This window comes from Mangrovibacterium lignilyticum (assembly GCF_010882175.1).
In the GTDB taxonomy this organism is placed as follows: Bacteria; Bacteroidota; Bacteroidia; order Bacteroidales; family Prolixibacteraceae; genus Mangrovibacterium; species Mangrovibacterium lignilyticum.
The window spans coordinates 633135-863820 of sequence record NZ_WKLH01000001.1; the positions used below are offsets into that span (position 1 = coordinate 633135).

The 230686-nt window shown below is 44.3% G+C and carries 209 protein-coding genes, 2 tRNA genes and 2 riboswitches (2 of these 213 only partly in view); of the genes, 98 read left to right on the forward strand and 113 right to left on the reverse strand.

The features are described from left to right. Nucleotides 1-2416, reverse strand: partial view of a S8 family serine peptidase gene (locus GJV22_RS02430; RefSeq protein ID WP_163708174.1) — the 5' portion only. 4316 nt of this gene lie to the left of the window's left edge; only the first 2416 of its 6732 coding nucleotides appear in the window; it begins with the start codon at nt 2414-2416; its stop codon lies off the left edge, out of view. Nucleotides 2417-2528: 112 nt separating this feature from the next. Further along, entirely contained in the window at nt 2529-3626 is a 1098-nt protein-coding gene (locus GJV22_RS02435) for a hypothetical protein (RefSeq protein WP_163708177.1), read from the reverse strand. A gap of 253 nt (nt 3627-3879) precedes the next feature. On the opposite strand from GJV22_RS02435, the gene GJV22_RS02440 reads away from it, so the two are divergent. Beyond that, entirely contained in the window at nt 3880-4572 is a 693-nt protein-coding gene (locus GJV22_RS02440) for a response regulator transcription factor (protein ID WP_163708180.1), read from the forward strand. A 69-nt stretch (nt 4573-4641) separates the two neighbouring features. Here GJV22_RS02440 and GJV22_RS02445 read toward each other — a convergent pair whose 3' ends face one another. Together GJV22_RS02445 and GJV22_RS02450 are read right to left on the reverse strand one after the other, a co-directional pair. Further along, on the reverse strand, nt 4642-5562 hold the full coding sequence (locus tag GJV22_RS02445) for a YihY/virulence factor BrkB family protein (protein ID WP_163708182.1): 921 nt from the start codon (nt 5560-5562) through the stop codon (nt 4642-4644). Further along, nucleotides 5555-6667 carry an AI-2E family transporter gene (locus tag GJV22_RS02450; protein WP_163708185.1) on the reverse strand — a complete coding sequence of 371 codons (1113 nt, stop codon included), beginning with the start codon at nt 6665-6667 and terminating at the stop codon, nt 5555-5557. Before GJV22_RS02450 ends, GJV22_RS02445 begins: the two co-directional genes overlap by 8 nt. A gap of 417 nt (nt 6668-7084) precedes the next feature. Between GJV22_RS02450 and GJV22_RS02455 the strand changes: the two genes are divergently transcribed. The 4 genes from GJV22_RS02455 to GJV22_RS02470 all read left to right on the forward strand — a co-directional run bounded on the left by GJV22_RS02455 (nt 7085) and on the right by GJV22_RS02470 (nt 9702). Next, nucleotides 7085-7774, forward strand: a complete 690-nt coding sequence (locus tag GJV22_RS02455; RefSeq protein WP_163708188.1) for an OmpA family protein — start codon at nt 7085-7087, stop codon at nt 7772-7774. Between the two features lie 311 nt (nt 7775-8085). After that, nucleotides 8086-8253 (forward strand): DUF1328 domain-containing protein, encoded by a 168-nt coding sequence (locus GJV22_RS02460; protein ID WP_163708191.1) that lies wholly within the window; start codon nt 8086-8088, stop codon nt 8251-8253. Nucleotides 8254-8301: 48 nt separating this feature from the next. Further along, nucleotides 8302-8601 carry a YtxH domain-containing protein gene (locus GJV22_RS02465; protein ID WP_163708194.1) on the forward strand — a complete coding sequence of 100 codons (300 nt, stop codon included), beginning with the start codon at nt 8302-8304 and terminating at the stop codon, nt 8599-8601. 261 nt (nt 8602-8862) lie between these two features. Next, nucleotides 8863-9702 (forward strand): universal stress protein, encoded by an 840-nt coding sequence (locus GJV22_RS02470; RefSeq protein ID WP_163708197.1) that lies wholly within the window; start codon nt 8863-8865, stop codon nt 9700-9702. 159 nt (nt 9703-9861) lie between these two features. Here the strand turns inward: GJV22_RS02470 and GJV22_RS02475 are convergent, their stop codons facing one another. The 8 genes from GJV22_RS02475 to surE all read right to left on the reverse strand — a co-directional run bounded on the left by GJV22_RS02475 (nt 9862) and on the right by surE (nt 18707). Next, nucleotides 9862-10749 (reverse strand): CPBP family intramembrane glutamic endopeptidase, encoded by an 888-nt coding sequence (locus tag GJV22_RS02475; RefSeq protein WP_163708200.1) that lies wholly within the window; start codon nt 10747-10749, stop codon nt 9862-9864. Nucleotides 10750-10982: 233 nt separating this feature from the next. Further along, entirely contained in the window at nt 10983-11597 is a 615-nt protein-coding gene (locus tag GJV22_RS02480; RefSeq protein ID WP_163708203.1) for a fumarylacetoacetate hydrolase family protein, read from the reverse strand. A gap of 66 nt (nt 11598-11663) precedes the next feature. Then, nucleotides 11664-12470, reverse strand: coding sequence for a 3'-5' exonuclease (locus GJV22_RS02485; protein ID WP_163708207.1), 807 nt, complete (start codon nt 12468-12470; stop codon nt 11664-11666). 96 nt (nt 12471-12566) lie between these two features. Further along, nucleotides 12567-13697 carry a DNA polymerase III subunit beta gene (gene dnaN / locus GJV22_RS02490; protein ID WP_163708210.1) on the reverse strand — a complete coding sequence of 377 codons (1131 nt, stop codon included), beginning with the start codon at nt 13695-13697 and terminating at the stop codon, nt 12567-12569. Between the two features lie 139 nt (nt 13698-13836). Next, nucleotides 13837-16248, reverse strand: coding sequence for a gliding motility-associated ABC transporter substrate-binding protein GldG (gldG, locus tag GJV22_RS02495; protein ID WP_163708213.1), 2412 nt, complete (start codon nt 16246-16248; stop codon nt 13837-13839). 46 nt (nt 16249-16294) lie between these two features. After that, on the reverse strand, nt 16295-17419 hold the full coding sequence (lpxB, locus tag GJV22_RS02500) for a lipid-A-disaccharide synthase (protein ID WP_163708216.1): 1125 nt from the start codon (nt 17417-17419) through the stop codon (nt 16295-16297). Nucleotides 17420-17646: 227 nt separating this feature from the next. Next, nucleotides 17647-17946, reverse strand: a complete 300-nt coding sequence (locus tag GJV22_RS02505) for a hypothetical protein (RefSeq protein ID WP_163708218.1) — start codon at nt 17944-17946, stop codon at nt 17647-17649. Continuing rightward, nucleotides 17946-18707, reverse strand: coding sequence for a 5'/3'-nucleotidase SurE (gene surE / locus GJV22_RS02510; RefSeq protein ID WP_163708221.1), 762 nt, complete (start codon nt 18705-18707; stop codon nt 17946-17948). Before surE ends, GJV22_RS02505 begins: the two co-directional genes overlap by 1 nt. A 773-nt stretch (nt 18708-19480) precedes the next feature. Here surE and GJV22_RS02515 point away from each other — a divergent pair. From GJV22_RS02515 to GJV22_RS02590, 16 genes are all read left to right on the forward strand, one after another. Continuing rightward, complete coding sequence (locus tag GJV22_RS02515; protein WP_163708226.1) at nt 19481-22837, forward strand: SusC/RagA family TonB-linked outer membrane protein; 3357 nt, start codon at nt 19481-19483, stop codon at nt 22835-22837. Nucleotides 22838-22854: 17 nt separating this feature from the next. Further along, complete coding sequence (locus GJV22_RS02520; protein WP_163708228.1) at nt 22855-24444, forward strand: SusD/RagB family nutrient-binding outer membrane lipoprotein; 1590 nt, start codon at nt 22855-22857, stop codon at nt 24442-24444. A gap of 331 nt (nt 24445-24775) precedes the next feature. Continuing rightward, the gene (locus GJV22_RS02525) at nt 24776-25885 is read left to right on the forward strand and encodes an ROK family protein (RefSeq protein ID WP_163708231.1); all 1110 of its coding nucleotides are present in this window, start codon (nt 24776-24778) and stop codon (nt 25883-25885) included. 97 nt (nt 25886-25982) lie between these two features. After that, complete coding sequence (locus GJV22_RS02530) at nt 25983-26489, forward strand: RNA polymerase sigma factor (protein WP_163708234.1); 507 nt, start codon at nt 25983-25985, stop codon at nt 26487-26489. Next, entirely contained in the window at nt 26479-27024 is a 546-nt protein-coding gene (locus GJV22_RS02535; protein ID WP_163708236.1) for a hypothetical protein, read from the forward strand. The genes GJV22_RS02530 and GJV22_RS02535 overlap by 11 nt, the downstream gene beginning before the upstream one ends. A gap of 2 nt (nt 27025-27026) precedes the next feature. Beyond that, on the forward strand, nt 27027-27539 hold the full coding sequence (locus GJV22_RS02540; protein WP_163708239.1) for a DUF4252 domain-containing protein: 513 nt from the start codon (nt 27027-27029) through the stop codon (nt 27537-27539). A 430-nt stretch (nt 27540-27969) separates the two neighbouring features. Further along, nucleotides 27970-28761 carry a DUF432 domain-containing protein gene (locus tag GJV22_RS02545; RefSeq protein ID WP_163708241.1) on the forward strand — a complete coding sequence of 264 codons (792 nt, stop codon included), beginning with the start codon at nt 27970-27972 and terminating at the stop codon, nt 28759-28761. A 21-nt stretch (nt 28762-28782) separates the two neighbouring features. Continuing rightward, nucleotides 28783-29640, forward strand: coding sequence for a mechanosensitive ion channel family protein (locus GJV22_RS02550; RefSeq protein WP_163708244.1), 858 nt, complete (start codon nt 28783-28785; stop codon nt 29638-29640). A gap of 174 nt (nt 29641-29814) precedes the next feature. Beyond that, nucleotides 29815-30420: a TetR/AcrR family transcriptional regulator gene (locus tag GJV22_RS02555; RefSeq protein ID WP_163708246.1), complete on the forward strand. Its 606-nt coding sequence runs from the start codon at nt 29815-29817 to the stop codon at nt 30418-30420. After that, the gene (locus tag GJV22_RS02560; protein ID WP_163708250.1) at nt 30417-31166 is read left to right on the forward strand and encodes an outer membrane lipoprotein-sorting protein; all 750 of its coding nucleotides are present in this window, start codon (nt 30417-30419) and stop codon (nt 31164-31166) included. The genes GJV22_RS02555 and GJV22_RS02560 overlap by 4 nt, the downstream gene beginning before the upstream one ends. A gap of 89 nt (nt 31167-31255) precedes the next feature. Then, on the forward strand, nt 31256-31621 hold the full coding sequence (locus tag GJV22_RS02565; protein WP_163708253.1) for a four helix bundle protein: 366 nt from the start codon (nt 31256-31258) through the stop codon (nt 31619-31621). Between the two features lie 65 nt (nt 31622-31686). Further along, the gene (locus GJV22_RS02570) at nt 31687-32907 is read left to right on the forward strand and encodes an ABC transporter permease (RefSeq protein ID WP_163708256.1); all 1221 of its coding nucleotides are present in this window, start codon (nt 31687-31689) and stop codon (nt 32905-32907) included. Nucleotides 32908-32925: 18 nt separating this feature from the next. Then, nucleotides 32926-34146 (forward strand): ABC transporter permease, encoded by a 1221-nt coding sequence (locus GJV22_RS02575; protein WP_163708259.1) that lies wholly within the window; start codon nt 32926-32928, stop codon nt 34144-34146. Between the two features lie 65 nt (nt 34147-34211). Then, a complete protein-coding gene (locus tag GJV22_RS02580) occupies nt 34212-34898 on the forward strand; it encodes an ABC transporter ATP-binding protein (protein ID WP_163708262.1) in 687 nt (228 codons plus the stop codon). Between the two features lie 24 nt (nt 34899-34922). Next, nucleotides 34923-36095: a hypothetical protein gene (locus GJV22_RS02585; protein ID WP_163708265.1), complete on the forward strand. Its 1173-nt coding sequence runs from the start codon at nt 34923-34925 to the stop codon at nt 36093-36095. Nucleotides 36096-36254: 159 nt separating this feature from the next. Further along, nucleotides 36255-40490, forward strand: a complete 4236-nt coding sequence (locus GJV22_RS02590) for a peptidase associated/transthyretin-like domain-containing protein (protein ID WP_163708268.1) — start codon at nt 36255-36257, stop codon at nt 40488-40490. A 588-nt stretch (nt 40491-41078) separates the two neighbouring features. Here GJV22_RS02590 and GJV22_RS02595 read toward each other — a convergent pair. From GJV22_RS02595 to GJV22_RS02635, 9 genes are all read right to left on the reverse strand, one after another. Continuing rightward, a complete protein-coding gene (locus tag GJV22_RS02595) occupies nt 41079-41630 on the reverse strand; it encodes a 2-oxoacid:acceptor oxidoreductase family protein (RefSeq protein ID WP_163708271.1) in 552 nt (183 codons plus the stop codon). Next, nucleotides 41627-42442 (reverse strand): thiamine pyrophosphate-dependent enzyme, encoded by an 816-nt coding sequence (locus GJV22_RS02600; protein ID WP_163708275.1) that lies wholly within the window; start codon nt 42440-42442, stop codon nt 41627-41629. The genes GJV22_RS02595 and GJV22_RS02600 overlap by 4 nt, the downstream gene beginning before the upstream one ends. A 3-nt stretch (nt 42443-42445) precedes the next feature. Continuing rightward, entirely contained in the window at nt 42446-43540 is a 1095-nt protein-coding gene (locus tag GJV22_RS02605; RefSeq protein WP_163708278.1) for a 3-methyl-2-oxobutanoate dehydrogenase subunit VorB, read from the reverse strand. After that, complete coding sequence (locus GJV22_RS02610) at nt 43528-43779, reverse strand: 4Fe-4S dicluster domain-containing protein (RefSeq protein WP_163708282.1); 252 nt, start codon at nt 43777-43779, stop codon at nt 43528-43530. The genes GJV22_RS02605 and GJV22_RS02610 overlap by 13 nt, the downstream gene beginning before the upstream one ends. A gap of 198 nt (nt 43780-43977) precedes the next feature. Then, a complete protein-coding gene (locus GJV22_RS02615; protein ID WP_163708285.1) occupies nt 43978-44538 on the reverse strand; it encodes a Crp/Fnr family transcriptional regulator in 561 nt (186 codons plus the stop codon). A gap of 11 nt (nt 44539-44549) precedes the next feature. Further along, nucleotides 44550-45866, reverse strand: coding sequence for an aminotransferase class I/II-fold pyridoxal phosphate-dependent enzyme (locus GJV22_RS02620; RefSeq protein WP_163708289.1), 1317 nt, complete (start codon nt 45864-45866; stop codon nt 44550-44552). Between the two features lie 120 nt (nt 45867-45986). After that, nucleotides 45987-46517 carry a flavodoxin domain-containing protein gene (locus GJV22_RS02625; protein WP_163708292.1) on the reverse strand — a complete coding sequence of 177 codons (531 nt, stop codon included), beginning with the start codon at nt 46515-46517 and terminating at the stop codon, nt 45987-45989. An 11-nt stretch (nt 46518-46528) separates the two neighbouring features. Then, the gene (locus tag GJV22_RS02630; RefSeq protein WP_205461724.1) at nt 46529-47368 is read right to left on the reverse strand and encodes a prephenate dehydratase; all 840 of its coding nucleotides are present in this window, start codon (nt 47366-47368) and stop codon (nt 46529-46531) included. A 182-nt stretch (nt 47369-47550) separates the two neighbouring features. Continuing rightward, complete coding sequence (locus GJV22_RS02635) at nt 47551-48819, reverse strand: hypothetical protein (protein ID WP_163708293.1); 1269 nt, start codon at nt 48817-48819, stop codon at nt 47551-47553. Between the two features lie 260 nt (nt 48820-49079). Between GJV22_RS02635 and GJV22_RS02640 the strand changes: the two genes are divergently transcribed. Continuing rightward, the gene (locus GJV22_RS02640; RefSeq protein ID WP_163708296.1) at nt 49080-50588 is read left to right on the forward strand and encodes a PepSY-associated TM helix domain-containing protein; all 1509 of its coding nucleotides are present in this window, start codon (nt 49080-49082) and stop codon (nt 50586-50588) included. 7 nt (nt 50589-50595) lie between these two features. Here the strand turns inward: GJV22_RS02640 and tamL are convergent, their stop codons facing one another. After that, the gene (tamL, locus tag GJV22_RS02645) at nt 50596-52965 is read right to left on the reverse strand and encodes a translocation and assembly module lipoprotein TamL (RefSeq protein ID WP_163708298.1); all 2370 of its coding nucleotides are present in this window, start codon (nt 52963-52965) and stop codon (nt 50596-50598) included. Nucleotides 52966-53359: 394 nt separating this feature from the next. On the opposite strand from tamL, the gene GJV22_RS02650 reads away from it, so the two are divergent. From GJV22_RS02650 to GJV22_RS02665, 4 genes are all read left to right on the forward strand, one after another. Continuing rightward, complete coding sequence (locus GJV22_RS02650) at nt 53360-53683, forward strand: hypothetical protein (RefSeq protein WP_163708301.1); 324 nt, start codon at nt 53360-53362, stop codon at nt 53681-53683. A gap of 293 nt (nt 53684-53976) precedes the next feature. Next, complete coding sequence (locus GJV22_RS02655) at nt 53977-54369, forward strand: hypothetical protein (protein ID WP_163708303.1); 393 nt, start codon at nt 53977-53979, stop codon at nt 54367-54369. Between the two features lie 94 nt (nt 54370-54463). Continuing rightward, nucleotides 54464-55147, forward strand: a complete 684-nt coding sequence (locus GJV22_RS02660; RefSeq protein WP_163708306.1) for a DUF2971 domain-containing protein — start codon at nt 54464-54466, stop codon at nt 55145-55147. 94 nt (nt 55148-55241) lie between these two features. Then, nucleotides 55242-56009, forward strand: coding sequence for a TrmH family RNA methyltransferase (locus tag GJV22_RS02665; RefSeq protein ID WP_205461725.1), 768 nt, complete (start codon nt 55242-55244; stop codon nt 56007-56009). An 85-nt stretch (nt 56010-56094) separates the two neighbouring features. Here GJV22_RS02665 and GJV22_RS02670 read toward each other — a convergent pair whose 3' ends face one another. From GJV22_RS02670 to GJV22_RS02685, 4 genes are all read right to left on the reverse strand, one after another. After that, on the reverse strand, nt 56095-57648 hold the full coding sequence (locus tag GJV22_RS02670) for an NAD(P)/FAD-dependent oxidoreductase (RefSeq protein WP_163708309.1): 1554 nt from the start codon (nt 57646-57648) through the stop codon (nt 56095-56097). Between the two features lie 60 nt (nt 57649-57708). Continuing rightward, nucleotides 57709-58491 (reverse strand): type IX secretion/gliding motility protein PorT/SprT, encoded by a 783-nt coding sequence (gene porT, locus GJV22_RS02675; protein ID WP_163708311.1) that lies wholly within the window; start codon nt 58489-58491, stop codon nt 57709-57711. Nucleotides 58492-58566: 75 nt separating this feature from the next. Beyond that, nucleotides 58567-59289, reverse strand: coding sequence for a bifunctional demethylmenaquinone methyltransferase/2-methoxy-6-polyprenyl-1,4-benzoquinol methylase UbiE (gene ubiE, locus GJV22_RS02680; RefSeq protein WP_163708315.1), 723 nt, complete (start codon nt 59287-59289; stop codon nt 58567-58569). Then, complete coding sequence (locus tag GJV22_RS02685) at nt 59289-60326, reverse strand: AIR synthase-related protein (RefSeq protein ID WP_163708320.1); 1038 nt, start codon at nt 60324-60326, stop codon at nt 59289-59291. The genes ubiE and GJV22_RS02685 overlap by 1 nt, the downstream gene beginning before the upstream one ends. Before the next feature lie 111 nt (nt 60327-60437). Between GJV22_RS02685 and GJV22_RS02690 the strand changes: the two genes are divergently transcribed. Together GJV22_RS02690 and GJV22_RS02695 are read left to right on the forward strand one after the other, a co-directional pair. Then, nucleotides 60438-61196 carry an SDR family NAD(P)-dependent oxidoreductase gene (locus GJV22_RS02690; RefSeq protein WP_163708322.1) on the forward strand — a complete coding sequence of 253 codons (759 nt, stop codon included), beginning with the start codon at nt 60438-60440 and terminating at the stop codon, nt 61194-61196. Between the two features lie 79 nt (nt 61197-61275). After that, nucleotides 61276-62355, forward strand: coding sequence for an Ldh family oxidoreductase (locus GJV22_RS02695; RefSeq protein WP_163708325.1), 1080 nt, complete (start codon nt 61276-61278; stop codon nt 62353-62355). A gap of 97 nt (nt 62356-62452) precedes the next feature. Here the strand turns inward: GJV22_RS02695 and GJV22_RS02700 are convergent, their stop codons facing one another. The 4 genes from GJV22_RS02700 to GJV22_RS02715 form a co-directional block, all read right to left on the reverse strand. Beyond that, nucleotides 62453-63412: a sugar kinase gene (locus GJV22_RS02700; protein ID WP_163708328.1), complete on the reverse strand. Its 960-nt coding sequence runs from the start codon at nt 63410-63412 to the stop codon at nt 62453-62455. Between the two features lie 513 nt (nt 63413-63925). Further along, nucleotides 63926-64975: a glycosyltransferase family 9 protein gene (locus tag GJV22_RS02705; RefSeq protein ID WP_163708330.1), complete on the reverse strand. Its 1050-nt coding sequence runs from the start codon at nt 64973-64975 to the stop codon at nt 63926-63928. Between the two features lies 1 nt (nt 64976). Then, nucleotides 64977-65351: a DUF6165 family protein gene (locus GJV22_RS02710; protein WP_163708333.1), complete on the reverse strand. Its 375-nt coding sequence runs from the start codon at nt 65349-65351 to the stop codon at nt 64977-64979. A 211-nt stretch (nt 65352-65562) separates the two neighbouring features. Then, on the reverse strand, nt 65563-66546 hold the full coding sequence (locus GJV22_RS02715; RefSeq protein WP_163708336.1) for a glycosyltransferase: 984 nt from the start codon (nt 66544-66546) through the stop codon (nt 65563-65565). Nucleotides 66547-66767: 221 nt separating this feature from the next. On the opposite strand from GJV22_RS02715, the gene GJV22_RS02720 reads away from it, so the two are divergent. Further along, entirely contained in the window at nt 66768-67805 is a 1038-nt protein-coding gene (locus GJV22_RS02720) for a sensor histidine kinase (RefSeq protein ID WP_163708340.1), read from the forward strand. A 14-nt stretch (nt 67806-67819) separates the two neighbouring features. Further along, nucleotides 67820-68539: a LytR/AlgR family response regulator transcription factor gene (locus GJV22_RS02725; RefSeq protein ID WP_163708343.1), complete on the forward strand. Its 720-nt coding sequence runs from the start codon at nt 67820-67822 to the stop codon at nt 68537-68539. A gap of 51 nt (nt 68540-68590) precedes the next feature. Here the strand turns inward: GJV22_RS02725 and rplQ are convergent, their stop codons facing one another. The 34 genes from rplQ to GJV22_RS02895 all read right to left on the reverse strand — a co-directional run bounded on the left by rplQ (nt 68591) and on the right by GJV22_RS02895 (nt 89369). After that, nucleotides 68591-69112, reverse strand: a complete 522-nt coding sequence (gene rplQ, locus GJV22_RS02730) for a 50S ribosomal protein L17 (RefSeq protein ID WP_163708346.1) — start codon at nt 69110-69112, stop codon at nt 68591-68593. A 6-nt stretch (nt 69113-69118) separates the two neighbouring features. After that, nucleotides 69119-70111 carry a DNA-directed RNA polymerase subunit alpha gene (locus GJV22_RS02735; RefSeq protein ID WP_163708348.1) on the reverse strand — a complete coding sequence of 331 codons (993 nt, stop codon included), beginning with the start codon at nt 70109-70111 and terminating at the stop codon, nt 69119-69121. A 20-nt stretch (nt 70112-70131) separates the two neighbouring features. After that, nucleotides 70132-70740 (reverse strand): 30S ribosomal protein S4, encoded by a 609-nt coding sequence (gene rpsD, locus GJV22_RS02740; protein ID WP_163708351.1) that lies wholly within the window; start codon nt 70738-70740, stop codon nt 70132-70134. Nucleotides 70741-70758: 18 nt separating this feature from the next. Continuing rightward, nucleotides 70759-71148, reverse strand: coding sequence for a 30S ribosomal protein S11 (rpsK, locus tag GJV22_RS02745; RefSeq protein WP_163708355.1), 390 nt, complete (start codon nt 71146-71148; stop codon nt 70759-70761). Nucleotides 71149-71162: 14 nt separating this feature from the next. Next, on the reverse strand, nt 71163-71540 hold the full coding sequence (rpsM, locus tag GJV22_RS02750) for a 30S ribosomal protein S13 (protein ID WP_163708359.1): 378 nt from the start codon (nt 71538-71540) through the stop codon (nt 71163-71165). A 27-nt stretch (nt 71541-71567) separates the two neighbouring features. Continuing rightward, nucleotides 71568-71684, reverse strand: a complete 117-nt coding sequence (ykgO, locus tag GJV22_RS02755; protein ID WP_081782363.1) for a type B 50S ribosomal protein L36 — start codon at nt 71682-71684, stop codon at nt 71568-71570. 10 nt (nt 71685-71694) lie between these two features. After that, nucleotides 71695-71916 (reverse strand): translation initiation factor IF-1, encoded by a 222-nt coding sequence (infA, locus tag GJV22_RS02760; RefSeq protein ID WP_107820959.1) that lies wholly within the window; start codon nt 71914-71916, stop codon nt 71695-71697. 83 nt (nt 71917-71999) lie between these two features. Next, nucleotides 72000-73343: a preprotein translocase subunit SecY gene (gene secY / locus GJV22_RS02765; RefSeq protein WP_163708362.1), complete on the reverse strand. Its 1344-nt coding sequence runs from the start codon at nt 73341-73343 to the stop codon at nt 72000-72002. Between the two features lie 5 nt (nt 73344-73348). After that, nucleotides 73349-73795, reverse strand: a complete 447-nt coding sequence (rplO, locus tag GJV22_RS02770; protein WP_163708365.1) for a 50S ribosomal protein L15 — start codon at nt 73793-73795, stop codon at nt 73349-73351. 20 nt (nt 73796-73815) lie between these two features. After that, nucleotides 73816-73995 carry a 50S ribosomal protein L30 gene (gene rpmD / locus GJV22_RS02775; protein WP_163708368.1) on the reverse strand — a complete coding sequence of 60 codons (180 nt, stop codon included), beginning with the start codon at nt 73993-73995 and terminating at the stop codon, nt 73816-73818. 5 nt (nt 73996-74000) lie between these two features. After that, on the reverse strand, nt 74001-74516 hold the full coding sequence (gene rpsE / locus GJV22_RS02780; RefSeq protein WP_163708371.1) for a 30S ribosomal protein S5: 516 nt from the start codon (nt 74514-74516) through the stop codon (nt 74001-74003). Nucleotides 74517-74521: 5 nt separating this feature from the next. Further along, nucleotides 74522-74878, reverse strand: coding sequence for a 50S ribosomal protein L18 (gene rplR / locus GJV22_RS02785; protein ID WP_163708374.1), 357 nt, complete (start codon nt 74876-74878; stop codon nt 74522-74524). A 14-nt stretch (nt 74879-74892) separates the two neighbouring features. Continuing rightward, nucleotides 74893-75450 carry a 50S ribosomal protein L6 gene (gene rplF / locus GJV22_RS02790; RefSeq protein WP_163708377.1) on the reverse strand — a complete coding sequence of 186 codons (558 nt, stop codon included), beginning with the start codon at nt 75448-75450 and terminating at the stop codon, nt 74893-74895. 15 nt (nt 75451-75465) lie between these two features. Continuing rightward, the gene (gene rpsH, locus GJV22_RS02795) at nt 75466-75864 is read right to left on the reverse strand and encodes a 30S ribosomal protein S8 (protein WP_317168670.1); all 399 of its coding nucleotides are present in this window, start codon (nt 75862-75864) and stop codon (nt 75466-75468) included. A 26-nt stretch (nt 75865-75890) separates the two neighbouring features. Further along, nucleotides 75891-76160: a 30S ribosomal protein S14 gene (gene rpsN / locus GJV22_RS02800; RefSeq protein WP_163708383.1), complete on the reverse strand. Its 270-nt coding sequence runs from the start codon at nt 76158-76160 to the stop codon at nt 75891-75893. 3 nt (nt 76161-76163) lie between these two features. Further along, the gene (gene rplE, locus GJV22_RS02805) at nt 76164-76721 is read right to left on the reverse strand and encodes a 50S ribosomal protein L5 (RefSeq protein WP_163708385.1); all 558 of its coding nucleotides are present in this window, start codon (nt 76719-76721) and stop codon (nt 76164-76166) included. Next, nucleotides 76721-77044, reverse strand: a complete 324-nt coding sequence (gene rplX / locus GJV22_RS02810) for a 50S ribosomal protein L24 (RefSeq protein ID WP_163708388.1) — start codon at nt 77042-77044, stop codon at nt 76721-76723. The genes rplE and rplX overlap by 1 nt, the downstream gene beginning before the upstream one ends. Before the next feature lie 17 nt (nt 77045-77061). Beyond that, complete coding sequence (gene rplN, locus GJV22_RS02815; protein ID WP_163708391.1) at nt 77062-77427, reverse strand: 50S ribosomal protein L14; 366 nt, start codon at nt 77425-77427, stop codon at nt 77062-77064. A gap of 2 nt (nt 77428-77429) precedes the next feature. Next, the gene (rpsQ, locus tag GJV22_RS02820) at nt 77430-77687 is read right to left on the reverse strand and encodes a 30S ribosomal protein S17 (protein WP_163708394.1); all 258 of its coding nucleotides are present in this window, start codon (nt 77685-77687) and stop codon (nt 77430-77432) included. A gap of 12 nt (nt 77688-77699) precedes the next feature. Next, nucleotides 77700-77897 (reverse strand): 50S ribosomal protein L29, encoded by a 198-nt coding sequence (gene rpmC, locus GJV22_RS02825; protein ID WP_163708397.1) that lies wholly within the window; start codon nt 77895-77897, stop codon nt 77700-77702. 3 nt (nt 77898-77900) lie between these two features. Beyond that, the gene (rplP, locus tag GJV22_RS02830; protein WP_163708400.1) at nt 77901-78335 is read right to left on the reverse strand and encodes a 50S ribosomal protein L16; all 435 of its coding nucleotides are present in this window, start codon (nt 78333-78335) and stop codon (nt 77901-77903) included. Nucleotides 78336-78361: 26 nt separating this feature from the next. Further along, nucleotides 78362-79084, reverse strand: a complete 723-nt coding sequence (rpsC, locus tag GJV22_RS02835; protein ID WP_163708403.1) for a 30S ribosomal protein S3 — start codon at nt 79082-79084, stop codon at nt 78362-78364. A 10-nt stretch (nt 79085-79094) separates the two neighbouring features. Continuing rightward, the gene (rplV, locus tag GJV22_RS02840; RefSeq protein ID WP_163708408.1) at nt 79095-79508 is read right to left on the reverse strand and encodes a 50S ribosomal protein L22; all 414 of its coding nucleotides are present in this window, start codon (nt 79506-79508) and stop codon (nt 79095-79097) included. Between the two features lie 37 nt (nt 79509-79545). Further along, on the reverse strand, nt 79546-79812 hold the full coding sequence (rpsS, locus tag GJV22_RS02845) for a 30S ribosomal protein S19 (protein ID WP_163708410.1): 267 nt from the start codon (nt 79810-79812) through the stop codon (nt 79546-79548). A 15-nt stretch (nt 79813-79827) separates the two neighbouring features. Continuing rightward, entirely contained in the window at nt 79828-80652 is an 825-nt protein-coding gene (gene rplB, locus GJV22_RS02850) for a 50S ribosomal protein L2 (RefSeq protein WP_163708414.1), read from the reverse strand. A 9-nt stretch (nt 80653-80661) separates the two neighbouring features. Beyond that, on the reverse strand, nt 80662-80952 hold the full coding sequence (rplW, locus tag GJV22_RS02855) for a 50S ribosomal protein L23 (protein ID WP_163708416.1): 291 nt from the start codon (nt 80950-80952) through the stop codon (nt 80662-80664). An 11-nt stretch (nt 80953-80963) separates the two neighbouring features. Continuing rightward, nucleotides 80964-81593 (reverse strand): 50S ribosomal protein L4, encoded by a 630-nt coding sequence (gene rplD / locus GJV22_RS02860; RefSeq protein WP_163708420.1) that lies wholly within the window; start codon nt 81591-81593, stop codon nt 80964-80966. Further along, nucleotides 81593-82210, reverse strand: coding sequence for a 50S ribosomal protein L3 (rplC, locus tag GJV22_RS02865; protein ID WP_163708422.1), 618 nt, complete (start codon nt 82208-82210; stop codon nt 81593-81595). The genes rplD and rplC overlap by 1 nt, the downstream gene beginning before the upstream one ends. A 21-nt stretch (nt 82211-82231) precedes the next feature. Then, the gene (gene rpsJ / locus GJV22_RS02870) at nt 82232-82537 is read right to left on the reverse strand and encodes a 30S ribosomal protein S10 (RefSeq protein WP_163708425.1); all 306 of its coding nucleotides are present in this window, start codon (nt 82535-82537) and stop codon (nt 82232-82234) included. A 23-nt stretch (nt 82538-82560) separates the two neighbouring features. Beyond that, complete coding sequence (gene fusA / locus GJV22_RS02875; protein ID WP_163708428.1) at nt 82561-84669, reverse strand: elongation factor G; 2109 nt, start codon at nt 84667-84669, stop codon at nt 82561-82563. 31 nt (nt 84670-84700) lie between these two features. Beyond that, a complete protein-coding gene (rpsG, locus tag GJV22_RS02880) occupies nt 84701-85177 on the reverse strand; it encodes a 30S ribosomal protein S7 (RefSeq protein WP_163708433.1) in 477 nt (158 codons plus the stop codon). Between the two features lie 109 nt (nt 85178-85286). Further along, nucleotides 85287-85667: a 30S ribosomal protein S12 gene (rpsL, locus tag GJV22_RS02885; protein WP_163708436.1), complete on the reverse strand. Its 381-nt coding sequence runs from the start codon at nt 85665-85667 to the stop codon at nt 85287-85289. 201 nt (nt 85668-85868) lie between these two features. Then, entirely contained in the window at nt 85869-87176 is a 1308-nt protein-coding gene (locus tag GJV22_RS02890) for an HlyD family secretion protein (protein ID WP_163708439.1), read from the reverse strand. Between the two features lie 3 nt (nt 87177-87179). After that, nucleotides 87180-89369, reverse strand: a complete 2190-nt coding sequence (locus GJV22_RS02895) for a peptidase domain-containing ABC transporter (RefSeq protein WP_163708442.1) — start codon at nt 89367-89369, stop codon at nt 87180-87182. Nucleotides 89370-89654: 285 nt separating this feature from the next. Here GJV22_RS02895 and GJV22_RS02900 point away from each other — a divergent pair, with 285 nt between their 5' ends. Then, the gene (locus GJV22_RS02900; protein WP_163708444.1) at nt 89655-89975 is read left to right on the forward strand and encodes a hypothetical protein; all 321 of its coding nucleotides are present in this window, start codon (nt 89655-89657) and stop codon (nt 89973-89975) included. 349 nt (nt 89976-90324) lie between these two features. Here the strand turns inward: GJV22_RS02900 and GJV22_RS02905 are convergent, their stop codons facing one another. Further along, nucleotides 90325-91344, reverse strand: a complete 1020-nt coding sequence (locus GJV22_RS02905; protein ID WP_163708447.1) for a 2-hydroxyacid dehydrogenase — start codon at nt 91342-91344, stop codon at nt 90325-90327. 353 nt (nt 91345-91697) lie between these two features. Here GJV22_RS02905 and GJV22_RS02910 point away from each other — a divergent pair, with 353 nt between their 5' ends. Further along, complete coding sequence (locus GJV22_RS02910) at nt 91698-93854, forward strand: elongation factor G (RefSeq protein WP_163708449.1); 2157 nt, start codon at nt 91698-91700, stop codon at nt 93852-93854. A gap of 126 nt (nt 93855-93980) precedes the next feature. Here the strand turns inward: GJV22_RS02910 and GJV22_RS02915 are convergent, their stop codons facing one another. Next, nucleotides 93981-95267: a T9SS type B sorting domain-containing protein gene (locus GJV22_RS02915; RefSeq protein ID WP_163708452.1), complete on the reverse strand. Its 1287-nt coding sequence runs from the start codon at nt 95265-95267 to the stop codon at nt 93981-93983. 303 nt (nt 95268-95570) lie between these two features. Here GJV22_RS02915 and GJV22_RS02920 point away from each other — a divergent pair, with 303 nt between their 5' ends. The 19 genes from GJV22_RS02920 (at nt 95571) to GJV22_RS03010 (ending at nt 114260) form a co-directional block, all read left to right on the forward strand. After that, nucleotides 95571-97892: an ATP-dependent helicase gene (locus tag GJV22_RS02920; protein WP_163708455.1), complete on the forward strand. Its 2322-nt coding sequence runs from the start codon at nt 95571-95573 to the stop codon at nt 97890-97892. 172 nt (nt 97893-98064) lie between these two features. Then, nucleotides 98065-98676 carry a DUF4290 domain-containing protein gene (locus tag GJV22_RS02925; protein ID WP_163708458.1) on the forward strand — a complete coding sequence of 204 codons (612 nt, stop codon included), beginning with the start codon at nt 98065-98067 and terminating at the stop codon, nt 98674-98676. A gap of 25 nt (nt 98677-98701) precedes the next feature. Continuing rightward, entirely contained in the window at nt 98702-100012 is a 1311-nt protein-coding gene (murA, locus tag GJV22_RS02930; RefSeq protein ID WP_163708461.1) for a UDP-N-acetylglucosamine 1-carboxyvinyltransferase, read from the forward strand. 117 nt (nt 100013-100129) lie between these two features. Then, on the forward strand, nt 100130-100654 hold the full coding sequence (locus tag GJV22_RS02935) for a TlpA family protein disulfide reductase (RefSeq protein WP_163708464.1): 525 nt from the start codon (nt 100130-100132) through the stop codon (nt 100652-100654). 188 nt (nt 100655-100842) lie between these two features. After that, nucleotides 100843-101370 carry a TlpA family protein disulfide reductase gene (locus GJV22_RS02940; RefSeq protein ID WP_163708467.1) on the forward strand — a complete coding sequence of 176 codons (528 nt, stop codon included), beginning with the start codon at nt 100843-100845 and terminating at the stop codon, nt 101368-101370. A gap of 160 nt (nt 101371-101530) precedes the next feature. Next, the gene (locus GJV22_RS02945) at nt 101531-102115 is read left to right on the forward strand and encodes a nucleotide exchange factor GrpE (protein ID WP_163708470.1); all 585 of its coding nucleotides are present in this window, start codon (nt 101531-101533) and stop codon (nt 102113-102115) included. A gap of 21 nt (nt 102116-102136) precedes the next feature. Further along, entirely contained in the window at nt 102137-103309 is a 1173-nt protein-coding gene (dnaJ, locus tag GJV22_RS02950) for a molecular chaperone DnaJ (protein WP_163708474.1), read from the forward strand. 360 nt (nt 103310-103669) lie between these two features. Further along, a complete protein-coding gene (hisG, locus tag GJV22_RS02955) occupies nt 103670-104530 on the forward strand; it encodes an ATP phosphoribosyltransferase (RefSeq protein WP_163708477.1) in 861 nt (286 codons plus the stop codon). 48 nt (nt 104531-104578) lie between these two features. Continuing rightward, entirely contained in the window at nt 104579-105868 is a 1290-nt protein-coding gene (gene hisD, locus GJV22_RS02960) for a histidinol dehydrogenase (protein WP_163708479.1), read from the forward strand. Nucleotides 105869-105922: 54 nt separating this feature from the next. Then, nucleotides 105923-106954, forward strand: coding sequence for a histidinol-phosphate transaminase (gene hisC / locus GJV22_RS02965; protein WP_163708482.1), 1032 nt, complete (start codon nt 105923-105925; stop codon nt 106952-106954). Between the two features lie 6 nt (nt 106955-106960). Then, the gene (gene hisB, locus GJV22_RS02970) at nt 106961-108082 is read left to right on the forward strand and encodes a bifunctional histidinol-phosphatase/imidazoleglycerol-phosphate dehydratase HisB (RefSeq protein ID WP_163708485.1); all 1122 of its coding nucleotides are present in this window, start codon (nt 106961-106963) and stop codon (nt 108080-108082) included. Between the two features lie 54 nt (nt 108083-108136). Further along, nucleotides 108137-109021, forward strand: a complete 885-nt coding sequence (gene purU, locus GJV22_RS02975; protein WP_163708488.1) for a formyltetrahydrofolate deformylase — start codon at nt 108137-108139, stop codon at nt 109019-109021. An 11-nt stretch (nt 109022-109032) separates the two neighbouring features. Further along, the gene (locus GJV22_RS02980) at nt 109033-109566 is read left to right on the forward strand and encodes a TlpA family protein disulfide reductase (RefSeq protein ID WP_163708491.1); all 534 of its coding nucleotides are present in this window, start codon (nt 109033-109035) and stop codon (nt 109564-109566) included. Nucleotides 109567-109571: 5 nt separating this feature from the next. Further along, on the forward strand, nt 109572-110171 hold the full coding sequence (hisH, locus tag GJV22_RS02985; protein ID WP_163708494.1) for an imidazole glycerol phosphate synthase subunit HisH: 600 nt from the start codon (nt 109572-109574) through the stop codon (nt 110169-110171). Nucleotides 110172-110179: 8 nt separating this feature from the next. Beyond that, nucleotides 110180-110905 (forward strand): 1-(5-phosphoribosyl)-5-[(5-phosphoribosylamino)methylideneamino]imidazole-4-carboxamide isomerase, encoded by a 726-nt coding sequence (gene hisA, locus GJV22_RS02990; RefSeq protein ID WP_163708497.1) that lies wholly within the window; start codon nt 110180-110182, stop codon nt 110903-110905. Between the two features lie 19 nt (nt 110906-110924). Beyond that, nucleotides 110925-111680, forward strand: coding sequence for an imidazole glycerol phosphate synthase subunit HisF (gene hisF / locus GJV22_RS02995; RefSeq protein WP_163708499.1), 756 nt, complete (start codon nt 110925-110927; stop codon nt 111678-111680). A 34-nt stretch (nt 111681-111714) separates the two neighbouring features. After that, nucleotides 111715-112317 carry a bifunctional phosphoribosyl-AMP cyclohydrolase/phosphoribosyl-ATP diphosphatase HisIE gene (hisIE, locus tag GJV22_RS03000; protein WP_163708502.1) on the forward strand — a complete coding sequence of 201 codons (603 nt, stop codon included), beginning with the start codon at nt 111715-111717 and terminating at the stop codon, nt 112315-112317. Nucleotides 112318-112414: 97 nt separating this feature from the next. Continuing rightward, nucleotides 112415-113233 (forward strand): carboxylesterase family protein, encoded by an 819-nt coding sequence (locus GJV22_RS03005; protein ID WP_163708504.1) that lies wholly within the window; start codon nt 112415-112417, stop codon nt 113231-113233. A gap of 457 nt (nt 113234-113690) precedes the next feature. Beyond that, nucleotides 113691-114260 (forward strand): diheme cytochrome c-553, encoded by a 570-nt coding sequence (locus tag GJV22_RS03010; RefSeq protein WP_163708506.1) that lies wholly within the window; start codon nt 113691-113693, stop codon nt 114258-114260. 84 nt (nt 114261-114344) lie between these two features. Here GJV22_RS03010 and GJV22_RS03015 read toward each other — a convergent pair whose 3' ends face one another. Next, nucleotides 114345-114758, reverse strand: coding sequence for a GNAT family N-acetyltransferase (locus GJV22_RS03015; RefSeq protein ID WP_205461727.1), 414 nt, complete (start codon nt 114756-114758; stop codon nt 114345-114347). 197 nt (nt 114759-114955) lie between these two features. Here GJV22_RS03015 and typA point away from each other — a divergent pair, with 197 nt between their 5' ends. After that, a complete protein-coding gene (typA, locus tag GJV22_RS03020; protein ID WP_163708510.1) occupies nt 114956-116761 on the forward strand; it encodes a translational GTPase TypA in 1806 nt (601 codons plus the stop codon). A gap of 241 nt (nt 116762-117002) precedes the next feature. Here typA and GJV22_RS03025 read toward each other — a convergent pair whose 3' ends face one another. Further along, nucleotides 117003-117620: a DUF4494 domain-containing protein gene (locus tag GJV22_RS03025; RefSeq protein ID WP_163708512.1), complete on the reverse strand. Its 618-nt coding sequence runs from the start codon at nt 117618-117620 to the stop codon at nt 117003-117005. Between the two features lie 241 nt (nt 117621-117861). Here GJV22_RS03025 and GJV22_RS03030 point away from each other — a divergent pair, with 241 nt between their 5' ends. The 4 genes from GJV22_RS03030 (at nt 117862) to GJV22_RS03045 (ending at nt 121527) form a co-directional block, all read left to right on the forward strand. After that, entirely contained in the window at nt 117862-118986 is a 1125-nt protein-coding gene (locus tag GJV22_RS03030) for a Re/Si-specific NAD(P)(+) transhydrogenase subunit alpha (RefSeq protein ID WP_163708515.1), read from the forward strand. A gap of 3 nt (nt 118987-118989) precedes the next feature. Then, nucleotides 118990-119304: an NAD(P) transhydrogenase subunit alpha gene (locus GJV22_RS03035; protein WP_163708517.1), complete on the forward strand. Its 315-nt coding sequence runs from the start codon at nt 118990-118992 to the stop codon at nt 119302-119304. A gap of 10 nt (nt 119305-119314) precedes the next feature. After that, complete coding sequence (locus GJV22_RS03040) at nt 119315-120754, forward strand: NAD(P)(+) transhydrogenase (Re/Si-specific) subunit beta (RefSeq protein WP_238480268.1); 1440 nt, start codon at nt 119315-119317, stop codon at nt 120752-120754. Between the two features lie 83 nt (nt 120755-120837). Continuing rightward, entirely contained in the window at nt 120838-121527 is a 690-nt protein-coding gene (locus GJV22_RS03045; RefSeq protein ID WP_163708520.1) for a hypothetical protein, read from the forward strand. Nucleotides 121528-121704: 177 nt separating this feature from the next. On the opposite strand, the gene GJV22_RS03050 is transcribed toward GJV22_RS03045, so the two are convergent. Then, nucleotides 121705-122676, reverse strand: a complete 972-nt coding sequence (locus GJV22_RS03050) for a hypothetical protein (RefSeq protein WP_163708523.1) — start codon at nt 122674-122676, stop codon at nt 121705-121707. A 28-nt stretch (nt 122677-122704) separates the two neighbouring features. Further along, nucleotides 122705-123487, reverse strand: coding sequence for a DUF6345 domain-containing protein (locus GJV22_RS03055; protein ID WP_163708526.1), 783 nt, complete (start codon nt 123485-123487; stop codon nt 122705-122707). 400 nt (nt 123488-123887) lie between these two features. On the opposite strand from GJV22_RS03055, the gene GJV22_RS03060 reads away from it, so the two are divergent. After that, a complete protein-coding gene (locus GJV22_RS03060) occupies nt 123888-127646 on the forward strand; it encodes a hydantoinase B/oxoprolinase family protein (protein ID WP_163708528.1) in 3759 nt (1252 codons plus the stop codon). Nucleotides 127647-127697: 51 nt separating this feature from the next. On the opposite strand, the gene GJV22_RS03065 is transcribed toward GJV22_RS03060, so the two are convergent. Beyond that, nucleotides 127698-128525, reverse strand: coding sequence for a hypothetical protein (locus tag GJV22_RS03065; protein WP_163708530.1), 828 nt, complete (start codon nt 128523-128525; stop codon nt 127698-127700). Nucleotides 128526-128702: 177 nt separating this feature from the next. Here GJV22_RS03065 and GJV22_RS03070 point away from each other — a divergent pair, with 177 nt between their 5' ends. Then, nucleotides 128703-128909 carry a YgaP family membrane protein gene (locus GJV22_RS03070; protein ID WP_163708532.1) on the forward strand — a complete coding sequence of 69 codons (207 nt, stop codon included), beginning with the start codon at nt 128703-128705 and terminating at the stop codon, nt 128907-128909. A 65-nt stretch (nt 128910-128974) separates the two neighbouring features. Here GJV22_RS03070 and GJV22_RS03075 read toward each other — a convergent pair whose 3' ends face one another. The 3 genes from GJV22_RS03075 to GJV22_RS03085 all read right to left on the reverse strand — a co-directional run bounded on the left by GJV22_RS03075 (nt 128975) and on the right by GJV22_RS03085 (nt 133516). Beyond that, nucleotides 128975-130492 carry an aminoacyl-histidine dipeptidase gene (locus GJV22_RS03075; protein WP_163708534.1) on the reverse strand — a complete coding sequence of 506 codons (1518 nt, stop codon included), beginning with the start codon at nt 130490-130492 and terminating at the stop codon, nt 128975-128977. A 149-nt stretch (nt 130493-130641) separates the two neighbouring features. Beyond that, complete coding sequence (locus tag GJV22_RS03080; RefSeq protein ID WP_163708536.1) at nt 130642-131739, reverse strand: DUF4831 family protein; 1098 nt, start codon at nt 131737-131739, stop codon at nt 130642-130644. Nucleotides 131740-132001: 262 nt separating this feature from the next. Then, complete coding sequence (locus GJV22_RS03085; protein WP_163708538.1) at nt 132002-133516, reverse strand: NAD(P)H-hydrate dehydratase; 1515 nt, start codon at nt 133514-133516, stop codon at nt 132002-132004. 229 nt (nt 133517-133745) lie between these two features. Here GJV22_RS03085 and GJV22_RS03090 point away from each other — a divergent pair, with 229 nt between their 5' ends. From GJV22_RS03090 to GJV22_RS22110, 3 genes are all read left to right on the forward strand, one after another. Continuing rightward, nucleotides 133746-135275 carry a peptide MFS transporter gene (locus GJV22_RS03090; protein ID WP_163708540.1) on the forward strand — a complete coding sequence of 510 codons (1530 nt, stop codon included), beginning with the start codon at nt 133746-133748 and terminating at the stop codon, nt 135273-135275. Between the two features lie 149 nt (nt 135276-135424). After that, nucleotides 135425-136882, forward strand: coding sequence for an NAD(P)/FAD-dependent oxidoreductase (locus GJV22_RS03095; protein ID WP_163708542.1), 1458 nt, complete (start codon nt 135425-135427; stop codon nt 136880-136882). 16 nt (nt 136883-136898) lie between these two features. Next, on the forward strand, nt 136899-137060 hold the full coding sequence (locus GJV22_RS22110) for a hypothetical protein (protein WP_205461728.1): 162 nt from the start codon (nt 136899-136901) through the stop codon (nt 137058-137060). Nucleotides 137061-137114: 54 nt separating this feature from the next. Here the strand turns inward: GJV22_RS22110 and GJV22_RS03100 are convergent, their stop codons facing one another. The 3 genes from GJV22_RS03100 to acs all read right to left on the reverse strand — a co-directional run bounded on the left by GJV22_RS03100 (nt 137115) and on the right by acs (nt 143845). Then, nucleotides 137115-138035 (reverse strand): putative 2-dehydropantoate 2-reductase, encoded by a 921-nt coding sequence (locus GJV22_RS03100; protein WP_163708545.1) that lies wholly within the window; start codon nt 138033-138035, stop codon nt 137115-137117. 143 nt (nt 138036-138178) lie between these two features. Next, a complete protein-coding gene (locus GJV22_RS03105; protein ID WP_163708548.1) occupies nt 138179-141646 on the reverse strand; it encodes a hypothetical protein in 3468 nt (1155 codons plus the stop codon). Nucleotides 141647-141931: 285 nt separating this feature from the next. After that, complete coding sequence (acs, locus tag GJV22_RS03110) at nt 141932-143845, reverse strand: acetate--CoA ligase (RefSeq protein ID WP_163708551.1); 1914 nt, start codon at nt 143843-143845, stop codon at nt 141932-141934. A gap of 385 nt (nt 143846-144230) precedes the next feature. Between acs and GJV22_RS03115 the strand changes: the two genes are divergently transcribed. The 4 genes from GJV22_RS03115 to GJV22_RS03130 all read left to right on the forward strand — a co-directional run bounded on the left by GJV22_RS03115 (nt 144231) and on the right by GJV22_RS03130 (nt 147043). After that, nucleotides 144231-145292, forward strand: coding sequence for an NAD-dependent epimerase/dehydratase family protein (locus GJV22_RS03115; protein WP_163708554.1), 1062 nt, complete (start codon nt 144231-144233; stop codon nt 145290-145292). Nucleotides 145293-145298: 6 nt separating this feature from the next. Next, complete coding sequence (locus GJV22_RS03120; protein WP_205461729.1) at nt 145299-145949, forward strand: NAD(P)H-binding protein; 651 nt, start codon at nt 145299-145301, stop codon at nt 145947-145949. Nucleotides 145950-146094: 145 nt separating this feature from the next. After that, nucleotides 146095-146535, forward strand: coding sequence for a hypothetical protein (locus tag GJV22_RS03125; protein ID WP_163708557.1), 441 nt, complete (start codon nt 146095-146097; stop codon nt 146533-146535). 232 nt (nt 146536-146767) lie between these two features. Next, on the forward strand, nt 146768-147043 hold the full coding sequence (locus tag GJV22_RS03130) for a hypothetical protein (protein WP_163708560.1): 276 nt from the start codon (nt 146768-146770) through the stop codon (nt 147041-147043). A 168-nt stretch (nt 147044-147211) separates the two neighbouring features. Here the strand turns inward: GJV22_RS03130 and GJV22_RS03135 are convergent. The 3 genes from GJV22_RS03135 to GJV22_RS03145 all read right to left on the reverse strand — a co-directional run bounded on the left by GJV22_RS03135 (nt 147212) and on the right by GJV22_RS03145 (nt 148858). Then, nucleotides 147212-147286: transfer RNA gene (locus GJV22_RS03135), tRNA-Val, on the reverse strand. Between the two features lie 105 nt (nt 147287-147391). Continuing rightward, nucleotides 147392-147469, reverse strand: a tRNA-Val gene (locus tag GJV22_RS03140). An 87-nt stretch (nt 147470-147556) separates the two neighbouring features. Continuing rightward, a complete protein-coding gene (locus GJV22_RS03145; RefSeq protein WP_163708563.1) occupies nt 147557-148858 on the reverse strand; it encodes a bifunctional folylpolyglutamate synthase/dihydrofolate synthase in 1302 nt (433 codons plus the stop codon). A 130-nt stretch (nt 148859-148988) separates the two neighbouring features. Between GJV22_RS03145 and GJV22_RS03150 the strand changes: the two genes are divergently transcribed. Continuing rightward, complete coding sequence (locus GJV22_RS03150; RefSeq protein ID WP_163708567.1) at nt 148989-150320, forward strand: PhoH family protein; 1332 nt, start codon at nt 148989-148991, stop codon at nt 150318-150320. Nucleotides 150321-150398: 78 nt separating this feature from the next. On the opposite strand, the gene GJV22_RS03155 is transcribed toward GJV22_RS03150, so the two are convergent. Continuing rightward, nucleotides 150399-151700, reverse strand: a complete 1302-nt coding sequence (locus GJV22_RS03155) for a hypothetical protein (protein ID WP_163708571.1) — start codon at nt 151698-151700, stop codon at nt 150399-150401. A 366-nt stretch (nt 151701-152066) separates the two neighbouring features. Between GJV22_RS03155 and GJV22_RS03160 the strand changes: the two genes are divergently transcribed. From GJV22_RS03160 to GJV22_RS03175, 4 genes are all read left to right on the forward strand, one after another. Further along, nucleotides 152067-152858 carry an inositol monophosphatase family protein gene (locus tag GJV22_RS03160; RefSeq protein ID WP_163708574.1) on the forward strand — a complete coding sequence of 264 codons (792 nt, stop codon included), beginning with the start codon at nt 152067-152069 and terminating at the stop codon, nt 152856-152858. 62 nt (nt 152859-152920) lie between these two features. Further along, entirely contained in the window at nt 152921-153391 is a 471-nt protein-coding gene (locus GJV22_RS03165) for a hypothetical protein (RefSeq protein WP_163708577.1), read from the forward strand. Nucleotides 153392-153405: 14 nt separating this feature from the next. Further along, nucleotides 153406-154437 carry a glycosyltransferase family 2 protein gene (locus GJV22_RS03170; RefSeq protein ID WP_163708580.1) on the forward strand — a complete coding sequence of 344 codons (1032 nt, stop codon included), beginning with the start codon at nt 153406-153408 and terminating at the stop codon, nt 154435-154437. 80 nt (nt 154438-154517) lie between these two features. After that, nucleotides 154518-155492 carry a zinc transporter ZntB gene (locus GJV22_RS03175; RefSeq protein WP_163708583.1) on the forward strand — a complete coding sequence of 325 codons (975 nt, stop codon included), beginning with the start codon at nt 154518-154520 and terminating at the stop codon, nt 155490-155492. Between the two features lie 449 nt (nt 155493-155941). Here GJV22_RS03175 and GJV22_RS03180 read toward each other — a convergent pair whose 3' ends face one another. Then, nucleotides 155942-156379 carry an Hsp20/alpha crystallin family protein gene (locus GJV22_RS03180; protein WP_163708585.1) on the reverse strand — a complete coding sequence of 146 codons (438 nt, stop codon included), beginning with the start codon at nt 156377-156379 and terminating at the stop codon, nt 155942-155944. Nucleotides 156380-156632: 253 nt separating this feature from the next. Next, nucleotides 156633-156731, forward strand: a riboswitch (TPP riboswitch). A gap of 47 nt (nt 156732-156778) precedes the next feature. Between GJV22_RS03180 and thiS the strand changes: the two genes are divergently transcribed. The 8 genes from thiS (at nt 156779) to GJV22_RS03220 (ending at nt 165422) form a co-directional block, all read left to right on the forward strand. Next, complete coding sequence (thiS, locus tag GJV22_RS03185) at nt 156779-156982, forward strand: sulfur carrier protein ThiS (protein ID WP_163708587.1); 204 nt, start codon at nt 156779-156781, stop codon at nt 156980-156982. 39 nt (nt 156983-157021) lie between these two features. Next, on the forward strand, nt 157022-158803 hold the full coding sequence (gene thiC / locus GJV22_RS03190) for a phosphomethylpyrimidine synthase ThiC (RefSeq protein ID WP_163708590.1): 1782 nt from the start codon (nt 157022-157024) through the stop codon (nt 158801-158803). Between the two features lie 4 nt (nt 158804-158807). Further along, nucleotides 158808-159434, forward strand: coding sequence for a thiamine phosphate synthase (locus GJV22_RS03195; protein ID WP_163708592.1), 627 nt, complete (start codon nt 158808-158810; stop codon nt 159432-159434). 2 nt (nt 159435-159436) lie between these two features. Continuing rightward, on the forward strand, nt 159437-160111 hold the full coding sequence (locus GJV22_RS03200; protein WP_205461730.1) for a thiamine phosphate synthase: 675 nt from the start codon (nt 159437-159439) through the stop codon (nt 160109-160111). Between the two features lie 10 nt (nt 160112-160121). Further along, nucleotides 160122-160889: a thiazole synthase gene (gene thiG, locus GJV22_RS03205; RefSeq protein ID WP_163708594.1), complete on the forward strand. Its 768-nt coding sequence runs from the start codon at nt 160122-160124 to the stop codon at nt 160887-160889. 5 nt (nt 160890-160894) lie between these two features. Beyond that, on the forward strand, nt 160895-162010 hold the full coding sequence (thiH, locus tag GJV22_RS03210) for a 2-iminoacetate synthase ThiH (protein ID WP_163708597.1): 1116 nt from the start codon (nt 160895-160897) through the stop codon (nt 162008-162010). Between the two features lie 3 nt (nt 162011-162013). Further along, complete coding sequence (locus tag GJV22_RS03215; protein WP_163708599.1) at nt 162014-162724, forward strand: HesA/MoeB/ThiF family protein; 711 nt, start codon at nt 162014-162016, stop codon at nt 162722-162724. A 45-nt stretch (nt 162725-162769) separates the two neighbouring features. Beyond that, nucleotides 162770-162866, forward strand: a riboswitch (TPP riboswitch). A gap of 48 nt (nt 162867-162914) precedes the next feature. After that, complete coding sequence (locus tag GJV22_RS03220; protein WP_163708602.1) at nt 162915-165422, forward strand: TonB-dependent receptor; 2508 nt, start codon at nt 162915-162917, stop codon at nt 165420-165422. 64 nt (nt 165423-165486) lie between these two features. Here the strand turns inward: GJV22_RS03220 and GJV22_RS03225 are convergent, their stop codons facing one another. Further along, complete coding sequence (locus tag GJV22_RS03225) at nt 165487-166029, reverse strand: carbonic anhydrase (protein WP_163708605.1); 543 nt, start codon at nt 166027-166029, stop codon at nt 165487-165489. Nucleotides 166030-166146: 117 nt separating this feature from the next. On the opposite strand from GJV22_RS03225, the gene GJV22_RS03230 reads away from it, so the two are divergent. Next, complete coding sequence (locus tag GJV22_RS03230) at nt 166147-166497, forward strand: translation initiation factor (protein ID WP_163708608.1); 351 nt, start codon at nt 166147-166149, stop codon at nt 166495-166497. Nucleotides 166498-166674: 177 nt separating this feature from the next. On the opposite strand, the gene GJV22_RS03235 is transcribed toward GJV22_RS03230, so the two are convergent. After that, nucleotides 166675-168552, reverse strand: a complete 1878-nt coding sequence (locus GJV22_RS03235) for an AMP-dependent synthetase/ligase (protein ID WP_163708610.1) — start codon at nt 168550-168552, stop codon at nt 166675-166677. Nucleotides 168553-168668: 116 nt separating this feature from the next. Further along, nucleotides 168669-171716 (reverse strand): c-type cytochrome biogenesis protein CcsB, encoded by a 3048-nt coding sequence (gene ccsB, locus GJV22_RS03240; protein WP_163708613.1) that lies wholly within the window; start codon nt 171714-171716, stop codon nt 168669-168671. Between the two features lie 324 nt (nt 171717-172040). Here ccsB and GJV22_RS03245 point away from each other — a divergent pair, with 324 nt between their 5' ends. Then, nucleotides 172041-174761: a 4-alpha-glucanotransferase gene (locus tag GJV22_RS03245; RefSeq protein WP_163708615.1), complete on the forward strand. Its 2721-nt coding sequence runs from the start codon at nt 172041-172043 to the stop codon at nt 174759-174761. A 69-nt stretch (nt 174762-174830) separates the two neighbouring features. On the opposite strand, the gene GJV22_RS03250 is transcribed toward GJV22_RS03245, so the two are convergent. The 6 genes from GJV22_RS03250 to GJV22_RS03275 form a co-directional block, all read right to left on the reverse strand. Further along, nucleotides 174831-176546 carry a PNGase F N-terminal domain-containing protein gene (locus tag GJV22_RS03250; RefSeq protein ID WP_163708617.1) on the reverse strand — a complete coding sequence of 572 codons (1716 nt, stop codon included), beginning with the start codon at nt 176544-176546 and terminating at the stop codon, nt 174831-174833. Nucleotides 176547-176652: 106 nt separating this feature from the next. Next, a complete protein-coding gene (locus GJV22_RS03255) occupies nt 176653-177549 on the reverse strand; it encodes a hypothetical protein (protein WP_163708620.1) in 897 nt (298 codons plus the stop codon). 196 nt (nt 177550-177745) lie between these two features. Further along, complete coding sequence (locus tag GJV22_RS03260; protein ID WP_163708624.1) at nt 177746-178393, reverse strand: hypothetical protein; 648 nt, start codon at nt 178391-178393, stop codon at nt 177746-177748. A gap of 230 nt (nt 178394-178623) precedes the next feature. Then, on the reverse strand, nt 178624-181170 hold the full coding sequence (locus GJV22_RS03265) for a TonB-dependent receptor (protein ID WP_163708627.1): 2547 nt from the start codon (nt 181168-181170) through the stop codon (nt 178624-178626). Nucleotides 181171-181176: 6 nt separating this feature from the next. Next, the gene (locus GJV22_RS03270; RefSeq protein WP_163708629.1) at nt 181177-182049 is read right to left on the reverse strand and encodes a FecR family protein; all 873 of its coding nucleotides are present in this window, start codon (nt 182047-182049) and stop codon (nt 181177-181179) included. A gap of 2 nt (nt 182050-182051) precedes the next feature. After that, nucleotides 182052-182534, reverse strand: coding sequence for an RNA polymerase sigma factor (locus tag GJV22_RS03275; protein WP_163708633.1), 483 nt, complete (start codon nt 182532-182534; stop codon nt 182052-182054). 180 nt (nt 182535-182714) lie between these two features. Between GJV22_RS03275 and GJV22_RS03280 the strand changes: the two genes are divergently transcribed. The 4 genes from GJV22_RS03280 (at nt 182715) to GJV22_RS03295 (ending at nt 185817) form a co-directional block, all read left to right on the forward strand. Then, the gene (locus GJV22_RS03280) at nt 182715-183581 is read left to right on the forward strand and encodes an N-acetylmuramoyl-L-alanine amidase-like domain-containing protein (RefSeq protein ID WP_163708636.1); all 867 of its coding nucleotides are present in this window, start codon (nt 182715-182717) and stop codon (nt 183579-183581) included. Between the two features lie 215 nt (nt 183582-183796). Beyond that, nucleotides 183797-184762 carry a lysophospholipid acyltransferase family protein gene (locus tag GJV22_RS03285; protein WP_163708639.1) on the forward strand — a complete coding sequence of 322 codons (966 nt, stop codon included), beginning with the start codon at nt 183797-183799 and terminating at the stop codon, nt 184760-184762. Nucleotides 184763-184785: 23 nt separating this feature from the next. Then, on the forward strand, nt 184786-185295 hold the full coding sequence (locus GJV22_RS03290; protein WP_205461731.1) for a hypothetical protein: 510 nt from the start codon (nt 184786-184788) through the stop codon (nt 185293-185295). Between the two features lie 69 nt (nt 185296-185364). After that, nucleotides 185365-185817 (forward strand): META domain-containing protein, encoded by a 453-nt coding sequence (locus GJV22_RS03295; RefSeq protein ID WP_163708645.1) that lies wholly within the window; start codon nt 185365-185367, stop codon nt 185815-185817. 85 nt (nt 185818-185902) lie between these two features. Here GJV22_RS03295 and GJV22_RS03300 read toward each other — a convergent pair whose 3' ends face one another. The 3 genes from GJV22_RS03300 to argH all read right to left on the reverse strand — a co-directional run bounded on the left by GJV22_RS03300 (nt 185903) and on the right by argH (nt 193651). Next, a complete protein-coding gene (locus GJV22_RS03300; RefSeq protein ID WP_163708648.1) occupies nt 185903-187390 on the reverse strand; it encodes a glutamate synthase subunit beta in 1488 nt (495 codons plus the stop codon). A 21-nt stretch (nt 187391-187411) separates the two neighbouring features. After that, nucleotides 187412-191998, reverse strand: coding sequence for a glutamate synthase large subunit (gene gltB, locus GJV22_RS03305; RefSeq protein ID WP_163708651.1), 4587 nt, complete (start codon nt 191996-191998; stop codon nt 187412-187414). A gap of 321 nt (nt 191999-192319) precedes the next feature. Then, a complete protein-coding gene (gene argH / locus GJV22_RS03310) occupies nt 192320-193651 on the reverse strand; it encodes an argininosuccinate lyase (protein WP_238480269.1) in 1332 nt (443 codons plus the stop codon). Nucleotides 193652-193789: 138 nt separating this feature from the next. On the opposite strand from argH, the gene GJV22_RS03315 reads away from it, so the two are divergent. The 4 genes from GJV22_RS03315 to GJV22_RS03330 all read left to right on the forward strand — a co-directional run bounded on the left by GJV22_RS03315 (nt 193790) and on the right by GJV22_RS03330 (nt 198420). Next, complete coding sequence (locus GJV22_RS03315) at nt 193790-195436, forward strand: ArnT family glycosyltransferase (RefSeq protein WP_163708656.1); 1647 nt, start codon at nt 193790-193792, stop codon at nt 195434-195436. A gap of 621 nt (nt 195437-196057) precedes the next feature. Then, a complete protein-coding gene (locus tag GJV22_RS03320; protein ID WP_163708660.1) occupies nt 196058-196705 on the forward strand; it encodes a TorF family putative porin in 648 nt (215 codons plus the stop codon). 113 nt (nt 196706-196818) lie between these two features. Beyond that, on the forward strand, nt 196819-197175 hold the full coding sequence (locus tag GJV22_RS03325) for a P-II family nitrogen regulator (protein WP_163708662.1): 357 nt from the start codon (nt 196819-196821) through the stop codon (nt 197173-197175). 12 nt (nt 197176-197187) lie between these two features. Beyond that, nucleotides 197188-198420 carry an ammonium transporter gene (locus tag GJV22_RS03330; RefSeq protein ID WP_163708666.1) on the forward strand — a complete coding sequence of 411 codons (1233 nt, stop codon included), beginning with the start codon at nt 197188-197190 and terminating at the stop codon, nt 198418-198420. Nucleotides 198421-198587: 167 nt separating this feature from the next. Here the strand turns inward: GJV22_RS03330 and GJV22_RS03335 are convergent, their stop codons facing one another. Beyond that, complete coding sequence (locus tag GJV22_RS03335) at nt 198588-199634, reverse strand: M20 family metallo-hydrolase (RefSeq protein ID WP_163708669.1); 1047 nt, start codon at nt 199632-199634, stop codon at nt 198588-198590. 204 nt (nt 199635-199838) lie between these two features. Here GJV22_RS03335 and GJV22_RS03340 point away from each other — a divergent pair, with 204 nt between their 5' ends. The 6 genes from GJV22_RS03340 to GJV22_RS03365 are packed head-to-tail and all read left to right on the forward strand — an operon-like array spanning nt 199839 to nt 203450. Continuing rightward, nucleotides 199839-200135, forward strand: a complete 297-nt coding sequence (locus GJV22_RS03340) for an ArsR/SmtB family transcription factor (RefSeq protein WP_163708672.1) — start codon at nt 199839-199841, stop codon at nt 200133-200135. Between the two features lie 57 nt (nt 200136-200192). Then, complete coding sequence (locus GJV22_RS03345) at nt 200193-200426, forward strand: thioredoxin family protein (RefSeq protein ID WP_163708676.1); 234 nt, start codon at nt 200193-200195, stop codon at nt 200424-200426. A gap of 18 nt (nt 200427-200444) precedes the next feature. Further along, on the forward strand, nt 200445-200879 hold the full coding sequence (locus tag GJV22_RS03350; RefSeq protein WP_163708678.1) for a nitrophenyl compound nitroreductase subunit ArsF family protein: 435 nt from the start codon (nt 200445-200447) through the stop codon (nt 200877-200879). Between the two features lies 1 nt (nt 200880). Next, nucleotides 200881-201579, forward strand: a complete 699-nt coding sequence (locus tag GJV22_RS03355; RefSeq protein ID WP_163708680.1) for an aromatic aminobenezylarsenical efflux permease ArsG family transporter — start codon at nt 200881-200883, stop codon at nt 201577-201579. A 7-nt stretch (nt 201580-201586) separates the two neighbouring features. Continuing rightward, a complete protein-coding gene (locus GJV22_RS03360) occupies nt 201587-202630 on the forward strand; it encodes a permease (protein WP_163708684.1) in 1044 nt (347 codons plus the stop codon). A gap of 46 nt (nt 202631-202676) precedes the next feature. Beyond that, on the forward strand, nt 202677-203450 hold the full coding sequence (locus tag GJV22_RS03365) for a pyrroline-5-carboxylate reductase family protein (RefSeq protein WP_163708688.1): 774 nt from the start codon (nt 202677-202679) through the stop codon (nt 203448-203450). Between the two features lie 74 nt (nt 203451-203524). On the opposite strand, the gene GJV22_RS03370 is transcribed toward GJV22_RS03365, so the two are convergent. Further along, nucleotides 203525-204094 (reverse strand): acetate uptake transporter, encoded by a 570-nt coding sequence (locus GJV22_RS03370; protein ID WP_163708690.1) that lies wholly within the window; start codon nt 204092-204094, stop codon nt 203525-203527. A 270-nt stretch (nt 204095-204364) separates the two neighbouring features. Between GJV22_RS03370 and GJV22_RS03375 the strand changes: the two genes are divergently transcribed. The 4 genes from GJV22_RS03375 (at nt 204365) to arsB (ending at nt 206735) form a co-directional block, all read left to right on the forward strand. Then, nucleotides 204365-204763, forward strand: coding sequence for a globin family protein (locus GJV22_RS03375; protein ID WP_163708693.1), 399 nt, complete (start codon nt 204365-204367; stop codon nt 204761-204763). A gap of 109 nt (nt 204764-204872) precedes the next feature. Continuing rightward, on the forward strand, nt 204873-205211 hold the full coding sequence (locus GJV22_RS03380; protein WP_163708696.1) for an ArsR/SmtB family transcription factor: 339 nt from the start codon (nt 204873-204875) through the stop codon (nt 205209-205211). A 65-nt stretch (nt 205212-205276) separates the two neighbouring features. Then, nucleotides 205277-205702, forward strand: coding sequence for an arsenate reductase ArsC (locus tag GJV22_RS03385; protein WP_163708700.1), 426 nt, complete (start codon nt 205277-205279; stop codon nt 205700-205702). Then, nucleotides 205692-206735: an ACR3 family arsenite efflux transporter gene (gene arsB, locus GJV22_RS03390; protein WP_163708703.1), complete on the forward strand. Its 1044-nt coding sequence runs from the start codon at nt 205692-205694 to the stop codon at nt 206733-206735. Before GJV22_RS03385 ends, arsB begins: the two co-directional genes overlap by 11 nt. A 78-nt stretch (nt 206736-206813) precedes the next feature. Here arsB and GJV22_RS03395 read toward each other — a convergent pair whose 3' ends face one another. The 17 genes from GJV22_RS03395 to GJV22_RS03475 form a co-directional block, all read right to left on the reverse strand. Beyond that, entirely contained in the window at nt 206814-207416 is a 603-nt protein-coding gene (locus GJV22_RS03395; RefSeq protein ID WP_163708706.1) for a tetratricopeptide repeat protein, read from the reverse strand. A 72-nt stretch (nt 207417-207488) separates the two neighbouring features. Further along, nucleotides 207489-208223, reverse strand: a complete 735-nt coding sequence (locus GJV22_RS03400) for a DUF6261 family protein (protein WP_163708710.1) — start codon at nt 208221-208223, stop codon at nt 207489-207491. A 206-nt stretch (nt 208224-208429) separates the two neighbouring features. Next, entirely contained in the window at nt 208430-208816 is a 387-nt protein-coding gene (locus tag GJV22_RS03405; protein WP_163708713.1) for a hypothetical protein, read from the reverse strand. A gap of 17 nt (nt 208817-208833) precedes the next feature. Further along, complete coding sequence (locus GJV22_RS03410) at nt 208834-209808, reverse strand: glycoside hydrolase family 43 protein (protein ID WP_163708716.1); 975 nt, start codon at nt 209806-209808, stop codon at nt 208834-208836. Continuing rightward, nucleotides 209808-212096 carry a GH92 family glycosyl hydrolase gene (locus GJV22_RS03415; protein WP_163708719.1) on the reverse strand — a complete coding sequence of 763 codons (2289 nt, stop codon included), beginning with the start codon at nt 212094-212096 and terminating at the stop codon, nt 209808-209810. The genes GJV22_RS03410 and GJV22_RS03415 overlap by 1 nt, the downstream gene beginning before the upstream one ends. A 136-nt stretch (nt 212097-212232) precedes the next feature. Then, nucleotides 212233-213852, reverse strand: coding sequence for an arylsulfatase (locus tag GJV22_RS03420; protein ID WP_163708722.1), 1620 nt, complete (start codon nt 213850-213852; stop codon nt 212233-212235). Between the two features lie 177 nt (nt 213853-214029). Beyond that, entirely contained in the window at nt 214030-215463 is a 1434-nt protein-coding gene (locus GJV22_RS03425; RefSeq protein WP_163708724.1) for a glycoside hydrolase family 125 protein, read from the reverse strand. Between the two features lie 21 nt (nt 215464-215484). Next, nucleotides 215485-217689, reverse strand: a complete 2205-nt coding sequence (locus tag GJV22_RS03430) for a GH92 family glycosyl hydrolase (RefSeq protein WP_238480270.1) — start codon at nt 217687-217689, stop codon at nt 215485-215487. A 97-nt stretch (nt 217690-217786) separates the two neighbouring features. Then, nucleotides 217787-218929, reverse strand: coding sequence for an aldose epimerase family protein (locus GJV22_RS03435; protein ID WP_163708728.1), 1143 nt, complete (start codon nt 218927-218929; stop codon nt 217787-217789). A 23-nt stretch (nt 218930-218952) separates the two neighbouring features. Beyond that, a complete protein-coding gene (locus GJV22_RS03440) occupies nt 218953-220029 on the reverse strand; it encodes a glycoside hydrolase 5 family protein (RefSeq protein WP_205461732.1) in 1077 nt (358 codons plus the stop codon). 84 nt (nt 220030-220113) lie between these two features. Continuing rightward, on the reverse strand, nt 220114-221196 hold the full coding sequence (locus GJV22_RS03445; protein WP_205461733.1) for a glycoside hydrolase family 43 protein: 1083 nt from the start codon (nt 221194-221196) through the stop codon (nt 220114-220116). 17 nt (nt 221197-221213) lie between these two features. Further along, the gene (locus GJV22_RS03450; RefSeq protein WP_163708730.1) at nt 221214-223268 is read right to left on the reverse strand and encodes a beta-L-arabinofuranosidase domain-containing protein; all 2055 of its coding nucleotides are present in this window, start codon (nt 223266-223268) and stop codon (nt 221214-221216) included. Between the two features lie 45 nt (nt 223269-223313). Further along, complete coding sequence (locus GJV22_RS03455) at nt 223314-223829, reverse strand: RICIN domain-containing protein (protein ID WP_205461734.1); 516 nt, start codon at nt 223827-223829, stop codon at nt 223314-223316. A gap of 191 nt (nt 223830-224020) precedes the next feature. Then, nucleotides 224021-226528, reverse strand: coding sequence for a glutaminase family protein (locus GJV22_RS03460; protein ID WP_163708732.1), 2508 nt, complete (start codon nt 226526-226528; stop codon nt 224021-224023). Between the two features lie 105 nt (nt 226529-226633). Then, entirely contained in the window at nt 226634-227338 is a 705-nt protein-coding gene (locus GJV22_RS03465) for a DUF3823 domain-containing protein (protein WP_163708734.1), read from the reverse strand. 18 nt (nt 227339-227356) lie between these two features. Beyond that, a complete protein-coding gene (locus tag GJV22_RS03470) occupies nt 227357-229231 on the reverse strand; it encodes a RagB/SusD family nutrient uptake outer membrane protein (RefSeq protein WP_163708738.1) in 1875 nt (624 codons plus the stop codon). A 21-nt stretch (nt 229232-229252) separates the two neighbouring features. Further along, a protein-coding gene (locus GJV22_RS03475) for a TonB-dependent receptor (RefSeq protein WP_163708742.1) crosses the window boundary here: on the reverse strand, nt 229253-230686 show its end. It continues 1926 nt past the right edge of the window; 1434 of the gene's 3360 nt are visible here — the last part of the coding sequence; the start codon falls outside the window, past its right edge; its stop codon occupies nt 229253-229255.

Here is a 230686-nt window from a genome sequence, read left to right on the forward strand (position 1 = left end):
CCGGTAGCTCCAGCGAATAATCAGTCCAGTTAAACGAACTTTCTAGATTAGCCAACTCATGCCAGTCCTGCTCTCCCTGCAATTTGTAAACAACATGCAATTCATCGATGGCTCCATATATTCCGGTCTTCAGCAAGTAGTCGAAACTGAGCGTGATATTGGTATAATCTGCCAGTCGCAAGGGTGGCGTAACTGCAATATCCGAAACATGTAAGTTCGATCCTGCCACATACGAATCCACTCCAATGAATTTGGTTTCATTGGCTGTAAAATTGAGATAGTAGGAATTTAGCGTCTCCCAATCTCCCCATTGCCAGCCGGAAGGATCATCCTTTATTGTGATCTCGTAGGGGTCATTCTCAAAATCAACACTAAACGGAAGCGTTCGCCAACGTTGATAGAAAACAGTAACCTGATTGGTTTTCAAACTTTCAAACGGCTCATCATCTCCGGGGTAAACAGCAGTAATGTAATAGGTATATTCCTGGTCGTAGGCCACCGTTTCATCGGTGAAGGTTATCCCGTCCGTTTGCCCCAAAAGGACTCCATTCCGGTAAATATCGTAGAAGTCGGGTGTTGCTGAATCCGGAGGTTCCCAGCTTAAAAGAACACTGGTTTCCCCGACCATATAACTTAAGTTTTGAGGCGGAAAGATCGTTGACTGCGTTTCTATTCCAGAAATAACCAGGCTAAACACTTGTGAGCTGCCCGTGAGCGATCCGGAGTGAGATACAATGATATTGAATTCACCTGCACCGGGATTGGCCAGACTCACCTGTTCCACATTATCAATTTGATTGACTCCCCGACTTGCGGGAGCAGCCGGATTTTCAACATCCAGCAACCAAGGGTAGAACGATTCTCCGGTATTCGTTTTTTCGATGACAATATTGAGGTCATTGACCAGCTTCCGGGTTCGGTCGTTCAATGCCGAAGCGGAAGGGGTTCCCGGCGGATCAGTCCAACAAAGCGTCGCTTTTAACTCCGGCGATGAATCCAGGGTCGTTACAGGGATGATCATTTCTTCACCATCCGCTAAAGTCTCTTCATAAATATGGTTGCCCTGGCTATGATAATTCGCATAAATCAAATCGGCTGCATCTTTCAGATTCAGCAGGCCCCAGCCATAACTGTAATCCGGACCGGTGTTCGGCCCTAAATCTTCGGCCGTATGAATTAAAAGGGCCTTCAGGGAAGAAGCACGCCAATTGACTCCGGGTTGAAGGTTCTGCTGCAGTTGTCCCAAAAGAGCAATGGACCCGGTCGCCGAAGCTGTGGCCATGGATGTTCCGCTGTAGCTGCCATAGCTGGTATCGGCAACAGCGATCGACGAAAAAACATTCATGCCATCGGCAACCACGTCGGGTTTTATGCGACCGTCGTCGGTAGGGCCGAAAGCACTAAAAACGGTCATGGACTTGTCATCGTCCACCGCACCGATAGTCAGGATATTCTTGGCAACAGCCATCGGTGTCAGGCAGTCGAAGCCATCAGTTCCGCCATCGGGTTCACGTTCAACATCGACAAGCACCCAGGTTCCATCCCACACATAATGGACGTAGGAAGAGGACGGGCCATCATTCCGGTCGTTCCCCGCTGATTTGACAATCAGGTATTCGGGCGCAAGCGCTGCAATTAAATCCAGGTCGGCACTAACCTGGCTATACAAGCCAAATTCGTAATCCTCATTCTCCGAAACATCAGGATCGCCGTACCAATACCAACTTTCGTTATTTCCATTGTAATACCAACCACAAAGTGGACCATAAGAGTGATTGGACAGCACAATACCATCGGCAGCAGCACTTGACATTTCAGCAATATCATCGTTTAAATCCCATCCCCTGACAGAAGCCGCTCCGGCCATTCCCTGTGCATCGGGATTAACACCTCTCCCGATCATTGTTCCGGCGACATGCGTTGAATGATTTTCCAATGACAAACCCGTTTCGCGCATGATTACCCGGGAGCCGGTTTCCCCTTGCAGTTCCTGGTGGGTTGATCGCACCGCACCGCCATCCCATAGGTTAATTTCAATCCCCTCTCCGGAAAGAGCGGAATACTCATTATCGTTCGACCAAAGCTCATCAACTGAAATAGTACTTGCGCAGCTGAAATTATCAGTTGCGTAATAGACTGGCTTGTTATTGCGGCTTAGGCGTTGCAACACAACCACCCTTCCACGTTCATCACGGTATGAGATTGGGATGTTAAGGGTTTTGGACAGGGAATCTGCGTTGCTTTTTTCAGCCTTCCACCGGGCCGATTTGATCTTGGAAAGTTGAATCAATTTACTTTGGCAAGAATCTTTTTCCTGCCGGGTTTGCCGGGCAGCCAGACTTCCGACACAAATGCAAAAAAGGATTCCTAAAAGAAAACCCTTTCCCAATACAATTGTCTGTCGGAAAGTATTCATGACTGCCATATTTTAAATACAACCAACTGTCTTGAGCCAGACAGTTGGTCTTATCTGAAAAAGGAAAAACTCAAATACGCTGAAAGAAAGAAAATCAAACGCTGGTCTTCACCTATTCAGGAACGTATTCAGGAAGAAACTCAATGTTGCTATCACCATGAATAAATTCAAGTACCTGAACCGCATCGTCAACAGCTGCGGCAAATCCATCCACCAGTGTCAACTGTTCACCTTCAATCCATCTGTAAGTAAACAACCCGCGATCTTCCATGGCTTGTCGCACTGTTGAAATCACATAGTTGTATGTGCCACCAGGGTCTAACATTAGAATTTTGATATACCGGCTTTCATAAATAGCTCTGTCGTATACAAAGGCATTATCCTCCACACAATTCAGATTTTCAAAATCGAAATAGTGCTTTAGATTGTTGTTGAAATCATATTCGTTTTCATTTTCGATTGGATCGCAGCCCTCGCAGCCCATAAAACCATTAATATAAACCACCTCATCGATGTTTACAGTACCGGTTTTGTCAGAGCCTGCAGCAAAACTGGAAGCGGCCAATAAGTATGGATCTAAGCCGGAATTCAGCAGTGCTGTAAGCTGGCCGTCAAATCCATGGTTCATAATTTCCTGATATATAGCCATGCTTTCCCGGGGAGAGTCGATTGTTTTAGTGATTACCAGGTTCCCATCCACATCAGTATTCCAGATCGTAATTCGTCCGCAGAAATCGACGGTAAATTTTTCACCGGCATTAATCACAAGTAAGGCTTCCCCCAAGGCTTGATCGAGCACTGATTGCGGCGAACGAACGATATTCAGACGTCCAAATTCAACCGGAATTGCAGCAAGAGGATCGACCAGCTCTCCCTCTGCATCAAGTTCCAGTGTTTCGCCGTTTACATCAACTGGTTGTACGTAGTATTCTTCACCAATTTGGACCATTTCAGGAACTCCGTTATCATCACGCAGCAGTTCGTATAAATCACCGTAGTCTCCTCCGCGTGTGGTTCCGGAGTCATCATTCCCTTTAATGTGATCATTTGTATCGGTATTGCCACCAGCCCAGCTTGGGCGATCAGAGTCTTCATCCGGAAGGCCGGGGCCCGCGTTCTCGGATTTTTGGCATTGTCCAAATATCAGAGCAATGCAAATCATCGATACCAGAAACAACAGTTTCTGAACGTAAAAAGCAGATTTTTTCATGACTGATAGTTTAAGTTAACAAAAAACAAAAATATTCTAACTAATTGATTTAACATGGTTTTAACTAAAATAAAAAGATAGTCAATAATCCAACATCACTCAATCCTCTTCTTGTGCATATTGAATACCTGCCAGTGTCAAGAAGGCCTCAACCAGACATCAACCGTATCAACATATTGATGATATTAAATTCGCATTTAGATTAGAACTGGTGGCCATTTTTTTCGTAACTTGTAGTATTGTCAGTTAACTTATGTTTGAAAAATCCGTTATAAATGTCCTAATTTTATACGACCAACAGCTACTTGCCGAAGGTCTTAGAGCTATATTGTCCAATCAGAAAGAGATCAACGTCCTCGGTACTTTAAAGAATAATTCATCCTGGAATGAAAGCATTTCTGAATACAATGCCGACATCCTGATTGTTGAATTGTGCCATTTACATCCCGTCCAGGTGAATCACATTAAACAAATTCATGAATCCTTCCCAAATCTGGGTCTATTAGTTCTTTCTGAAATCATTGCCCATAAGCAACTGGATGAGTTAATGCCTCACATCGGAGGATTTATGCTAAGAACATGTAGCGCTAAAAAGACTGTTTTTGCAATTCATGAAATCTTTGCGGGCGGAAAATATATTTGTGCGAAAGCCATTGATTTTATTTTTGGATGCAACAATGGCTGCTCCAAAAATGTCGAGTTTGACCTGACCCTTCGAGAGAAAGAAATTTTAGCGAATTGGCTAACATCAAAAGATAATAGTGAACTAGCCGAAACACTCAACATTAGTCACTCTACCGTCCGAACGCACCTGAAAAACATAAGACAAAAACTTGGTCCTGTAACGCACATCCAGTTGATGACCTACGCATGTCGCGAAAACGTCATTCAAGGTAATTTTAAACCTGTCTGCAAAAATTGCATGTTATTTTGCCACGAACAGTAACTCCTGTCCAAAGAAAGGATTCAACGTAGCAAGCGGTGTCTTTTCAAGCTATTAGGAAATTTGGATGGATTACTCATCATGATGAATCCGGAAAGGGATAGCGTAATTTTTGGGTTTGTTGTGGTGTTTGTAAAAGCGCGAAAATTCGCAGGTCAGCTGTACGCCAAAGTAAAAAATAAGTGCTGAATAGTAGATCCACATCAGCAATACCACAATTGAGCTGGCTGCTCCGTATACCGCCCCCAGGTTGCTGTTACCAATTAGCAGGCCGATAACTATTTTTCCCAGGGTAAACAAAATAGCGGTAAAAAAAGCACCGAACCAACTGGCATTCCATCGGACATAAACGTCGGGCAGGAAATGAAAAATCAATGCAAAAGTGGTCATGATAATGCCGAGAGTAAGCAGCAGATTCGCCCCCCAGACAAGCACTAAAAAGTCGGCCGGGAAATACCGCAGAAGAATATCGCGCATAAACGTGATCCCCGCATCAACCACCAGCGAAACCAACAAGATAAAACCAATACTGAAAATCACACCAAACGACAGTAACCGATCGACGGCCAATTTCATTAAATTCATTTTCAGGTTCGCCCTCACCTTTACCCGCCAGATAAAGTCGATCGAATCCTGCATCACGCTAAACAAGGTGGAGGCAAAAAACAGGAAAAAAGTAAGCCCTATGATGGTGCCGATCGTACTGTTTTCGACAATTCGGTAATTGTCGATCGCATCCTGAAGTAAGCTGGTACTATCAGCCCCAACCAGTACGGTTAGTTCCTCGAACAGCTTATCGCGAACCGTGCTTTGTCCGACCAGGTAACCAAAAACAGCGATCACAATGATCAGGATCGGGGCAACTGAGAAAATGGCAAAATAAGCTGTTGTACCAGCCAACTCAACCGGGCGGTTATCCATAAAATGGACGAAAGCCTTCCGGAAAATCCGCCCCAAGTTGAACATCTTATGTTGTATCCGGTATTTATTCATCGCTTTTCCCCTTTCGTTTAAATAACTGACGGAGCTTTTGAAAACGAATCTTGTGGTTCTCCACACCCCGGTCGCTGATTAAATAGGCAAAGGGTTTCAACTCGTCAACATTGCGCATAATCACTTTCATAATGGCCAGGAAAGGCACCACAATCAGCATTCCGGCAATTCCCCAAATCAGGTTTCCCAACAGTAAACTGAAAATAATGGCAAAGGGATTTATCTTGATATTACTCCCGACAATACCCGGGGTTAGCAGGTTATTTTCCAGGAACTGAACAAACCAAAACAGGATAAAAATTTGCAACATGGTTTGAAATGGATCTTGCTGGGTGAAAAACACATACAAGATTGGCAACAGTCCACCAATAAAAGTTCCGATGTATGGGATCAGATTCAGTAAAGCCGCTCCAATACCAAACAAAATGGCGTGTGGAATACCAATAATGACCAATCCAACGCTGTTTAAAATAGCCAGAATCAGCACAACAATCAACAAACCGCCCATGTAGCTGGTGGTAATTTTAGAAACCTCACGCATGATCCGGATGACCTTTTTACGATCTTTGCGTCCTACGAGCCTGATGATAAAGTGAGCCGTTTTAGTTCGGTAGAAAAGCATAAAGAATGTGTAAACCGGTAAGATGAAGAGCTGGAAGAGCGTCGTGGTCGTTGCTGAAAACACCGTCCCCAATTTGTTCTCCCAGGAAGTAAAGATATTCTCCGAAATTCGGTTGAAATACTCATCCAGGGTTTGAGAATTAATGCCCAACCGCCGTTCCAAAATCATAATCAACGAATCAACTTTCCCGTCAACTTGCGCTTTCGCCTGTACTAAATCGAGATTCAGGTTTGACACCCGAACCGAGACCAACAAAATAGCGCCTCCCAGAATCGCTAATGCCAGAATAATGACCAAAAAAATTGAAAGTCCACGATGAACGCCCCATTTTTCAACCCGAACCACTATGGGGTAAATCAGGTACGAGAAAAAGACGCTAATGGCTAGCGGAATAAAAATATTCTTGGCCACAACAAGTCCGGTTATAATAACTGAAATACAAAAAAGAATCAAGGCGAAACGGGTGAGGTTGGGATTTTTCATAGGCAACAGGATCTAATAATTTTTCTTTTAGCCAAGAAAGAATGATGCCAAGGTGGCTTAACTGCCTAAAACGGGTGCTTACACTCCTTCTCATAGGATTTAATACAGTTAAACCAACCACAAGGTTGTGGAAATTGTAGAAAGATTTTCACGATCATTTCCCACACAAATCAAAATATAACCGGAGAACCAACAGACCTGTTTATCGCACTACAGACACTCCTATTGTGTAGAAACGGCACCAACCTGTAGATGCTCTTATCCACCTGTGCCGGGCCTTCCCAACGTTTGGCACGTCAACTAAAATTCACTCAACCTACTGATTATCTAAAGACTTAACCGAACATCCGGACGGATGTTATTACTTCTTGGCACAGATATCGATTAAGTTAGTGCAGAAACAATAAATGATGAGTTATGAAAATAAAGACCTTCAATTATAACCGCTTCCTGTTAACCGGGCTGCTGTTGTCGGGAACAATGCTTTTAAGTTCCTGCAACAGCTCCCGAACCTTAAAAGGAGGCGCTATCGGAGTGGGAGCCGGTGGTGCAATTGGCGGTGTCATTGGTTCCGGATCGGATCACACAGCTGAAGGCGCCATTATTGGTGCTGCCATCGGCGGAACAGCCGGAGCACTCATCGGCCGCTACATGGATAAGCAAGCGGAAGAGCTGGAAGCTGATTTAGAAGGCGCCACCGTTGAGCGAGTCGGCGAAGGAATTAAAATCACCTTCGACTCCGGAATTTTATTCGCATTCGACGAAAGCAACCTGACGAATGACGCAGCGGGAAATATCGCAGAACTGGCTGAAACCCTCGCCAAATATGATGATACCGACATTTTGATTGAAGGGCACACCGATAACAAAGGATCGGAACTCTATAACCAGCAATTGTCGGAAGCCCGTGCCGAGTCGGTAGCCCTGCGATTGAGCAACCTGAATGTGGCAGCAGCACGAATGCAATTACAAGGCTACGGCGAAAGTGCACCCGTTGCTGATAATTCGACCGAAAGCGGTCGCCAGCAAAACCGACGGGTGGAAATAGCCATTATGGCCAACAAAAAATTACAGCGGGCAGCCGAACGCGACAAACTCGACATTTAAGCAGTCAAACAAACAACGACAAAAGATATGTCCCGTTAAGCGACTGGTTTGCGACTCAACTCATATAGAAAAGTTGAAGCAATCGGCGAATAAGGCTCGTAAATTTCATGACAATAGCTATTTCAGGCTCCATTCAATCGTTCGCCGGTTCAGCTGGCTTCGGTTTTAACAAAGAGTTCTCCGTTAAAAACGGCACGGTACCTGTTCTCCGGCCGATAACAATATGGTAACCGATGCAACTATTTTTCGATAAGTTCGGTATCTATAGATAACGGGGAGATTGATCGAATTAACATTAAAAATTGACAATTATGTTACGCCTAATTTTAGTCTTTCTCGTTGTCGCCATTGTTGCCGCGATCTTTGGATTTGGAGGGATTGCAATCGGCGCCACAGAAATAGCCAAAATAATCTTCTATATTTTCATCGTTCTGCTTTTGCTCTCGCTTATTGCAGGCGGCGTCAGAGGTTTCAGGTAGACAAGATGAAACCACACACTATTTATTAACAGTTTAAAATTCAAAGCTATGAACAAGACAACAAATTTATTAATCGGATTGGCAGCAGGCGCTGCAGCAGGTGTACTAACCGGAATCTTGGTTGCTCCGAACAAAGGAAGTAGAACCCGCCGGAAAATGATGCGGAAAACGAAAAAAATGACTGACAAGATTTCTAAATCGGTTCATGACAAGTTGGATGATATTGAAGAACAAATGAAAAATATCAAAGACAAAACAGAAGCCGACATCAAAACAACAGCTGAGAACCTGAAAAAGGTAGCTTCTGAAAAGATCGACAAAGCGACTCATAAAGTTTCGGCCAACTAAAAAGCTTAGTCACCGAACCCGTGAACAGATCGTTAGACAATTAAACTAAGATTTGAAAAGGACATTTAATATTATGAGTCTCATTCTCCAGTACAGGAGGAAAAAATTTATCGGTTGTACGAGCGGATTTTGGTCCGCTTATTCCGGACGAATGAAAAAGCATTCGTCACCGGATACAGAAGAAGAGCTCCGGATAACAGAGCTCTTTTCTTTTCACAACCACCCATACCAATAGATTATAACACCCAAAAAGATATTACCATGAAAAAGATATTAGTATTTGCCTACCCGTTCAATCAGATTGAGCGAATCGTAGATTATTCCGTCCGCTTTGCCCGCGATATGGGCTTACCCCTCGAATTCATTCATATGGTAGAAGGACCGACAATACCGGTTGATCCAGCCATCAGTAGTTTCAATCCCGGAGGTATTGCACCCGACACAGTTCCAAACGATTTCATCGAAAACCGTTCGCGCGTACTTCAAAAAGTGTTGAGCATTAAAAACGCCTCGATGGAATTTCCGGTTTCCTACAGCTATAAGGTTGTTCCCGGATCTATTCAACTCCTGATCAGCGAAATTGCTGAGCGTACCGATGTGGACATGGTGCTGGTTCCGAACCAAACAGAAAAAGAAGCCAACCTGCCGGCCATTGACCTGATTGATGGAATCGACCAGCCGGTATACACCTTCCCCATCGACGCCATTTATCATCCCATCCGGAAAATTGTTTATGCGTCAGATTACAATGAAAAAGATATGGCTATCCTACGACGTATCTCTACGATTGCCCGCAAAGTCCAGTCTTCCATCACTGTATTCCATGTCAATAAAGAAGACAACTACGAAAACGCCCTCAAGAACGATGGCTTCAAGGAAATGTTGGATGAAAGTCCCACCTTGAAAGGGATTGACGTTACGGAAACCAAATCGAAGAAAGTGGTTCGGGAAATCAAAGATTTCAGCAAACAAAATTATGCCGACCTGGTGGTTCTGCTAAAGGAGAATAAAAACTTTATTCGCGAATTTTTCGGCAAAAGAACCACTAAAGACCTGGTGAAAGACAGTCCGATACCTGTACTGATTTATCACGAAAATTAGTTTTGGGAGACTCAACCGATGAAGCTGGAGCAAATTTAAAGGTCTCCGGCTTTTGGGGTTCTAAAGTTACTCAGCCGAGAAAATAAAAGGCAATCAACAACAAAGGCTCAAATGATCAAGATTGCAGCCCTTGTTATTTTGATTGCTAACAAAGATTCGCTAATCGACAGGTTCAAGGTGATTCGAGGCAGGAGCCGGTGTGGAACCGGAGTCCGACAGATCAAGCTTTTCTTCATTCACAGGCAGCACAGTCACTCTTGCTTTTCCGAACGATCGGTTCAGGTAATAAAAGCAGATTGCCAGAACAACGAATCCACCGACAATCGATAAAATTAGATTGATCGTTCCGCCATAAGTCTCGACCAGGCTTTCGTCCCATGCTTGTTTGCTGCTTGTTGCACCTGCGATGAAACTCGCACAATTAGTTGTTGCGTGAATCAACATCGTTAAAAACACATTTCGGGTTTTCCAATAAACCCAGCCCATAAACATACCCCCTATAAAAGCACCGACAAACTGTACAGTATTCAGATGCGCCAAACCGAACAAAACACTGGATAACAAAATGGCTTTTAGCGGCTGATATTTTTTCAGAAGCCCATCCAGAATGATTCCGCGAAAGATTAATTCTTCGAAAACCGGAGCCGCAATTACCAGGGTGATAAACCAAATGACTCCTTTCATTTGTCCCATCTCCAATATAACTTTCCTCATAAATTCCGATATCGGAATAGTGGATACAATTGGTGCCGTTACACTGATAAGTAGCGCCAAGGTAGCAACAATCAAAAACGGCAGGTCAGTTTTCTTAGCGACCTTCATGTTGAAATCGCTGTTACCACTTTTTCGTTTGCGTTTGGAGTAGGCCCAGACGAATGTTAATCCGTTAATAACCAAGTAGACAATAAAAAAAGAAAGATCCTTGGGCAGTAAATTTCTGAAAGCTATACTTATGATCCCACCCAGAAGGGTAAAAACAAAGTACATCCCCAAAATACCAAAACTTTGCTTCATGTCGGGATAGACTTTTCCGTGGAATTTGTACATCGTTAAAGGTTTTGTTGATTTTTGATAAAAATGGAGTAATCGGTATTCAATGTTATTCGTGTTCGTTTTCGACCGAAAGATCTAAATTCGAAAGAACCAATAATCCGTTCCTCTTTTTGATTTCAATTTAACAAAACTATCAGCAACAAACAATAGGCAAGATACTTTTTATGAACAAAAAAAGACAGTTGTTATACAACTGCCTTCATATCTGTATAGAACGATTTTCTGTATTACCTCACCTCAAAGTCAAACATCTTGCGGCCTTCGATGAAACCTTCCAGACGATCGCCGATGGCTACCGGACCAACGCCTGAGGGAGTACCACTATAAATAAGGTCACCTATTTTCAGCGTGAAGTAGTTTGATACCTGGCTGATCAGTTCATCGATCGGAAACAGCATTTGGGAACTATCGCCGTTTTGCACCAACTCACCGTTTTTATTCAACTGAAATTTAATGGCATTCACATCTGCCAATTCACTTTTCGGAATAAAGTCGGTACTAATCACTGCAGATCGGTCGAAGGCTTTAGCCTTTTCCCAGGGCAAACCTTTTTCTTTGAGTTTGCCTTGCAGATCGCGCGCTGTGAAGTCGATTCCCAGACCAATCTCATCATAATAACGATTGGCAAAACGAGGTTCGATGTTTTTTCCCAAGCGGTTGATACGCACAATCAATTCACATTCGAAATGCACATCCTGGCTGAATGACGGAATGTAAAAGGGATCATTATTGCGCAACAAAGCCGAGTCGGGTTTCATAAACATCACGGGCTCCGACGGAATTTCATTATTCAGTTCCCGAGCATGTTCGCTGTAATTTCTTCCGATACAAATGATTTTCATAATGCTACCTTTTTTGAAAACCGTAGGGTCGTCACATTTTACGCCTCCACGGCGACGATATCTAAATCAATTATCTTTCATCCGCAGTTTAATCGCGGTCAAAACCTTTTTCGTGTACAAGGGGAATTCGCCGTTCATAATCCAACCGAAATAACCGGGTTGTTCACGCAATACCTTTTCAACCGGAACACCTTTATTTTTGCCAAAGTTGAACACCTCAACACCGTTTTCATCAAACACGATCCGACCGATGAAATCGGCATTCCGATCGTAAGATGAAAACTCACTCAGTGCATTAATCTCGTTTTGAATCGGTTTCGATATTTTACCTTTAGCATCTTCAAAATCAGTATCCTGGTACATATCAAGCTGCGCTTTCAACACTTCGTAAGTGGCTTTCGTATCCGCCAGCGCGCTATGAGCATCTATCAGGTTTTCCTGACAATAGAATTTATAGGCCGCAGCCAGGGTACGTTTCTCCATTTTGTGGAATATCGCTTGTACATCGACGAACTTGCGTTTCTTAAAATCCACATCAACACCAACACGCAAAAACTCTTCTGCTAACAACGGAATATCGAAACGATTAGAGTTGAACCCAGCTAAATCACATCCTTCCAAAAACTTGGCCAGTGACTTCGCAACTTCTTTAAACGTCGGCTCGTCCTTCACATCCTCGTCATAAATCCCGTGTACTTTACTCGCAAATTCGGGAATCGGCATTTCCGGATTAATTCGCATTTCCTTGGTTTCTTCCGTCCCGTCAACATGAACTTTGATCAGGGCAATTTCCACAATCCGATCGGTCGCGACATTAATCCCGGTGGTTTCAAGATCAAGAAAAACAAGTGGATTCTTTAAATTAAGTTTCATTTTATTGCTTTCAATTTACGGCTTACAGGCCGGTTTATGAATAAAAAGCCTAACAAGATTGCTCCTGTTAGGCTTCCGAAATATTTTTTTGAAAGATTAAGCATTAATCATCATTGGCATCAATAACATCAATACATCTTCTTCGTCAAAGTCTTTTTCAGCGGGCAATAACAAGCCGGCACGTGTCGGATCCGATAATTCAACGCGAACTTCAGCGGAACTGATGTTTGCCAGAATCTCCTGCAGGAAAGTTGATTTGAAACCGATTTCGATTTCTTCGCCTTCGTACTGACATTTCATGCGTTCAACAGCCGAAATTGAGAAATCGACATCCTGTGCCGAAACCACCAATTGGTTGTCGTCAATATGAAATTTAATAAGGTTGCTGGCTTGGTTCGCAAATACAGATACCCGTTTAATGATATTGTAGAATTCCAACCGGTCAACCACCAGCTTATTCGGGTTGTTTGTAGGAATAACAGAGTTGTAGCTTGGGTAGTTTCCTTCAACCAAACGACAAATCAATTTGAAGTTACTCAAGGTGAAAAAAGCGTTCTTTTCGTCGAACTGCAATTTCACATCGTAGTCTTCTTTTACCAATAAGTTTTTCAACAACGCAGCCGGCTTTTTAGGCAGAATAAACGATGATTCCACTTCAGCTTTAGCATCACTGCGTTTGTACCGAACCAATTTGTGGGCATCGGAAGCCACAAAAGTAAGGTCGTTGTTACCAAGTTCCATAAAGATCCCGTTCATCACCGGACGCAATTCATCGTCGGCAGTAGCAAACAACGTTTTGATAATACCAGTTTGCAACACATCGTGCGGCACCTGGATTGTTGATGCCGAAGCTTCGTTCAATTCAGGCAGTTGCGGAAACTCATCACCATCTTGTCCGACAATGCTGAACTTTCCGTTTTCAGAATAAATATCAATCCCAAAAGTGTCCATATCAAATTTGAAGGTCAGCGGTTGGTCCGGAAATTCTTTCAGGGTATCGTTCAGCAATTTGGCCGGAACAGCAATATCCCCGTTTCCTTCCGTGTTGTCCAGTTCAATACTGGTAATTAGTGTTGACTCCAAATCTGAAGCAGTAACCGTCAAACGGTTATCTTCCAGCTGAAATAAATAATTATCCAAAATGGGTAATGTATTCTTCGAACTAATCACTTTACTGATCGCATTCAAGTGACTAAGTAATTCGGTACTGGAAACAACAAATTTCATTGATATTCTCTTTTAGTTTGACTTATCGTATTTCTTATACTGAAGCGGAAATTCAAGCTTATCCGCGTCGTGAATACACGAATATACAAACTTTGCTTTGGTTTCACGATCTTTTATATTCACAATTTATACAAAGTAATTAACTACGATATTTCCGAATTCGGACGAGCTGAAAAATGAGTCCGAACAAGAGGATGAAAACCAGTGGCCCAGCGACATTTAACACCTGCCAAAAGAGCTTTTCCTCGCGCAGTCGAACCTTGTCGAGCAGCCTGATTTTGAAGACGCGTGAACGTAACTCCATAATCCCGGAATTGTCGCAAAGGTAATTCAACGCATTAACCAAAAAAGCCTTATTGCCGAAAGTCTGTTTCGAATAGTCATCATATCCAAGCGGCTGCGTGCGTACTTGTCCATCGCGATGCGAAACCTTATTGGCGATTAAACTTCCATCGGCTAACACCACTATTTTTGCCGGCCTTGAACTTGGCAAAACTGAAATTCCCAATGGATTGAACTCATCAATCATGCGATTGGTAAAGCCGGATGGGAAAGTACCTTCGAGCAGCACTCCAACCGGAATGTTTGGCACATGAAACAATTCCCGCGCAGGCGGGCTATTAATACTTTGTAAGCTTATTTCTTCCGGTGTTCCTACAATACGGCCGTAAGCTGAAGTTTGCAGGATAACCGATTTATGGATTTGCGCATTCTTGCCCACTGTATCAATCGAACTGACGAACTCTGATTTCAGCTGATTCAAATTGCGACTAATGACATGATCTTCGGATGGTGTCAACAAAGGCGAATAATACCAGGGTGCCGGTGTAAACTTGGGCTGCGAAGCGACCGGCGAAGTGTTCACCGGAATAAGAACGCACTTCACATCCTGCACTAAATCCGGATTCACGCGCACTCCATAGCGAAACAACTGGTCCATCAGGTTCAGATCGCGTGGAAAAGCAAGGGTTGTTTCACCACGCCTCAAACTATCGAGGCTCACCTGCACCGGATCAATTAACCACAGCAGGTTTCCACCACGCATCAAGTACTGATCGAGGTAAAATTTCTCTTGTTCACCAAAAGCTTGCGACGGATCTGCAATGACAACAGCCTTGGGCAAGGTGTCCTTGGCAAACAATTCTTCTGCCGAGCGGTCTGAAATTCGAAAGTTCTCCGACAATGTTTGCCGGATATCCCAGGTTTCGGCTTCACTCAGCTCTTGCTGTCCGCTCAAAAATGCAATCTCGTCTTTTTGACCTTGCCGTAATTGCTTAATTGCATTCATCAGTTCAAACTCCAGTGTTTCAATGGAATTATTCAGATTCTCTTCGGCTGGCAACGAAGGATTGTTCTTCAATAAATCCACTCCAATCAATTGGTCCCGGTAACGCAAAACGGCTCCCGGAAATATGAGTTTGGTTACAGTGCCCTCCTCTTTCTTTTGTCTCAAATCAGTGGGCTGTAAACCCAACGACACCAGCTGGTTGAAGAACTTATTCCGATCTTCGGCATTTGAAATATCATAAGGATCTTTGCGCTCCGACTGAATCCGAACATTTGCCCAGGCATCCATATCCTGAATCTTCTCTTCCGCAGCTTGTTGCAGCTGTCGAAATCCCGAAGGCAAATCACCTGCCAGATACAAATCAACTTTTATCGGCGCATCCAATTTCGACAGCAATTCTTTAGAAACCGGCGATAGACTATAGCGCTTTTCCGTAGTCAAATCGATCCGAAAAAACCAAGATGAACCCAGCATAAAAATGACAATAATCGCCGCAAACAATGCAACTGTTTTTTGCAATTGTCTTTTTAGTTTTTGCTGCTGACGGCGCAACAACAAGCTGGTCACCACCAACACAAACCCGGTAATCAAAACAAAGTACAAAACATCTCGAGAGTCAACGACTCCCCTGCTCACCGAATCGTAATGCTGACTGATTCCTAAATTCAGGAAAAAGGATTTCACCGGCAAAGACACATCCATGGCGGCTATAAAATCGAAACCTGAGTAAAAGAAAAAGCACAAAAACAGGGCGGTGATAAAAGCAAATACAGGGTTATCTGTCAATGAGGACGCCAATATGCCTAAAGCAACATACAAGGTGGCCAGCAAAAACAAGCCAATAAAAGAGCCCCAGGCAGCACCGCTGTCCCAGTTCCCCACCGGACTCCCTAAACTATAAATTGAATAGAAATAAATTAAAGTTGGCAACAGGCAAACCGCGACGAGAAAAAGCCCCGCCAGGTATTTGGCCCACACCAGTTGCAATAACGAATAAGGTCGCGTAATTAATATCTCGAGGGTTCCCAAACGCTTCTCTTCCGCAAACAGACGCATGGTCAACGCAGGCACAAGGAATAAAAAGATCCAGGGAGCCAGCGAAAAATACGGATTGAGCGAGGCATAACCATTTTCGAGCAAATTGTAGTTGCCCGGGAAAACCCATAAAAACAAACCGTTGGCAATGAGAAAAACAAAAGCGACCAAATAGCCGGTTATGGAACCGAAGAAGCTTGTAATTTCTTTCCTAAACAGACTAAACATATATCTGGGGTTGATTTGAAGATGAACGAAGATAGAAAAAGTCGGCTTACGACTGAAGCTTTTTCACAATCAATTGAGCCGCCCGGGCTGAAGCGCCTTCACCACCTAATTTCTTGTGCAACTCTTCGTAGCTGGCCGCAATTTGTTCGCGACATTCATTATTTTCTAAAACGCGCTTCAGCTCTTTGCGAATGTTAGCCACAGTACAGTTATGCTGCAGTAATTCAGGAACGGCCATCCGCTGCAAAATAATATTCACCAACGACACCCATTTAATCCCCAAAAAGAATTTGCCAATCGCAAAGAGCAATGCTCCTCCTCCCATGCGGTAACAAACCACTTGCGGACAACGCAAAATAGCGGTTTCCAATGTCACAGTTCCGGATGCTGAAAGTGCGGCATCAGCCATCTGTAAAACTTCGTAGGTTCTGTCTCGCAGTACATTAACCTGGTAACCATTGACTAACCCGATGTATACATGATCGGGAATATTGGGGGCAGCTGTAATAACAACCTGATGAGAACTGATTGAATTGACCGCCTTCAACATACGTGGCAACAGCGATTTAATCTCTTGCATGCGACTCCCCGGGACCAAGGCCAGCACGGGTTTCTCATTCAAATTATTTTCAGCACAAAACTCATCGAACGGCTTTTCAACCCGTTTTTCGAGAACGGCATCGAGAACCGGATTACCAACATAATTGACCTTGTAACCGAACTTGGCGTAGAATTCAGTCTCGAACGGGAAAATAGTGAACATTTCATCGACCAGCTCTTTAATTTGCTTCACTCTTTTCGACTTCCAAACCCACACTTTGGGTGATATATAATAATAGACCTTGATTCCCATCGCTCGGGCAAATTTGGCCATCCGAAGATTGAACCCGGGATAATCAACCAAAATCAATACATCGGGATGAAAATCGTTCAAATCTTGCTCGCACTGTTCAAAGTTCCGCTTTATTGCCCTCAGATTCAACAAAACAGGAATGAAGCCCATGAAGGACATTTCCCGATAATGTTTCATCAGCTGCATCCCTGACCGTTCCATCAGTTCACCACCAAACCCCCGAATCTCAGCCAGGGGATCGGCTTTCACCAATTCTTTAATCAGGTTTGACGCATGTAAATCACCCGACGCTTCGCCGGCAATAAAGAAGTATTTCATAAATTGAAAATCCGAGTAAGGCTCCAAATGTAACTTTTTAGCGTGAAAGAGCCATCAATGCAAAATGAATTCAAAAGACCGGATGAAACAACGCCACTCCCGAAAACACCTAATGCCGGGCGATCTGAAAAAAACACGCGTCCCTTCTGCCGTTTCCTTTTAACATTTTATAACGTTAGAAACAGCCTATTTTTTCGGCCAAATACCGACAACAAAACCGCGATTTGTTACAAAGCTTTGGAGAGTACAACAACAAAGGCATAGAAAAAAGTAGCCATCAGTACGCCGCGTGCAGCCAAATCGTATTTTATCCTGTAAAAATGGAGAAACAAGATCAGGTTTGGCAACACGCACAAACTCATGATTTTTAGAAATGCTCCCAGACGCCACAGGCTGACCAGATACTCGCCAAGTGTAATTTCCCGCTTGCTCAGAAAATACAACACAACAAAAACGACCATCGGCAAAAGCATCGCCAGTGTAAATCCGAAGCTCAATTTATTTCGATTCTTTCTGGAAGATACCATTAAAACCTCCAGCTTTTCATTTGTTCCAGGGTACTGCCACAAGTCATGTCAACATTGACCGGCACAACCGAAACATAGTGATTTTCGAGCGCATGCATATCCGTACCAGGTACGTCAGGCTCAAAATTTTTAAAAAATCCACTCAACCAGTAATAATCACGTTGATGGGGATCTTTACGTTTTTCCAATTCCTCAACCCACTTACCCGAAGTTTGACGACATACTTCGATTCCCTTTACCTCTCCTTGTGGAATATTCACATTCAGACAAGTAAAATGTGGCAGGCCATTTTCAGCAACCGACTGGAAGATCCGGGCAACCCACATTTTGGCTCGGGTAAAATCAGCATCCGGATCATAATCACAGAGTGAAAATCCGATTGAGGAAACGCCATGTAAACATCCCTCAATGGCCGCTCCCATGGTCCCGCTATAAATCACACTAATCGAAGAATTTGTGCCGTGATTGATCCCCGACACGACAAAATCAGGCTGTCGATCCAGCAATTGGTTGAAGCCCATTTTAACACAGTCGACAGGAGTACCGCTACATTTATACAGGGTGTAACCTTCTTCCTCTTCCATTTTGGAAGCCCGCAAAGGTTTTCCTGTTGTTATCGCATTCGACATGCCCGACATGGCTGCTTCGGGCGCAATAACAACCACATCGCCAAACAGACGCATAACTTCGGTTAGTTCTTTTAATCCTTTGGCGTATATGCCATCATCATTCGTTACCAATATGAGGGGACGATCATTCATTTTTTCAGCATTGTTGAAACGGAGACAAAGATAAATTAAAGCCTGTGAAATACCTTTTTTGTTCGGAATTAAAAAAGTGTAAGCGAAGAAAACAAGCCTACAGGTGAATTTCCACCTATCAAACACCCACACTTCAGCTTCACTTTTGTCAAGAATTCAATTGCAACAATTGCATTTTACTCCAAAATCTTCACCTAAACCGCCGTTGTGTTAAAATATCCTTAACGAGAATAGATTTTCCGCTATTGCTAAAAGCTGATTTTTGTGAACAAATTAACAAAACATAAAAATGCGATAAAATTTAAACCACAAAACCATCACTAACAAGCTATTACCACCCAGACATTCGATAAAGACCAAACAAAATCATTTACCGAAGCGATCGAAAAACACCTACACTTTTAATCTTTTTTATTATTTCTCAAAAATACTTTTGTAATTTTTTTCTAAAGAATTATCTATTAAGTGTATTTATTTTCTAATATTGCTCCCAATAAGTTAATAAAACTTAAATGAAAATTGATTTCAAGTCCATCAAAAAGGTACTTAAATGACAAAAATGCGCTGCCCTACATCTTGGAAAAATACAGGACTAGGGGTAATCTTCACAAAACATACCGGACCGAAATTGAAAAGAATGATTAAACGCATCAAACAATTATAAATGTCAGAAAGCAATTGAGGAAAACAAATAACAATTAAGGAAAACAACATTACTCTCTACTACCAGAATCAGAAGAACAAACGAACAACAAACATTAATTCAATTTTTTATGGAAAAACCCTTGTTACGATCCCCTCATTTAGGTCTGAAAAGATCTGTAAAACTAATGATGGTGATTTTGGGCCTGTGCGCTATGACAAATGCGCAAGCTGGCAGCCCGATTGGTGAACAAAACCTCACCGGACAACAGCAAAACCAAGGAAAAGTCGTTTCCGGCCAAGTATCCGATGCGAATGGTGAAGCACTTTTCGGAGTGGCTGTAGCCATTGAAGGTACTTCTAAAGGCTTAATAACCGACTTCGACGGTAAGTTCTCTATTGAAGTTCCTTCGGAAAACAGTGTTCTAATCTTCTCTTTTGTGGGTTATATGACCCAAAAAATTACCGTTGCCGATCAGACACAATTAACTGTTGTCATGCCGGAAAATGTACAACAAGTTGATGAAGTTGTTGTTACGGCAATGGGGGTTAAGCGCCAATCAAGAGAACTTGGTTACGCGATGAGTACCATTTCGGCAAAACAACTGTCTGAAGGTGGTTCAACCAGCTTTGCAACTGCGCTATATGGTAAAGCAGCTGGTGTAAAAATCACGACTGCACCCGGTGGTGCAACCAGTGCCAGCAACGTACAAATTCGTGGTATCAACTCACTGAATTACAACCAACAACCTTTATATGTTGTTGATGGTGTTGTAATCCGGAACGATGCTCAATACGGTGCTGCAGGAGCAAACAACAACAACTACTGGGATGACCAACGTATCCGTGGTAACGGTGCACTGGATATCAATCCAAATGATATCGAAAGTCTGAACATCCTAAAAGGTGCCTCAGCAACTGCACTTTACGGTTCTGATGCAGCGAGTGGCGTTATCGTTATCACAACAAAAAAAGGTACAAAGAAAAAAGGAATGGGCGTTGACTTAACCTACAATCTCTCGGTTGAAGAAGTTGCCTATCTTCCTAAATTCCAAAACACTTACGGACCTGGTTACGACCGCGCCAACAATATCGCATTGGGAGCGACTGCTGAAGGTTGGGTCGAAGACGCTGATTCTCCATCAGGAGTTCGTCCATACTTCCGTGCTTATGGCTCTTTTGGTCCTAAAATGGATGGCCGCCAAGTGACCTGGTGGGATGGTTCAACCCGTTCATACTCGGCACAGGAAGATAACTACAAAGATATCTACCGTACCGGTGTGACTTCAAACTTAAACCTTGCTTTATCTGACAACAGCGAACGTTTGAACTACCGTTTCACGGCTTCGCGCATGGACTACCAGGGAACTCAGGAAGGCAGTGAACAACAAAAGACCAATTTAGGGTTAACCAGTTCATTGAAACTGGCTGACAACTTAAGTGTTGACGTTTACGCCAACTATGTCAACACCATTACGACAAACCGTCCATATCAGTTAGGACAGGTTTTGGGCTCATTCAGCGGATTCTTCAGTAGAACGGAAGATATGTCGGTGATGAAACAACGTTTCCAAACTGAAGAAGGCTATAAATACGCAACATTTGGTAGCGAACGAACTGACGATGCCTTCAAATATTCAATTCGAGCGACCAACCTGCTTGATTTCTTTTGGAACCAAATGAAAAACAAGTATGTGGAAACTGAAAACCGTTTGATTAGCAGCGGTACATTGAACTGGGATATTGCAAAAGATCTTCATTTCCGTGGTCGTGTTGGTAGTGACTTTACCTCTATTGGAACAGATCAAAAAAGCTATACCGAATACCCGACTGCCTACAACTCATCTTCGAGCAGTAGCGGTGGTTACTCTGTAGCCAGTGGAAACTACTCTATTCTTTACACCGATGCTTTGTTGTCATATAATAAAAGCTTTGATGACAAATTCGCCTTTACTGTTAGCGGTGGTTTTCAGTCACGCGATGAGAGCTACAAAGACCAAAGCTCAGCAACAAAAAACGGGTTAGTTACTGAAAACTGGTTTAGTTTAAGTAACTCATACGGTGTAGCCACAACAAGCTACACACGTAAAGAAATGCTGAAATATGCTTACTTGGGAATGTTGAGCATGAGCTACAAAAACTTCTTATTCCTTGAGGGAACTGCCCGCCAGGAATATGCCTCAACATTGCCTTCTGCTAACAACTCATACTTCTATCCTTCTGTAAACGGTAGTGTTATTTTCAGTGATGTCTTGAATCTGCCGGAATTCTTCAACTACGGAAAATTCCGTGCTTCATACGGTATTGTTGGTAACGCACCTCCAATGTACGAATCAAACATCTCTTACACTCAAAGTTCGCTGCAAACCATTAACGGTTCTGTTCCTCAATTATCATTGAGCAGCAACTACGGTAATGCAAACCTAAAAGCTGAGAAGAAAAAGGAATATGAATTTGGATTGGAAACTCAGTTCTTAGAAAACCGCATTGGCTTAGATGTTAGCTACTATAACAACGTTATCGAAGACCAGATTCTTAACCTGTCAACAGCTGCATCTGTTGGTGCATCAAGCCAGTTGGTTAACGTAGGTGAAATTGGTAACAGCGGTTTCGAATTAGGCTTAAACACAACTCCAATTTTGAAGAATGGTTTCAGATGGGATGCCCGCTTCAATTTCTCGATCAACAAAAGTAAAGTGAACTCGTTGGCTAACGGAATTGATGAACTGGTATTTTATACAGCTGAACAATCAGCCATCAAATTGGTAGCCGGCGAAGGCGATCGTTTAGGTGACATTTACGTGTACGAACGAGCTCAAGATTCAGATGGCAACTACCTGATCAGCGACGATGGCTTGTACATCATCGATAAAACCAAATACGTTAAAGCTGGTAACATCATGCCTAAAGTTGTTGGTGGACTCTCAAACTCATTCTCATACAAAGGTTTCAATCTTGATTTAGCGATCGACTACCGCATTGGTGGTAAAATGATTTCACCGAGTATGAAATACATGCGTGGTGCCGGTTTATTGGAAAACTCAATGGACTATCGCGATGCAGAACACGGCGGTTTGAGCTATGTTGAAGACGGTGTTACATACAACGACGGTGTATTACTGGATGGTGTTTCTCAATCAACAGGAGAGAAAAACACGACTGTTGTTGAAGCAGCCTATTACTACATGAATACCTACGATTGGGGTTCAAGCGCATGGAACAGCGACGGTGCCATTTTCGATAACAGCTACATCAAAATGCGCGAAATCGTGTTGGGCTATAAAATCCCAACCAGTATCTCTGAAAAACTGCACCTAAACAACCTTCGCGTATCATTGGTTGGTAGAAACCTTTTCTACATCTGGCGTACATTGGAAAACCTCGACCCCGAAGCTCCGCTGGGAACCAAATGGTGGTCACAAGGTATCGACGTAGGTTCAACTGCAGCGTCCAGAAGCTACGGAATTACGTTGAATGCAAGTTTCTAATTTAAATTTTTACAGACATGAAAAATAGATTATTCATATACATGCTTTTTGCATCCTTGGTAATTCTGGCAAGCGGATGTTCCGATGAGTTGGACGACAGATACAACAACCCGGAAAAATCAACTGAAGCCAGCATCCCCGGATTCTTTACCACGATGCTGAACAACAACCGCGTACGCCCAAGTTATTGGAATGTACGTACCTTCTTACTTTTGCAACCGGCTATTTACACACAAACAGCTTTCTTTTCAAACTCGAGTGCAAAATACCAGGAATCAACCAGCTACACGCAACAGTACTGGAACAATTTCTACGTAAACAACAGCAATGGTAGCGGTGTATTAAGCACCTACACAGCCATGGAAGTTACTTACGATGCTTTGGGCGATGCTGATAAAACAAGCATGGACCTTTTCATGAATGCCGGAAAACTGGTATTGATTGATGAAGCGTCAAAAATGATTGACATGTGGGGCGATATCCCATTCAGCGAAGCAGGTAGCCTTGAAACCAGCAGCTTAATTGCCAACGCTGCGTTCGACGATCAACAAGCTCTTTATACTGAATTCATTGCCGATTTGAAAGAAATCGCGAGCTATTTCGGTACGGCATCAGAAAACGCAACGTTCTCAAAATATGATATTTTGCTGAGTGGAAGTGTTAGCAACTGGCAGCGTTATGCCAACTCACTGCGTTTACGTTTGTTGATGAGAATCTCAAATGTTGACGAATCGACTGCACAAACTGAAGTTACTGAAATGCTGAGCAACAGTTCAACATATCCGTTGGTAGACGGAGGTAACAATGGTGATTACAGCCCGGCTTCTGATGATATTTTGTTGCAACCGTTAACTGACTACACAGACAACTTAAATAGCGCATTGACTGAATTACCAAGTCACTACGCTCCGGACTACATGCTGAATACTGTGATGAAACCGACGGACGACCCTCGTATTCCGGTCATTTTCGACAAATACGGAAAAACATCAGGTAGCGACTTTACTCCTAATACAGACTATGCAGCAATGCCGATCACTTTTACTTCGGCCGAAATTGATGCAAATTACATGTATTACTCAATCGTTGACTCCACTACATTCCTGCAAAACCCACAATTACCGGGTATTGTAATCACAGCTTCAGAAGTGAATTTCTTGAAAGCTGAAGCTTTCGAAAGATGGGGTGGCGGCGATGCTCAGGAAGCATACGAAACCGCATTAAAGCAATCAGTAACATTTTATTACTACCTGAACAACCTGAATACAACAGGCTTGACTACTCTGTCAAAACCTGACGATTCAGTTGTTGATGACTTTGTTGCCAGTGCTGCATATACCGGAACATCAGCTGAGAAGCTCGGAAAAATCTGGACTCAGAAATGGGTGCATTTTGGATTCCTTCAGTCGGTTCAGGCTTGGTCTGAGTACCGTCGTACAGGATATCCGGAATTAACCTTCCCGACTGCAACCTTGGTTGGATATGAAAACCCACCGGTAAGATTACTGTATCCGGACGATGAAAAATCGTACAACAGTGCCAATTACGAAGCAGTTAAAGATCAGGACACCCGGGATACTAATATTTTTTGGGACGTTAACAACTAGTGATCATTTCCGAATGAGATCAAGTTGATCTTTCGAAACAATATAAGATGGTTCCGGTATTCCCCGGAACCATTTTTTATAAAAATACTTGCCCAAAAAATCACCAATTAGTACCAATAGTCTTTATTGTTCATGCAAATCGACGTATTCCGGAATGTCGTTTTCAAACAATAAATTGTTAACTTCGTGCACCTTGCTATTTTCTTATACTATGTCGGCAAATTCGAGTGAGAATCCCAAAAACCAAGCGTTAAGCGAGCTTAAAAGACACCATTTGCGCATGCAAACAATCCGTCTTTTATATAAAAAGAGCCCGCAATCGGCTGCTCATATGAGCAAAAAAATTCGTGTCAGTATTCCTACCGTACGGAGTATTTTAAACGAGCTTATCGAAGAAAAGCTCGTACTGATAACCGGCATTGGTGATTCCAGCGGAGGACGCAAACCAGTACTTTACAGCTTGTCCGGAGACGCTTTTTTTATTTTGGCGGTCGAAATGGACCAGTATAAAGCCAAGGCGGTGATTATCGACTCGCTCAATGAATTACGCAGTGAGGTCATCGAATTTGAAACCAACATTAATGATCCGGAGTTCATTCCCAAACTGGATCAGGCATTCCAAAACCTGCTGAAGGCATCCGGGATCGAACAGGCAAGCGTCGGCGCCATTGGAATCTGCATGCCCGGACTAATTGATCCGCAGAATGGCATTAACCAAACGATTAAAGATCAGGAAAGGCAACCTGTTGCCGAGCTGGTTTCGAAACACTTCAACGTAAAAACATACATTGAAAATGATGCCCGCATGCAAACGCAGGGTGAATTTGTGTTTGGCAAAGCGCGGAACACAAAAAACACCATGGTTGTGAATTGGAGCTGGGGACTTGGATTAGGTATGATTTTTAACGGCGACATTTACCAGGGCAGTAACGGCTGTTCGGGCGAGTTCAGTCACATTCGAATGGTTGAAAACGGTGAACTGTGCGAATGCGGCAAACGCGGTTGTTTGCAAACCATTGCCGGAGCCAAGCACCTGCTCGACATTGCCAAACAAGAAATCGGGAAAGGAACAATCTCTCAACTCACCAACGAATTTACCGAACAAACGGACAAACTTACAATTGCCGACATCATTAACTGTGCCCAAAAAGGCGATGAGCTGGCAATTAACCTCATCAACACCATCAGTAAAAATGTTGCCTGGGGACTCTCCATCCTCATTCAACTTTACAACCCCGAATTAATTTTACTCAACGGGCCGCTGACCATCCCCAAACAATACATCTTAATCACAATCCAACAAGCCCTTCAACAATATTGTCTGGAAAATATCCTGTCCAATGTTCGGATCGAAATTTCAGAATCCGCGGCCAACTCCGGCCTCAGGGGTACCGCTGTCATGGTATTCAACAAGCTTTTTAGTTCAGAAGTCAGCAACTAACCGATACCTCCACAAAAGAAAACTTCCCCATTTGATGTAATGAATGTCCGCGCGGCTCGTCTTACCTTTGAAACAAACAGAAAAAACTGACAAACGAATGCTAGCGAGCGAATTCAAGACAAAGGTGCTCCCTCTCAGCAATAAGTTGATGCGATTTGCCACCCAATTGTTGCACGACGACGACCAGGCGCGCGACATTATTCAGGATGTGTTCCTGAAGCTGTGGCAAAAGAAAGACAAGCTGGAGCAGGTAGACAACATGGAAGCCTTTGCCATGCGCATGACACGCAACCGCTGTCTGGATCTGTTTAAAGCGAAAAAGCCGGTGCTGGCCGAAGATGACTTTCTGAAGCGAAACGCTACTGAAAGCCGGGACCTGCAAACTGAAATTGAACTGTCGGAATCAGCCTTGCTCATCCGGAAATTGATCAGGCAGCTGCCCGACATTCAGCGAACCGTGATGCACCTGCGGGATATTGAGCAATACGAATACGAGGAGATCGCACAAATGACCGACCTCAACATCAATGCGATTCGGGTCAACCTGTCGCGGGCACGGAAGAAAGTGAGAGATGAACTATTAAAACAAAATGATGGAAACTAAACGCATCAGAGCATTACTGGAACGCTACTTCGACGGGGAAAGCAGCCTGGAAGAGGAAAAGCAAATTCAACGCTATTTCTCGTCCGGCGAGATCGATGCCGAATTGCGTCCCTACAAAGAACTGTTTGGCGGACTTGATGAACTGCAACAGGAACCGGACTCCATTGTGGAAGATGACCTGATGGATTTCATTCTGGAGAGCGAACACAAAGAGAAAAACAAGTTGCGTTACCTGTGGCAAGCAGTCAGTGCTGCTGCGGCAATTCTCATCATCGCGTTGTTGGTTTTCAATTATCAACAAGACGGCTCGAAGTGGAAAGACACGTACAGCGATCCGAATATTGCCTATGCCGAAGCAACTAAAACACTCCGGTTTGTAGGAACAAAATACCTGGCCGGCGTCGCTCAGCTCAAACCCATGGAAAAAGTTAGCCAAGCCGTTCAGCCACTCGATAAAGGTTTAAAAACCGTCAATAAAGGGTTTCAACAAGTTGAAGACCTGAAACAGATTAATGAAAAACTTAAACAACAATAGCCATGAAAACAAAAATGACACTCATTTACCGCTTACTGGTAGGCCTGGCGCTGCTGCTCCCGTTGAGTGGGATGGCGCAAAAAAGCCCGGTCGACAAGCTATTCGAGAAATATGCCAACCGCGACGGCATGACCACCGTGAATATTAGTGGTACCCTCCTGTCGTTTGCCGCACAGGCCGATGGGAAGTCGGACGAAGCAGACATGATTTCGAAACTAAAAGGCATCCGGATTCTGACCGTTGAAGATGAGGATCTCAATAAAGATCTTGACTTCTTTAAAGAAATGGAAGGCGACAGCTTCTTCAAAAAGAACAATTACGAGTCGTTGATGGAAATTACCGAAACGAATGAAGTGGTTCGGTTTTATGCCCGTAAAGGCGCTGATGGTCAATTCTCGGAGTTGCTGCTGGTGATTGGCGGCGACGACAACACGCTCATCAGCATCCAGGGAATGATCGATCCGGCCAACATCGGGAAAATTACCGGTGCCCTGGACATCGACATCAAACCCTGACAAATGAAACAAACAGCTTGGTGGCCTCAAGCTACAAATAATAATCCGGCCCGCTTGCCGGCGTTACCAGGAACGAAGCGTTAATTCCCGTTTTTCGGACAAGATTCCCTCTCACAGGACAAAGTTCCTTTGTGTGAGGGAATTTTCTAACCCCAGCAGGAAAAAGCCGGCACAAACAGGCAAACAGACACAACAACCAAATACTCCGGCAACCGCTGACCTGATGCAAACACCCACAGGAAATTCCGCCCCGAACACCCAATGAGCGGTTCTGAAGAGCAACCCGTGCTTGGGAGCGTGCAATTGTCAGGCGCGCAGTGAAACGCCGATTCCACGACTTCCACCCCGTCATTTTTTGCCCGCAACGATCAGTCTTATGTGTATTCATTCAAAATAAACTTATTTTTGTGTGAAGCATTCATTCAATCTTATGCAGAAACAGAAAACTATTTGGGGTAAATACGAAGGTAAAGCAGCACAAATTATCCGTTGCGAAGGTGGTTATTGTGCGCTGCAAATGGAACACCTGCCCGGAGGATGGCTTATCAGGCAAGAGAAGAAAGCTGAAATTGCCGCCCAACTGATCGTTGACCAATCAACAGCTGTCCAATCGCTCAGCGATGCCCAGATCTATCAAACCGGGCGGTCGGCGGTCTTACACATTTTGCCGGCCATGCCGCCGAAACCGGTTGTTCTCCGAAGCAATAAGAAAGTCAGCATTCGCCCGCATCAAACGCTGCGTATTTACCTTGCAGTGCCGCTATACATTCAGCTTTATTACAAACAGGTTGAAAATGACAATTTGCTGTGCGACTATGAAACCGAACGGCTGAGCGACACCTGGTTTGGCGAACCCGACAGTGGCACCCCTGCTTTTACAGTCGGATCGCGCTTTGGCTTGCAGCCCGAAGAACTGGCAGTTCAGCAGCACGAGATTATTGTTCCGGTCAACATCCATAACGCCAGTACGCAGTTACTGGACTTGCAACGTTTATTAATTCATGTTGAATTGATGAACCTGTACCAGCTTGGCGACAAACTGGTGGCTGATATGGGAACGATTGAATTCAAAGGGCAAGAACAAGTCGGTCATGTCAACTTTTCGACCGACAAAGCGCTTCACGGAACAAACCCAACGCTGATTGGGAAAGCCCGGCAAACTGCCAACCGCAATATTTTGGGACACAGTTTTCACTTCATCAAACAAATGACGCAGCTGTAGCCAGCTGCAAACAACAGAGCTATGGATTTCGATTTTTCAAAATACCTCAACTTCGCCAACTTCGATAAGATCGTTCGCATCGGGTTTCTGATTCTGATTTCAGTCATTTTGATCCAGGGAATCGCTTTCCTGGTGAAGCGAAGTATCACATACCGCTTATCGAAACAATCGCGGATGATCATCAACCGAATCATTGTTTACACCGGCTATACCTTGCTGAGTTTTATGGTGCTCAAAGAGCTCAACTTCGATATCACTGCGCTTTTCGGGGCAGCCGGAGTAGTCGGTCTCATCATCGGTGTAGCCTCGCAAACCAGCATCGGCAACATCATCAGCGGGTTCTTCCTGGTGTCGGAAAAGTCGTTCGAATTGGGTGATGTGGTTCGCATTGGCGACAAAGCCGGAACCGTATACTCCATCGACCTGCTAAGCATCAAAATTCGCACCTACGATAACCTCCTGCTGCGTATCCCAAACCAAACTGTCATCAGCACCGAGCTGATCAACGTAACCCGTTTTCCCATCCGCCGGATGGACATTACGGTGGGTGTGGCCTACAAGGAAGACCTGCGTAAAGTTTTTGACGTATTGAAAGAAGTGGCCCGTAAAAATCCGCTCTGCCTGGAGGAACCTGAGCCCCTGATTTTGTTGCAGGGATACGGCGCCAGCAGCATCGATATTTTGTTTGCGGTATGGTTTGAGAAGAATAATTTCCGGGATGTAAAAAACAGTGTCATCATTGAAATTAAAGAGGCCTTTGACCGCGAAGGTATCGAAATACCATTCCCGCATGTTAGCCTTTACGCCGGTGAAGCAACCAAAAATTTCCCGATGGAGATGATGCAACAGAAAGGCTGCGCCGACAAGCGAGAAGGATAAGAAATAATCGAAGGTTAGCCGCCATATACGGATAGAAAATAAACCCCATAATTGTAACACCACATTACCTTCTGCTTTTTAAATGACCGATCGGTCATTTTTTACGCAAAATATTTTGAATTGAATTTCGAACGCCTTAACTTTGACCAATCGTTCAGTCAAAATACTTAAAACATGCCTAGAACAGAAGAACAATTTGAACAGATCCGTAAAGAAAAGAAGCAAATCATTATGGATGTTGCCCTTGAACTTTTTGCAAAAAACGGGTTTCATGTTACCTCAATCAGCCAGATAGCAAAACAGGCTGGAATTTCGAAAGGATTGGCTTACAATTACTTTAAAAGTAAAAACGATATTCTTGAAGAAATCATCAAAAGCGGCTTTGGTGAAATATCCAACTTAATGATTCCTCCCTATGATGGTTCGATAACTGATGACGAATTTATCACTTTCCTGGAACACAGTTTCGACAAAGTGGGCAACGACATTCAACACTGGAAGCTCTTCTACTCATTGATGCTTCAACCCAATATTGTCGAAAATTTCACCGAACGATATGCTGCGGCAGCAGAACCTTTCTTCAGCATGATGCATCAATTTATCACGAGTAAAGGCAGTGCTGACCCCGAAGGAGATTTGATGATAATCAGTGCAATGATCGAAGGAGCCTTTCTTTATGCGGTCGTAGCATCTGGCATTTTCCCTCATCAGCAGATGAAACAAAAAGTTATTGACGGAGTCTTCCGGATTATTGAAACGGGCAAAAAACAGCAGTCATGAAAAATATCATCACACTTTTCGCACTTCTTGTCGCCAGCCTTTTCGCGCAGGCTCAGGACATCGACATCAAAGAGATTGTTAAACGAGCGGACGAGAAATTCAGAGGACAGTCCAGCCAGGGAACCATGACCATGACCATCCAACGGCCAAGCTGGTCGCGAACCGTTGAAATGAAAAGCTGGACTTTGGGAACCGAATATTCCTTAATCTACATTACCTCGCCTGCCAAAGAACGCGGACAAGTTTTTCTGAAACGCGAAAATGAAATGTGGAACTGGATGCCCAGCATCGAACGGACGATCAAGATTCCGCCATCAATGATGATGCAGTCGTGGATGGGCTCTGATTTTACGAACGACGACCTGGTCAAAGAATCCTCACTGGTCAACGATTACACGCACAAGCTGCTTGGTACCGAACAACTGGAAGCCTACCCCTGCTACAAAATTGAGCTCATCCCGACAGAAGAGGCCGCGGTCGTTTGGGGCAAAATTTTGATGTGGGTCACCAGGGATGATTTTTTATGGCTAAAGGCCGAGTATTACGATGAGGACGAAGAACTGATCAATACCGAGATTCTTTCGGACATTAAACAAATGGATGACCGAATGATGCCAACCCACCTGGAGATGATTCCTCAGGATAAGCCGGGACAAAAGACAGTCATGATATTCAAGGAAATCAAATTCAACGTAGACTTGAATGAATCCTTCTTCTCCATTCAGAATATGAAAAGACTAAAATAAGGATTGATGGATAGAAGGATGAAGAATCGAATTAGACGAAAAATGCAACATTCGCGATAAATCGGATCACCTTTTAAATCATAATTACCATGGCGACACCAGATCAAATTAATTTTCGGAATGAGCAGAAAACTCGCTTAAGAACCTTCTTCCTTAATCTACTGAAGATGACCCAACAAATTCCCTATTCTCAGGAATCGAAAACAATCAAAGGTCAACTAATTCGTTCCGGAAGTTCAGTTTACTCCAACTACCGAGCCGCATGCCGTGCCCGATCTAAAAATGAATTCTTCAGCAAATTGAGTATTGTTGTCGAAGAAGCAGATGAAACCGAGATGTGGCTCGATCTTTTAATCCTATCCTCGATCAGTACTAACGACCAGGCAAAAACGCTTCACAGCGAAAGCCTTGAAATCCTGAAGATCATGGCAACTGCCAGAAAAAACTCAAACTAATTGACTATGCCCAATCTTTGGTACACCCAGTCCTTCAGTTCTTCAAGCCTTCAATCCAAAAAATTATGAGGAAGAACCTGACATTAGCCTGGCGCAATATCTGGCGCAACCGCAAGCGGACAATTATCACCGCTGCATCTGTCTTCTTTGGTGTTTTGCTCAGCACCTTTATGACCTCGATGCAGGAAGGCACTTACTCGAAAATGATCGACAATGTGGTCAGTTTCTACTCCGGATATATTCAGATTCATCAAAACGACTATTGGGAGAATAAAACCATCGACTATTGCTTCACCCCCGGCAACAGTTTGTTGGAAACGTTGAAAAACACGCCCGATATTGTGTTTCATGTCCCGCGCCTGGAATCATTCACCCTGATGTCGCACGGCAATAACACCAAAGGCGCAGCACTGATCGGCATCGATCCGCCAAAAGAAAATCACTTGAGCAAACTTTCGCATTGGGTGGTCGAAGGAAACTATTTAAAACCCGGTGACGACGGGATATTACTGGCTGTTAACCTGGCTAAAAATCTCGGAGTCGAGGTGAACGACACCCTGGTTTTAATCAGTCAGGGTTATCATGGTGCCAGCGCGGCAGCTTTATTCCCAGTCCGTGGAATATTGAAATTCCCCTCGCCTGCAATGAACAACATGGGTGGATACATCGACCTCAAAACTGCACAGAATTTTTTCTCGGTCCCCAACCAATACAGCTCGTTGGTACTCATGGTGAGCGACTATTCGGAAGTGAACAGGGTAAAACACAGTTTGAAGAGGGATTTGGCAGACAGCTATGAAATTATGAGCTGGGATGAAATGGATCCACTGACCAAAAACATGATTGATGCCGACCGGTCGGGAGCCTATATTACGAAAGGAATTTTGTACACTTTGGTGGGTTTTGGAATCTTCGGAACGGTGATTATGATGATGGCTGAGCGTCGCAAGGAAATGGGTATCATGGTTGCCATTGGTATGCAAAGGAGCCAGCTCAGTGCCATCCTGTTTATTGAAACCGCACTCATTGGCCTGATTGGCGTTTTGGCGGGTTTTGCCATCAGCCTGCCACTCATATCCTACCTGGTTTTTCACCCCATCCCTTTAACCGGAGAGGCAGCTAAAGCTTATGAAGAGTTTGGATTTGAAGCGGCCATGTACTTTTCGGTCCAATGGTTCATCTTTGCCCGGCAGGTCCTCATCATCTTCATCCTTACGCTGGTCATTTACGTTTATCCGCTCGTCAAAACATACGGAATGAAATTAACAAGAGCACTTCATGCCTAAACTAAAAACACTAAAACCATGCTATTAGCCATTGCCTGGAGAAATATTTGGAGAAGCAGAACCAGAAGCCTGGTCATCCTCATAGCCATTACCCTGGGGCTGGCATCCGGAATCTTTTACATGGCTTTCTACAAGGGAATGCTGGACCAGCGAATCAATTCGGCGATCAAAACGGAAGCGTCGCACATCCAGATTCACCATGCCAAATACCTCACAAACCCGGACAAAAAGTTTGTCATCACTTCTACCGATTCAGTGGTTCAGGCTATCCGGGCCGAAGAAAACGTAAAGGCTGTTAGCAGCAGGCTTATTGTCAACACCATGATTCAGTCTCCGACAACTGGGTCGGGTGTCAAAGTCACCGGGATTGATCCGACAATGGAAGCTCAGGTAACCAACCTGCACAGCAAATTAATTGATGGGAGTTATTTCGAAGAGGACCGGCGCAACCCGATCATCATCGGGGAAAAACTAGCTGAAAAACTAAAAGTAAAACTCAAATCGAAACTGGTGATTACGGTGCAGGATATGGCCGGAAATATTACGGGAGCAGCTTTCAAAGTTGTTGGTATTTACGAAACCTCCAACACAAGCTTCGATGAGAAAAATGTCTTTGTTCGCCAGACAGACCTTAGCCGTTTGCTAGCGATCGGCGAAAATACCAGTCACGAAATTGCCGTTTTGCTTACGCAGAATGAACAGTTAAACCCGGTAGCCAGAAAACTCAGAAGCGAGCTTTCCAATCTGAGTGTAAAAACCTGGCGCGAAATCATGCCTGAAGTAAGTCTACTCGAAAGCAGTTTTGGCCTGACGATGTACATTTTTATTGGAATCATTTTGTTGGCTCTCCTTTTTGGCATCGTTAACACGATGCTCATGGCCGTACTGGAACGAACCAAAGAACTGGGCATGCTCATGGCTATTGGCATGAACCGGGTTCGGGTGTTTGCAATGATCATGCTGGAAACAGTCATGCTATCGTTGTTTGGTGGTCTTTGCGGAATCATTCTGGGATGGCTGCTCAACCTGTATTTCGGCGCAACAGGAATTGACTTGGGAGCCTGGTCCGCAGCCTACAAATCCATGGGATTTGATACCCTGGTATACACGCGGCTCTCCTGGTCTATTTCGCTGCAAGTGGCAATCATGGTCATGGTCACCGGCATCATCGCATCCATCTATCCGGCGTTAAAAGCGCTTCGTTTGAAACCCGGTGAAGCCATAAGGATTGATATGTAAAAAATTAGGAGACATTAGATACTAGACACTGAACATTAGACGCATAACCGATAACTCAAAACACGATGAACGTAATCGAAGTCAAACAGCTCAAAAAAATTTACAACACAACCGAAGTAAAAGTGAATGCTCTGAACGGCGTTGACCTGACTTTTGAACAGGGCGAATTTGCGGCCATTGTTGGTCCGTCGGGGTCAGGCAAAACAACCTTGCTGAACATGCTCGGCGGACTGGATGAACCAACCGAAGGTGAAATTCGCATCGGCGGAACCAACATCCTCGAACTGAGTTCATCGAAACTCATCGATTTCCGGCTAAGGAACATTGGCTTTGTTTTTCAGGCTTACAACCTGATCCCGGTATTGACGGCACTGGAAAATGTTGAATTTATCATGCAGCTGCAAGAAGTGCCTAAAAAAGAACGGCAACAACGGGCAATTGCGTTGCTGGAACAAGTCGGTCTGGGTGATCGCACCAACAGCCGTCCATCGAAATTATCAGGTGGACAACAACAGCGCGTTGCCGTTGCACGAGCACTGGCCTCAAAGCCCAAATTCGTTTTGGCAGACGAACCAACGGCCAATCTCGATTCTAAGTCGACTGCCAACCTGCTCGATATTATGGAAGAACTGAACCGCAAAGAAAACATCACCTTTGTATTCAGCACACACGATCAACGGGTGGTCAACAAAGCCCGCCGCGTAATCACCCTTGAGGATGGTCAAATTATCAGTGATTTGAAAAAAGAATAGTAGCCCGGAAAACCACATCAAGTCATGAATCGAAAGAAACTCTTCCTGTATCCGCTCTTTTTAGTTCTGGCGATGACCGTTCAGGCGCAGGAACCCAACTGGACATTGACCGGCTATGTGAAAGACCTTTTCATGTTCTATCATCCGGCACAACAGCTTCCCGAAATATCCCAGGACAACCTTTACACCAATACAATCCACAACCGACTTAATTTTGAATGGCTTGCCACTGATCAGCTGACGATTGTCATCGAAAACAGAAACCGCCTGATTTCAGGCAACCTGGTTAAAAACTTCCCGCTCTACCAAAGCTACATCGATACAGACAACGGGTTCTTCGATCTCTCTTTTGTCCCCTTCAATGGGGACACGTGGTTTATGCACATGATGATCGATCGGGCGTATATCGATTGGACCACTGGCAAATGGCAAATTCGGGCAGGCCGCCAACGCATCAACTGGGGCGTAAACCTGGTTTGGAATCCCAACGATATCTTCAACTCGTACTCCTATTTCGACTTCGACTATGAAGAACGCCCCGGCACCGATGCCGTTCGCATTCAGTACTACACCGGAACAACCTCATCGGCAGAACTGGTGTATAAAATGGGCGACAATGCTAACGAAATGGCGTTGGCTGGCCTTTACCGCTTTTCCCAATGGAATTACGATTTCCAATTTCTGGGCGGTTGGGTTGGAACAGATTGGGTTGCCGCGTTGGGCTGGGCCGGAGATATTCATGGTGCAGGATTTCGTGGTGAACTGAGTCAATTCGTTCCCCGAAAAGACCAGTCAGAATCGGAATCTGCAACTGTCGTTTCCATTTCAGCAGACTACTCTTTTCCCAATTCGCTTTATCTTCACACGGGTATTCTGTACAATAGTTCGGGCCAAAACGGCAAAGCCGGAGGTTTAAGCCCAATCTTAAATCAAAATCTTACTGCAAAATCATTGTCCCTCGGAAAATATGAACTGTTTGGACAATGCTCTTACCAGATCACGCCACTTTTTACCGGCGACTTTTCTACAATTATCAATCCGGGAGATGGATCATTTTACCTAGGACCGGCTATCAACTATTCCTTGCAAACAAATTTGGAGCTCATGCTTGCGGGTCAATTGTTTTTTGGCTCTAAAGGCAGTGAATACGGTGACGTTGGTCAACTTTTGTTTGCCCGACTCAAATGGAACTTTTAGCGTTTTCATTCCTAAAAGCGGTCAACCTTTCTATAAATACCACCACATCAGCGTACTGCCAAAAAACATATTTTAATCGTTACAAGTTAACAATACACTATTAAACATTTTGCAAATTTAGAAGTCAAAACCCACTAACGACTACTAACACTACTACTCATGCACCCAAAACTTAAACTCGCTTTGCTTTTCATCTTCATTACCGTATGTAAAGCATATCCCCAAAACAGTTTCCCTCAACAAGTTCATTACCAACTCAACCAGTATTTACTGGGTAATATTCAGGAGAAACTGTACGTACAAACCAACTCGAGCCAGTATTTGCCGGGCGACACCATCTGGGTTAAAGCCAGCTTGGTGAATGCGATTAACCACAAACCGATTGGAATCGAAAATCTAATTTATGTTGATTTAATCTCTCCGGAAAACAAATTAGTGGCGCATCAACTTTTCGCGTTGGAGAGCGGCTTCTCCGACGGTTTCCTTGCACTCGACCACAAACTGATGTCGGGCCAGTACAAGCTGCTTGCGTATACCAATTACATGCGCAACTTCGATTCTGATTTCCTGTTTCAGAAACTGCTCACAGTGGCGTCCGGCACTGCCGACCAGACCAAATGGGAGTTCAATTCCAAAATCATAACCTACGCTAAGGGCGACTCTGTTTCTGTAAAAATGTATGCCCACACCCGCAACGGACGGGAGCTGAATGAAGATATCAACGTTCATCTGCAATTGGCCAGGGGAACCATGCTGGGTGCCGTATGCCCCATAACAAACAACACGGGGAGCTTCAGCTTTTTTGTTCCCGATTCGCTAAAACCTCCGGTAGCTATTCTTTCGGTCAAACAAAACGGCGAGTCATCGATCGGTGAAAAGTACCGGATTAAATTGTCGCCACCGCAACCAGACCTCCGGTTTTTGCCTGAAGGTGGTGAACTGGTTGCCGGACAGGAAAACCAGTTGGCTTTTCGCTGCGTTGATGCTGATGGTAACCCGTTGAATGTTAGCGGGCAATTATTGGCGGCCAATGGAAAAGCAATCACCGGATTCTCCACCGAATATGACGGTATGGGAAGCCTGAAGATCACACCTCAGGCCAGACAAAAATATTCAGCAAAGATCTCCTATAGGGATTCGGTCTTCACGTACGATTTACCTGGAATAAACGATGAAGCCTACAGTATTCATCTCCTCACGCAGGATGCCGACAGCATTCATTTTGCGCTGCTGAAAAGCGGCAATACAACTCCCTATTTCCTATTACTGGGGCATTGCCGGGGTAATACCAAGTTCATGGTTACCGGCGTTCTGGAAAACCATCGTCTGGAATTAAGTGTGCCGACCGAAGATTTCCCCGAAGGTATCCTGAGTTTCACCTTGTTTATCAACCGGATTCCGCGAGCAGAGAGACTCGTCTATTTGGATAAGGAAGAAAACATCCGTTTCAAACTGGTGAAAGCATGGACCGATGACACCAACACGACAGCAGATTTTAGTCTGCAGGCCTTCCGCAAGGATGGCAGCCCGGTGAACTGTAACTTCTCGTTGACCGGTTGGAATAGCAAGCTCGAAAACTCACTGGACAGCCTGGAGAATATTCACAACTACCTGCAGTTCTCGTCCGACTTACAAGGCGAAGTTTTGGCCAATACGGCCGTTTTCAATCCGACTGACCCGACACAAAACGCCAGGCGCGACCTGTTGCTGATGACTTACGGGTGGCGGCGCTTTAACTGGGTTGATATCGCCAGTTTTGGCAGCGAACAACTCGCTTATAAACCCGAAAAGGGCCTTTACCTAAACGGCCGCATTTATCGTAAGCTCACCGGGAAGCCCGTTCCCAAAAACTTCGAGGTATCGATTATTCTGAAGCTGAAAAAATCAATTGATATCGATAAAACATACACCAAAGAAAACGGTCAGTTTAATTTCTCGTTGCCCGCGTTTACGGATTCGGCCAGCTTGACCATTCAAACCAAAAACCGGTCGGACCGGCAAAAAGACTACATCATCGACCTGAATACAAACCTGGAGCAGATGCACCTGAACGCGATGAGCTTCGATAAGATCGATAAAAGCGGTTCGTCGCCACTGGTGCTGAACTTTCCACCAACCCAACAAATATCCGGCGTCGAAACAAGCTCAACAACAACAGCCGAAGTACCCAAGCCGGCTGTCATCAAAAAACCGCGAATCGACAATTACTATTTCCCGGGCAAGGACACGTTTCTGATTGAAGAAGTGGAAGCCCGTTCCAACTTTCTGAACCGACGCGACTCGATGATCGCTCAAACCGGCCAACCCGATGTGGTGATCGAGTCGGCCCAACTCAAGCAATTGACCGAAGAAAAAGCCTGGTATGCGAATCTTTGGGACTTGCTGGCGGATCAGGTTCCCGGACTTCGCATCACCCAGGCGCCTTACCAAGCCCGGCTGGCAAAAAACTGCAACCTTGTCATTGCCAATCCCTCTGATGTGGCCAGTCTGAGCGGCGACACCTTTGAAATCGGCTCCCCTGCGGTGTACTTCAATGTCTCTGAAAACCCGGATGGTTACCTGTACATTTTTGTCGACCGCGATTTCCTTAACAGTGAAAGTGTCCCGTTGTATGACTTTCTGAGCTATATGGATCCCGGAGAAATTGAATCGCTCAACTTTATAGCCAGACCCAAAAACTACGACGTCAGCATGTCGTTCATGGACGTGTTTACCACACTTAGCCTTGAACTTGGCCGGCAGGATTTGGTTGAAGGGCTGGAAACAGGTGGCAATTTATTCCCCAACCAAATGGAATTTATGGAAACAACACAGCGAACCACCGCACCTCCGGCTTTCCTTTTCATTACAACCAAATCGAAAGGCGGTATCTTCTACCAGCGTTCCAAAGGTCTGCAATCGCTGTTCCTGACCGGGATCACAGCACCACGCGAATTCTACATTCCTAAATACAAAGCATCGGACGACGGGTTAGCAAGCCAGTTCCGCAAAACTGTTTTCTGGGAGCCGCAACTGGTTACCGACACCAACGGAGTTGCTCAAATAGCCATTCCTTCAGCGGTGGTTAATGCGAACACCATCTTCCAAATTCAGGGAATCTCGGCACAAGGCGAAAGCGGTTCGCAAACCTTCACCTTCAACCCAAACCAAAAGCAGGAAAACAGGATGACGGCAGCACCGGCAATTGCCGCTACAACGGCCACAAGCGCCAACCAAACGAATGACTACGCCAAGCTCCGGATGTACACGGGCGTGGTTACCGATGCTGAAACCGGCAACCCCATTTCGTTTGCCGACCTGAGTCAGTCGTCACTATATTACCACGAATGCACCAACAGCGCGGGCGGGTTTTTCCTGTCGGCCGACCGGCTGAAAGGCTACCAGGAAATCACGGTATCCAGTCCGGGCTACCAGCCGCAGAAGCTGCCGGTTCCCGCCAACATCAGTGCAGTCATTCAAATTAAACTGGTAAAAGCGCCGATCTCAAAACCCGACGAACCATCAAAAGCGCGGAGTGTTGTTCGCAATGCCATTCGCGAATCGCGTCAATTGTATGCCTCCGAAGAAAGCTTCCATGGGTACAACCGCGAAACCGTTGCGATTGACGGCAATGTTTACGGCATTTACGAGATGGCCTTCAACTACTCCAACGCAGGCTCTCCCGGCATTCCGTCAGCCATTCGTTTCGAAACAGCCAAGTTTAAAAACACCGAAGATAAAAACGGCCACAAACTGATGATGTTGAAGCCCAACCACCGCAGTTTGTTTTATCCGCTTATTGCCGATGTGCTGGCAACCGCTCCCGAGTTTTGGCGACTGGAAACAACCGACCGCTTCGATTACGACGAAGTTGGACAGGTTGAATACGACGGCGAGCTGTGTTACAAAATTCAATTTAAGCAGAACGACCAGTTGGTTTTGGCCCTGCAAAGCGGTATGCTTTACATTGGCAAACAAAGCGGCGCCTTACGCTACGCGACGTGGAATACAACGCCCGACAAACGCAAATATGTGAGCTATACCAGTTACCTGCAATCGAACCCGATGGAATACGACGTGCAGCTTACCGACGATTACAACGAGGCTAGCTATAGCTTGCAAAACGGCCAACTTCGGCTGCAGGGAACCAGCCGGCAACTAACCGTTTTGGTGAACGGGCAAGACTACCTGCAATTCAACAACCGGCTGTCAATCGTTGGGAAGAGCCCGCGGTCGTACAAAGATTTGACGAATAAAAACACCGACTTGCTGATTGAAGACCAGCAAAGCAAACACATGATGGTGAAGGACGCCAGCTACCAAATTGAGCCTTGGGTGAATTTAGGGATTGTGAAGCCCGAGCAAAAGTTGCTGAAAGACGCGGAGTATTTGCATGATATCAGTTTGTACCGATAGCCAAAACCATGCGGTAACGCTGCGAAAAGCTTGTCGAAATTTTCGAAACGGTGAAACCGCTTCATTTGGGGCTGTCGAAATTTTCGAAAACGCCAAAACAAGTGAAATGCACCTTTCGAAAATTTCGAAAGCATAAAAACACCCCAATTGATGCTGTCGAAATTTTCGACGGCATCAAATGAAGCCACGCGGGGCTTTCGAAAATTTCGACAGCATCAAACGGAGTGAGGCGGGGCTGTCGAAAATTTCGACGACCGCCTGTTGGTCGAAACAACGACGTTTCAGTTTTAACAGCCACCAAACAATGTTGCAGGACAGTTCTTAAAACTTAATAGCTGCCAAAAAATATTGCAGGGCACATCCTAAAATTTAACAGGGTCCCTGCAACGTTGCAGGGGGCCGGTTAAAATTTAACAGGCTCGGTGCAGCTTCGCCTGCCCGCTGTTAAAACCGAAACCGGTTCAGACCGACCGGCGCGACGCCGTTGAATATTGAAAAGCGAGCCGGCTGTTGCTCGTGCCGGTCTCAAAAAAAAACCTGCCTCGTTTCCAAGGCAGGCGCATCAATATAAGCGATCAAAATAAAACATCATACTTCCAGTACGGCTTCCAACTGTTGCTGCCCCGCTTCGATAGCTTGCAGGTTCATCGGAATTAATTTATGGTGACGTTCGGGCAGCGATTTCTCCAGGCCTTTGCGAATACTTTCCATCGCAACAACCGGCCGCACCTTCAGGTAAGCACCGAGCACCACCATATTAAACGTTTTTACATTACCCATTTCGGCGGCAATCTTGGTTCCGTCGATCTTGTAGATATTGATATCGGTCCGCGTTGGCGGGTGCACAATTCCATTGGGATCGTACAACAGCGTTCCGCCCGGCTTCACTTCGTTTTCAAACTTATCCAGCGACTGCTGGTTCAGAATGATGGCGGTGTCGAACTCATGCAGAATGGGCGAACTGATCCGATCGTCGCTAAGGATCACGGTTACGTTGGCCGTTCCACCGCGCATTTCGGGTCCGTACGACGGGAACCAGGTTACTTCCTTCCCTTGCATGACGCCCGAGTAGGCCAAAATTTTCCCCATTGAAAGCACTCCCTGGCCGCCAAATCCGGCGATGATAATTTCTTCTGTCATGCTAATTGAGTTTTAAGGTTTTGTTGAAAGTAGGCTTCCGGACCGGCTTTTTCGCCGTCTTTAATATCACCAATCGGGTAGAACGGAAACATGTTATCTTCCATCCACTTGTTGGCTTCAATGGGCGTTAGTCGCCAACCGGAACTACAGGTCGAAACCACCTCAACAAAGGACGTTCCTTTTTTAGCCATGGCATTTTCGAAGGCTTTTTTCAGTGCTTTGCGGCATCGGCGCGATGCAGCCGGCGTGTGTACCGACTGGCGGGAAACGTAGCTTGTTCCCGGCAGCTGGCCGATCAGCTCGGTAATTTTTAGGGGGTAACCGTTGCGATCCAGGTCGCGACCGCAAGGCGTAGTCGCCGTTACCTGCCCCAGCAGGGTGGTTGGTGCCATTTGTCCGCCGGTCATCCCGTAAATGGCATTATTAATAAAGATGACAACAATGTTTTCGCCCCGGTTGGCAGCATGCATAATTTCGGCAGTACCAATCGAAGCCAAATCGCCGTCGCCCTGGTAGGTGAACACCACTTTCTGAGGGTTCACACGCGAAATGCCGGTAGCAACAGCCGGTGCGCGGCCATGAGCCGCCTCGTGCCAGTCAATGTCGATGTAGTTGTAGGCAAACACACTGCACCCAACCGGTGAAACACCAATGGTTTTCTCCTGAATACCGAGTTCTTCAATCACCTCGGCCAGCAACTTGTGCACCACCCCATGGCTACAGCCCGGACAATAGTGCATGGTGTTGTCGTTAAGCAATTTTGGTTTCGAATAAACCAGGTTTTCTTCTTTGATGATATCTTTTAGTTCCATTGTTTATCCTCCGATTAGTTTTTGTTCCAATGCCTCAACAACTTCGCCGGGAGATGGAATGATCCCTCCCATCCGCCCAAAATAGATGACTGGCTTCGAATTACCAGAGCAACCAACGGCCAGACGAACATCTTCGATCATTTGGCCGGCATTCATCTCAACAGTCATGAAGCCTTTCACGCGCTCAGCCAGTTCAGCAATTGGTTTTGTTGGGAACGGGAAAAGCGTAATCGGACGGATTAAACCAACTTTCAATCCTTTTGCCCGGGCAATATCCACCGATTTTTGACAAATACGGGCTGAAGAACCGAAAGCGACCAGGATGTATTCGGCATCGTCGCACTGGATCATTTCGTAGCGAACTTCCTCTTCTTCCATCTGACGATATTTCGCCTGAAAACGAAGGTTGTTTTGTTCCATCAAAACGGAATCCAGCTCCAGCGAAGTAATCACATTTTTCGAGCGGTTGGCTTTCTTTCCGGTAGTCGCCCAGTTGCCGTATTCGGTTTCAATTTCAGTATCCGTTTTGCGGGGAACGAAATCGCTCAGCTCGACCTTTTCCATCATCTGGCCGATTGCGCCGTCGGCTAAAATCATCGCCGGATTGCGGTATTTAAAAGCCAGCTTGAAAGCCAGGTCCACAAAGTCGTTCATTTCCTGAACCGATGACGGTGCGAGTACGATGAGTCGGTAATCGCCGTGCCCCCCGCCTTTGGTCGACTGGAAGTAGTCGGCCTGCGAAGGTTGAATGGTTCCCAATCCCGGGCCGCCACGTTGAACATTTACAATGACACAGGGCAATTCAGCGCCTGCAATATACGAGATCCCTTCAGCCATCAGGCTAATGCCCGGACTCGAAGAGGAAGTCAACACTTTTTTACCGGTACCGGCGGCACCGTAAACCATATTGATGGAGGCCACTTCACTTTCGGCCTGTAAAACCACCATGCCGGTTTCGTCCCATGGTTCCCTGTTCATCAGCGTCTCCATGACTTCCGACTGGGGCGTAATCGGGTATCCAAAGTAAGCATCGCAACCACAGCGAATCGCTGCTTCAGCAATCACTTCGTTCCCTTTCATTAGTCTTAGTTCTCCCATTGTTCCTCTTTTTGAGATTTTTTCACTCGGTAAACCGTGATGCAGGTATCCGGACAAATAACCGCACAGTTTGAACATCCGATGCATGCCTCCGGCTTGTCCATAAATGAATAGTGATACCCCCGACTGTTTACCTGCTTGTTTTGCGCCAGAACTTGTTGCGGACAGGCAACGACACAAAGGCCACAACCTTTGCACGCTTCCGTATCAACCACAACTGCGCCAATTACTTTTGCCATAAGTTCGTTCTTTTAATGTCCCGGTCTTTTCATGCCGTCTCTAGCAATTTGGCCATACTTTTATTGAAAAAACATGATAAATTTTAGACTTGCCGCACAACATGAAAAGGCCGATCATGTGATCAACTTTTGTTCACTCTCAGACAAAGCTATCTTAAACAGACAGCTTAAACCGCAACAATTGTTGCATAATCAGCTCTATATTTTATTGAGTATACGAGTGAAGATGTTGCGATGGATACCTAAATAGGAAGCAACATGCTGGCGTTGTACGCGAGACACGATCTCGCTGTGTTCTTTAACAAACATTTTAACGCGTTGTGAAGCGGTAAGCGATTGTAATGAATGGACCCGGCGAAGCGCCTGCACGTAACTTTCTTCGGCCATAATACGCACCAAGCGGTGCAAGTCGGGGTTTTGTTCGAGCAGCTCTTCGTATTCGCCGCGGTCGATATAAATCAACTCGGAATCTTCGTAGGCACGAATGATTTCATTCGATTCTTTGCCGCTCATAAATGTTTCGTGACTGCTAACAATACCGTTATCGGGGATGTAGAAAAAGCGGGAAATCCATTCGTGTCCCGACTCTGAAGTATAGGAGGCATACAACAAGCCGCTGAGCAGAAGTCCAAGTTTCCGGTTCGGTTCTCCGTAATTCAGAAAGATCTCTCCTTTTTTTAAATGAATGGGTTGGCGCGTTGCGAAAAACGCTTTCAGTTGATCAAAAGTTTGCGTGTATCCCGAACCCATTTCAGTCATTTCCTTCGATTTTAGTTGAGTGGAAAATCCCGGTTAAATTGCATGAGTCTCTTTTCGAGCGCATCAAACTGACTTCGCCCGACATGAGACACACAAGCACGAAGGCCCTCCATATCGCTCCCTGTATTTTTCAGGGTAATGGCACTAATACCGTAGTACAATAAATTATGCAGTAACTCTCCGCCTGTCATTCCCGGGTAAGAAATGGTAAAGTAGAAGCCGTCGGCAATGGGCTCGTCTCCATCCTTCTCGTAGACGATCTCAAAGCCATTTTTCACGAAGAAATCTTTCATGATTTTGGCCTTCGCTCCGTATTCCTTTACTTCATCTACAAAGTTGAAACGCCCTTCATTGGCAGCTTTCAGCATAGCCGCCAAGGCAAATTGTGCTGAATGGCTTGTCCCCGATGAAATGGCATACAGCACCCGCTGAACGATCGTATTTCCGAAAGAGTTGCTGTGAAAACGGGTTTTCAGGTTTTCGTAATCGCGGTTGTACAAGGCATCCGAAATCACCATAATCCCGATGCGCTGACCGGCATACGAAAAGATCTTCGAGCTTGAAATAAACAGCACATAGTTATCGGTGTAACGTGCCACGGTTGGTTGATAGGGTGGCTCGCCCGGCGTATATAAATTCTGACGGAAGTCCATGGCAAAGTAGGCCAGGTCTTCCATGACAATAATATCGTATTTGGTGGCTAATTCGCCAATAATTTGCAGTTCCGCTTCGGTAAAGCAAATCCAGCTGGGGTTATTGGGATTGGAATAAACAATGGAATTGATGTTCCCTTTACTGAGGATACTTTCCAGTTTTTCCCGCAGTTTTGCGCCACGGTAATTGAATACATCGAAGTTTTCGTAGCGATAGCCCATCACCATCATCTGCTGCTTTTGCACGGGGAAACCCGGATCAATAAACAGCACCGTATCCTTTTTCGGATCAAGCTGACTGGCCACCATAAAAGCCGAATAGGTTCCCTGCATCGAACCAACAGAAGGAACACAGCCTTGTGGTTGTACATCAACATTCATAAACAACTTAACAAAGCGGGAAGCCTCCTCTTTAAGCGGCTTGATGCCATCAATCATCGGGTACTTCGAAGCGACTCCTGATTTGAGAGCTTCAATTTCGGCTTCAACACCGACCTTCGCCGGCGGAAGACCCGGAACCCCCATCTCCATGCGTATAAACTTTTCAGGACTTTCTTCTTCGATGGCGTTTACCAATCCTACGATTTCGCGAATGGTCGCATCTCCAACTTCATCAATTCGCAAACGGGATAAACATTGGTCAACCAGTTCGCGACTTATAGGTGTATTTTTCATGTTGATATTCCGAAAATTACCGGATCTGTTAATATCAATTAATGCTGGTGAGCAAGAAGGTCATTAGATCGTCACGTCTTTCAAAAACAGACAACGACCTCATCTTAAACGAGCCCGGAGCTATAAACCAAATGCGGCTTTCACGGCAACAGCCCAACTGGCAACCCGTTCGTCTGTTAATTCCGGTTCAAAATCTTCGTCAACCGGCAAACCAACAAATTTGCCATCAACCAAAGCTTCTGAATCATCAAACTCATAGTCTGAAGGGTCAACAGGAACAACGACTTCAGCGTCAGGAGTTGCTGATTTTATTTCACGATATAAGCGTCCCATGGCATTCACAAAATGTCCCGGGTAAGTGATGTGATCACCTAGACCGAAAATAGCCACTTTTTTGCCTGCATAATCTGCCTGGGCGATTTCCGGAAAGAACCTGGCCCAATCGGTATTTGAGTATTCAGAATCCCATGTTTCTTTACCAACAGTAGAAATTCCAAAAATTAGTTTATCGTATTTTTCCAGATCGGAAGCTCCAGCATCATTTACTGATACCAATTCAACCAAATCGTCACCAATAGCAGCTTGTACTTTTTCTGCTACCCGATGAACTGATCCTTTTTCTGGTCCGAAGAATAATCCTATTTTACTCATAGCTATATTTTTTACTGGTTAGTGATTTCCAATTCAGCACGAACATATTCCCCTAAAATAGACAAACTGGAAACATTTTTCAAGACTCGGTGGATTGCTTTTTCATAATTTTCCTCCGAATTATATTCCACATCGACATGGATGGTATATTCGTTTGGTTTCCCGACAATTGGAATCGACTGAATTTTATTCAGGTTAATCTGATTTTCAGCGAAAATATTTAACACACGGGCCAAAGCGCCGTAATAGTGCCCAACCTCGAAAGCCAGCGATGCTTTGTTGCTTCCGCCGTTTTGATTGGCGTGCTTGCTCAGCACCCAAAATCGGGTATAATTTTTCTTGTTCGATTCAATACCGCTATCCAACACATTCAAGCCATAAATTTCGGCTGTGCGCAAATTGCCAATAGCTGCTGCATCGGTTAATTTTTCGCTCACCAAAATCTTCCCTGACATGGCAGTATCCTGATTTTCGATGATCCGGGCTTTCGGGAAATATTTTTCAATATACTCCACACATTGGCGAATGGCCACCGGATGAGAATAAATCGTTTTGATATCTTCCGCCTTTGCGCCCGGCAACATCATCAGGTTCATCTGGATGTGGATATAGGTTTCGCCGGTTACATGCAAGTGATAATCGCGTATAAGCGAATAATTTTGCAGAATACTGCCGGCAATGGAATTCTCAATAGCCATCACCGCGATATCGACTTGATCAGTATCAACCAATTCGCATACGCTTTGAAAAGAACGACACTCTACGATTTCAACTTCTTCATCGCCGAAATACTTGCGTGCCGCATCTTCGTGGAAGGAACCCGCGATTCCTTGTATTGCAACTTTCTTCATAATAATGCACAGTAGATTTGAAAATCCTACCTGGATTTTGACCGGCACAATTTACACAAAAAAGCTGCGAAATCGGCATCGGCCCAAAGAAAGAAATGCGGAATTTAACAAAAAGGCTGTCCTTTTGTCAAATTCCGCATTTCGGGGCTTTCCCTGTATTGTTTTGTGAAATGAAGTACAGCCTAGAAAGCGTACACCATCGACAAGCTCACACGTTTGTTGGTAGCCCGGTGTGTTGTGGCATAAGTACCATCGCTGAAGTCAAATCCTTCGGTTCCGTAGTTGGCCGAAGTAACTTCGCATTCAGCAACAAAACGCAACTTCAATATATTGTACGCCAGGTGAACCGACCCTCTGGCCACGTCCTGAATATTCGGAAGCAAACCGGCTACCAAAGCAGATCCGCCATTATTATAAACAGCATCAGTTGTTCCTAAATTCTTACCGTAACCGGCGAAACATCCAACCTGCCATTTCATTCCGTAAATCAGGTTAAACAAACCAGTGCAATTGTTGTAGTTGGTGTAAGTCTCAGCTCCGGTTTGTTCATCTTTACTTGCCACAGCATAACCACCCAACAAGGTCAGGTGCGTCATATTTTGGCCGTAAAAGGACTTAACAGTTACCTTCAACTTTTCGTGTTGATACTTCACATAAGCCATACTTCCCTTGCTAATCAAATACTCGTCGGCTTTATATATTCCGGCTGTTCCGGTAGTACTCATTCGAGGCTTAATACGCTTCATTTCCACTCCTGCACCCAAAGTCCAGTCTGTCGATTTATATTCGGCAACCAATGTCAATTCGGGCATCACACCATTACGCTGTGCCTGGTTGGCAGTCGTGTAAACCCCGGTATCGAACGAACGGGAAGTAAACTGATTCTCGTAAACAGCAGCAGCACCGACGGTAACTTGTCCCAGTTTATAGTCGAACCGAACTTGTGGTGAACGGTTAAAAGCCTGAAACGGAGCACCTGTATTAAAAGCACCAACTTGTGGATATACGCCGCCACCCCAGAATGGATGCCAGGTTTGCCCAACAGTCAACTTCGATTTTTCCCAACTAAAAGCAACATAGGCATGGCGGATTCGAAACAAAGTAGGTTCAGACTTGCTGATGCCGCCATAATCGAATTCCAAATCAGCCACCGTTTTAGCTCCCAATAAATCAGGTCCACTAACTTTCACGCCCAGTCGCGAAGCTAAAGCTGTCAGGTTGGCGCTGGTTTGTTCATTCAAATCCTCACCATTGGCATCCACGCCGGTATACAGCGGAACCAGGTAAAAGTTTTCATGAGCTACATCGTTTCCTTTGTAAGTATCCAGGTAGAAATCGGTACGAACGAAGCCGTAAAAATTGAGTTTGAAGTCATTCAGACTAGCTTGTTGCGCTTGGGTAGTAATAGCAAGCAGGGACACAAGGAGTGCTCCCGTAATACGTTTTAACATGTTGTTATTCCGGTTAATTGATGGTTTTTCTTTTTTGCGACAACCGAACAGTATTTTTAACTCCAATACAAAAAAATACGATCCGGCTATTCATCCTCTCAAATCGGCGGCAAAAGTAGAGGCTTACTACTGATTGCAAAAATATTACCCATGCTTTCACTCAGATTTCACATTTTATTCAAACAAAGTCATTCGTTTGTAACATCGATTACAGCTTAGTACCTTCCGCGCTCCTATTTTTGCTGAGAGTGATCCGACAAATGAAAAATAAAGCGCTTAAACTATTTCGCAAACTCCATAAATGGCCGGGTATCATTATTGCCCTTTTGGCTATTCTTTTTGCGACCTCCGGAGTGGTCATGAACCACAGGGAGTTGTTCTCATCTGTCGACATTAACCGGCAGCTACTTCCGCCCGGCTATCAGTACGACAACTGGAATCTGGCAGCAGTTCGCGGTAACCTTATTACCAAGGACAGCACAGAGTATATCTTCGGGAACATCGGTATTTGGGAAAAGCGCTCCAATCAATTTGCGGATTTTAACCAAGGCTTCCCGAAAGGGATTGACCACCGGAAAATTTCGGGAATGGCTCAAACGGCAAGCGGTCAACTCTATGCAGCCACCCAATTCGGATTATATGGCCGCCAACGAAAGGATTCAGCCTGGCACAAAATAAAACTGCCAATTCGGGAAGAACGGCTGACTGACATTTTCCTGAAACAAGACAGCTTGCTTGTTTTAAGCCGGAGCTTTCTGTTAAAGTCGGCGAACGGGCTTGATTTCGAATGTATTCAACTGGTCGCTCCCCAAGGCTATATTCGCGAAACCGGGCTCTTTCAAACCTTGTGGCAACTCCACAGCGGCGAACTCTTCGGGCTTCCCGGAAAACTGTTTGTCGATCTTTTGGGCTTGGTTACCATTCTGCTTTCGCTGACCGGGCTCCTTCACTTCTTTTTACCCAAAATTGCCAAAAGACGAAAAACATTACAAAAAGACAACAAAAAGCTGACTGCCAACCGTCGTCTCAACTTGCGCTGGCACAATGTTGTCGGCTACTTGTTCATTGTCTTTCTGCTGATCAATACTTCAGCCGGGATTTTTCTGCGGCCTCCCCTGCTCATCCCCATTGCATACACCAAAGTCGGTCTCATTCCGGGAACCACGCTCGACAATCCAAATCCATGGTTCGATAAACTTCGTCGCGGGGTTTGGGATGAAACACTTGAGAAATATGTGCTGTCGACAGCTGACGGCTTCTACTTTTTCGATGAAAATCTGCAGCAAAAACCTCAACGGGCAAGAATTCAGCCACCTGTCAGCGTGATGGGCTGCAATGTACTTCAGGAAACAGGGCCGGCGCAATACCTGGTGGGATCGTTCAGCGGACTGTTTGTTTGGGATATCCGTCAACAACTGGTGATTGACGCGTTTACCGGGACCGCTCCTCATGCGGCCACAGGAAGACCGATATCAAATCATTTAATCACAGGATACACGGAATCGGCAGAGGGAGAGAACTATCTTTTTGATTACAGCAACGGATTGCAACATACAGGATCTCAAAAGCGATGGGACATGTCGAAAGAATTGTTGGATAAAACGCCAATTTCACTTTGGAGTACAGCGCTTGAAGTACACACCGGCCGCATCTTTGAGCACCTGGTTGGACCATTCTACATCCTGTATGTTCCTCTTTCGGGTTTGTGTCTGCTGATGGTGCTTATCAGCGGCTTCCTGATTTGGTGGAAAGCTTATCGTCGCAAATAGACGGTCATTAAAAAGGATAGCCGATCGCAAAGTTGAAATTATAATGCTCGCTCCTAAGCGGGTAGTTTCCGGGGATGAAACGCTTTCCTTCCGGCAGAGAAGGGTCACGTAGTTTGACTCCTAAATCGAACCGGAACACAAAGTAGTTAAAGTCAAAGCGTAAGCCGGTACCAGTACCAACGGCTATTTCTTTGTAAAACTGATTGAATTTAAAGGTTGCCCCTTCCCTGTTATCCTTGGAATTGATTGCCCAAATATTTCCGGCATCAAGGAAAAAAGCGCCTTCAATAAAACCAATCAAACGAAAACGATATTCAATATTTCCTTCCAGCTTAATATCTGCCGATTGGTTGGGATATTCGTCCGCCGAAGCCTTGTAAGTACCAGGCCCCAATGTACGCACCTGCCAGGCCCGAATACCATTGGCACCTCCACCAAAATATTTCTTCTCGAAAGGCATCACATCGAAGTTTCCGTAAGGCAGAGCTGCACCAAAGAAGGCACGGCTTACGATGGTGTTAAATTTATCCAGTTTGTAGCCTAAGCGAAATTCGACATCTGTTTTCAAATATTGAGCAAACCGGTTTCCCAATATCCGGTAATATTCGGATGTCTCGTTTGTTTCTGTATCAACCGATTGATACTTGGAACGACCGAGTAACTTGCAATAAGCTGATAAAATATTTCCGGCAGATTCTACGGTCCACTTGAAATAATGGTAGGTATTATCTTTCTCGGTACTTTGCGTATTATCAACCAAAGCATAGTTTATGGCCATAATTAAGTGGTCGGTGAAACTACTCTTGATATACAAGTCCTTAATGGAGTTGATAAAATCCTCATTGAGATTACTTAAATTCACAAAGTTCCAGTCAAACACATTCAGATAATTTGTTCGGTATGGTTTACTTTTCCATTTATACCCGATTCGTACGTTTGTAATTGTACGGGTATAGTCCGGTCGGCGCTGGTAATTATATCCGCCGGAGAAAACAGTCTGAGGCACCTGGTAGCTAAAAAACCGCTCAGCATTAAACGGAATTAAAAACTTAGGGATCGTCAGTGAAGTTTCCAGTCCGTGCTCCCGGGTATTGAAATTCAACTTATTGTCGGAGACTAAGGTTTGCTGACGTTCCCAGGCACTTTTCAGTGTCACATTTAAGATTTCAGCCCCGTGAAAAAGATTCAGGTGCTGGTAATTCAAGTTTCCGGCTACCCCAAAGTTACCCGACGAGTTGGTTCCTTCCAGTTCAACCGAAAACCCCTGACGCGGTAATGGCGACAGTTGCATATTACAGTCCAGAACCCCGATCGAATCATTCCCGAATTCGGGAACCGGTTCAAAGTTAAGATTCACCAGTTTGAACTGTTGCAATTGGTTTAACGAGCGGAAGGTTCTTTCCGAATTTACCAGGGAATAGTAGGTACTATCCTTCATGCGGTTCAAATTCTCGAGTAACTCCGGTTTGTACCTGAGCTTATCCTTGTAAATAAAGGAATAGGGCGGTTCATAAATTGTATCCCGCTCGGCACCACCGAAAGCCCGGCTAAATTGCAGCGGCGTGAAATCGGTGTTAAAGGTGTAATGACGGATCACAAATTTCCGGTGATGACGGATAGTATCTGCATTTTCCTGCAGGCTAGCATCGCTGATCTGAATCGTCAGGTTCACCTCTTTATTATTCAGTGCCGTATCCGCAACATATTGAATGTGGTCGGTTGAAAACGCGAAATAGCCGTTATTTTTCATTTGAGTGCTCAGTCGTGTCCGTTCGGCATTCAATTCATCAACATCAAAAATATCGCCCGGTTTAACAACCTGCTCTGTGGTATCTTTAAAAATTAACGGCAGTAAATTCGGGTCTTCTATCTCATAGTTATAATCCCGAATCCGATACGGTTCGCCGGTTTGGATGTCGTAAACCAGACTTACTTTTTTCCGTTTCGAATGATAGATGGTTGTGTCGCTGACGATCGCATCGTAATAACCTTTATTCTTCAAATAGACCTGCAAATGCTCCAGCGAACGTTGCGTTTGAAAATCCTGGTAAATAACCGGAGCTTCACCGATTCGCTTAAACCAGTCGTTATCCTTTTTCCTGGACGACATGTTGTACAAGCCCAGGTGGAACTTAAAAAAGCCCAGAATCTTCAGGTTCTCACTTTGCCGAACCTGTCTTTTCAGTTCGTCCTTATTGATCTGTTTATTGTCAACATTAACTTCCAGACTATTGAGCAGGTAACTTCCTTCGGGAACGAACTTCGTTGATGAACATGCAGAAAATACGATCAGAAATAGCACGATCAGAAGATTATTCAAATATTTCCGCTGTGTAAAGACCATATTCTCGTTATCTGTTTTCGTCTGTTTTAACATGGAAGAGGAGTGTCTCTGCAAAGATTGAAAGATTTTTGAATTCTGTGGTTAATTTGCTCCAATTCTATCTGGCCATTCTGAAAAAAAATGACCCGTTTTCCCCTGCCTACTAACAGGAAAGCTAAAATTAGGTTCAATCCCACCGGTTTGCCCCGGAAGTTAACTTAATTTAAATTGACTCTAAATACGCAAGACCGTAACTTGTATAACAAATTAGACTACAGGACTTATCCGTCGATATCAAACCAAGTTAAGCCGGTTTAATACAAAACGAACAGTCGGAGCATTGGAAATCGCACGAGCACGATTGAGCGGATCTGAATTAAAAACGAACCGGGAAGAAAATTTCGTCCAAACGGACAACGCTGTTTAATAATTAAAAATCGAACTTTCAATGGCACGTCTAACTGAAAAAGAAAAACGTGATTTCGTTGTTCACGTCATCACAACAATCAACAATGAAGCTGCTACCCTGACAGCAGCAGGTTTTGACCCCACCAACCGGGCAACCGGTTTAAAAACCAAGTCCGACACTGCTGCCTCAGCCGAGGTGGCCCAGCAAAAGGCGCAGGCCGAGGCCATGAAAGCCACCAAAGCATCGAACGCAGCGCTCGCCGAGGCTTACAACGACGCTTCGAACGTGGTGAGCCTACTGGAAGGTTTGTTGGGTAAGAATAACGAACTGGTTCACAAACTGCATCAATTCCGGAATATCTGACACCTGTTTGTCCCAAAAATCCAGGGGATCATCATCATCCCCGAGGGGATTGCCGCAAGTACACATGTACCGGCCTATTTCCCCTTGGGGAAAGGGATAAGTACACGAGGGCAAAGCATTTTCCCCTTGGGGAACATCATGATCCCCTATGTACCGAACATTATCCCCGGTGTACTTACGGCAAGTACATCGGGGATAATCGTTTTCCCCCATGTACCCAAGGCAAGTCCATCGGGGAAAATCCCGTGCCCCCTGGGGAAAAGGGTAATCTCTCCGGTTGAGGTAACAAACACATGCCACAGAAACACGCGTTTCAAGGTATTTACAGCAACAAACAACGCCCAAATAAAACGCCACAACGACCTATATACATGCCCATTAAGGGGCGGGAAACGGTTTCGCCGTTTATTGGTAAATTGCAGATAGAGAGAACTAATTCAACAGACATTATGACGACAAAAACAGACATCATTGGATTCCCTTTTATCAATACCAGAGGAAAACGAAATTGCTCTTTCGAAACTGCAGAAGACGCAATTAAATACTTTTCTGAAATTGAAAACATAGGATATCAAAGACTAGCAGAAGAACCCCAATGCCCCTTTTTGATGATTACTCAAATTAACGCTGAGGCGAATTTTACAACAACGTTTTACTACAAAAATGAAAATAGAATCGAAAGATAACATCCAATTTAAGGATGGAGAATATCTGTGGCGGTATTTCGACTTTCATAAATTTACCTCATTGATTAGGACGAAAAAACTTTATTTCGCTCGATTGGATAAATTTGATGATCCTTTGGAAGGAATGACCTACGACTTAATTGCCAATGAAGTATATTGTCGTAACTATGAGGGAGAAATTGCCCCATCTTGGACTGAAAGTGAAAAAAGAGAATTGCAAAAGGAAGGTAAAATCCGACGAAAGCATATAATCGATGAAACAGCAAAAATTCAAAAATCGCAATTTGCTAGTTGTTGGTTTTTAAGCAAAAAAGAATCTTTTGCAATGTGGAACCTTTATTCAAACAGAGATGGTGTTGCAATCAGATACAATCCTAACGAGCTAACCAATTTAATCAAGGTAATCGCTGAATCATACGTTCACCATGATTTCAACCATTTTATAAGCGGCAAGGTTGATTATGTAGACATATGGCCTTTTGATCTTTCTAAAAAATTTGAAAATAAACACAAATTTACCGCTTTGAAAAAAGACACTAGCTATAGCCACGAAAATGAATATCGTTTCATTGTAGCTACCCCTAATACTGTCATAGGTAAATATGAATCTTTTGAGTTACCTATGGGTGACTTCCTCAACGATGATTTCAATATATTTGCCAATCCTTATATGGAACATTGGAAATTTGAAAACCTACTTGAAATCTTGAAGTCTTACAAGTTAGACCACAAACTGACTAAATCTAATTTATTCGTAAAAGACCAGCAAGACGGCTAAAGCAAACTGACCGGGTGACTTGAAGTCACCCGGTCAGTGATATCGCAACAAGCATTTCATTTTATATATTTATCTTCGTGCACAAATTCTGTTCATGCTGAGTAAAAACAAAATCAAGTTTATCCAGTCGCTGGCCCGCAAAAAGAACCGCGAGGCCGAAAAGCTGTTTTTGGTTGAAGGCGATAAAATGGTGGCCGAAGCCTTGGAGTCGCCCCTCTCGGTGCGTCTGCTCTGTGCTACCGACGAATTTTTAGCAGACAATCCCAAACTGGCAACAAAGGCTGCTGAAGTTGTTGAAGCCACCGACGACGAAATTCGCAAGGCGAGTTTACTGCAGTCGCCGCAACACGCGCTGGCGGTAGTAGCCATGCCTGAAGTTCAGTTCGACCCGAATACCCTGAACAACCAGCTCAGCCTGGCACTCGATTTTATTCAGGATCCCGGCAACCTGGGCACCATCATCCGCTTGGCCGACTGGTTTGGCATCGAACAGCTGCTGTGCTCCGAAAATACGGTCGATTGTTTTAATCCAAAGGTGATTCAAGCAAGTATGGGAGCAATCTTCCGGGTAAAGGTTCATTACCTCAATTTACCGGACAGCTTGCAACAAGCCCAAAAGCATAAGCTGCCTGTTTACGGCGCTTTCCTCGAAGGACAGAACATCTATCAGCACCAACTCAGCGAAACTGGAATTTTAGTGATGGGTAACGAAGGAAACGGCATCAGCCCTGAAGTGGAACAGGCGGTTACCGAAAAGATTCACATCCCATCGTTCGCCTCCAACGAAACCGGCAGCGAGTCGCTGAACGTATCCATGGCAACGGGAATCTGCTTATCGGAGTTCCGCAGAAGACAAATTTAAGTTGACAGTCGCAGTTTACAGGCCCGCTCTGAGGATGATTATTGGATAGCTGTGATGACAACCGAGGCTGAGACTCTCCTTTTCTTTATTTCAGTTTTTCGGCCAGCGCATCAGCACAGCGCTCCCCGTCAATAGCCGACGAGGCAATCCCTCCGGCATAACCGGCTCCTTCGCCACAGGGATATAAGTTTTTAACCCGAATGTGTTGCAAGCTTTCCTCATCGCGAGGAATTCTCAATGGCGAGGAAGTTCGGGACTCAACGCCAACGACTACCCCCTGATCCGTATGAAACCCACGGGCTTTCCGATCCATCTCAACGATCCCCTCCCGCAAACGGGAACTGATTCGTTTGGGCAATTTCTCGTGAAGCGAAGACGAGACCAAGCCCGGAGTATATGACGAGTCCGGCAAATCGGCTGACCGACGACCCGCCACAAAATCGCTGATTCGTTGTGCGGGAGCAAACTGGCTATGCCCGTTTAATTGAAAACACAGCTTTTCGACCGACTTTTGAAACTCCAGTCCGGCAAAAACACCATAATGCTGAAATTCCCGCAGATCTTCAGGCCGCACTTCGACCACCAAACCGGAATTCGCAAAAGGCGAGTTACGTTTGGATGCCGACATGCCATTCACAACCAGCTCGCCGGGAGCAGTTGCTGCCGGAACGATAAAACCGCCGGGGCACATGCAAAATGAGTAAACACCCCGATCATTCACTTGCTCAACAAACGAATAAGTTGCTGCGGGCAAATACGGCCCCCGGTTATCCTGATGATATTGAATCGTATCGATTAGAGCCTGTGGATGTTCAATCCGAACACCCATGGCAAAGGTTTTGGCTTCCAGGTTCACGCCATTCCGGTAAAGCATTTCATAAATATCGCGTGCCGAATGGCCGGTTGCCAACACCACTGAAGCACACTCAAAGCGATTACCGTCATTTAAAACCAACCCGGTGCATTGGTCCCCTTTCAGAATCAGATCGGTGACGCGTGAATTGAAATAAATTTCCCCGCCGCTGGCCAAAATTTGTTCGCGGATACGAGCGATAACGCCCGGTAGTTTATTGGTTCCAATGTGTGGATGAGCATCAATCAGTATTTGCGGGTCGGCACCAAACTGGACGAGAATTTCAAGAATCTTTTCAACGCTCCCGCGCTTTTTCGACCGGGTATACAACTTACCGTCCGAAAACGTACCGGCTCCACCTTCGCCATAGCCATAGTTCGAATCCGGATCAACCAAATGTTCCCGATGGATTTTAGCGATGTCCCGTTTCCGATCGCTTACATTTTTCCCGCGTTCAAAAATCACCGGTTTATATCCGAGCTCAATCAAGCGAAGCGCCGCAAATAAGCCTGCAGGGCCACTGCCAACAATTCCGACAGGAGTTTTTCCGCTTACATTTCCGTAGTGATAGGTCTGATGTTCAACTTCGGGCTCTTCACCCATATAAACCCGAACACCCAAGTTGATTTTAATCTGTCGTTGCCGGGCATCAATCGATCGGCGCCGAACCACAATTGCACCAATCTCAGTTGGGTCAACCCCTAATTTCGAAGCAACAACAGGGCGGTAATACGTTTCGTCTGAAGCCTGTTTAGGCGTCAATGATAAGTTGAAATCTTTCTTCATGCACAGTCAAATAGCTTGACCGCAAAATTAGGGATAAAACGGGAATAATAGCAGGATGAATTATTCGAAATGAAAACTAAGCGTGAAGATGTTCGAACTGATACTTTTGATGGATTGAGAATAATATTTCCGTTGCTCAATCGGTGGGTCTCCAATCAGGTTGTTCAAACCCAAACTGACTTTCAGCTCGGTTGAAAAACGGAAGAAACGCAAATAGCTGTCCAAGCCTATCCCCGCTTCGAGGAACACACCGCCTTTTTTCAGTTGGACCAAATCTTCTTCCCCTGACTTTGAAATATCGATGCGATAGGCCAAACCTCCAATAATGTATGGACGCTGGTTGTTCAGTCGGCTCGATTTATACTTCACCATTACAGGAAAATCCAGGTAAGTCGATTTCACCGAGACAAACTCCAGGTCCGTCGTTCCCGCATACATGTCGTATACCGGCAAATAATTTCCGTTTTTTGAATAGATGAGATTTCGCTCCCCAAAAGATAGTCCGGGCAGAAAACGCAAATCGAAATATTCGCCCAATCGGAGGTTCATAACAACAGCGACAGTCAATCCGGGACTTGTTGTGGCGATGTCAGAGCGAACAGTATCTTCATAATGAACCTGTCCTCCATCCGGATTAGTATGTGTCAGATCTTCCACAAAATCGGTATTACTACCAATTGGAGACCAATGCTCCAGTCTGTAGTCCTGAACATTCAATCCCAAGCTAAAGCCAAAGTGAATTTTCTTGTTGTCGAAGTTGGTCAAGTGCAACACATGCGGCTTCTGGGCAAAGCTCGCAAAGCCCAACAAAATGAATATGACGAATGTGATTTGTTTTTTCAAAGGGTACACGTTTGCATTCTTATTCAAAACACGAATTTTACAAAAATATTGTACTGCGTCCCTTTAAAACCGAATTTATTTCTGAGCCAGGTAGATCGTCGCAATTCCCGAAGTCAACCGCCATTGCCGGCTTTCGGAAAAGCCACAATTCGTCAGAATATTCAAAAAATCCTGATCATCGGGAAAAGCCATTACCGACTCGGGCAAATAGCTGTAAGCCGATGCATCTTTAGAAATCATTCCTCCCAAAAGTGGCAAAATATGAAAGAAATAAAACTTATAAAGCTGCTTGAACGGAAAATATTTGGGTTTCGAAAATTCCAAAACAATAGCCACTCCTCCCGGTTTTAACACGCGATGAAATTCCTGTAAGCCTTTCTCCAGATGTTCAAAATTGCGCACTCCAAAAGCTACGGTAATCGCATCGAATGATGCATCATCAAAAGGCATATCCTCCGAATCACCTTTTTTGAAGCTGATAAGGTGATCAAGCTTCAGGCGCTTCACCTTTTCCGCTCCAACTTTAATCATCTGCTCCGACAAATCGAAACCAACAATCTCCTTGGGAGCAATGCGTGACGCTTCTATCGCAAAATCGCCTGTTCCGGTAGCAACATCCAGTAAACGCGATGGATTGTAGGCCTTTAAAATGCGAACGGCTTTTTTACGCCATAACTTATCAATTCCCAAACTTAAAAAGTGATTCAGGAAATCATATTTGGGAGCAATATTGTCGAACATCTGCTCGACCTGCTGCTTCTTATTTTTTTCGGAATCCTGGTACGGTGAGACTGCCATTAAACGATTGGATTCATTTTATCAATAAAACCGAACGATTCATCATCAATCCGGATTTCGCCTTTGGTTACATGGCCAAGGGTGAAGAATGGTAATTTTGTTGTGCTCATATAATCGACAAAATCATCTGCCTTATCACGTGGCACTCCAACAATCAGGCGTCCCATTGATTCGCCAAACAAGAAGGCATCACGGCGAATCTCTGCATCTGTTGTTATATCAAAGCCGAACTTGGTTGGCATTCCCGCGCGAAGCAAGGAGAAAAACAACCCACCTTTTCCTACCGGGCTGGCAGAACTGATCAGTTTTTGATCAATCAATCCACACATCACGCCGTGTAACTCAGCTTCTCTGTCAATATCGAATACAGGCAGCGCCGATTCTCCAATTTCATGGTAAAACTCCAGATATTCTGAAGAGTTGATATCGTCGTAAGATTGACCAATTACAAATATGTTGTTACCTTTCGATTTAAACTGGTGAGTCAGCACCTTGTCCTTATCGCTCACACTTCCCATCATACTGATGATAATGGTTGGCAAAACAGGGCCATGTGCTGAAAAATGGTCGAAACGGATTTTACGATCCGAGACTTTCACTCCAAATTTGGCAGCGGCATTTTCCAACCCTTTTTTCGCACCCGATGCAATAAACTGCCCGTTCGGATCAGCAATATTAATGTGATACAGGAACGCACTTACCGCTTGTGGTTTTGCTCCAAAGCAAATCATCCGGCGGGCGGCACGACTGATCAAAATTTCCGTTGCTGTCTTGGGATCGCTTTCCAGGTGATGATGGAAGGCGTGTGTTGTCATCGACATGACCTGCCCGTTGTCGGTTGTAAAGATTCCGGCGTCATCGGTATCGTCGCTGGCCAAACTCTCAAGCTCTACCCCTTCATCACTAAAATCGTTGAAGTAATTAACCGGTGCCAAATTCGGATTGACCATTAGGTTAAAAACAATTTCATGAATATCTTTGGGCTCTTCAATCTGATCGATAGAGAATACCTCTTTATTTTCAGTAATTTCAGCCATAATAGGTTTATTTAAAGCTTGAATAATGAAAACAAAAATAGTCAAGTAGTTGATTTTTCCGAACAAAATGGGAATATTAATTTACTGGCAACAGATTCAAATCAAAACAAAATGACAAAAAAAATTGCCTTAATCACCGGAGCGACAGCAGGAATCGGACTTGAGACAGCCCGGATTCTGGCTAAAAACAGTTATAATTTGATTTTGACCGGACGCCGAAAAGATCGTCTTGAAGAGCTAAAAGCAGAACTAAGTTCAGATAGCGTTGAAATTGAGCTGCTTCAGTTTGATGTTCGCTCAAAGCTTGCAGTAGACGAGGCGTTGGCTAGTCTTCCGGCCGACTGGAAAAAAATTGATCTGTTGGTCAACAATGCGGGCCTTGCTGCAGGCATGGATCCGGTGAACAACGCAGATGTTGATGATTGGGAACAAATGATTGACACCAACGTGAAGGGATTGCTGTACGTTACGCGTACCGTTTCAAACTGGATGATTGACCGGCAAAGTGGCCACATTATCAGTATTTCATCCATTGCCGGGAAAGAAGCTTATCCGATGGGATCGGTTTACTGCGGAACCAAACATGCCGTTTCGGCCATTAGCAAGGCCATGCGCATTGAGCTCGCCCCACACAATATTAAAGTAAGCACCGTATGCCCGGGAGCCGTTGAAACGGAATTTTCACTGGTGCGCTTCAAAGGTGATGAAGAACGGGCCTCGAAGGTGTACGATGGATTCACCCCCTTGTTTGCGAAAGACATTGCCGAAACCATTTATTTTGTTGTTTCACGTCCGGCACACGTCAATATCGACGACATTCTGGTGATGCCGACAGCACAAGCGTCGGCCCGCGATTTTGTACGAAAATAATCCTGGCAAAACCAAAAAGATGACGAGAGACTAATTTCTTTCTCTCGTCTAAAATCTAATATCTAAAAGTCTAGTTTAAATGACAATATCAGCATCATATTTAAAAGAATTTACCCAACAGGTATTCGAAAAAATGGGTTGTCCTCCGGCTCAGGCCGCTGAGGCTGCCGACTGTTTAAATCAAGCCGACCTGCGTGGAGTAGATTCACACGGGGTTGCCCGGCTAAGTGGTTACATTCGCCTTTGGGAACAAAAGCGCCTGAATGCCACGCCTCAAATGAAAATAGTACACGAAACACCTTCAACTGCGGTGTTGGATGGTGACCTCGGTCTCGGACTGGTAACTGCTCCTGAGGCCATGCGCATAGCCATGAACAAAGCCCGGACAGCCGGTAGCGGATGGGTTGCCGTCAAAAACTCGAACCATTTCGGTATTGCCGGCTTCCACGCCATGATGGCACTCGAAGGTGACATGGTTGGAATTGCACTGACGAATGCCAGCCCACTGGTGTCACCAACCTTCTCAAAAAGCCGGTTTTTGGGAACAAATCCGATTGCAGTAGCCATTCCGGCCAACGAAGAACCTCCCGTTGTCATTGACATGGCGACAACCACTGTGGCAAACGGTAAGCTGGAAGTTTTGCAGCGCAAAGGTGAAAATGCCCCCGAAGGTTGGGCACAGGATAAAGATGGAAATCCAACCACCGACCCTTTCATTTTGAAAAAAGGTGGATCGATGTTGCCGCTCGGTGGTGATCGTCAGCATGGCGGACACAAAGGCTATTGTCTGGGGGCGATGGTCGACATCTTCTCTGCAGTTTTATCGGGTGCCAACTACGGCCCATGGGTTCCTCCATTCGTAGCTTTCCTCGATCCGCCGGAGAACCCGGTTGGCGAAGGTATCGGTCACTTTGTAGGCGCATTCCGTGTGGACGCTTTCCGCCCGGCCGATGAGTTTAAAGCACATATGGATAACTGGATCAAAACCTTCCGGAATGCTGAAGTTTCAGAAGGACAAGAGCGAGTGCTCGTACCTGGTGACCCGGAACGGGAGCTCACTGCCGAACGGTTGAAAAACGGAATACCTGTTCAGGAAGCCGTTATTGAAGACCTAAAAACATTGGCTGAAAAATTCGGACTAACCTTCGATCCGAAATAAAAATACAATCGCTGAAAAAGTGAAAAGGCTTTCCATGTGGAAAGCCTTATTTTATTGTTGTTTCGATACAGTTTGACGTTCAGTTCAGTCTCCTCATCTATCGGTCGACAGATTTAATTTTACCCGTAAAGGCAAGCAACTGGTTGTAGCTTGGGTAACCTTCACTATCGCCACGCACCAGCGTTGCCATAGCTCCAACACCGTTGGCATAATCGCCTGCTTCCTGAATATTCATGCCTTTCAGACGGCTACTCAGATAGCCTGCGGCAAAGCCGTCACCGGCACCTACGGTATCTTCCAGTTTTTCGACAATATATCCCGGCACAAATTCGCAAATATGACCATCAGATACCATACAGCCTTCCTTGCCTAACTTTAAAGCAATCTCGCTAACGCCCATGTCATGAAATGCTTTAAATATCTCTTGGGTATCGGTTGTTCCAAGCAATAATTCCGACTCGTCAATTCCCGGAAACAGGATATCTGTTTGCTTACAAATTTCAAGAATGGTTTCTTTTGCTTGCTCAATCGGCCAAAGCTTCAGACGTATATTGGGATCAAAAGATACCTTGACTCCGGCTTCTCTTGCTATTTTTATTGCTTCGAATACGGTCTCTTTAGCCGATTGACTGATTGCAGGAGTAATACCTGTAAGGTGTAAAATTTGAGCACTTTCAATATACTCTTTATCCAAGTCTGTCGGTTTGATAAAGCTAGCCGCGGAATTTTTTCGGTAGTAATAAACATTGGGATTTACATGCTCAAACAGCTCCTTGAATAAGAGTCCGGTCTGATGTTCCGTATCCTCTACAACACGCGACACGTCAACTCCTTCTCCCCGAACCATAAACCGGATGTAACGCCCAAACTCGTCGTGTCCTAATTTTGAAAACCAGCCGACTTTGTGCCCAAGTCGTGCCAAAGCAATCGCGACATTGGCTTCTGCTCCCGCAATTGATTTCGTAAAATTGTGAATGTGTCTCAACGGTCCTTTATCACCGGGACTAAATAACACCATCGCCTCACCAAAAGTGATCACTTCTAAATTTTTATCCATTATCCTTCGCCTCCGTTTTTTTTTTTTGAAATTCAGGTATTATTAGTTAAGCCTGATGTACCGGCCACAAAATTAATTGATTTCAGATCAAACTTCCGGGATACGAGTCAAATGATGGTTAAATTTTAAGCCGAATAGTGGCGCCGTGTTGCTTAATCTCACCACTTCTTTTTCAAAACAGACTGTTTGGTGCTTTGGGATGAACGTCTAAAACCCCGTTTTCGCCGGGGGAAGTCTTGGATAAACTTCCAACACTCGCCCTCTCAGGAAAATTGCTTTTGGAAGTTTGTCCATTGGCTCCCCACCCCGGAGGTAGAGCTTTCGAAGTTTGTCCATTGCCCGCCTTCCGCTGAGGTGAAGCTTTAGACGTTCTTCCAAAGCTTGCCCTCCCGGAAAGTCATCGTTTGGAAGTTCTTCCAAAGCTTGCCCACCTGATTTGTCTGTGTTTGGAAGTCCTTCCAAAGCATCTGCTCCCGACAGGCTAATGGAAGGATGTCCATCCGGAAATTCGATTTAGTTGGGAAGGGTCTGCCCCAGGATAAAGCCTACCCGTTCGGCAACCTGGCTAACGGGAATGTATTTCATACAACGGACATCGCCGTAAATACATTTCTTGTTACCAAAAACAGAACAAGGCCGGCAATTGATCTCATGCCCGGTATATTGAATGAGGTATTCTTCGGGTTGATGATAAGGTGCAAAGCCCAGCGAGGGATGTGTTGCTCCCCAAATGGAAACAACCGGAATACCGGCCATCGCAGCCAGATGCATGTTCGCCGAATCCATCGAAATCATGATATCCAAATGCGGAAGCAGCTTTATCTCGTCCGTAAATTTTATGTGGTGTCCGGCAACCAAACAGTTTGAAAATTCGCCTGCCAATTGATCGAGGATTTCCAATTCAGCTTTGCCACCACCAAACAAAATCACTTTCGACTTTGGAATTTCGCTAAATAGTTTCAGTAAATCATGGGTCTTATCGGCTCCCCAAACCTTTTGCTGATGCTTGGCAAAGGGTGCTACACCGATCAGCACTTTTGTACTTTTCGAATCAATTTCCAGCAAATCCAGCGCATCATCCCGCGAGCTTTCGGGAAACAGGGGTGGTTTGGGCATAATAAAGCGGTAACCGGCACTGGAGAAAGCAGCCGCATACCGATCGATCGATGATGGTAGCTGCTTGTGTAATTTATTGTGAACAGCCTCTTTCTTATCTTCCCGCCCCTTTTGAAAGCAATTCACCTGGTAACCGCCTCTGCGGAAAAAGAAATTCAGCACATGTGTCCGTAAAACCTGATGTAAATCGAAAACCTCGTCCGGATTGATTTCCTTTTTGAGTTGCCGATAAAGACGGTACAATCCGCGGACTCCTTTATGCTTTCCCTTTAAATCGACTGAAACAAGATGCAGACGATCGACTCCCTCGAAAACAGGAAACAAAAAAGGCTGGGTAAGTAAGTGAATTTCCAGCTCTGCGTTCGACTCCAATAAGCCTTTCAAAACCGGGAGAAGCATAACCACATCGCCCATAGCCGAGAACCGGTACACCAAAATCCGCTTCATATTAAACGTAGTCTTCGTAAGATTTTTCTTCGATCAATGAAGAACCTGTCAATTCGTTGATTTTGCGCTTCACATCCGAACGTTTGTCATTGGTAAAGTAAACCGAGCGGGCCACTTCGACAAATTCAGCACCAAAATCTTTCGCTTTTTCCAATTCGCGAATGCGGTCTTCGATATCCCACAATTTCTTATTGATCGTCAAAAGCTCTTGATATAGCGGGTGATCTTTAGCAATGATTTTCGCAACCGCTTCATCCAAAACTGCAAATTCAGCTTTTAAATTCACCAGTTTCTTTTCGTCTTTGATATTCTCCAACTTGATTTCAATGATGGTCAATTTATCAGCAATCTCACCGTTTGATACTTCTATTTTCATTTTCGTCTAGTGTTTGATTTTCGTCTTAATCTCAAAATGTGCAAGCAAAGTTAATCATTTCGAAAAACCGGCAAGCTATACTGAAAACGCAAAAGCTTTTCAAATAGGCTAAACCACTTGATTCAAGCGACATAAACAAGCGGGGAAAGACCAATAAAACAGATGTTTTAAAACAACAATGAACTTCTCGCAAGTTGACAAACGTACCTGTTTATTCTGAATATTTCTGGTAGTTAACCGATCGGGGGCTAACCCAAGTCCTATATCTTATAGCAGATATATAATTGCTTAATACGTTCAGATACAATCGTCCGTACGCATTCAACTTAGGTACAAAGAACAAAGGCAAACTCAATAAAGCCACGAATAAATTTCCGATTAGAAACCCAGCCGCCGTCATAAAGTGCATCAGAAAAGCCTTTAAGCCGGAAAAATGACGAGACACAAAAACGTGTTTCGAAATACGTACTTCAGCTTTTGTCAGAGCAGTCGTTCTGGGGTTAATTCGTGTGGCCCCTCCATGGTTGTGAATCATCGAGAATTGCCTTGTGAGCGCTACTTCCCCGCCGATCTCCCGAACGTTCCAACAAAATTCCACATCTTCATAATACAACCAATAATCATCGCACCAGCCGTTGGTTTTCCGGAAATTATCAGCACTGATCATCATGACCGAACCGGAAACCCAATCCGGATAAATCAGTTCTTTTTCAGCCTGAAACCGATCTTTCAATTCGCTCCCTTTCGCCATCTTATAAAAAGCTCGTGGTAGGCCATTTAAAGTTAATAAATCAGGAAACAAACCATACGGGTGTTCTTTTCTGCCCGAACTGTTTTGCTGGCTACATGACAGCAACGTAATCCCCGGGTCCCTTTCTATCGTATCAACCATCCCCCAAATAGCTTCAGCATTAGCGATGATGTCAGAATTCATAAAAAGCAAGTAATCGCCGTTGGCATGTGCAACTCCAAGGTTGCACCCATTGGAGAAACCATTATTGCCGGTATTCTGAATAAAACGGACAGTAGGAAAACGTCGTTGAAATTCATCAAGCTTCCCGTCGTTGGAAAAATTATCTATTACAATCGTTTCAAGCTGATAAATATCGGCGTTGATCTTTGACAGAGAATCAAGGCAAGTATTCAAATGCCTCCATCCACGATAATTAACGATTATTACAGAAACAGTAGTCACAATTGGTCTGATTGTATATTTGAAACAAAAATAGCTTAATGCCGCTAAATTCAAATCACTTTTGACATAAAGAATGCCAATTGCACTTCGGTGTTTTGCCCAATCGGTCTTAACACAATCTTTTTTATTTTGCAACAATCCGACAAAATGGGTAATTTGCAACAGAGTTTAACTCTCAATCTTCCGAAACAAATCAAAATCAAACGTTTAACAACACATCAATGTCTGATCGAACCAGATACCGCAAACTAAAAAATACCGGTCACATTCTATTTTGGATGGCCAGCCTCGCCTTTGCAATGCTCTCGTTCGATATTGTATCGGAACACAAGCTGAGCCTTACTCCCGATCTTTTCTTTAAAGCAATTATACTGAACATCGGATTTGCGCTAGCTGTGTACAGCAATCTATACCTGTTCATTCCCCGCTTACTAAAAAAACACAAGTACATATTCTATGTGTTCTGGCTCGTCCTAACATTATTTGGTTCAGCCTTGTTGGTTAGTGGAATTCTCTCTTGGGTTGAAAAAAGGGATCTGACCAGGCTACTGCTTTCCGCTAATTTCTTCACATCTGCTGGATATGTGTTTATCACCTCGTTAGCTAAATTTTTGACCGATTGGATTGAATTGCAAGACATTTCTCTGCGGTATCACAAAGCTGAACGACAGCGGCTGGAAGCCGAACTAAACACCTTGAAAGCACAGATTAATCCTCACTTTCTTTTTAATAGTTTGAATAATATTTACTCGTTGGCACTGGTGAATTCCGAAAAGACGCCACAACTTATCCTGAAGCTATCGGATTTGATGCGACATGTGCTCTACGAATCTCGAGAGAACTTTATTTCGCTAAAAAAGGAGATTGGTTTTGTAACAAATTTCATTGAACTGCAACGAATAAGGTTAAGCGATCAGGTTAAAATTGCATTTACCATTGAAGGAGAGCCTGCCGAACGAAAAATAATGCCACTCGTATTTGAGCCTTTTCTGGATAATGCATTCAAACACGGACCACGTTCATCAGGCGATGACGCCTATATCCGGATTTTGATTCGAATTCTGGAGAATGAGCTGGATTTTGAGATTACCAACAGCTTCAATGCTGCGGATATCCGTAAACCTAAAGGAGCACATGGCGTTGGGCTCGAAAACGTTAAACAGCGTCTGGCTATGCTGTACACAAAGAACGAGTACAAGCTAGATATTAACGGTCGTGAGAACGACTTTGAGGTGAAACTAAAGATTAAACTGAAATAAAAGAAACTCCGAAAATGCAAGTTAGAGCAATTATTGTAGACGATGAGCCTTTGGCCCGCCAAGTGATCACACAATACGCCAAAGACATTCCAAACCTGGAGATAGTGAGTACTTGTTCCAATGCTTTAGAGGCTAACAAAACCATTAAAGAAACCAAAGTGGATTTGATGTTTCTCGACGTGAATATGCCTAAATTGTCGGGGCTCGATTTTATTAAGAATCTCGATCATGCCCCGTTGGTTGTTCTAACAACGGCTTACACCGATTATGCCTTGGAGGGATATGAGCTCAATATTCTGGACTACCTGAAAAAGCCATTCGGCTTTGACCGCTTTTTTAAAGCCTTTCAGAAGGCTGAAGAGCAACTAAGCCTGCTCCACATGAAGGATGGGGCCAAACAACACCATGAATCGCCTGAATACATCTTTATCAAGTCGAATAAAAAAGCATTTCGGGTTGAAATTTCCAGCATCCGGATTATTGAAGGACTGGGAGACTACATTAAAATTCACACAGACAGCCAGCATTTGGTCACCAACTTATCGATGAAGAAAATGGAAGAGTTACTTCCATCGCGTGATTTCTTCCGGATCCATAAATCATTTATCATCCGAATGGACAGCATTCAATCAATCGAAGGAAACCAAGTTGAAATCTGCAAACAAAAATTACCTATCGGAAATAACTACCGCCAAAAGTTTAATGAACGAATTGAAGATCGTTATATAAAATGAAAAAAGCTGACCTTGCGGTCAGCTTTCTTTATGCAGAAAGGTTTAAAAACCTTATTCAGCTTTTGGTTCTTCGTTTTGTGCTTCCTCAGCAGCAGGTACTTCAGCTTTTGGCTCTTCAACAACCGGAGCAGCAGGAGCTGTTTCAGCTTTTTTGCTACCACCACGACGAGAACGACGTGATTTGGCTTTTGTTTCTTTTGCTTCAAGCATGTTTTCGTTGAAGTCAACCAATTCGATGATACACATTTCTGCGTCGTCTCCAAAACGGTTTCCTGTCTTCAAAATACGAGTATACCCACCCGGACGATCAGCTACTTTTTCAGCTACATCACGGAACAATTCAGCTACAGCAGTCTTGCTTTTCAAATAGCTGAACACAATACGACGTGAATGAGTCGTGTCATCTTTTGCTTTTGTAATAAGCGGCTCAACATACATCTTCAGTGCTTTCGCTTTCGCTGTAGTCGTGCTAATTCTCTTGTGGAAAATCAATGAATTAGCCATGTTCGACAACATTGCCTTGCGATGAGCACTTTTTCTTCCCAGATGGTTGAATTTTTTATTGTGTCTCATTTGTGCTTATTCCTTGTCTAATTTATACTTACTAATATCCATTCCGAAAGTCAGGTTCATAGCGTTGAGCAAGTCATCCAACTCTGTCAATGATTTCTTACCGAAGTTTCTGAATTTAAGCAAGTCGTTACGATTGTAAGTAACCAACTCACCCAAAGTCTCAACATCAGCAGCTTTCAAACAGTTCAGTGCACGAACCGAAAGATCCATATCAACCAATTTTGTTTTCAGAAGTTGACGCATATGCAATACTTCTTCGTCAAACTCTTCATTGGCAAATTTCTCATCTGAATCCAAGGTAATTTTTTCGTCAGAGAACAGCATGAAATGGTAAATCAGGATTTTTGCAGCTTCTTTCAGTGCATCTTTAGGATGAATTGAACCATCAGTTTTGATATCCAAAATCAACTTTTCATAGTCGGTTTTTTGCTCAACACGATAGTTCTCAACAGCATACTTCACATTCCGAATGGGTGTGAAGATCGAGTCAATCGGAATTAAACCAAACTCAGCATCTACCGGCTTGTTTTCAGCGCTGGGAACGTAACCACGACCTTTATTGATGGTAATTTCCATTTGCACTTTAACATCAGCTTCCATGCGGCAAATAACCAATTCTGGGTTTAATACCCGGAAACCGGTCATAAACTTGTTGATGTCGCCGGCAGTAAATGATTCCTGTCCGGTAATAGTGATAGAAACTTTTTCACTGTCCAGATCTTCGACTTCTTTTTTAAAACGAATTTGTTTCAGGTTAAGGATGATTTCAGTAACATCTTCCATCACGCCTTTAATGGTAGCAAATTCGTGGTCTACGCCTTCAATCTTAACTGTAGTGATTGCGTAGCCCTCCAAAGATGATAACAGGATTCTGCGTAGGGCATTGCCAATTGTAATACCATAACCAGGTTCCAATGGGCGAAATTCGAATTTACCGAACCGCTCATCAGATTCTACCATTATTACTTTGTCAGGTTTTTGGAACGCTAATATTGCCATAATAATACTGAGTAATTTTATTATTTAGAATACAACTCGACGATTAGTTGTTCTTTGATGTTTTCAGGAATTTCTTCCCTTTCAGGACGATTGATAAATTTACCAGTCATCGCTGCGCCATCCCATTCCAACCAAGCATGTTTGCTGTAACGGTGAGTAGTCAATGAATCGCTAATAATCTCCAATGATTTAGATTTTTCGCGAACACTAACGATATCACCCGGACGCAATTGGTATGAAGGAATGTTTACAATTTCGCCGTTAATAGTAATGTGCTTGTGAGAAACTAACTGACGAGCAGCAGCTCTCGAACGAGCCAAACCTAAACGGAAAACAACATTATCTAAACGAGATTCCAACAGTTGCAACAACACCTCACCTGTAATACCTTTAGAAGCCGAAGCTTTGTGGAACATGCGAGCAAATTGTTTTTCCAATACACCGTAAGTGTATTTTGCTTTCTGTTTTTCCTTTAACTGCAGGCCGTATTCTGATTTTTTACGACGACGGCTTGCTAACCCATGGAAACCGGGAGGATAATTTTTCTTTTCAAGTACTTTATCAGGGCCGAAAATTGGTTCACCAAATTTCCGCGCGATTTTTGATTTTGGTCCTCTATATCTTGCCATTATTCTACCAAATTAAGATTAAACACGTCTTCTTTTAGCTGGGCGACATCCGTTGTGTGGCAACGGAGTAACGTCAACGATTTCGTTAACCTGGATACCCACACTGTTAATAGCACGAATAGCTGATTCGCGTCCGTTTCCGGGTCCTTTAACAAAGACTTTTACTTTTCTGAGTCCTAAGTCGTATGCAGTTTTTGCACACTCTTCGGCAGCTACTTGTGCCGCATAAGGCGTATTTTTCTTTGAACCTCTAAAACCTTTTTTACCAGCCGATGACCAAGAGATAACTTCTCCGTTATTATTAGTCAATGAAATGATAATATTATTGAAAGAGGAATGAATGTGCGCCTGGCCGGTAGCTTCGATATTAACGACTCTCTTTTTAGTACTTCCAGATTTTTTTGCCATAACTTACCTATCGATTATTTAGTGGCTTTTTTCTTATTAGCTACAGTTTTCTTCTTACCCTTACGTGTGCGAGCATTATTTTTAGTGCCCTGTCCACGTACTGGAAGGCCAATACGATGACGGATTCCACGGTAGCAACCGATGTCCATCAGACGTTTAATGTTCAACTGGTTTTCAGAGCGAAGTTCACCCTCTACTTTGAAACTTTCGCTGATTACTTTACGAATGGCAGCAAACTGGTCATCATTCCAGTCTTTTACCTGCATATTTAAATCAACGCCAGCTTGTTCGAGGATATAGCGAGACCGGCTACGGCCAATGCCGAAAACGTAAGTCAATGCTATTTCACCTCTTTTATTATCAGGAATATCAACTCCAACAATACGAGCCATAAAACAAATTTTTACAAAGTTAATTAATTATCCTTGACGCTGTTTGAACTTAGGATTCTTTTTGTTGATCACGTACAAACGGCCTTTTCTGCGTACAATTTTACAGTCGGCACTGCGTTTTTTAATGGATACTCTTACTTTCATGATTCCTTATTTAATTTTTATATCTAAAAGTAATTCGCCCTTTAGTCAGATCATAAGGTGACATTTCTACTTTCACCTTATCTCCAGGAAGAATTTTGATATAATGCATCCGCATTTTACCAGAGATATGCGCTGTTATCACGTGTCCGTTTTCGAGCTCAACTCTAAACATGGCATTTGATAATGCTTCAATGATTGTTCCGTCTTGTTCTATCGAGGCTTGTTTTGCCATACTATACTTATCTTTTTATTTTATAACCGGTATAGTTTCCTATACCGGTTGATCTATTTTTTACAAAAAAGATGTTAAGACTATTAATACATTGCCGCACCACCTCCTGCACGACCTTTAATCCGACCTGATTTCATCAGACCATCATAATGGCGCATCAAAAGATGACTTTCAATTTGCTGTAATGTATCGAGCACAACACCTACCAAAATTAACAATGATGTACCGCCATAGAAGTAGGCGAACTGAGTGTTAATTCCGGCCATCATTGCAAATGCAGGCAAGATGGTTACGATGCCCAGGAAAATAGATCCGGGTAAAGTAATGCGAGACATAACGGTATCGAGGAACTCGACTGTCTTTTTTCCGGGCTTAACACCTGGAATAAATCCACCGTTTTTCTTCATGTCTTCAGCCATCTGAACAGGATTTACTGTAATGGCGGTGTAAAAATACGTAAACAATACAACCAATGCAAACTGCGAGAAGTTATACCAGAATCCAGTGTGGTTAGACATTGCAGAAGCAAATCCACTCATACTATCAGAGCTGGTAAAACCGGCAAGGCTAATTGGAACAAACATGATGGCTTGGGCAAAGATTATCGGCATTACCCCAGCAGCATTCACTTTTAACGGTATGTACTGACGTACGCCCCCGTATTGCTTATTTCCAACAATTCGTTTAGCATACTGAACTGGGATACGACGGGTACCTTGTACCAGTAGTATACTTCCCATGAATATGACGAATAAGAAAACAAACTCAACCAGGAACATGACCATACCACCACCTTGCTGTTCGATGCGTGAAATAAATTCTGCAAATACAGCAAATGGCAGACGGGCAATAATACCGATCATGATAATTAATGAAATACCGTTACCTATTCCTTTATCGGTGATGCGCTCACCCAACCACATAATAAACATAGACCCGGCAGTTAAAATAATAGTCGATGTTACTTTGAACATCCAGCCGCTAACTGCAAAGGCTTCTGCTGGTAATTGAAATGTTAAGTTGGCTAAATACGCAGGTGCCTGGAATAAAAGAATCAACACGGTCAGATAACGGGTTATCTGGTTGATTTTTCTTCTTCCTGATTCCCCTTCTTTTTGTAATCGTTGAAAGTAAGGGACGGCTATTCCCAATAACTGGATTACAATTGAAGCAGAAATGTAAGGCATGATCCCTAAAGCGAAAACGGACGCATTTGAAAAAGCACCTCCCGAGAACATATCCAATAACCCCAGCAACCCATCTGAAGTCTGTTGTTTCAATTGACCCAGTTGTGCAGGGTCGATTCCCGGTAATGCTACATACGATCCTAATCGATAAATTAAAAGAAGAAATAAGCTTAATCCCAAACGGGCTCTCAGGTCTTCGATTTTATAGATATTCTTTAGGGTTTCGATAAATTTTTTCATTCGGTTTAGAGTATTTCAGTGGTTCCTTCTAATTTTTCGATGGCTTCTTTTGCGCTTTTAGAAAACGCATGAGCTTTAACTTCCAATTTTACAGTTAAAGTTCCATTTCCCAAAATTTTAACACGGTCATTTTTTGAAGCCAGACCTGCATCAACCAACGATTGCACATCAATAGCTGAAAGCGATTTGCTTTCAGCCAATGTTTGCAATGTTTCGAGATTGATGGCTTTATATTCTACCCTGTTAACATTTTTGAATCCGAATTTAGGTACTACGCGTTGCAAAGGCATTTGACCACCTTCGAAACCACGAGTACGGCTATAGCCAGAGCGTGACTGAGCTCCTTTATGACCTCTGGTAGATGTACCACCACGTCCGGAACCTTGACCACGACCAATACGCTTCACCTTTTTAACGGATCCTGCTGCAGGTTTAAGATTATTTAATTCCATAATTGCAATCTTAAAATATTTTAAATTTCTTCGACTTTCAATAAGTGTTTCACTTTGTTTACCATACCCATGATAGCTGGTGAAGCTTCATGTTCAACAGAGTGATTCATCTTTTTAATACCTAGAGCTTCTACTGTCGCTTTTTGGCTCTTTTCGGAACCAATGATGCTCTTCACTAAAGTAACTTTAATTTTAGCCATAGTTCCTATCCTTTAAATACTTTTTCTAATGATACACCTCTGTGTTGAGCTACAGTATAAGCATCGCGCATTTCGAGCAATGCATTGAACGTAGCTTTTACCAAGTTGTGTGGGTTAGACGATCCTTTAGATTTCGCCAGGATGTCGTGTACACCAACACTCTCCAGTACAGCACGCATCGCACCACCGGCTTTTACTCCGGTACCGTGAGAAGCGGGTTTCAGGAACACATTAGCCCCACCAAATTTTGCAATTTGCTCGTGAGGGATTGTACCTTTATTAATAGGAATTTTCACCAAATTCTTCTTAGCAGCGTCAACACCTTTTGCGATAGCTGAAGTGACTTCACTTGCTTTACCAAGTCCCCAGCCTACAATGCCGTCTTCGTTACCAACAACTACAATTGCTGAAAAGCTGAATGTACGCCCCCCTTTGGTTACTTTTGTAACACGGTTAATAGCAACTAACCGGTCTTTCAATTCTATGTCTGTCGTTTTGACTTTCTTGATATTTCCTGACATAATTCTTAAAATTTAAGGCCACCTTCGCGGGCAGCATCAGCTAATTGTTTAACTCTTCCGTGATACAAGTAACCATTACGGTCGAATACTACATTAGAAACTCCGGCAGCAGCAGCTTTTTCAGCTAAAGCTTTACCTACTAAGGCAGCTTTTTCAGTTTTATTGCCTGCAACAGCGATAATTTCTTTGTCCAATGAAGAGACTGCTAACAAAGTTGTGCCTTGAAGGTCGTTTACCAATTGGGCATAAATTTGTTTGTTGCTGCGAAAGACATTCAAACGAGGTCTTTCGGCAGTTCCGGAAACGATTTTCCGGATTCTCTTTTTTATTCTAAATCTTCTTTGTTGTTTCGTTAAAGCCATGGTTTCAAATTTTACTATTTAGCACCTGCAGATTTACCGGCTTTGCGACGCAATACTTCGCCAACGAATTTCACACCTTTACCTTTGTATGGTTCAGGAGCTCTCAGTGAGCGAATTTTAGCGGCTACCTGGCCAATAAGCTGTTTGTCACAGCTCTTCAGAGTAACAGTTGGGTTGCTACGCTTATCGGTAACAGCTTCAACTTTAACTTCTGCCGGAAGTTCCAAATAAGTGTGGTGAGAATACCCCAGTACCAAGTCCAACAATTGACCTTGGTTTTCAGCACGGTACCCCACACCAACTAATTCTAATTTAATTTCGTAACCTGCAGAAACACCTACAACCATGTTGTTGATCAACGAACGGTACAAACCATGCAATGCACGGTGACGTTTTTGTTCTGTTGGGCGTTTAACCAATACCTGGCTTCCTTCTACGGCTACTTCAATCTCAGGGTCAACCTGTTGCGAAAGCTCGCCCAGTTTACCTTTAACAGTTACTACATTTTCTGGAGTTACGTTAATGGTTACGCCGGCTGGAACTTCGATTGGTAATTTACCTATCCTTGACATTGTCTTTCCTCCTTATTAATAAACGTAACATAAAACTTCTCCACCTACGCCTTGGCTCTGAGCTTCTTTGTCAGTCATTACACCTTTAGAAGTAGATAGAATTGCAATTCCCAAGCCGTTTAATACACGAGGAATGTTCTCGCTGTCGCAGTACTGTCTCAAACCAGGCTTACTTACCCTTTTGATTGACTTGATGGCCGGAGTTTTTGTTTCAGGGTGATATTTCAAGGCAATTTTGATGTTACCTTGGTAGTTCACTCCATCTTCAAATTTGAAATTCAGGATATAACCTTTTTCCTTCAGGATTTTAGTCATTTCCTTTTTTATGTTTGAAGCAGGAATATCCACCACGCGGTGTTTCGCTTTTTGGGCGTTACGGATGCGGGTTAGAAAATCTGCTATTGGGTCTGTAATTTTGCTCATTACTTTTCGATTATTGATTACCAACTAGCTTTTTTAACTCCCGGAATCAATCCAGCTGAAGCCATTTCGCGGAAGTTAATCCTTGAAATACCAAACTGACGAATATATCCTTTCGGACGTCCGGTTAATTTGCAACGGTTGTGCAAACGTACCCTTGATGAATTCTTAGGTAATTTTTGCAAGCCGATATAGTCACCTTCTGCTTTAAGTTGTGCCCTTTTTTCAGCGTATTTATCAACAAGTGCTGCCCTTTTTACTTCGCGGGCTTTCATGGATTCTTTTGCCATAGCTTAGTTCTTTTTTACGTTTTTAAAAGGTAAACCTAAAGTTTTCAACAAGGCGAAGCCTTCTTCATCTGTATCTGCAGAAGTAACGAAAGTAATGTTCATACCGTTGATACGGTTAACCTTGTCAATGTTGATTTCCGGGAAAATGATTTGTTCCGGGATACCCAAGGTATAGTTACCTTGTCCGTCCATTTTGCTCTCAATACCTTTGAAGTCACGAGTACGTGGCAAAGATACATTGATCAGACGATCCAAGAATTCATACATGCGCTCTTTACGAAGTGTTACACGAACCCCGATTGGCATCTTTTTCCGCAGTTTAAAGTTCGAAATATCCTTTTTCGATTTGGTTTGGACTGCCTTTTGTCCGACGATCATTGTCATTTCTTCTGTAGCAACTTCAATGATTTTCTTGTCGGCAATTGCAGCTCCAACTCCTTGGTTCAGGACAATTTTCGTCAATTTCGGAACCTGCATAACAGATTTGTAGTCGAATTCCTTCATTAAAGCAGGAATAACTTCTTCCGAATATTTTGTCTTAAGTGTCGGTGTATAAGCCATTACTTAATCTCCTCTCCAGATTTTTTTGAATAACGTACTAATTTACCGTTGTCGTCGAGTTTCCGCCCGATGCGGGTGCGTTTTCCTGATTTAGGATCAACCAACATCAAGTTAGAAATGTGGACTGGCGCTTCCTTTTCAACAATACCACCTTGTGGGTTTTCCGCATTTGGTTTGGTATGTTTTTTTACCATATTAACGCCCTCCACAATTGCTCTGTCTTTGTCGCGGATTACTTCCAGGACTTTTCCCTGACGGCCATTATCATTACCGGCAGTTACGACAACTGTGTCTCCTTTTTTGATATGTAATTTCTTCTGCATTTCTATTCTTTTATGCATTAAAGTACTTCTGGTGCAAGTGAGATAATTTTCATGTTTTTATCACGAAGCTCCCTTGCAACAGGTCCGAAAATACGAGTACCGCGCATTTCGCCTGCGTTGTTCAACAACACAACAGCGTTGTCATCAAAACGAATATAAGATCCGTCCTGACGGCGGTTTTCTTTTTTCGTGCGAACAACAATGGCTTTTGACACAGTTCCTTTTTTCATATCACTACTCGGGATAGCACTTTTTACAGTGACTACCACGATATCGCCCAACGATGCGTAGCGCTTTCTTGTACCGCCTAAAACGCGAATACAAAGCACCTCTTTGGCACCGCTATTATCGGCTACTGAACATCTTGATTCCTGTTGTATCATGATTACTTAGCTCTTTCTAAAATTTCAACTAATCTCCAACGTTTGCTTTTGCTTAATGGACGAGTCTCCATTATTTTTACAGTATCGCCAACGTTGCTGTCTTGTTTTTCATCATGAGCATAAAACTTGGTCGTTTTATTAACGAATTTACCGTAGATCGGATGCTTTTCTTTCATCTTAACGGCTACAACAATGGTTTTCTCCATTTTATCGCTAACAACTACCCCGACACGCTCTTTTCTCAGATTTCTTGTTTCCATCAATTACACAAATTAATTTTGATTCAATTCCCTCTGACGTAATACCGTCTTAAGGCGTGCAATATTTCTCCGGGCAACTTGGATTTTCATTGGGTTATCCAGAGGTGATACAGCATGGTTCAAGTTCAGACGTACCAAGGTTTCAGTTTCAAGCTGGATTTTTTCCAGGATTTCCTTGTCAGTTAATTCTTTAATTTCTGAAGTCTTCATAATCTAGTCTTCTTTTTCAGTTTCAACAAAATCACGTCTTACTACGAACTTCGTTCTTACAGGTAGTTTTTGGGCTGCCAAACGAAGGGCTTCTTTGGCCATTTCGTATGGTACACCATCGGCCTCAATCAAAATGCGGCCTGGACTTACCGGAGCAACGAATGCTTCAGGAGCACCTTTACCTTTACCCATACGTACTTCCGCTGGCTTCTTGGTAATAGGTTTATCGGGGAAAATACGGATCCAAATCTGACCCTGACGTTGCATATAACGGGTTACCGCAACCCTCGCCGCTTCAATTTGGCGACCGGTAATCCAATGTTCATCCAACGTCTTTATTCCGAAAGATCCGAATGCTAATTGGGTTCCGCGCTGAGCGTTACCCTTCATCCGGCCTTTTTGGACTCTTCTAAATTTTGTTCTTTTCGGCTGTAACATCCTTTTTTAATTAAAAGGTTTTCGAATTATTTTCTTTTCTTTTTGAAACCGCCGCCTCTGTTTCCGCGTGGGTTTCCACCCGGTCCGTTGGATTTTTGTCCAAGGTTAGGAGACAAGTCGCGTTTACCGTAAACTTCGCCTTTACAAATCCAAACTTTAACACCTAACAAACCTGTTTTAGTTAAAGCTTCAGCTAAAGCGTAGTCGATATCGGCACGTAATGTGTGCAACGGTGTACGACCATCTTTATACATCTCAGAGCGTGCCATTTCAGCACCGTTTAAACGACCAGAAACCATAATTTTGATTCCTTGTGCTCCCATTCTCATTGTAGAGGCAACAGCCATCTTAACAGCACGACGGTAAGCGATCTTACCTTCAATCTGACGTGCAACATTGTTGGCAACGATACGGGCATCGAGTTCAGGACGTTTAATCTCAAAGATATTGATCTGAACTTCTTTGCTGGTGATCTTCTTAAGCTCTTCTTTCAGCTTATCAACTTCCTGACCACCTTTACCGATAATAATACCTGGGCGAGAGGTGTGAACAGTGATGGTAATAAGCTTAAGGGTACGCTCAATAATGATACGTGAAATACTTGCTTTAGCCAAACGGGCATTCAGGTATTCACGGATCTTAGTGTCTTCAACCAGCTTGTCACCATAATCGTTTCCACCGAACCAATTGGAATCCCATCCACGGATAATTCCCAAGCGATTTGCGATTGGATTAACTTTTTGTCCCATGTATTACTAATTATGCGTTTTCGTTTTCAATGTTTTTACTATCGAGGCAAAGTGTTACGTGGTTTGAACGCTTGCGGATACGGTGTGCCCGTCCTTGCGGAGCAGGACGAAGACGTTTTAATTGACGTCCTGAATCCACAGCGATAGTTTTCACGAATAATTGACTTTCCTCCAAACGAGTTCCTTCGTTTTTAGCCTGCCAGTTTGCAATAGCAGACATCAACAGTTTTTCAACTTTTCTGGAAGCTTCTTTAGACGAAAACTTCAGCACATCAAGAGCCCGGTTAACTTCCATTCCGCGCACCATGTCAGCAACAAGGCGCATTTTGCGGGGCGAAGTAGGGCAATCTTTCAATACTGCTACGTATTGCGTCTTTTTAGCCTCTTTAAGTTCGTTTGCTTTATTTCTTTTTCTAGCACCCATCGTAAATTCTTTTAATAGTTAATGCGAAACTCAGGATCTACCTTTTGTTTCCGGAATGTCCCCTGAATGTTCTTGTAGGTGCGAATTCGCCAAGTTTATGGCCAACCATGTTTTCAGTTACATAAACAGGAATAAACTTATTTCCGTTATGTACTGCAATTGTGTGCCCTACAAAGTCAGGAGAGATTACTGATGCTCTAGCCCAAGTCTTAATTACAGACTTTTTACTGGTTTCATTCATTGCCAAAACTTTTTTCTCAAGCTTGTAAGCAATAAAAGGGCCTTTTTTTAATGAACGACTCATATTCTTCTCCTTTTATTATTTCTTGCGTTTCTCTACAATATACTTACTGGAAGCTTTTTTCTTAGCGCGGGTTTTGTAACCTTTAGCTAACAAGCCTTTGCGTGAGCGTGGATGTCCACCTGAAGAACGGCCTTCACCACCACCCATTGGGTGATCAACAGGGTTCATTACCACACCACGAACACGAGGTCTGCGACCTAACCAACGTGAACGACCAGCTTTACCTGATCTTTCCAAGTTGTGTTCTGTGTTACCAACAGTACCAACGGTAGCTTTACAAGAAATAAGTACCATTCTGGATTCGCCGGAAGGTAGTTTTACGATAGCGTACTTTCCTTCTCTTGAGGTCAATTGTGCATAAGTTCCTGCACTACGTGCCATCACGCCCCCTTGTCCAGGGTGAAGCTCAATGTTGTGTACCAAAGTACCCAGAGGAATTTCGGCAAGTGGGAGGGAGTTTCCGATTTCAGGAGCAATTCCTTTACCGCTCAAAACAGTTTGCCCTGCTACCAAACCATTTGGAGCAAGCATGTAACGTTTTTCGCCATCGGCATAAACCAACAATGCAATACGAGCCGAACGGTTCGGGTCATACTGAATTGAATCAACACGTGCAGGGATACCGTCTTTCTCGCGTTTGAAATCGATCACACGATATCTCTTCTTGTGCCCACCACCTATATACCTCATTGTCATGCGTCCCTGGTTGTTACGACCACCAGACTTTTGCATGGGCTTCAACAATGATTTTTCAGGCGTTGATGCAGTAATCGTATCAAAGGCGCCAATGATTTTGTGCCGTTGACCCGGAGTAACTGGTTTTAATTTTCTTACTGCCATTTCTATTTATTATATATTACTATAAAAATCAATTGCTTCACCTTCAGTCAATGTTACAACTGCTTTCTTGAAAGCTGCTGTTTTGCCACTGATCACACCACCTTTTGTATAACGGCTTTTATTCTTTCCGCCATAAACCATGGTATTCACAGAAGCAACATTAACATTATATAGTGCTTCAACTGCTTTTTTAATTTGTAGCTTATTAGCATCTCTTTTGACGATAAAACCATAACGGTTCAAGCTTTCGCTCTGAGCCGTAATCTTTTCCGTCACGATGGGTTTAATTAAAACATTCATTTTTTATCCCCCTAAATCTTAAATTGTTCTTCAATCTTACCAACTGAACTTTCAACGAAAATTACTTTCGTTGCATTCATAATTTGATAAGTAGTTAATTCAGAAGCAATTACAACTGAAACACCCTCTAAATTTCTGGAGGACAAATATATGTTTTTATTTTCTTCCGGTAAAACGAAAATTAACTTTTTATCATTAATTTTCAGATTGTTGCTAATTGCTACAATCTCCTTTGTTTTTGGAGTTTCCAGAACAAAATCTTCCAGAACCAGAATGTTGCTTCCTTGTGCTTTGTAAGTCAATGCTGATTTACGAGCTAAAGCTTTAACTTTCTTATTCAATTTAAAGTCGTAGTTACGGGGACGTGGACCGAATACACGACCACCACCGCGGAACAGAGGAGACTTGATGCTACCCGCACGGGCACCACCTGTACCTTTTTGTTTTTTAATCTTCTTGGTACTTCCGACAATCTCTGCGCGTTCTTTTGACTTGTGAGTCCCTTGACGTTGTGCTGCCAAAAACTGTTTTACATCCAGGTAAATAGCATGGTCATTGGGCTCAACACCGAAGATCTGGTCGTTCAGCACAACCGCTCTTCCGGTTTCTTTTCCGGCTGTATTTAATACTTGTACTTCCATTACTGATAAATAATTACGGTTGAACCTTTTACACCTGGAACAGAACCTTTAACGATTAAAAGGTTAGACTCAGGAACTACTTTCAATACTTTCAGGTTTTGAACGGTTTTGTTAGCACCACCAGTACGTCCTGCCATACGCATACCTTTAAATACACGTGAAGGGTAAGAGGATGCACCTAATGAACCAGGAGCTCTTAAACGGTTATGCTGACCGTGTGTAGCATCACCTACACCGCGGAAGTTGTAACGTTTAACAACACCTTGAAAACCTTTACCTTTTGTAACACCTGTGATGTCAACCCAGCTTTCTGCGTTAATTACATCAACAGTAATGGTATCGCCGAGCTTATACTCGCCTTCAAAATCACGAAACTCGACTACGTCACGTTTTGGTTCAGTACCGGCTTTTTGAAAGTGACCGAACTCAGCTTTGCTGGTGTTCTTTTCTTTCTTATCACCGAAACCTACTTGAACGGCTTCGTAACCATCGGTTTCTACCGTCTTCACTTGTGTAATAACACAAGGGCCGGCTTCAATCACAGTGCATGGAATATTTTTTCCCTCAACACTGAATACGGAAGTCATTCCGATTTTTTTACCGATTAATCCTGTCATTTTTTTACTTTTTACAGGTTATCAAACTTTAATTTCTACTTCAACGCCGCTTGGTAATTCCAATTTCATCAAGGCGTCAATGGTTTTTGCTGTAGAGCTGTAAATGTCAATCAAACGTTTGTATGAAGACAACTGAAATTGCTCACGTGATTTTTTGTTCACGAAAGTTGAACGCAATACTGTGAAAACACGGTTGTGAGTTGGGAGCGGAATAGGTCCGCTCACAACAGCACCAGTAGTTTTTACAGTCTTAACGATCTTTTCAGCCGACTTGTCCACCAAGTTGTGATCATACGATTTCAGCTTAATTCTGATCTTTTGACTCATAATGAGATGAATAAAAAATTATTTTATAATAATTCTGTTTTACCTTTCAATTCTTCCAGTACGTTAATTGCCAACTGACGTGGCACTTCTTCGTAATGTGAGAACTCCATAGATGAAGTTGCACGACCGGAAGACAATGTTCTCAACGTGGTTACATAACCGAAGATTTCAGAAAGAGGCACATTTGCTTTAATGATACGAGCACCTGATTTCTCTAACATACCACCTACGGTACCACGACGACGGTTCAAGTCACCGATGATGTCACCCATGTATTCTTCAGGAGTAACGATTTCGGCTTTCATAATTGGCTCAAGCAATTTAGGTCCGGCTTTTGAAGCTGCACTTTTGAATGCCTGACGAGCACAAATTTCGAACGACAACTGATCCGAGTCAACTGCGTGGAATGAACCATCAAGCAATTCAACTTTTAAGCTGTCCAATGAGAAACCAGCCAAAGGACCGTTTACCATTGCACTTTCGAAACCTTTTTGAACCGATGGAATGAACTCGCGAGGAATACGTCCACCTTTAACGCTATCGATGAATGTCAAGCCTTCTTTACCTTCGTCAGCAGGGCTAACTTTCACGATAATATCGGCGAACTTACCACGACCACCAGATTGTTTTTTGAATACTTCGCGTAATTCAACTTCATGGCTGATTGCTTCTTTGTAAGCAACCTGTGGTTTACCTTGGTTACATTCAACTTTAAATTCGCGCTTCAAACGGTCAATAATGATTTCCAGGTGAAGCTCACCCATACCACGAATAACTGTTTGACCGGAATCTTCATCAGTATGAACTTTGAATGTTGGATCTTCTTCAGCCAATTTGGCCAAACCAAGACCTAACTTGTCCATATCTTTTTGAGTTTTTGGCTCTACTGCAATACCGATTACGGGCTCAGGGAATGTCATCGATTCCAATGCAACAGGGTGATTCAAATCAGACAATGTATCACCTGTACGGATATCTTTGAAACCTACAGCCGCACAAATATCGCCAGCTTCGATCATATCTTTCGGGTTTTGCTTGTTCGAGTGCATTTGGAACAAACGAGAGATACGTTCTTTTTTACCTGTACGAGAGTTATAAACAGAGTCACCTGCGTTCAAAACACCTGAATAGATGCGGATGAAGCACAAACGACCTACGTAAGGGTCAGTAGCAATCTTGAATGCCAAACCTGCCAATGGCTCGTTTACATCAGGATGGCGAATAACTTCTTCTCCAGTATCGATGTCGGTACCTTTGATTTCACCATTATCCAATGGGCTAGGCAAGAATTCACAAACAGCATCCAACAAACGTTGAACACCTTTATTTTTAAATGCAGAACCACACATCATCGGAACAATCAATCCTTCGATAGTCGCCTTGCGGATAACCGGAATTAAATCATCAGCTGTGATTGAATCCGGATCTTCGAAGAAACGCTCCATCAATGCATCATCCAACACGGCAATTTCTTCAACCAAATGGGCACGATATTCTGCAGCTTGTTCAGCTAACTCTTCAGGAATAGGTGTTACCTCAAAGGTTGAACCCATGTCACCCTGATCGGTATAGATAACAGCGCAATTTTCAATCAGGTCGATAAGACCCTTGAAGTTCTCTTCAGCTCCGATTGGAATTTGAACAGGAACAGGGTTAGCACCCAATTTATCTTTTACTTGCGAAACAACATCAAAGAAATCAGCTCCCGAGCGGTCCATTTTATTAACGAATCCAATACGAGGAACACCGTATTTCTCAGCTTGACGCCATACGGTTTCAGACTGAGCTTCTACACCACCTACTGCACAAAACAAAGCAACAGAACCATCCAACACACGCAATGAACGCTCTACCTCTACAGTAAAGTCAACGTGTCCCGGAGTATCGATGATGTTAATTTGGTGTTGCACATCTTTATACTTCCAGAAAGTAGTGGTAGCAGCAGAGGTAATGGTAATACCACGCTCTTGCTCTTGCTCCATCCAGTCCATGGTAGCAGCACCATCATGTACTTCACCGATGCGGTGAGTCAGACCTGTGTAATACAGAACCCGCTCAGTCGTTGTTGTTTTACCGGCATCAATGTGAGCCATGATACCGATATTTCTTACATATTTTAGATCTCTAGCCATGATTACTATTCTAATCCTGATTTATATTGTATTAAAACCTGAAGTGAGCAAATGCACGGTTCGCTTCGGCCATACGGTGGGTTTCTTCTTTCTTCTTATAAGCACCACCTTCTTCGTTGTATGCAGCTTGAATTTCAGCAGCCAATTTATCAGCCATTGATTTGCCCGAGCGCTTACGTGCAAATAAAATCAAGTTTTTAATTGAGATTGAAACTTTACGTTCCACGCGGATTTCCATTGGAACCTGGAAAGTTGCACCACCTACACGGCGGCTTTTTACTTCGACAGCCGGAGTTACATTCTCCAGCGCTTTTTTCCACACATCAAGTGGAGCGACTTCATCTGATTTCAGACGACTGGCAACGATGTCCAATGCATCGTAGAAAATACCGTAAGCGATAGATTTCTTACCATCTACCATCAAGTCGTTTACAAATCTTGTAACAAGAATGTCGTTAAATTTTGGATCCGGAAGAGTAATCCTCTTCTTCGGTTTTGATTTTCTCATTGTACTCTTTTCTTTTAGTGTTATTTCAATTGGTTGTGACTAATTGAGCTTCAGTTCACCCCACCTCTGAGGGATCATTTACTCAACCAAACCACTAAAAACTCAATTATTATTTCGCTGCTTTAGGTCTTTTAGCACCATACTTTGACCGTCTTTGTGTGCGGTTTGCAACACCGGCAGTATCTAAAGCACCGCGAATTAAGTGATAACGTACCCCTGGCAAGTCTTTAACACGACCACCACGTACTAACACAATTGAGTGTTCCTGAAGGTTATGACCTTCACCCGGAATGTAAGCATTCACTTCTTTTCCGTTGGTTAACCGTACACGAGCTACTTTACGCATAGCCGAGTTTGGTTTTTTAGGAGTTGTAGTATACACACGTACACATACGCCCCTTCTCTGCGGACAAGAGTCTAATGCAGGAGACTTGCTTTTCTCTACTTTAGATTGTCTCCCCTTTCTAACTAACTGCTGAATCGTTGGCATACAACTATTTAATTTATAATTAAGTTTCTATAAAACGGTTTGCAAAGGTACTGATTTATCGGCAAATACAAATACAAACCCATTCGCTTTTGGATAGAACCCTCCAAAAACGGTTGGCAAAAGTACTAATTTTCAGCAAAGAACAATAGCTTTTCTTGCTGTTTTTTAGTTATTTTTCAAAAAATTAAGTTGGGAATCAGGCTAATCCAAAACTTTGGACTTTAAAAGCGATTTTATCGGGTTGAAGAACCGCTGAATCAACCGAAGGTCTTCGGTGACAATTTCAGCATCCCCTTTCATCTCCTGACTAAACACGAGCGGAATATTATAATTGGTTTCCAGGTTCTGCGGAAGTTCTATTTCGGCAATATAATTATCGTTTGACGGGACTAATGAAATTGATTTCACAGTGCCCTTCACCATTCCATACTCCATATACGGGAAATTATCAAACCGAATATTGACACGCTGTCCCGGTTTTACTTTCCCGGCACCGCGCAAAGGCAAACTTACCCGGCCTATAATTTTACTTTCGTGAAACGGCACAACTGTAAACACAACTTCATCGGATTTCACCTGCTGGTTTTTGCTCCAATAATTAGTGAAGGTCACTTTGCCATCGATGGGTGTTTCGAGCACAAAGGCTTTAAACCAATACTCCAGGCGACTTTTCAATATATTATACGACTCGATGATCTCGGTCTGCATTTTCTGCTTTTGATCCTCATATTCCTTCTGAGCAGTAATTACATCCTGTTCCAACTCAATGATATCTTTTTGCGTTTCTGCCAAATCAGTTCGCAGCCCGTTGAAGGTAAACTTCTTCTGCAACATGGTCGATTCCGATGTCTTGAAATCAACGAGCGAAAGTACGTCTTTGACGTAAAGAGCCGAGTCGCGCTGGAACTGCTCTAACGTAATCCGGTATTCATTCTCCAAAATCTGCCGCTGGCTCCACAGTCGATCATAATAGATACGCTGCATATGAACCTGCTCCTCCAATGACTTCACCTTTTGCGGATAAAAACCCAGCCGAATAAAGCTCATATAATTGTTATATAAGCGCAGGAAGGAAGAATAATCCGACTGAATATCACCCAAACGATAATCGGGCGTTAACTCCTTACTATATATTGTATCGAATGAAATCAGGAAACGATCGACAGCAGAGAGATTGTCTTTCAACTGCAGCACATCGTCATAGCTCGCAGCATTCTCCAAAATGGCAATTACATCGCCCCGCTCGACCGTATCATTATCATCAACCAATAAATGATCGATGCGAGCCGTTGTTCGTGCTACAATATGCGCCGGAGGATTCTCGGTATAGACAGTAATCCGGGCACTGATAATATCGGGATAATGGAACAGCCAGCTACCAAAGAGCAACAGTGCCAGGAAAATCAACAACGAGGTCTGTCCGCTTCGCAGTAACCACGAAGGAGATTTCCCGATGATCTCCTGAACTTCATCGCTACGATAAATTATTTGCTCGTCACGTTGTGGCATTTATTAACTCCCCAGTTCCAATTGGTTCTTCACTAAATTATAATAAGCTCCGCGTTTAGCGGTTAATTCGTCATGATTTCCAAGTTCAACAATCACCCCTTGATCAAGGACAACAATCTGATCGGCATTTTTGACCGTACTCAGGCGGTGCGCAACTACAATAACAGTCTTGCCCTCGTAAACCCGATTCAGATTTTCCATGATCACCTTCTCGTTATTCGCATCGAGCGCATTGGTTGCTTCATCGAAAAACAGGTATTCCGGATTCTTATATATAACCCGGGCAATCAGTATTCGTTGTTTTTGCCCCTGGCTCAAGCCATGTCCATCCTGTCCTATTTTGGTGGCGAATCCCAACGGCAATCTTTCAATCATATCCATCAGGTTGGCTGTCTTCGCGGCAAAGATTAAACGTTCTTTATCCAGCCTTTCTACACCAACGGCAATATTCGATGTAATCGTATCTGAAAAGATAAAACCATCCTGCATGACCGCCCCAACCTTGGTACGCCACCATTGCTGCGAGAAATTCTGCAGGTCGGTCTCTCCCACCCGAATCTTCCCGCTTGCCGGAGGATAAAATCCAAGCAACATTTTCACCAGGGTCGTTTTCCCGCTTCCGCTGGTTCCAACGATCGCTGTAATTTTCTTTTCCGGGATGTCCAGTTTAATGTTATCTAAAACCTTTGGCGAATGAGGTCCTTCGTACTGAAAAACCAGGTTTTCGATGTGCAACGATTTGTCGACCGGCATGCTATTCAGCAAAGGCTTGCCTTTTTCTTCTTCCTCGTTCTGGTTATGAATTTCGCCCAAACGCTCCAAACTAATTTTAGCTTCCTGCGCCAGGTGCATAAAATTAATCAGTTCGTTCAGCGGACTGTTCATCTGTCCAATAATGAATTGCACAGCCAACATCATCCCCAGAGTCATATCGCCATTCAACACAGCCATGGCTGCAACGACGGTAATTAATATATTTTTGGTCTGGTTAACGAATACGGACCCTGCCTGTTGATATTGGTCAATAGACAGATTTTGTACATTCACCCGAAACAGGCGGGCCTGAATTCGTTCCCACTCCCAGCGTTTTTGCTTTTCGAAATTATTCAGTTTGATTTCCTGCATGCCGGTGATCAACTGGATGAGCATGCTTTGGTTATCCGAAAGTTGCGAGAACTTCTTATAGTCAAGTTGACGGCGGCGTTTCATAAACAGCCAAACCCAGAAAATATAGATCACTGATCCGAGTACAAAAATCAGCAAAATCGTCCAACTGTAAATCGCCAATACAATGGCAAAGACCGACAAGCTAACGACCGAAAACAACACGCCCAGCGTCTGGGTTGTCAGGAAGCGCTCAATCCGCCGGTGGTCCTGAATACGCTGCATCAGGTCGCCAATCATTTTGGTATCGAAGAAGCCGATGGGCAACTTCATCAACTTGATTAAGAAATCGGATATAATGGAAATATTGATTCGCGTGGAAATATGCAAAAGAATCCACGAGCGAATAAATTCAATCGACGTTTGTGCAATGAACAAAACTAACTGGGCAATCAGCACCAGGTAAATAAAACTGATGTCCTGGTTGTTGATTCCGACATCGACCAGACTTTGAGTCAGAAACGGAAAAATCAACAGAATAATACTTCCGGCAATAAAGCTGATTACCAACTGCGCCATCAGGCGCCGGTGCGGACGCAGGTAACGAAACAGGAACCGAAATCCGCCATGATCGCTTTTTTCATCCTCGCGCTCGTAAAACTCAGGTGTTGGTTGAAGCAACAGGCAAATCCCCTTGCCAACGCCATCTTTCGACGTGGCCAGCCAATGCTTCTTAAATTCTTCGGCACTGTATTTCACCAACCCAAAAGCAGGATCGGCCACATAGAACTGCCCCTTCTTCACCTGGTACAACACCACGAAGTGATTCTGATCCCAATGCACCACGCAGGGCTTCGGAACATCTTTTACCAGTTGTTCAAAGGTGACTTTTGTCCCCATGCTGCGCATGCCAATCGCTTCGGCAGCATCGCTGATGCCCAGCAACGAAACACCTTCCCGCGAAATATGAGATTGTTCCCGAAGATAGTCAAGCGGTATGCTCTTCCCATAGAATTTAGCAATCATCCGCAGGCAAGTTGGCCCACAGTCCATTGCATCGGGTTGTTTAAAATGTGGAAAACGAGGCATACACGCAGAGTTAATGACTTAAATATAGGGTGAAATGAGTCCGGCTCAACCACGTTGCTCAATAACTTATTCACAACCGACCGTTAATAGCCGGGCAGTCCGGACAATGGACAGCAACGCGGAGCAGCACAAAATAACCTTCAATGAAGAGCCAAAATGCTGACTAACATATTGACATAATCTAATACAAGCCCTAACTTGTATCAGATATTCAACCTGTCACCCTGTTTACTGCCTATTCGAAACACCGTTTCAGGTCATTTTTCAAACCAAATTTCAACAAAAATGACATCATTAACTGAATCTCGGAAGCGTGATTTTATCAAACAATTGCTGTTGCTCATCGCCAATCAAAGTGCTGCTTTAACCGCTGCCGGCCTCGACCCGACCACCCGTACCACACTGCTGCAAGGCAAATACGATACGGCAACCGCTGCCGAAGCCCAGCAAAAAGAAGCGCAGGCACAGGCAAAAACCGCCACCGAAACTTCGCAGCTGGCCTTAAAAGAAGCGTACACCGAAGCTTCGTCGATGGTTGCCCTGCTAACCGGTACACTGGGAAAAGATCACCCGCTGGTCGAAGAAATCCGGAAAATGCGCAACTAAAGCCATTCAAAAAACAAGGGGAGCCGCATGCTCCTCTTGTTTTTTGCCTTCCTATCCTTCGATATTATTCCAATCCCTTAGGATATATCTATCGTATCCAGGGATATCATCGATATATCCTAAGACATCGTAATAAAAGCCTTGGTCAGCAGGCCTATATCCGGGATATCGAAGCCCTGTCATAGGATATATCTATCATATCTGAAGATATCATCAACATATCCTTCGCTATTTCTTTCATATCGAAGGATAAAATCAAGCTATCCTCAAAAAACAAAACGTTCCCGGGATCTGGTTTCTCCGAAAAAGCGTTCAGCCAACCGGCAGCCCGCCGGATAACATGCCTGGTTTATTCTGAAAAAACCACCTCATTCACCAACTTCTTCCCATCGAAAAAATCCTGAATATTACCCAGCGTAACACCCGCAATGTTCATGAGTGCCTCGCGGGTAAAGAAGGCCTGGTGCGAGGTAATGATCACATTGTTGAAGGTAAGCAAACGAGCCAGGGTGTCATCGAACAGGACCCGATCGGACAAGTCTTCGAAGAAAAATTCACTTTCTTCCTCGTACACATCCAAGCCGGCCGAACCGACCTTCCCCGACTTCAGGCCGACAATCAAATCGGTCGTCCGGATTAATTTACCGCGCCCCGTGTTGATGATCATCACGCCCTTTTTCATCATACCGATGGCATCTTTATCAATCAACCATTTGGTCTCGCGCGTTAGCGGGCAGTTCAGCGAAATCACATCCGACTGCTGCATCAGCGAGTCCAGATCGACATAAGAATACCCAACTTCCTTGGCATGCTTTTCATCCGGATAAGGATCGTAAGCGAGCACCTTCATGTCGAAGCCGCGTAAAATCCGCACCAACGCCTTCCCTATTTTACCGGTTCCGATCACGCCGGCAGTTTTGCCCTGCATGGTGAAGCCCATCAAGCCATTCAATGTAAAATTGGCATCCCGTGTCCGGAAGTAGGCCCGGTGAATTTTGCGGTTCAAGGTCATCATCAGGGCGACCGTGTGCTCAGCAATGGCATTGGGCGAGTAGGCTGGAACACGGACAATCTGAATTTTGCCTTTGGCGTATTTCAAATCCACATTGTTGAAACCCGAGCAACGCAAGGCAACCAGCTTCACGCCGAAACCCGCCAACTGATCGATCACATCGGACGAAATAATATCGTTCACAAACACCACAACAACATCGGCATCTTTGGCCAAAATGCAATTATCGGGCGTAATGTGGTACTGGAAATATTTGATTTGATAACCGTAGTCGTCATTCAACTGGTTGAATACTTCGCGGTCGTAAGGTTTGGTATCGAAAAAAGCGATTAGCGGCTTTGATTTTGCTTCTGCCATATTTAAATAGATTAAGGGAACTGTTTTGATCTATGAAAACACCTTTCCATCTTTAATGTTCGGGCAAAAAGTTCAAGCTTTCAAAACAAGTGACCAATCCATCAGAAATACCCCAACAACCAGTGCCTACAGGACATCTATGCGAATCGCCATCACCTTCGGAGCCAGTCTCCCTATTTACTGAAACAAATTATTTTATCCAATAATTCCACCGATTTTCAAAAACATTTCAATAACATATTTCCAGCTTATACAAGCGGCTATTCGTTAAGAAATTATTACTAAATTTGAAAGCATCCGACAAAACAAACCACTTTTAAACGATTTTTTCTAACCAATAAAATCACAGAATTATGAAAGTATATCAGACCAATGAAATCCGGAACATTGCTTTAATCGGCAATTCCGGCAGTGGGAAGACCACCCTCGCAGAAGCCATACTGCTGGAGGGTGGAGTAATCAACCGCCGGGGCGAAGTCACAGCCAAGAACACGGTTTCCGACTACCAGCCCATTGAGCAGGACTATGGTAACTCTGTATTTTCAACGGTACTTCACACGGAATACAACGATAAAAAAATCAACCTGATTGATACTCCGGGAATGGACGACTTCAGGGGATCCGTTGTTTCGGCGCTTCACGTAGTGGGCAGCGCACTGATTGTGATCAACACACCACACGGCATTGAATCAGGAACAGAATCAGCCTACCGAATCACAGAAGATGCACACAAACCCGCCATTTTCCTGTTCAACCACCTCGATCACGAAAATGCCAATTACGACCAAACTTTAGAACAAGCCAAAACACTCTACGGAAATAAAGTAACACCGATACAATACCCGGTAAATGCAGGTCCGGGCTTTAACACCATCATCGATGTATTGAAAATGAAACAATACAAATACCCGATCGATGGCGGAAAACCTGAGATTACCGATATCCCCGATTCTGAAAAAGAAAAAGCAGACGCCCTTCATAACGAACTGGTCGAAATGGCCGCTGAAAATGACGAAGGTCTGATGGAATTATACTTCGACAAAGGCACACTTTCCGAAGATGAAATGCGCCAGGGAATCAAACTGGGCATGATCGAACGGTCACTTTTCCCGGTTTTCTGCTCTGGAGCAAAACACGACATCGGAGTTAGCCGCCTAATGGAATTCATCACCAACATTACGCCATCTCCGGCTGAAGCTGTTGAAATCCCCGAACTTAACGGAAAGCATCCGAAAGTGGATCCATCAGCACCAACATCGTTGTTTGTGTTCAAAACAACCATCGAGCAACACGTCGGCGAAATCACCTTCTTTAAAGTGATGAGTGGTACTGTAAAAGAAGGACAAGACCTCACAAACTCGAACTCTGGAAATAAAGAACGTATTTCACAAATCTATGTCAACGCCGGCAAAAACAGAACGAAAGTTTCTGAGATGATCGCCGGAGACATCGGCTCAACTGTCAAACTGAAAGAAACGAAAGTCAATCATACACTCAGCGAAAAAGAAGCAGCTTACAATTTCAAACCAATTGAATTCCCGACTTCCCGCCACACGATAGCACTTTATGCAATCAATGAGGCTGACGAAGAAAAGGTTGGCGAAATGTTCCAAAAACTGCACGACGAAGACCCGACCTACCTTGTGGAATACTCCAAGGAATTGAAGCAAATGTTGGTACACTGCCAAGGGGAGTATCACCTGAACGCTCTAAAGTGGTTCTATAGCAACATTTTCAAAATCGACATTGATTTTAAAGCACCCAAAATACCTTACCGCGAAACCATCACCAAGTCAGCACAGGCAGACTACCGCCATAAAAAGCAATCGGGTGGAGCAGGCCAATTCGGCGAAGTGCATCTGGTTATAGAACCCTATACTGAAGGCTCTGAACCACGCACGACTTTCAAAATGAACGACAAAGACCAAAAAATGTCTGTTCGGGATACGCAAGAGGTTAAACTACCGTGGGGTGGAAAGTTAATCTACCACAACTGTATTGTTGGTGGAGCAATTGATACCCGCTTTTTACCTGCCATTCTGAAAGGTATCATGGAAAAGATGGAGGAAGGACCATTAACCGGCTCCTACGCCCGCGACATCCGCGTTTATGTTTACGACGGTAAAATGCACCCTGTCGACAGCAATGAGATCTCGTTCAAATTAGCGGGAAGAAATGCCTTCTCAAGGGCGTTTAAAGAAGCTGGCCCTAAAATTCTGGAACCGATCTACAACCTGGAAGTTGTTGTTCCGAGCGAACGCATGGGAGATGTCATGAGTGATCTGCAAGGGCGTCGTGCACTGATCATGGGCATGGGAAGCGAAAAAGGCTATGAAAAAATCGAAGCCAAAGTACCTTTGAAAGAAATGTTTAAGTACATAACAACCCTTAGCTCTCTGACTCAGGGAAGAGGTCGCTTTAGCATTGCTTTCGATGGATACGAAAAAGTTCCTCAGGAAGTACAGGAAGAACTGCTGCACAGTTATGAAGCAGAACTTGTAGAAGATTAAATTAGTTTATCTCTGACACATAGCACACTAAGCTGAAAGAGCCCGGAATAATCCGGGCTCTTCTTATTATCTGGAAATAATGTTAGATTTTCACTTAAACTATTTCTGAGACGAAACTCACGCGAGCTACTTTTCACGAAACAGATGGAAAAACCCCTGCTTCTTTCTCTTCTGATCATCCCGCCCCCGACCTTCAACAACATAGTAATAAACTCCGGGACTGGCATACCGACCACTAATTTTACCATCCCAACCGAGATCATCTCCCGAACTGTCGTAATTACCAAGATTACTCCGACTAATGGCAAACACTTGCTTCCCCCACCGATTAAAAATCTTGATGTCAATACTTTTCATCGAGGAATATTTAATGATGAATTTATCATTAACGCCACTGCTTCCTTTAGGTGTAAAGAAATTCGGGGCGTCGATAAACGATGAATCAGCAATGATGTAGTAATCTAAATAAACGGTATCCCGGCAAACAGTCTCCGATGAGTTCTTCGTCGCAACCATCTTTACCATATATTTCCCGGAATTCTCATAAGTATACACGGGGCTTTGATCGATGGATGTATCCATGATACTGTCAGACACGAAACCTTGCGAAGCTCCTTCCACATCTATTTCGTTTTTATCTCGAAAATAGAACCATTCATAACTATCTGCATTAACCGACTGATTCGAAAAGGACACAGTTAAAGGTGCATCAGCATTGGCACTTTGGTAGTCGGTTACAAAAGCCGCTTGTGGCACTACCGATTCATAATAAACCTCCGTTTCCCCAGAACACCCGAATTGGTCATAAACTGTCATTTTGTATGTGCTATTCACCGAGGGTGGGTAATAGATGCGCGGACTCAACAGACTACTTTGCAATACAGAGCCAACCTCCCACCTCACCTGCACTGTATTCGCAACTTGCATGGACAACCCGTTCGACAGATCAGTATAAGTCAAATCAGCCTGAGTGAACGCGCCGGTCAATTGGAAATACTCACAGGTTGACTCCGTAATCGAAGCGCTTGCCGTGTACCAACCATTAAAAACCCAGGCTGTGTAAACCTCCGTAACTCCTGAAGCAACCACATTCACCCGGTAACAGCCATCCTGCAAATTACTAATCGCTGAATTGATTGAATTTGAATTGTCAGATTGGAAAGCTTCGAAGGAACCAGTAATTGTATTATACTTCAACCATTCAAAGCTTGCGGGAGCAGCAGTTGAAAATTGCGCACGCAACTCCCCCACAGGAAACCCCTGATCGCTGCAGAAAATATAGATATTATCCTGCGGACCGCTGGCATAAGCCGTAGTTGTTTGACCATCAGAAATGGCTGATATTTGCGCCTGCAAACGACCGGCGACAAGAAGTAATGTGAAGCAAAGGAAGGTAGAAAACAAGCGTTTCATTTTCAAAGGAATCAGTTTTATTAGTGAAACTTACAAGTATAACGCATAAAGTTCATTTATCTTTTACGAGGACTCATATTTATTTTATTTCAGGAAAAGACAGTTAACAAGCCTGTTATAAGGATTATTTTGGTTTTTTGTTGAAAACTATCAGGCTGCCAAACAATGAATCCCGGAAATAGGTTTTACTTTTGACCTCTAACTGGAAGCATCCAGTTCTCAGGAAAGAAAATCAATTAGAAAATTAGTTCGAGCCGGAATACCGATGACACAAAATTCCGGTATAGATTTGGAGTCAATTGCATGGATTATTTGGATGGATTAAATGAAGCGCAGCGGAAAGCTGTTGAAAATACCGACGGACCTTCGCTCGTAATTGCAGGAGCAGGTTCCGGAAAAACCCGCGTACTCACTTTCAGAATTGCTCACTTGCTGCAGCAAGGCGTGAAACCCGGCAGCATATTGTCGCTGACATTTACCAACAAAGCTGCCCGCGAAATGAAGGAACGTATTGGAACAGTAGTTGGCCAATCGGCCGCACGTTCGCTTTGGATGGGAACTTTCCACTCCATCTTTGCCCGAATTCTCCGAACAGAAGCCGAAGCAATCGGATTCCCTTCCAACTTTACAATTTACGATTCTGCAGATTCCAAAAGCTTGCTTAAAACGATTATTAAAAGCATGCAACTGGATGACAAGACTTATAAAACCAATGTGGTTGCCAGTCGGATTTCAGCGGCGAAAAACAGCTTAATCACTCCTCCGGCCTACCAGCAAAATGGTCAGATCATGGAATACGACATGAGCATCCGCATGCCCCGAATTGCTGAAATCTATAAAGAGTATGAGAAACGGTGCAGACTTGCGGGGGCCATGGATTTTGACGACCTCTTGCTAAAAACGAACATTCTGTTTCGGGACCATAAAGATGTTTTGGCGAAGTACCAGCAACGGTTCGACTACATCATGGTTGATGAGTACCAGGATACCAACTTCGCACAATACCTGATCGTGAAAAATCTGGCTGCCACACATCACAACCTTTGTGTAGTTGGCGACGATGCACAAAGTATTTATTCGTTTCGGGGCGCCCGAATTGAAAACATCCTGAATTTCCAGAAAGATTACCCCAAACATCAGATATTCAAACTCGAACAAAACTACCGTTCAACCCAAACGATTGTTAATGCTGCAAACAGTATTATAGCCAAGAACAAACGGCAAATCCCAAAAAATGTCTTTTCGGAAAAGACTCATGGAAACAAAATCAAGGTATTTTCAGCGTTAACAGATAACGAAGAAGGCTATTTGATTGCAAACGAAATCAGTGAGACACACATGCGTAACCATTACCTCTATCAGGATTACGCCATTTTATACCGGACCAACGCCCAATCGCGTATTTTTGAGGAAGCTTTGCGCAAACGCAACATTCCTTATAAAATTTACGGAGGCCTTTCGTTTTACCAACGCAAAGAAATTAAAGACTTGTTGTCCTATTTCCGCATTATCATCAATCCGCAGGACAACGAGGCCCTAAAACGAGTAATCAATTATCCCGTTCGTGGGATTGGCGCAACAACAATCACTAAGTTAGAACAAGCTGCCTTGTCGCAAGGCTGTTCAATTTTTGAAATTGTGAAAAAAAGCTCGCTGGAAAATGCCGCCGGTTTAAACAAAGGAACATTAACCAAGCTCTCACAATTTACCGGAATAGTCGCTCAGTTTGAAGAAAAAGCAAAGTCAGCAGATGCCTATGAGCTCGCAGGATTCATTGCGACCCAAACCGGCATCATGAAAGACCTTTACCGCGACCAAACTCCGGAAGGACTCAGCCGCTTTGAAAACATTCAGGAATTATTGAACGGGATTCAGGAATTTACCATAAATGCCCGCGAAGAAGGCCAGCCAAACGCGCTCGAAAATTACATGGAAGATGTCGCCTTGCTGACTGATCAGGATAGTGAAAAAGATGAAGACCGCGACAAAGTGACCATGATGACCGTTCACTCATCAAAAGGGTTGGAATTTAAAAACGTCTTCATTGTTGGTGTCGAGGAAAACCTCTTCCCCTCTGCTCCTATGGGAGGTGGAAATCCAAGTATTGAGTCATTCGAAGAGGAGCGCCGCCTGTTCTATGTAGCCTTGACCCGTGCTGAGGAAAATGCCTACTTAAGTTTTGCCAAGCAGCGCTACCGTTGGGGAAAACTGGATTTTTGTAACCCAAGTCGCTTCATTACTGAAGTCGATCCGAAGTACCTCGACCTTCCCCAGGATAACTACGAACGTGAACCACAAGTAGCCGGAGGATATGCCGGATTTAGAAAACCACAACCGGAAGAGCCGCAAGCACCTATTGGAAGACAAACAGCTTCAAACCCGCAAGCGATGAATCAAAAACTTGTGCAACTTCGCCAGGCTAAAAAACAAAATCAAACCTTTGACGGGGACGACCCACGAGATATCCAAAGCGGAATGACTGTTGAGCACCAACGTTTTGGACCAGGGAAAGTACAACAGATTGAAGGTGTCTTCCCAAATCTGAAAGCGACGGTTTTCTTTCAAAATGCAGGGCAAAAGCAGCTGCTTTTAAAATTTGCCAAGTTGCGTATTGTTCGCTCTTAGAAAATTAGTGAGCCTATTGTCGCCCATAAGTTTTTAATTTAAAAGATTTGGCAGAACAATTATTTCGATTAGATTTGCATATAAGAATCACCTTCACAACTGATTATCAAGAATATTACCCAATTAGCTCTAGCTTAAGTTGATTTCAGTTTTATTTAAGAACACTTTTTACATGGATTACAATTCAAATCGTAAGAAAATGCCCTTACCGGAGTATGGGCGCAATCTTCAAAATATGGTCGATCATATTATGACCATCGAAGATTGGGATGAAAGAAACCGAGCGGCTCGTACCGTGATCGATATTATGGGCAATATGTACCCTTACCTTCGCGACATAAACGACTTCAAACATAAACTTTGGGATCACCTGGCCATCATGGCCGATTTCCAATTAGAAATTGATTACCCTTACGATCCGCCACGTCGTGAAACCTTTAACGAACCGCCCCAACGCATTCCTTACAGTACAGGAAGAATTAAGCTGCGTCATTACGGTAAAATTCTGCAATCGTTGGTCGATAAAGCAAGTCATTACGAATCGGGCGAAGAAAAGGAATTTCTAATCAAGCTACTGGCAAATCACATGAAGAAAAGCTATTTGGCTTGGAACAAAGATGCGGTAGATGATGAAAAAATTTATGACGATCTTGAGATTCTTTCCAAAGGAGATATCAAGCGTTCTGATCTTGGTTTGACTGAAACTAAAGAAATTCTTTTCCGCAACCGGAAGAAGACGACCAATCAGAATCCTCGCAGCAACCAAAAGAAACATCGTAAATAAACACGATTAATTTACTACTCCGGAGATGGCAACATTTCAAATTGAAGGGGGCAAAAAATTAAAAGGGACACTTGAACCGCAGGGCGCCAAAAATGAAGCCTTGCAGGTTATTTGTGCGACCTTACTCAGCCCCGAAAAAATTACAATAAGCAATATTCCCGAAATCAGGGACGTGTTAAAACTCATCGAATTACTTGCAGAGTTAGGTGTAAAAACAGAGCGGCAAGCGAAAGGCGTTTACACCTTCCAAGCCGATGATATAGATTTGGCCTACCTCCAATCGGAGCGTTTTGCAAAGCAAGCAATCAGCTTACGTGGCTCAATCATGATTGTCGGCCCGTTGCTGGCTCGTTATGGCGAAGCCTATATTCCCCAACCAGGAGGCGATAAAATCGGCCGGCGACGATTGGACACCCACTTTGTCGGTCTGCAAAAATTAGGTGCTGAATTTAAATACGATGCCGACAAACACTTTTTCAGTGTAAAATCGCCCAAATTAACCGGGCAGTACATGCTGTTGGACGAAGCTTCAGTAACAGGTACAGCCAATATTCTGATGGCTGCCGTCTTGGCCGAAGGAAAAACGACGATTTACAATGCAGCTTGCGAGCCATATCTTCAGCAACTTTCCCGAATGCTGGTTAGCATGGGCGCAATGATTACCGGAATCGGCTCTAACCTGCTACAAATAGAAGGTGTGACCAGCCTCAGGGGATGTGAGCATCGCATTCTTCCCGACATGATCGAAGTCGGTAGTTTCATCGGCTTAGCTGCCATGACTGGTTCCGAGATCACCATTCCGAACGCCGGAGTCGAACATTTGGGCATCATTCCCGATTCATTCAAACGCCTGGGAATAAAACTTGAAATTCAAGGTGACAACATTTACATTCCTGCACAGGAAGAATACGAAATAGAAACGTTTATTGACGGTTCAATTATGACCATTGCCGATGCCCCCTGGCCGGGATTGACCCCCGACTTATTGAGTATTTTTCTGGTGGTTGCTACCCAAGCAAAAGGAAGCGTCCTGATCCATCAAAAAATGTTCGAAAGCCGCTTGTTTTTTGTCGATAAACTGATTGACATGGGAGCACAGATTATTTTGTGCGATCCACACCGGGCAACGGTTATCGGCTTAAACAAAAAAGTTCAGCTACGAGGTACCACCATGACCTCTCCCGACATCCGTGCCGGGGTCTCGTTACTTATAGCTGCTTTATCGGCCCAAGGTGAAAGTAAAATTTCAAATATTGAACAAATTGACCGTGGATATGAGCAGATCGATATGCGTTTAAACGCTATTGGTGCATCTATTTTGCGAAATGAGTCGTAATGGGAACTTTGTTAATAGTTCTAAACAAGCATGTTTGATTAAATCCTTTTGGTGTTATATTTGTTGAAGAAGCTAATAAGAATTTATAATAAGAACATAATTAGAAGCAACGAAGTTATGAAGCAGAAAATGATAATCGCAGTTCTTTTCGCAGTTGGATTTATGGCTCCGAAACTGTCAGATGCACAAGCGAAAATTGGTACAAACATCGGTGATAAAGCTCCCGAAATAGCTGAAAAAACAGTCGATGGAAAAGAACTCAAATTGTCATCACTAAAAGGACAAATGGTTCTAATTGACTTTTGGGCATCATGGTGCGGACCTTGTCGCCGGGAAAACCCAACAGTAATAACCGCATACAAAAATTACAAAGACGAGAAGTTTAAAAACGGCAAAGGATTTACTGTTTACAGCGTATCGCTCGATAAATCGAAGGAAGCTTGGGAAAAAGCCATTACCGATGACTACCTGGTTTGGAATAACCATGTCAGCGATTTGAATGGTTGGGCCTCAAAATATGCGACCGTTTATGGTGTACGAAGCATACCGGCCAACTTCCTTATTGATGGGGACGGAGTGATTGTTGCCAAGAACCTCCGGGGGCCGGCTCTCGAATCGGCACTAAAAGGCTTCGTAAAATAATTGCTAAAAACGCAATAAATCAGCAAGGTGGTACATCGTACTGCCTTTCTTTTTTTTCAAATTCAAGGATCGATACTTATCGTAGAAGAAAACTTTCACTGACGATCAACTCTAGGAAGAACTAAAGTTCGCTTCAAAGTTGAATTCGAATGAGCAAAAACAATACATGAACACAGCAGTATATCGTTATGAAGAAAAAAATAATCCTTTCCGCGGTTGGCTTAGCTATCGTCACTTTTTTAGGAGCAGCAATATGGTACTTAAACCGTGTACACCTAAACATAGGAGACAAAGCACCGGAAATTACGGAACAGACAATTGATGGAAAAGATATAAAATTATCATCATTAAAAGGTAAAATGGTTCTGGTCGATTTTTGGGCGTCGTGGTGTGGCCCCTGCCGCCGCGAGAACCCGACCGTTGTTGCTGCCTACAACACCTTCAAAAATCAAAAATTCAAGAACGCCAGTGGTTTTACCGTTTACAGCGTTTCACTTGATAATTCGAAGGAGCGCTGGGCCAAAGCAATCAATCAAGACTCTCTTATTTGGGAAAACCATGTGAGCGAACTAAACGGTTTTGATTCAAAATCTGCCGGGACATTCGGCGTAAGATCTATACCAGCCAACTTCCTCATTGATGGCGACGGAGTCATTGTTGCTAAGAACCTCCGGGGGCCAGCTCTCGAATCGGCACTAAAGCGCTTCGTAAAATAATTGCTAAAAACTCAATAAATCAGCAAGGTGGTACTTCGTACTGCCTTTCTTTTTTTAATTTTGTCAGCTTTCAAGCAAAAATTAATGTCAAATTGTCCCAAAAACTAACTGGCAGCATTTTTGTGATTTGTCAGTCTGTTAAATAAAAATTGAATCCAATATGGCAGAAGAAAAAGTTGTAAATGAGCAAGAGAACGGTGCAGAAGAAGTAACTAAAGAACAAAAAGAAGCACCAGAGAAAACTGCTAAACACGAAGATAAGCACGACAAAAAGTCAAAGAAAGATAAAGAGAAAACCCAAATCGAGAAATTAGAGAATGAAATAGCCGAAATGAAAGATAAGCACGTTCGCTTACAGGCTGAATTCGACAATTTCAGAAAACGGACGCTAAAAGAAAAAATGGAATTGATGAAATCAGGTGGCGAATCAGTACTGATGAATATTATTCCGGTTGTTGATGATTTTGAACGAGCCTTGGCTGCCGTCAGCGATGTAGATGAGGAAAATCCACTAAAACAAGGAGTCACCTTGATCTACACTAAATTTCAGGAATTCCTGAAACAGAATGGTATCAAAGAAATTGAGGCGAAAGAAAAAGACTTTGACACTGATCTTCACGAAGCCATCACCAAAATTCCGGCTCCGACTGATGAATTAAAAGGCAAAGTCGTTGATGTGGTCCAAAAAGGATACCTGTTACACGAAAAAGTTATTCGTTTTGCGAAAGTTGTAATTGGCGAATAACTCAGAAAAACCCTGAAAAGCATGACAAAAAGAGACTATTATGAAGTTTTAGGCGTTAGCAAAGGTGCTTCCGCGGAAGAAATAAAGAAAGCTTACCGCAAAAAAGCCATTCAATATCACCCGGATAAAAACCCGGGAAACAGCGAGGCTGAAGAGAATTTCAAAGAAGCTGCCGAGGCTTACGAGGTATTAAGTAACCCGCAAAAGAAACAACGTTACGACCAGTTTGGTCATGCAGGAATGGGTGGTGCCGCCGGTGGTGGAGGTTTCGGTGGTCACGACATGTCGATGGATGATATTTTCTCCATGTTCGGCGACATCTTTGGTGGCGGATTCGGCGGAGGCGGTGGCTTCAGCGGATTTGGCGGATTTGGCGGCGGAGGTCGTAGCCAAGGAAAACGTGTTCACCGCGGTTCCGATTTACGCGTAAAAGTAACACTCAGCCTGAAGGACATTGCTGAAGGGGTTGAAAAAAGACTCAAGCTAAAAAAATATATTGCCTGCGATACCTGCAACGGTTCAGGCGCACAAGGTGGTTCAGATTATACAAGTTGTTCAACTTGCCATGGTAGCGGTCATGTAACACGCGTTACGAATACCTTACTGGGGCAAATGCAAACGACTTCTGCCTGTCCCACTTGTAACGGCGAAGGACAAATTATAAAGAACAAGTGTACCAGCTGTCATGGCGAAGGTGTTGTTCGCGGCGAAGAAGTTGTCAGCTTCAAAATACCTGCGGGTGTCGCTGAAGGCATGCAATTAAACGTATCTGGGAAAGGAAATGCCGGACGCCATAACGGCGTAAATGGCGACTTGCAGGTGATTATCATGGAAGAGCAACATCCTGATTTAATCCGCGACGGTAACAACCTGATTTACAACCTATTTTTAAGCATGCCTGATTTCATCTTGGGAACAACTTCAGAAATTCCAACGATTGAGAATAAGGTGAAAGTGAAGATTGAAGCTGGCACCCAGCCTGAGAAAATCTTACGCTTACGCGGAAAAGGATTGCCGGAAGTAAACGGATATGGGAAAGGTGATCTTCTGGTTCGCATCCATGCCTGGACTCCGAAAAAGATCAGTCCGGAAGAAAAGAAAATGCTTGAGAAACTGCAACAGTCCGCCAACTTTCAGGGAACACCTGGTGCAGGTGACAAAAATTTCTTCGAAAAAATGAGAGATATTTTTTAATAAAATAGGCTCCGATAAAAATATAAAACCTCCCATTGTGGAGGTTATTTTATTTAAATGCACCCGCCTTTCATAAGCACTTTCAACTCTCGAACAAAAGCAAACAGCCTTTCACAAAAAAACTAACAAAAATCATTTCTTAATTTTAAATTAACAGCAAATCGCTTGTTTGAATTTCATTTTATAACTATCATTGCAACATCAAAATAAAAGAAATGAATTTCAATCTCGGACACCACGGCCATCATCATAGTATCCTAACACAAGGTAGGCCGTAATTCTTTTGTCCGTATTGAAGCAAAATATTAACTCGAAGAAGGCTTACCGTAAGGTAGGCCTTTTTTATTTTAAAAACCGATCATGACACAATTGAAGATTGCAGTCCAAAACAAAGGACGTTTGTTTGAAGATTCCATGGGACTAATCAAAGAAACGGGAATCAAATTTTCGTTAGGTAGCAGCCGCGTTTTACTGGCTTCAGCAAAAAACTTCCCAATGGACGCGCTTTTTCTGCGCGATGATGATATCCCCCAAACAGTAGCCGACGGCGTTGCCGACATCGGTATTGTGGGAGAGAACGAAGTGCTGGAGAAAAAAATGGATGTCGTTATTGCCAAACGCCTCGGATTCAGCAAATGCCGTTTATCATTGGCGATCCCGAAATCAGAAGAATACACAGGTGTTGAATATTTCGCTGGTAAAAAAATTGCCACCTCCTACCCTGTTATCCTGAAGGATTTCCTGGACAAAAATAAAATTGAAGCCGAAATTCACGTCATTACCGGCTCGGTTGAAATCGCTCCCGGAATTGGTTTGGCGGATGCAATCTTCGACATCGTAAGTTCTGGTTCTACTTTGGTAAGCAACCGCTTAAAAGAAGTTGAAGTGGTAACGCCATCTGAAGCTTTATTGATTGCAACACCAAATCTTAGCCCCGAAAAACAAGCGATCCTTGACGAGTTGATTTTCCGTCTGGAATCCGTTCAACGAGCTGAAGGCAAAAAATACATTGTATTGAATGCGCCCAAAGATAAAATAGCCGAAATCGCCAGTATCCTTCCAGGTATGAAAAGCCCAACAGTTACAACACTCGCTGAAGAAGGATGGGTATCGATGTCATCGGTTATTTCCGAAAAAGAATTCTGGGAAATTATAGGTAAACTAAAAACCGCCGGTGCCCAGGGAATTTTGGTTCTTCCAATCGAAAAAATGATTTTCTAACTAACGAATTCATATTCGTTCGAAATAAATACTGAAACAAGTTCGTGCATGAAACGCTATATTAATCCATCACCCGCACAGTGGTCCGAAATTTTGGAACGGCCACTGTTCAATGCCGCTGATCTGGCTGGAAGGGTGCAAAGTATATTAGATGAAATTAAGGCGGAAGGAGAACCAGCAGTCCGCAAATTCACCGAGAAATTCGACGGTGTTGCCTTGGACAAGCTCGCTGCCAGTACCGATGAAATCAATGAGGCTGTTAAATTAACAGACCCAAAACTGAAAGCCGCGATTGAAACGGCAGCAGCTAATATTCATCGTTTTCATGCTCAGCAAAAATCAGTATTAACAAAGGTCGAAACCAGCCCGGGTGTTGTTTGCTGGCAAAAAGCGGTGGCCATCGATAAAGTTGGTCTGTATATTCCTGGTGGGTCTGCTCCGCTCTTTTCAACGGTTTTAATGCTGGCTCTCCCGGCAAAAATAGCAGGTTGCAAAGAAATCGTGTTGTGCACTCCACCCAACAAAGAAGGGAAAATAAACCCGGCAATCTTGTTTGCTGCGCAATTGGTTGGCGTCACTAAAATATTCAAACTGGGCGGTGTTCAGGCAATCGGCGCTATGGCTTACGGGGCGGGTGACATTCCTAAAGTGAATAAAATCTTCGGGCCCGGAAACCAATATGTTATGGCAGCCAAACAGCTCATCAGCATCAGCGATGTAGCCATTGACATGCCTGCGGGCCCTTCTGAAGTAGCTGTCATGGCTGATGGTACGGCCAACGCGGCTTTCATTGCTTCGGATCTGTTGTCGCAGGCAGAACATGGACCAGACTCCCAGGTCGTTTTGGTTAGCAATTCAGAAAAGTTAGTTGATGAAGTTGAAGTTGAGTTGGAAAAGCAACTCAAAGAATTAAGTCGTGCTGAAATCGCGGTTAAAGCATTAGGCAATAGTGTTGCCATTGTTTTAAACACCGAAGCTGAAATGATTGACATGATCAATGAATACGCGCCGGAACACTTAATTATTTCAATGAACAACTACCTGGATGTTGCTGAAAAGATCGTGAATGCGGGATCTGTATTTCTCGGGAACTATACGCCCGAAAGTGCTGGTGATTACGCTTCAGGAACAAATCACACCTTGCCTACCAACGGATGGGCACGTTCGTTCAGTGGTGTCAACCTCGACAGCTTTACCCGGAAAATTACCTTCCAGGAAATTTCAAAAGAAGGGATTCAAAAACTGGGCCCCGTGATTGAAGTTATGGCAGCGGCAGAAGAACTGGATGCCCACAAGAATGCGGTAACATTGCGATTGACAGAAATTAAAGAACAATAATCACCCCAGACACAATAGGCGACTGTTGTGCCGATGTGATTCAATTCACACGATATGAACTTAGATAAACTCTTACGAGATAATATAAAAAACCTAAAAGCTTACTCTTCAGCGAGAGATGAGTTTTCAGGCGAAGCGATGGTTTTTCTGGATGCCAACGAAAACCCGTTTAACGCTCCATACAATCGCTACCCCGATCCGCTTCAGCGCGAATTGAAAGACAAAATTGCAGCGATCAAAAAATGCCCTGCCGAGCAAATATTTTTGGGCAATGGTAGCGACGAACCGATTGATTTGCTTTTTCGTGCTTTTTGCGAGCCGGGTAAGGACAACATCGTTTCTATCGATCCAACCTACGGCATGTACCAAGTGGCTGCTGACATCAATAATATTGAAATTCGTAAAGTCAAATTAAAAGAAGACTACAGTTTTTCTGCGGATGAGCTGTTATCTGCAGCTGATGAAAACACCAAACTGGCTTTTGTTTGTTCACCCAACAATCCCACAGCAAATTTGATGGACAAGGCTGAAATGCTGAAACTGATTCAAAATTTCAACGGATTGGTAGTAGTTGATGAAGCCTATATTGACTTTGCACCGGGAGCCAGCTTGCTGACTGAACTGCCTCAATATCCAAACCTGGTTGTCCTTCAAACCTTTTCGAAAGCATGGGGAATGGCCGGAATTAGATTGGGAATGGCTTTTGCTTCAACTGAAATAATCCGCATTTTCAACAAAATAAAATACCCTTACAATATCAACATCCTTACCCAGCAAAAAGCGTTGGAACTCATTCAAAAGGAAAGTGAGAAAAATAAGTGGGTCGATTTATTGATTGAAGAACGCAGCAGACTCGCCGAACAACTGAGATCCTTCCCGTTTGTTGTTAAAATCTACCCGTCTGATGCCAATTTCTTACTGGTAAAAATGCATGACGCTCGGGGAATCTATGATTATCTGGTTGAAAACGGTATCATCGTACGTGACCGCTCTAAAGTGATTTTATGCGACGACAGTCTGCGAGTCACAGTTGGGTCGCCGGAAGAAAATGAAATATTGATTGAGAAATTAAACGATTTGATATAAAGCCACATGAAAAAAGCATTATTCATCGACAGAGACGGGACACTGATTATTGAGCCGGCCGACGAGCAAATTGACTCGCTTGAAAAACTGGAATTTTTACCCAAGGTGTTTCGCAATATGCATTTCATTGCCAAAAACCTCGGTTACGAATTAGTGATGGTAACCAATCAGGATGGCTTGGGAACAGATTCCTTTCCGGAAGACACCTTCTGGCCGGCACACAACAAAATGCTGAAAGCCCTGGAAAATGAAGGAATTATTTTCGATGACATTCTTGTCGATCGCCACTTCCCTCATGACAATGCGCCAACACGTAAACCGGGCACAGGAATGATGGGGAAATATATGGACGGTAGCTACGACCTGGCCAACAGCTTTGTTATCGGAGACCGGCTGACTGACATCATGCTGGCTAAAAACCTCGGAGCAAAAGGCATTCTCTTAAATGATGGTTCACTGGTTGACGAAATGAAATCGCAGGGATTAGAAGAATTCTGTTCGCTGGTAACCGCCGATTGGGATGACATTTACGCAAAAGTTGCCGCACCTGAGCGTACTGCTCAGGTTGAACGCAACACCAAGGAAACGAAAATATTTGTCGATTTAAATTTAGATGGAATAGGCAAAGGAAAGATTAGCACCGGACTCGGCTTTTTCGATCACATGCTCGACCAGATTGCCCGCCATGCAGGAGTTGACCTGACAGTCAAAGTTGACGGAGACTTACAGGTTGACGAACACCACACCATCGAAGATACCGGTTTGGCACTGGGAGAAGCCTTCAAATTGGCGTTGGGAGACAAACGCGGTGTTGAACGTTATGGCTATTGTTTGCCAATGGACGATTGTCTGGCGCAGGCCGCCATCGACTTCGGAGGTCGTCCGTGGATTGTTTGGGAAGCAGAATTTAAGCGCGAGAAAGTTGGCGACATGCCAACTGAGATGTTCTTTCACTTCTTCAAGTCGTTTTCTGACACTTCACTCTCAAATCTGAACATTAAAGCTGAAGGTGACAATGAACATCATAAGATTGAAGGCATTTTTAAAGCACTAGCCCGGGCAATAAAAATGGCTATTCGGAAAGATGTGTTTAACTTTGAGCTTCCTTCAACAAAAGGAACCCTTTAGATTTTGGGAAAGACCGACAAAAAAACTCAAAATAGTAAACTTTGAACTCTTAAGATGAAAAGCATAAAACAGCTTCGTGAGAAAAAGAACACAGCGATTCTTTTGATTCACTGCCCCGACAGACAAGGAATCCTGGCAACAGTAACTGAATTTCTGAATGAAAACAATGGCAACATCATATACCTGGATCAATATGTCGACCGCATTGAAAAGATCTTTTACATGCGTGTGGAGTGGGAACTGGACGGTTTCGCGATTCCGGCTGACAAAATCCAGGAATATTTTGACACACTGATTGCTTCGAAGCTTGAAATGGACTACTCCATTCATTTTTCGAAACAGGTGCCACGGATGGCTATTTTTGTTTCGAAAATGTCGCATTGTTTGTTCGATATTTTATCACGTTACACCGCCGGAGAATGGGATGTTGAGATTCCTGTTATCATCAGCAATCACAAAGATCTCGAATCGGTTGCCAAACGTTTCGACATTGAATTCCAGTACATACCGGTGACAAAAGAAAACAAGGCAGACCAGGAAGCCAAAGAAGTGGAGTTGTTAACAAAATACGAAGTTGATTTTATTGTACTGGCCCGTTACATGCAGGTACTTTCGGCTGATTTTGTGGATCGATTCCCAAACAGAATCATCAATATTCATCACTCATTTTTACCCGCTTTTGCAGGCGCCAAACCTTATCATGCAGCACACCAACGCGGTGTTAAAATTATTGGTGCTACCAGCCATTATGTAACCAGCGAACTCGACGGCGGGCCGATCATTGAACAAGATGTAACCCGTTGCAGCCATATCGATACAATTCCTCGCTTGGTCCGTAAAGGTCGTGATCTGGAAAAGATCGTCTTATCACATGCTGTGTTCAAGCATCTGCAACGAAAAATACTCGTTTACAAGAATAAAACGGTTGTCTTCAACTAAAACAGACCGATATGATTCGAAAATATTTAAAGATTAAAACACTTTGTGCCATTCTCCTTGCTTTCGTAGGCTTTCAGGCATGCGGTCAGGAAGATTACGGCTACATTGTGAAAGTCGGTGATGAAGCTCCGGATTTTCAAACAACTACACCAGAAGGGAAGACCGTTAAACTTTCCGATTTAAAAGGTAAAGTTGTGATGTTGCAATTTACAGCCAGTTGGTGCAGTGTTTGCCGCAAAGAAATGCCGCATATCGAAACCGATATCTGGGATAAACTCAAAGACAATCCCAACTTCGCATTGTTTGGAGTTGATTTGGATGAAGCGGCTGAAAAGGTGAGCGGATTCGCGAAGGAGATTCCCGTCAGCTACCCGCTCTTGCTCGATCCCAAAGGTGGTATTTTTTACCAGTATGCAGCCAAAGGTGCCGGAGTAACCCGCAATGTGATCATTGATAAAGACGGTAAGATTGTTTTTCTGACCCGCTTATATAAGCCAGACGAGTTTGAAGAGATGAAGGCAAAAATTAATGAACTTCTGAAATAAACAGCATGAACTTAGTCATCATAAAATACAATGCCGGCAATATCGAATCGGTGAATAATGCCCTGCAAAGATTGGGTATTTCGGCCGAGATCACCGGTGACCACGAAAAAATTAAAGCAGCCGACAAGGTTATATTCCCCGGCGTTGGCGAGGCCAGTACAACAATGGCCTATTTGAAAAAAGAAGGTTTGGATAAGCTCATCCCTTCCCTTTCTCAGCCAGTATTGGGAATTTGCCTTGGCTTGCAACTGATGTGCAGTCACTCGGAAGAAGGAGACACTCCCTGCTTAGGAATATTTGAGGAAAAGGTAAAGCGTTTTCAGCCCGAGCCCGGAATGGAATTCGTGACCAAAGTACCACACATGGGATGGAACACGATCACCAATCTGAACAGTGCTCTATTTGATGAATCCCTGAACGAACAGTTTGTCTATTTCGTTCATTCCTATTATGCAACCGTTGGTGAGCACACAGCCGCTGTTGGAAATTATATCAATCCCTTCAGCGCCGCCTTACACAAAGACAACTTTTACGCCACCCAGTTTCACCCGGAAAAAAGCGGACCGGTTGGCGCTAAAATTTTGGAAAACTTCATTAAACTGTAGACCGAGAAATGATTACAATAATTCCAGCTATCGACCTGATTGACGCCAAATGCGTCCGCCTCTCTCAAGGCGATTACAACCAGAAGACAGTCTATAATGAAAATCCGCTCGAGGTAGCGAAGATGTTCGAAGATGCCGGTATCACCCGACTGCACCTCGTCGATCTGGACGGCGCCAAAGCAAAACACATTGTCAACTACAAAGTACTGGAGACTATCGCTTCGAAAACCAATTTGGTGATCGACTTTGGTGGTGGACTGAAATCTGATGAGGATCTGAAAGTTGCTTTTGAAAGCGGAGCCCAAATGGTTACCGGTGGAAGCATCGCAGTGAAGGATCGGGAAACATTTTTGAGCTGGATTGAAAAATACGGTACTGAAAAAATCATCCTGGGAGCGGATGCGAAGGACAAGAAAATCGCAGTGAGTGGCTGGCAGGAAGTCTCTGAACTTCCAATTCTGGATTTCATTGAAAGTTATACCAGCAAAAGAATTCAGAAAGTCATCTCGACCGACATTGCACGCGACGGCATGCTCAGCGGCCCCAGCATCGATTTGTACAAAGAAATCATGGATCATTTCCCGAAATTGGAATTGATTGCCAGTGGCGGAATCGCCACCATGACAGATATTATCGAATTAGATGAAATGGGCGTTCCCGGCGTTATTACCGGAAAAGCCATTTACGAAAATAGAATCAGCCTGGCTGAGATTAGCAAGTTCATCTCAGCATAGACTTGAAACAGAACATAGCATGTTAGCAAAACGAATAATACCGTGCCTGGATATCAAAGACGGTCAGACCGTAAAGGGCATCAACTTTGTCAATATTAAAAGCGTGGGCGACCCGGTCGAACTGGGTGCGATGTATGCCGAGCAAGGAGCCGACGAGTTGGTTTTCCTGGATATTACAGCCACACACGAAGGACGCAAAACCTTTGTCGAATTGGTGAAACGTATCGCCCGCGAGATCAATATTCCCTTTACCGTTGGCGGTGGAATTAGTGAAATTAAAGATGCTGAAGCACTACTGAGTGCCGGTGCTGATAAAGTCAGCATTAACTCATCGGCAGTTCGTAATCCGAAACTGATCGATGACCTGGCCCTCAACTTCGGAACCCAATTCGTAGTGGTAGCTATCGATGCTAAAAACTACGACGGACACTGGACGGTAACCGTTAATGGCGGCCGAATCCCAACCGATAAAGAATTGTTCAGCTGGGCTAAAGAAGCTGAAGATCGTGGCGCCGGTGAAATCCTGTTTACCTCAATGGATCATGACGGAACAAAGGCTGGCTTTGCTAACGACGAGCTCGCCAGGATGGCCGACATGCTCAAAATTCCCATTATCGCTTCAGGTGGAGCAGGTAACATGGACCATTTTGTCGATGTATTTACCACGGGAAAAGCCGACGCAGGACTGGCTGCCAGCATTTTCCACTACAAGGAAATTGGCATTCCTGATCTGAAAAGCTACCTGAATCAAAAAGGCATTCCAATCCGACTGTAACCGAATTTCAAACTGAATAATAAGCAAATAAGATATGAACACATCAATTGATTTTTCAAAAATGAACGGTTTGGTTCCGGCCATCGTTCAGGACAACACCACGAACAAAGTGCTGATGCTTGGTTTTATGAACGAAGAAGCGCTGGCAAAAACGGAAGAATTGGGCAAAGTAACCTTCTTCAGCCGCACCAAAAACCGCCTGTGGACCAAAGGCGAAGAAAGCGGCAACTTCCTGAATGTTGTATCAATGACAGCCGACTGCGACAATGACACCCTACTGATTAAAGTGAATCCTGTTGGCCCTGTATGCCACACCGGAAGCGATACGTGCTGGGATGAAACCAACACCGGCGAAGATGTGATGTTCCTGAAACACCTGCAGGATTTCATTGACAAGCGCAAAGAAGAAATGCCGAAAGGGTCGTACACCACCTCATTGTTCGAAAGAGGCACACGTACAATTACCCAAAAAGTAGGTGAAGAAGCAGTAGAAACCATTATTGGAGCTATGGCCAACGACGATGAAAACTTTCTGTACGAAGGGGCTGACCTCATCTATCACCTCATCGTTCTGTTAACACACAAAGGTTACCGCATCGAAGATCTGGCTCGTGAATTGAAGAAAAGACACAAATAACAGCTGTTAATAGTTGTAAATTTCAGTAACAAAAAGGATTAGGACAGATTTTGGTGCTAATCCTTTTTCTATATTCGCCTCCATAAGCGATTCAAATATGAGCAGAGGATACCTGTTGACATTGATTCTATTACTTGTTTTTGGTGCAAAATCGGTTGCAGCGAAAGGAGAACGTCCATTAAAAAAGGTTCACTACAATTACCTCACTTACGTACCTGAAAACTACGACAGCACCAAAGTTAACTTATATCCGGTTATCATCTACCTGCATGGTCGTTCGGCTTCGGGAACCGACCTTAATCACGTTCGTCGTTACGGACTCCCCTTCTTCCTGGACCGGGGCAAAAAAATGGATTTTATTGTTGTTGCTCCACAGTGTCCGTGGGGTAAGCGTTGGTCGAGCGAAAACTGGCTGGACTCCATGATGGTTGAATTAAATGCCAAATACCGGATCGACAACGACCGAATTTACCTGACCGGCATGAGTCTTGGTGGGTTTGGAACCTGGGAATTAGCAAATATGTATCCGCATCGTTTTGCAGCCATTGCTCCGATGTGCGGCGGTGGCAATACGGCTTGGGTCAACAACATCTACCACCTGCCGACTTGGATTTTTCATGGTGTACAGGATCGCTTGGTTCCCGTTTTGCGATCGGACCAAATGGTGAATGCACTTGAGCAGCATCATGCTTTGGTGAAATACAGCCGGTTTACAAAAAAAGGACACGATTTGAGCCGACTTTTCGATGACGACGAGCTTTACAGTTGGTTCGCACAGTTCACCAGGCGGCCGTTAAATGAGGAGGATGAGAAATCGATCAAACCGTTGGAACCGATTTGGGTTACTGAATTTGAACCAACGGAAAAAATCGCACATCCTAATTTTACGAAAACCCAAAAAAACGGGGTATTTTGACCTAATGACACCAGCATAATCTTCCTTCTATTGAGTTTGAATCACAAGGGAGATCAGTGCCCGAAGCTTCCTGCAAGACCAGCGGTATCATCCGACTACTCTTGATTCTTTACTCGGCGAAAGCAGTCCCAGTGTGTCTCACAATTCCTTCCTGTTAGATTTATTGGAACGCCAACTCAAAATACTGAAAACCTCAAAAAGTCAAAAAGGTTTATCAGCCCGGCCATTGATCATATCGATATTTTTCGATATGAAAACACAAAAACTACAATCAATTCATTACCAATTCACCCACGGCGCAAACATGTCTGTTTTTCTCATTTTATCCTTCTCTGATTAAAATAAAATTAACTTTTCGCTAACCTCTGCAATGTTTCCTCGTAATAACGGACATTGGTGTCTTTTATGGAATTCAAAGACTGGTTCTCAACCCAAATTAAACACTAAATTTTTTACCATGAGACAAGTAATTTTCTCCCTGTTGTTTCTCGTTGGATTAATTAGTTGTACAACCCAAAATGAGAAAAAAGAAGTTGCAGAAATCCCCCCCTCCGAAGAAGAAATAATTGCAAGAGGCCGCTACTTGGTATCAAGTATCGGTTGTGAAGACTGTCATACTCCCAAAGTGATGACTGATCATGGTCCGGTCCCTGATCCGGAAAATCACTTCGCCGGCCATATGGAAGGCGACCTGAGAGACAAAGTATCCAAAGACGCATTGGCAAACTGGGCACTGTTCAACATGAGCCTGACTGCCGCCGTTGGTCCATGGGGAATTACCTATGCGGCAAATATTTCGTCTGATGAATCCGGCATCGGCACCTGGACGGATGAACAGTTCATCCGCGCGATGCGGGAAGGACGATACAAAGGTTTGGAAGGAACACGTAAGTTACTACCACCAATGCCGTGGCAGAATTTTGCGAATTTAACCGACGATGATTTGAAAGCGATGTTGAAATACCTGCAAAGTACCAAGCCCATTCGAAATGTCGTTCCGGAACCTGTAAGTCCTACCGAATTTTAATGTAACCAAAATCTAATTCTACGCGATAAGTTTTGAACGTACCGGGAATTCCTGCATGCCGGGAATTTAACGCTACGTTCTCTTTTAATGGCCCGGATCTATTCGCTCCATCAGATTTTCAGGATGTGCTAGATCGGTAAAGCCATATTGCCGGTAAAGCCCGTGTGCATCATCCGTTCCCAAGCCCATTCGCCGCAACCGTTTCAAGTCACGGTGATTAACGATCGCTTCCATCAACAGCTTACCAATTCCCTTTCCTCTGCATTCTTCCAACACAAAAACATCCATGATCCAACCAAAAACAGCATAATCGGTTGCCACACGTGCAAAACCCAACTGTTTGCCATTCTCATCGTAAGCACCAAAACAAACGGAGTGTTCAATTGACGCTTGAACTGTAGCTAAACTCCTGGCTTTTGCCCAATAAGAACGTTCACTTAAATAATGATGAATCATTGAAACATCCAATAAATCCTTGTCCGTTGAAACTGAAATCATTTTAACCCGTTAAAAATGAGATATTTTTATTTTTTCTAAAGCATTGAAATTACAGATAATTTCAATATTCCGCGACAGCCAGAACCGATAATAAACCTTTTTCTGTTCAGCCTGTTAAGTTACCGTCAACAAATTCACACCGGCGGCGCGTTGAGTTGAAATAAAACTATCTTTGCGCCACCAATTTTGGAGATTATATGCAGAAGATTAGAAACATCGCGATTATCGCACACGTTGACCATGGGAAAACCACTCTGGTTGACAAAATGATTTACTATTGTAATATCGTTAAGGCGCATGAGAAACATGAAGACCTTATCCTCGATAACAATGATCTGGAACGCGAACGTGGGATTACGATCCTGGCCAAAAACGTTTCGGTGACCTACAAAGATGTTAAGATTAACATCATTGATACCCCGGGCCACGCCGACTTTGGTGGTGAGGTTGAACGTGTGTTGAACATGGCAGACGGTGTACTTTTGCTGGCTGATGCTTTTGAAGGTACCATGCCGCAAACACGTTTCGTATTGTCGAAAGCACTCGCTTTGGGCTTGAAACCAATCGTGGTAATTAATAAAGTTGATAAACCAAACTGCCGCCCTGACGAAGTTCATGAACAGGTCTTCGACCTGATGTTCAGTTTGGATGCAACAGAAGAACAATTGGACTTCCCAACCATCTATGGTTCGGCGAAAGAAGGTTGGATGACTCCCGACTTAAATATTAAATCGGACACCATTGAGCCATTGCTCGATGCCATATTGGAATATATTCCGGCTCCAAAAGAAAATCCGGGAACACCACAAATGCTGATTACGTCGTTGGACTATTCTTCCTATGTTGGACGAATTGCCATTGGTCGTATTCACCGCGGTGAACTGAAAGAAGGTATGCAGGTAGCACTAGCCAAACGTGATGGTTCGGTCAAACGCAGCCGCATTAAAGAGATTCACACCTTCTCCGGCTTAGGTCGTCAAAAGGTAGAATCGATGCACGATGGTGATATTTGTGCCTTGGTTGGTATTGAAGGTTTCGATATCGGTGACTCGATTTGCGACATTGAAAATCCGGAACCACTGGATCCAATCGCGGTTGACGAACCAACAATGAGCATGGTATTTACCATCAACGATTCACCATTCTTTGGTAAAGAAGGCAAACTGGTGACTTCTCGTCACCTGAAAGATCGCTTGGAAAAAGAGCTGGAAAAAAACCTGGCATTGCGTGTTATCCAAGGTGAGTCAGCAGATAGTTTCACCGTTTACGGACGTGGTGTACTTCACTTGTCGGTACTGATTGAAACAATGCGTCGTGAAGGATACGAGCTACAAGTTGGACAACCCAAAGTATTGTACAAGGAAATTGGTGGCATTAAATGCGAACCTATTGAAGAAATGCACGTTGACGTGCCTGACGAGTATAGCGGGAAAGTTGTTGAAATGGCTACCATCCGTAAAGGTGAAATGCAAAATATGGAACGCAAAGGCGACCGTATCCACTTGGAATTCCTGATTCCTTCACGTGGTATTATTGGTTTGCGTACCAACATGCTGACGGCAACTGCCGGTGAAGCTGTAATGACTCACCGTTTCATTGAATATCAACCATTAAAAGGCGAAATTGAAGGCCGTCAAAACGGATCTCTTATCGCCAAAGAACCTGGAACAACTTTCGCTTATGCGTTGAATAAGTTACAGGATCGTGGTAAATTCTTTATTGGACCTGGTATTGATGTTTACGAAGGAATGGTAATTGGTGAAAACAGCCGTGGTGACGATATTGTGGTAAATGTGACTCAATCGAAGAAATTGACCAACATGCGTGCCTCCGGATCTGACGACAAAGTAAGATTAGCTCCTCCGATTGTTTTCAGCTTGGAAGAAGCCCTGGAATACATTGGTAAGGATGAATACCTGGAAGTTACTCCGGAATCACTACGGATGCGTAAAATCTTCTTAAAAGAAGCTGAACGCAAACGTGGCGGAAAGATTAACTACTAAAAAAATACCACCATATAGAAACACCCCGGAGATTAATTTCTTCGGGGTGTTTTGTTTTATGTTGATGTCAAAAAAACAAGAGCCAATCGATAAAAATTTAGTATTATATTGTAAACTTTTAGTTTTAATATCGTAAATAAATATGCGTTGACTAACGTAATGCCGAAACAGCGGCATTGTAATCTGTGGTGATCTCTAAAAAAACAGACCCGCCTGAGTTGATCAGACGGGCCTGTGTTTTTTATGCATTTGGATCAGAATCGATCTCGCCATCCGCTATTGGAGGATCGTCGTCAAAACTGTCATCAGCGTATGGTGGCATCTCATCTTCGTCTTCGGTTTCTTCAAATTCTTCCGAAGCCAATAGGTCGTCAGTACTTTCCTGCACATCTTTTAAGGGTTTCAGATGGGGAGGAATTTGCTGCTGATCATCCGCGAAATACGGGAACACATCAACAATATTACTCAAAGCCATTGAAGTGGTATGGTAAGGCACCAAAATATAAGAAAGTCCGTCTTCTAAACGTTGCAAAGCCTCCTTGAAATCGTCGGCTGCCACCAGGAAGTAGTTGTTTATTTTCTTTTCTTTCCCGGCTTTTTCGTCGATTGTTACAATCGCGATACGCGCTTTATACCAAAACTCGCCGCTTTCGGCCGGATAGATTTCAACGATATTTGATTTCTTGATATTATCGATCTGAAATTCACCGCGGATAATCTGCTGCATTTGCTGAATAATCCGGGCTTCAGCATCAGTGAATGATACTGCATCAACCAAGTACGACTCGCCAACTTTACGCTCACGGCCATCCTGATCAACTTTCACATATTTAACTTTTACTTCGAACCAAGTTTGCATGCTATTCTATTTTTTATCAGCCACAAAGATATTTTCTTTGCCGAGTCAACTCCACTTTTTCCCGATTAATTATCCACAAAAATCACCTTTTCGGCGCTGGCTTTTGGGGACACAACTCAGCGTAAAACAATAAGTAGCTGAACAGCAGATCGAAAGATTTGTCAACTTCGCAGCGTTCGCTAAATTAGTAAGGCCATACAGCAACGTTCTCAATTTTATATCAACCTAAATACCATAAACTATGATTATTGGAGTCCTGAAAGATGTCGCCCCGGAACACCGGGTGGCACTGCTTCCGGAGAACATCAAAACGCTGCTCACAAAAAAGGCCTCGGTGATCGTTGAAAAAGGAGCCGGAGCCGAAGCTTTTGTCTCTGACGCCCAATTTAGCGAAGCCGGAGCTAAAGTTGTATCCCGAACCGAAGTACTTGAGAAAGCGGATCTGCTCCTTCAAATTTCAGAACCGGATGCTGCTTTAATCAAACAACTGAATAGCGAACAAATTTGGTTGAGTGAGTATAAACCTTTATGGAACAAAGAGCTGGTCAAGCTATTTCGGGAAAGCAAAATCTCCAGTTTCAGCATGGATACTGTTCCCCGCACAACCCGGGCCCAATCCATGGATGTACTCTCGTCAATGGCAACCGTTGCCGGATACAAAGCGGTGCTGGATGCGGCCTCCCATCTTCCTTCCTTTTTCCCCATGTTTATGGCTGCAGCCGGCACAATCCGTCCGGCCAACGTACTTATTTTAGGAGCTGGAGTGGCTGGGCTACAAGCCATTGCTATTTCACGCAAACTCGGGGCACAAGTTGAAGCTTTCGATGTTCGCTCGGCAGTAAAAGAGGAGGTAATGAGCTTGGGAGCCCGTTTTGTGGAGGTTGAAGGAGCCAAAGAAGATATTGCTGCCGGTGGCTACGCTGTTGAGCAAACCGAAGAGTACAAGAAAAAACAACAGGAAGCCATCAATCAGCATGCAGCCAAAGCGAATGTGGTCATCTGCACAGCTCAAATTCCCGGACGAAAAGCGCCACTACTGATTTCGAAGGAAGTGGTGGCCAGTATGCAACCCGGCTCTGTCATTATCGATTTGGCATCCTCAACCGGTGGCAACTGCGAACTAAGTGAAGACAATAAAACCGTCGTAAAACATGGAGTGACCATTATCGGGCAATCGAACTACCCGGCACAAATGCCCAAAGATGCCAGCAAAATGTTTGGCAAAAATGTCAGCAATTTCATCGAACTGCTCATTGCCGAAGATGGTAGTCTGACGCTCAACTTTGACGATGAGGTTGTCCGCGCCACTTGTATTACCCACCAGGGAGAAATAATCAACGAACGTGTTAAATCAGTAATCGACTAATCTATGGAATCAATACTGCAGTTTTTCTTTACTTACAAAGAAGCTATTTTCATCATTGCCCTCTCTGTCTTTTTGGGGATTGAAGTCATCTCCAACGTGCCCTCTGTGCTACATACGCCGCTCATGTCCGGTGCAAACGCCATCAGCGGTGTAATCATCATTGGAGGCATCATCCTGGTTGGCCATGCCGACGCCTCTCACCTCTCGCTCGAACTTGGTTTGGGGGTTTTAGCAGTCATTTTTGGTACACTCAATGTCGTCGGTGGCTTTGTAGTCACCGACCGCATGCTCGAGATGTTCAAAAAGAAGAAAAAATAGGAGGCGAAAGATGAACGAGATAATAGGCACATTAAATGGCGTCCCCTTCACTTTGGGCGAAACGCTACTCGAACTGAGTTATCTGCTGGCAGCATTGATGTTTGTTTTTGGCTTGAAATTACTGAGCCATCCTGAAACAGCCCGGCGCGGAAACCTGTGGGCAGCGGCCGGCATGCTTTTAGGAATGCTAACCACACTGCTTCTTCATAAAACCGACAGCGGCAATGCAATCCCCATGGCAAATGTCTGGATTATTTTAGCTGCCATCGGGGTCGGTTCTGTTGTAGGCTGGGTCGTGGCCCTAAAAATTAAGATGACTGCCATGCCGCAGTTGGTCTCGCTTTACAACGCTACAGGAGGCGCAGCCTCTATGCTGGTGGCTCTGCTCGAATTTCCAAATGCCGACATGAGCAACAAAGGCTCGGTACTGGTAACCTTGCTGGGAATGATTATTGGTGCGGTAGCTTTCAGCGGAAGTATGGTTGCCTATGGGAAACTGGATGGCAAAGTTGGTGACATTCGTTCCGGCCTGATGAAATATGTGAACATGCTGCTTCTGATCGTCACATTTGGCTTGGCTGCCTGGATGCTATTCTCCAACCAAACTCCTGCCAATCTCAACTGGGCAATCTACTTACTAATGGTCCTATCGTTGCTTTACGGCGTCCTGTTTGTGATGCCTATTGGCGGAGCTGATATGCCGGTTGTGATTTCACTGTTGAATAGCTTCACCGGAATTGCAGCAGCCATGGCTGGTTTCATTTATCACAACCAGGCCATGATTTTAGGTGGAATTCTGGTCGGCGCTGCCGGAACAATTTTAACTGTATTGATGTGCAGAGCGATGAACCGATCGTTGCTAAATGTCATTATTGGAGCTTTTGGTGGCGGAACTTCATCCACCGCGACCGAACAAGGTGAGATGAAAGAAATGACACTCAGCGATGCTGCTATCCTCATGAGCTATTCACAATCGGTAGTGATCGTTCCCGGTTATGGATTGGCCGTGGCACAGGCCCAGCATGCTTGTCACGAACTGGATACTTTGCTTTCAAACAAAGGCGTCAATGTACGCTATGCGATCCATCCGGTAGCCGGCCGAATGCCCGGACATATGAACGTTCTGCTGGCCGAGGCTGATGTTCCCTATGGTCAGTTAGTTGAAATGGATGCCATTAATCCCGACATGCCGAATACCGATGTGGTAGTCGTGATCGGTGCCAACGATGTCGTTAACCCAGCGGCCATTACCGATCCGGGAAGCCCGATTGCAGGCATGCCGATCATCCGCGCCTTTGAATCTAAAAACATCATTGTGATGAAACGTGGCCGTGGTAAAGGGTACGCCGGAATTGAGAATGAATTGTTCTTTGGTGAAAAAACACACTTGCTATTTGGCAATGCCAAGGACACCTTGCAAAAATTAGTGATGGAAATAAAAAGTTTATAACTTAAATCTATTTTCAGGGGAATGGTGTTATAGGTGGAGCGCCATTCCATTCTTTAACTTGATCGTGAAATATATTCTATCATATGAAAGCCATTATTCAAACGCCAACAAATAAGCTGGACGACAGCCTTGATTTTTATTCGCGCCTGAATTTTGAACTAATTGAACTCAACGAGAGAACGATTTTTTCCGATGGGAAAGCCATCATCGAAGTAAACCCGGATCGTTATGCACGTGCTGGCTTAAAGCTTTATGCAGATAACTGGCGAGACATTGCTGATGAACTTCAGGAAATGACGCCTGTCATTCAAACCAGAACAGGTTTTCTGTTAGCCGATCCCTCGGGAAGTATGATTTACCTCGAAGAATGTGGAACTCTCCCAAGCTACGATCTCGCTGCAATTCAGACCTCTGTTTTGGGGAATTTCGCAGGACTCAGTCTGGAAACAACGGATTTACAGAAATCATTGGCTATCTGGTTGAAGCTGGGATTCAAAATTACCAGTGGTTCTGCGGAGCACGGATGGATGAGTTTGATCGGACCAAGCGGATTTACAGTATCAATTATGAAGATTTTGAACTGTCCGCACTTGTTCTTCAACCCATCGCTTAGCTATTTCAATGGTCAAAATAACCCGGCGATTATTCAAAAAATAAGGGAACTCGACATTCCCATTACTGAGGAAATAACGGTCTTTAATGACGAAGGAATCGTTGATAATATCATTATTCGCGATCGGGGGGGCTTGGGCTTCTTCATTTTTAACGATTAAGAAGCACTCATCGCTCCGCAACTTTTGAATAGCAACACCTATTCAATCCTCTAAAAAATTGCAATGGGACAAATACATTAGAAGTATCAAAGAACAATCAGGAATGGGAAAACATATTGTTCGCATTGCTTCTCTTGTATTCACCCCATTACTATAAAATCAGGGAGATAAACGTAACTAATCAGTCTTATCAGCCGGCGCAGGTGTCTCACCATTGTCTGGCTGTTGTTTTAATGCCCGAATCGCAGCTTTGTCAATAACTATTTTGACTGATTCTGCGGGACTTTTAAGAATATTGACCAAAGAAACATACTGGAATGGGTTAACCGATTTATCCGGTAAGGTTACCATCGTTTCAAAAACATAAACGGGTTGAAGCGTTTTACCATTACCATCATAATAGGCCTTTTGACTGCTCAACACTTTATAATTTGCTCCTTCGCCATAATTGGTAACAATATTGTTTTTCAGCTCTCGTAATGCAATCTCTTCCGAAATAATTTCTTCTTGTTTCGCTTCTGTTTTTGATTGCAAATCAACTTGCCGCCACCGTTTCACTAAACTGACAATTTCACCGCCGTTCCCAACATTGACCACAAATTTGGAGCCCGGACCAACAACAGGCATCTCATCGATAATTCGCCCATAGGTGAGCGTAATCATTTTGTCGATCACCGGCCCCGCCTTTTCACCATTAATGACACTGGAGGCCCGAAGCCCACCTTGGTGGACAAGTTTCAATTCGGCCCTGTTACCATCAATGAACCGGTTCGTCGCCAAGAAATTCATCGCCAGTTCATTTGCCTCATCAGGCGAAGGTAGTTTCGGCCTCACTGTCCCATAATACCGCTGCATACTTTTACTGAACGAAATATTCCCGGTTTTCAGATCTTGCTCAAAATAAACCGAGGCGTCTTTGGGTGACGAGTAATAAGCCACCCGATCCTCATTAACGATTATTTCTGGCTTTTCGTCCAACTCCAGCAACTTCACTGCTGTTTTTACAGCAACCGCTTCCGAAAGATCTTTCTGCTCAACAAACTGATAGGTAAAAACACCCGTTGAACTTGGCTTCTGTGGCTGACACGAGACCAAAGTCAGTAGCATTGAAAAAGCCCCGAGGTATATTATTGATTTTATTCTTTTCATTTTAATTCAATTTAGGTTTAAAAAACGATCAATACTGCCACCAGGTCACCATGTCGTTGGCGCCTCCCGCCGGATCAGCCGCATACGAACCAAGCCTGTCATTTTCGGTACTGTGGTATAAAATTGCACTGGCTAGTCCAGGATAAGGTGAACCATCGGAATTAGTCGGGTTAAATATCCAATAGCGCTCTTCGTTCACCGCATGAAACCAGGATTGCCAAACACCGCCATTGGCTTTCAATTTATGGGCATAATTATTTGGGATGCCATTATCGGAATTACTCAGCGTGTGAAAACCGACCAATTGGTGCAGCCCTTGAAAAATCGAAGTCCATGGAGTCCACCAATCCCCGCCTGCTCCAACGTCGGGAGCTGTTTTCACCGTATAACACGACTCGATTATGAAAAATTCAAGGTCGCCGTTGTTGACCAAATCACCATAAGGTGGACAATTCTTAAAATTGACCCCAGTACTTGTACTCTGCTCTGTTTGCCCGTAATAATAGTTACCATGACAGGCAAAGTAGGCCAAATCCATTTTATCGACATACAGCTGATGCTGACTGTCAAACTCTGAAGGGTGCGCCCAATAATACTGCACCTCTTTGTACTTGTGACTTCCGATCGTTTGCCAACTTTGGAAGTTCTTGACAAAGTTCCAGACATTCCTTACAAAACGATCCTCGGCTTTATCCACATATCCACCTATTTCACGCGATCCTGCCATGATAAAATTAGCGGGCAAAATGACACACAAGCAAACCAGCAGCAATTTTGTCGCACTGGCTAAATTCCTGTTCTTTGCTTTCATAATGAGATTTTAAGTTTGGTATTTCCCGCATTTAGCGGCGATTAAAAACGTTCACAAAAGCGTATTTGTGAGAAAAAATTAACTGAGAGGCGTTTGCCTTTCATAATACGGCAAACCAACGAACATACTTCGATCCTTAAATTGAAAGACAATTACAATAAAAACGCATCAGATGTTCTCCTGATCAAAACTACAAGCTCAGGAGACCCCAGTCTACTTACTCGTCTGAACTCGAAAAACATCTGACCTAAAACTAATCCTGTTTTTTATTCGCAATTAAAGTTAAGAAGATCGAAAAACGAATTCAATCCTCATTATTGAGGATATATTTCCATAAACTAACAGCTATATTTAGCCTAAATTCAAGAATCGCACCGCGCCTTTTTGTAACAAGTGAATCATGAAAAAAGCGTATTTCCAGTTATTTGTTGATACCGGTGGAACATTCACCGACTGCATCGGAATTGATCAGGATAGCAAAGAACATCGCCGAAAGGTATTGAGCAATAGCAGTCTACGGGGAAGCATCAAAAAGCTTATCTCTCCAAACGAATTCATTGTGCAACAAAGCTGGCTACTCGAGCGCGATATTCTAAACGGATTTGCCTTCCGTATTTTTGGTGAAAGCTACAGCACATGTACAATCGCCTCATTTTACCCGTCCGAGAGCAGACTTATTCTGAATGAAGAAATTCAAACCGGGAATTTAAAGGTAGGAGCTAATTTCGAGATCACATCTTTTGAAGAAGCACCCGTGTTGGGAGCCCGGCTAATTACCCAAACGGCACTGAATGAAACGTTTCCAGACCTAATTTTGAAATTGGGATCGACAAAAGGAACCAATGCATTACTGGAACGCAAAGGAGCAAAAACATTGTTTCTTGTCACCAAAGGTTTTCGGGATCTTTTGAAAATCGGAAACCAGGCACGCCCCGACATTTTTGCGATGAATGTTATCAAGAGACGTCAGATTGCCAGCAAAATTATTGAGGTAGATGAGCGAATTGATGCGAAAGGAAATACTATTCGACCGATAGACCTAGACCGTTTAAAAGCACAGCTGACAGCTTCGAAGGCCGAATCTTTTGAAGCAGTTGCCGTGTGCTTTATGAACGCCTTTTTGACCCCGGCTCACGAAGAGCAAGTGAAAAATCTCTTAACGGAACTCAACTTTCAGTTTATATCGATCTCATCAGCACTCAGTCCACTAATTAAAATTGTACCCCGGGCAGAAACGACCATCGCGAATGCCTATTTGTCTCCGATCATCAACAACTATGTCCGAAATATTTCAGAAAAAATCGGGAGCCAAACCTTCCAAATTATGACTAGCGCGGGCAGTCTTGTATCTGCCGACAATTTTCATCCCAAAGACAGTCTGTTAAGCGGCCCGGCAGGAGGAGTAGTCGGCGCATCGCGCATTGGCTATGAAAATGGATTTGACAAGCTGATCACATTTGACATGGGCGGAACAAGTACGGACGTTTCACGCTATAGTGGAATTTTTGATTACCGGTACGAGTTGGAAGTCGGTGACTCACAAATCAACAGTTCAGCCATAGCCATCGAAACGGTTGCTGCCGGAGGGGGATCCATCTGCGGGTTCGACGGCTTCAAACTTTATGCAGGTCCGGAAAGTGCCGGTGCGTTTCCCGGTCCGGCCAGTTACGGTGCCGGAGGACCGCTCACTATTACCGATGTCAACTTACTGCTTGGTCGGCTCGATGCCTCCCGTTTCAGCATTCCTGTCTACCCGCAGGCAGCCGAAGACCGGTTGCATGAATTAATGAACCAGATTGAAGCACGAACCGGAAAGAAACAATCTCGGGAAAAGTTACTCTATGGTTTTATCGAAATTGCCAATGAAATTATGGCTGGTGCAATTCGGAAGATTTCGATCGCTAAAGGGTACAATCCCAAAAATTTTGCACTGGTTGCTTTTGGTGGAGCCGGCGGGCTGCACTGCTGCGATATTGCAGACATGCTAGAAATGAAAACCATCCTTTTACCGCAGGATGCCGGTCTGCTGAGCGCATACGGTATTGGTCAAGCCCGAATTGAACGTTTCACCGAAAAACAAATCCTGCTCCCATTCAACACCATAAAAGACAAACTAGAAATTGATTTCAACGAAATTTCAGATAATGCGCTGTCTGCGCTAAAGGCGGAAGGATTCTCGGAGGACCAATTGGAAATCAGAGCCAGACTATTATTCCTGCGGTTTGAGGGGCAGGACAGTTCTCTTGAGATCCCGTACAGTAACGCGGAGGACGTTATCCAGACCTTCCACCGCAACTACGAAAAATTATACGGCCATCAGGTAACGAACCGAACGATTGAGCTTGAAGCAATTCGCGTAATTGCATCAGTAAAAACTTCGGATATCCCTTCATCGACAGTTGCTATCAAGACCTATTCACCGAAGGCAAATTATCAAAGTTCTGGCTCAACCGATATTTTTATTCGTGATTCCCTGAGTCCCGGTGCTAAAATTTTGGGTGAAGCGCTCTTCCTGGATAATTATGCTACAACCTGGCTGAAACCCGGTTGGAAACTCCAGGTGGCGAGCAATGGTACAGCCATCCTTTGTAAAGACGAAACGATTCAGTTGACGGAAGTGCAACAGACCAAAGAGACGGAACTTGAACTGTTTGCCAACCGATTTATGGCAATCGCTGAAAATATGGGAGCACTCCTGCAGCGAACCGCTTTGTCTGTCAACATCAAAGAGCGACTGGATTTCTCCTGTGCTCTGCTTGATGCAGATGGAGCTTTGGTCGCCAATGCACCGCACATACCTGTCCACCTGGGAGGATTGGGTGTTTGTGTCAAAAGCCTGCTCGAACATTTTACATTCGGGGAAGGAGACACCATTGTCACGAATCATCCGAAATACGGAGGCTCCCATTTACCTGATGTCACAATGGTTTCGCCCGTTTTTTACGAAGGAAAACGGATTGCCTTCGTTGTGAACCGGGCACACCACAGTGAAATAGGAGGAATCAGCCCGGGATCGATGCCTCCCAACGCGACCAAATTAGTTGAAGAGGGAGTCGTTATTTCACCATTTTACCTGATGAAAAATGGCAAGGTAAACTGGGATGGCATGCGCGAAAAACTAACGACCGCCCCCTTTCCCACCCGGGCAATTGAAGAAAATCTGGCTGACCTGAATGCCGCCATTGCTGCCAATAAAAACGGGCAGGATGCCTTACTTGAATTGACAAAACAGCATGGTATGGAAACCGTAATTCTGTATTTTGAACGATTAAAACAGCATGCAGCCGACAAAATGCGGGAGACCCTCGGCAAATTTCCGGACGGTGAATATTTGGCTTCGGAATTCTTGGACGACGGAAGCCCCTTAAAAGCATCCATCAGCCTAAAACAGGGAACATGTGTGATCGATTTTACCGGAAGCTCACCCGTTCATCCCGGGAATATGAATGCAACCAAAGCGATTGTACAAAGTGTCACCATCTATGTTTTACGCCTATTGCTGAACGAATCCATTCCGCTGAACGACGGGCTGATGGCCCCTGTTGTGCTGCATATCCCAACCGGACTTTTGAATCCGGAGTTTGACGATATTCCTGAGAATTGCCCGGCAGTAGTTGGTGGTAATGTCGAAATAAGTATGCGGTTAACGGACACCTTGCTGAAAGCCTTCGGCGTGATGGCCGCCAGCCAGGGAACAATGAATAATACCTTGTTTGGGAACAAAAACTTTGGCTACTACGAAACCATTTGTGGCGGCTGCGGTGCCGGCAACGGGTTCGATGGAGCCAGTGCCGTTCATCATCACATGACCAACACACGGATTACCGACCCTGAAGTACTGGAACACCGTTATCCGGTTCGCCTGAATGAATTTAGCATTCGGCAAAACTCCGGAGGAAACGGCAAATGGCAAGGCGGAAATGGCATCATCCGAAAGCTAACGTTTCTGGAGCCGGTCAATCTTTCTGTTTTAACCCAGCGTCGCAAATCCGGACCATTTGGATTGAAAGGTGGCGAAGACGGACAAGCCGGCTCCCAGCAAATCATCCGTAAAAACGGTGAGCATATAGTCCTTCAATCAATCGAAAATATCGATTTGCAAGAAGGTGATCAGTTTATTATTGAAACTCCGGGCGGTGGCGGATTTGGAGAAAAGTAACAAAGCGAAATCCTCGGATCTCGCTTTTTAACCGCAATATGTTCGTTCCTATTATTTGCTGTATAACGGAGAACGTTTAATTAGGTACTGCAAGGTAACTGCGTAAGCATCTTCTGTTTGCCAAAATGATCGTCTTGACTGAGAAGAGATGTTGTGGCCATCGTCCGTATAAATTTTTAAATCGACTTGGGTTTCGAACTGCTCGGTCGACGACGAAGAAGTGCTGGAGTATGTCGTCCGTTTCTTTCCGTCATCCTTCTTCTTCGACTCACTGCTGGAATTGGAGTAATTTGTTGTTCCTTTATAGTCAACCAAGATAGAACCAATCACAACGTATTCGGCCCCCAAAATATGACACAATTCATCGGGTAAAAAACCGTCAATATTGCTCTCGTTGACTCCTTGACGTGCCAAATAAGCATTGGTTTTCAGCGGATCCTGAACGGAAAAATGAGGTGCAAACTTCAACAACAGATTATAACAGTCAGACTGCACTTTTTTACTCAGTTTCTCATCTTTTGCCCCTCCTTCGCCCAAATACGAAAAAGGTAAAACTGCCACTAGATTTCGTTGTGTCTCCGGCAAACCGGAAGAATCTTCCTGAGCGGCTTCCGATTCTGTGACATCATTAATAATCTCAACACGCCCACTGGAGAATTGAATTTTATTGATCTCCTCTTTTTTAACCGTATATGTCAATTCCTCCCCTTGGTAAACAAACTTGATATCGTTGCCATTGATCGCCGTTACCTTCCCCTTCATTTCATTGCCATTCATCAACGTAATAACATCAACCGGTGCTTGTTGTGCCTGAATATCAGTGCATAATAAACAAGTCAAAACCGAGAACATCAATATAGACATCAGAATTTTAATCATGCTTTTTATCTTTAATTACCAATTATTCTGTAATTTACGGAAATTAGGATATTCAAATCAACCCCCATTTTGAATTATTTTATTCATCAGCGGTGAGAGATTGACAAACATATTAAGCAGCAAAAACAGCATGAAATTCTTTCAATACTTATAAACGTCAAACTAAAAATTGGTACTATGAAAAAAAACATGGGAACTGCAGACCGATTGATTCGGGTTATTATTGCCGCAATCATTGCCATTCTCTACTACACGGGAACGATTTCGGGCACAGTTGCAATAGTCCTGCTGATCTTTGCAGCAATCTTCGTTCTGACCAGTCTATTTCACTTTTGCCCTTTGTACCTGCCACTCGGCTTAAGTACCCGCAAGAAGAAAGATTGATTCAAATAAAAAGATCCGACTTTAGTAAGGCGGATCTTTCCATATATTGTTTTCAATTGAACAAACTATTCTTCAACTGTCTGTTCACTTTCCGCAGCCACTTCAACTGCATCCGATTCTTTTACTGGAATATTCTTCAAGGTTTCAACCAGGAAGTCCCAGAATTTCGCCACTGAAGGAATATTCACTTTTTCATCGGGAGAGTGGGGAAATCGGATTGTTGGGCCAAAAGAAATCATATCCCACTTGCGATAAGTTCCACCCAAAATTCCACATTCCAATCCGGCGTGAATCGCCTTAATTTCAGGAATCTTACCATATTTCTCCTCGTAAACAGATTGCATAGTTTTCAAAATTGGAGATTCCATATCAGGATTCCATCCCGGATAAGATCCACTAAATTTAACTTTTGCACCAGCCATCGTAAACAGCGCTTTTAAACGTTGCTCCAAATCTGCCTTCACGCTATCAACAGAGCTGCGCATCAAAAACTGCAGTTTAATCGTTTTACTTTTGGGGTCAGACTTAACAACCGCCATATTTGTTGAAGTTTCTACCAAACCGGGCATACTGTCTGACATGCGAATAACTCCGTTCGGACAAGCCAAAACAGCCTTTGTCAGGTACAGTTGTGTTTTCTTATCAATTAACTTGGAGATGGCATCTTCCGGCTCGAGAACAATCTTCATATCAGGTTCTGTCAACTCAAATTCTTTGCTAATCACTTTTGCGAGTGTCTTAACCAACTTATTCAGCTTATCCCACTTCTTCTTTTTAACGGCGATTAGTCCAAATGCCTCACGCGGAATAGCATTACGCAAGCTACCACCATCGATGCTAATTAAACGAACCCCACATTTTTCGTAGGCGATATTCAGGATCCGGAAGAATACTTTATTGGCATTGGCGCGTTGCAAAATGATATCCATTCCCGAGTGACCACCTTTCAAGCCGGTTACACTCAACCGACCACCGATAAAACTCTTAGGCATCTCTTTTTTCTTGTAAGCGAACTCAACGCTCGCATCTTCACCTCCGGCGCAACCAACATACAGTTCACCTTCATCTTCGGAGTCCATATTCAGTAAAATATCTCCCTGTATAACCCCGGCTTTCAAGCCTTCTGCGCCGTCCATGCCGGTTTCTTCAGTTGCAGTAAATAGCGCTTCAACAGGTCCGTGTTCCAACGAATCGGAAGCCAGTGCAGCCATGGTTGCTGCAACGCCAATTCCGTTGTCGGCCCCTAAGGTTGTTCCATTGGCTTTCACCCAATCTTCATCAATATACGTTTCAATCGGATCGGTTACAAAGTCGTGTTCTTTATCACTGTTCTTTTGGGGAACCATGTCAAGGTGAGCCTGTAAAATGACACCTTTACGATCTTCGTATCCGGCAGTCGCAGGTTTGCGGATAATAATATTTCCGGCTTTATCCTTCAAAGTTTCCAAACCTAAATTCACACCAAAATTATAGATAAACTCCTGAATTTTTTCTTCATGGTGTGATGGACGTGGAATTTGTGTCAGGGAGTAAAAACTCTCCCATAACGCTTTCGGCTCCAGCTTACTGATTTCATTACTCATTGGGTATGATTTTGAATTTTTAATGCTCAATTATTAACACTTTCGACAGATGTGAATTGAAATTATTCGCCTCACAAGAAGCGTTGAGGTATCCCCCCTACTTTCTGTTCTCGTTCTTAAAAACCATCGAACCGGAATCTGGTTCAAGATTATTTTGTACTAACGCTTTTTATTGCCCCTGTTGACGGATGAAACTGAATCGTATGGCTTCCATCCAACAACTCTTCCGGTAAAGGTAAAATGGTGCCAAACTGAGCCACATCCAAACGAGCAAAAGCCATAAGAGTGATTCCATTCATCAATCGGAACTCGCCTTTACCCGGCGCGCGGTAATATACGCCGCTGGAGTTCATTGTTTCGCCACCCGATGTATTTTGCTTAGCCTGAGCCGAAGTGAGATCATCCAGTTTCTTCAATTCAACCTGCATTGGTTTTCCACTTAAATCGGTTTTCGGAACAACACCTTTTGTTTCCGAAAAACGAAAAACGACTTCTCCTGAAACCGAACTCTCGCCCGGAATAAAGTCGAATGTATAATGATAGGTACCGGTATAAGTTTTACCGATAAAAAGGGAAACATATTCATTCTCCAACTTATCCAACTCATCAACCATCACCTTGTAGGCTTTACCATCGGGCAACTGTTCCTCGTATCCGTTTGCCAACGTTTTGAATCTGCGCTTACGCAATTTCGTTACGGTATGAGCTGCTTCCTGAGCTTTCTGCTGTAAGGTTTTTGCAATGATGACGTTTCCGGATGCTGAATCAGGCTTCTCGAAAAACGGATTCAAAGACAAATCTTTAAACGGGAAATCCGGAACCGGCTGATCTTCCAGAAAAGTTGTAACCGGCGCTTCTGTCGAGCTTGTCAACACCTCGGCATTTATTCCTGCAATAACACCTGCATCCGTCAAATCAACCAACGAACCCACCATGCCTTTCGCTTTGTAGACTTGCTGAGGATCAGGTTCACTATAGGTTTCGATCTGAATTCCGGTTATTGCCCACTTCTCCCGATCTCCAATCGGTGCATTTTTAAGCCCCAACATAACTTCAGCAAATTGCGCATAGGGACCGGCAAACAATTTTTCGCGGGTTGCAGTAACATGTATGCGCACTCCTGTTCGGGGCAAACTGTACAAAACACCATCCGTCATAACTGGTGTGATATTTTTGTCGCTACGTTGCGCTTCGGTTTGCATACCAAAGCCGATTAACAGGAATAATAAAACGAATCTGATTTTCATGGTCTTCTTGTTTAATGTCACGGTTCTTTCTTTCAAAAACCTGCTTTTTGTTTTCTATCTCATAAAATGAAGGACTTGTTATTCGAAAACCATATTCGAATGTTTTCAAAATAACAGGTTTGCCCAAAAGTAACGAATCACGATGCAAAAGTGTTAGAATTTATACTTAAAAATTGCTAACGGCTAATCTGAGTTCGGCTAAGAACATGAAGCTATCGAAACCTGTTTGCGAAATGAGAATTAGAGCTGCTCGTTGATCCTACTACTTCTTCAACTTGCAGAAAGCTTGTCCTAAACTATCAACAATATCACTGGATATCAATGCTTCCTGTCCAAAAGTCTCCTTGGCCACATCGCCAGCCAATCCATGTAAATAAACAGCCAGCAAAGCTGCTTCCCGGGGCGAATAGCGCTGCGCCAACAGGCCCAAAACGATTCCGGTTAAAACATCACCACTGCCGGCAGTTGCCATTCCCGGATTCCCGGTTGTATTAAAAAAGACTTTGCCATCAGGACAACTAATACTGGTGAAAGCACCCTTCAAGACAATAATGACTTTGTATTTTTGAGAGAAGTCGCGCTGCATTTGTAACCGGGTATACGAATCAGAAAACTCCCCTGCCAGCCGTTCAAACTCCTTGGGATGTGGCGTTAAAATCGAGTTCTCCGGTAGAAAATCGTACCAATCCTTGTGCATCGACAAAATATTCAGCGCATCGGCGTCTAACACCAACGCTTTAGGTTTTGCCATCAATAATTCCTTCAGGGCCCGTTGGGAGTTTGGTTTTTGTCCTAATCCGGGTCCCAGGCCAACAGCGGAGAATTGCTCAAGATCCGGGAATTCGGTAAACATCAAATCTGACGCATCAATCGAACACATGGCCTCCGGAACAGCAACCTGCAGAATCGGAGAACCGGAATGCGGAACATGTGCTGTCAAAAGCCCTGTTCCGGATCGCAAACAGGCTTTCGATGCCAAAACGGCAGCCCCCATTTTCCCGTACGCTCCCGCAATTAACAGCGCATGACCATAAGTGCCTTTGTGTGAGAAGTTCGCTCGTTTCTTTAAAATAGGCGAAACAGAACTTTCATCTAAAAAATAATAGGGCGTTTCTTTTTGCTGAATAGCATCTTTATGCAAGCCAATTGGAAGCACTTCCCACTGCCCCAGAATCGGCTCGTGCTCCGGAAAGAAAAAGCTCAGTTTGGGGAACTGAAAAGTCAGCGTGTAGTTAGCCCTAACCACCTCGTTCAAATTATTGATCGAATTATCCTCTCCGAACAAACCGCTTGGGATATCAATAGCCAGAATCTCAGCCGGAGAGCTATTCAGATGTCCAACTAATTTTACAGCCAGCCCATCCAATGGTCGATTCAGACCGGATCCGAACAAACCGTCAACGATCAGAGCTGTTTCGGGGATCGCCGGGAAATCACTTTCGTTTTGAATATGGCGAATTTCAACCTTCCCCTGTTCCTTCAATCGCTTTTCATTTACTGCGGGAGAACCTTTCAAGGGCTTTCCAACGTCCAGTAAATAAAGCTGACAAGAATAATCCTGCTCGGCCATAAGTCGAGCAATGGCCAAAGCATCACCGCCATTATTTCCTGGGCCAACAAAGAAACAAAGCTGCCTCTCATTTGAAATATTTTGAATAAGCCAATTCACAATTTGGAGTGATGCCCGCTCCATTAAATCAATATCTACTATTGGCTCATTTTTTATGGTGTACTGATCAATCTCTGCAATTTGCTGACTTGTAAATACTTTCTTCATTTTAGGTCTGTTTTTTATAAAAATCCGACAAACGGATCTTAATAAATTAAAAAATTTTATGCAAAACCAAAGAAAAAACCAAAATGATGCATCTATCAAAATTCAGAAAATTATCTTTAATATCGATCAATTTAATAGAGAAGAATATCGAAACCATGACAAGTTTCAACTATTTGTTGCTGTTTAATTGATATTTTTGGTCGCTTTATAAACAAAATTATTCGGAATTATGAGTGTAGATAAGAACAAAGCTTTCTTCGGGCACCCGATTGGACTGTCAACTCTGTTCGCCAGTGAGATGTGGGAACGGTTTAGTTACTATGGGATGAGAGCCCTTTTGGTACTCTTCCTGACCGCAACTTTCGCATCAGGCGGATTTGAAATGGCAGAGCTCGATGCATTTACCATTTATGGTATTTTCACCGGGTTGGTTTATGTAACTCCAATCATCGGCGGTATTTTGGCCGACAAAGTACTGGGACAGCGGAAATCGATTTATATTGGTGGGCTAACCATGGCTGTCGGTCAATTACTATTGGCATCAAGCGCGTGGTTTCATGGCGAAGGTGTCGATGTAGAGTTCCGTCAAACCTTGTTTTATTCCGGTTTGGGTATTTTGATTGCCGGTAATGGCTTCTTCAAACCCAATATTTCAACCATGGTGGGTGAATTATACGATAACAATGACCCGCGCAAAGATGGTGGTTTCACCATTTTCTACATGGGTATTAATATCGGAGCTTTTCTTTCACCGCTTGTTGCCGGAAAGCTGGGAGAACAAGTTGCGTGGCAATATGGATTTTTATCAGCCGGTGTAGGTATGATTATCGGTACTGTTTGGTTTTTCCTGCGTAGCCATACACTTGGGCATATTGGTATGCCTCCGAAAGTAAAATCGGAACGCGTTCGCTTAATCCTAAGCGATTGGTTTAGCATTTTGATTTATGTCGCTTCTGTTATCGGAGCCATTTTTGCTGTGATTTTAGGTTGGGGCGCTTTACCTTCAGTGGTAAGCACAACCATCATCTATGTTATCGCAATCGCAGCTGTTTTATTCATCTTCTCAAGTATTTTCAAAGGTACTTCCGGTAAAACAGAATGGTCTCGCGTTGGTGTAATTCTAATTTTGGCTGTTTTTAATATTTTCTTCTGGAGTGGTTTTGAACAAGCCGGAACAACCTTCAATATTTTTGCCCGAGACAATACGCAGCGAATGATTGGCAACTGGGAAATTCCCGCAACATGGTTCCAAAGTGTAAACGCCGTTTTCATTGTCGTATTTGCACCACTCTTCAGTGTGCTTTGGACCGCCTTAGACCGTAAAAAAATAAATCCGAACACCCCAATGAAGTTTGCTTGGGGTATGATCATGCTTGCTTTGGGTTTTGTTATCATGGCCTTTGCTTACACAAGATCGACCAGTGGCGATGAAGTTCGTTTAGTTAGCCCGTTGTGGTTGTGTTTTGTATTCTTGCTGCACACTTTCGGCGAACTGTGCTTGTCTCCGATTGGTTTGTCAATGGTGACCAAATTATCGCCTCCCAAATTGGTCTCAACTATGATGGGAATTTGGATGGGCTCTTTTGCTGCAGGTAACTTTGTAGCTTCTCAAATGAAAGCGATTTCCATTAGGTTGCAAGATGCCTTGAACATGGATATCCAGGTTTTCTGGCTGATTGCCATTCAGTCAGCTATTATTGCAGCTATTCTGATCGTTTTAGCTCCTTGGTTAAAAAAGATGATGCATGGCATCAAATAACAATATTTAGTTTAAAAAAGGAAACCCGGGCAATCGTCCGGGTTTCCTTTTTTATCAGAACCTGATCTACAACACCATAATCCGTTTGTGTGCATTTTTGCCGTATCTTTAATTCAAACATTTGTCCACAAATTTAAATTTTAAGACTTATGGCAAAAGTTGTTGTTTTAGGTGCCGGAATTTCCGGTCATACTGCCGCCTCTTTCCTGAAAAAAATGTTAGGCTCAAAACATGAGGTAGTCGTTGTTTCCCCAAATCGCTATTATCAATGGGTTCCTTCAAACATATGGGTTGGTGTAGGCCGAATGAAGATCGACCAGGTACGTTTTCCGCTCGATAAAGTGTATCAAAAATGGGGAATCATATACAAACAAGCCAAAGCGTTGGAGTTTCATCCCGAAGGAGATCAGGAGAACAATTCCCCTTTTGTTACAATCGAATATGTTGCCAATGCTGAAAAAGGACAACGTGAGAAAGTCAGCTACGACTACCTGGTAAATGCGACTGGCCCGAAACTAAACTTCGACGCCACTCCCGGATTAGGCCCCGGCAAATTTTCCCAATCGGTTTGCTCTTATGATCATGCAGCGCATTCGTGGGAGGCATTGCAACAGTCGATAAAAGCAATGGAAAACGGGCAGATGCAGCGTCTGCTGATCGGAACGGGTCACCCAAGTGCCACCTGCCAGGGAGCCGCTTTTGAATATGCCTTAAATATCGCTTTCGAACTGAAACGCAAAAAGCTAAGCCACATGGCTGAAATTACCTGGATTACCAATGAGTACGAGTTAGGTGATTTCGGCATGGGTGGAGCATTCGTGAAACGCGGAGGTTACATAACCTCAACAAAGGTGTTTACCGAGTCTGTACTGACTGAAAACAACATTAAATGGATTAAACGAGCAGGAGTTACCAAAGTAGAAGATGGAATCGCCCATTACGAAACATTGAGCGGAGAGCAAAACACCAAGGATTTTGATTTTGCCATGCTAATTCCGGCATTTAAAGGTCAGGATTTTAAAGCATACGACAAATCCGGAGAAGATATTACAGCAAAAGTATTCGCGCCAAACGGATTTATGAAAGTTGACGCCGACTACACCCCCAGAGCCTATGAAAGCTGGACAGTCGAAGAATGGCCGAAGACCTACCAAAGTCCGGTGTACCCGAACATGTACGCCACAGGTATTGCCTTTGCACCACCACATGGAATTTCGAAACCAATGAAAAGTCCAACCGGCCTGTCCATCACACCTTCACCACCCAGAACGGGAATGCCATCGGGCGTAACCGGAAAAATTGTGGCTCAAAACATTGCACACTTTATCAAACACGGCGAAACTGAGCACAAGCACACCGCCAGCATGGGCAAAATGGGTGCTGCCTGCATCGTTTCAGCCGGATTTAGTATGACCAGGGGACTCGGTGCAACCATGACAGTCTCTCCTATTGTTCCGGATTGGCAACGCTACCCGGAATGGGGTCGCGACATTAAAGCAACTGTCGGCGAAGTGGGATTGGCAGGCCACTGGATCAAACTCTTTCTACATTACATGTTTATCCACAAAGCAAAGGGATACCCATTTTGGTGGCTTCTTCCCGAATAACTAAAAACGAACTGTTATGGAAAAGAAAATTGAAATACGAGCTTACAAGGATGAATTTTATCCTCCGGTTCCGACAAAGGCAACCAAATTCTGGAGAACTAATCTTGTTTACCAGATTTATAAATTTCTAAGACTGAATTATAAAATAATGCGAATTGTTGTGAAAGGTCACTCTTGAGTTATGTGTGGGGCTAAAAGTAGAAAGGAACCCCTAAGCGGCGTTCCTTTTCTGTTAGAAACCGTTGGCATGATTGTAAAAATGTAATTGTTTTTCGAGCATTTCAACTTTTCTCATCTGAAATCCGTTCCGTTTCGCTTGCAGCAATGGCTGGCTGTAAATTGCGTCAATTTCCATCGGCCGTTTATAGTCATAATCAAGTTTCATACTCGGCGCATACGGTTTCATAGCAGCAGTCATCGCCATCATTTTATCAGCAAATTCGCGCTTCAACGGCACACCACATGCATTTGCACCATCAACGACTTCGTACATCATTTCCAAAGCCAGATTCTTCCCTGTTTCATGAGCCATAATCTGATCAGTCGTTGAATTCAACACGACCGTTAAACCATTGAATGGTATATTCCATACTAGCTTCTGCCAGCGCGCAAAATACAAATCGTCAGTAACCAGGCAAGGGACTCCCGACTGTGAAAAATCATAACCAACCTGATTCAAAACAGCTAAATCTCTGAGGTTAAAAGCCCCCAATATCAGCTTTCCCAAATCAAGGTGATGAATATGCCCCGGCCCCACTTTGTTGGAACAAATAAAGGCCAAACCTCCGGCAATTTGTGTATGAGGAAATTCGGCGGCAATTTCCTCTTCAATTCCTAAGCCATTTTGAATCAATAAAACGAGGCTATCTTCGTGCAGCAAAGGTTGAAGTAGTTCTTTTAAGAGCTTATTGTTAGTCGTTTTCAAACAGACCAAGACCACATCAATCTTCGGCATATCTGTAGTAGAAGAGAAAGCCGATGCCGGTTTTATTATGAAATCACCGTCACGAGAATCAACTTTCAATCCATTTTGCTTTACCAACTGATAGTCCGAATGCAATAAAAAATGAACATTGTGACCGGATTTGGCAAGTTTCCCTCCATAAAACCCTCCAAGGGCACCAGTTCCAATAACTGCATAAGTAAGTTTCATTTTGTATCCTTTTTCTGCAATTAATAAAAGCGACTTCATCCTCGCATGATTCCATCCCTGATGAATTATACACGCAAAAAGTTCACCTAAAAAAGAGAGGGAGCTAAATAAGCTCCCTCTATATCTCAATTTAAATATAAGATCTATTCTTCGATTGGTTGCATTGGATCAACACCTAAAGATCCTTCCAATTCTTTCAAATATGAAGGACTGCTTACAGTTTCCAATTTCGATTTCGCCAATTTTAATTTAGACGGTAAATCTAAACGGACAGCTGTTGACGCAAAGTTTTTGCGACTTAGAATGTCTTCCATATACGCTACGTTTTTAGTCCACAGGGCTACATCGCGTTTTTGTTTTTCAACCAAACGAGCTTTGTACCAATCGCTGCTTAATACAGCTTCACGGGCAAATAACGCACGAATTGCAGGATCGTTGCGATCCTTACCCTTGTATGTACCATCGGCCATGATGTGAACAAGAGCTTTCAACGGAGGACACAATCTTTCAACTGAACCATCTTTAAGTAACCCTTCGGCAACACGTTTTTGTGTAATTGAAAGGTTCTCGATCGAGGCAACAAAGGTATCCATATCTTGTAATTCCGGACGCAACATGTCTTCGCTGAAAACGGCATCGGGCTTACTGAAGATACGAGCCATAAAATGCTTCACGAAGTTACCTGTAATGCGGTAACCGAGTAAGCTGGCATCAACTTTTTTACCATTGTATTCAAAGTCCTCAACTTTTTCAAGGTATCCTTTTTCGATCAGGTATTTAGGATCACGTTCAGCAACCGACATCCGACACCAAATTTCAGGAATCAACAAACTAACATCGTGATCCACTTTATATTTTGGTCCAACATATCCGGCAGCAGTACTAAATCCGCTATAATTTGTCAAAATATATGACAGGAATGCATTATTCAAATCAGCAGCAGGCAATAAGCTATTGAAAGGTCCTTTTGTTAAAGCACCTTCAGAACCGAAACCTGTAGTTGATGGCGATTTACCAGTGATACTCGAGATATAATCGATGAACAATTCAGGCAATTCCTGATAATGAATAGGATTATATAAAGCCAATGGCGGTACGTTATTCTCTGGTTCTGCAGGGTTGTTACGACGACCTGGCAGAACTGCGTTAACCGGCATGAACAATGGCTCATCCAACGGGATTTTCCGGAAAATGCGTGTTGCTATTTCACCAACATATTTTTCAATCGGATCAACCAGATCAGGACGCGTTTGCAAATAACGTGGGTTTTTTGATGGTTTTCCATTCACCAAGCGTGGTTCAGAAGGAACAACCAAATATTCCGGAGATTTTTCTGCCAGGAACTTATTGATCAGGTCTTTTACCGGTTGAGTATACAACTCGAAACCAATCGCATCATCTTTAATTTCCTGAACCTGCTCGCGGTTCAACGGTTCAAAGTTTGACGTGAAAGTACCCGAACTCATCAAATCTTTTTCACCTTGTTTGTCGTATCCTTTAATGATACAATCATCAGGACGCTGGAACAAACGAGCCTCGCAGTTTTTCACAATCTTTACACTCGGATCTTTATATTCCGGGTTCAGATTCGAAAGCTTTGATGCATCCAAAACAATAGAAGCCGTGATATCATCTTCGACCTGCACTTTGGCTGATGGGTTGAAATCCTGACGCATCAGGAAGATCCGCCATGAACCATCAACATCGTGACCGACACGCAGGTAGTTCGATAAAAGCTTACTATTTTGGAATTTCAATTCGTTACCCGGATTTCCGTTTACTTTATCAACGGAGAAATATTTCCGCCAGTCAGTATCCCAATCCTCGGTGTAGTTTCCTTTGATGACGTATATCAGCACCTTGATGCGCTGAGGCAAAGATGCTAACCATGCGTTATATTCGTCAGTATACAAATCATTTTGTGTCAACAATTTAATTACTGATCCCAATGAACGTTTCGGACTTAAAATGTGGCGTGGTTTATTGACCGAATAATCAGCTGGAACTTTGAAGCGGTTAGAGAAGTCATGTGCCATGATTTCTTCAACCAAATCCAAATCTTCAGTTAAATCACCAACAATGTATGATCCTTGGATCATCGCATCTTTGATGGATTTTGAAATTTCTGATTTACCACCTCCGGAAACAGTACATGGTTTATGACATAAAGTTCCTTCAGCATACGTACCTGTTAAGTGCCATTTCGGCCCTTCGATACGCTTCTTCATCTCAATTTTATACCCGTTTGGATAAATGTAATATTTATACGGCAACAGCTTGATCGACTGTGTTTCAGCGCCTTGTTTCCAACTAACACTTTGTGTATTCAAATCGAAGACCGCGTCTTCCGGTACGTAGACTACGCTTTTGTGGTTCTTGTCAATGGCATATCCTTCCGGTTGAAGATCTAACAAGTCGGCAAACTGGTAGATGAACGAAGCAAAGTTCAATCCATTTGAAGGAATACGCTCGTCAATGTAGCATTTTTCACCTAAGTTGTAACTGCGGAAAGCAATTGCTCCACCGGCATGTTCTTCTTCAGCATAACCAAACAAGTTTGCCGAATAACCGATCATTGTTTTCACTTCTTTCTTACAGTAACCATAGTAGTTATCTGCAATTAAAGTAATCACAACACCACGTTCATCACGACAAGTGATTTTAAAGGCACTTCCGTCGTTGTATTTTTCATCTTCTGATTTCCAACACATGCTGTCACGACGTTGGCGCTCTGTTGCATTGTCGTAATGCGGCAAGCCCAATTCTTTTTTAGTCAGCGTTAACAAGTGTGGAGCCAAAATAACACAGCCGGTATGTCCGGTCCAGTTTTCCGGAGCCAATGCAGCATCGTTTTCAGGTAAGAAGGGGTCCCCCGCGTTACCGAAAATTGATTCAACAAAGTCGAGGTTCGACACCAGGCTACCCGGAGCAAGGAAAGCAATTTCCATTGATTTCTCACGAATAACACCAGGCACTTCAGGAACAACGATTGGCCGTAGCATTAAGCTTACAAATAATTCTGCCGGTTCTTCCTGGTTAGCCGTAAACGGCAAGGTCATGATGTCTTTTGGTGGAGTTAATGCGTTTTGCAACAATTTACAGAAAGTTGCTTTTGGAACGGACTTCTTGTCATCCGGGATAGGTAATCCTCCTTCTGCGATATGGAAAACGCCTTTTGTTGTACGGCGGTCTTCCTTGGGATTGTTCAAAACCCCTTGAGCTGTACGGTAAGTTTTAATGATGTCTGTCTCGTAATAGTCAGCTCCCGGCGGAATTGAAATAATTCTTGCCAGACCGTGACGATCGAGAATAAATGGATTGTCCGGAAAATCGATCGAATTATCACCGGGGACATCGCTTAAGTAGTCTTCCAGAAAATTCCGGATGCGCATGCCCATAGGTGATGCATTATTGGATAACAATCTTGACTTGATGTTATAGTTATTCAATAACGGCTTCGCAATCTCCAGTAAATCATTTTTGATACCGTTGTTCGAAGTCGGATAACCATCGGCTGCCAGTTTGAGGTTGATGTATTGGATCTTTTTTTTCTCTGACACCTCTGGCTCATTTACATCAGAGCCAATTCCAAAGGTTCTGTTTACAGTCATGGTTTTTGTTTTATTATAAAATTTAAGATTATGGATCCTCGAAACTTCTTCTTCACAAAACGTGGCATCATATCGTTGATAAGCGCCTAATGTTTCATTACGTTTTCATGTTGAGATAAGTTCCTTGGTACCATTTTGAAAGCTTTTTCAACTTTCGCCCACCAAAATTAAACTAAAAAAAATGCGAAAGAAGGATCAAAAGCCGCCAGCATACAAGCTTAACACAAAAATTACACCGCCTGATATTTACAAATACAGACGTATGCAAGCTTCTAAATTGTTGAATTAATGCTTCACATCAACCAAGGCTGAATCAATTATCTGCCCGACAATATCCTCATCCAAAAGCGTACTAATGTCCCCTAAGTTGGTCGCATCGCCTTCCGCTATTTTTCGCAAAATACGTCTCATTATCTTACCGCTCCGGGTTTTGGGTAGTCCCGGAACAATTTGCACCAAGTCTGGTCGTGCAATCGGGCCAATTATCTTGGTCACCCCTTGTTTAATACTTCGACGAATACCCTCTTCACCGCCAGTTGACAACTCCGGACACACCACAAAGGCATAAATCCCTTGTCCTTTAATTGCATGAGGGTAACCAACCACCGCCGATTCATTGACCAACGGGTGTTCGTTGATGGCATTTTCGATTTCAGCCGTGCCAAGCCGGTGACCCGATACATTAATTACATCATCCACTCGCCCTAAAATTCGGTAATATCCGTCTTCGTCGCGCCGTACACCGTCGCCGGTGAAATAGTAATTTTTAAAAGTTGAAAAATAAGTATCTCTGAAACGCTCATGATCTCCCCAAATGGTTCTCGCCATGCCAGGCCACGGAAACTTGACACAAAGATTGCCTTCAACCGAATTTCCTTTGAGCTCCTTCCCTTCATTATCGACAATGACAGGCAGCACTCCCGGAAGCGGCAAGGTTGCAAACGATGGCTTGGTTGGTGTTATTCCGGCTAGGGGAGAAATCAGCACACCACCGGTTTCGGTTTGCCACCAGGTATCAACAATAGGACAACGATTTTTCCCCACATGATCGTGGTACCAGTGCCAGGCATCTTCGTTGATGGGTTCACCTACTGTCCCCAAAACTTTTAGAGAGTCAAGGGCTTTCCCTGCCAAATATTCGTTCCCCAACGAGAGAAGTGAACGAATAGCCGTTGGAGCAGTGTAAAATTGATTGACTTTGTGTTTATCCACAATATCCCAAAACCGCCCGGCATCAGGCCAGGTTGGTGTACCTTCGAACATGAGGGTTTGAGCTCCGTTCAACAATGGTCCGTACACGATGTAGGAATGACCGGTAATCCAACCAATATCGGCCGTACAGAAATAGACATCTCCACGGCTGTACTGAAATACATTGCGGAAAGTGTATGCCGTATAAACCATGTAACCGGCTACGGTATGCACAATCCCTTTGGGTTTTCCGGTAGAACCGGAGGTGTATAAAATGAATAACGGGTCTTCGGCGTCCATCTCCTCGGCCGGGCATTCCGTATCTTTTCCCTCCATTAAATCGTGCCACCAAATATCTCTTCCCGCCTTCATTTCAACGGGAGTATTGGTTCTTTTCAAAACCACAACAGATTCGACAACCGGGGAATGTTCCATTGCTTCATCAGCAATCTCTTTGAGTGGTGTAACTTTCGAGCCACGATAACCACCGTCGGATGTAATGACGACTTTAGCCCCGGCGTCATTTATTCGCTCACTCAATGACTGAGCTGAAAAACCGGCAAAAATGACGGAATGAATGGCACCGATTCGGGCACAAGCCAGCAAAGCAATTGCCAATTCCGGAACCATTGGCATGTACAATGCCACGCGATCACCTTTTTTCACTCCTAAGATTTTCAAGCTGTTGGCTAATTGATTGACCTTTTCATAGAGCTGCCGATAGGTCAATGTAATCGCCTCATCTGCCGGATCGTTTGGTTCCCAAATGATCGCTGTATTATTTCCGTGTGTGTAGAGATTCTTCTCAAAAATGCTTTCAGTAATGTTTAATTTCGCATTCACATACCAGTTTATGCTGGGCTCCTCAAAATTCCAATCAATAACTTTTTCCCAACGTTTCCGCCAGTAAAGGCACTCCGCTTGTTGTTCCCAAAAATCATCCGGGTTAGTCAAACTCTTCTGATACTCATGAAAATACCCTCCCAGTGTGTGAATCTTGTTAATCATTTTATTTCAGTTTATTGGTTTGATTTCAACGAGAAGCACTGAATGCTTTCATCTCCTAATTTAAACTTAATAAAAATAAGAAAAAAACAATTCGCGAAATAATAATCCACTACAATTGAATAAGTTCTACGCCGGGAAAAGTGTCATGATTTGGAGTTTTCGGAATAGATGATCTGGCAAATGTTAAATTCACAAAAACGTGATCAGTTTATTTTGAATTCTAAGTAAAAAGCCTTCACTTTACTTAATCATTTTTTGTTCTCCGGCCTATACATCCGATTTTCATCTCCCAATCGGAAAATAAAAGCAGCTTAACTTAGTTTTATTCTTATAACAAAAATTCAACTAGAACACCGGAAAGTAAAATTTGAAAACGCTGATATCAATGAAAAAAATTGATCGCTCCAAACCAATTCTTGTCACCGGCGGTACCGGCTATTTGGCTTCATGGATTATAAAACTCCTTTTAGAGGAAGGGTTGACCGTCCACACAACAGTTCGCAGCATCGGAGACGAACAGAAATACCAACACCTGCAGAATATTCAGCATCGCGCACATGGTCGATTAAAATTCTTTGAAGCTGATTTACTGATCGACGGATCATTTGACGATGCCGTGCGAGATTGTGAATTGATCATCCACACGGCTTCTCCTTTTCAACTTACAGGAATTAAGAACCCGGATAAAGAACTCATTCAACCCGCCTTGCAAGGCGTTCGAAACCTCTTCTTTTCAGCAGGAGAAACCAACACCGTCAAGCGCATCGTTTTAACATCCAGCATTGTTGCAATGGTTGGCGACACCATTGAAATTAAGGATTTACCGGAGACGCGCATCAACGAAGCCTCCTGGAATACCTCCAGCAGCCCCGATCATCAACCTTATCCGTATTCAAAAACAATAGCAGAACAAGAAGCCTGGCGACTAACAGAAAAGCTGAACAGTTTCGACCTGGTGGTCATAAATCCCGGCTTGATCCTGGGCCCCTCACTAAGTAAACGAGTCGACTCGACGAGTATCAGTCTTATGATTCAATTATGCTCGGGTAAATTTAAACAAGGTGTGCCTAAAGGAGCGCAAGCAATTGTTGATGTACGCGATATTGCTAAAGCTCACATTCAGGCAGGATTCATTCAGGAAGCCAGTGGTCGCCACCTGACTGCAGCTCACCTGAAAGATTTTCTGGATATTGCCCAGGTTATTCGCACCGGACACCCCAACTACCCTTTACCAACCAAATTTGTTCCTAAATGGCTTTTCAAACTCGTCGCCCCACTGTTTGGATACTCCCGCAAATTTGTCTCACGCAACGTTGGATACGACTTTACATTCGACAACTCCTACGCCAAAGATGATTTAAAACTCGAGTTTCTCCCCTTTGAACAAACAATAAATGATCACTTCAATCAACTGGTTAATGACAAATTAATACCGGATAAAACATAAATAATCATGAAAGCTCTCGTAATTGGTGCAACAGGATTGGTCGGAAAAGAATTAGTTCAGTTATTATTAAATCAAGATGAATTCAAAAAAATAGTGATTTTCGTTCGAAGAGAAACAGGCATTTCTCACCCCAAGCTGAAAGAGCGAATTGTCAACTTCAACCAACCTTCCGGTTGGGCCGACAAAGTAAAAGGAGATGTCTTATTTTCATGTTTGGGAACGACGATCAAAAAAGCGGGAAGTCAAGCAAATCAATATAAGGTTGATTTTACTTTTCAATACGAGACTGCTCAAACAGCGGCAAAAAACGGAGTCGCCCATTATGTCCTGGTGTCATCGAGTGGAGCAAACTCCGGATCACGAGTGTTCTATTCCAAAATAAAAGGAGAGTTGGAAGAAGCGGTTCTCCAACTACCATTCAAACAAATCACCATCTTACGACCGTCACTACTCCTGGGCGACCGCACTGAAAAACGAACGGCGGAAAAAATCGCTCAATCAATTATGCCTGTGCTGACGAACTTCATATTCAGAAAATACAGACCAATACACGGTGCAACCGTCGCTCAGGCGATGATAAATACAGTCATGATACCCGGGGGACGCCTAATTTACGAACTGGACGAAATCTTTTCATTAGCTGAATCAAGAAGTTGATCGCGACAAAAGATCAACCGGCCCATTTTAAAGAACAGTTGTCAATTTGTTGACAAATATTAACAGATTTAAAACCTATCTTCGTCACAGCAAATCAACCAAATGCTTGTGTTTGCGTTGTTATTGAAAACAAAATATACAAATCATGTACACTGGACTCTTACATCTTCACAACACTTTACGATGGATTATTCTCCTTGCCGCTTTAATTACCTTACTAAAATATTTTATCGGATGGTTCGGGCAAAAGCCTTGGGAAAAATCGGACAACATTTTAGGGATTATTTTCACCAGTTTAATGGACCTTCAGTTCTTAACCGGAATTACCCTTTATGCCTTTGTTAGTCCGATTACAGAAGCCGCGTTTCAGGACTTCGGTGCAGCCATGAAAAACGCCGATCTTCGATTTTACGCCGTCGAACATTTTGCAATGATGCTCATAGCTATTGCGTTGGTGCACATCGGCCGCGTAAAAAGCAAGAAAGCAAGCACCAGCAAATCCAAATTTGGAACCTCGCTTCTGTTTTTTGGCATCGCCTATATTATTATTTTGGCAGCCATTCCGTGGCAGCGGGTTATTGCATAAATTAAAGACACATAAAAGGCTGTCATGCATTGCGCTGACAGCCTTTCTTTATTCTGATGGGCTAATCCTTCACCAACGATTAGTGTTAATGCAAATGAATGAAGCAATTCAATCCAAAAAATTGCCCAACAAGCATTCTATATTCACTCAATAAAACGACCAACCTCAAATATTTCCGGGTTTTGTCTTTCGTCGAATAATCACTAACATTACTTCACTTAAACAGGAAAAAATGAAGATTGCCCTAGTTGCTCTAGCTGTGTTTCTTTTAAACCTCCCTTTTGGAGCCCTGAGAGGACGCGAACGAAAATATTCCTTTAAATGGTTTCTGTATATTCATCTTCCGATACCTTTTGTTATTTTGCTCCGCATCTACAGCGATATCGGGTTCGCATTATACACCTATCCAATCCTAGTCGGAGCCTTCTTTGGCGGACAGGTGATCGGTCGGAAGTTCATTAAATTGAAGCCTCAAACAGCTAGCAAGGAGACAAAAGACAAGCAGTAGATTTACGAGATATATCTGAGTGAACGATGACACGCTTCAGAAGTTCACTCAATCGAGACCCGTCGCAAATTCAATTAAAATTTATAGTCAAAAAAAAAGACTGGCTTGGGCACATCGACTTCATAACGCAAAAAGAGGAACACTATTTAAAAGTATTCCTCTTTTTTGTGGGCGGTGAGGGAGTCGAACCCCCGACCCTCTGGGTGTAAACCAGATGCTCTGAACCAACTGAGCTAACCGCCCGATTTATGTATTAATGTCTCTCGTTTTTTTGCCTGAGAAGGCTTTGTTTTTACCGCGACATTTGCCGGATAAAAAAAGCGGAACACTGACTGAAGTATTCCGCCGTGGTGGGCGGTGAGGGAGTCGAACCCCCGACCCTCTGGGTGTAAACCAGATGCTCTGAACCAACTGAGCTAACCGCCCGATTTCTTAGAGAACGTGTGCCCTTTCTGTTAAGGCGATGCAAATATAAATGCTTTTTTCTTCTTCCAAAAAGAAAACGTAAAAATTTTAAGAAAAATAATCAGCCACTACAAAGGTACTTCCGCCAACGAACACTAAATCATTGGAATTAGCGTCCTGCAAGGCTTTGTCCACTGCATCCTTCACATTAGGTACAACAATCCCGTTCAAGCCAAACATAGCTGCTTTTTGCGCAAATTCATGTGCATCGAGTGCTCGTGGGATACTTGCCTGGGTGAAAATATAATGTGCTTCGGCAGGCAATAGCGCCAAAACATGATCCAAACTTTTATCATTAACCATACCGATGACCATGTACAATTCTTTCCAGGCTGTTTGACGGATTTGCGTAACCAAATGACGAATCCCGGCTTCGTTGTGGCCGGTATCACAAACCACCATTGGGTTGGCTCCCACTATTTCCCAACGACCACGCAAACCTGTATTTTCACGCACCTTACTCAACCCTTTATAAATGTTTTCCAAAGTAATTGACCAACCTTGTTCCATAAGCAATTCAAAAGCTTTGAGAACACCGCCAATATTTTGGCGCTGATAAGCTCCCAACAAATCGGTCTGCAATCCTTCAAGGTATAGTTTTCCATCTTTGTGAAAATTGAACCGTTGCTGACCTATCGGCAGCAGCATGCTATAGCCAGCAGTGTATTCCTCATCGGCAAAATAGATGGGTGCGTCTTCTTCCTTTGCTTTTTCTACAAAAATGGAATTGTATTTCGCATTACTTTCTGAAATAATCACCGGAACTTTGAGTTTGATAATACCCGCTTTTTCTGCGGCAATCAAGGAAATTGAATCTCCCAACAACGCAGTATGATCCAAACTGATGTTGGTTATCAGCGACAAATTCGGCATGATGATGTTGGTCGAATCCAACCGGCCCCCTAAACCGACTTCAATTACTGCCACATCCACTTTCATTTGTTGGAAATACCAGAAAGCCATGGCGACCGTTATTTCGAAGAATGAAGGTTCCAGGCCCATCTTTTTATTCTGCCGTTCAAAATCACCGACAAAATCAATCACTGCCTGCTCGGTAATCATCTGTCCATTTACCCGAATCCGCTCCCGAAAATCAATTAAATGAGGGGATGTGTACAAACCAACCTTGCAACCTGACTCCTGAAGTACCGAAGCCAACATGTGCGAAACAGACCCTTTACCATTGGTTCCAGCAACATGAATCGTCTTAAAAAAACGGTGCGGGTGACCATACAATTCATCCAGTACAAGGGTGTTTCCAAGGGTGTTTTTATAGGCTGCAGCACCGGTCCGCTGGTACATGGGCAGCTGACTATATAAGTAATCTAAAATCTCCTGATAGCTTTTCATTTCTCACTCAATCACTTAAACCTTTATAATTAACAAGTGTCAATAACTCCTTCACATCTTTTGCTGTTTAAGCCGACCCGAATCCCTGATTTTTCATACATTGTATTCACAGACACTAAAATGTAAGCTTATGGCAGGCCGCAAACAAACTAAGATCTTCGTGTTGGACACGAATGTGATCCTTCATGACCACAACTGTATTTACCAGTTCAAAGATAATGATATCGTCATTCCGTTGACGGTTCTGGAAGAGTTGGATAAATTTAAAAAGGGAAATGACCCGATCAATTTCCAAGCACGTGAATTTGTGCGTGTTCTGGACGACATTGTCGGTGAGAAATTGTTTAATGGCGGCATTCAACTAAGTCCTGAATCAGGAAAACTGATTATTGCAACAGGAAAACCCTTCTCTGATTCGTTAAAACAATCGTTCAAAGAAGATATTCCCGATCACCGCATTTTGTCAGTTGCCGATTTTTATACCAAGGACAATCCAAAGCGATCGACCATTCTGGTAACCAAGGACATTAACCTGCGCATGAAGGCCAAGTCGCTGGGAATTATGTCTGAAGACTATGAAAATGACAAAATCAAAGACCCGCTGGTATTTGAAAAGTCAATAGTCGAGGTTGAAGGCTACAAAGACATGCTCATTGACGCTTTGTACAACGAGGGATCCATTCCATTTTCGGAGTCAGGGTTCGAAGAGGCTCCAATGCCCAATGAGTATTACATCCTGAAAGGAAACAAATCGAGCGTTCTTGCTCGCTACGAAGCCACATCCAAGCGTATGGTTCGGGTTGAAAAAAGAGTCGCTTACGGAATTAAACCACGCAATGCGGAACAAACCTTCAGCTTGAACTCCTTACTTAACCCCGATATTAAGCTGGTTTCGCTGAGCGGAAAAGCGGGAACAGGGAAAACTCTGTTGGCACTTGCTGCAGCCTTGGAGCAAAACAAAATGTATGAACAGATATTGCTGGCACGTCCAATTGTTGCCCTGAGCAACCGCGACTTGGGATATCTGCCCGGTGATGCAACGGAAAAGATCAGCCCGTACATGCAACCGCTGTTCGATAACTTGTCAGTCATCAAGCATGCTTTTAATCCCCGCAGCCAGGAATACCAAAAAATTGATGAGCTGTTGAAGGAAGAACGACTCATGATTACCCCTCTGGCATATATTCGTGGCCGAAGCTTGTCGAACGCCTTTTTCATTGTTGATGAGGCACAAAACCTGACCCCGCATGAAATAAAAACCATCATCACCCGTGCCGGTGAAGGCACAAAAATGGTGTTCACCGGAGACCTGCAACAAATTGACTCTCCCTACCTGGATTTCAAATCGAACGGCCTGGCCTACATGACCGACAAAATGAGAAACCAGGAATTATTCTCGCATGTAAATCTGGTGAAAGGAGAACGCAGCTATCTGGCAGAACTCGCCAGCGATTTGTTATAAACAACCAAAGCCCATAAATTTTACAAATAAGAAAAGACCGGTGATTACCGGTCTTTTGCTTTTTATCTCATTTCTCAATTAATTTCTTCGACTGCGTTGCTGTTTCTTCTCGCCACTCGAGCTCGAACGTTTCGAACTTGCCGCTTGCTCTTTCCGGCCACTTGACGATTGTTTGGCAACAGACTGTCCGGAAGACCGGCTACTTCGACTCACATTAGCACTGGAGCTCTTCCTGCTTTTGCTTGATTCAACCTTACGACTTTGCGTTGATCGGGCAGCAGAAGAACCGGAATTAGAGGATGGTGAAGTTTTTACTTTTGCTTGTCGGCTTGCTCCGGAGTTGGAATTGGTTGAGTTATTCGATTTTGCTTCATTCCGCTGGTAAGTCGACCGTCCTGAATTCGTTGAAGATGACTGCCCGCGAGTATATGATTGATTGGCAGAATTGCTGCTCTCATAGCTTCGCTTCTGTTGCCCGCTTTTCAATGGTTCCGCTTTTGAACGACTACTTTGAGTCGTTGTTGACGTGCTCGAACCGGTTCCCGTTGAAGTAGTTGTCCGTTGAGAATACCCCGGACGGGAACTGCTTGTGGAGCCGGACGAACTGACTCGCTGGCGCTGTTCGTTAACCGAACGGTTTCTGTTCATCTCATATTTGTTTGAATATCCGGAATTCCGGGATGAAAACGACCGATCCGGATGACGCTGTCCATAGTCGTTTCGGTGCACCTGGCGCTGAAGCTCTACTGCTCTTGGATTGTACCGTGAATTACTGTAATGATACGTATTTACATGATAATCGACGTGAACATGCAAGTGTTTATGATACCTGTAAGTTGGCAAACATCTGTAATGCCTGTATCTGGACGGATAATAGCCCCAGTAGTACGGTGAGTGCCAGACAACGTAAGTCGGGCGTAAAAACCAACTTAAGATCAGTGGTGCATGTACATAAACGGGATTAATAATGTAATTTGGACCGTACAGATACGGATCACCAACAACCTGCACATAAAAATGATTGTTCGTTTGACGACCGACATCAAAAGTCGCCACATCCTGGAAGATATTCCGATCCAACACGGCCTGGATGGTTACGGAGTGAATTCCATATTCGTACAGTTCAACAACTCTCAGGTAATCTACGAAACCGTCGTTGTTTAAATCCAGGTTCGAAATCTGCATTCGCGGATCATTCAACCGTTCCTCAAATTCCTGCAGATTTTGGGATTCCCCGAAAAGGTAAGCCACTGCTTCCAAATCCAGGTTATCACTCATATCGTAACCAACAGAACGAACATTATAACTGTGGTAATTTTGGGCAGAAGCTCCGAGCGACACCAAAGTCGCCATCAGTAATATGGTAAATTTTGTTTTCATCTTTTCCAGTTTTAGTTTGTTTCGGGTTAACTCATCCCCATTTCGAATTCGAAAATCGGGAGTAAATCAAGGTGCATCGAAATGCTCCAGTCTTTTTCTCCTTGAACGTTTAGAAATTAATTTCATATTGGTGTAAAATCAAATTTCGTACCCTTTCTTTAAAACGACTGAGATTATTTAATTAAACAACCGAAAAAATCCACTATCAAAAGCCACCGAACTCAAACACAAACAACAAAACAACAACCACTTAGAACAAACACTACACATATGATTTAAAACATAAAAATCCTTCAGAAATAAATAACAATAGAAATTTGGGCATCCCAAAGGTTTAAGCCATTTTCGACTAAAATTTATCAGTATATGGATTTACAACATATTTGCCGCGAGATCGGCACACTGGCTCAGGAAGCCGGACAATTTATACGGGAACAACGCTCGCAAATCACGAACGACGATATTGAACTGAAAGGCAAAGCCAGCCTGGTTACTTACGTTGATAAGGAAGCAGAGAAAATGATCGTCGCCCGCTTGCGGGAACTGCTTCCCGAAGCCGGTTTTATTACCGAAGAAGGAACAGCAACTGAAAGTGGCGAGGAATACAAATGGGTGATCGACCCACTGGACGGAACCACCAATTTCATCCATGGCATTTTCCCGCACTCTGTTTCCATTGCACTGACCAAAGACAATAACCCAATTGCCGGTGTGGTCTATGAAATTGGGCAGAACGAACTCTTTTCGGCCTGGAAAGGCGGCGGCGCTTACCTGAACGATCAACCCATTGCTGTTTCAAAATCGGCTACACACGAGGACGTATTGCTGGCTACCGGATTTCCGTATTACAATTTCGACAAACTGGAATCCTATTTAAAAGTGCTGGAGTTTTTCATGATTGAAACCCGGGGCATGCGCCGCATGGGCTCAGCTGCTGTTGATCTTGCCTATGTAGCTTGTGGTCGTTTCGATGGCTTTTTCGAACATGCCCTGCACGCCTGGGATGTAGCAGCCGGCGTTTTGTTGGTTCAGGAAGCCGGAGGAAAAGTAACCGATTTTAAAGGTGGCGACAAATACCTGTTTGGCAAAGAGCTGATTTCGGCCAATGCCAATTACTTCCCGGCCTTTTTTGCCAAAGTAAATGAACACCTCGAATAGTTTTACAGCAAGGTACTTGGGCGTCGTGCGGTAATCAGTTAAATTGCATCAAAAAGCATATCATGGCTGAGAAGGAAATTGCATTACTTAAAGAGCAGGTTGAAAAGCTCAAACAAAAAAGCTTCGACCTGGAAGCATGGAAAAATCAAACGCTGCTTTTTCTGAACCGGATTTTCGGAGGCTCCCACCCGATTGTCAAAATGATTTTGGATCTGAAGTACGATTATTCGAGCTGGCACCTGCGCGAAGCAACCGGCAACGAAAAATCGGGCGATCCGGTGAAAATGCAAGCCCGCGAGATTTTGGAAGCAGCTATTCTCGAATTGCAAACACTTGGCTTACCCGGTCAAACCGGAGCCGGCGACAAAACCAAAGAGCTTTTGCAACAGGAGATGACCGGCAAACAATGGAAGGAATTATCCGACATTATCTCCGATAAAACGGAAAATCAAACGGCCGAAATACGGGAGAAACTCGGGCAGCTTTCCAAAGAACAGTTAATTGATATTTTGACCGGAATTTTGAATTCCTGACTATCTTTGGCCGAATGGAACATGCCAAAATCGCGATCGTTATTTTAAACTGGAATGGTGAAAAACTGCTTCCTCAGTTTCTGCCATCGGTTATTCAACACAGCCAACTCGAAGGAACCGAGATCATTGTTGCCGACAATGGATCGACCGACAGCTCAATGACGCTACTCGAAAAACAATTCCCCGAGGTTACCCGACTTCAATTACCTCAAAACTATGGCTTTGCTTTGGGATACAACGAAGCACTGAAACAAATCGATGCACAATATTACATCCTGCTGAATTCGGATGTGGAAGTGGTCGATGGCTGGCTCGAACCAATGATTTCGATCTTTGAAAATGACCCGGCAGTCGCAGCCGTTCAACCTAAAATATTAAGCTGGCACAACAAGCAGGAGTTCGAATACGGCGGTGCAGCCGGTGGTTACATCGACAAGCTAGGCTTCCCGTTTTGCCGCGGCCGCATCCTGAATGTGGTGGAGAAAGATGAAGGCCAGTACAACGACGAAGTAAATATATTTTGGGCCAGTGGCGCCTGCTTTGCCGTTCGTGCAAGCCTGTACCACAAAGCCGGCGGTTTCGATTCCGACTTTTGGGCCCACATGGAAGAGATCGATTTGTGCTGGCGCTTAAAAAACTTTGGTTATCAAATCCGCTTCACCCCCTTCAGCCAGGTTTACCACTTGGGCGGAGGCAGTCTTCCCTACAACAATCCCCGAAAACTGTTCCTCAATTTTCGCAACAGCTTGTTCATGCTTTACAAGAATTGTCCGCCAAACCGGCTCTTCCAGGTACTCGTTGTTCGAATGATTCTGGACGCCTTCGCCGGTTTCAAATTACTGGCCGAGGGAAACCCTAAAGGACTCTCCAGCGTTTGTAAAGCCCATTGGGCGCTCTATTCAAACTGGAACCGACTGAAAGCCAAACGCCGCCAACTAAAAACTGAAGCCGCACCCAAGTGGCACGACGAAATCCTCTGCAAAAGCCTGATTTGGAAGTTCTACCTGCAAAAGAAACGCACGTTTAGGGAGCTGATTAATTCTTAACAACCCGAAAACCTGAACCCGGCACAACAACGTTGTAAATTCGGCAAACTGATTGTATATTGAATTAAATTTTCTACGACATGAAACATGCAGCCATCAACGCCTTCTACATCGATTCTGTTGCCAAAACAACCGAGAAAATCACATCCGACATTTTCCCAAAGTTGCGAAACGATGCGGATTACATTTGGCTTCAATTAGACTTAAACTCCGCTGAAACCAAGCGGCTGGTCGAATCGCTGCATGAAAACGAGATCATCACCACAGCACTCACCCGGGAAGATTCGCGCCCAAGGCTCGCTGTTTATCCCGACGAGCTGTTGCTGGTTGTTCGGGGCGTAAACCTGATTAAGGGTGAAAAACCCGAAAATATGATTTCGGTCCGCATCTTAGCCACCAAAAATATGGTGATTACCTGCCAGAAAAAGAGCCTGAACGCAATCAAGTCGTTGGTGACGGATATGGAGCAAAACAAGGCACCCAAAACAACCGGTGATTTCATTGTTCGCCTGAATGAACGACTGGTTTTCAATATGAGTGAGGTGATGGAAGATATTGAGGAAGCAGCCATCTCGATGGAAGAAATGGTGCTCGACGATGCGGGCGACGACGACGAACGCAAAGATGAATTGTATAATCTCCGGCGCCAAATCATTCAACTCAAACGCTTCCTGCTTCCACAACGCGATGCCCTGAATAAATTGCAGATTGAGAAAACCAACTGGATGACCACCAAGCAACAACTTCGTTTGCGCGAGGTGAGCGACTACCTGATGCGTTACCTCGAAATGCTGGAAGCAGCCCGCGAACTGGCATCGGTAAGCCAGGAAACACTCATCAACCGATCGAACGAACAAATTAACAGCCGCATGTATTTGCTGTCAATCATCACCGCGCTGTTCCTGCCGCTGAGCTTCTTCACCGGCCTGCTGGGCGTCAACCTGGCCGGCATTCCACGTGCCGAAAATCACTATGCCTTTGGCTTTTTCGTGCTCATTCTGCTCGTTATTGTCGCGTTCCAGTTTTGGTTTTTCAGAAAGAATAAGTGGCTGTAAGCGCGGCACTTCCCCACCCAACCGACAGTGATCAAAGTCCGGATCGAACAGCTTTCCGGCAAAGCAGCGATGTTCGCGGACAACGCAGCGATGTACCCGGGTAACGTGTCGATGTCCGCCGGCGAAGCGACGAAGTAGTCGGGTAACACAGCGATGTCCTCCGGCGAAGCAGCGAAGTAGTCGGTTAACACGGCGATGCTCCCGGGTAAAGCAGCGATGTCCGCCGGTACCACATCGATATTCTCAGCTAAAGCGGCGATGGGGCAGGTTAACACGGCGATGTGCCCGGATAGCGTTTCGATGTCTTAAGGTGAGGCAGCGATGGGCCCGGGTGGGTACCGTATCAGACGGGACAAAAAAAGCCCCATCCTCGGGGGACAGGGCCTTCAAATCTAAAACTAAACTAAAACCAATTTTGAAAAATTTTACGAAATGTCTTGTTGTGCTGCTTAATGAATTTCAATCATTCGCGGGGTGTGTGAGATGTATTCTTCGCGTTTTGGCAACTCAATGGTCAAAATACCATTGTTGTGTTTTGCGTTGATTTTGTTGACATCCACACCTTCCGGCAATTGGAACGAACGACTGAATTTGGAGTAATTAAACTCGCAGAACACTACTTTGCTACCTTCTTTTTCTTCTTTCTTTTCTTCTTTTTTCTCTGAAGAAACGGTTAGCAAATTATCTTTTACATCAATATGAAAATCTTTTTTGTCGAGGCCGGGGGCAGCAAGTTCAATCTCGAAATGGTCTTTTTTCTCGTACACATTTACATTTGGACTGCTGTTCCATCCTGATTTCTCGAAAAAATCATTCCATACATCTTTTCCAAAAAACTCATCAAATAAGCTTGGAACATTTCTTTGTGATCTGATAAATGGTAACATAACTTTGTCCTCCTAAAATCTGGTTAAACATTGATTTTTTTTGCTTTCCACCCTTTAAATATCAAAGCGCGGACCAAACTTATTTCTTGCTGAAAAAACGGGTACAACGGCCGTTTCTCTTGTCAAAATGGCTGAAATTGAGTCAAATTTTCATTCCACAACCACCTGATCCTGAAATATTTTCAGTCTCACCGAAAAAACAAGCACTGAAAAGCAAGCTGCTTAACCTGATTTTTATTATACCTTTACGCCCGATTACGCAATGGGGTGTCCGGCTACAACCGGACTGAGATTATACCCAATGAACCTGATCCGGTTAATACCGGCGGAGGGATTTGTGTTAAAACTGTCCGGATAGTTCCATCCTGTTGCAATTACCAAACTTCTAACACCCGAGTTATGAATGTAATTGTAAACCATCAATCCGTGGAATTGCCCGATCCGGCCAGTATCTCCGACCTGCTTTTCACGCTAAAAATTGAGTCGCCGAAAGGAATTGCCCTCGCGATCAACGATGAAATTCTGCGCAAAGACCGCTGGAACGAATTTCTGTTTTCCGAAAACGACAAGGTACTCATCATTAAAGCCACCCAAGGCGGTTAATGGCTATTCCTTTCCTTCCAATCACCAAAAAATCAACACATGAAAAATCAATCACTAACCGATCAAGTGAAAGGAAACACCTTGTTTCCGAATTCACAAAAAGTTTATGTTGAAGGAAGTCGCCCCGACATCCGTGTTCCGATGCGCGAAATCAGCCTGTCGCCTTTTGTCGACAAAAAAGGGAACAGCCATGCCAACGCACCGGCCTATGTGTACGACACTTCGGGCGTTTACACCGATCCCGACTTTGCGACCGATATCCGGGAAGGGCTACCCCGACTGCGTGAACAATGGATCGCTGAGCGTGGCGATGTCCAAACACAGCCTCAACTAAGTTCGGAATACGGGCGTCAGCGACAGGCCGATCCTCAATTGGATGCCATTCGTTTTCCGGAAGTGAACACCCAACCCCTGCGGGCTAAGCAAGGGAAACCTGCAACCCAGTTTTACTACGCCAAACAAGGTATTATTACCCCTGAAATGGAATATGTGGCCATTCGCGAAAACCAAAATCTGGACAAGCTGAATGAAGGACGTGAGCAAAAAATTGACAGTTATATCACCCCGGAATTCGTGCGGCAGGAAATCGCTGCCGGACGCGCCATGATTCCCTGCAGCATCAACCACCCCGAGTGCGAACCGATGATAATTGGCTCCAAATTTCGGGTGAAGATCAATGCCAATATCGGGAACTCCGCGCTTTCTTCCGGTATTCAGGAAGAGATCGACAAAGCCGTTTGGGCCATTATCTGGGGATCGGATACCGTAATGGACCTTTCCACCGGCAACAACATTCACGAAACCCGCGAGTGGATTATCCGCAATTCGCCGGTGCCAATCGGAACAGTTCCGCTTTACCAGGCTTTGGAAAAAGTAAGCGGTAAGGTTGAAAAACTGAGCTGGGAAATTTACCGCGACACCCTGATTGAACAGGCAGAACAAGGTGTAGACTATTTCACCATTCATGCCGGATTGCTGCGCGACCATGTGGAACTGACCGAAAAACGCATGACCGGAATTGTGTCGCGCGGTGGCGCCATCATGGCCAAATGGAGCATGATTCACGATCAGGAGAATTTCCTGTATACACACTTCGACGAGATCTGCGAGATTCTGGCTGCTTACGATGTGGCTGTTTCGCTGGGCGACGGCCTTCGCCCCGGTTCGGTTTACGATGCCAACGATGAAGCACAATTTGCAGAACTGAAGGTTTTGGGCGAATTAACGCATAAAGCCCGTGCTGCGCATGTGCAGGTGTTAATTGAAGGTCCGGGACACGTTCCGATGCACAAAATCAAGGAGAATGTAGAGCTGCAGCAAGCGGTTTGCGACAACGCACCTTTCTACGTGCTGGGGCCGTTAACAACCGATATTGCTCCGGGCTACGACCACATTACCTCGGCCATCGGCGGCGCCATCATTGGGGCGCACGGTGTTGCCATGCTCTGTTACGTTACCCAGAAAGAACATCTTGGCCTGCCGAACCGCGAGGATGTGAAACAAGCTGTCATTACCTATAAGCTGGCTGCCCATGCCGCCGACTTGGCCAAAGGCTTCCCCGGAGCACAGTTACACGACGATGCCATGAGCAAAGCCCGTTTCGAGTTCCGTTGGGATGACCAGTTTGCCCTGGCCCTCGATCCGCAAACAGCGATTCAGTTTCACGACGAAACCCTGCCGGACGAAGCAAATAAGTCAACGCACTTCTGCTCCATGTGCGGCGATAATTTCTGTTCGATGAAGTCCTCGCACGAGATTCGCGAAATGAACGCTGCCTGCAAACACACGAAACAACGAATGAATGAAACAGTAACCCCGTAAGCGCATGCAACTAACGATCATTTCTTATCCTGATCATTTCAAACGGGAGGCTGAAGGAATCAATCAGTTGTTTGAGCTCGGAATGAATCATTTTCACCTTCGAAAGCCGGAGTGGAAACCCGCCGAAATAGCCAATCTGCTGAATGCGATTAACCCTGTCCATTACCCAAAGATTGTGATTCATGATCATTTTCAACTGGCATTGGATTATGGGCTGGGCGGAATCCATTTCAGTGGGAGAACCATGGCATTCATGGATCAGTGGACTGCATTTACAGGGAGCCAAAGCACCTCCTGCCACAGCCTGCGCGAATTGCAACAACTCCCCGATCAGATTGATTATGCTTTTCTGAGCCCGATTTTTCCTTCCATCTCCAAGCCGGGTTATCAGGCCGAATTTGAGTTGGATGACGTCAAGCAATTCCTGGCTACCTATCACAAAAGCCGGGTTATTGCTTTGGGCGGAATCGCGGAAGACAAAGTGAGCATCTGCCGGACAAGTGGCTTCGACGGAATTGCCGTGTTGGGCACCCTCTGGCAAACGCGCCGATCGCAAGAACGAATTCTGGATCATTTCCAGAATTTGAAAAAGTCCAGCTACCGGCTTTATAAAGAAACTTTAACCGATTAGTTATGAATCAAAATAATAACCTGCGAATCTCGCCACTTCAGTTCATCACGCATCCAACCGAACAAGTCAGCCCTTCAGCTCAGGCCCGACAAGTGCTGGAAGGCGGTTGCAACTGGATTCAACTGCGCATGAAAAAGCACAGTGTCGAACAGATTTGCGCTGAAGCGGAAAAAATAAAAGCTCTGAAAGGGGAATTCGACTTCACCTTTATACTGAACGATCATCCGGACCTGGCGCTAAAGCTCGGTGCTGACGGAGTCCACCTTGGCAAGCAGGACTGCTCGCCGGCAGAAGCCCGCAAGCTGCTCGGCTCCGGGTACATCATCGGAGGAACAGCCAACTCCCTTGAAGATATTGAGCGTCTGGCGGCACAAGGAGTTGACTACATTGGTCTGGGGCCTTTCCGTTTTACCGCCACCAAAGAAAACCTGAGCCCGGTGCTTGGTCTAACAGGCTACAGCCAGTTGATCCGGCAAATGAAAGATCGGGGAATTGATCTTCCGGTAATTGGTATCGGTGGCGTCGAACCGGAAGACATTAACGACCTGATGTTAACCCGGTTGCACGGGCTGGCCATTTCGTCGGCAATCTGGAAAAGCCCGTCGATTGCTGCATGCACTCACCAGTGGCTCGAGGCCATTTCAAAAGCTTCCACACATCAAACAACAACCCTTTAAAAACAAAAAGATGAAACCTTTAATAATAGCCGACAAAACCTTTCAATCGCGCCTGTTTACCGGCACAGGCAAATTCAGTTCAAACCAGGTTATGGAAGACGCCTTGCTGGCCTCCGAAAGTGAATTGGTAACCGTCGCTCTCCGGCGGGTAGATCTCAACAACAGTCAGGATGACCTGCTGCGCCACCTCAACCATCCGCACATCAATCTATTGCCGAACACATCCGGAGTACGCACTGCCAAAGAAGCTGTCTTTGCGGCCGAATTGGCACGCGAAGCACTGGGGACCAACTGGGTGAAACTGGAAATCCACCCCGATCCGCGTTATTTGTTGCCCGACTCGGAAGAAACGCTGAAAGCGACCGGGCAACTGGTAAAGCTCGGCTTCGTTGTACTGCCCTACATTCAGGCCGATCCGGTTTTGTGTAAAAAGCTGGAAGATGTCGGAACCGCCGCAGTCATGCCACTCGGTGCGCCAATTGGCAGCAATAAAGGGCTTCAAACCCGCGATTTTTTACGCATCATCATCGAGCAATCCAATGTTCCGGTGATTGTTGATGCCGGAATCGGGGCACCATCACACGCAGCGGAAGCCATTGAAATGGGCGCCGATGCGGTTCTGGTCAATACAGCCATTGCGGTTTCCAATCACCCGGCAATGATGGGAAAAGCTTTTAAACTGGCTGTTGAAGCAGCCATGTTGGCTCGTGAAGCCAAACTGGCTCCCGTTCGCGATTATGCTGAAGCCAGTAGCCCGTTAACTTCATTCTTAGACTAAATACCATGGACTTTTACGAAATACTCCAACAATACGATTGGGAGGAAACCCGAGCCTCAATCTACAGCAAAACAGCCGCCGATGTCGAAAAAGCTTTGCAAAACGCCCAGCCAACTGCCGACGACTTCATGGCTTTGATTTCTCCGGCCGCAGCTCCCTATCTGGAACAAATGGCTCAGCAAAGCCGCTCCAGAACCTTAAGTCGGTTTGGAAAAACCATGCAACTTTATGTACCCCTTTACCTGTCGAACGAATGCACCAACTTTTGCACCTATTGTGGCTTCAACCACAACAATAAAATTGAGCGAAACACACTGAACAAGGATCAGATTCTAAAAGAAGCTGAAGCGATCCGCAAACTTGGGTTCGAGCACCTGCTGTTGGTTACCGGCGAGCACCCGCGGGCAGCAGGATTTGACTATTTAAAGGAAACGCTGACTCTTCTGAAGCCGCTGTTCAGCCAGCTTTCGGTGGAAGTTCAGCCGATGGATACAGCCGAATACAAAGCATTGACCGACGAAGGACTTCATGCCGTTTACGTTTACCAGGAAACCTATTACGAAAAGCGGTACCCTGTTTATCACCCCAAAGGGAAGAAAGCCAACTTCCGATATCGTCTTGAAACGGCTGAGCGTCTGGGGAAGGCCAACATTCACAAAGCAGGATTGGGCTGTTTACTGGGATTGGAAGATTGGCGGGTCGATTCCTTCTTTACCGCCCTTCACCTTCAGTTTTTAAAGCGAAATTACTGGAAAACGAAATATTCAATCGCCTTTCCGCGACTAAGGCCACATGCCGGAAGTTTCAACCCGGACTATCCGATCAGCGATCGGGAATTTGTCCAACTGATTTGTGCTTATCGTCTGCTGGACGAAAATGTGGAACTCTCGCTCTCCACCCGCGAAAGTCCGAAAATGCGCAATCATTTGGCCCAACTCGGCATTACAACAATGAGCGCCGGAAGCAGCACCAAACCCGGTGGATATGCCGAGCGGACCGAATCACTGGAGCAGTTTGCCATTAATGATGACCGGTGCCCGGCAGAGGTTGAAGCTTCGTTAAAAGCGCAGGGATACGAAGTGGTTTGGAAAGATTGGGATACTTACATGCAACAAGTTTAGATCATGAATTTAGAAGAAAAAGAACGCTATGCGCGCCAAATCATGTTACCCGAAATTGGCGGGGCCGGGCAAGAAAAGCTTAAGCAAGCCAAGGTCTTAATTGTGGGGGCCGGTGGTTTGGGATCGCCGGTTGCTCTCTATTTAGCAGCTGCCGGTGTCGGTCACCTTGGGCTGGTCGACAACGATACGGTCAGTCTGACCAACCTGCAGCGGCAAATTCTTTACAATACCGATGTGGTTGGGAAAGCAAAAGTGACGCATGCACAGGAAGTGTTGCGAGCCATCAACCCGCATGTCAGTGTGCTTCCGATCTTCGAACGCCTGACTGAAGCCAACGCCGAAAGTCTGATGCAACCCTACGATGTGATTGTTGATGCGACCGACAATTTCCGGGCTCGCTACCTGATTAGTCAAAACTGTCAAAAACTGAACAAACCGATGGTTCATGGTTCTATTGAAGAGTTCAAAGGAATGGTTTCGGTTTTCAACTACCAGGGCGGGCCGGTTTATGAAGATCTGTTTCCCGAAGCACCGGAAAGTCAATCTTTCGATGGTGAACCGAAAGGCGTTTTTGGTGCCTTACCCGGCATCATTGGGAGCATGCAAGCCATGGAAGTGCTCAAAATCATCACCGGAGCAGGCACTGTTTTAGCAGGCAAACTATTTGTTTACAATGCCATTGACTGCTCCGCATCGACATTAAAATTGAATTAGTACCAAATTAATTTGGAGTAATTTAGATTCTGTCTAAATTTGCACCGATTAGCAATGGGGTGTCCTAATATTACGGACTGAGATCATACCCACAGAACCTGATCCGGGTAATGCCGGCGTAGGGAGGGCGAATAGGGAACGTGGATTCCCACCTCATTGGTTATTTATTAACCAAACTTTCAAGAACAAGATGAAAAAAATTTCTTTTCTGTTGATCATGCTGTGCATGGCAACTTTCAGTTTCGCACAATTTTCCATCTCGGGAGTTGTGAAAAACACCGACAACGAAGTTCTTCCGGGAGCCAATGTTGTGATAGCCGGAACTTATACCGGAACGGTGGCCGACCCAAACGGTAAATTTGAATTGAAAAATCTAAAAGCCGGAAACTACGAAATCCTCGTTTCCTTTATCGGTTACGACAAAACCAGTCAAACAGTCAAGCTGGTTGATCAATCTAAATCCGTAGTTATCACCTTGGAGTACTCGGGAATCATGACTGAAGAAGTGCTGGTTTCAGCAACTCGTGCCGGCGACAAAACACCGGTTGCCAAAAGCTCGGTTGACCGCGCAACCATCGAAAACCGCAACATGGGACAGGATATTCCCTATCTGCTGACAATGACACCATCGTATGTGGCAACATCTGATGCCGGTGCCGGTGTGGGTTATACCAACTTCCGGATTCGCGGCACTGATTTGAACCGGATCAATGTGACTGTGAATGGCATTCCGATGAACGATGCAGAATCGCACGGAACTTACTTTGTGGACATTCCGGATCTGGCCGGATCGATCGACAACATCCAGGTGCAACGCGGTGTGGGAACATCGACCAACGGAGCAGCAGCATTTGGTGCAACCATTAACCTGCAAACCACCACGCTGAACAAAGAGCCTTATGCTGAAGTAAAAAGCTCGGCCGGGTCGTTCGGAACATTCAAAAATTCGGTAGCTGCCGGAACGGGCTTAATGGGCAAATTCGCTTTCGATGCCCGTTTATCGAAGGTGACTTCAGACGGGTTCATTGACCGCGCCAGTTCCGATTTAAAATCCTTCTTTGTTTCGGGAGGGTATTATTCTGAGAACACGATTTTGAAGGTGAATATCTTCTCCGGTTTCGAAGAAACGTACCAGGCATGGTATGGTGTTCCTTCTGCCAAATTGAATAACGACCAGGCCGAAATGCAACGCTATCTGGATCACTGGTTGTGGTCGGGATCCGAACGCGAAAACCAAAAACGGTACGATGACTTGATAAACTCGGATGCCCGCACGTACAATTTTTACACTTACGAAAATGCGGTTGACCATTACCAGCAAGATCACTATCAATTGCATTTTTCCCATAAATTTAGCGAGTACCTGAATTTGAATGCCGCGTTGCATTACACTTACGGCCGTGGCTATTACGAAAACTACGAGTACGATCAGGATTATGCCGATTACCAGATGACCGCTCCCAGTGGCATTGACATGACTGATTTAGTTGCCCGCAAATGGTTGGATAACGATTTCTACGGAGCCACTTACTCGCTGAATTACGATGATGGTAAAAATGCGTTCACCTTTGGTGGTGGCTATAACGAATACGATGGCCGCCACTTTGGCCGCGTGATCTGGGCACAATACATGGGCGACAATGTCATTGAAAATGATTGGTACGGTGGAACAAGTATCGATAGCGAATTTGAATGGTACCGCAGTAGAGGGGTGAAAAAAGATTTCAACCTGTTCGGCAAATACAATCTTCAAATCACTAAAGCATTGAGTCTTTATGCTGACATGCAATACCGTCACATTGATTATAGCATTAACGGGATTGACGACGATTTGCGTGACATTTCACAAAAGCACAAGTTTGATTTCTTCAACCCGAAATTGGGTATCTATTATAAACCCAACGCCCAAAACCAGGCTTACGTTAGCTATGCACAGGCACACCGTGAGCCCAACCGCAGCAATTTTGTCGATGCCGACCCGGCCGGAAAACAACCGGTTTACGAAACGCTAAACGATTTTGAAGCCGGATATACATTCTTGAATCGCAATTTCTCAATTGGTGCAAACCTTTATTACATGCTGTACAAAGATCAGCTGATCCAAACCGGTGAGATCAACGATGTTGGTTCAGCTATCATGGTGAATGTTGACGACAGTTACCGCACAGGTATTGAGCTGATGGGAGGAGTGAAGATTACCCGCTCCCTGAAATGGGATGTGAATGCAACCTTCAGCCAGAATAAGATTAAAAATTTTACGGAACATGTCGACAACTGGGATTATTGGTACGACACTGAAAATGAGCCTTACCAATACGTGAATGATCTTGGCAAAAGTGATCTGGCGTTTTCGCCCGGTGTGATTGTGAACAGCTTGCTGAGTCTTCAGGCCGCCAAAGGACTATCCATCAGTCTACTTTCAAACTATGTGAGCGACCAGTACATCGACAACTCATCAGACGAAAACCGCAAACTGGACGCTTGGTTTGTAAACAACCTGAAGGTTGACTACACGATTAAAGGAAACTTTTTCAAAGCGATAAAACTGCACCTGATGGTCAATAACCTGTTCGACACCGAGTATGAAAGCAACGCTTGGGTGTACTCATACTACACCGGTGGAACCCGTTACAAAATGGACGGTTACTTTCCGCAGGCAGGAATCAACTTTTTTGCCGGAATTGATTTCAAATTTTAATGAAAGACCGAATCCCCGGGGAATTTCTCCGGGGATTCATCATTTTACGTTTAGGTCGTGAGCTCTAATCCGGAACAATCTGGGACATTTTCCCGGAATCAACATCAAAAAACAAAGGAGCTACTTTTACCTTCGGATAACGTTTACGCAATCGATCAACCTCGGAGAGCAAAAACTCAACCGTATTTCCAATCTCGAAAAACGGCGATAAATTTTCGAAATGCGATTGGGCATTTTCTTCCTTCCAACCGGCATTACGAACCATACCGGAAATAAAATCGGCTTTTCGGTCATCCAGCTTCACCATTTCGCAGTTGTTATGGCCAATCAAAGCAATACTCCGAACACCTCCCACGCCAATGGCATAGGAAACCTGAAACTCGTGGAAGAACAGATTTGCTCCCCCCGAACGAATGACAAAGGCAAAGTTCTCCGGAATCCACAGATTCTTCCGATTGTCCATGCACATCCCAATCAGAATCTGGGCCTGATTGTAATTACAAAATGTCTTGTTCAGATTATGGTACTCCAACAGCAGACTAATCGCTGTGTTCCTATATTCCGGAAGGATATCTTGTTTTGAATTTACTTCAATAAGTTTCGCCATTTTTGTTTGCTTGATCCCCCTTTCAAACCCTTGAGCAAGCTTAAAAGTTCATCGCAATTCCATTTTTCCAGTCCCTGTAAATAGCTTTTTTATACTATTTTTGAAAAAAACTTCGATATGGCACAAGACTGGAAAGATAAATTGGGAATGGCATTTTCAATCAATCCCGACGCACAGAACGAACACGAAGAAGAAAAGCAGGACCAAGCGGCAACGGTTCCGGCCCACAAACAAACCCTTTATGTTGAGCTGGATAAGAAAGGCCGCAAAGGAAAATCGGCGACACTGGTTACAGGCTTTGAAGGTAACGATGATGAGTTGAAAGAACTGGCCCGGATATTAAAGACGCAATGTGGTGTAGGCGGATCAACCCGTGATGGTGAAATTTTAATTCAGGGTAATTTTCGTGACAAAATAATACAAATCCTAAAGGATCAGGGCTATAAAGTGAAACGGATCGGCGGATAAGCTTGATTGGATCTTTATCGCCCCTATTCACTTAAGCTTCCTTGAGACCAACAGCTTTGGATAAGTCATGCGAGGTCAACCGGTTCTACGACTACACATCCAACAATACACCGTCAACCGTGCCTTCTGAAAAGCATCGAAAGTAAAAAGCCACCCTTCAGGGATGGCTTTATGTTGCTAATTTTTTTTCTTTCTCGAACGAACTGAAAGTTTGTTGAGATCGAACCGCAGACTGACAGTCGGCAATTTTATTCCGCCTCCGCCATTTCCGTTTTTCGACACCGCATAAATATCATCAATAATATGCTGGTATTTTTTAGTCACGTAATTTCGCTTCAGCTTTAAGGTTGGCGAGAGCTCCCCATTCTGCGACGACCATTCTTCGCAAACCAACCGAAAGCGTTTGATCTCTTCGTGCTCGCCCAATGTTTTATTGATTATTGTGACCTCTTTCTTATAGTTTTCAACGACCGCTTTCATTTGGACCAATTCCTGGTTGTCGCGAAAGTGGATTTTATGATGTGAGCACCAATCGTGTAAATAATCAAAATTTGGCGAAATTAAGGCACTGGCAAATTTCTCGTTTTCACCAATCACCATGGCTTGCTCAATAAAGAACGATTCCTTCAATTTATTTTCAATCATCTGCGGAGCAATGTACTTGCCCCCCGACATTTTAAACATTTCTTTTTTCCGGTCGGTAATCTTCAGGAATTTCCCTTCTTCCAAAAAGCCAATGTCGCCGGTATGGAACCAGCCTTCTTCATCAATCACTTCGGCCGTTAATTCCGGAGCTTTGTAATATCCCTGCATGATGGACGGGCCTTTGCAAAGAATCTCTCCATCATCAGCAATCTTCACGATTACTCCTTCCAAAATCGGCCCTACCGTACCAACTTTCATGTCGCCTGTAGCCGGATTATTCACGGCGATTACCGGCGAGGTTTCGGTTAGCCCGTAGCCTTCGAGCGTGTACATGCCAGCCATTCCCAAAACCCGCGAAATGCGTGGTTGTAAAGCCGCTCCACCCGACACCACATAGGTAATATTGCCACCCAATGCCTCGCGCCACTTGCTGTAAACCAATTTATCGGCCAGCTTAATCTGCACGGCCACAAAAGGGTTGTATTTTTTATTGAACTCGAAATGACGCGTTAAACGCAGTGCCCAGAAATAAATAGCCTTTTTCATGCCTGTCAGATCATTGCCTTTCGACACAAAACCATCGTAAACCCGCTCCAACAAACGCGGAACAGAATTAAACATGTGTGGTTTGATTTCGCGAATGGCATTGACAATTTGCCCCAGGTTACCCACATAGTAAATCCCCATTCCTTTATATTGAAAATGGTAATTCACACTCCGTTCATAAACGTGACACAGCGGAAGGAAGCTGATGACGTGATGATCTTTCCCAAGGTGATGCATTTTCTCGTGCGTTGTAAAGTTCGAAACCAGGTTCTCGTGCGAAAGCATCACCCCTTTGGGAACTCCTGTGGTTCCCGATGTATAAATTAATGTAGCCGTATCTTCGGGAAGTATCGAAGCCATTGTTGCTGTTAATGTCGGAAGCAGTTCAGCTTCAGCTGACGTTCCTTTTTCCAGTATTTCACTGAAATTGGGACACTCCTCATAGTCTTCGAAAGCATAGATCGCTTTAATTCCATCCAGTTCATCGGCTATGGGTTTCAGCTTGGTATAAAGCTTTTTCTCACCCACCAACAAACATTGCACCTCTGCATGTTCCAGTATATAGCGGTATTCTTCGTCCCCAATTGTCGGATAAATCGGCACATGAACCATTCCGGCCATAGCCAGCCCCATATCTGCAAAATTCCACTCGGGACGGTTGACGGTGACGGTGGCTACCTTGTCCCCTTTTTTGAGGCCCAAGGCCATCATTCCAAGAGCAAATAGTTTGGAATTTTCAGCATATTCAGCCGTCGAATAAGTATACCATTCTTTGCCACATTTCCCGCCCAACGCATCTTCCCGGGGAAACTCGCTGAGGTACCGTTCCAGAATATCAAATGTACGCGTAACCTTAACAGTCATTCTTTCAATTATAATTAAACCCTCGAACTAACCGGGCAAAGATAATATTTCAGAATAACTGTAAAATTGTTTCAGAGCTGTTCTACACCAGCTGCTAGACGATTAAAATTGACAGATTAAACCTGTTCCGCTTCGTATTTCCGGTATTTGCTGTAAGCCACAAAAATAAGTAGGGCAATCGCTAAACCCGCCGCATACACGGACCAGTGAACGCCGTCAACACTCCCTTTTCCGTATGAATGCATGCCGCTCAGAAAATAGTTTACACCAAAGTAAGTCATCAGTACTGAGCTGAAACCAATCACGGTAGCAACATTAAAATTGAATCGCCCCTTTAAGCCCGGGATAAACCGCATGTGAACGATAAATGCGAAAATAATAACCGTAATCAAGGCCCAGGTTTCCTTCGGGTCCCAACCCCAATAGCGCCCCCAGCTTTCGTTGGCCCACACACCGCCAAGGAACGTTCCAATAGCCAGCATGTACAAACCAAGCGTAGCCGACAGCTCACTAATCGTTGATAACTGATCGGTAAAATAATTGATGTTCTTTTTATTCCGTTCCTGCATTAATGCATATAAAATCAACACCAACATCCCGAGGAAGGAACTCAATCCTATAAATCCGTAGCTCGCAGTAATGACCGCCACATGAATCAGCAACCAATACGATTTAAGCACCGGAACCAGATGGGTAATTTCCGGATTCATCCAATTCAGATGAGCGACGAAAAGAATGATCCCTGCTAAAAATGCAGCGGTCCCCAATACCAACGGGTATTTTCGCCCGAAGATAATTCCGGCTAGCATAGCCGCCCAAGCTACATAAACCATCGACTCGTACCCATTGCTCCAAGGAGCATGGCCCGACACGTACCAACGCAGCCCTAAGCCAATCGTGTGAATAAAGAACGCCAGAACAATCAATCCAACGAACGTGTATTTTACCGGATTGCTGACAGTCTTCAATCTGAAAATATTGACGAAGAGCACAACCAGCAAGGCAACTCCCAACAGCAAATACCAGGGGAAGACTTTCTTGAAAGGTTGAAAATCATTGTAGAATATTTCAGCAGACTTCTTCTGTTCCGACGGAAGAATTTCAGCACCAAACTTCTGTTGAAAACTGGCAATAGTAGCCATTATTTGACGGGGCTGAATTTCCGCTCCCGGATTCAATGATTCCCGCAACAGCTTGAAACTATTCGTTACAAAGAGGGAATCGCCGTGCGGATATCCGGTAGGGTTACTACCTACCGCGAACCAAGCGTCTTTTTGGTTTGATGGCGGGAAGAAGGTGAAAAACTCACCGTTGAATATCATAAAACAGATATTTACCCGCTCATCGACATATAAATAGTCTTTTTCAAGTTGGCTTCTAAACGCCGGCATTTTCTTATAGGCTGCCTGAACCTCATTTAAAATCCGGTACTGCCCGTTTTCGTCAAAGAAATCGACAACAGTAGCATATTTCCCGGCTATACCAAGCTGAGCTCCCACCTCCGATTCTACTTTGATAATCGGTACAGTCCGCCAAAACTCCGGATACAGATTCATGCTGAGCACAACTTCATCTGGGGATTTCCCTTCGAACGACGATTTCCGACTCAGCTTCCGAAGGATTTCATTGTTCAGGGTCGACATTGGCTCGATCCGCCCGTCGTGACCATGAACCCACAACTCCGAAAAGTCGCTCACCAAATCCTGGTCTAAAGCCGGTATCCCGTTTAAAGTTGCATCGTTCGCCATTGCCGGAGTGCCGGCAAAAATTCCCAACAACACAATCCCGGCAACACCAACTTTATTCAATTCTTTCAGGTGACGAACCAAGTGCTGGAAATACGAGTTCTTCGAGAACATCGCCAAAATCATCCCAAGGGCCATCAACAGATAGCCAAGGTAGGTCACCGCTGTTCCCAAAAAGTCTTTATTGACTGACAAAACAGTGCCCAACTCATCCTGATCATAGGACGATTGGTAAAATCGAAATCCTCGGTATTTCAAGGTATTATTCATAAAGATCCGAACATCCCGATTAACACCTTGCTCTTTGTCGATGAGTTTTATTTCGCTGGCAAAAGAAGATGGGCTATCTGATCCAATGTAGCGCTCCAACTGAAAATCATCCAGGTAAAGTGAAAATGGCAATTTAATCAGTTCCGATCCGTATGAAATGTTCACATGCGTATTACCAACATGATATACCAATGGGGTGCCGATTTGCCCCGACCGGCCGAAAACATTTAAGGTCGAAACCCGGCTGCCATCGGAAACTTCCATAATCACGGCATCTTCAGCCGAATTGCCCTTGCTGTCTTTACTAACCCGCATCAAAGCGTGCGGGTAAAATTTCTTCACTAACATCAGGTAATTATCGAAAGCATACAGATGCATTGGCAAAACAGGCTGGCGGCTCCCCGCCGCCATTTGGACAGGCTCCGAGCCGGTCATTGAACGAATTTCAAGGTCGCGATCTGTAGCAACATACAAATCGTCACCTTCCTGTTCGAAACGGATATTCGCTTCCGGGCTGAACCCAACAACTGCAGATCCCAAATTGACGGTTTCTCCCTTCTTAAACGTGAAAGGCTCCATCCCCTGCCCGGCCGAAACAACAAAATCAACCATCGGTTCTCCCGACGGATGATCAACCGGAGTTTTCACCGCATTCGTTACATAACCGACAGACTTAAAATTGATGCGTTGACCTTCAATTTCGATCGACTTATTAAATCCGCCGGAACGCAGTTCAGAAAAAAGTACTTTTTTCTTAATCTTTTGATCGGCAGTTTCAATGGTCAAGTAAGTATCGGTCGACACAATCGAGCTGGAACTTTGCCCTTCGCGAATATGCATCACCCCTTCGAAACTGATGTAACGCGTAATAGCCGCTCCAATAACAATAATTACAAAAGAAATATGGAAAAGACCCACCACCAGTTTGCGACGGGTATACATTTTATAACGAAGAAAATTAACCATGAGGTTAAACCCGAGCAACACCAAAACCAGCTCGAACCAATGGGTATTGTAAATAATGCTTTTGGCGGCAGGCGTCCCATAGCTGCTTTCAGTGAATGTTGCTATGGCCATAGAGAAAGCAAAAACCAGTAATAAAAACCCCATGAATGGCATGGAAGTCAGAAACTGATAAAGTTTTTTCATAAGGTTGATTATTTATTGGGTTGAAAATAACATTTTTGAATCCAACATAAAACGCAAGTCCCTTGACTTGCACCAACATTAACACTTATTAGACATTTTAGTTGACAAAGCTTATGTTGCGCACATTTAAAAAGTAACGATCACTTTTTAAACGGTTCAAAACTTACTTGCATTCAATCCAATAGATCACGAGTCATAAAATCGTACATATTTATGTTTTAAAACCGATCGGCCCCAAAAACGAGGAAAGTCAATTAACCGAATTCTCTTTTTATCGTACTTTCATGTTAAATATCGAAATTGACCTAAAGAACTGAGCAAACTATGAAACTCACATTTAACTTACATTATTCAACCACCTTTGGCCAACAAGTTTTTATATCCGGTTCGACCGATGAACTGGGGAACTGGCAACCGGAAAAAGCGGTTCCCCTTAACAGCCTAAGCAATGTTTTTTGGGAAGCCAGCCTGGAGCTTGATCCCGGAGAAAAACGGGTGGAATATAAATACATCATGCTCGACGCATCGGGTGTGATACACTGGGAAGGATGCGAGAATCGTTTTATAGACCCACACGAGCATTCCGTCCACAGGCTGTTTTTGGCTGACAAATGGCACAACCCGACGCCTGCCGAGAAAGTCCTTTACACCTCGTCTTTTCTAAACGTGATCATGAAACCGGGCAAAAATAAATCGGCCGTGAAACGTTCTAGCGCTGATCAAATTTTTCAATTCAAAATAAACGTTCCCCGCATAAGCGGCAATTATAAAGTGTGCGTTCTTGGAAATCAGAACCAACTGGGCAATTGGGATAAGTCGAGACCACTGATTCTGGAATGCGGGAACGATTTTCCGGTTTGGACAGGACAAATTAATGCGACCGAACTTCACTACCCCATTAATTACAAATACGGCATATGGGATGTCACACAAGACAAGCTGGCAACACTGGAAGAAGGCTTTGATCACGAGATCAGTGAACTTCCGACCATGGATTCAAGCTATATTTATTTGAAATCCGATAATCATTTTCACTATCCTTTGGGAAACTGGAAAGGAGCTGGTGTCGCTGTTCCTGTATTTTCACTGCGCAGCGAGAAAAGCTTTGGTGTTGGCGAATTCAACGACCTGATCGACTTTATCGACTGGGCACAAACAGTTGGCATGAAAATGGTGCAGGTGTTACCGGTCAACGAAACGGTAGCCTCGCACAATTGGCTCGACTCCTATCCGTACAAGTCAATTTCGGTGATGGCCTTGCACCCGATTTACCTCAACCTTGAGAAAATTGGTAGCCTCAACGATCAGAAGCTGCAAGCTGAATTTGAGGCCTACCGCGAACGACTGAAGGCAGAAGAACATGTCGACTACCCCGAAGTGCACCGGTTGAAATCACGTTATTATAAGCTGATGTACGATCAGGATGGGGAGAAGCTTTTGAACAGTTCCGGCTTCAAGCAGTTTTTTAGGTCCAATAAAGAATGGCTGGTTCCGTATGCAGCCTTTGTCTACTTACGCGATCAGTTTAAAACCGCAGATTTTAGCCAATGGGGAGATTTCCGCCATTACGACCGCTACAAGATTGAAGCCTTAAGCGAACCGGGAGCTCCAAGCCGCGACGACGTTGTCATTCACTATTTCATTCAATATCATTTAGACAAGCAACTCAAAGAAGCTGCCCTCTATGCCCGCAAAAAAGGGATTATACTGAAAGGTGATATTCCGATTGGCATCAGTCCTCACAGCGTGGAAGCCTGGACCGAGCCACATCTGTTCAACCTCGATGCGCAAGCCGGAGCTCCACCCGATGAATTTGCAGAGAAGGGACAGAACTGGGGGTTCCCGACCTACAATTGGGATGAAATGGCCAAAGACAACTACGCCTGGTGGACCCGTCGCATGCAGAAAATGGCTGACTATTTCGACACCTACCGGATTGACCACATCCTCGGTTTTTTTCGCATCTGGGAAGTGCCCATTGATGCTGTTGAATCCCTGCTTGGGCACTTCAACCCCGCCCTCCCGCTAACGGCCGAGGAAATTGAGAGCTATGGCATTCATTTTAATTACGACCGGTTCACGCAACCGTACATTCGCTATCATTTGCTGGTTAATCAGTTTGGTGAAGAAACGGAAACCATCATCAGCAATTTCCTGGATGATCTGGGTGACCAAAAATACCGGTTGAAAGAGGCCTTCAACACCCAGCAAAAAATTAACGCTCACTTTTTAAAGAACATTGAAGAAGAAGAGCTGGATGATCGCAATCGCTTTTTGCGCAATGGTTTGTTCGATCTGGCTGCTAATTTGATTTTAGTGAGCACCGGATACAACCAGTGGCACCCCCGTATTTTAATGCAGAAAACCAGTTCGTATGAGGAGTTGGATTACTGGACGAAAGAACGGTTGGAAGAGATTTACAATACCTATTTCTTCAAACGACACGAAGATTTTTGGAAAACAAAAGGGATGGAAAAATTGCCGGCAATCACCTCGGTAGGCAACATGTTGGTATGTGGTGAAGATTTGGGAATGATTCCCGCATGCGTTCCCGAAGTTATGGCGAAACTAAACCTTCTCAGCCTCGAGATTCAACGCATGCCCAAAGATCCAACAAGGAAGTTTGCCCATCCGTCTGATGCGCCTTACCTGTCGGTTTGCACAACCTCGACCCACGACATGTCAACCATCCGAGGCTGGTGGGAAGAAGATCGTGCCAAAACGCAGCTTTTCTACAACCAGGAACTAGGGAACTGGGGTGCAGCCCCATACTTTGCCGAACCCAATATTTGTGAACAAATCATCACACAGCATCTGTATTCACCTGCCATGTGGGCTACATTCCCCATTCAGGATTTATTGGCGATAGATGGTGATTTGCGTTGGAACGAAACCCAGCAGGAACAAATTAACCTGCCGGAAAATGTTCGCCACAAATGGCGTTACCGCATGCATCAAAGCATTGAGGATTTGAAGAAGGCAGACCGGTTCAATGCGCACCTGCTTGCCTTGATTAAAATATCGGGGCGCAATTCGGACTATTAAATGCCCTGAACAAACAACGGGCTTCCCCCACAAGGAGAAGCCCGTTGTTGTATTGATCGTTTTTCAGTATTATCTCTCAATCTCGCCGACAAACACGCCCGAAACATTCCACGCACTGAACATATTCCCTTCCCGTTCGCCCAAGGGAATATAAACCCGGATGCGATGCTTGCCCGGCTTCAGATTGTCCACTGGTGTGAAATACGGATACGAAACCGTTCCGGGGCACCAGCCAGAGCGGCTGTAATCGGACGACGACAGTCCATTCCAAAAATTACCCGACGCCGGGTTCGAAGCCCGATACGTTCCACAGTCGACCCGCCAGGGCGTAAAGCTGAAAAACGGTTCATCGTCGATAAACAGTTCATTCTTTTTCTGCACAAACTCGTCGCCCCCCCCCCAGCCACCATGACCGGTTGTGATGTAACGGAAAGTCACATTTTTCACTCCTTCAGGAACGTCAAAGTCAACAGTCAGCGTATCCGTGCCAAACATCGTTCCGTATTCCTGACCAGCCATTTCCAACACGTTGGTGGTATTGAAAACCGGTTGCACCCAGTATTTTTTGGCAGGCTTTTCCGACACTTCCTGCTCGTTCAGGTAATATTTCAAATTCAGGCTCACCTTGTGACCGCCGCCATCGTAGTTGCCCACGAAAACGCCAATCCAGCACTCTCCTTTTAACACCGGCATCAGATCGGATACATCCTGCTTGTAGGTTACCGAGTCAGACCACTGAATGCCGACATCACGTTTCTTGTTAAAATGATGCACCCCAAACGGCGTAAAGAAACGCATCAGTTCAATCAGCGGATCGTAATCCGTTGTTTCCACAACACCTTGATAAACCTTCCCTTCTTTGCTGGTATATTGCGGCAGCGAATCTACGCCATCCGTCAAGCCATCGAGGAAACTGCGGGCCTTGTCAACCGGAATTACAAAAACAGATCCTGTCCGGTCGTAGGCATCACCGTTCGACTGTTCTGTTACTTCAGCAAAAACAGATGTTCCATCGGGTACTTCGGGCAATTTCACGCGTTTTACCACCACTGTACCTCCGGCAAAGCGATACAGCGAGTCGGTATATTCGCCTTTCGGATTTTCAATGTTACCGCCCCAGTTTAGTTGTTGCCTGGTAAAAACCGGAACTTCCTTGACAAAAGCGTTTGCCAGGCGACGGCTAAAATCGACGTCATCGGTTCCGACTCCCATATCTGCCGGTATGATCTCCGGAATTTTGCCTTTTTTGTAGAAATCGATGTTTGTTGCTTCCCATCCCGAGTTTCCGTTCCGAACGTATCTCATAACCACTGCTTCGGCAAACGGGAAATACAACATGGGCGTTCCCTGCAAGCCGGTCTTGCTTGTTACCCACAATTCAATTTTATTGGAAAACGATGAGCCAACATATTTTTGACATCTGTAGCCCAAAATCCGCTCAGGCTTTCCTTCCGGCAGAAAACCATCGGGCAGCAGAAAATCGTTCGTTGTAAAAAAGCGATCGCCATTCATAAAGGTTGCCTGACGAATTATGACGGAGTCGTTATATGACAGGTAATTCACCTGCATAGGCACTTCCGGTATCAGCTTTTTCCCCGACTGGTCGATCCAACTTTTAGCGATATAATCGGTGTATTCCAGCACCATTTTATCCCCGTCCGGAACAACTTCACCGTTTCTCCAGGTCGAATATTCAACTCGTCCACTCTTGTCAGCATCTTTGCTACTGGCAAAGCCCACGGAGCAAACTGCGATCAACAATACTAAAATTCCTTTTCTGTACATTCCGTTTAATTTGTTTGCCCTAAAAATAGGTCAAAGGCGTCAAACATTCAATGACGGAATAAAATATCAGCCGGTAGAATTTATTTGGGTGTTGAAATCAGGGCTTTTACAAATTAAAAATATAGCCCAGCGATATGCGGAAATAAGACGATTCAGCGTAGGATTCGCCGTCGCCAATGGTTTGTGGCAGGTTGTAATTGTACGATACTTCGAGGTCGAAGCTTTTCCAACTCAGGCTCAGCGGCAACTGCAACTGGATGTTCAGCAAGCCAAAAACATCTTTGTAGTAGCTTGAAATTTCGGTCTGCGTGGTTTCATCAAAATAAGCTTCATTCAGTAAAAACTCGGCAGCTTCGGAACCCCAGAACAAACTCACTTCGGGCTCCAGACGCAGGTAATCGAAGCGCCCGAATTTGATCAGGTTCAGGTAGGCATAAACATCCCACGACACCTGCTGACCAAACTCCTGCCCCATCAGCAACGAGCCATCCAAACGCGTTCCCAGCGATTTGGACTTGAGGGTGATGCCCGCGTTTAAACTCGAGTTGTACAGCGGATCAAAATCGTCAATATGAAACAGGAAATAGTCGACCGAAGCGCGATAACGCAGGAAGTTGAGTTTTTTCAATCCCTTCCCAAATCCGGCACTGATAACGGTGGTGCGGTATGCCGGGTCGAGCTGGCTGTACCAACTCCCCGAAACACCGGTGAAAAAACCAAGGGAGTGCATGTAGTAAAGCTGACCGGAAAGGTTATACTGCTTGTCTTCAATTTCGCGGCCGGCAAAATAAGTTCGGCTGTTGTAATTGGTCCCGGCATAAATAAACTGAAAATGCTTCTTCCCTTTGAAAATCGCATACAGATCGTCGTCGCCAAACAGCACGTCGTTCAGCAACGAATCGATCCGCGTAAACCGGTCTTTCTCCAAAATATCTGTTCGCTGCGCGACAATCGGCAACGATAATACCACCAACAAGCCAAGCAATAAAGCAATCCGTTTCATGACAATCTTTTTATGTAATGTGCTCCCGTTTGCGATCTTTTTTTGAGAACTCCGATTTCTTTCACGACAAGCCGAAAAGACGAATCAAGCTCCCCGGGAAAAAGAACGGGTTGCGTCCCGACCTTCGCAATGATGTTTTATAGTCAGACAAAAAGAAAATGAAGCCACTTTGGAAGCGGCTCCATCTACGAATCAACTAGTTACCCCCACGTCCATTACCGTTGCCACTACCACTAGCTCCGGCATTGTCAGATCCTTGTTGTTTAGCTTCCTGTTGTGCCTGCTCTTGTGCTTGTTGCTGAGCTTGCTGACTTGCCCGTTGGCGAACCTGTTCCTGCACGGCAGCAGCATTCTCACAGTTTTCGGTTTGTTGCAGGCGTTGGCGCGTTTGCGTCATCTGTTCGGAGCCAACACCATTACGCAATTGTTGCCGGCTTGCCTCCCTGACTTGTTCCTGTGCCTGAACCATTTCCATTTGTTCGGCATTGAGCGTAGCCATCAGCGCTTCGCGTTTTTGTTCGCGAGTCATCTCGGCGTTTTCCAAAATAGCCAGCTGTTCCTCAGACAAGGTTGCCACAAAGGCCGCTCTGAACTGTTTGGCATTTTCCTGACTTTGAGTCATTAAAGCAACCTGTTCATCAGTCAGGTGCAACCGGTCGCGGGTTTTCAGTTGATCCTGATCCTGGGTCGGTTTCGTCTCATCACAGGATCCATCTTTCAGCTGATCTTTCGTCTGCAGTTTGATCTGATCCTGGATGGGTGTTTCGGTTTGAGCAAAAGCTGCCGGACTGGCAAAAATTAATGCTAAAACCAAGGTTGCGAGTGTGCGTGTGATTGTTTTCATAACCTATCAATTTAAGTATGTTATTGATTCTTTTTCGTATGCTAACCGCACAAATGTTTGCATACCCTACCTTCGAGTGGAAAATTTTCAAAAAAATTTAGTACTGATGTGAAAAGGTGATAATAAGACGAAAAAATCAGGTGCAGCAAATTCTATCCGCCGATCCACCAAGCGGTTGAAAACCGCTTCATCCACATCTAATAGCTCACGTCGAATATCTTTTGCTCTATCTAGAAAGCCAGCTTCACAAACATGGTTGGGGTAAAAGGAACGGCTTCGGCTGCAACATTGAGCGTAGCATCCTGGTCGTCGGGAATGCGGACGAAGTTGTCGTACTTGATGTTTTCGTAGTTGAATACATTCAGCACCGAGACGCCGGCTTCGAGGCTGTATTTCGGCTTAATAAACCGGTAGCTTACCGCTATATCCAGCCGGTGATAGGCGCGCCCGTCCACCGACGGATCATCCAGTAGATTAGGGAAACCGGAGCCAAATACATAGTTGACCGACAAGTAAACCGGATTAAAATTGAGCAATGCAGCCGTTTTCAGCTCGTGCCTCTGGTCGTGTAATGCCCGTAAATATTCTCCTGAATCAAAATACGAGAAGTGTTCTTTTGTTTCACTCAAGGTGTAGGCCACCCAAAACGAATGTTCTTTCCAATCTTTTTTCACAAACAAATCGAGCCCCGAGGTTTTCGCTTCGCCCTGGAATAAACCGGTTCCTTCGCTTGTCTCGACATAGCGACTCAGCCCTTTGGTATGTTTCCGGTAGCCTTCCGCGCTGATGAGGTAGCCGTTTTTGTGCCAGCCTAATCCCCAAATGGCTTGTTGCGACCACAGCACCGGAATATCAGCATCGTTACAAATAGTCCAGAGATAACGAAAGTTCCCCAGCGGATCGACCACCGAGCTGTGCGAAATATATTGCCGGTAGGTACCCCACGAAGCGGTGAGCTTCCAGGCATCGGTGAGCGCATAAGCTGCCGAAATACGGGGCTGCAGATCTACCCTGTTTAAATCGAAAGCCCAATCGGCACGCAAACCTGCTGTTAGTTGAAATTCACGGCTAACCGAGATATGATCCTCCAGGTAAGCATTCAGGCGCGAAAGCGAATATTTTTCATGAGCCAGGTTCACCGCAAACGAATCTTCCCGGAAATGAACGACATTTTCGACCAGACCGGCACCAAACCCCAGTTTATGAGCCGGGCTAAGCACCAAATGATTTTGCAGGTCGAGCCGAAATTCGTCAATCTTATTCTGGTTATAATCATCCGTATCGGTAATCCAACTGGTGCCCGAGCCTGATCCGCCACTGCTTCCGCCCTGCCCGTTTCCGCTGCCACCACTTCCGCCCTGCTGCCCTGCCGACTCGCGCAAGTTTGTTACCTGCGTCTCGAGCGAGGAACAAGCAGCTGTTAGCTCCGACCGCAAGCCACTCGCCCAGGCCTTGCTGTAACGCGCCGACGCGCCGTACTGGTGGTTGGTCTCCTCATCTTCATAAGTCAACTGGTTGCGCTGACTCTGTGTTTCGTATTCCAGCCCGTACACATAGCGATCCTGCCCCCGGAAAAAACTCAGGCTGTAAAAATCGCCTTTACCGCTCTTCCCCGAAAACTTGACGTTCAGGTCCCGGAAGTTGTAGTCCGGAAATACATAGCGGTCGACCGAAGTTCCGCGCCCCGAACGGCCACTGGTTCCCAGTGTCAATTGGTTCTTGTCGTACAGTTCATAGTAAGTTTGCCGCATCGCCATAACCAGCGCTGTTTGTTTGCCCAGGGGAATACTGAACCAGCCATTCATGGTCATATTGTTTACCGCTAATTGGGCCTGGAAATCAGCGGTACTACCATTCACCCCCGTGATCTGGACAATACCGCCAACCCGACCGCCGTACTCGGCTGAAAAACCACCTTTCATCAGCCGGATATCTTTCGCCATAAACGGGTTTACGGCGCTGATGTTGTCGTTGAAGTTTTTCATTCCAAACAAGGTGAAACCATCAAACAACACCTGGCTTTGCCCCGCATAGCTACCACGAATAATCAAATCGTTCGATTGCTCACCGGCTGCTAAAATACCCGGTTGCAGACGCAGTAAGTTGAAAACCGAGTTGTCGCCATAGCCGGGTAAACTGCCGGCTACCTGGTGGTTCAACCGAATCTCACCGGCTTGTTGCCCCATCTGTTCGGAACGAACAAGGGGCGTCCCTTCAACCTGAATTTCTTTCAGCCGAATAAGCGAAGGTTTTAAGTTGAAGGATTGGTTTGGGCCCGAAGTCACCAAAGTATCGAGTAAATAATAGCCCAGGTAAGAAATGCGGAGGTAAAAAAGGCTGTCGGTCTTGGAACGAAAGGAGAATGCCCCGTTCCGATCAGTAATCATTCCCTTGTCATTGACGACCACATGGGCAAAAGGCAAATGCTCACCGCTAAACTCATCCTTCACCAAACCTGAGAAACGAAACACAACAGGCAGCTGTTGCTCTTGCTGACGGTTGTATATCAAAAAAACCTCACCGGCTTTTTCGTATGTAAGCGGAAGGTTTTTCAATAAATAGTCCAAAGCTTCGGACAGATCGGGAAAGCTGTGATCGACTGTGATCGGGAACAGCGAAAGGTGCTCATTATCGAACGACAACTGAAACCCATACGCATCGCGCAACTCCAATAAAACCTCATTCAGCGGTTTTTCCCTGTAGTGCAGATCAAGTTGCTGGCTAAAACCAACCAAACTTGACAGCAAAAGACTGATCAGTAGCAGGACGTTTTTCAAAACGGGTTAGTTGCTTTTTTCAATCCGGAACATCCCCGGCTTTTCTTCTATAAAGTTAAGATTTAAAGGCCGACAAACATAGTGTAGTACCTGGTGAAAGTCCGCCTCTTTGTTGAAATTTCCACTGTAAGAGAAATTAATATCTTCAGCCACCAGCAACCGAATATTATATTGACGTTCAATTTCGGCGAATACTTCACGGATGGGGCGTCCGGTGAAAATAAATTCATTCTTAATCCAGGCAATTGCCTGCTTGCTTTCAACTTGCCTTTTCTGGAACGCATTGTCTACCCACTCCGCTTTTTCATTCGGGAGCAAAATAACCTGATCGGTCTGAGCCGGATTACTCACCTTCACTTTCCCGGTCAGGCAAGTCACGCGGTAGTTATTCTCCCGGGCGTAAATATTGAAACTGGTGCCCAACACTGTTGTCAATCCATTTCCGGATTCAACCTGAAAACGACTTCCCTTCCGCACCTCAAAATAGGCCTCACCTTCGAAACTTACTTTACGCTCCACAGACCACCAATACGGATGATAGGAAAGGGAGGAACCGGCATTGAGCTGCACTTGGGAGTAATCGGGCAGCTCGGCCAAAAAATGTTCTCCGGCGGGAATCGTATAAGACTGTGTGTAGAACCGTAGAAAACCTGTTATCCCTAAAAGAACCAGGATGACAGCTGCTGCGGCCCATTGAACCACTGAGCGACTCAGGGAGATGACGCGCACCTCCGTTTGCGGCGCTGCCAGTTTAGCCACCAGTTTTCCCCATATTTCTTCTTTGGGTTCATCCCACTTAACGGTCAGTCCGGCGTTCAGATCTTCAATCTTCTCCCACTCCCGGTCCGGCAAATTCGTATGTCCTGATTCTGTTTTCATGGTCAACTTAATTTCGATTTTAGCTGGCTTAAAGCAGCACTCATCCTTTTTTCTACCGCTTTCACGCTTAGATTTAACCGCTCGGCGATCTCATGGTATTTTAAACCATCCAGACGGCTCATCAAAAACACAATTCGTTGTTTTTCAGACAAGCTTCCAAGCGCAACTTCGTAACGTTCTTTCAGCTCATTAAATTCCAACTTTTGCTCAGGCGATTCATCTTCAACATCAAACTTCAACTGTTTAAAATACTCCCATTCAATTTTTTGGCGCCGGTACCTGCTGACAAACAAATCGGAAGACATTTTATACAGTAAGCCCACATTATCTTTCGGCTGGTAGGGAATTTGTTTTTCCCAAAGCTTCAGAAAAGCTTCCTGCGCGAGGTCAGTTGCCAACTCTCGGTCACCCGATCTGTAGTAGAGGTATCGGCGAATGTCGTCGAAACTCCGATCAAACAATTGTTTAAATTCCTGAGCTGTCAATTTTTCAAAACGTTTTGTGCAACAATCACTTCCTCAAAATTCCTTCAATCATTTTCCGATTGAGAATTTAAGGAATTTCCGGGTCTTTTCATGTGTCTACCGCTTCAAAACGAACTTACCCCACCTAACTGCTAAATATTTTTGTAATTTTCATGTCCAAACAAAACAGAAAACGGCAACATGAAAATATTCCCATTGATCATACTGGTGTTTGCTTTCACACAGGCATGCAACAGTCAAAACACTACCAAAAAGGAACTTCCCATTGATTTAGTTGCCTGCAAAGCCGACAGTATTCTACTACAAGAAAAAATGGTTGAATTTGCCACCGACAATCATTTGCCAACCGGCGAGCTGGTTTTCAAAATCGGGAAAAGTTTCCTGGGTTCACCCTATGTTTCGCATACGTTAGAAACAGGGAAAGACGAAAAACTGGTTGTGAATTTGCGGGAACTGGATTGTACAACCTTTGATGAAACCTGCCTGGCATTGGCACTGACCATTAAAGCCGGAAAAACCGATTTTGGATCGTATGCCGGGCAACTGGAGCAAGTTCGCTACCGAAACGGCATTCGTAACGGCTACCTTTCTCGTCTGCATTACTTTAGCGATTGGCTGTACAACAATAGCGAAAAAGGATTGGTATCGCCACTCGACAAAAGCTTTCAGAGTTCTTTTAATAAGAACATCAATTTCATGTCGACACACCCTGCCAGCTATCCGGTTCTGAAGAGCAATCCGGAACTGGTAGCTCAAATTGCAAAACAAGAAAAAACGATCAGCAGCCGTGAGTTCTATTTTCTACCCAAAGAAAACTTAAAGGTAAACGAAAAGCAGTTGCAGGATGGCGATTTTGTTGGGATAACAACCAGTATTGCCGGCTTGGATATTGCCCATGTTGGTTTGGTTATTTGGGTTGATGGACGGGTTCATCTGCTACATGCATCTTCGGCGCTAGAAAAAGTCGTCATCTCAGACCAACCGTTGGCCGACTACCTGGCTGCAAAAAAGTCGTTCACCGGAATTATGATTGCGCGACCTCAATAAGTCAACGCACTTTGCCCGCTGAGATTTTTAAATCCCGGGGTTCCTTAAAAAATTTTACATTTGCAGGTTGAAAACAGTTTAGCAACGAGCATGCATGAATAACGAGACCGCATTTTACTGGCTAAATTCATCATGCAAATTCCCCTTTGCTCTGCATGAATTCAATGAAATGACCGAATGCAACAGACAGATACGGGGAAGGAAAATATAAACAGATGAAAACATTCTCTCAGAAACTTACGGTAGCTCTCTTAAAAGGAATTGCTTATCTACCTTTTCCGGTTTTGTACGCCTTGTCCGACTTCTTTTTTGTACTAATCTTTTACGTCGTTGGCTATCGCAAAAAGGTGGTGTACCAAAACCTTCGGAATTCATTCCCGGAAAAGACAGAAAAAGAGATTGACGAAATTGCCCGAAAATACTACCATCATTTTTGCGACCTGTTTATGGAAACAGCAAAGTTTAACCGCCTTACGGCCGAAGAAATGGACAAACACATTCGCTATGATCACCTTGAGCGGTTAAATGACGTTTTCGACCAGGGAAAAGGAGTGCTGTTGATCTGCTTTCATTACAACAACTGGGAATGGAACGCGACTATGATGCAATTCCTCAAGCATGAATTCTTGATGGTATTCAGCCCGATGAAAAACAATCCATCCATGGAGAACTATGTCACCCAAATGCGCACCAAATTTGGGGCACTGAAAGTTCCCATGCAGAATGCTCCAAGGGCCTCCTTCAGTTTGAATAAAGGGCCAAACTACGGAATTATGTGGCTGGCTGCCGATCAAACACCTCCGGCAGCATCGCAATACTGGACCACCTTTTTAACCCAGGAAACCCCATTCTTCAGTGGTCCTCAAAAAATTGCATTAAAAACAAACACACCTGTTTTTTTCCACTACATTCATAAAGTAAAGCGCGGCCAATACGTTGCCGACTTCTTCGAAATGACACCACATCCTGCGCAGGACGGAGAGCATGCAGTTCTGTTGGATTATGTCGATATTGTTGAAAAACTGATTCGGAACAAACCGGAATACTGGTTGTGGTCGCACAGACGATGGAAGCACAAACGCCAGGAAAAACAGGAGCTCTTACCGAGAAACAAAGAAAACCGATTTGAGAAGCAGATTGACGAGATGCTGGAACGATTGGAGAAAATTGAATCCATCTAAAAATGAGAATTAGCAGTCAGTGTATGAAAATAGTAGCGGTCTTTGTGATGCTAGTAATGAGCAGTCAACTTAAGGCCCAGTCAGAATCTCCGGATCACCTGAAACAATGCCTGGCCAATGTTGATGATGCCTGGTTCTACGCGAATGAAACAGCCACGACGCTGGAATTCAACAACAGTGCATCAACACTGGATGATGTCCGGAGTTATTGTTTTGAAGCTCTGACAACGATGGACAGCGTTGATCTGAAACTCCAATTAGCGATTTACAGCGCTACCGATGCCGCCTTTGCAGCCAAAGACAAAGGTGATACGAGCCTTTCGTCAACTCTTCAGCAACAGAAACCAAACCTGCAAGCCGCTTCCAAGTCGATTGCTGAATCACGGAAATATTTGAGCTCGGTACTGGATGAAACGGACTTAACGGCGATCAACCAAAAGCTATTCGACACGATTGAGCATCTAAACGACTGCCGCCAGTCTATCCGGGATTTTCAGCGCAACCTGAAAAAAACGACTAAAAAAGCAAAGTAGCAGCCATTCAAAAATTTCATTTTCAAAAATGGTATTGTTTTTGAATTCGTTGGCGTAAATAATTTTCACATGAAAAGATCATTTACACTACTATTCGCTTTGATGCTCCTGCTTGGAGCATGCAAAACAGCACAAACTAGAGCATCACAGGAAAAACCCCAACCGGAAAGTGTTGAAACCACACTCAATAATCGTTGGCTACTGAATACCATCAACGACGAACCAATAGAAAATAGCGCGAAGGAAATTTTTCTTGAATTCCGCCTACCGGAAAGTCGCTTTTTCGGGAATGCAGGCTGCAACTCATTTAACGGACAGATTGAGATCAAGGAATCACAGTTAAAAATTGGTCATGTTCTGGCAACAAGAAAGTATTGCATCGATAATATGGAGTTAGAAGACCGGTTGATCGGTATGCTGAGCCAAAGCGAATGGATAGTCGAATTGAATGATCATCAACTGATTTTATCGAATGCCAAAAACAAGCTGGAATTCAATCAAGGAGAGAAAGAAACAGAATAATCAAATGCAAGTGAAAAAAGAAATCCCGGCTATAAACCGGGATTTTCTTTTAAATTCTGTTATGCTAAAAAACTAAATAAGCTATTTACGGAAGAACTGTATCGCCCATCAGGTAGCGGTCTACTTCGCGAGCTGCCGCTCTTCCTTCATTGATTGCCCAAACAACCAAAGACTGACCACGACGAGAGTCACCTGCAGCAAATACTTTCTTCAGGCTGGTTTTAAACTCACCATATTCGGCTTTGTAGTTTGAACGGCCATCACGCTCGAACTCGAGTTCTTCAGCGATCTTATCTTCCGGCCCAAGGAAACCCATAGCCAGTAAAACCAAATCAGCTTCCAAACGACGTTCTGTTCCCGGAATTTCTTTCGGATACATGCCGCCTTCTTCGGTCCGAGCCCATTCAATGTTCACCGTGTGGATAGCAACCAGGTTACCTTTATCATCACCTTCAAACTTTTTAGTCATCACCAGGTACTCACGAGGATCTTCACCTTGTTTGAAAATGGCTTCGTGCTGACCGTAATCCACTTTGATGGACACCGGCCATTCAGGCCATGGATTTACTGCACGGTTACGTTCAGCAGCCGGTTTCGGTAAAATCTCGAATTGTTTCACGTTTTTACATCCGTGACGCAGCGAAGTTGCCACACAGTCGGTACCGGTATCACCACCACCGATTACAATTACATTTTTACCTTCAGCAGAAATATATTGACCATCCTTCAATTCACTATCGAGTAAACTTTTGGTGTTGGCACGTAAGAAATCCATCGCAAAGTTAACGCCTTTCAGCTCTCGTCCCGGAACTTTCAGATCACGAGGATTGGTCGCGCCATTGGCTAAAACAACCGCATCGAACTCTCTGTAAAGTTTTTTCGCGCTGATATCTTTACCAACTTCAACACCAGGTTTGAATATGATTCCTTCGGCTGCAAGAATATCCACCCGACGCTGAACAACTTCTTTGTCCAGTTTCATGTTCGGAATTCCATACATTAACAAACCACCAATACGATCATCGCGCTCGAAAACAGTCACCAGGTGTCCGGCTTTATTCAACTGTGCTGCAGCTGCAAGACCGGCAGGTCCTGAACCAACAACAGCGACCGTTTTACCGGTACGATATTCAGGTGGTTCCGGAACAACCCAACCGTTTTTGAAACCAAAATCGATGATTGTTCTTTCATTATCATGAATCGTAACGGCAGGCTCATTCAATCCTAACACACACCCGGCCTCGCAAGGAGCCGGACAAACACGTCCTGTAAACTCCGGGAAGTTATTGGTGTGGTGCAAGCGATCCAAAGCTTCGTGCCAGCGACCATGATAAATCAGGTCATTCCATTCCGGAATGAGGTTGTAAACCGGACAACCGGAAGCTCCATTGTGCATCATTTCGCCACGATGACAAAACGGAATACCGCAATCCATACAACGAGCGCCTTGTGTTTCACAAGTTTCTTTATCGCGCAGAACGTATACTTCGTTCCAATCTCTTAGACGCTCTGCAATCGGACGAGTTGGATTGGCAACTCTTTTATATTCTAAAAATCCTGTAGGCTTTCCCATTTTTTCTCTCCAAAAATTGAATTACTTTTCCAAAGACATATCGAATGCTGCATCGATGATATCGTCTTCTTTTTCATATTTACCGGTGCTGCGTGCTTTTTCGATGAATCCAAGCATGCGTTTGTAGTCAATTGGAAGAACCTTGACAAATTTAGACAAGCTATATTCCCAATCTGACAAGATGTATTCGGCTACAGCAGAACCTGTTTTTTCAAGGTGCTTTTCAATCATAGCTTTCAACTCAGCTTGTTCAGCAGCAATTTCAACTTTTTCCAAACCAATCATTTCCATATTACATTGACTTGGGAATGATCCGTCAGCATCAAGAACATATGCGACACCTCCTGACATACCAGCTCCGAAGTTGCGTCCGGTTTTACCCAGAATCACCGCTTTACCGCCAGTCATGTATTCGCAACCATGGTCTCCGATTCCTTCGACAACCACATTTGCACCAGAGTTACGTACACAGAAACGTTCACCGGCAATACCACGCATGTAAGCCTCGCCACCTGTTGCTCCGTAGAAACAAACGTTACCTACAATAATATTCTTCTCCGGAACAAACGGTGCATTTTTATTTGGGTAGATCGCTAAATGACCTCCGGATAAACCTTTTCCGAAATAGTCGTTCGCATCCCCTTCAACTTCCAGTTCGATACCTTTACACATAAAGGCTCCGAATGATTGTCCCGCAGAACCAGTCATCTTGAAATGAATCGTTCCATCCGGCAAACCTTCTCCTTTATGTACTTTGGTTACCTCGTGAGAAAGAACAGTACCAACGCTACGGTTCGTATTCACAATCGGGAACTCACCGTAAACTTTTTCACCTGTTTTGATGGCATTTTGAGCAGCTTTAACAAACTCCCAGTCTAAGATTTCATCCATCAGGTGATTTTGATCTTTCGTTTTATATAAACCTTGGTCTTCGCCGTTTTTCTCTTTGTACAAGATCGGGCTCAGGTCCAGATTTTTGTATTTCCAGTGATCTACATCATCTTTAAATTTCAGGCATTGAGACTGACCAATCATTTCGTTGATGGTACGGAAGCCCAATTCTGCCATAATCTCACGCAAACCGTTCACCAGGAATGTGAAGAAATTCACAACCCAATCAGGATTTCCAGGGAATTTAGCGCGTAGATCTTCGTTTTGCGTTGCCACCCCTACCGGACAGGTATTGCTGTGGCATTTACGCATCATTATACAACCTTCAACAACCAGAGCAGCTGTTGCAACTCCCCATTCTTCGGCACCTAACAGTGTTGCAATGGCGAGGTCGCGTGAAGTTTTCATCTGACCGTCAGACTGAACAGTAATCCGGTTACGCAAGCGGTTGCGGACCAATGTTTGGTGCGTTTCAGACAAACCAAGTTCCCATGGCAATCCGGCATGTTTGATCGAGCTCAATGGCGATGCACCTGTTCCTCCGTCAAATCCAGAGATCAATACAGCATCAGCTTTGGCTTTACATACACCGGCAGCAACAGTACCTACTCCTGTTTCAGAAACCAGTTTCACGTTGACACGTGCGTCGCGGTTACTGTTTTTCAGGTCGAAGATCAACTGTGCCAAATCCTCAATTGAATAAATATCGTGGTGAGGAGGAGGCGAGATCAAACCAACACCAGGAGTTGAACCACGTACGCGGCCAATCCATCCGTTTACTTTGTGTCCGGGCAGCTGACCACCTTCACCCGGTTTTGCCCCCTGAGCCATTTTAATTTGAAGCTCTTTGGCCATGCTCAGGTAATAGCTATTCACACCAAAACGACCGGAAGCAATTTGTTTTGTTGCTGAACACATGTCGTCGCCATTTGGCAATTTGGTGTAACGAATCGGGTCTTCACCACCTTCACCTGAATTTGATTTTGAACCAATACGGTTCATCGCGATTGCTAAGGTTGTATGTGCTTCCCACGAAATAGATCCGAAGGACATCGCACCGGTAGCGAATCGTTTCAGGATGTTTTCAGCCGGCTCAACTTCATCCAATGAAATCGGATCACGGTCTGAGTTGAAATCCATCAAACCACGTAAGGTGAAAGCTGCTTTGGTTTGATCATCAACAACCTGGCAATATTGTTTAAATGTATTGAAATCGTTTTTTCGTGTTGCCTGCTGCAGTAAGTTAACGGCTTTAGGTGAAAGCAAGTGACGTTCTCCGCCAACACGCCAATGATATTCTCCTCCCGGCTCCAGCACTTTTGAACCTCCCAAACGGGTTGGGAATCCCTGGCGGTGACGTGCCAATGCTTCTTTGGCAATATCATCAAGCGACAGACCTTCAATACGGCTAACTGTTCCGGTGAAGTATTTATCAACAACCTCGGAATTGATACCCAGAATTTCAAAAATCTGAGCTCCCTGGTAGGAGGCTAAAGTTGAAATACCCATTTTAGAGAAGATTTTCAATAAACCGCCATCTACTGCCTTAATATAGTTCTTAACTGCTTTCTCGGGAGTAAGATTTCCGAGTTTACCATCATTAGCTAATTGCTTAACGGTATCCAAAGCCATATATGGATTTACAGCTGAAACACCATACCCCAGCAAAACAGCTAAATGGTGAACTTCACGAACATCACCAACCTCCATAATAATGTCGGCCTTACCTCGCTTTCCAATGCGGATAAGGTGGTGGTGTACAGCTGAAGCAACCAAAACAGATGGAATCGGAGCATGATCAGTACTTACAGAGAAGTCAGACAACAGGATAATTGAGTATCCTTCATCAATTGCGTCCTCAACATAAGTACATAAACGCTCTAATTTTTTCTCCAACGTTCCCGGTTTACCATCGGCATGAAACACGATACTGATTTTCTTTGTTTGGAAATGCGCATGGTCAACATACGACAATTTCACCAACTGCTCATTGGTCAGTACCGGCTGCTCAATCGCAATACGACGGCAATGTTCCGGAGATTCTGTTAAGATATTTTTGAATCCACCCACATAAGTACGCAAGTCCATCACAATACGCTCCCGGATTGGGTCGATTGGAGGGTTGGTTACCTGGGCGAATAATTGTTTGAAATAGTGTGACAACAACACCGGACGATCGGACAAAACGGCCAATGGGTTATCAGCCCCCATTGATCCAATAGCTTCTTTTCCGGTTTCAGCCATTGGCTGTAGAAGCATTTCCATTTCTTCGTGAGTGAAACCAAATGCCTTTTGACGTCTGAACAGCGTTTTCTGATCCGGTTCCTTCAACTCCAAATCAGGAATTGATGGCAGATCGTCCAAATAAGTCATATTTTCTTTGACCCATTCGCCGTAAGGTTGTCCCGAAATAATTTCAGCTTTTACTTCTTCATCAGAAATAATGCGTCCTTGTTCCAGATCGGCAACGAACATTTTACCCGGTTGCAAACGACCACGGATTTTCACCTTTGTATGATCAACATCCAAAGCACCAGACTCCGATGCCATAATCAGCATATCATCATCAGTTACGCAATAGCGAGACGGACGCAGACCATTACGGTCAAGTGTTGCTCCAACTAAAACGCCATCGGTGAAACAAACAGAAGCAGGTCCATCCCACGGCTCCATCATTGCTGAATGGAACTCATAGAATTCTTTCTTCGCCTGCGCCATTTGAGGATCGTTTTGCCATGCTTCCGGAATCAACATCATCATAACATGCGGCAATGAGCGTCCACTCAAAACCATCATTTCGATAGCCATATCTAAGTTGGCACTATCTGATGCTTTCAGATCACAAATCGGGAAAATCATCTCCAGCTCTTCACGAGTGAAGAGTGTTGATTCAAGCAGGGCTTCACGGGCACGCATCCAGTTTACATTTCCCTTATTGGTGTTGATCTCACCATTGTGAGCAATGTAACGGAAAGGCTGTGCCAGCTTCCAACTGGGGAAGGTATTTGTCGAAAAGCGCGAGTGCACCAACGAAATGGCACTAACAGCTAACGGATTGGTTAAGTCTTTGAAATAAAGAGAAACCTGCTCTGTTGTCAGCTGTCCTTTATATATAATTGTCTTGTAGGAACAAGAAATGATATTCAACCCGTCGTATCCGAGACCGGCAACCGACTCGCGAGCGAGACGTTCTGTATATTTTCTAAATACAAAAAGTTTACGATCAAATTCATCGCCGGTCATATCATCGGGTTTACCGATGAACAATTGTTGAACGTACGGTTCAGTCGCACGGGAATCGCGTCCAAGATCCGAGTTATCAACCGGAACTTTACGATATCCCAATAGGGGCAAACCAAACTTATTGAGGTTTCTGGTAATTATATCTTTACACTCCGAGCGTTTTCGGTCATCCATAGGAAAGAATATCATGGCCACGCCATACTCACCGAAAGTAGGAAGTTTAATTCCATCCTTTGGGCATTCTTCCATGAATAGTTCATGAGGAATCTGAAGTAAAATCCCAGCTCCGTCCCCACTCTTAATATCATATCCTGTACCGCCCCTATGTTCCATCCTGGCCAACATAGCTAAAGCATCAGAAATAACACGATGTTGTTTCCGACCTTTCAGGTTAGCTACGAATCCAATCCCACAGCTACCGTGTTCAAATTCAGAGCGATAAAGACCCTGTTGTTTGGGAGTTTCTAACTGCATCTTTTATACATTTTTATTTTAATCATCTAAGTCTTGAACTAAGCCTCCAAGACACAACAAAATCACTGAACCTTAAGCAGTGATTTAAAACTATAAGCAAAACCCGCGAAAATCTTACGAAGTGAAAGCGAAAATAGCCATAAAATGAATATAATCCAACCAACCGTTTCCAAAAAGCATGCTCAAAAACATGCACTGTCCCCTTTACTTTTACAAATCAAATTCATAAAAAGGTGAAATCGAACAACTTAGAGTTTCGATATTATCCGGCTTAAAAAAACACCCGAAAATGAAAGATAACGATTAATTAACAGAATTACACTATTTCAACAACTTAGCAACTGATTCATCAACCTTTTTAAAGTTAAATTGAGCCAGTACAGCTTTCATTTTAGCATCAATTTCAGGCAGACATAAATTACCTAAACTTCCAGCATGTGTATGCTTAATTTCCTTACTCGGCTCGTAATTGCCAGCCTGAATTTCCATGCCAACTTTCTTGTATGCATCGCGAAATGGAATGCCTTCGATCACCATACGATTAACGTCCTCTACACTATAAACGTATTTATAGCGCTCATCGTTCAAAATATCCACTTTTACGGTTATTTCCGAAAGAGCAAAATTGGCAATCTCCATACAATTCCGAAGATCCTGAAACGAAGGCAAAAACACCTCTTTCACGATTTGCAAGTCTCTGAAATAGCCACTTGGCAGGTTATTTACCATCAAGGTAATCTCTGTAGGCATCGCCTGAATTTTGTTGCAATGTGAACGCAACAACTCAAAAACATCGGGATTTTTTTTGTGCGGCATAATGCTGGAACCAGTCGTCAGTTCATCCGGTAATTTTACAAACCCAAAGTTTTGGCTCATAAACAGACAAACATCGTAGGCCAATTTCGACAAAGTAGCTGCAATCGAAGAAAGTGCGAAAGCAACGATTTTCTCCATTTTACCACGCCCCATCTGCGCATAAACTACATTGTAATTCATTTGATCAAATCCCAGCAAATCCGTTGTCATTTGACGATCTAAAGGGAACGACGAGCCATAACCGGCAGCAGAGCCAAGTGGATTCTGATTGGCAATACGGTATGCTGCCTGCAGCAACAAGAAGTCATCGGCCAAACTCTCGGCATAAGCACTAAACCACAAACCAAAGGACGAAGGCATAGCGACCTGCAAATGGGTGTAGCCAGGCATTAATACATCCTTATATTTTTCGGCCTGAGAAAGCAGTGTTTGAAACAACCTCTCACCCAAACCAACAATTTCGCGAATTTCGTGACGGGTAAATAATTTCAGGTCCAGGAGAACCTGATCATTGCGGGAGCGGCCGCTGTGGATTTTCTTACCAATGTCGCCCAATTTTCGTGTCAACATGGTTTCGACCTGGGAGTGCACATCTTCAACACCATCCTCAATCCGGAATTCACTTTTTTGAGTTAGTTCATAAATTGACTTAAGCTCTGCCAAAAGAAGCTTCAACTCATCTTTCGGTAGCAGATTAATTTCGGACAACATGATTCCATGAGCCATTGAGCCTAACACATCAAAAGGTGCCAGGTATAAATCAAGCTCACGATCTTTTCCTACAGTAAAATCTTCAATCAGTTTATTGACAGAATAGCCTTTATCCCAAAGTTTCATTTTCAAAAAATTTTGCCCAAATATACTTATTTATATTGTTACAAAACGGTTTATTTTCCTTTACAAAACCAACCAAGGCCATACTTCCAGTGAGAAAAAAGCACAACTTTACGCAAATTTTCAAATTTAATGTTCAAAATGAAGTTAGGAACACACAATTCGAGACAACTGCTATTGACGGGATTTGCCGTGCTGCTTACAGTACTTGCTTACTATTTTGGACTATTCATTGACCTGACCGGAGACGCCGGGAAATATGGCGCTATTGCCCGGCATGTTTTTGAAAGCGGAGACCTGATTAATCTTAAAATTCACGGTGAAGCATACGATCAAAAACCACCATTGCTTTTCTGGCTGGCGGCACTGGGCTTCAAGCTGGGTGGATTACAGAACTGGACCTATAAACTGTTCCCTGTCATATATAGTATAGCCGGCATCTATTTTACGGCCAAATTGGGAGAAACCCTCTATAATAAACATACGGGGAAACTTGCTGTCGTATTCCTGGGCACTTCAGAAATCTACTTCCTCTTTACAATGGATGTACATACTGACCTGATCTTACAGGCAAACGTAACCCTTGCCATTTGGCAATTGGCCAACTATTTAAAAACAAGGAAAGCTTTAAACTTCATATGGGCCTTCGTTGCTATCGGCCTGGCAATGACGAGCAAAGGTCCCATTGGAGCGGCTATTCCAGCCTTTGCATTGGGCACACATCTAATTCTGAAAAAAGATTTCAAGCAACTTTTTCATCAGAAATGGCTCCTCGGAATAGCAATAGCATTTTTGATAGCCACACCAGCCTTCCTGGGTCTAGTAAATCAATTTGGATTGAAAGGATTGAAATTCTTTTTCATCACGAATAATTTAGGCCGAATTACCGGCGAATATGCAGGCAACAATACCGATCCATTTTTCTACCTACACAGTTTATTATACTTATTTATCCCTTGGAGCACCCTATTGATCTTCGCTATCTTCAGGGAATTCCGCCAAATTAAACAAGAGGGAACTAACAAAAGTGAATACTTAACCTTTGGTGGAATCTGGATCTTCTTTATTATAGCATCAATCTCCAAAGGAAAAGCACCGCACTACATATTCATGCTCATCCCCATGTTTGCCGTCATTTGCTCCAAATGGGTCAATATCCTTATTGAAAACAAAAATGGCAAAGCGCTCAAAATAGTTCTCTACACACAAAATACACTCTACACACTACTACTAATTTTCTCCTTAATAACGGCAACTTACTTGTTTCCCCCGAAAAAACTCATCTTGGTTGTGCCACTCATTGTAGCACTCGCAGGGTATATCCTCACTCTGAAAAGTAACTTCAGCTACAAATACAAATTAATACTACCGGGTGTACTCCTAATTTCATCCTTGAATATATACATCAACGCAAATGTGCTACCAAAGGCGTTCAGCTACCAAGCATCTACCCGTGCCGCCATACTTTATGACGTAAATGCAGAAGAGGGCGAAAAACTATATAATTACCTTTACCGACAATATGAACTTTTCTTTTATCCGAAGACGGAAACAATCCAACTCTACAGCATGGAACGTTTAAAAGAAAACCCGCCTGCTCACAACTTCTGGATATTTACTAATCAGGTAGGGCTGGACAGCATACAAAACAATGCCCAAATTTCAATTATTGAAAACCACCCCCTAAAAAACAGGGGTATGAACAGCGCAGGGTTACAATTTATATTACCCGACACACGAGAACTGTCTCTAAATACGATGTATCTCATAAAAGCATACCGCAAGTAGAAAAGCTGACATGCCCTGAATGAAATTGTATTTTTTTTATGTACACTTTTAGGAATAGACCAGAAGTTTAAATCGATTCAAAGAATACAAAACAGCTGACTGTAGCAAATAAACAAGAAAACATACTTGGTTCTCCTAACGAAAGCAACTGGCTTTGTCTAAATACTCAAGATCACCAAAACTGCTAATTAATCGAACGTTTTATCAGTATTACGCCCTTAAAACGAACGACTAGCTACAATCCAAATAATTTTTCTTAAAAAAGTCTAATTTACCAACAAACCGACAAATTGAAAAAAAACAAAGGAGCCATTTCTCAAAAAACATTACATTTTATCACAATACCCCCTAAATATAGGGCATATTCTACTAATTTGACATTTTTAGCACGATTTTACCTTCTTTTTCAAAGGGCATGAATGTTAATTTTGTATTAATTTGGAAAACACCCCCTATCATTTCGACCCTTCATATGAAAATATCTCTACTTTTGAACCTGAGACAAAAAAACAGGGGACCCTTTCAAAAAAAACGAGCATTTTAAAAGATCACACGTTAAAGCAAAACCAAACAAAATTTTTACTTAAAAAAGTTCAGTTAAACCCTTAAATTTTTTACATCATGAAAAAGACTTTTAGATTATTACTAGTTTTTGGACTTGCGACTATTTTTGCTTTAAACGTTCAGGCACAAGATGAAGAGTCATCATCTTGGGACATGGGATTAGATTTGACCAGTACGTATGTGTGGCGTGGTGTTGCATACAGCGGACCATCAATTCAACCTTACGTTGAATACTCATCAGGTATTTTCACAGTTGGTGCATGGGGATCTCAAGGATTCGACGGATTCCAGGAAATGGACACTTATGCATCTTTAGGATTTGACTTCGGTTTAAGCTTAGGTGTTACAGACTATTATTACCCAGGAACACAGTATGGAGACAAAACTTCACACTCATTCGAACTGAATGGTGGTTATGAAGTTGGTGCTTTCAGCCTTTCGGGAAACTACATTTTCGCAGGTGAAGGTTCTGTTGGTGATGACCTGTATTTTGAAGCAGGTTTATCTCTTGGTAAAGTAGATTTATTTGTAGGCGCCGGAGATGGATGGCACTCTACTGACGGAGACTTCAAACTGTGTAACATTGGTATCTCTACTTCTAAAGAAGTTAAAATCACCGATTCTTTCTCTCTTCCCGTTGCTGGTTCTTGTATTTGGAATCCAGACACAGAGCAATTTTACATTGTAGGGACAATTTCCTTCTAAGAACAATAAACACATTTTAATGAAACAACCAAGATTGGAAATATACCGATCTGGGGGAACTATTTCCAATCGTGGTTGTTCCATGTGACACCTAAAATATAAATTAATATCACATGAAAAAGATTGAGGCAATTATTAGAAAAACCAAATTCGATGAGGTAGTTGAAGCGCTACACGAAGTAAATATCGAATTTTTCTCTTACTGGGATGTTCGCGGTGTAGGCCAGACACGTCAGGAACGTGTTTACCGCGGTGTTGAATATGACACCAGCTCTATTGAAAGAACACTGCTCTCTCTTGTTGTGCGCGACAAAAATGTTGAAAAAACAGTGTTGGCAATTATGAAAGCCGGTAGAACCGGAGAAATCGGTGACGGTAAAATTTTCATCTCAAGCATGGATGAATCTTATCGCATCCGTACCGGAGAATTCGGAGACGAGTCATTATTCATTAAAGGTAAAGAAGAATAAAAATATTAGATCATGGAAGATACTTTACAAGGCCTACAAATAGGTATAGACAATATGTGGTTGCTGATTGCGGCATTCTTGGTAATGTTCATGCAACCGGGGTTTGCGATGGTGGAGGCTGGTTTTACCCGCTCCAAGAACACGGCAAACATCTTGATGAAAAACTTAATGGACTTTTCTATTGGTTCATTACTATACTGGGCAATTGGTTTCACCTTAATGTATGGTGATTCAATTGGCGGATTCGTCGGAACTCCTGACCTTTTCTTCATGAGTGACGGCTTCGGAGCTAACTATTCTGACTATGCTGACCTGTTTTTCCAAACCGTATTTGCCGCGACTGCTGCAACGATCGTTTCGGGAGCCATGGCTGAGCGTACAGAATTTATCTCCTACCTTATTTTCTCTATTGTTATCACCGTTTGTGTTTACCCGATTTCAGGACACTGGACTTGGGGTGGTGGTTGGTTGAGCGAACTTGGCTTCCACGACTTTGCTGGTTCTTCAATTGTACACTCTGTTGGTGGATGGATCGGTTTAGCCGGTGCTGCAATCATTGGACCTCGTATTGGAAAATACAAGAAAGACGGTACTCCCAATGCAATTCCTGGTCACAACCTGGCCTTAGGCGCTTTGGGTGTGTTCATCCTGTGGTTCGGTTGGTTCGGATTTAACCCTGGTTCTCAATTGGCTGCTGCCGGAACCGACAATGCTGTTGCTATCGGTCACATTGCCGTGACGACTAACTTAGCTGCTGCTGCCGGTGCTGTAACTGCCATGATTGTTGCCTGGTTCCGTTACAAACGTCCTACCTTGTCACTTACACTGAACGGTGCATTAGCTGGTTTGGTAGCTATTACTGCTGGTTGCGACGCTGTTAACCCTATTGGTGCGGTATTCATCGGTATTATTGCCGGATTTGTATTGCCATTTGCAGTTGAATTCTTCGATAAAATATTGAAAGTCGATGACCCTGTTGGTGCTGTTTCAGTACACGGTGTTTGCGGTGCACTTGGAACACTTTTGGTTGGTGTTTTCTCAACGTCTGAAGGTTTATTCTACGGACATGGAGCTCACGCTCTGGGAATTCAAGCAATCGGTGTACTTGCATACTTCGCATGGGCGTTCGGCCTTGGATTAATCCTGTTCTTCATCTTGAAGAAAGCTGGTATCCTGCGCGTTTCAAGACGTATCGAAGAAGAAGGATTGGATGTTTACGAGCATGGAGAAAGTGCCTACAATTAATAATTTCTTCAGCCTTTAAGTCTGTAGCTTTCTCAAGGGCCTGCCATCGGCAGGCCCTTTCTATTATCTGATGAGTATAAAAACTCTTCATTCCGGACTAAAAGCAAAAAAGGATGCCAACCAGCGGGGGTTGACATCCTTTTTTTACTTAGTAAGTTCGAATATTCTCAAATTTTCAACCCCTGCAACAAAGCACAATAGGTTTTAAACCCGTGCTCAATTTCAGAGACCAAAATATATTCATCGGCGGTATGCGAACGGGCACTGTCTCCAGGACCAATTTTGATGGACGGAAACGGCATTACTGCCTGGTCGGAAGTTGTAGGAGAGCCATAATAACTCAATCCTAAGCTGATTCCCCGCTCAACAATCGGGTGAGTCACCGGAATACCCGACGAATTCAAACGGGTTGAACGAGCTTCAACATCTGACTCAATCAATCCACTAATAATCTCGCAAGCTTCCTGGTTGGAATAAAATTCGTTGGTGCGAACATCCACAACAAAAGTGCAATTATCAGGCACTACATTGTGCTGATAACCGGCGCTTATTTGAGTGACGGACAACTTCACTTCACCGAGAACTTCTGAAATTTTTTCAAAGCTATAATTACGCAGTATCGCAATATCGTCGACTGCTTTGTACAACGCATTTTCTCCTTCATTCCGGGCAGCATGTCCGGCACGACCGTGGGCAGTGCAATCGAGCACCATCAATCCCTTTTCGGCAATGGCCATCTGCATTTGCGTGGGCTCACCAACTATCGCCAGGTTAATTTCACCTAACTCATCGACTAAACATTCCATACCTCCCGATCCGGAAATCTCTTCTTCAGCCGAGGCAGCAAACATCAAATTGAACGGCAGATCTTTCTCTTGATAAAAATGTACAAAAACAGCCAGTAAGGTTATTAACGATGCACCGGCATCATTACTTCCCAAACCAATTAACGTGTCACCGTCAAGTTCCGCCGAAAAGGGATCTTTCGTCCAATTTTTCACCGGTTTAACCGTATCAATATGCGAGTTCAGTAAAATAACCGGCTTTACATCTTCCCAAAACTCGTTTCGGGCCCAGCTATTAAATCCTTTAACTTGAAAAGGTATATTTTTCGATTTAAGAAAATCTCGGACAAGAGTAGCCACAGGTCCTTCGTCCCTGCTAAACGAGGGCGTTTGGATCATTGACCGCAGCAGTTGAATATATTCTTCCATTCGATTTAATTGAGGTAACAAATGTAATAATGTTTACGAAAGTAAGGCCTGGATCAAATATCAGGTCTATTGAATCCATTAAATAACCGTCACATTTAATAAAAGTTTCACGGCATCGTATATTTAATTTCTCAAAAATATTTCGGCATTTAAATTGAAACGTATTATCTTTGTTCGTAATTTAACGAACAATCATTAAAAGTAATGGAAGTCACCATTTTTACCGACGAACAAAAACAAGCCGCGCGTTTTGCCAAAGCGATGGGACATCCGGTACGCATGTACGTATTGGACTTGCTCAACAAACAAAGTTGTTGCTATAGCGGTGATTTATCAGATATACTGCCAATTGCAAAGTCGACCCTTTCGCAACATTTAAAGGAATTAAAAGATGCAGGATTGATTCAGGGAGAAATTGAAGCGCCCAAAGTGAAATATTGCATCAACAAAGAGAATTGGGCTAAAGCGCAAAAACTGTTTCAAGCCTTTCTGGAATACTAAAAAAATTTAAATACCATGTTCGTATTTCTGCGAACAACGAATAAAAAATAAAAAAAAATGGAAATCAAAGTATTAGGCACCGGATGTAAAAAGTGTAAGACACTGGAAGACATCACAAAACAAGCAGTAACCGAAAGTGGAATTGACGCCACAGTAATCAAAGTTGAAGACATGCTTGAGATCATGAAATTAGGCGTACTAACCACTCCTGCTCTTGTTATTAACGGAAAAGTTCTGGTAAAAGGGCGCGTTCCATCGTTAACTGAAGTGAAAGAACTTATTCAGCAATAAAACTAAAAACCACTTACAATGAAAAAAACCATCGTCACCTTAACCATTCTATTCATCGGACATTTTTGGGTCAGTGCGCAATGCTGCGACAAGTCAACAGCAAAAGTTGAAAAAGACAGTGCATGCTGCACCGATTCAGTAAAAGCAACAACAGACGTGAAAGCTTATTATTTTCATGCGACCAGACGCTGCGAAACCTGCCAGGCTGTGGAAGAAGTGAGCAAAGAAGCCATTCAGGAATACTACGGTAATCAAGTTGAATTTTTGTCTGTGAATAGCGATGAAGATGCCAGCGAAACCTTGATCGAAAAATACAAGGTCAGCGGCCAAACACTGATCATTGTGAAAGGCAACAAAATCATCGACCTAACCACAGATGCCTTTTTAAACGCTCGCACCAACCCTGAAAAGTTAAAAGCAAAAATTAAAGCCAGCATCGATCCGCTGATCTAAAATGGAAACGCTACAAAACATACTGGAAAATTCACAGCTCCCGATTTTATCGGCCTTCATTTTGGGTTTAATGACGGCTATCAGCCCTTGTCCGCTGGCAACCAATATCACTGCCATTGGCTATATCAGTAAGGATTTAAACAGCCGGAAACGCGTTTTCATGAATGGTCTAATTTACACGGCAGGCCGGGCTGTTTCCTATACTGCAATCGGACTATTGTTTTTCTTCGGAGCAAGTCAATTCGAGTTTTCTGGTTTTATCCAACAATGGGGCGAAAAACTGCTTGGCCCGCTACTCATCGTAATCGGACTGTTCATGTTAGGCATTTTTTCAATCACCATCCCGGGTTTAACCAAACTGACCGATAAAGTTGAAACGAAAGCACGAAAAGGTTTTTGGGGCGCTTTACTTCTTGGAATTGTTTTTGCCCTGGCATTTTGCCCCTACAGTGGAGTTCTCTACTTCGGCATTCTTATACCGATGACGATTAGCAGCAGTCAGGGACTCATTCTCCCTGCCATTTTCGCTTTGGCAACCGGGATTCCGGTAATTGTTTTCGCGTGGTTCATCGCCTATAGCATCGGATCAATCGGGACGGTATACAATCGAATAAAGACCTTTGAAACTTGGTTTCGTCGCATCGTTGCCTTGCTTTTCATTGGTGTGGGCATCTACTATTCAGTCATCTTCTATTTCTAAAATCAGTATGAAAATTAATCTTCTCGCACCGGCACAATCGAACAGAAATTGGTTACTTCCCCTGTTTCTGTTACCGCTATGGTTACTTCTATATTTGAATCTCCACCCGATCTCCGATTTCATGATTGATCGGATCTTCTACCTGAAGCCCGGGACGCACCTGACTGAATCAATTCGCTTCTTTGTTTTTGAAGTTCCCAAAGTAATGCTCTTGCTGGTACTCATCATCTTTATGGTTGGCATTGTGCGGAGTTATTTTTCGCCTGAGAAAACCCGAAAACTGTTGGAAGGCAAATCGCTTTTTACCGGCAACATCATGGCGGCCTCGTTAGGAATTGTTACTCCTTTTTGTTCTTGCTCGGCCATCCCTTTATTCCTGGGCTTTGTGGAAGCTGGAATTCCAATTGGCGTCACTTTTTCATTCTTAATTGCCGCCCCGCTGGTCAATGAAGTTGCCTTAGTGTTACTAATCGGATTATTTGGCTGGAAAGTAGCACTAATATACGCCTCAACCGGCCTGATCATAGCCATCCTCGCTGGCTGGCTGATCGGCAAACTAAAGCTCGAAAAATATGTTGAAGCATGGGTTTTCCAGGTAAAAACGAACCAGGAATACGCCGAAGAGGGAAAAGTTCCATTTTCAGAGCGACTCAAACAAGGCTACCTAGCGGTAAAAGAGATCGTCGGTAAAATCTGGATTTATATCCTGATCGGTATTGCAGTAGGAGCCGGTGCTCATGGCTATGTTCCTGAAGATTTTATGAGCTCATTGTTAGGAAGCGAACACTGGTATGGAGTACCACTCGCCATTTTGATTGGTGTTCCGATGTACTCAAACGCTGCCGGAATTATCCCCATAGTCAGCGTACTCATCGAAAAAGGCGTATCGCTGGGAACGGCGCTAGCTTTTATGATGTCGGTCATCGCCTTGTCGCTGCCCGAAATAATCATTCTGAAAAAAGTCTTAAAATGGCCATTGATCGCCACTTTTATTGCTATTGTTGCCTGCGGCATTTTGATTGTTGGATTTTCCTTCAACCTAATCTTATAGACAGGTAGAACAGTCCATTTTTTTCAAACCATAAAAACCAAATCACATGAAATCTGTCTCACTCGGTTTTATCGGCGGAGGGAGAATTACCCGAATTTTCCTTCAAGCCTTTCGGCACAAAGCAAGTGAATTTGAGAGTATTGTCGTTTGCGACACCGATGAACTTGTTTTACATGAACTGAAAAATCAATTCCCTGAAATCGTTACGACTTCCAATCCAACAGCATGTACCCAACAGCAAATCGTTTTCATCGCCTTGCACCCACCCCAAATAATGCCCGTGCTCGAGGAGATTGGAAATGAAATTAGCCCCGAAACGAGCGTTATCTCGCTGGCACCAAAGATTAGTCTGGAAAAGTTGGCATCTAAACTGCCGACACTCAACCTGGCCCGCATGATCCCCAATGCAACTTCATATATCAACAAAGGCTACAACCCAATTTGTTTTCATCCTGATTTCTCACCGGAGAAAAAGGCGACACTGCTGTTTTTCATTTCGCAACTGGGCAAAACATTTGAAACAGAAGAACGAAAACTGGAAAGTTATGCTCTGCTCTCGGCCATGCTACCAACCTACTTCTGGTTTCAATGGAAAGAGTTACAGGAAATCGGTCAGGAATTAGGTTTGAGTGAAGAAGAAACAAATCATTCGATATATGAAACTTTGAAAGCAGCCAACGAGCTGTATTTCAACTCAGAATTGAGCAACAAGGAAGTGACTGACCTGATTCCGGTTAAACCAATTGCCGAGCACGAACCGACAATTAAGGCTTGCCTCCATGATACTTTGGTTCCTCTTTTCGAAAAAATAAAAGCCTAAAACAAGAAATGTCCGAAAGTTGCGCATGGCAATCTTCCGGACATTTCCGTTAAACGCTATCTTGATAGAATAGCTTACTTCCTGGCAATAAAAGGCTTACCGGTTTTCAGAATTTCTCTTCCGGCTAAATCGTTTAAAATGATAGCAGCCATCATATACCACGCTGCAAAAGCACAAACAATCAGAACGATAGCAGCAACCGTATTCATTACAGGAAAACCGAAATGGGCAAGGTCCAGAAAAATAAAACCTGCCGTTAAAGTCGCGAATGTCACAAACATCGCAGTGTGTATAAAGAATGAACCGACCAGGAAAATTGCTGTAATCAGAGTCCAGGCAACTAAAAAGAAGCCTACATCGGTATGTGATGACGGATAAACATTCAGATGATTCAAAATCCAAATGATACCTAATCCAATCCAAAAAGACCCGTAGGCTGAAAATGCGGCAAATCCGAAATTATTGCCCATTTTATGTTCCAAAAATCCGGCGATCAGCTGAGCAGTTCCTCCAAAAATAATACCCATCGCCAAAATCGGACCTAGTCCAACCCATCCCAAATTGTGGAACTGTAGTAGAAGTGTTGTCAAACCGAAGCCCCCCAGTCCTACTACTGCCGGGTTGCCTAATTTAGAATTTTGCATGTGTTAGCTTGTTAGTGAATAAATTAGTGCCGCAAAAGTAAACAATATTCCGTGAACGATAACGGGCAGCAAAAAAATAAATCGCAGCTGACCTTAGTGAATTGCAAAAAATTACTGCTAACAGACCAAATTCATACACCAATGTTCCTATCCCAAGCACAAAGAAGACATTTGTTAATTAATCAGCAGATAAAAGAGCATTTTAATCAATTCTATCTCACAACTAATAAATAGTGTTTACTTTTCGGAGAAATCAAAAAAACCAAAGCAATGACTGACACTGATATTCAACTCGTCCAAAAAACATATCCCAAACTTAAAGTTATGGCTCCCCGTTTAGCCAAGTATTTTTATAACCGGATTGCCGAGCTTGACTCAACTCTTGAGTCTCTTTTCCAAGCTGACAGTGCAAGTAACGGGGCCGCTTTTGCTGAACTTTTGGACCAGGGAGTCGCTTCTATCGAAGATCCGAAATCATTACTTCCGGAAATCAAAAAACTGGAGGCAAAACTGACCTATTATAATATTAAGGCCGACTGTTTAAATACGATTGGAGTGGTTTTCGTTGACACATTAGCCTTTGGTTTTGGAAACGAATTCAATGCGCAAATTCAGAATCCGTGGGTGAACGCCTACAAAGAATATGCAGCCTTATTTTTCGCCGAATAATCCGGAATTACTCGCACTGTCCTGAACTCCTGATTTAATCAAAATTTAATGACGTATTTTTACGTCGTTTTGTTTTATGACGTATTTTTACGTCCTAAAGCAACGCGATATGACATCAGCAAAAGTTGAATTATTTGAGGAAAACCTACAGCAGGCAGCCGGCTATTTCAAAGCTTTGGCACACCCCGCCCGTTTGGCTATTCTGAAATACCTGGCCGAATCGAAAGTTTGCATCTCCGGCGACATCTCCAACGAGTTACCGCTCAGCCGGACCACCGTCAATCAACATCTGAAAGAATTAAAAAACACGGGATTGATCAAAGGATCGATCGATGGTGTGAAAGTTAATTATTGCCTCAATCCGGCAAAAGTTAAAGAGCTGAAACAAATTCTCGGCGATTTCTTAAATACAGTTGAACTACCGGAAAAATTCAACTGCAGAGACTAATCTATCGTAACGTTTAGCACAAAATTCATCAATAATCAAGCAAAAAACTATCTAAAAACATCCATATGAAAGTCTTAATTCTTTGTACTGGCAACAGCTGCCGCAGCCAAATGGCTCATGGTTTTTTACAGTCGTTCGATTCTAATCTTACAGTTTGTTCTGCCGGGACCGAAGCTTCAGGCAAACTAAACACCAAAGCTGTTCAGGTGATGAAAGAAGCCGGCATTGATATCAGTAATCACACTTCTGATTCGGTTCAAACCTATTTGAATGACGAATGGGATTATGTCATCACTGTTTGTGGCGGCGCTAACGAAGCTTGCCCGGCCTTTATCGGCAAAGTAAAACACCGTCTGCACATTGGATTCGACGATCCATCACACGCTGTTGGAACAGACGAGTTTATTATGAGTGAGTTTTACCGCGTTCGCGATGAAATCAAAGCCGGATTTTACGATTTCTATTTGAAAAACATTAAAAATGAGCAGTAATAAGCGACTCTCTTTTCTTGACCGCTATCTGACCTTTTGGATTCTGGCAACTATGTTGGCCGGAGTTATGATTGGCTACCTGTCTCCGGAAATAAGCGACTTCTGGAATCGCTTCCAGAGTGGGTCAACGAATGTTCCCCTGGCAATTGGACTGATTCTGATGATGTATCCACCGCTGGCGAAGGTAAAATATGAGGAACTGGGAAGAGTATTCAAAAATGTCAAACTATTGGGGATTTCGCTGATACAAAACTGGCTGATTGGGCCGCTGTTGATGTTTGTATTGGCGGTGCTTTTTCTGCGCGATTACCCGGAATACATGGCTGGTGTCATTCTAATCGGGTTGGCACGTTGTATTGCGATGGTGATTGTTTGGAACGACCTGGCCGAGGGAAACCGCGAATATGCGGCCGGACTGGTAGCTTTCAACTCCATCTTTCAAATCCTGTTTTTCTCGGTTTATGCCTGGGTTTTTCTCGGAATTCTCCCCGACTTGATTGGGCTGCAAACATTTCAGGTTGACATTACCATCGGTCAAATTGCTGAATCTGTTCTCATCTACCTGGGAATTCCATTTGCTGCCGGTTTCCTCACGCGATTCAGCCTGATTCGTCTGAAGGGAGAGGAATGGTACAACGAAAAATTCATTCCCCGAATCAGCCCGATTACACTGATCGCCCTGCTATTCACCATTTTTGTGATGTTCTCTTTTAAAGGAGAATACATTGTGAAAATCCCCATGGATGTGGTGCGCATCGCTATTCCACTGGTGATCTACTTTGTCATCATGTTTGTGGTTTCCTTTTTTATGGGAAAGAAATCGGGCGCGGATTACGCAAAAACAGCGACCATTTCCTTTACCGCAGCATCCAACAATTTTGAGTTGGCCATTGCTGTGGCCATAGCCGTCTTCGGCATCAACTCGGGCGAAGCTTTTGCGGCTGTTATTGGCCCGCTGGTCGAAGTTCCGGTACTCATCTCGCTGGTCAACCTGGCCTTTTGGTTCAAGAAGCGGTATTTTTCGATCGCTTAATCGGATTTAAAAAGAAAGGATCCGGTTTCGTTGATAAGACCGGATCCTTTTTGTTCGGATTCACGCAGTCAGCGACTGCTAGTTGTCGGAAAAGTCGGAGCTGGGGAAATCCTCCAGGGGAGGTCTTTCACGTTCTTTATAGATTGCCGCGACAAAAGCCAGTAAGATATCCTGACTGACCGGGTGATTCTGCCCAATCAGAATGGCCTTATCCAAGACTTTCGATGCCTCTTCATCCCGGCCGGCATCCAGCAATTTCATCGCATAGGCGACCAATATATCAGGCTGATCGGGTTCTCTATTCACAGCCTCTCTTGCATAATAAAGCGCCTTGTCCAGATCATTCACATCATCCGCAGCCTGCGAAGCTGCCAACGCGATCCCGGCGCTCTGTGTATCCACCTGACAAGCGCGTTCCATCAAGGCTAACGCTTTAACATTGTCTCCTAATCGTTGATACAAGGTTGCAGCACAAGCCAGGCCCCTGGCATAGTCGGGCATCAATGTTAAACAGCCCAATTCCAATTCATGTAATATGTCCAGCAACACAGCCTTATCGATGGGTGGCAGGCTTTGTTCGACCTTCGAATCATCGGGCGCCAATTCGTTTATCCGTTTGGCTACCTTCATATAGGCTTCGTCAACACGCCTTTTTTGTTCTTCAGTGTAATCCGTTTTCATTGGTTTTATTGAGTTATGATTTAAACAGGATCCGATCGTCGAAAGCAGACCGGATCCTCTGGGCAACTATGGCTAAATTCCAGTCTCCGGTTCAACCTCGGCCCGGGTTTCACGGGCTTTAATTTCGCTGGCAATGTCGAGGGCAACGGTTTCCAACTGATTGCTGATTTGTTGACATTCAGCATTGGTTTTCCGGCGGCAGTGGTAGTTCAGATCGTCGACCATCGTGGTGATCGTTTCGCGCAGCCATTGCTTTTCGGCAACGGGATCGATATTCTTCTGCTTGGTTTCGTAGACATTAAATGCGTTCAGCATTTGTTCGAAGTTGTCCTGAGTGGTTTTTATCAGCTCGAATTGCGGGCTGCACGAGCAGCTAAGCAGGTCGGCCTGCAAACCGGCGCTGGCTTCGACCTCGGCAATCAGACTGCGCACATTTTTCGTTTGTTCCGAGTAGTTGTCCTGCTGCATCGACCAGCCAAAGGTTTGCACCACCGCAATCACCCGGTTGGCCGCCGCACGAACAGCCTGATCGGGCTGTTTGGTGCAGTATAACAGGTAATACTTAAAAGCATCGAGCGCATCGTCGCGGTTCAGATCGGCATCCGCCACCGGCAGGGTATACGGATTTTTATTGTTCTTGTCCAGGGCCAGGCTCACCTGCGGCTGTCGCGCCAGCAGCTCCTCGTAGTAAGCGGCCAGGCTGATTGCCTGCAGGATTTCGATGGTATAAACCTGACAGATTAAAAGGATTTGGGTCAATAAACGAATGTAATCGCTGTTTCGGTAACTGTGAAAAGAAATCTTCATAACGGTTTAAAATTTTAATGATTCAAAAATTAGGTTGACATTATTTGGCGAGCCGGACAAAAACGGGGTGAAGGGCAACCAAGCCAATCTCGTGCCTGAAACCCAATGAATATTCCGGGAAACCTGTTTTCGAACGCCTCAAGAAATTTTTCGTTATACAAGTTATGCTAATCAAAAATAAAAACCAATGGTTAACTGCTAGAATATCAATAATGAACCATTCCCATCCGGAGCGCTTCACCCAGGGAGGCCGGATGAACCGCTCCCGTCCGGAGACCTTCACCCAGGGAGGTCGGATGAACCATTCCCGTCCGGAGACCTTCACCCATAGAGGCCGGATGAACCGCTCCCTTCCGGAGACCTTCACCCAAGGAGGTCGGATGAACCATTCCCATCCGGAGACCTTCACCCAGGGAGGCCGGATGAACCGCTCCCATCCGGAGACCTTCACCCATAGAGGCCGGATGAACTGCTCCCGTCCGGAGACCTTCACCCATAGAGGCCGGATGAACCGCTCCCGTCCGGAGACCTGTCCCAACGAAAAAAAGGTGCCTCCCCGTTGCGTTAGCTTGGGAAGGCACCTTTCGGATCATCTAAATCCTCGTTTCTGTTAACGAAGGTCTCTCGTCGAGACCCCTTCGAAGGTAATTTTCACCGGTTTAATCAAGCCATCGGCATCGAATTCCACTTTGTCGATACAAGTTACACGGTGATTGGCATCGGTTTCACCCAACGGCCGGCGGTGATAAACAATGTACCAGTCGTCGGTTCCCGGAACATTAATCATCGAATGATGTCCTGCTCCCGTTGCCACCTGCAGGTCCTGTTTCAGAATTTTCCCAATCCGTTTAAAAGGACCAAAGGGTGAATCGGCAATCGCATACGCAACGCTGTAATCGGGGCCTCCCCAGCCACCTTCCGACCACATGAAATAATACTTGCCGTTGCGGATAAACATGAAGGGCCCCTCAACGTAACCTTCAGGCGTAATTTCTTTGAACAGGCTCCCGTCCGCATAGGCTTCAAAGCCGGTAAAGTCGTCCTTCAACCGGACGATATTACAGTGTTGCCAGCCGCCGTAAATCATGTAATACTGACCGTCTTTATCGTGAAAAACGAATTGATCGATCGGCTGTGCCCCGTTGTGAAACTTGTCGAGCAAGGGCTTTCCCAGGTAGTCCTTGTACGGTCCTTCCGGCTGATCGGCAACACCAATACCAATCCCACCTTCTTCCTGATCACTTTGAATATCGTTGGCAGCGAAGAACAGGAAATACTTGCCGTCCTTCTGCACGATCGCCGGTGCCCACATCGCTTTACGGGCCCATTTCACGGCTTTGTTATCAATCACATGCGCGTGTTTGGTCCAGTTCACCAGATCGGGCGAAGAGAAGCAGTCCATGAAGGTTTGCTCACCGTACGGAGCCGAATACGTGGGGAATATCCAGTATTTGCTTTCAAATATTGCTCCTTCGGGATCGGCATACCAGCCTTCGACGACGGGATTGCCCGAAGTTTCCGGTTGCTGAGCCTTCACTCCGAAAGCCACTAAAAGAAGCCATATAAAAACGCTGACTCTCACCATTACTTCTTCAGTTCGTTGGAGAATGAATACGGGAAATCTTCGTCTTTTGTACCGCGTTGCTTGTTCGGTTCGGCTCCCATCTCGAAGTTTATCGTCGCGCCTTTCATCAGCTCGCCGTACTTTAGGAAATTCTTGTCGTAGGCTTTTCCGTTGACGGTCATCGACTCCACATAGCGGTTTTCACCGCTGTTAGCGGGTGCGTCGATCTCGATGGTTTTACCATTTTCGAGGGTTACCGTAATCTTTTTGAACAACGGCGCGCCCAGTACATACTCGTCCACGGCCGGCGTTACCGGGTAGAAGCCCATGGCCGAGAACACATACCAGGCCGAGGTTTGACCATTGTCCTCGTCGCCGCAATAACCGTCAGCCTGGGGGGTGTACAGGCGGTCCATCACCTCGCGCAGCCAATACTGCGTTTTCCAGGGCTGGCCGGCATAGTTATACAGGTAAATCATATGCTGAATCGGCTGGTTGCCGTGTGCGTAGTTGCCCATATTCATGATCTGCATCTCGCGGATTTCGTGAATAACTCCGCCATAGTACGAATCGTCGAAAATTGGGGGAACCACGAATACCGAATCAAGCATGCTTACGAATTCGTGCTTGCCACCCATCAGGTCGACCAGTCCCTGCACATCGTGGAAAACCGACCAGGTGTAATGCCAGCTGTTTCCTTCGGTAAAGGCATCGCCCCACTTAAACGGACTAAACGGCGACTGGAAGGTTCCATCTTCGTTTTTACCACGCATCAGCTTGGTTTCCGGGTCGAACACATTCTTGTAATTCATCGCGCGCTTGGCATAAATGGCAATTTCCTTTTTGGGTTTGCCCAAGGCTTTCCCCAACTCGTAAATACAATAATCGGCAAACGAATACTCCAATGTACGGGCAACGTTTTCGTTAATCCCAACATTATAGGGAACGTAGCCCAGCTTGTTGTAATAGTCCACACCGTACCGGCCAACAGAATGCAGGGGGCCTTCGTGTGTGGTATTTTTCACCACGGCATCCCAAAGGGTCTCCATGTCGTACCCGCGTCCGCCTTTTAGGTAGGCATCGGCAACGATCGTCGCCGAGTTCGAACCAATCATGCAATCGCGATGGCCCGGGCTGGCCCATTCGGGCAGGAATCCGCTTTCCTTGTAAGCATTGGCCAAGCCTTCCTGTATCTGCTCGTTAAGCGACGGATACATGAGGTTGAAAAAAGGAAATACAGCGCGCCAGGTGTCCCAAAAACCATTGTCGGTAAACATGTAACCGGGTAAAACCTCGCCATTATAGGGGCTGTAATGAACCACATTTCCGTCAGCGTCATATTCGTAAAACTTACGCGGGAAAAGCATCACCCGGTACAGACACGAGTAGAATGTTTTTAACTGGTCATCGCTTCCACCCGACACAGCGATACGCTTTAACTCTTTATTCCAGACCGCTTCACCTTTGTCTTTTACCTGGTCGAACGAGTCGTCGCCCAGTTCTCTCAGGTTACGCTCAGCCTGTTCGTAGCTAATAAACGACGATGCGACACGGGCACAAACCTGTTCGCCCTTTTGCGTTTTAAACTGAAGGGCTGCGCCGACATGATCAGCCTGTAATTCGCTGACTCCTTCAACAATTTTGTCAGTACTCCAAACATCACTCTTCGTGAAAGGCTTGTCGAAAACAATGACAAAGTAGTTTTTGAAATTATCCGGAACCCCTCCGCTGTTTCGGGTGGTATAGCCAATAATCTTTTGTTCCGAAGGAATGATCTTCACATACGAACCACGGTCGAATGCATCGACAACAACGCGCGACTCGTCTGTTTCAGGAAAGGTAAAACGAAACATGGCGGCACGTTCAGTTGGTGTAATTTCGGTCACTACATCATAATCGGCCAAATAAACTTTATAGTAATGAGGTTTGGCAATCTCTGCCTTGTGCGAAAACCAGCTGCCGCGGTCTTCACCTTTAATCTTCAGATCGCCTGTTTCGGGGAACAGCGAAAACTGGCCGTAATCGTTGATCCAAGGACTGGGTTGATGGGTCTGTTTGAATCCCTGAATTTTATCGGCATCATAGCCATAAACCCAGCCGTCGCCCATGTTACCGGTTTGCGGTGTCCAGAAATTCATTCCCCAAGGCAAAGCAATAGCAGGATATGTATTCCCGTTCGACAACTTAAATTCGGAGTCGGTTCCCATCAGTGTGCTCACATAATGGACAGGCGGATAATCCTGAGCCTGCAGCATGTGTCCGCACACAATTAAATGAAGAAGTAAGAGGTAAAACAATTTTTTGTACATAACTGAAATGCGTTTAATAAATGTTGATTTAGGTTGAAGAAACTGATGTCCGGATAAAACAAACAGTATTTGATAGCAGCTCACAATAATAACACATTTAATTTTCTTATAAAAAGGCTGCTGTCAAATTCTAATGTCAAAGCATAACACCGGCTTCGATCGCCCATTTTTCCCAGGCTGCATTCATGTCAGCAACCCGATTCGGCTCACTGCCAGCCAGATCATTCATTTCTGTATGATCTTTGGTTATATGATACAATTCCCATGGTTTGTTCGGTAACGAGCTCATTTTCCATTCGCCAATGCGAATTGCACGCCCCCCTTGGTGCTCCCAATACAGCGTGTCATGAATGGCTTTTCCATCTTCAAGCAAAGGCAGCAGGCTCTTCCCTTCCGGCAGAATTGTTTTCTCGCCGTTGACTGAATCCGGATATTGCGCTCCTGCCAATTCGAGGCATGTCGGTAACACGTCGATTACATGTGACACTCCCCGATTAATGGTATTTGCCTTGCCGGCCAGCCCTTTGGGCCAGTGAACGATGAAAGGTGTTGCCGTTCCCCCTTCGTAAGACTCCATCTTCCAGTAGCGAAAAGGAGTATTTGAAGCGCTCGCCCAGGCTTTTCCAATATAATTCCATGTTGTTTCAGCTCCGGGATGATCGGAGTTATATTCAATCATTGTTGAATCACGAGTGAAACCCGGACGGTCGAAGCCTGGTGGATAACCTCGTTCGTAAGACGCACCATTGTCAGAAAGAACTAGAATGAGCGTATTGTCATACATCCCTTTGTCTTTCAATTTTTGAATGATTTTCCCAACACCCTGATCCACATGATCAATCATTGCTGCATGCACAGACATACAAGCGGATTCATACACCTTTTTTTCACAATCATCCCAACTTCTTCCTGATGAATTGTCGGGCAACTTATAGGTCGTGCTGTCAATCAAACCCATCTCCACCATTCGTTTGTAGCGACTTTTTTGCAGAGCCTCCCAGCCGTCTTTATACGTATCTTTATACTTTTCAATATCCTCGGGCAGGGCATGCAGCGGCCAGTGTGGAGCATCATGTGCCACATACAGAAAGAATGGCTTATCATCCTGACTATACGAGTCGATCAGGTCGAGGGATTTTTGAGTGATAAAATCAGTCATGTAGAAATCTTCCGGGACCTCTTTAATTTGCTCTTCATTGTGGACTAAACTGAAGGGATCGAAATAATTAACGACACCCCAAATTACGCCCCAATGTTCTTCAAACCCCCGATTACTGGGATAGTTCTCCAAAGGTGAAAAAGGCCCGTGATCCACTTGATGAGCCATCCAGCGTAACTGCTCCACCGGGTCATCAACCGGCAATGTGGTCGACAAGTGCCACTTTCCTGTCATGCCGGTATGGTATCCGTTTTCTTTCAACACCTCAGCAATCGTTGCAGTGTTCATCGCCAGGTTTACACCCATGCCGTTAATTCCTGCTAGCTGCGGATATTGTCCGGTCAGCAGCGACGCCCGTGTTGGACAACAACGGGCGCAATTACGCATTTGGGTGAATCGCACACCGTCAGCAGCCAATTGATCAATGTTGGGGGTTTGAATTTCCCCCCCGTAACAGCCCAAATCCGAATAGCCCATATCGTCGAGCATAATAAGCAGAATATTGGGTTTCTCCGGTTCTGCGGGCTTCCTTTCAGCACAGCCGAACAGCAATATTCCTCCAAGCATCAACAACGATGCAAATCTAAAATTGAACATGTTTTATTTTTTATGACCTACTTGATTTATAAGTAATACAAACTACCAGGCCGAAACGCTCATTCTCCCGCTATTTTTTTTTCCAAAAAATTAACGGACAATTATAAAAACAGGGAATCAAATTACTTCAACTCCCCGTGAAACTTAAACTATGAATGAAAATAAAACGCTTTTAAATCAGTTTAATAAGTCAACTTTTCCTTGGTTAACCAACTTCAAAATCAGCTCGCCAAACAGGGTATTGGCCCAGGCAAACCAGCTTCGCGAGAAATTGGTCGGATCATCTTTGTGAAATGTCTCATGCATAAACCCAGTGCCGGCATCTGTATCGCGCAAAGTCTTCACACACCAGGCAATTTCCGCATCATCACTGCTGGTCATTGCCCGCATAATAATGCTCATCGGCCAAACCATATCGTAGCCCACATGCGGACCGCCAATTCCTTCGGCGGCTGTTCCTTTAAAGAAATAGGGATTGTCTTCGCTCCACACCAGTTTCCGTGTATTTTCATAAATCGAATCATTCCGGGCAACGCAGCCCAGGTATGGTAAAGCCAGCAAACTCGGCACATTAGCATCGTCCATAAAAGTCGCATTACCGAAACCGTCCACTTCAAAAGCATACACTTTTCCGTATTTCGGGTGTTTCACAATGGCATATTTCCGGATTGCTGTTTCAATCTCGTCAGCTAGCGACAAACAATCGCCAGCAAAAGCTTTGTCACCGGTAACCGTGTTGCTGATTTCAGCCAGCTGTCGCAGCGAGGTCACAGCAAACAGGTTCGATGGAATCAGGAATCCATAGGTCGCCGCGTCATCCGACGGGCGGAAAGAGGAATTAATCAATCCAACCGGTTTTAAAGGACGACCGTAACCATGATTGGAGAGTGTATCGAGCTGGCGGGTTGTTTCGCGTTCGAACTTGTAAGGTCCCAAGCCGTTTTTCCGCTGTTGCACTTTAAATGTATCGACAATACTTGCCGCTGCGTTTTGCCAGTCGGCATCGAAAACCGTATCGTCGCCGGTCGTTTTCCAGTAATGGTAGGCCAGACGAACCGTGTAGCAAAGTGAGTCGATTTCCCACTTGCGTTCGTGCAAACCTTGTTTCATATCGGTTTGGTCGCTCATCCACTCTACTTTTTCTTCTTTTGTTTTATTGAACGCATTGGCGTAAGGATCGAGCAATACGCATTGGGTTTGGCGGTTAATAACACCCGCAAGAAGTGTTTTCAAATCCTCATCTTCATTTGCCAAAGGCAGGTATGGCCAAACCTGTGCCGATGAATCGCGCAGCCACATGGCATGAATGTCGCCGGTGATGACAAATGTATCGGACTTGCCATTCAGCATTCCGAATTCAACCGTTGTATCCAATGTATTTGGAAAGCAATTTTCAAACATCCAGGCCAATTTCGGGTCTTTCAGTTTGGCTTTAGTGGCGCTAATTGCTTCCTCCACAGCTTGCGAACTAAAATTTCGTTTCCCGACTAGTGGACGTTTGCTTACGAACTCAGCTTTCGAGGCTGACCCCCAAACGCTTCCGGTTCCGGCGACAGCCAGTCCTGCAACAGTTAATCCGCTGGCTTTCAAAAAATTTCTTCTGCTTATCATTCTTTATTGTTTTTCAAGGTACTATTTGTCTACTGTAACTTTCAGAATCTGTCCTTTCTTCAACTCATCGTACGAGATGAAATAGCCATCAATCTCTTTCTCACCGTAAGTAATGCGGGTGATTTTTCGTCCTGTCCCTTCTTTCTCAATCGTGCAAACTTTATCGCCCAATTTCAGCTCTGTATTATCAAACAAGGGTACCGAAATCAGGTAATCCGGGTCAGCAGGCGAATAGCTGTAAATTCCCATCGCAGCGAGGACATACCACGCCGACATTTCGCCGGCGTCGTCCATGCCACATAAAGCCAAGCCGTGTTCCCCCATGCCGTAAAAATGGCTCATAATGCTGTCGAGTATTGCCTGCGACTTTTCCTGTTTGTCGATGAAATAGTACAGAAACGGGAAACTGTGATCAGGCTGATTGCCATGGCAATATTGCCCGATAAACGACGACACATTTCGGGCTATGTAGTTGCCGTTCCAGGGAATCGAGAACAGGGAATCGAGTTTGCTTTCAAAGTCAGCTTTACTGGGATACAAGGCAATCAGTCCGGGCGTATCATGCGGTGTAAAAAAAGACGACTGCCAGGCATTGGCCTCGCGGTACATGTATTCGTAATACGGGTATTGCGGGTTGAAATTGGGAACCCAATCGCCGTTTTCAAGTCGGCCGCGCATCAGACCTGCTGAGGGATCAAACAGGTTTTTATAGTTTGAACTACGATTCATCAACATCCGGTAATTAGCCGTATCTCCCAATTCTTTGGTCAGTAAAGCCACCGCGTAGTCATCATAAGCATATTCGAGTGTTTTGGTGACACCGGCTTTCGCTTTGGTTTCCACATGCGGTTTTTCAACCTCCGGGGTTGAAATGTATCCTTTTTCCATGTATTCAGTAATGTAGGGGCGGGTTCCGCCTTCGACCGTTGCATTTCGGAGCAGCAGATCATAGGCACTTTTCACATTGTATCCACGCAATCCACGCAGGTACGAACCTGCAATGAACGCCGCAGCATGGTCGCCGTGAAAGAAGGTGGGCATAAAACCGCGCTTTTCGCCGCGGTCAATCATCGATTGAATGACATCGTTAGTCACGCCGGGCTCCAACATACCCAGCAAAACCAATTTATCGCGGTAGGTGTCCCAAATAGAGGGAAGCGTGTAATAGCGAAAATCTTTTTGCACGACCTGATGGCTTTCGTCTGTAAACTCACCATTCACATCACTTCGCAAGGCTGGCCATAAAAACGACCGATAGAGACACGAATAGAACAACTCCTTCTCCCGTCTGGTGCCGCCTTTCACTTGAATTTTAGACAGCAACTCTTCCCAGGTTCTTGAAGCCACTTGTTTCACAGCATCAAAACTCTTCCCGGTAAGCTCAGCATCCAGATTTTCTTTCGCATTTTCAGGGCTGACAAACGACAGACCTATTTTCAATTCCAAGGGTTCGTCCGAATCTTCGAACGAAACAACAGAAATCGCCTTTTCTCCGTCTTCCAGCGTTTCAATACTTTTAATCGTACTATTCGTTTCGGCATAAAAGCACACCTTATCACCGGTTTGCTGAAAGCCCTTGAAAGCATTCGCCCCAGCTTGTACCAAGTGCCAATCGCGAACATGTTCGTTCGAGCGAGCCAAATTCAAAACCAGTTTTTTCGGTTCTCCTTTCGGATAAGTGTACTTGTGGTACCCACAATGCAAGCTCGAAGTCAATTCAGCATTCACTTTATAACGGTTGAGAAAAACCCGGTAATACCCTGGATGCGCCTCTTCATTCTCGTGACTAAAACCGGAACCAAAGTCGGTAGCCGTAAATTTACCTGTAACCGGAAGAACCGGTATGTGACACAGGTTCCAGTGCCCCTTGTTGGTATGGGTGAAAGCGTAAATAACGGTATCCTCGTACTCGTAACCAGCGCCGCTCCCAAACTCCGTAATCGGACTCAGCTGCACCATGGCATTGGGCAGAGCAGCCCCCGGATAGGTCAATCCAGCCCAAACACGCCAGTCCTTGGGAGGCTTGTAGCCTACATCCACACTATCCGTTAAAGGAGCAGTCCCCAAAAACGGATTCACATAATCAGTCAGCCGAGCCGGTGCTTTTGTACCAGCTAACAACGCCAATAAAATGACTAACAAGACTGCGTTAAAGCACCGATCTGTAAACTTTCGTGGTTGTAACATCATAATAGAAAACTCAAAAGAGTATGGTTGTTGAGCCATACTCTTTTTTTAGAAATGCTTAATCTCAAGTACAAAATGCTCCTCGAGCCCTCTGACATGGGGTCTTTGGAACTGATCTAACTATGATCTTTTAGTCTTACTCCTTCACTCTGAACCGGTATATTGAAGTCGTTTGGTATTGCTCCCCGGGATTCAATATGATTGACGAAAATTGCGGCTGATTTGGAGAATCGGGAAAATGCTGTGTTTCCAAAGCAAAAGATTCCCGGTAATCAAAATGCTTACCGTATTTGCCCACATCACTTCCGTCCATAAAGTTACCTCCGTAAAACTGCAAGCCGGGTTCCTCTGTAAAAACCTCCATTTGGCGCCCGCTATATGGTTCAACGACTGTTGCGGCCAGTGTCATTTTTCCGGCTTCCTCTTTATTCAAGACAAAGTTATGGTCGTAGCCCAATCCGTTTTGCAATTGCTCATTTTCATCTTGTTTCACCAGGTCCTGCCCTATGGGCTTTGCCGTTCTAAAATCGAAAGGCGTTCCTTTAACCGGAACATTTTCACCAAGAGGGATCAGTGTTGAATCCACCGGCGTATAATAATCGCCATAAATGGTTAGCAAATGATTGTTGATGGTCCCATTCGCTTCACCCGTCAGGTTGAAAAAGGCATGATTGGTTAAATTAACCGGAGTACTTTTGTCGGTCGTCGCATGGTAGTCAATCCGGACTTCATTTTTCGAAGTCAATGTATAAGTCACATCAACCTGAAGATTTCCGGGATAGCCCATTTCTCCATCCGGTGACAGATAGCTCAGGTTCAATGTTGAATCAGTAGCAGCGATAACATCCCACACCACATTGTGAAAACCTCCCGGTCCTCCATGCAAGTGATTGACACCATTATTTAACGGCAGGGTATATGCTGTTCCGTCGATGCTGAATTTTCCGTTTGCAATTCGGTTTCCCACCCGACCGATTAGGGCTCCATGAAAAACTTCCCTGGCATCCAGGTAACCATCAATACTGACAAAGCCGAGTACAACGTCGGCCAGCTCCCCGTTTTTACCGGGAACGACCAAACTCACAATTCGCCCGCCATAGTTGGTAATAGCGGCATGTAAGTCGCCATTTGCCAGAAAATATAAACCAACTTGTTTGCCGTTAATAGCCTTCTGAAAATTTTCAGCTTTCAAATTTGTCCATGGTTTTTCAACCGACTTGTTTGATTGGCAAGCAACAAAGCCAAGCACAACAGCAAACAACAAAAGAGAGAATTTCATTTTTTTATTGAATTTTGTGTCTATTACTCAAGCGTCAGGCTTTTAATCAAATCAACTTCTTCTTGTTTGTAAGGCGTTCCGTCCGGATGGAAAATTTCGTGGAACCAAAGCGGTGGTTCTGAGCCATCAGGAATCGGTTCATCCCAGGCATATTTGGTATTTGATTTTCCGGCTACCAAACCCCAGTTGATGGCGCCAATGTGTTCTTTGTGCAGAATAGGCATGATGTTGGTGAATAAGCTGTTGTTGCGGCGAGCCATATATTCGGTACAAACCATCGGACGACCGTATAATTTCAGTGTGTCGATTGCTGCCTGGTGTTTTTCCGGCCCTTCATAATTGTGGTAAGTAATCACGTCTGAATTTTCAACCTGAAACTTATTTAAATCAGACAACGACAGGTTCCAAACGCCTGCAGACATTGGTTGCGACGGACGTACTTCCCATCCCCATTCGAAGACTTTTTTCAGCAAAGGCATTGAGCGGTTCCGGTAGCCTGAGTTGCCAGGCTCGTTATACAGGTCCCAAATGGCAATGCGTTTGTCATCTTTAAAAGTGGTCAACACATCTTTCACGTAAGCTTCCAGTTCCACAACAAGCGTCGTATCCTCGTATTGTAATTCTCCCGGATCGCGCACCCATCCGGAGTTGTGGACTCCCGGTTTGGGTTCAGGTTGTTTCCCGGCTTTATAAGTTGGATTCCAGCAGTCGTCGAAAAACACGAAAATGGTTTTGATGCCGTGACTGTCGGCAATGTTCAGGTACTTGTTCATCCGCCCTTTGAAACCATCCTTATCAACTTCCCAGGCTACATGGTGCAAGTAAACTCGCATGCAATTCAGCCCGATATCTTCAGCCCATCCCAACTCCCGATTGATAGTTGCCGTATCGAATGTTTCAGCTTGCCATGTTTCCAACTGGTTAATTGCAATGCTTGGGTTGAAGTTACTTCCCCGAAGCCAACCATTTTCCTCCCCCCAGGCCTTCGCTTGTTCAGCTGTCCACCTATTCTTTTCTACCGCCTTTTTTTCTGTTTTTGACTGACAAGCAATCATCAACATCAAGGCAACCGCGATAACCGTATAAATTTTTCCGTTCATTTTCATTTCAGATTTATATTTTGCTTTTCACATAGTCATACAGTTAACGCTACTAAAATACTCACGCCTAAACCAGCAAAATTTCTAGTCATTTATACTTTCCTCAAGTTCAAGCTCTCCCGATGGACGAGGAATCTCCTTGCCTCCGGGAACGGCTGTTCCAAAATCGGGTGTTCCATCAGCCTTCCAACCAAAAGGTTGCATACGTATGTTACGTTCCCACCCGGGAGTCGTACTTTTCTTGGAATGATAGATTATCCAATCCTCTGTATTATCAGGAGACTTCACAAATGAGCAATGACCAACTCCGTAAACCTTATCGTTTCCCTCGAAGACAGGTCCGTGTTTTTGCCAGTTTGAAGGATCGAGCAAATTGCCGTTCGGATTGCTCAACTGCAACATTCCCTGGCGATATTCCACTAACCAAGATTCGCGACAGGAATAGATGATGAAGACCTGCCCGTTGTGAAGTAACGCCTCAGGCCCTTCATTCAGATTCAACGGACCGCCGGTCTCCCAGCTTTCTTCCGGTGAGGATAGTGACACCCGCGTCCCTTTCAAGGTCCAGGGATTTTCCATCTCCTGAATGAATAAGTGCTGCGGTGTCGCATCTGTATCCATCTGTTCCAGCCATCCCGACCAAACGGCATACAACTTCCCGTTGTGTTCAAACACAGTCATGTCAATTGCCCAAACGTTTGATGAAGGATCATCCGGGTTATCGCCGGTATAAAGCATACCCATATCTTCGTAGTTACTAAACGGATCATCGGTCTCGGAGCGCAATACGCCGGTTCGTTGGTGAATAAACGGAGGACCCGATACGCCCGCAGCGTAATAGACATACCAGTGTCCATCGACAAAATGGACCTCGGGAGCCCATACGCAGTTGCTGTTCCATCCCGATGCTGGCGCCCGCCAAATAGCCTTTCGTTCCCCTAATTGAGTCAGGAATTTCGAACGCGAAAGGATGATGCTGTTGCCTTGAGAATAACAATAAATGTATTCGTCACCCTGTTTCACCATCCACGGATCGGCGCCATCCCAAACCGGATTGGCAAAGGTTGTTCTTGCTTGCGTGTTTGTTTCACTGTCATCGACAGACTCGCTGCTACAAGCGAATGAAAGGGCCATCAATAACAAAACAGTTCCGATATATTTTTTCATTTTATGCAGGTTTTAATTCAGTTAGTCAAAGCAGGAAAAGCTGAAATTCGCAGACGGGCAGCCCCCATCGGAACCAGTATGATGTCTTCTTTTCTCTCGTTCGTTCTTACCGGATAAAGCGGCAACACATCCACCAATCCATATTGATCGATTCCCCATTGCGGAATTTTCTTCCCTTTCGCCTGAATTTCAATCGGTGTGTTTTCCGCAGAGAACGGGTAATTATCTGCCGGCCACGCTTTCTTTGCGACTTTCAACGAAGAACTCAAATCGTCATTGTCGAGCAACAAGCCATAGTTCCAGCCCGATTGTGGGTCTATTGTGAAAGCCGGCCATTTTTCAGGATCAGCATCTTTCTGCCATTTCGAATCGTTGATCGCAGAAGCAGTGCTGCTTATTTTTTCGTAATCCTCGTCAATCTTTAAGGAGAAGGTCAGTGGACCGTAATTCACAGATACACTGTTCTGATTTGCCTGCCAGGTACGGCTGCTCAGTTCCATCGGCAAGTTCAAAGTCAACTGGTCTCCATCTTTCCATTCACGATCAATCTTCAGGTACGCACTACCCTGTACTTCAACATCCAGTTTCTTGCCATTCAACTCAACCGATGCATTGTTGCACCAACCGGGAACACGCAAGTATAGCGGGAACTGAACCTTCGATTTCATATTCAAACTGAAACGGACTTGTTCTTCGAATGGGTAGTTTGTTTCTTCAGTCAACTTCACTTCTGTTCCATCGCCGACCTTCGCAGTTGTCTCACACGAATTGTACATCACCGCTGCCAATCCATTATCATTACTTGCCATCACCAGGTTTTGAATGTAATACGGAATCGCATGCCCGTGGTTGTGCTGGCAACACCGACTGCTAAAAGGATTCATCGTAAGGAAGGGTCCTTCATTGGCAATGCCCGGCGCATGGTTTTGATCGTCAGCAGTGACGCCATTGGGGCAAGTAATGTAGCGCAATGCTTTCATATCCGGAGTGAAGGCCGCCGGGAAACTGTTGAACAAAACATCCTCGCAGTTATCGGCCCACAACGGATCACCAGTTAGACGCATCAAGATTCCATCCGAAGTCATCTGCTCGGCAAAGCCGCAAGTTTCGGTTCCCTGTCGAGGATCGATGTAGCCCATTCGGGCATTTTCGTCCGAGCCAAACATGCCTCCCGGTACCTGTCCAAAGGTGCGGCGAATCAAATAATAGTCGTTATAGGTTGCCTGCAAATCGGTCGAATCGGCCGACTGCAAAAACCAGGTAGCGGGCTCGCGGAAGCATTCGGCAATGTTGACATTGTGCCAATTCGGCAAGGTAGACTTCTGCGTCCAGTCAGCGGTATTCCGGTGAATCTTTTCGGCCAGTTCAAGCAAAAACTGATCGCCCGTGATATTGTACAACCAATAAACACTATAGAGATTGTCGCCGCCACGGCTATTTTCCCAGTAGCTTGACAAAAATTGATCGTCGGGAACAGCCAATTCGAACTGAAAATACTTTTTCATGAAATCGAGCACACGAGCATCTTCTGTGTATTCGTAATAATTCTGCAGGGTAAACAAAACGATCATGTTCGACCAAAAATCGAGGTTTCCGTTGCCGGACCGTACTTCAGGTCCGATCCAACCACTTTCTTTTTGGCTTTTCAGAATAGCCTCAATCCAAACCATAGCTTCTTTTTTCATATCGGCATCGTCCAACATGAAAGCCATATCTGAATATCCGCGCAGCCAGTATGGAACCTCTTCCCAACCATGATCACCGCCTTCCGACAACCAGGCGTTATTATCTTTTTCAAGCCAAGCGCTAATCTCGCCTAAGTGACCGCACAGACCATCCTTTTGGAGTTCCATCATTTTCAATATCCAACCTTTGGGTTGAATATTTCCAAGGGGAAGTTTGATGAAATGTGCAGGTTGAAGAGGGGTCCGGTTACTCAAATAAAAATCGTTCTGCTGAGTAAGATCCGGTGTGGATACCTTAACATCTGTGCCTTTTTGCAGTGGACTACTCCACGAGAATTGCGCTAAAAAAATGGCAATTCCGGTTAAAATCAAGTTTATGGTTTTCATAGCCTAAATAGGTTTACAGATAGTATTACAGCTTTGTGTACCGCTTCACATTTGTGGATCCTGATGATAAATCGTCCATTTCTGAATATTGCTGTTGTTTTCCGGAGAAAGTATTATTGGTGTATTTACACCGCCTTTAGCATCGGATGGCGTTAGATAGAGATCAGTCCCCTTCAAACGAATCTGGTAGGTATCTTCTTCAACCTGAATGAATTCCCAGTCCTGACTTCTGTCATTTTTGTCAAGAGACTCCTGCTCTAAACGGGTGCCCTCACGTTGCTGTCCATCAGTCGGCGCAAACGTTTTGTTGGTGAATAGGTTTCGAAGCCGATAAGTTTCACCCATTACGTGCTGAAACTCCCAAGTCATACATTTCCAGTTGCGAGCAGGATAAGCAACTAATGGAGTCCCATCTTTGCTATTGGCATCTTTTATCCTCAGCAACAAACCTGTTTCCACATTTCTTATCGCCAGGGTGCCTTTTATATCCTGGCCATAGCCAGAAAGCATACACCCCATTAAAGCAACAATTATACAAACGGAACTAAACACTCGTCTCATATATTCTTGTCTTTGGATTATTATTCTTATGCGTTTTATCAAACAATCGAATTCTTCTGATTCGATCTTTTATTTTCAGAACAATTTCCACTTGCATGCTAAAGGTGAAATGTGTTCGCAGCACTCATTGCAAAGAACATGACGAATAACTGCAAACACATTTCATTTTATCTGCCTCTCCTGTCAATAATCTATTCCAGCAGTTTGATAAAATAGCCGCCAACTACCGAACGAGCCTGGAATCCAACCTGACGGGCATCCGGAGTTTCGTACCAGTCAGTCATTGGGACTCGATTGGGCGTTTCGGTCATAAACAGGTGCAACGGATCGATAAACTTCTGAAAAGTCTCTTTGTCTTTTGCCAGGGTAGCAGTCCAAATTACCCAATCTGACTTTGTATAAGTTCTGCGGTTGTCCAGTGGTAAACCGTACTTGTTTTGTTTGGTCAGGTAATAATCAATTTCGGTTTGTGCAACATCCGCTGGGAAGATTCCCAGGTTCAGTAATTTATCCCAAACCAGGTTGTATTTCTGGCTCCATGTTCCGGGCTGATCAAATGTCAGACGATAGTGATCTCCATCGTTGGCCATATCCACCCATTTGGCAGCCATATCTTTTGCTTCAGAGGTATATTTTTCAGCCACACCGTCTTTGCCGAGCATTTTTGCCAGTTTTCCGTAGCCGGCAATCCCCATAATGGCTTTCACGGACAAGTTCACGTTGTGTGCAAAGTGACCGGCAAAGTCATCGGTACACAGTTGGTTTTCCGGATCAAGTCCGTTCTCCAACAGGTAGTTTGCCCAAACAGTCAACACATCCCAATGTTTCGCCGCATAATCTGCATTTCCTTCCATTTCAGCAATTGCAGCAGTCAGGATCACCATGTTCCCGCATTCTTCTACAGGCATGTCGCCACCGTAGGTTTGACCGTTTGCCAGCGGGTAAGTTCCCACATCGTGCGCGGCAAAAGGTTTTGCCCACTGGCCACTTTCTGAATAATAGAAAATTGGATTAAGCATGCCTTTCAGCAGGTCTGGATTGTATTTCAGGAATAACGGTGCCGAAGGATAGGTGACATCAACGGTACCAATGGAGCCATTGCTGAAGTTCTCTTTAGAGAGGAACAAAATATTCCCCTCTTTGTCTTTCACCAATTTGTGGGCAGCTATAGACTGGCGATAAGCCAACACGCACAAATCAGCATAATTTTTTCCGCCTGCAGCGACTGTTTCGTCCCATAGCTGGTTGTCAAAATTCGCGCAACGCTCCAAAATTTGCTCCCGTTCAGCGGACGCGGCCTGCAAAACATCATTGATATTCTTTGCTCCGTTTTCAGTCCACCAGGCTTTCAGGTTATCGCCAAAATACTGGATCGATTCCAAATCATCGTAAGCAATCATCACATAACCATTGGAAGCATCGCCACTGACAGTTCCCATGTTTTCAACACAAACCATGGCCGGCATATTTTGGGTCATTTTTGCAGTCAACTCATTTTGAGATGATTCAACGATGCCGTTTTGGATAAAAGCCGTTTTGGCATCGAAGTAATTCCCCAATGCCAGGGTTGTATTTTCTGTCTTGTCGGCAGCCAGGTAAACATAGCCCCAATCAATCCGAATGTTATCACCTTTCTTTTGAAGGATTGGCTGTTCCGTTGTACCGGCCTTTACAAAACCAATGTTCCCGGTTTTACCTTTGGTAACCTGCACTTTCTGGCTCACTTCGTTAACGGCCCATTCGGGAGTAGTTTCAAAATAGATTTGCACATCGTGCTTTGCACCGTCATTCGAAGCCACCTGGTAGTTGATATAATTCACCGGGCGAGAAAGCAGATTCAGATCGTCTGACAACAGAGGCGATACAAACTGAAGATTCAGATTAACGGGTCCGCATGTAAATTTGTAACTGGTTTGTGTAGCCGAAAGTGCTACACTGTTTTGAACAGCTGTATCGGCAAAAATGTCTTTCTGATCGCTTTGCTGAAATAAACCAAAATCAACATAAGCGCCTCCGGTATGGTTGTGGCAATGGGCGGCAATTACATTTGTTCCGCCCTCATTCAATAGGGTGCGATCTATTTTCAGCAACACACTATTATGCCATTCGTAACCAGTGTTGACCAGTTCCGTGCCGTTCAGGTATAATTCAAAATTATCATCATGCGAATAAATCAGGTAAATGTCGCTGGCTGGTAAGTCGGCAGGCAGATCAAACGTTCTGCGTACCCAAATGTCTTTTGTTTCCCAAGGTGTATTCAGAGCTGGCATTCCGTCGGTACCAAAAGCTCCTTCTCCTGTCTTCCATTTTTTATCGTTAAAAGCAAGTTTCGCCCATCCCTTTAGGGGTTCAGCGAAGGTATATTGACCTTCCCAAGGCTCATAACTGGCCGAAGGTAAAACCGGCACCCAAGGCACATCAACTTTCCCCAGGAAACGGTACACTTCTCCATCAACACGGATTGCCCCAATTAACGAATGAGTTTTACCAGTCCAATGGCGAACAGGCGAGTCATACAAGTTGTCGCTTTCCGACCATGCACTCGTATACGGATCGATGGTAATAAGGGGATAAGCCGGTGCACGAAGTTCGGTCGTTATCGTCTGAACAACTGATTTTTGTGCTTTGGTGCACGACAGAGCTGTTGACAAAGCCAACAACAATAGAATGATTAACTGAAATTGTTTTTTTATAATCATGGCAAAATAGAACTGAAGTTGAATATGAATTGCTTTAAATTTTAAATAAAAAGGGCTATCCAGAACCTATAGAAGTTCGGATAGCCCTTCTATGTGTACCCTGAATTATAGATCTACTTTTTGTACCGGTGAGAAGATCATGTCTTCTACACCACTAATTTTTATACCGATTCGTGCATAAACATAATTTTGAGTTGGTGTCAGATCCGGGACCGTAACTGTCATGCTGATCGCATTTGGATCGGCTATATCTCCACCACCAATTTCAGCACTCACCACATTGGTTCTAAAATCAACAAACTGAGTTTTACCAACATACAAATTTACGCGTTCAATATCACGAGCACCTGCATCCGTAATAATCTTTTCGGCCTGGAAAGTACCAGTCACATTGCGGCCGCTGGCTGAGAACTGAGGATTACGAACCATATAATAAGGTTCAACTTCGATATCAAAATTGGTTGTACTTCCACTCAGGTTTATTAGGATCGTATCTGAACCGGTCTCTGAATTGATCAGATTTCGGAAAGGTCCCTGAGCTGCAGGGATGATCAATTTATAGGAAGAATCGAACAACAAGGCTGAGAAGGATCCGTCTTGGCCAATTGTAACATCAATCGAGTAATTTAATTCCCATCCGGGCTCCCATAGCTGGAAAAACACATCATTATAACTGACGTTGATTGGTTCTCCCTGGTAAACAATTCGTCCCTGGAAACTTGATCCGGGTTCATCGTAGTTATCGTAACCACAGGAAAAAAGGAAACCTGCTACGATAACCGATATAATTAGCAATCTTAATTTTATCATCTTCTTTTAGTTTTTTGGTTACTGGTTAGGGTTCTTCACAATCTGCGGATTGTTATTCCGGATATCATCGCCAATGTATGAATAGTAGTTACCCAAGCGGAAACGATCTGCTCCGGTTACCTCAACAGGCAAAACTTGCTGGAACACATATTTTCCATCGTTCGGACTACCTGGCTCGTAGTACTTGTAAGGCCACAAACCGTATACACGGGTGCTTACAGCGTCAGCTTTTCCCGGATCGGTTGTCAATGAAACAGCTTCGCCATTCCACACAACATGAGCCAATCTCCAACGTTTCATATCCCACAACTCGTGACCTTCAAAAGCCAACTCAACTTTACGTTCGTGAACGATCCGGTCAAAAGTTACATCAGAAGCCGTTAAGTCAATTGTGAACCCGGCACGACTGCGAACAACATTCAGGTAACCGGCTGCCTTACTGGGTTGTCCCAACTCGAAAGCTGCTTCAGCGGCGTTCAGGTAAACTTCACCCAACCGGTAACGTACCCACCAAACTTCACTGTTCAATCCACGCTGACCAGAACCGGTCGCTGGATCCATATACTTCCGGCAGTAAAAACCGCTTTGTGCCGAGAACTCTAAACTATTGATCGGACCATCCAAACCAACAACCTGTGCAACGGTGCCATCCGGCAATTCTTTACGTGCACCATAGGTATCACCGGTAATAATGCTTCCATCAGCAAGCATATACCCAGCCCAAATGTCCAAATCTTTTCCCTTGAACTTTGATCCCGGAATAATAACGGTTCCTTTCAAGCGGGCATCACGTCCGTCGAACATGTCAGCGGGGCTGTCAAAGTAAATATGATCTGCACCCGACATGGTTTGAAATGGCTCGAAAGTATTGTCTAGTTTTTCGAAAGATTGAACCAAATTCAGCGATGGGTTTAAACGTCCGCCCTCCAGGTCTTCAGCACCCGACCATGGTTGATTTTGGACTGTAAATGGCTGAACTTTCCCACTTTGCAATTTGAAATCTTTCACAAAAATGACTTCCTTATTATTCGCTTTCTTGACGAACAAATCAGCAAAGTTTTGAGACAAATCATCCGGATTTTCCTGGTATAGAGAATAAGTTCCGCTATTAATTAATTCTTCGGCTGCACTTAAGGCTTTGGTATAGTAAGCATCAGCCAGTGAAGCAGAAATACCAACCTCTCCGCCGGGTAAGGTTACTGTAGGTGTTGTAGCTCCGTATTTTGCAATGGAGGCCGCATAAAGGGCAACCCGAGACTCCATCGCAAGAACCAATCCGCGTGTTGCGCGTCCTTTCACGTTAACATCATTCGGAAGGTCATTTTTAATCTCGTCGAGTTCACTTAAAACAAAATCGTAAACTTCAGACTCTTTAGCTCGCGGATATTGCAGGTAAGTAGCATCACCACTAAAATCGTAGGTTAGTGGCTCCAAAATAAGCGGCACACCTCCCATTCGTTTTACCAACTCGAAGTACAGTGTAGCGCGGATAAAACGACCTTCACCTATAAAACGAGCTTTATCTGCGGGCTCCAAACCATCTGTTAGTTCTGACTCCGCCTTTTGAATAAACAGGTTCACCTCACGAATCAGATCATAGTTCCATAAGCCCCATTCGCCATATCCCCAATCATTGTTTTTATGGCGCCAGTAATCACCACTGGCTGATCCGAAGCCTTCATCAAAATCAACATAATTCCACCAGTTCTGGATGGTTTGGTATTCCGGAATCCGGTCATACAGATCTGCTACGATCGACAATATCAAAGCTTTATCATTCCAAACCTGACTATCAATCAAGATATTGGTCGGCTCTCTGTCCAAGAATGAGTCATCATTACAGCCCCAGCTCAGGGCAAATAACATGATTAGTATATAACTAAATTTTTTCATATTTTGTTTTCTCTTTTTTGATTAGAAAGAAAGGTTTACACCGACGTTCACCATCCTGTTTTGCGGATATTGCAAGCCATTTGGTTCCATTACTTCAGGCTCAACCCCTAACTTTTTCAGATTATCAATGGAGAACAAATTATAAGTATTTACATAGACACGAAGTTTTTCCATTCCGATTTTAGAGATGAGTGAGTTCGGCAGGGAATAACCAACCTCCAACGTACGCATTCTTAAATAGTAAGCATTCGTCAACCAGAAACTTGAGTTCTTATTGTAGTTACTGTGCCATCCGGTGTTATATCTCAAAGCAGGATATTTACCAGGAATCCATTCGCTGTTTAAATCAAAAGGATCTTCACGATGCCATCTGTCGTCGTAGAATTGTGCCAACAGGTTACCGGTATTCTGATAAGGCCAACGCATTTCCCAGTTTTGCGCATAGGAGTAGGCTGAACCACCGGAAAAGTCCGCTTTTAAATCGAAACCTTTGTATTGTGCGGCAAAGTTGAAACCAAAGTTTACAATTGGATTCTGGTCTCTTGGATAGCCAATCGGTCTGACATCATAACCATTAATCACACCGTCACCGTTGATATCTTTATAGATCAAGTCGCCAGGAATCATATCGCGGTTACCGTTACCGTCATTGTTTACCGTCCAACTGTTAATTTGATCAAATGACTCAAACTGACCTATGACTTCGTAGCCCCAATAGGTGCCGGTCCACCGGTCTTCTGAAGAGTTGCGGTAATAGTCCCAAGAATTACCAAAACGAGGTTTGTATGATTCAATAAATTTGTTGCGAGCCAGCGAGACATTACCTCCAACGGAGTATTGCAGATCGCCGAAATTTCCGTTGTAAGCCAGCGCAAATTCAGCCCCCAAAGTGGCGTCGCTGTTCACATTTTCGTCTGGTAAGGAGTAGCCCAATTCATTTGGCACCAAAATATCATACTTCCGTCCGCGTAGTCCTTCACGTTTCCTGTGGAAATAATCGACTGTTCCACTCAGCTTTCCACCCAGAAAAGAGAAATCAGCACCAACGTCGGTGATCTTACTGGTATACCAACCAATAGAAGTGATTGGCACTCCCCGGTCACGAGATCCTTTGACAACCGAACCATCAATAATAACGGTCGATGTGGCATAGTTGTACCCTGTCAGATAATCGAAGTTTCCGATACCAACATTATCGTCCCCAAGTTCACCATACGAAGCACGAATTTTCAAGTCAAAGCTGCTTTCTCCTATAAGCGATTTAGCAAAATTCTCCTCGGTAATTCTCCAACCGACGGAAGCTGACGGGAAAAATCCCCAACGCTTTTCAGGAGCAAACTTCCACGAAGCATCTTCACGACCGGCTACTTCCAAATAATATTTGTTGGCATAGTTGTAGTTGATGCGGCCAATATAACCGATACGTGCTGTTTCAACATCCGAATCATTATAGGT

Bases quoted from the DNA above. Each gene is read 5' to 3' on its own strand.
- GJV22_RS02435 (WP_163708177.1), bottom strand. From the start codon at position 3,626: ATGAAAAAATCTGCTTTTTACGTTCAGAAACTGTTGTTTCTGGTATCG.
- GJV22_RS02440 (WP_163708180.1), top strand. From the start codon at position 3,880: ATGTTTGAAAAATCCGTTATAAATGTCCTAATTTTATACGACCAACAG.
- GJV22_RS02445 (WP_163708182.1), bottom strand. From the start codon at position 5,562: ATGAATAAATACCGGATACAACATAAGATGTTCAACTTGGGGCGGATT.
- GJV22_RS02450 (WP_163708185.1), bottom strand. From the start codon at position 6,667: ATGAAAAATCCCAACCTCACCCGTTTCGCCTTGATTCTTTTTTGTATT.
- GJV22_RS02455 (WP_163708188.1), top strand. From the start codon at position 7,085: ATGAAAATAAAGACCTTCAATTATAACCGCTTCCTGTTAACCGGGCTG.
- GJV22_RS02460 (WP_163708191.1), top strand. From the start codon at position 8,086: ATGTTACGCCTAATTTTAGTCTTTCTCGTTGTCGCCATTGTTGCCGCG.
- GJV22_RS02465 (WP_163708194.1), top strand. From the start codon at position 8,302: ATGAACAAGACAACAAATTTATTAATCGGATTGGCAGCAGGCGCTGCA.
- GJV22_RS02470 (WP_163708197.1), top strand. From the start codon at position 8,863: ATGAAAAAGATATTAGTATTTGCCTACCCGTTCAATCAGATTGAGCGA.
- GJV22_RS02475 (WP_163708200.1), bottom strand. From the start codon at position 10,749: ATGTACAAATTCCACGGAAAAGTCTATCCCGACATGAAGCAAAGTTTT.
- GJV22_RS02480 (WP_163708203.1), bottom strand. From the start codon at position 11,597: ATGAAAATCATTTGTATCGGAAGAAATTACAGCGAACATGCTCGGGAA.
- GJV22_RS02485 (WP_163708207.1), bottom strand. From the start codon at position 12,470: ATGAAACTTAATTTAAAGAATCCACTTGTTTTTCTTGATCTTGAAACC.
- dnaN (WP_163708210.1), bottom strand. From the start codon at position 13,697: ATGAAATTTGTTGTTTCCAGTACCGAATTACTTAGTCACTTGAATGCG.
- gldG (WP_163708213.1), bottom strand. From the start codon at position 16,248: ATGTTTAGTCTGTTTAGGAAAGAAATTACAAGCTTCTTCGGTTCCATA.
- lpxB (WP_163708216.1), bottom strand. From the start codon at position 17,419: ATGAAATACTTCTTTATTGCCGGCGAAGCGTCGGGTGATTTACATGCG.
- GJV22_RS02505 (WP_163708218.1), bottom strand. From the start codon at position 17,946: ATGGTATCTTCCAGAAAGAATCGAAATAAATTGAGCTTCGGATTTACA.
- surE (WP_163708221.1), bottom strand. From the start codon at position 18,707: ATGAATGATCGTCCCCTCATATTGGTAACGAATGATGATGGCATATAC.
- GJV22_RS02515 (WP_163708226.1), top strand. From the start codon at position 19,481: ATGGAAAAACCCTTGTTACGATCCCCTCATTTAGGTCTGAAAAGATCT.
- GJV22_RS02520 (WP_163708228.1), top strand. From the start codon at position 22,855: ATGAAAAATAGATTATTCATATACATGCTTTTTGCATCCTTGGTAATT.
- GJV22_RS02525 (WP_163708231.1), top strand. From the start codon at position 24,776: ATGAGCAAAAAAATTCGTGTCAGTATTCCTACCGTACGGAGTATTTTA.
- GJV22_RS02530 (WP_163708234.1), top strand. From the start codon at position 25,983: ATGCTAGCGAGCGAATTCAAGACAAAGGTGCTCCCTCTCAGCAATAAG.
- GJV22_RS02535 (WP_163708236.1), top strand. From the start codon at position 26,479: ATGGAAACTAAACGCATCAGAGCATTACTGGAACGCTACTTCGACGGG.
- GJV22_RS02540 (WP_163708239.1), top strand. From the start codon at position 27,027: ATGAAAACAAAAATGACACTCATTTACCGCTTACTGGTAGGCCTGGCG.
- GJV22_RS02545 (WP_163708241.1), top strand. From the start codon at position 27,970: ATGCAGAAACAGAAAACTATTTGGGGTAAATACGAAGGTAAAGCAGCA.
- GJV22_RS02550 (WP_163708244.1), top strand. From the start codon at position 28,783: ATGGATTTCGATTTTTCAAAATACCTCAACTTCGCCAACTTCGATAAG.
- GJV22_RS02555 (WP_163708246.1), top strand. From the start codon at position 29,815: ATGCCTAGAACAGAAGAACAATTTGAACAGATCCGTAAAGAAAAGAAG.
- GJV22_RS02560 (WP_163708250.1), top strand. From the start codon at position 30,417: ATGAAAAATATCATCACACTTTTCGCACTTCTTGTCGCCAGCCTTTTC.
- GJV22_RS02565 (WP_163708253.1), top strand. From the start codon at position 31,256: ATGGCGACACCAGATCAAATTAATTTTCGGAATGAGCAGAAAACTCGC.
- GJV22_RS02570 (WP_163708256.1), top strand. From the start codon at position 31,687: ATGAGGAAGAACCTGACATTAGCCTGGCGCAATATCTGGCGCAACCGC.
- GJV22_RS02575 (WP_163708259.1), top strand. From the start codon at position 32,926: ATGCTATTAGCCATTGCCTGGAGAAATATTTGGAGAAGCAGAACCAGA.
- GJV22_RS02580 (WP_163708262.1), top strand. From the start codon at position 34,212: ATGAACGTAATCGAAGTCAAACAGCTCAAAAAAATTTACAACACAACC.
- GJV22_RS02585 (WP_163708265.1), top strand. From the start codon at position 34,923: ATGAATCGAAAGAAACTCTTCCTGTATCCGCTCTTTTTAGTTCTGGCG.
- GJV22_RS02590 (WP_163708268.1), top strand. From the start codon at position 36,255: ATGCACCCAAAACTTAAACTCGCTTTGCTTTTCATCTTCATTACCGTA.
- GJV22_RS02595 (WP_163708271.1), bottom strand. From the start codon at position 41,630: ATGACAGAAGAAATTATCATCGCCGGATTTGGCGGCCAGGGAGTGCTT.
- GJV22_RS02600 (WP_163708275.1), bottom strand. From the start codon at position 42,442: ATGGAACTAAAAGATATCATCAAAGAAGAAAACCTGGTTTATTCGAAA.
- GJV22_RS02605 (WP_163708278.1), bottom strand. From the start codon at position 43,540: ATGGGAGAACTAAGACTAATGAAAGGGAACGAAGTGATTGCTGAAGCA.
- GJV22_RS02610 (WP_163708282.1), bottom strand. From the start codon at position 43,779: ATGGCAAAAGTAATTGGCGCAGTTGTGGTTGATACGGAAGCGTGCAAA.
- GJV22_RS02615 (WP_163708285.1), bottom strand. From the start codon at position 44,538: ATGACTGAAATGGGTTCGGGATACACGCAAACTTTTGATCAACTGAAA.
- GJV22_RS02620 (WP_163708289.1), bottom strand. From the start codon at position 45,866: ATGAAAAATACACCTATAAGTCGCGAACTGGTTGACCAATGTTTATCC.
- GJV22_RS02625 (WP_163708292.1), bottom strand. From the start codon at position 46,517: ATGAGTAAAATAGGATTATTCTTCGGACCAGAAAAAGGATCAGTTCAT.
- GJV22_RS02630 (WP_205461724.1), bottom strand. From the start codon at position 47,368: ATGAAGAAAGTTGCAATACAAGGAATCGCGGGTTCCTTCCACGAAGAT.
- GJV22_RS02635 (WP_163708293.1), bottom strand. From the start codon at position 48,819: ATGTTAAAACGTATTACGGGAGCACTCCTTGTGTCCCTGCTTGCTATT.
- GJV22_RS02640 (WP_163708296.1), top strand. From the start codon at position 49,080: ATGAAAAATAAAGCGCTTAAACTATTTCGCAAACTCCATAAATGGCCG.
- tamL (WP_163708298.1), bottom strand. From the start codon at position 52,965: ATGTTAAAACAGACGAAAACAGATAACGAGAATATGGTCTTTACACAG.
- GJV22_RS02650 (WP_163708301.1), top strand. From the start codon at position 53,360: ATGGCACGTCTAACTGAAAAAGAAAAACGTGATTTCGTTGTTCACGTC.
- GJV22_RS02655 (WP_163708303.1), top strand. From the start codon at position 53,977: ATGCCACAGAAACACGCGTTTCAAGGTATTTACAGCAACAAACAACGC.
- GJV22_RS02665 (WP_205461725.1), top strand. From the start codon at position 55,242: ATGCTGAGTAAAAACAAAATCAAGTTTATCCAGTCGCTGGCCCGCAAA.
- GJV22_RS02670 (WP_163708309.1), bottom strand. From the start codon at position 57,648: ATGAAGAAAGATTTCAACTTATCATTGACGCCTAAACAGGCTTCAGAC.
- ubiE (WP_163708315.1), bottom strand. From the start codon at position 59,289: ATGGCAGTCTCACCGTACCAGGATTCCGAAAAAAATAAGAAGCAGCAG.
- GJV22_RS02685 (WP_163708320.1), bottom strand. From the start codon at position 60,326: ATGGCTGAAATTACTGAAAATAAAGAGGTATTCTCTATCGATCAGATT.
- GJV22_RS02690 (WP_163708322.1), top strand. From the start codon at position 60,438: ATGACAAAAAAAATTGCCTTAATCACCGGAGCGACAGCAGGAATCGGA.
- GJV22_RS02695 (WP_163708325.1), top strand. From the start codon at position 61,276: ATGACAATATCAGCATCATATTTAAAAGAATTTACCCAACAGGTATTC.
- GJV22_RS02700 (WP_163708328.1), bottom strand. From the start codon at position 63,412: ATGGATAAAAATTTAGAAGTGATCACTTTTGGTGAGGCGATGGTGTTA.
- GJV22_RS02705 (WP_163708330.1), bottom strand. From the start codon at position 64,975: ATGAAGCGGATTTTGGTGTACCGGTTCTCGGCTATGGGCGATGTGGTT.
- GJV22_RS02710 (WP_163708333.1), bottom strand. From the start codon at position 65,351: ATGAAAATAGAAGTATCAAACGGTGAGATTGCTGATAAATTGACCATC.
- GJV22_RS02720 (WP_163708340.1), top strand. From the start codon at position 66,768: ATGTCTGATCGAACCAGATACCGCAAACTAAAAAATACCGGTCACATT.
- GJV22_RS02725 (WP_163708343.1), top strand. From the start codon at position 67,820: ATGCAAGTTAGAGCAATTATTGTAGACGATGAGCCTTTGGCCCGCCAA.
- rplQ (WP_163708346.1), bottom strand. From the start codon at position 69,112: ATGAGACACAATAAAAAATTCAACCATCTGGGAAGAAAAAGTGCTCAT.
- GJV22_RS02735 (WP_163708348.1), bottom strand. From the start codon at position 70,111: ATGGCAATATTAGCGTTCCAAAAACCTGACAAAGTAATAATGGTAGAA.
- rpsD (WP_163708351.1), bottom strand. From the start codon at position 70,740: ATGGCAAGATATAGAGGACCAAAATCAAAAATCGCGCGGAAATTTGGT.
- rpsK (WP_163708355.1), bottom strand. From the start codon at position 71,148: ATGGCAAAAAAATCTGGAAGTACTAAAAAGAGAGTCGTTAATATCGAA.
- rpsM (WP_163708359.1), bottom strand. From the start codon at position 71,540: ATGGCTCGTATTGTTGGAGTTGATATTCCTGATAATAAAAGAGGTGAA.
- ykgO (WP_081782363.1), bottom strand. From the start codon at position 71,684: ATGAAAGTAAGAGTATCCATTAAAAAACGCAGTGCCGACTGTAAAATT.
- infA (WP_107820959.1), bottom strand. From the start codon at position 71,916: ATGGCAAAACAAGCCTCGATAGAACAAGACGGAACAATCATTGAAGCA.
- secY (WP_163708362.1), bottom strand. From the start codon at position 73,343: ATGAAAAAATTTATCGAAACCCTAAAGAATATCTATAAAATCGAAGAC.
- rplO (WP_163708365.1), bottom strand. From the start codon at position 73,795: ATGGAATTAAATAATCTTAAACCTGCAGCAGGATCCGTTAAAAAGGTG.
- rpmD (WP_163708368.1), bottom strand. From the start codon at position 73,995: ATGGCTAAAATTAAAGTTACTTTAGTGAAGAGCATCATTGGTTCCGAA.
- rpsE (WP_163708371.1), bottom strand. From the start codon at position 74,516: ATGTCAGGAAATATCAAGAAAGTCAAAACGACAGACATAGAATTGAAA.
- rplR (WP_163708374.1), bottom strand. From the start codon at position 74,878: ATGGCTTTAACGAAACAACAAAGAAGATTTAGAATAAAAAAGAGAATC.
- rplF (WP_163708377.1), bottom strand. From the start codon at position 75,450: ATGTCAAGGATAGGTAAATTACCAATCGAAGTTCCAGCCGGCGTAACC.
- rpsN (WP_163708383.1), bottom strand. From the start codon at position 76,160: ATGGCAAAAGAATCCATGAAAGCCCGCGAAGTAAAAAGGGCAGCACTT.
- rplE (WP_163708385.1), bottom strand. From the start codon at position 76,721: ATGGCTTATACACCGACACTTAAGACAAAATATTCGGAAGAAGTTATT.
- rplX (WP_163708388.1), bottom strand. From the start codon at position 77,044: ATGCAGAAGAAATTACATATCAAAAAAGGAGACACAGTTGTCGTAACT.
- rplN (WP_163708391.1), bottom strand. From the start codon at position 77,427: ATGATACAACAGGAATCAAGATGTTCAGTAGCCGATAATAGCGGTGCC.
- rpsQ (WP_163708394.1), bottom strand. From the start codon at position 77,687: ATGGAAACAAGAAATCTGAGAAAAGAGCGTGTCGGGGTAGTTGTTAGC.
- rpmC (WP_163708397.1), bottom strand. From the start codon at position 77,897: ATGAAGACTTCAGAAATTAAAGAATTAACTGACAAGGAAATCCTGGAA.
- rplP (WP_163708400.1), bottom strand. From the start codon at position 78,335: ATGTTACAGCCGAAAAGAACAAAATTTAGAAGAGTCCAAAAAGGCCGG.
- rpsC (WP_163708403.1), bottom strand. From the start codon at position 79,084: ATGGGACAAAAAGTTAATCCAATCGCAAATCGCTTGGGAATTATCCGT.
- rplV (WP_163708408.1), bottom strand. From the start codon at position 79,508: ATGGGTGCTAGAAAAAGAAATAAAGCAAACGAACTTAAAGAGGCTAAA.
- rpsS (WP_163708410.1), bottom strand. From the start codon at position 79,812: ATGAGTCGTTCATTAAAAAAAGGCCCTTTTATTGCTTACAAGCTTGAG.
- rplB (WP_163708414.1), bottom strand. From the start codon at position 80,652: ATGGCAGTAAGAAAATTAAAACCAGTTACTCCGGGTCAACGGCACAAA.
- rplW (WP_163708416.1), bottom strand. From the start codon at position 80,952: ATGAATGTTTTAATTAAACCCATCGTGACGGAAAAGATTACGGCTCAG.
- rplD (WP_163708420.1), bottom strand. From the start codon at position 81,593: ATGGAAGTACAAGTATTAAATACAGCCGGAAAAGAAACCGGAAGAGCG.
- rplC (WP_163708422.1), bottom strand. From the start codon at position 82,210: ATGACAGGATTAATCGGTAAAAAAATCGGAATGACTTCCGTATTCAGT.
- rpsJ (WP_163708425.1), bottom strand. From the start codon at position 82,537: ATGAGTCAAAAGATCAGAATTAAGCTGAAATCGTATGATCACAACTTG.
- fusA (WP_163708428.1), bottom strand. From the start codon at position 84,669: ATGGCTAGAGATCTAAAATATGTAAGAAATATCGGTATCATGGCTCAC.
- rpsG (WP_163708433.1), bottom strand. From the start codon at position 85,177: ATGAGAAAATCAAAACCGAAGAAGAGGATTACTCTTCCGGATCCAAAA.
- rpsL (WP_163708436.1), bottom strand. From the start codon at position 85,667: ATGCCAACGATTCAGCAGTTAGTTAGAAAGGGGAGACAATCTAAAGTA.
- GJV22_RS02890 (WP_163708439.1), bottom strand. From the start codon at position 87,176: ATGCCACAACGTGACGAGCAAATAATTTATCGTAGCGATGAAGTTCAG.
- GJV22_RS02895 (WP_163708442.1), bottom strand. From the start codon at position 89,369: ATGCCTCGTTTTCCACATTTTAAACAACCCGATGCAATGGACTGTGGG.
- GJV22_RS02900 (WP_163708444.1), top strand. From the start codon at position 89,655: ATGACATCATTAACTGAATCTCGGAAGCGTGATTTTATCAAACAATTG.
- GJV22_RS02905 (WP_163708447.1), bottom strand. From the start codon at position 91,344: ATGGCAGAAGCAAAATCAAAGCCGCTAATCGCTTTTTTCGATACCAAA.
- GJV22_RS02910 (WP_163708449.1), top strand. From the start codon at position 91,698: ATGAAAGTATATCAGACCAATGAAATCCGGAACATTGCTTTAATCGGC.
- GJV22_RS02915 (WP_163708452.1), bottom strand. From the start codon at position 95,267: ATGAAACGCTTGTTTTCTACCTTCCTTTGCTTCACATTACTTCTTGTC.
- GJV22_RS02920 (WP_163708455.1), top strand. From the start codon at position 95,571: ATGGATTATTTGGATGGATTAAATGAAGCGCAGCGGAAAGCTGTTGAA.
- GJV22_RS02925 (WP_163708458.1), top strand. From the start codon at position 98,065: ATGGATTACAATTCAAATCGTAAGAAAATGCCCTTACCGGAGTATGGG.
- murA (WP_163708461.1), top strand. From the start codon at position 98,702: ATGGCAACATTTCAAATTGAAGGGGGCAAAAAATTAAAAGGGACACTT.
- GJV22_RS02935 (WP_163708464.1), top strand. From the start codon at position 100,130: ATGAAGCAGAAAATGATAATCGCAGTTCTTTTCGCAGTTGGATTTATG.
- GJV22_RS02940 (WP_163708467.1), top strand. From the start codon at position 100,843: ATGAAGAAAAAAATAATCCTTTCCGCGGTTGGCTTAGCTATCGTCACT.
- GJV22_RS02945 (WP_163708470.1), top strand. From the start codon at position 101,531: ATGGCAGAAGAAAAAGTTGTAAATGAGCAAGAGAACGGTGCAGAAGAA.
- dnaJ (WP_163708474.1), top strand. From the start codon at position 102,137: ATGACAAAAAGAGACTATTATGAAGTTTTAGGCGTTAGCAAAGGTGCT.
- hisG (WP_163708477.1), top strand. From the start codon at position 103,670: ATGACACAATTGAAGATTGCAGTCCAAAACAAAGGACGTTTGTTTGAA.
- hisD (WP_163708479.1), top strand. From the start codon at position 104,579: ATGAAACGCTATATTAATCCATCACCCGCACAGTGGTCCGAAATTTTG.
- hisC (WP_163708482.1), top strand. From the start codon at position 105,923: ATGAACTTAGATAAACTCTTACGAGATAATATAAAAAACCTAAAAGCT.
- hisB (WP_163708485.1), top strand. From the start codon at position 106,961: ATGAAAAAAGCATTATTCATCGACAGAGACGGGACACTGATTATTGAG.
- purU (WP_163708488.1), top strand. From the start codon at position 108,137: ATGAAAAGCATAAAACAGCTTCGTGAGAAAAAGAACACAGCGATTCTT.
- GJV22_RS02980 (WP_163708491.1), top strand. From the start codon at position 109,033: ATGATTCGAAAATATTTAAAGATTAAAACACTTTGTGCCATTCTCCTT.
- hisH (WP_163708494.1), top strand. From the start codon at position 109,572: ATGAACTTAGTCATCATAAAATACAATGCCGGCAATATCGAATCGGTG.
- hisA (WP_163708497.1), top strand. From the start codon at position 110,180: ATGATTACAATAATTCCAGCTATCGACCTGATTGACGCCAAATGCGTC.
- hisF (WP_163708499.1), top strand. From the start codon at position 110,925: ATGTTAGCAAAACGAATAATACCGTGCCTGGATATCAAAGACGGTCAG.
- hisIE (WP_163708502.1), top strand. From the start codon at position 111,715: ATGAACACATCAATTGATTTTTCAAAAATGAACGGTTTGGTTCCGGCC.
- GJV22_RS03005 (WP_163708504.1), top strand. From the start codon at position 112,415: ATGAGCAGAGGATACCTGTTGACATTGATTCTATTACTTGTTTTTGGT.
- GJV22_RS03010 (WP_163708506.1), top strand. From the start codon at position 113,691: ATGAGACAAGTAATTTTCTCCCTGTTGTTTCTCGTTGGATTAATTAGT.
- GJV22_RS03015 (WP_205461727.1), bottom strand. From the start codon at position 114,758: ATGATTTCAGTTTCAACGGACAAGGATTTATTGGATGTTTCAATGATT.
- typA (WP_163708510.1), top strand. From the start codon at position 114,956: ATGCAGAAGATTAGAAACATCGCGATTATCGCACACGTTGACCATGGG.
- GJV22_RS03025 (WP_163708512.1), bottom strand. From the start codon at position 117,620: ATGCAAACTTGGTTCGAAGTAAAAGTTAAATATGTGAAAGTTGATCAG.
- GJV22_RS03030 (WP_163708515.1), top strand. From the start codon at position 117,862: ATGATTATTGGAGTCCTGAAAGATGTCGCCCCGGAACACCGGGTGGCA.
- GJV22_RS03035 (WP_163708517.1), top strand. From the start codon at position 118,990: ATGGAATCAATACTGCAGTTTTTCTTTACTTACAAAGAAGCTATTTTC.
- GJV22_RS03040 (WP_238480268.1), top strand. From the start codon at position 119,315: ATGAACGAGATAATAGGCACATTAAATGGCGTCCCCTTCACTTTGGGC.
- GJV22_RS03045 (WP_163708520.1), top strand. From the start codon at position 120,838: ATGAAAGCCATTATTCAAACGCCAACAAATAAGCTGGACGACAGCCTT.
- GJV22_RS03050 (WP_163708523.1), bottom strand. From the start codon at position 122,676: ATGAAAAGAATAAAATCAATAATATACCTCGGGGCTTTTTCAATGCTA.
- GJV22_RS03055 (WP_163708526.1), bottom strand. From the start codon at position 123,487: ATGAAAGCAAAGAACAGGAATTTAGCCAGTGCGACAAAATTGCTGCTG.
- GJV22_RS03060 (WP_163708528.1), top strand. From the start codon at position 123,888: ATGAAAAAAGCGTATTTCCAGTTATTTGTTGATACCGGTGGAACATTC.
- GJV22_RS03065 (WP_163708530.1), bottom strand. From the start codon at position 128,525: ATGATTAAAATTCTGATGTCTATATTGATGTTCTCGGTTTTGACTTGT.
- GJV22_RS03070 (WP_163708532.1), top strand. From the start codon at position 128,703: ATGAAAAAAAACATGGGAACTGCAGACCGATTGATTCGGGTTATTATT.
- GJV22_RS03075 (WP_163708534.1), bottom strand. From the start codon at position 130,492: ATGAGTAATGAAATCAGTAAGCTGGAGCCGAAAGCGTTATGGGAGAGT.
- GJV22_RS03080 (WP_163708536.1), bottom strand. From the start codon at position 131,739: ATGAAAATCAGATTCGTTTTATTATTCCTGTTAATCGGCTTTGGTATG.
- GJV22_RS03085 (WP_163708538.1), bottom strand. From the start codon at position 133,516: ATGAAGAAAGTATTTACAAGTCAGCAAATTGCAGAGATTGATCAGTAC.
- GJV22_RS03090 (WP_163708540.1), top strand. From the start codon at position 133,746: ATGAGTGTAGATAAGAACAAAGCTTTCTTCGGGCACCCGATTGGACTG.
- GJV22_RS03095 (WP_163708542.1), top strand. From the start codon at position 135,425: ATGGCAAAAGTTGTTGTTTTAGGTGCCGGAATTTCCGGTCATACTGCC.
- GJV22_RS22110 (WP_205461728.1), top strand. From the start codon at position 136,899: ATGGAAAAGAAAATTGAAATACGAGCTTACAAGGATGAATTTTATCCT.
- GJV22_RS03100 (WP_163708545.1), bottom strand. From the start codon at position 138,035: ATGAAACTTACTTATGCAGTTATTGGAACTGGTGCCCTTGGAGGGTTT.
- GJV22_RS03105 (WP_163708548.1), bottom strand. From the start codon at position 141,646: ATGACTGTAAACAGAACCTTTGGAATTGGCTCTGATGTAAATGAGCCA.
- acs (WP_163708551.1), bottom strand. From the start codon at position 143,845: ATGATTAACAAGATTCACACACTGGGAGGGTATTTTCATGAGTATCAG.
- GJV22_RS03115 (WP_163708554.1), top strand. From the start codon at position 144,231: ATGAAAAAAATTGATCGCTCCAAACCAATTCTTGTCACCGGCGGTACC.
- GJV22_RS03120 (WP_205461729.1), top strand. From the start codon at position 145,299: ATGAAAGCTCTCGTAATTGGTGCAACAGGATTGGTCGGAAAAGAATTA.
- GJV22_RS03125 (WP_163708557.1), top strand. From the start codon at position 146,095: ATGTACACTGGACTCTTACATCTTCACAACACTTTACGATGGATTATT.
- GJV22_RS03130 (WP_163708560.1), top strand. From the start codon at position 146,768: ATGAAGATTGCCCTAGTTGCTCTAGCTGTGTTTCTTTTAAACCTCCCT.
- GJV22_RS03145 (WP_163708563.1), bottom strand. From the start codon at position 148,858: ATGAAAAGCTATCAGGAGATTTTAGATTACTTATATAGTCAGCTGCCC.
- GJV22_RS03150 (WP_163708567.1), top strand. From the start codon at position 148,989: ATGGCAGGCCGCAAACAAACTAAGATCTTCGTGTTGGACACGAATGTG.
- GJV22_RS03155 (WP_163708571.1), bottom strand. From the start codon at position 151,700: ATGAAAACAAAATTTACCATATTACTGATGGCGACTTTGGTGTCGCTC.
- GJV22_RS03160 (WP_163708574.1), top strand. From the start codon at position 152,067: ATGGATTTACAACATATTTGCCGCGAGATCGGCACACTGGCTCAGGAA.
- GJV22_RS03165 (WP_163708577.1), top strand. From the start codon at position 152,921: ATGGCTGAGAAGGAAATTGCATTACTTAAAGAGCAGGTTGAAAAGCTC.
- GJV22_RS03170 (WP_163708580.1), top strand. From the start codon at position 153,406: ATGGAACATGCCAAAATCGCGATCGTTATTTTAAACTGGAATGGTGAA.
- GJV22_RS03175 (WP_163708583.1), top strand. From the start codon at position 154,518: ATGAAACATGCAGCCATCAACGCCTTCTACATCGATTCTGTTGCCAAA.
- GJV22_RS03180 (WP_163708585.1), bottom strand. From the start codon at position 156,379: ATGTTACCATTTATCAGATCACAAAGAAATGTTCCAAGCTTATTTGAT.
- thiS (WP_163708587.1), top strand. From the start codon at position 156,779: ATGAATGTAATTGTAAACCATCAATCCGTGGAATTGCCCGATCCGGCC.
- thiC (WP_163708590.1), top strand. From the start codon at position 157,022: ATGAAAAATCAATCACTAACCGATCAAGTGAAAGGAAACACCTTGTTT.
- GJV22_RS03195 (WP_163708592.1), top strand. From the start codon at position 158,808: ATGCAACTAACGATCATTTCTTATCCTGATCATTTCAAACGGGAGGCT.
- GJV22_RS03200 (WP_205461730.1), top strand. From the start codon at position 159,437: ATGAATCAAAATAATAACCTGCGAATCTCGCCACTTCAGTTCATCACG.
- thiG (WP_163708594.1), top strand. From the start codon at position 160,122: ATGAAACCTTTAATAATAGCCGACAAAACCTTTCAATCGCGCCTGTTT.
- thiH (WP_163708597.1), top strand. From the start codon at position 160,895: ATGGACTTTTACGAAATACTCCAACAATACGATTGGGAGGAAACCCGA.
- GJV22_RS03215 (WP_163708599.1), top strand. From the start codon at position 162,014: ATGAATTTAGAAGAAAAAGAACGCTATGCGCGCCAAATCATGTTACCC.
- GJV22_RS03220 (WP_163708602.1), top strand. From the start codon at position 162,915: ATGAAAAAAATTTCTTTTCTGTTGATCATGCTGTGCATGGCAACTTTC.
- GJV22_RS03225 (WP_163708605.1), bottom strand. From the start codon at position 166,029: ATGGCGAAACTTATTGAAGTAAATTCAAAACAAGATATCCTTCCGGAA.
- GJV22_RS03230 (WP_163708608.1), top strand. From the start codon at position 166,147: ATGGCACAAGACTGGAAAGATAAATTGGGAATGGCATTTTCAATCAAT.
- GJV22_RS03235 (WP_163708610.1), bottom strand. From the start codon at position 168,552: ATGACTGTTAAGGTTACGCGTACATTTGATATTCTGGAACGGTACCTC.
- ccsB (WP_163708613.1), bottom strand. From the start codon at position 171,716: ATGAAAAAACTTTATCAGTTTCTGACTTCCATGCCATTCATGGGGTTT.
- GJV22_RS03245 (WP_163708615.1), top strand. From the start codon at position 172,041: ATGAAACTCACATTTAACTTACATTATTCAACCACCTTTGGCCAACAA.
- GJV22_RS03250 (WP_163708617.1), bottom strand. From the start codon at position 176,546: ATGTACAGAAAAGGAATTTTAGTATTGTTGATCGCAGTTTGCTCCGTG.
- GJV22_RS03255 (WP_163708620.1), bottom strand. From the start codon at position 177,549: ATGAAACGGATTGCTTTATTGCTTGGCTTGTTGGTGGTATTATCGTTG.
- GJV22_RS03260 (WP_163708624.1), bottom strand. From the start codon at position 178,393: ATGAAAACAATCACACGCACACTCGCAACCTTGGTTTTAGCATTAATT.
- GJV22_RS03270 (WP_163708629.1), bottom strand. From the start codon at position 182,049: ATGAAAACAGAATCAGGACATACGAATTTGCCGGACCGGGAGTGGGAG.
- GJV22_RS03280 (WP_163708636.1), top strand. From the start codon at position 182,715: ATGAAAATATTCCCATTGATCATACTGGTGTTTGCTTTCACACAGGCA.
- GJV22_RS03285 (WP_163708639.1), top strand. From the start codon at position 183,797: ATGAAAACATTCTCTCAGAAACTTACGGTAGCTCTCTTAAAAGGAATT.
- GJV22_RS03290 (WP_205461731.1), top strand. From the start codon at position 184,786: ATGAAAATAGTAGCGGTCTTTGTGATGCTAGTAATGAGCAGTCAACTT.
- GJV22_RS03295 (WP_163708645.1), top strand. From the start codon at position 185,365: ATGAAAAGATCATTTACACTACTATTCGCTTTGATGCTCCTGCTTGGA.
- GJV22_RS03300 (WP_163708648.1), bottom strand. From the start codon at position 187,390: ATGGGAAAGCCTACAGGATTTTTAGAATATAAAAGAGTTGCCAATCCA.
- gltB (WP_163708651.1), bottom strand. From the start codon at position 191,998: ATGCAGTTAGAAACTCCCAAACAACAGGGTCTTTATCGCTCTGAATTT.
- argH (WP_238480269.1), bottom strand. From the start codon at position 193,651: ATGAAACTTTGGGATAAAGGCTATTCTGTCAATAAACTGATTGAAGAT.
- GJV22_RS03315 (WP_163708656.1), top strand. From the start codon at position 193,790: ATGAAGTTAGGAACACACAATTCGAGACAACTGCTATTGACGGGATTT.
- GJV22_RS03320 (WP_163708660.1), top strand. From the start codon at position 196,058: ATGAAAAAGACTTTTAGATTATTACTAGTTTTTGGACTTGCGACTATT.
- GJV22_RS03325 (WP_163708662.1), top strand. From the start codon at position 196,819: ATGAAAAAGATTGAGGCAATTATTAGAAAAACCAAATTCGATGAGGTA.
- GJV22_RS03330 (WP_163708666.1), top strand. From the start codon at position 197,188: ATGGAAGATACTTTACAAGGCCTACAAATAGGTATAGACAATATGTGG.
- GJV22_RS03335 (WP_163708669.1), bottom strand. From the start codon at position 199,634: ATGGAAGAATATATTCAACTGCTGCGGTCAATGATCCAAACGCCCTCG.
- GJV22_RS03340 (WP_163708672.1), top strand. From the start codon at position 199,839: ATGGAAGTCACCATTTTTACCGACGAACAAAAACAAGCCGCGCGTTTT.
- GJV22_RS03345 (WP_163708676.1), top strand. From the start codon at position 200,193: ATGGAAATCAAAGTATTAGGCACCGGATGTAAAAAGTGTAAGACACTG.
- GJV22_RS03350 (WP_163708678.1), top strand. From the start codon at position 200,445: ATGAAAAAAACCATCGTCACCTTAACCATTCTATTCATCGGACATTTT.
- GJV22_RS03355 (WP_163708680.1), top strand. From the start codon at position 200,881: ATGGAAACGCTACAAAACATACTGGAAAATTCACAGCTCCCGATTTTA.
- GJV22_RS03360 (WP_163708684.1), top strand. From the start codon at position 201,587: ATGAAAATTAATCTTCTCGCACCGGCACAATCGAACAGAAATTGGTTA.
- GJV22_RS03365 (WP_163708688.1), top strand. From the start codon at position 202,677: ATGAAATCTGTCTCACTCGGTTTTATCGGCGGAGGGAGAATTACCCGA.
- GJV22_RS03370 (WP_163708690.1), bottom strand. From the start codon at position 204,094: ATGCAAAATTCTAAATTAGGCAACCCGGCAGTAGTAGGACTGGGGGGC.
- GJV22_RS03375 (WP_163708693.1), top strand. From the start codon at position 204,365: ATGACTGACACTGATATTCAACTCGTCCAAAAAACATATCCCAAACTT.
- GJV22_RS03380 (WP_163708696.1), top strand. From the start codon at position 204,873: ATGACATCAGCAAAAGTTGAATTATTTGAGGAAAACCTACAGCAGGCA.
- GJV22_RS03385 (WP_163708700.1), top strand. From the start codon at position 205,277: ATGAAAGTCTTAATTCTTTGTACTGGCAACAGCTGCCGCAGCCAAATG.
- arsB (WP_163708703.1), top strand. From the start codon at position 205,692: ATGAGCAGTAATAAGCGACTCTCTTTTCTTGACCGCTATCTGACCTTT.
- GJV22_RS03395 (WP_163708706.1), bottom strand. From the start codon at position 207,416: ATGAAAACGGATTACACTGAAGAACAAAAAAGGCGTGTTGACGAAGCC.
- GJV22_RS03400 (WP_163708710.1), bottom strand. From the start codon at position 208,223: ATGAAGATTTCTTTTCACAGTTACCGAAACAGCGATTACATTCGTTTA.
- GJV22_RS03405 (WP_163708713.1), bottom strand. From the start codon at position 208,816: ATGATCCGAAAGGTGCCTTCCCAAGCTAACGCAACGGGGAGGCACCTT.
- GJV22_RS03410 (WP_163708716.1), bottom strand. From the start codon at position 209,808: ATGGTGAGAGTCAGCGTTTTTATATGGCTTCTTTTAGTGGCTTTCGGA.
- GJV22_RS03415 (WP_163708719.1), bottom strand. From the start codon at position 212,096: ATGTACAAAAAATTGTTTTACCTCTTACTTCTTCATTTAATTGTGTGC.
- GJV22_RS03420 (WP_163708722.1), bottom strand. From the start codon at position 213,852: ATGTTCAATTTTAGATTTGCATCGTTGTTGATGCTTGGAGGAATATTG.
- GJV22_RS03425 (WP_163708724.1), bottom strand. From the start codon at position 215,463: ATGATAAGCAGAAGAAATTTTTTGAAAGCCAGCGGATTAACTGTTGCA.
- GJV22_RS03430 (WP_238480270.1), bottom strand. From the start codon at position 217,689: ATGGCTCAACAACCATACTCTTTTGAGTTTTCTATTATGATGTTACAA.
- GJV22_RS03435 (WP_163708728.1), bottom strand. From the start codon at position 218,929: ATGAAATTCTCTCTTTTGTTGTTTGCTGTTGTGCTTGGCTTTGTTGCT.
- GJV22_RS03440 (WP_205461732.1), bottom strand. From the start codon at position 220,029: ATGAACGGAAAAATTTATACGGTTATCGCGGTTGCCTTGATGTTGATG.
- GJV22_RS03445 (WP_205461733.1), bottom strand. From the start codon at position 221,196: ATGAAAAAATATATCGGAACTGTTTTGTTATTGATGGCCCTTTCATTC.
- GJV22_RS03450 (WP_163708730.1), bottom strand. From the start codon at position 223,268: ATGAAAACCATAAACTTGATTTTAACCGGAATTGCCATTTTTTTAGCG.
- GJV22_RS03455 (WP_205461734.1), bottom strand. From the start codon at position 223,829: ATGAGACGAGTGTTTAGTTCCGTTTGTATAATTGTTGCTTTAATGGGG.
- GJV22_RS03460 (WP_163708732.1), bottom strand. From the start codon at position 226,528: ATGATTATAAAAAAACAATTTCAGTTAATCATTCTATTGTTGTTGGCT.
- GJV22_RS03465 (WP_163708734.1), bottom strand. From the start codon at position 227,338: ATGATAAAATTAAGATTGCTAATTATATCGGTTATCGTAGCAGGTTTC.
- GJV22_RS03470 (WP_163708738.1), bottom strand. From the start codon at position 229,231: ATGAAAAAATTTAGTTATATACTAATCATGTTATTTGCCCTGAGCTGG.